This window comes from Rhodohalobacter sp., assembly GCF_034521535.1.
Classification (GTDB): domain Bacteria; phylum Bacteroidota; class Rhodothermia; order Balneolales; family Balneolaceae; genus Rhodohalobacter.
The window spans coordinates 1-219,261 of the sequence record NZ_JAXHMF010000005.1; the positions used below are offsets into that span (position 1 = coordinate 1).

Sequence of the window (219,261 nt, forward strand, 5' to 3'; positions counted from 1 at the left end):
ATCGCATTCGGGATAAAACGGGTACCCGACCTGATTCAGGGCCCAATTTGAATAAATCGGTGGTATTTGTGTTCTGGAAAAATGACCGGGCACAGATCTATCTGGATACTTCCGGTGAATCTATTTCTCGCCGTGGATACCGAACCGAAACCAGCGCCGCTCCCATGCAGGAAACGCTGGCAGCCGCCCATCATCTTAGCCAGCAAATGGAAACCCGGACAGCACTTCGTGAATCCGATGTGCGGCAACCGGCACCATCGCTATTGAAGCCGCCCTTCAGGCCTTGAATAAAGCGCCCGGATTATTACGTCCCAATTATGGCATCAAGCATATTCTTGGTTTTGATGAAGAGCGCTGGGATGATCTTACGTGCTGATCTGAAGAAATAAGACAGAACAAAGATTTTGAAGGTCGCATTATAGCCACCGATTATGACATCAGAGCCATTCAAGCTACCCGCAAAAATGCACGGACGGCCGGGGTTGAACATCTTATAGAGACGAAAAAATGTGATTTCAGTGAGACCGAAATTCCCAATGATAACACCGGCGTGATCATGCTTGAATCCGCCTTATGGTGATCGTATTGGGAATGAAAAGGATCTGGAGTCTACCTACGAAGGCATTGGCGATTTCTTTAAGCAGGAAGCTACCGGCTGGTGGGGCTATGTGTTTACCGGGAATTTTGATCTGGCTAAAAAAATCGGACTCAGAACCAATCAGCGCATCGAATTCTATAATTCTACCATTGATGCACGGTTGCTGGAATATGAGCTTTATTGATCACAGATTTGTCGACTGATTTGGATCTGATCACAACCTGATTGATTGATAATGCATAGGCATTTATCTGTGAAATCCGCCGGATCCGTGATACATCTGTGATTCTGTTCTTCTCCTCTATCCACTTACTCATAAATTTCGTACTTGCTGCGGTATGATGTTGCAGCATCGCTCCCATAAAATTATTCTGGCGGTGGGATATCCAGGTTATTCCGCTAACTTGTTCTATTCTTATTGATCAACTTCTGTCCTAATTCTTCTCTATTGTACAGATGAATTGATGATTGGAATTCCCGATTTCCGAGCTTCCTTCCATTTCGCCTCACTCCTGATATAATTCAACTGCTCGCTTCAGCAAACAGCCTCCGGATCATCTTCTATCCTCCCCGGCCAGGGCAAATCTCCATTCATGGCTTCGGCCCCAATGCTTGTTGTCACCGATGGCGTGCCGCACTGCATGGCTTCAATGAGCTTGCCTTTGAGTCCCGCCCCGAACCTGCAACGGCGCCAATAATACACGAGCTTTCCCAACTACTTCCTTCGCATCTTTCAGCCCGGCCTTTCACCAAAAACCCTTCACTTCGGGATTGTGAAGCTGCTCTACTTTTTGAGATGGATAAGCTCCGTAAATATGCAGCTCTGCCTTCGGTAATTTCTGCTACTGAATCAAGTGGCCAGATTTCCTCCTTCAAATACAAGACGGCATTCCAGTTCGGCTCATGCCAGGAAGTTACCAATAGATATAAAGTGATTTCTTTTATCAAAAGGCAGCCAATTACTTACGATATTCTCATCCATAGAATATAACATGAATGGAAGGTGTATAAGCAGCGAATCATCCACCCGGAAAACATCGCGAAGCAGCTTCATTTCATAAGAAGAAATAATCAGGGAAAGATCGCACCGCAGAATACTTGCAATCTCTCGTTTTGGCAATCTCATTGTATATATCCGTATATCAGTAACTTCACGATCTCCTTTCAAGGCATCGATATCGTAGCATCGCGAAGACAATGAAGATCTTCTGTATCCAGAATACTCGAAGTGCATGGGGGCATTGCTCGGCTACTCTACAGCCAAACTGTTCCTCGGTCATGTAGCGATCGATACAAAGCACAACATCGGGTTCAAGCTGAGCGGACGAAGTGGTCGAAAGAAACGTCGTCAAGTCCTATGGGTTCTCTCCGGACTTTCTCGAGTTCTTCCAAGGTCGGTTTCATTAGCCTGGTCTTTGAAGCTGCCGAGGCAAAAGTGATATCCCAACCCTCTGCCCGAAAACATTCGATGAGCTGCATCATTCGGGAGCCGGCGGCAGAGGAATTTGGCTTTCGGGCCACACTTTCCCAAGCACTAATCAGTACGTTTACTATTTGTTGGCATTTTCCAATGGTTTTTTTACAAACTACACAAATTCAATCTAAAGCTGGTAATGCATCGACTTTTTGCACTTAAGCGTATTAAGATAGGCCTAAAGGTTTCGGCGATTCTTTGTATTACTTATAAACACAAGTACTTGGGCCACAATGAATAATTTTTGCTGACTGTTCTATTTTATTTCGTTATTTACCAACTTATAGTGTCGAAAATAATTCTCAGGGGATCCTATGTATAAACTTTTAAAGGGGGCTCATGTATGACACGCTCTAAGAACTAGTTATGCTCTTGCTTTTGGGTATGGCACTTGTGCACGCCTCATCTCTACAGATGCCCAAACATCGATCGATTCTACCAAAACCTACCTGGTTGTCAATAAATGTACGGAACCGAGTACATTGGCAAAATCCTCTCATCAGGATGCCACGAGAGGTGATGATTGTAACCCGGAAGTCACTTGGTGAAATTGTTATTCCCAAAGCACGAGAGTACGCGAGATCCGGGAACTTAAGGGATGATGAGATTACCGACCGATGGATGGTATACGGCCCTCAGAAATATTTTCAACCCGATACTTTATCACAACTACAGGAGCTCCACTAAATAAAGGCGACAGCTACATTATCTGGAGCCTTTAATGGGGCCTGATGCTACAATTTGGTGTTGGTGAAAATACTGGCGTTAGGTGTTTTGACTTCCTGGCTCGGCACCCCGCATTATCGGCTCCGCTAAATACAGTATCAGCTCTTGGTGAAAACACCCATCTCGGCTTTGGAACACTTCATTAGGGACCGGCTCCTGGTAGCATTCCCCCGACTATGGTCGGTATTGCCTCCCATGTGCTTCATTTACGATTTGGCGATGCTCAAAAGAACATTAGTTTTTTAGCGGGATACGGAGCAACATGGGGAGCCGATTATTCAGGTGGCAGAGCCTTGTTTTCAGTAGCAGGAATGAGCAAATTAAATGATCGTTTTAGCTTGGTATTCGATTCTTCATTATTTCAGGAACCGGTAATGATGACGGTGGAGCTTTATTAATTCCAGGCATTCGCTTCGAAACAGATCCGGATAAAGCATTCCAACTTGGGTTTGCTGGTGTAGCTGCGGGGGGAGAACTACGTTCCAGTTCCATTGCCGATGCTTCAATGGTTTAGAAAATTCTAAATTAATCACGTTTACGCGTATACCGATTAGCAACGCATTAGCCCCATAAACCAATTAGATTCCCGCCTGCGCGGGAATGACCCTAAGTAGTTTGGGAGGTTGAAACAACCAATACGTAAACAAATTATCCAATGCGCTCGTCATTCTCCGTGAAGACGGAGATCTAATAAAATGTATTGCTAACTAAATAGTAATAAGACGTTGTAGTTTAACATATATATAACCGGTAAACGCATTACGTTTATTATTTCTTTCGGATAATCGTAATTCCGTCTCTTACAGGTAATAGAACTTGTTCTACTCTATCGTCATCTGCTATGGCCTTGTTGAATGCATCCAAGGCCATCGCTTTTTCTTCCTGGGGTTCTAAAATGGTGCCATCCCACAAAACATTATCCACCACCAGCAATCCTCCGGAGGCTAATTTACCAAGCGAATTTTTATAGTACTCAGCGTAGCTCAATTTATCGGCATCCAGGAAAATCAGATCAAATACTCCGGCCAACTTCGGCACTTCCTCTCTTGCATCCCCTTTTATCAGGATTATCTTCTGATCTTTATCAAAGCTGCGAAAATGATTCTCAGCCAATTCCTGATACAGAATATTCATCTCAATGGTGGTCAGCTCTCCGCCCTCTGGCAGTGCCTCGGCCATCATCAAGGCTGAGTAGCCGGTAAAAGTCCCGATCTCCAGAACCCGCCGTGCCCCGCTTATCTTGATGAGCATTTTTAGCAACTGGCCCACCATATTTCCGCTTAACATGTCGATGTACTCTAACTGCTCATCAGATGATTCCACGAGCTTTTTAACATCCTCAGACTCACTCGTTGTCATTCGCAGAGCATACTCTTCAATATCAGGATCCGTAATTTGAACGATAGGTTTTCCTCTGTGCTTTTTCATAGATTCAAAGATAAGGGTCAACCTCCTATTTTCTCCACCAAAAATCGAACCATTGCATTTTATTCCTGCCAACGAATCCCGCTTTTTTACCTGGTTTTTTGAACGATATACCGAATGGTCACTAAAACGACGATTTAAACAGATCTGGGTGAAACAAGAATACACCCCGAAATCAGATTCTAAAACCGTGTATTTCATGAATCACAACATGTGGTGGGACGGACTCATCCCCTTGTACCTGAACCGACATTTCTTCCACCAAAATGCCCGCGCCCTGATGGAGGACAAACAAATGTGGCAGTATTCATTCTTCAGTAAGATCGGTGCTTTTTCCATTAACCTGGAAGACCCAAGATCGGCATTGCGGTCTCTTCGATATGCGGTTGAATCTATGAAGCGAGATCACTCCTGCCTGTTCATTTATCCGGAGGGAACCATCACCCCGGCCTTCAGAAAAAAAGCCGGAATTCAAACAAGGATTGGCATGGCTATATCAGCAGCTTGGGAGTGATGTAGATTTTGTTCCGGTTGGATATTTACGCTCATTTCATCAGAAGCAGTAAACCCGAGCTTCATTTGGCTATAGGAAAATCAGTTAATCATAATAAATCATTAAGCAAGAATGAATTAACTGAATTATTTGAGAAGGATATAGAGCGAATTTTATCAGACTTGAGAGAGAAATCCGGATTCAGTGATGATGAATTTACTCCCCGATTTTAAACTAAGATCCTAGCTTACCACGTCCAGGGATACATTAAGGGCGATTTCTGAACCCAATGTGGCTCTTGCTCCATGTACCTCAACCGCATATGGACCAATGGCCAGAACAACTCGTTATAGATATTTTTGGGATATATATATTCTGAAATCCCTTGAGCACCATATACTTGATCGTTATACCTTAAAATTGAATCACCTACAAATCGCTGATAAAAAGGGCCGTCGTCAATCTTATTTCTATATTGAATATTTACAGCATGTTGATTTGATTTTAACTCAATTTTCCGGGCTGATTTCAACCCAAACATATTTCTTCCAAATATCAGACAATTCCGCTTCTGTGAAATACTCTAACACCAACTTATTTTCCCGATCTATGAGCCATGCCTCCATCTGCTCCTGATTCATGCTTTTGCATCAGATAATAAACCAGCGTAAACTCCTCAAAATGATAGCGCCCCCAGTACCAATCTCTGAAGCTCTCCTTCATGGGCTCTTGCCCAATATTATGGTCATGATATCCAATTCCTGAAAACGTAATATCCTGTTCCACCTTCTTCCCTCTCACTGCAAGATCAACCTCCCAGTCCATCTGTGGCAAAAGAAGATTCCAGGAATGACGATCAGTGCTCTCGGAGTTGATCAACCTGGGATTCGTCCAGCTACCCTTCCCCTTCAATGTCCCCTTTAATACTATGCCCGGATGCCAGTTCCTGATCCAGCTGAATATTAACCAGCAACTTGTTTTTCTTTTGGTCGGTAGTTGAACAAATCTTCCCCGACCTTAAGCTCCATTTCCTGCTCATCCCACCGAAAATCGGATTCTTCAAACTCCAGAAAACTATAATATACCGGTTCTGAATTGTGGTAAATGGAAACACTAATGGCAGGATGAATCTTGTCAACAATACCATCAGACAATTCTTTTATATAATTGGTAGAAAATGGATTAGATCTGATAGAAAATGATCACAAAATGGAAATCCCTGTCTTTGCTTTGACCGTCAAAATACCACCATTCATACCCTCCATCCGATAAATGTTTTGAAGGGGAACTGTGTTGAAAATCTGTTGTTATATTCATGAAAAATGATTTAAGCCTTTTGGTAGGCAACGCCTAACGCATTCTGTATTCGTTCAATGGATCTATTACTTTATATAGCCGGCTCATACATTGCATTTACCCTTTTTGTGTTCATCCGTAATTGGTTTGAATTTCGATCATTAAGGCATCAGAAACCAATGGAAGATATCCCCGAGAAAGCGCCATTGGTAAGTATCTGCATCCCCGCCCGTAATGAGGAATCCGTTATTGAACGCTGTGTTACCTCTGCCCTCAAACAATCGTACCCCAATTTTGAAGTGTTGGTTTTGGATGATAATTCCACCGACAGAACTACCGAAAATACTTAAAGATCTGTCAGAAATCATTCACAATGTACATACCATTTCAGGTAAAGAAAAACCTGCTGACTGGTTGGGAAAACCTTGGGCCTGTCATCAGTTAAGTGAACATGCCAAAGGTGAATTCCTAGTTTTTATAGATGCTGATGTCTGGCTTGAAGAGGATGCTATTTCGAAGGCTGTCAGTAGTTTAAGGGATTCAGATACTATAACTGTTTGGCCTAAACAACGTGTTGTTACGTTCTGGGAAAAAATGATCATTCCAATGATATACCTTGGTCTTATACACTTTACTGCCGGCCAAATATGTAGAGAAAAATCCCCTTTGGCTACCTAGATCTATGCGCCAGAAATTTGCCCCGGCTTTTGCTGCTGCTTGTGGTCAGTTCATAGCGTTCAATCGTGATGCCTATGACAAGATCGGGGGACACACTTCGGTCCGGCAAGAAATTGTGGAGGATGTAGAACTGGCCCGGCAAGATAAAACGAAACGGGCTAAGCATCACTATGTACGACGGAGTGGATACGACGTAAACTGCCGGATGTATCAAAGTCACCATGAACTTTTTGAAGGGCTTCGGAAGAATTTCTTTGTCGGCTTTGGGCGTAATCTCCCCCTCTTTCTATTTATGGCCGCCATGCAGATTATTGTTTTTGTGATCCCATTTGTGGCACTTGGCTTCGGCTCACCCCAACAAAAAATGATAGCCGGAATTTTGATCGCCATTTTTTTGATGCAGCGCTGGCTGTTGGATCTCAGGTTTAAATGGAATCCTTTGATCAGCCTGCTTCAGCCTATTACCATTCTTTTGGTATGAAGTGCTTGGCATTCGCTGTTTATGGGATCATTATACCGGCAAAAAAGCCACCTGGAAAGGTCGTGACGTGTGAGTAAAATTCATTTCCCATTTACTATTATTTGTTTTCTTTTCTGCGGATTGATAGACATATTTACGTAATGAAAGCATTGATCGAAAAATACCTGAAATATCTGTCTGTAGAACGCAATGCTTCTAAACATACCATCACGTCTTATCAAAACGACCTTGAGTCATTTCTAACATTTACGGCCGAAACGGAACAGGAATCTGCGGAAGATATAGATGTCACCTGCATCACACGATTGACTATCCGCCTGTGGCTGGGAGAGCTTTCGGAACAGGGCTTGGCTAAAAGTTCTATCGCACGAAAAGTTGCTGCGCTTCGTTCTTTTTTTAAGTACTGCTTTAAAAGAGGATACATCGACAAAAACCCGGCACATTTATTAGTGGTTCCCAAAGACAGATCAATCACTCCCAAAAACGGCAACAAAAGAAGATATTGAACGCATGATGGATGCGGTGGACATCGATACAGCTCGTGGTTTACAAAACAGGGCCATCCTTGAGTTATTTTATGGAACGGGAATGCGACTGAGTGAATTAACAGGATTTAAACATAACAGATATTGATCTTGAACAGAATCAGGTAAGCGTGCAAGGAAAAGGCAATAAACAACGAATTATTCCATTGGGAAAAACAGTTGTATCGTATTTTGAAAGACTTCATGGCAAAAAGAACAGAACTTATATGGAGACCGAACCGACCGCGATGCCAAGCAGTCTCTTTTCCTGGCTGCAAGCGGACAGCGGATTTATGACAAGGCTGTTCAGCTATATGGTGGAAAAATATTTAAAGAAAACAAGTGAAGTCACCCAAAAAAGTCCGCATGTGCTTACGGCATAGTTTTGCGACACATATGTTAGATAATGGAGCCGACATCCGAGTGATCAAAGAATTCTTGGGGCATGCCAACCTTGCGGCAACGCAGGTTTATACACATACCAGCATCGAGAGACTGAAAAATGTGTATGAGCAAGCCCATCCAAGAGCAAAAACATAATAAATCAATCATTAAATAAACCCTAACTAATAAGGAGTATCATAATGAAAACTACATTCACAGCACGCCATTTTGAAGCAAGCGCAGACCTCCAACAATATTGCAGAGACAGTGTGGAGAAACTGGAACAATTTTATGACCGCATAGTAATGTGTGATATCATTTTAGAACCCACCCCCGATGACGATGCTCCACAACAGGCAGAACTGATTGTTAAAGTGCCCCGCAAAGTACTTACCGTAAAAGAAAAGGGTACTTCATACGAGCAGGCCATACATAATGCTATTGATATTATTAGCCGGCAGCTCAAGCGTTATAAAGAAAAAATGCACGCAACCAACTAATTAATCTATAATATAAACGAATGCCATTTTCGCCTCAGGAGCCAATCCCAAGAAAAGAAAAGATCACCGTTGCCTATTTGGTTGAAAAACTAAGGGAACGTGTGAATATCAAAATTGAATCGTGTGTGGCCCAAAACTGCAGTGGCGACCGCTATGTAGTTGAAGCCGACTTACACCGTCCGGGATTGGCCCTTGCAGGCTATATCGAACTTTTCACCCATCAGCGTATACAGATTATTGGGAATACGGAAACCCAGTTTCTGGAACATATGGGAGAAGATAAACAGAAAGAAGCCTTCCGAAACATCACACAGTTTGATCTACCGGTCATCTTTTTGACCGATAGCAATGAACTGCCAGATTATTTGCTTGAAATATGCGAAAAAAGCGGGTATCCCCGTTTACTCCATCCCGCTGGAGACCACCGCGGTTTATGTACATACTGCGGGATTTTATGGAAGACCAATTTGCCATACAAACCATGGTTCATGGCTCTATGGTGGATGTATATGGAATTGGAATTTTGGTAGCCGGTAAATCAGGAATTGGCAAAAGTGAAGTGGCCCTAGATCTTAGTAGAACGCGGCCACCGCCTGGTAGCTGATGATGTGGTCATGCTCACCAAAAAGAACAATGTGTTGATGTCATCAGCTACTGAAATGAGTAAGCATTTTATGGAAATTCGGGGATCTCGGTATTGTGGATGTGATGTCCATGTTTGGAATTCGGGCTATCCGCTATCAAAAACGAATTGGAAGTAGTCCTTGAACTTACATTTATGGGATGAAACACGAGATGTAGAACGTACAGGGCTGAATAACGATTCGGTAAATATTCTAGAGCTAGATATTCCTCTCATTCACTTACCCATCACCCCTGGAAAAAACATTACCGTAATTGCCGAAGTAATTGCCATGAATTACCTGCTTAAACATTATGGGTACGATCCCGCTAAAGCCTTTCAGGAGCGGATAAAATCGAGCATTGGGGAGAAGACAAAAGGACGAGAAATGACACCCAGGCGAGCCATTGAATATTTTGAAGGTGATATGGAATAATTTGTAACATTAGAGTTTGGCACTCACTCTTTGAATGTGAAGCTCAGCTTCCTATCTTTAACAAGTTTTCGAATCAAGGTTAGTATATGTCTATAAAGAATCATTACTACTACGACGAATCAAATTGCGATTTTGTACCTATTGAAGTATAATCGCATTGAGCAAGTTGTATATAACTTATCTATCTGGATTTTATCCGGAGTTGTACTTAACCGGTATCGGCATCATTCTGCTTTCCACTTATATAGGAACTCCTGCTGAACTTGCTCTTAAAGCTGAAAATGAAGTGCTCTCAGCTCAGCTTGAAGAAACTCAAAGCTGCTCTTGTTCAGCTTAGATACTCAGATCAACGAAATTGCCCAGAAAGACAATGAACTCTACCGCTCTGTGCTTGGGATGGAGAAGCTATCGTATGAAGAACGTCAGGCCGGTATTGGCGGTACTGATCCTTACAGAGAATTTGATGTGTACAGTGAATCCACTTCTGAGCTGTTGAAATGGACGGCTTCTAAGATCGATAACCTGGAACGGAAGATCGGAATTCAAAAACTGAGTTTTGAGGAGATCAAGCAGCAGTATAATAACAACAAAGAGCGGATGAGCCATATACCCGCAATTAAACCAACAGCAGGTATTTTGTTGAGTGGTTTTGGTATGCGGAACCATCCTATTCTCGGCTATCCACGTCCTCATAACGGATTGGATTTTCGTGCTGATGTTGGAGATGAAGTTCTTTCGACCGGAAATGGCCGTTGTAAAATTTGCCGGACGTAAGAGCACGCTCGGTCTGGTTGTTATCTTGGATCATGGCCATGGCTATGAAACCATGTATGCTCACCTCTCAGGATTTGCAAAAGGCATTAAAAGAGGAACTCGAGTTACCCGGGGCCAGCAAATTGCTATGGCTGGAGATTCAGGCCTTTCGGAAGGACCTCACCTTCATTATGAAGTTCACTATAAAGGTCAGCCGGTGGATCCACTTTATTATCTCTTCGCAAATACTTCACCAGAAGAATATGCGCTCTTCAAAGAGATATCGGAAACGAACCAAAACGCCCTCGACTAAGAATTGCAAGCCACCTGCTTTGGTGGCTTTTTTTATGGAATCAATTCGGGCTTTTCCCTTACTTTAGGAGCACCTAAGATCAACCAAACCCCTGTTCCATGAAATACCTGCTATCCTCCATTATTGCATTCTTGTTTTTATGGAATGCTCCTATCCAATCCCAATCTGTTCTTTCCCAGGAACATCGAGAAAATGCCCAAAAACTCATCGATACGGCCATGGAAAGTAACCTGGCCTGGGAACGGCTTACCTACATGGCCGACACGTATGGACCACGATTTCCGGGAACAGAAAACCTGGAGCAGTCTATCGACTGGATCGTGGAAACAATGGAGAATGATGGTTTTGACCGCGTTTGGACGCAACCTGTTATGGTGCCAAACTGGAAACGTAACGGGGAATCGGCAACCCTCCTTTCACCCCGAACAAAAGACTTGCCCATGCTTGGTTTGGGCGGCAGTATTGGAACCGCTGAGGGTGGAATAACGGCAGAAGTGATCGTGGTGCAAAACTTCGAGGAACTTGAAAAGGTGAGCGATCAGGTGGAGGGAAAGATCGTGCTGTTTAACGCAGAATTCACCTCATATGGACGTACCGTTCAGTACAGGACCAATGGCGCTATTGAAGCGGCCAGGCACGGAGCAGTGGCAAGTTTGATACGCTCGGTTACGCCCTACTCCATGCAAACCCCACACACCGGCGTGATGTATTATGATGAGGAAGTAAAAAAGATTCCGCACGCTGCCATTACCATCGAAGATGCGATGTTGATACAGCGACTTTACGACCGTGGAGAACCTATTGAAATTCGCCTTAAAATGGACGCTGAAACGTTACCGGATGCTGAATCCCGAAATATTATAGCTGAGATTGAAGGAACTGATTTCCCTGATGAGATCATTGTGCTGGGTGGACATATTGACTCCTGGGATGTAGGCGAAGGCGTGATGGATGATGGCGGAGGCAGATGCAGCCTGGGAAGCGGTGCGACTTATGAATGAGTTGGGCATCAAACCCAAACGAACAATTCGGGTGGTGCTGTGGACGAGCGAAGAAGTTGGCATACAGGGCGGTAACGAATATCACCGCTGGGTGAAAGAAGAAGAGCGATCTCTGGAGAATCACGTGCTGGCCATGGAGTCGGATGCCGGAGTATTTGATCCGGTTGGATTTGGATTCTCGGGGAGTGAAGAAGCCTACGAAATACTTTCAGAGATAGGAACGCTGCTTCACCCCATTGAATCCGGAGAAGTCACAAAAGGTGGCGGAGGAGCTGATATTGGTCCCCTGATGCGTGAGATGAGTGCCCGGCATGGGATTGGTTGTAGACGGCTCCCGATATTTCTGGTACCATCACACCGCCGCTGATACTATGGACAAACTGGATAAAGAAGATTTCAACGAATGCGTGGCAACTATGGCTGTTTTCGCCTACGCTGTTGCGGATCTGGAAGAACGCCTGCCAGATGAAATAGGATGGCAGCTAGATTCCTTAAAACCTAAGTTCATTTATTGAATTGGTCATATGGTAGAGCCTGTGGTCATTTCACGGCGAATGCGTTGCGGCAGGCAGGCCTGAAGTCTATTGTTTTCTGGGCGTCATCGCGTTGCATGGCAAGCTATTAGATTCACGTCTGCGACGGGAATGACCTATATAAGCTTTTTGAGTTATCTTCAGACTGCGTTTTATAATCAAACTCATGTTTCAAGAAAAGCTTTCTCGAGTTCCTCTCCGGCACGGATGGACTGACGCAACCACTTCAGCTTCAAATCTTGCATTTCTTCGTTATTGAGCGTCCAGGGAATTTCCGAAGATCGCAGCCGGCGTGTGAGGTTATACAAACACACAGCCGCACTTACCGAGATATTGAAACTCTCACTAAATCCATACATGGGAATCTTCATGAATCCATCGGCCAACTCCATAGCCCGGTCGCTGATACCATCAATCTCTGAACCGAAAACCAATGCTGTTTTCCCTGAAATATCGAGATCATTAAGGCTGGTATCATTTTTATGTGGAGTTGTAGCAATAATTTTATATCCCTGATCTTTCAACCTGTTGAAGCAGAGCTCCGTATTGTCCACGTTGGGTTGATTGTAACGATGAATAGTCAGCCACTGATCGGCCCCTATTGTCACCTGACTAGAGGCTTCAAATTCATTTTTATTTTCGATGATATGCACATCCTGAATCCCAAATCCATCACAACTTCGAAGAACAGCGCTGGCGTTATGAGGCTGGTAAATATCTTCCACTACTACGGTGAGATGACGGGTTCGCTTATGTACGATTTCCTGAATTCTCTCCCATCGCGATTCCGTGGAAAATTCCCGCAGATACGTTATCAGATCTTGTTTTTTTTGTGAGTCCATAGAATAAAAAAAAGCCTCGCACAACTTAGTGATGTACGAGGCTTAAAAGTTGTATTACATTTCTAATTTATTCACAACGAAATAAAAATCCTTTTTTGCGGATGGTCTCAACATAATCTACATCCGTATGCTCCCGGATCTTTTTACGCAGATAACTGATATACACGTTGATGTAATTTGTTTGCGTATCAAAATGAATGTCCCATACTTTCTCTGCTAATTCTTCCTGAGAGATCACTCTGTTTCTATTCTTCATAAAATAAACCAACAGGTTAAACTCATTATTGGTTAGCGAGGTCTTCTCACCATTTACCGTAACTTCTCGTTTCAGCATATCTACTTTCAACTCTCCGCAAACCAACTGCTGATCGCCCGAAGATTCTGAACGTCGCTTAATAGCGTCCATCCGTGCAATAAGTTCTTCGGTATTAAAGGGCTTGGTGAGATAATCATCGGCTCCTACTTTAAGGCATTTCACCTTTACATCTGTTTCCTGCTCACCGGACAAAATAAGAACGGGAGTGGTCACATTTTTGCCACGTATATTCTTACAAACTTCGTAGCCATCGCCGTCTGGTAAACCGAGATCCAGGATGATCATATCGTAATCATCTTTTATTGCGGTGGATTCTCCATCGGTAGCATTGTCAGCGGTTGAAACACTATTGCCATTATGCTCCAAAACAGCCTTCACAAGGGTGCGAACGGAAGGATCATCTTCAATAACAAGTATATTCATCTTCTATGCCAGTTTAATAGTAGCTCTTTTTTTACGGGATCGAAATGATTTCGAACTGCATTGCAAATCAGGTATTAAAATAACCTAACAAACATTAGAGTCAAAAGTATAACTTAATTTTTCAGGATTCAACATAACCCATGTCAAACAACCATTTTTTAGCTTCTGCTAAATAAGGTTCGGTAAGTTTATGTTTTGCATTTAGCAGCTTAAAAGTTGCATTGAAACCTTCTGCCTTCAACAATTCTATACATCTCTTTTTGTGGTTCGGGATACACGCTTGTATCCGCATCTACCATGCAATGCCAAAATATTGATATGATCAGCTTTTTCCCTTTTTCCATCAAACACTTCGGTTTTTATGCGCCCACCTGCCACTATCAAATCTTGAACATACGAAGGACGTGAAAGTGCAAAATATCCTCCCAGGTAGCCTCCCATCGAATATCCAAATACACAAAGCCGGCTGTAGCTGATATCTGCTTTCAGGTCATCGAGTATGCCTTGTATAAACCCGGAGGCTTTTTCCAGTGAGTGTATAAACTGCTCTTGTCCTCCATCATACAAATACCATGCTCTTCCCCATTTTGAAAGGTCTTTTTTCCGGGTGGTGTCGTAAATGGGATATGGGCCCTGAATAAATAGATGGTATGCATTCAGTTGAAGCAACGGTTCCATTTTCTTTTCAAAATAATCCATGTTTTGATTGAAGCCATGGAGATACAGTATCAGTGGTTTTTCCTCCGATCTCTCTCCCGTTTCAATGAGTCTGAAGGGCACTTCAATCGGATACGTAGCAGTAGATGATCTCAAAACTTCTCGCATAAAAATTTGGTCATTTTAAAATAATGGGCTGGCTGCACTCAATTTCAAAAAGGCCATCTGTCGATGATTGAATCTAATGCCGATCTTTTTTGAGCACCGAATTCACACATAATATCAAAATCGCTATGTATAAAGGGATCCATTTTCCCAAAGAATTCGAGCGAAAGTCCAAATGAAAAAAAATTGACGTTAGCCTTTATCACCCAATAGAAAGCCTCTAAAAAGACCAGCGGTACAAAGAAATTCATAAACCCCAAAACATATGGGTTTTTGTCTTTGGTGAGTTTCTCTTGTACATCAAGTTTGTTGAATTGATCGCTTAAGTCTCGATCAATTTCATTCTCGAACTCTTTCTGATCCAGCTCGGACTCTATGTCATTCTTCTTCCTCATAAAAATATTCGATCATATTGCCATCCGGATCAGAAACAAAGAGGAATCGCCCTTTTTTACGATTTGCAGGTCCGCTCATAATAGTCACCTCTTTTTCGCGGAAGTACTTTGCCAGTTCATCTACTTGCTCGGGTGAGTCTACATAAAACCCAAAATGATCAACGCGGAAATCACGGGAAGTAGGGTCGTAACTGGTTTCAGCTTCAACAATAACAAGGGTGTCTTTTTCCCCGATCTTGTACACAGCCATACTTTGCCCCATAGTTTTTACCAGCTCGAGGTCTAAGATGTCCCCATAAAATTCTTTGGAAGCATCAATTCGGTTTACACGAATTGTAATGTGGTTTAATCCGGATGGTTTAAAATTCATACCTAAAATTACAATGGTTAACGTTCATTTATTACGGGCACTAACATACAACCGACAAGGGAATTTCCAAATTCAAATTAACAGTTTTATAGGGTATTATTTTAAGGCTTTTTCTGTTTGATCGATATCTGGAAATGGAAAATGCAGCGCCATAATCACCTTTTAAAATCTTGTATTTACGATATTTGCGAAATCTGATCCAAAGGTATATGTAATAGCTACAGAACCATAAAATGAGAAATCTGTAGCCAGTTCTCTTCTCTGTAATAATATATCTTCCAGAGAAGCATCACCGGCAGGCAGGGTCAGTTGATCCTGAATATTTTGATAATTGGCATACAGGCTTAACGACAATCCCTCAATAATCCTCACCGAAATACTTCCAAAACCTCTGTTCTTCTAAGTGTGGCGTCATGGAAATAATGCGCCCCTTCTGCCCCAGCTGAAACTGATCCCCAAGGCTGCTCAATATCTACTGATGCCCTTAACTCGTGGCTGAATAAATTTTGCTGGGTTACACCAAATATAGTTTCTTCAAAATAGTCAGCGAAAGTGTACCCAACCTGATATCGAAAATTGATCGACTTTCGTGTGGCCTCATCATAAGGAAGCAGGCTATATTCAATACCCGGATTCACCTGTACCCTGTTTTTGATATTTCGGTCATTACGCGTTTCGTAATTGGCAAATAAACCGGCCGACCAATGGTCATTGATGCTTTTAATGGCATAAGATTCAATTCCATGCTTTTCAACGGTGCTTTGCACAGATTCTTTTCCCTCTCGCTGTATCTCCACAAAGCTGTAATTTAAATATGGTCTGAAGCGTAGTTTCCATTCCTCGGTCACCCTGTCGGCGAATAAACCCCATCTTGAATTGAAGTTACTTTTGTTAGATTCTAATCTCAGGTTTACGGAACCTAGGTAGGCCTCAAAGACCCAGTAATTCCAGGGATCATCAACCGATGCTGATTCTTCGAATTCAAAATCTTCTAAATCCATTGCAACCGTAGTCGCTGCTGCCAATGCTGTTTGCGAGATATAGGGCATAAACGCGGATTCAAGTATCTGGTTTAACTCATCTCTAGTCTCACTCCAGGTATCATTTCTATTTGCCGAATACCCCAGATCAAAACTGATATTATTAAATTTCTTCAGTCCAATAAATGATAGCTCATATTCTGCGCCGCCTCTGCCCAATCTGGTCCGCGTGATGAATACGTGTATATCAGCCTGTTTGGGATCACGGACATAATTCACAAAAGGAATTTCATTTCGGATATGATCATAATCACAAAATGAACAATCTATGAACACATATGGCGCACGATTCAACCTGTGGTTTTGTGCTTATACTATCTGGCAACTGTCTTCTCCATTTGCTGTTGAGCATTCGCTCTATATGGTGTGAAAATGGTCGCTGTTATCATTATCCCGATAATCACTAATGAGGGAAGTTGAAACTTCATATTTAAATTACTAACAGATTATTTTAGCGCTGATTTCAAACTGACATATAAAGTTACTGTTTTAAAAATTGGCTTTCTGTTTTTGAGATAATCTTTTAATAAAATTATACATGCCAGGTTTTTGTATTAATCAAAAGCCTCAGACTTGTTCCCCTACTATCTTTTTGGGGTAAACTGCTTATTTAGTAAATAATGAATCGACTCATGTTTGTTTTTGGGGTGAGGTAGTTTGATATTTGTGGACTTTCAAATTCAATAAAAAATCAGTGTCTACTCTTATATATCGTTGCTACCCCTATTGGAAATCTGAATGATCTCTCACCGCGCGCTGCAGAGGTCCTCAATTCGGTAGATTACATTGCCTGCGAAGACACCCGAAAATCGGGGCATATGCTCCAGCACTTTGGCATCAGTAAACCAACCTTTTCGTTTCATCAACACAATGAACACCGCAAAGTGAGCCATTTGATGAATATTCTGGATGCCAACCAGAACGTGGCTTTGATCAGCGATGCGGGAATGCCAGGTAATCTCAGATCCGGGATTTTTAGCTGTTCGCGCAGCTCAACAAGGCGATCATACCGTAAGCGTAATTCCCGGTTCCCGATGCAGCAACAACGGCTTTAGTGGCAAGCGGACTCCCCTGCGACCGTTACGTATTCGAAGGATTTCTTCCCCACAAAAAAGGGCGTCAAAAACGACTTGGGACAACTCGCTGAAGAAGAACTCACCATTGTGATCTATGAAAGTCCCAACCGGCTGCTAAAACTTCTTGGCGAACTGGAAGAACATTTTGAACCGGAGCGCCTGGCTGCCGTTGCTCGGGAACTCACCAAAAAATTTGAGGAAGTGACACGCGGTACCATAAGCGAGCTGAAAACTGAGTTTGAACAACGAGATTCTATAAAAGGTGAAATTGTAGTCGTGATTTCCGGAAAAGGATATTCTGAATAATTATGAGTAAGTGGTTAGAACATAAATGGGCGGTTTCCATTACCGCCGGTGTATCATTCGGATTCAAGCTTTCCGCCGCATCAATCTAACTTTTTTAAGCTTTCCGGCTTTTATCCTGTTCTTTCATCTTGCGGAAAAAACCGATTCTTACAAGCAGTTGGCGTATTACAGTTATGCCGGTTTTGTCGTCTGGAATTTGATAGGCACCTATTGGCTGATGATGGCAACCGTACCGGCCGGCGTTGCTGCTATCTTAGCCAACAGCGTGTTGATGACAGATTCCCGTGTATGCCTGGCTAAATATTTCTCCGAGAAAAGCAGTTCTCCCATATTAATTTCAGTGTTACAAGCATCGGCCTGGGTGGGCTACGAATTTCTTCATCATCACTGGGATCTTTCATGGACCTGGCTGGCTATTGGCAATGCATGGTCCAACTGGATCGGCATCATTCAATATATTTCGGTAACCGGATTTTTGGGGATCTCATTCTGGGTGGTGTTCACTTCTTCACTCACGTATCAGCTTTTCATTCTTAAAAAAAAGATCCCTGGCATACACCACGTTAGCCAGTATTTCTGCTATTTCCGGCCTGGTCTCTTATTCTGTATAGCACAGACGATGCGGATCTCGACTTCAACAAGATTCTGTACACGTTGCCATCGTTCAGCCCAATCACGATTCATACCAGGATTATGCCGGAATGAGTGGACTTTCTGAAGTGGTAGACAGCCTGATTGTGTTGACGGAACGCACCATCACACCGGAAACTGAGCTCATAATCTGGCCGGAAAATGCCATTGACGGAGCTATTTTTGCTGATTCCCGCACTGCTTTTCGCATTGCTGATTCGACCCGATCCTGGAATATTCCACTTATAACCGGAACCGGACTTTTCAAAACCTATGCGCCGGATACGGATGTGCTTTACCGGGGAATTTATCCGGGAATCTGAATCTGCCCTACAATTATTTTAATGCTGCCCTCTTTTTCAATGCTGACGGTTCCATCTCGGATTATGAAAAAGCCAATTTGGTGCCTGTGGTAGAGCGTCTGCCTTTTGTTGAATTTTTTAACGCCGTGGATGTATTTGGATGGGTTGACTGGGGTCGCATTCAACAGTTTGGAAAAGGCAACAGCCCCGATATGCTGGAAACACCTCAATTTAAAACGCCGGGACTGATTTGCTACGACTCCGTATATCCATCATGGATTCGGGAATTTGTTCGAAATGAGGCCTCCTTTATCACCATTATAACCAACGATGGCTGGTGGGGAAATACCTCCGGACATCATCAACATTTTGCCTATGCCCGCCTCCGTGCCATTGAGTTCGACCGCTGGGTTGCCCGGAGTGCCAACAACGGCATTTCAGGGATCATTGCCCCCAATGGTGAGATCATTCAGCAAAACGGAGTATCTGGGTTCGAACAGGATTTGCCGGTCAGGTTTATAACCGACTCAACCCAAACTTCTTACACCCGTTTTGGAGACTGGCTTCCTATTCTCTGCCTGAGCTTGGTTGTCGGTTTTGGGGCTTTTTTTGCCTCAAGAAAAAATGGTTTACGAGCCCGGTCTGTTATCGGGATTGAATGGCTATCCGGAAATTAAATCTGATCTCGTGATTGGTCCGCGGTGGGAAAGCCGATGACTTCGGAGAAACATTGGTGAAGGTATACTCAAAATTGGAAGTCACCGTTTGCGAGAACCGATACCCAATATTCAGCGAACCGTTGATGCGTGTTTGTCCTGTTACAAAAGGTTCATTGTTGGTCAGTACTGATCAGCTTGAAAGGTCAGATTATCGCTGCTTAACGCTTCATCAATATCCTGATTCAGGTAAAACTTCTCTTGCGTATCATCTGCCACTCCGCCGCTTATAGAAAGATCTACGTTGTTTTTAATTTTCGGGAAAAATGGGATGGTCAGGTTTCGGAAGGTATAATTGATCGTGGTATTCAGTCCCTGTGACGTTCGCTCGGTAACGGTTGAACTTGACAGCGCCAGGCTTGTGGTGCGACTGCGATCCATGCTCGCCTGTGTTCTCGAACTTGATTCCCAGGTAATGTTCAACTGCGCAAGCGGGGAGAAACGCTGCTCTACATTTATGGAAGCCGACGGCTCATACAGGATCCTTATTCTGTATATAGATTGAATGAACCCTCTCCCGGTATTGAACCCAGACCTTGTGAGGTCTTGCAACCCGGTGATGGTGTTCAGGTTCCACCCCAAGCGGTAATTCCCCTGATAAGAATGCGTCAGTGAAGCCGCACTCATCGCATTTCCAATGAACGGGATCAGCTTCTCTACGCCCGACCATGTGACCCGCCAGTTCGGCAGCGGAATGGGCGTATATCCTTTTTCACCCACAGCACGGTTTCCGCCTTCCCAGGTAAGCATAGCGAAAATCATCAGCCAGCGTATTTACTGTTGGTGCAATCGCGCCGTCTCCACTTCCTCCGGCTTCTGTTTCATCGCTAATACTACATCAGCGGATCATCATCCTGACCTGTACAATTTCTATAGTCAGGATGAATATCCCCAAAAGCCGTTTCCAGCTGGCGTTCAAAAAGATCCCCATAACCGGAGCCAAAAGCCCAGAAGTCCGAAGATCCAATATTCCCGCTGAACAGTGCGGTTGAACGTAAATTCCCCATCCGGCGTTAAGGAGATGTTATTGGTAACGCGTTCATCCCATTCGGTTCTCCAGTTCAGGTCAACCGATAAATTTGAGAACAGGCTGAGCTTGGTTCCTACACTAATTTTATCGCTATAGGTATTGTTTTCTTCGGGAATCTCGACCGAAGAGCCGGACGGACTTTGCTGTATCAATTGCGATATCGGGATCTCCTCTGCTATACCAAGCCTATAGCCCATTGGTGGTGAATATTCCGTCCGCCTGGGTCCAAAAAAGCATAGAAGATCTCTGAGTTACACCAAGATAACCGGCCTGATTGGAAGTTTTATTCTGATTGTAGGTGATATCAATATTCTGCATGCTAAAGAGCGCAAGAACTAATTTTCGTCCAATGTATTGTGCATCTTTAAACAGATCAGGACCGGCTTCGTCCCCCTCCTGTGCATTCACATTATTTGAATTCTATAGCACGCTGACTTCCCGACTTTCCTCCTGGTCTGCTTCTTTCATTTCCTCAAAAAGCCAATTCGACCCAACAGATCGCCCACTCCAAAGTTTCAGGGTATGATCAAGCGCGAAGGTGTTTGATACCTCTGCCCCAAGATTTGAACCACTTGGGCCGTTGGTCCAGCCATACCCGCCACTGTATGAAGTTGAATACGTCATCCAGTCAAGTGCCTTCATGTTGTTGAACTTTGGCCTCCAGCTGGCCGTATAGGTTTCCTGATAGTTGGATCGGCGGGCCGAAAGGGTATCTGTTATAATACCTTCAAGGCTGGAAAATGTAGGCCGCAGCTGGTACGAAGTACTGTCTATTTCGCAGAGCCCGTTTTTGGAGTTTGGATACCGCCCGGCTCCGGAAAGGTCGTAATTAGTATTGGTCCGAAATGAAATAGGGATACTTGGAGTGAAATTGTAGTTAAAACCAAAGCTGGATTTATGATTGAAAGTCTGGCTTTGTTGTAAGGGTTGAAGTTGCTCCTCTCCCTCATCACCAATTCTTGGGCGGCGTCTTTTTTCGTTGTAAGAACGGTTTAAGTTGGCCGACGCATTAATAGAAGTAGGCATATAACCGAGCCCAATACTGGATACATCACCCCAAGCACCGGAACATCTTCAGTAAACCCAAAAGGCTGCCATAGCTTCACATTATTGAACGACAGGTTGTACGAAATGGAAGAAGTAAAATTCCAGTCATCCTGGAACTGGGTCTCCGGGTTTTTCAAATTTCCCTGATTATACACGTAGCTCAAGCGTGGTATTATCCATGCGTGTACTGTGCTAGCTTACTTTTTGAATTTTGTTTGAATGTTGGAGACATTCGATCGAGAAATTATCCCTCACTGTCTCAATACTCGTTCAGGCGTTCATCAATAATTGTATTCCTGCTCAGCCTCCGTAAGTTCATCATTATTGTTGGTAGCGCTGATGAATTCCTGCTGGTTCGGGTATCTCCCTGATTTGGAAGGAATTTTGGAGTAGAAATATTTCTTCGGGTTGAAACGCGTCACCGGAAAACTCCATCCAAAACGATTCGGGAATTAGTTTTATGGAGATTTACCGTTGAACTCAGGTCATCACCTAATTCATCAGCCACACTTCGATTTCCCGACCGGGAATCCAAGCCGCCAAAACCGGTGTGTTCTGAGCGAAATTGGTGTTTACAGTGGCAAAATCCGCCAATTTGAAACTTGCCTTGGCATTGGCTTTCCAGCCTTTTTCGTTATCAAAACCGGAGAGACGGAGTTCATTCAGCCAAAATTCTGCAGTCAGGCTTGGGCTCCCGGGTGAGCTTGGATCGGCCGGATCGTATGGATTTCGGATCCCATTCCATATCTCTCCTACACGACCTAAAGAACGGATTTCCCTTAATGGCGACCGTTGCACCTTCTAGCCAGCATGCATCTCCTTCCTGCATGAGCGGTAGTCTCAAACCGCTGGGTTGATGTCCGTAATCCCGCGCTGCTCTGCTGAGTTGCTTGATCTCATTAAAAGCAGCCAATACCACATTCATACTGTTTTCATCGTAAAGCCAAACCTGCTTCGGCATCCGAAAGCTAACTCCCCTTCCGCCATCCGTGACTATAGGTGGAGTAGGGTAATTCAGGATCCGAAGGAGATAACCGGCTGGCGGTATTCGTAATAATTTGCATTGAGGTCGGTTCCCATTGCGGATCACCAGTTCGGCATCTTTCCGGCCTCTGTCACTTTTGGAATCATCTCGATATCCTTCCCCATGCACAAACATTCTCATGTTGGAGTAATTCAGCAAATTCAACCCACCGGGATACACCCGCTTAACCATCTGAATTTGTTGAGGGCCAAGCTCTTCCGCCCGCAATACAATAGACTGCTCGTTCTGCAAGCGTATTGCACCTGAACTCCGCGATTCAAGGCCCGAATAGAACCTTCCGGCTGGCGATACGGAACCGGTTCACGATTCTGCATTTTCCTCAATATTAATGGTTGAGACCTGAAAATCACCGGTCGCATTTTCGGTTTCATCAATATTTTCAACTTTGCCGCCACTTGACTCCCAATAAACTCGAAAGCTAGCGAAAGCGCATAGTGTAAATGGCTTTTCATAGCCCGACATCCACATTCGGATATGACTGATGTTTTGAAATCCGTCAATTTCACCCACTTTACGTTTAAACTCCGCCATAAGGGAATCCGTACCAGATGCCATCGATCCTGCTGACGCTCGCCGGGTACTCGATCTACTATATATGTTCGACTCGTTGCTGCCCAGCATCTACCTCAATTTGTAGATCCTTAGCAGGGTTTAAAGCAATCTCATATTGATAGTAATTATTGTTGGTTTCTATATTGGAACGACTTTCCAGTCCTTCAGTATCCGGACGTGGAGTGATAGCCCTTTTGTCGCCACCGGCAACCGGCGTGTTGCCTTCATGATAACCCAGTAACCGGTGAAAACGCTCATTAAGCGGTAATTCCTGCACTCTGCCTTCTCCGTAATACACATAATCGTCGTTGGAGGGATCGGCCAGGATGGACTGAATTCGGTGAATCTTGGCACCATATGCCGTCCGCATAGAATCAATAAATTCAGCTAAACAAGGACGTCTCGACTTTCTCGTCATCAAAACCGTCTGAGCTTGGAATGCCATCAAAACCAACATCCTCCAGCTCCCTGTTTTCATTCGAAAATTGCCCCTGTGGCGCCGTTGGATTTGCCGGCACAAATGAACGAGGTTGAGAGGATAAATTATCGGGTTCCAGGTTATCGGGATTACTGCCAAGGCCGTCCTCGGTATTCAAGGTCAAAGTTCGGGAACAACATCTTCTAGAAATGGTTCCAATGTCGATGTAGATCTTCCCGTCATAATTCTTCCAGATCCTGGCGGATCGGTTCGCGTCCGCCCGGCAAAATAGGCTGTACCCAAAATTTAATAAACTCAATGTTATTCTGGGTGAGATCTTCCTGACCGGATGGCAAGTACGGCAGTCATTCCTCCCCATCGATTTTCCGGCTCATTTTCGAGCTTATTCTTCAGATCAAAATTGTAGTTGTAAGGGCCGCGCTCCTGCGGATTGTAGAAAATATCCAGCGTATTGATCTCTTCTTCCTGTGCATTATTGGTTTCCTCCCCAGGGAAATACGGCCTTCAGTAAGTACACGTTCCGATTCTGCGTGTCTGCTGACTACCACCCAAAAGATTTGTCACATTTCGCGGAATAGTGTTCCATGGAAAACTGACTGCGAAGATCAGACCGTTCAATTTTTGATTGAAGAGAATTGGTGAGCGGTGAATCTTCATTTTCAAAAAAGGCTTCATCAGCATTATAGCCGGGGATGGCTGCCGGAGCTGCTGCCAGATTCCAGCGTGTCGCACTGGTAAATGAAATGCTAAGTTCTGAGCCTTCAAAATCATCTATAAATGACAAGCCGTTTTCCTGACATCCTGAAACAGTTCTCCGTTGTCGATAGCCTCACGAACCGCATTTGTTTGTGACACGTCCGGCGCCAGTTGGGCAAATTCACCACTGAAACTGATATTCGAAGGTCTTGGTTTGAAGCAGCGGGATTTTATCAATAACGCGGGTGACCCGTGGCGTATGGGACTCGCCGAAGCATCCATCCCGAGGATGGTATTATTAATGGATTCATTCTCAACCCGAATTTTATCAGAAAGCGGTTGTTCTTTTAATTTAAAATAGGTTCCTCCAAGCTGATGTCATCCGTTACCTTATATTCGGCGCGTACTCCCGTAAAATTTTTCTGCCCTATCTAGTTGAGCTGATTATTTTCATATTCAATTTCGATATCTCTGCCCGAGAGCCAAGATTACTACTCATCAAATCGTGATGCTTCCGAACGAATAGTCCACTTCATAATCAACTCCTTCGGTGAGCTCCGTTCCGTTGGCAAATACTTTTACAGAACCTTCCACCAAACTGAAACCCAGCGTAAAGTTCCCGGATACCCCGCCTTTTGAAGTCCCTTCAAGTTCGGTAATAGTTATTTTTATTGTTTTGATCTGCCGTGTTCTGTTTTTCGTTATAAAGCTCGGTGTAGAGCCAGTGATGAAATCACCGAATCAGAAGCAGCGGTCTGCTCCAGCAAGTCAGCAATCCTTCTCCCAAAAGGTTCCAGGTAGGGAAATAGAACAACGCCGGACCTTGGATCTAATACAATCCCGGAAAAATCGAGGCGGTTATCGGGGTTCAGTGCTCCCTGGGAATCCGTTCGGTCAAGCCCCAGATCCTGAAGCAAAGTGGCATTACGGTTTGGAAGGTTGGTATCATCCACATTACCGCGGGTGAATTTGACATCAAGTTCCAGCCCATCCTGGGTTAAATCCGATACGCCAAGCGAATAGATATTCCGCATCGTCAGAGGCCAGGTTCTTTGATCCGGAGTGGGATTATCGGTTCGCAGAAGTTTCAAATAGGTTAACCCGGATGATTGTGGAGAAATGTCGCCAACCTCAATATTATCTTCCGACTCTCCCGGCACTCCTCTTCTCACAAAAGAAACAGCAAGATACGCACCCGAGCTCAAGGTCCGATTCAAGCTGATATATCCCAATGCTTTGTTGATGGTGTAATCTGCGCCCTCCTGCAATGGCCGAAAATACCCGTTGTAGAAATCATTACCGGATACATTAAAGTCTCCGGCCGAGGCACTTGTCTCACTCCGATTTTGGGCCAGCAAGTCATCATCAATAATATCCAAAGCCGGGTTTGGAAAGCTGAAGGTGCCGTTATTTTCCACCACTCCAAGATCTGCAAAAGCCGCTGCCCGGATTGCTTCCGGATCGGTGGTATTGATCTGTGGCTCTGATATCCAGACTTTGATGTCCGAGATCTGATATGCCTGTGTTATCTGCTGGGGATTGGATACGTTCTCTTCAAACTGCTGTCTGTTGAAAAAATCAATAAAATAGTGCCGGTTATTCTGATACTCGATCGGCCGGATTGAGAATTTGTGTTTCCTGAGAACCACCAGTTATGGTTTGGGTATTCACTTTCCCCTTTTTGCTGAGATACAACCGAAGTCAGTTTCAATGGCCCCAATTCAGCAATCGATTTAATTCCAAAAAGCGAGGCCCCACCTCGAATCAGCGAATTCCCCGTTTCCATAGATACGTTACCAATCTCAATCTGCTTGATGATCTCATCTTCATAGCCTTCATATACAATACTCAGCCGGTTTTGAAAGTCAAAAGCACGCTCGGTATCCCAGTCGGTGGCAATGGTAAGTTTATCCCCAATAGTACCCTGAATATTCAACTGCAGGTTTTGGTTGAAGGTAGGATCAATCCGACGCTGCAGATCCGGAGCAATGGTCGGGTCATCAATATTTTGTATCGACACCCCTACATTCATATTGGCAGAACCGTTTACCCGCAGATTCACCTCCGGCTTCCCAAAAATAGTGGTGAACACAGACGATTCTCCTCCAGGAATCTGCAAACTGAAATCCAATAAGCCCTCTTGATCTGCCTGCTGCTGTTTCCCTTCCTCTACAAGACTATATTGAATGGCTTTTATCTGCTGTCGCTTTTTATGCTCAGCATATTGTTCAAACGAATATTTTGAAGGAACGCCTACATCAATACCATCAATTTTCCGCTGCACCGTGTACGTATCTGCTGAATCCCAGCTTATCTACGTATTGCTCTTTTGCAAGACTGCATGTAATACAATTTGCCCGGTCTGACACGCATGTGCAATACTGACAGGGCTTTGAAGGTGCCCTATAGATAAACTTCATCCCTTCAGGTATAGAATCTGAGGCAACAGAGTCTGATTGCATGGAAATGAAGGTGGTATCAGTGGCCGTAGAATCCTGAGCGGAAACACCCACCAATAGCAACCCATTCATCAAACATACGAACGGTAAGAAATAAGCTAATTTAAAAAAAGAATGCACCTGAATATGTACTAGGCTTTGGTTTACTTAAGTATTGTCTGTAGCGTTGTGCGATAGGCTGATCTTTCTTCCTTTATATTAACATTGTTGCAGATGAATGAGTGCGATCGATAATACTATATATTTGAATATCTTGAAAGTTTAATCCACATGTCAAAAGTTTATTAATTCATAGCATAAAAATGTCTATTATTTACGCTCACAAAAATTAAAAAGTACTCAAGCAACTACAAGGCTTGGACTAAAATCATTAACAAACTGCAAATAGACCTGTTAAAAAGGCATGTAGCCCCTTTTTCTTTTGCTTTTTTACACTGATGTTTTTGTTGCTAATGCAGTTTCTAATTCTGCATATCGACAATCTGATTGGCAAAGACATTCCCGTGCAGGTTATTGTTGAGCTCATACTTACCAATCTCGCATATATGGTGGTGCTTGCCGCCCCAATGGCCGTTCTTGTGGCTACCCTTATGGCTTTTGGTAAATTCTCAGAACTCAATGAACTTACCGCGCTTCGTGCTTCGGGCATAAACCCCATTGAAGATCATGACGTCCGGTATCTGATTACCTCTGTATTTGCTTTTTGTGGGATTGGCCTGGTTTTCGAACAATGTGCTACCGGAAGCTAACCAGAAAGCACGTTCTCTTTTTTATTGATATCCGCCTCAAGAAACCGGGATTTGAGTTAAAGCCCAACACTTTTTACGATGGCATTGAAGGCTACACTTTTTTGGTGGAAAATATAGATGGTGAAACCGACAGCTTATATAACATCACCTTATTCCAAAAACCGGTGAACAATAAGAACAGGGCCTACATAATGGCTGAAAAAGGGATTTTGGTAAGTAAAGGAGCACAAGCTCTGTCTCTTCATCTTATTAACGGAAATAGCCTGGAAGTTTACACAGAACCGCCAGCCGGACCGATAACTTTGATGGAACGAAATTCATTTCAGTAAGCATATTATGACGCTGGATCTTTCGAACCTGGCTTTTATGCGCTCGATCCCCGAAAACCGAAACAGAAGCGACCGAACTATGAGCTCTCAGGGCTATGATGGCCGTCGTCGATTCTTTGGTCACCGAAATTGAAAATCAGCGGGATTTTTCGGGTAAAAATGTCTCTGTAGTCCCTTCTGAAGAATACAACGGACGCGAATCTTTCTTCAATCACCGATCGCAAGTATTGCCCGACTCACTTGACCATATCGAAGCCATATTGAAAGCCCATACTTGGTCACAAACCATTTCGAAAAAGCAGAGATACAGCGCTATTTTGTGCAAGAATCGATCCGGCAGATGAAGGAATACCAAAGCCAGGTTCAATCGGTGCATGCAAATATTGAATGGCGGCAAAAACGCATTGCTCGGTACCTGGTAGAAATTCACAAAAAACTGTCTATTCCATTTGCCTGCATTGTGTTCATATTGTTTGGCGCTCCGGTTGGCATTATGACCAAAAAGGGAAATTTCGGCTTTGCCGCCCTTATCTCTACCGTAGTTCTTACTTTTTATTGGGTCTCCTTAATTCAGGGGGAGAAACTGGCCGACCGCCTTTTCATTTCCCCCTTTTGGGGAATGTGGACCTTTAACATCGTTCTCACACTTGTGGGGATTTTCCTTATTCTTCGCCTGACTTTCGATCTGCGCATACCAAACCCATTCCGTAAACGTGATTAAAAAATTCGACCGATACATATTTTTTCGGATGCTGGGCATCACGCTGTTTGTGTTGCTGATGCTGATCTTCATTTTCATTATGGTGGACTTTTCAGAAAACAGCGATGATTTTGCCGATCAGGGAGCCACCATGGCTGAGATCTTCAATCGCTATTACCTGAACTACATTCCCGAGATGACCCGGCTAGTGCTTCCGGTTGCTGTATTTGTAGCCTGCCTGTTTTTAACCGGGACAACTTGCCGACCGACTCGAGATTACCGCTCTCAAAGCAGCCGGAGTAAGCCTATACCGTTTGATCGTTCCCTATATCGTCTTTGCCCTGGTCTGTGCCATTTGCATCAGCCTGCTGGATGCTTTTGTGATTCCAACATCCAATGCCGAGCGCATCGCTTTTGAAGAAGAATACCTACACGATAAATCAGAGAGTATTGACCGAAGTGATATTTACCGGCAGCCTTCTCCCAACACCAAGCTTCAGGTCAATTATTTCGACAAGAATACAGCAGATCGCGTATCGTATTCGGCTCATTGAATCGGAAGACCGGCAAGTCACTAAACGCACTACTAGCCAATCGCATGCGAATGGATCGATTCAACCCAAAGCTGGCGGCTTGAAAATGTAACGGAGCAGGTTTTTACCAAAACAGGGTTCCAGGAAACTGAATATCGGGAAAAGGATACCGTACTCAATGTGTTCCCCAGAGACCTGGCCCGAACCACTTCCGATATCTACCAGCTTACTTATCCTGAAGCTGTGGATTATATAGCATCCATTGAACGAAGCGGTGCGGGTGGGATTGAAATTCCCCAGGTGCAATTTTATGGAAGATTGGCGTACCCGTTTTCCATAATTGTGGTAACTATTGTTGGATTTGCCTTTGCCAGCGTACGTCAGACGAGGCGGAAAAGGTGCTTATCTGGCGGCCGGACTCACCATCAGTTTCCTCTACCTCGCATTTATGAAGATCATTGAACCCTTTGGCTACTATGGCACACTTATCTCCCGAATGTAGCCGCTACCCTTCCCCATATTTTCTTCTTTTTGGTTGGACTTTGGCTCTTGTTCCAGGCCAAAAAATAAGCACAAAAATAACGGCCCAACTAGCCTGTTCTGCAACATTTCAAAATTGAATGTTTGTAATCGATATTCGAAATTCCTTACGCTTCCGGTTTAGGTCCGCGGTACATGTGCATGTCCACTTTATCATACTGGAATTAATGGTTCCATGCTCACTTTCAAATTTAGCAACATTATCGTTCAATGCATTAGCCAGGCGCTTGGCATGGTCTGGGGTGAGGATCATTCGCTTTACCACTTTGGCCTTGGGGACCCCCGGCATCACCGCAATAAAATCGAGAATAAATTCGGAGGGTGAATGCGTAATCATCACCAGATTAGAATACGTTCCGGCCGCTTCATCTTCCTTCAATTCAATTTCCATTTTACCGGGATTCATCGTCTGATCTTTCTTCGCCATAACTTGATTGCCTCTTTAATATTTATTGTTGATCCGATTTACTCTTCCAGGAAACCTTGCTCTTTCATCCATTCATCATTATACACTTTATGGATATACCGGGTTCCGCTGTCAGGCATTATGATAACCATTATATCGTCTTTTCCTAAAGGGTTTTCCCTGATGTACTCCAAAGCTCCCTGCGTAGCTGCACCGCATGACCAACCCAACAACAAACCTTCTTCCCGTGCCAATCTCCGGGTTACCAATGCCGAATCTTTGTCGTTTACCTGAACCACTTCATCAATGTAATCAAAATCGATGGTTCCGGGGATGATATCTTCTCCTATACCTTCAGTCATGTACGGCTTAATTTCATTTTTATCAAACTCGCCGGTTTCAAAATACTTTTTATAAACCGAGCCATAACTGTCAATGCCAATTACTTTAACATCCGGATTTTGCTCTTTCAGGTATTTACCCAACTCCGGTAATAGTTCCGCCTGTTCCCATTCCGGCTAACATAATGTGTGATTTTACCTTCTGTCTGCTCCCATAACTCCGGCCCGGTACGTTTCATAATGAGCCATAAGATTACTCTTGATTATCGATATTGATTTGGATAATAAGAATTTTCGATTTCTTCACTCAATCGTTGTAGCAACTGAATAATAACTATCAGGATGATCTGCTTCCACGTTGGTCGGGCAAACAATAACTTCAGCGCCCAAAGCCCTGAGCAGGTCCACTTTTGTTTTACTCTGCTTGTCTGTGGTAGTGAAAATGCATTTGTAACCACGGTTGACCGCCACCAGCGCCAATCCCATTCCGGTGTTACCTGAAGTTCCTTCAATAATAGTTCCTCCGGGCTTCAGGAATCCTTTTTCCTCAGCATCATCAATCATTTTGATGGCGATACGGTCTTTGATACTGTGACCCGGATTGAAATACTCGACCTTGGCAAGCAGCGTTCCCTCTGAGTTGCCATTAACGTTATTCAGTTTAATGAGCGGTGTATTTCCAACCGTCTCCAGAATGGAATTGTGATACATGAATTTCTTTGTGTATGATTGTTTTATAAACCTAAGCCGTAAAACTAAGAAAATAATTCGGCGAGAGGCTTAGGAATATCTATAATCAATATCACTTTTATTCTAGTCGCCTGCCACCTCAATTAATTGGATTAAGCAAAACATGTAAAGATTCGATTTTAATCTCAGCGTATTAACACTTATTTTACTGAGCAAATTAATTCACCCTATCTCAGATAATGTTTATACATCAGGAAAAACCCAAAGACTTTGACTGCGGCTATAATCTCGATCTTATGATTGCCGCCCTTCCACGAATTGAAGACACCGACGAGCGCGTTATGTACGCCAAGCGAGTGGTGGGACTTATCAAACAAAGTCACCCAACCTGGGTAGATAAAGACGGAAAAAGCGAAGCAGCCTGGGAGCATTTTCAGGTACTGGCTGAATACGACCTGGATGAATATGGAATCCACAATCCATACTCTTCAGGCGGCGACGACGACGCACAATAAAGATAGCCCGCTGATCTCAATCTCATATTTTACCGCTCGTTCCTAAAATTCTATTATAGTTTTAGGACTTCAATTTTTCCCTGGTTTATAATCTCCTGCCAAAAATAGTTTAACATTGCTGTAATATTTCGTACTTTCAATTTATATTGAAAATTCAAACAGGCGCAATGTTATATGGATTCTAAGAATTCCGTTTTAGATAATGTGAAGGATTGTTTTCGGCAAGCAGGTCTCAAGGCTGTCACTTACCAAGGCTATTGATTTTATTGCCAGCGATAAGTCCAATAATCAATACCAGTACCTCTCATTTTCCATTCAGATTCCCAGCTGTTGATGCGCTAGCAGTTTTAGAACAATACCCTAATAAAGACACCTTTCAATATTATTGGGAAAAACCATCCTCTGAATTTTCCATAGCAGCAGCAGGAACGGTATAACGCATTCAAACTACAGGAAAAGAACGTTTTCGGGATGCTTCAGATGTCAGGAAAGAATTACTTTCAAAAGTTTATCACATATCAAACCTGAAACATCCATTTAGCCTCCGTTCACTTATTAGGTGGTTTTTCTTTTTTGATCATAATGTAGGCAAGGAATGGCGTGAATTTCGGTGCAGGCTCTTTTAATCTTCCTGAATGGGTTTTGGTTAAAAATGGAAAATTTACTGTTCTAACCATCACAAAAAAAGTAAATAAAACTGCATCCCATAAGGAAATATATGATTCCTATGTATCCACTTTAGAGCAACTCGACAAGATCTGTGATGCGGCTACCTACACGGTTCATCAAAAGGAGTCATATCCAATCCAAAATTGAAACGCCCGGTACTCGATTTCGGAAGCCTATAAACAATGGGTTCAATTCTGTTGAAAATGCTACTGATCTTATAAAAGCGGACGAATTTAAGAAAATTGTACTGGCCCGTGAGCTCAATGTAAAACTTCAGGACACCAGTTTCAGATACACGAATATTGAATCACCTTCGAAACCAATATCCCGATTGTTATTCATTTCTTGATTCAGTCAGGATGGAGAAGCCAGTTTTATCGGAAGTACTCCCGAGCGGCTTGCCTCATTCCACGAGCGAGAGAAGTACTTACAGAAGGACTGGCAGGAAGCATTTCCGCGCGGGAAAACAGCCTCAGAAGATGCCGTCATTGGAACATGAACTCCTTCACAGCCAAAAAGACCTAAGTGAACATGCTTTTGTGCTGGATGCTATTGAAGAAAACCTGCAGCGCTATTCGGATATTTTGAACATCCCGATTTCACCCGGCATCAAAAAACTTTCCAATGTGCAGCATCTTTACACTCCGGTTCATGCCAAAATAAAAGAAGGCGTTTCCCGAACTGAAGTACTTTCCAAACTTCACCCCACTCCTGCTGTAGGTGGATATCCGCGCGAGGCAGCCATGCCTTATATCAACAAACTCGAACATTTTGACCGTGGATGGTACGCTGCTCCCCTCGGCTGGATAAATGCCCACGGTGAAGGGGAATTTGTGGTAGCCATCCGCAGCGGATTAATTAAAACTAATGAAGTGCGATTTTTCGCAGGATGTGGTATTGTTGAGGACTCAAACCCTCAAAAAGAATGGGATGAAACGAATTTAAAATTCATCCCGATGTTAACGGCGTTGGAACATGCAAGAAAATGAACCTCAAAATGTAGCTTTTTACTGGAGTACCATTTTTGTTCGCTCTCTTTTTGATGAAGGGGTACAACATGTTGTGATTTCTCCCGGCTCCCGTTCTACTTCCCTTACCCTGGCTTTTTCTGCCCATGCAGGTTTTACCAAACATGTGTGTATTGATGAACGCTCGGCTGCCTTTATGGCTCTTGGCATGGCAAAAGCTACCGGAAAACCTGCCGCTTTGGTTTGTACTTCAGGAACTGCCCTTGCGAATTATTTTCCGGCCGTTATTGAAGCTACTCAATCCGAGATTCCGCTTATTATTGCTAAGTGCGGATCGTCCACCCCATTACCGGGGATTGGGCGCTTCCCAAACCATTGATCAGATTGAAGATTATTTGGCAACTATCCGGTTTTTTTTCATGAAGCCGGAGAACCGCATACCGAATGACCGGAGTCATAAAAGACTTACAATTAGCTGCTGTACAAGCCGTACAGGAATCAGTTAATAAAAGCGGTGTTGCTCATATTGAATTTTGCCTTTTCCAAACCTTTTGAACCGGATCTTAAATTTCTTAAAGCAGGTTGAATTTGAAAATGAAAAACAATCGCGCGCGTCCTTCTCCCAAAGTATTCCATGGCAAACATGGAAATATGGAACTGGGAGAAACTTTTTGGTCCGATTTAATTTCAGCTGAAAAACCATTGATTATTGTTGGGCCAACCTCGAAATCCGATAAACTTGATTTTATAACCCCTCTTGCCCGGGCGCTGGATGCTCCCATATTTAGCTGAACCCGGTTCCCTAGTACCAACTTCACGCCATACCATTCAGGGCTTTGAAGGTTTTCTGAAACAATGAAAATAATCGGAATCAGTTGAAATGCTGATCTCATTTTGAGATTTGGTCAACAGCCGGTGAGTAAAGCATTGAATCAATATCTGGATCAAAGTTCTGAGGTGCAATGCAAATCAGCTTTATGAATCCAAATCAATGGACGGACGGCAGTCTTGCTCTGCCGATAAACAAATTACACTTGAATCGACTCGCTGAATATTCCGGAAGTAACCGGTTCTGCCGATAAAGACTGGCTTAAAAAGTGGAAAAAATCCGAAAAGGATTTCAAGGTATTCAGGGAAGAACAGCTACACCCCACCAACCCCAATAACGGATGGATACGTGTTTTCAAAGATTACGGAAACACATGCCCAAGAAAGCTTTTGTGATGCTATCCAATTCATTTCCGGTTCGGGATATGTCTCTATTTGGTGAATTTGACGGTAAGGAAATGTATGTAAATCGCGGTGCTGCTGGTATCGATGGCATCATTTCCACTGCTATCGGATTGAGTTTATCAACCGAAAAAGCCGGGATATTGATGATCGGTGATATTGCTTTTTTACACGATACCAATGCACTTTTGATGGCTAAAGAAGTTACAACAGCCACTTGGTGATCGTAGTATTGAATAATGGCGGAGGAACCATCTTTCGGATGCTTCCTGTTCACCAAATCAAGGATAAATACACCCACTATTTTGAAACTCCTCAGACAGGCTAAAATTGCTGCACTTTGCCGGGCGCACAATATTGACCATACCTTAGTTTCGAGACCGGAACAAATTATTCCTACCTTTGATAAACTGATCGAGAAAAAAGGAGTTCATGTTATGGAATGTATAACCGGTGCTGAAGAATCCATGGAACAACGCCATGCGCTATGGGACTTCAAAATAAATAACAGGCTCATGAACATTCGCGTTCGTGGCATTTCTTATCATTTTGAAATTCATCAGCAAAACACAAACCCTTCCCTCTCTTGTATTGCTCCATGGATTTATGGGAAGCGGAGAAAATTTTCAACACCTGATTCCCGAGCTTAAACAATTTTGCAATCCTGTTACCATTGATCTTATTGGGACATGGAGAATCAGAAGGCGCTGAACTCCACTACCGGTTTTCAACCAAAGAGCAAGTTGCCGATCTCACCAAACTGATCAGTGAGCAACTTCAAATTCCTCTTTTTCTTATATGGATATAGCATGGGTGGAAGGTTAGCTCTGCAATTAGCACTACACCGCCCAGATTTGTACAAAGGACTAATCTTAGAAAGCAGCACTTTTGGAATCGAAAGTGAAACCGAACGCAGGCAGAGCACGGCAGGCACTGGATGCAAAAAGATCGGATGATTTACTTGGTAATTTTGAGGGCTTCCTTGAAAAACTGGAAAGAGATGCCTCTATTTAATACTTCCTCAGCTGCTGAACAACTTTCTTGAACGAGTTGATGAGATCCAGCAGAACACCAAAATCCATTTTGGCTGGCCAATAGTTTACAGGGATTTGGCACCGGAACCATGCCGTGTGTCAGAAATCACCTTAAAGAACTCGTAGATTCCAGTGCAACTTATTGCCGGAGAAAAGGATTCGAAATTTGTGCACATCAACCGGCAGATGGAGAAGGAAATCCCCGATGCTAAACTTGAAGTAGTACAAAATGCCGGCCACCGCGTGCATTTGGATGAGCCGAAAGCGGTTGTTTCTATCATTGAAGAGGTATTGATAATGTAAAACACCAACTTGCCGTAGGCGGACGGATTTGTCCACCTGTCTAGGTTCGAACATTTGGCCATCCTTAGCCAAGAATCGGACACGCTGTCCATCTACGAATTGACGGTTCGACAGGAATCGAAATGATGGAATTTGACCAAAGGAATAAAACTTCTCATTATTAAGTTTTATACCTGACAGGTTTTTACCTTCAATATTACAAACAAAAAATTCATTCTGAGTTTATGAACTGGCAAACCGTTAAAGAATACGAAGACATCACCTATAAAAAATTGAATGGCGTGGCACGGATTGCTTTTAACCGGCCGGAAATCCGGAATGCCTTTCGCCCCAAAACGGTGTTTGAGTTGTATGAAGCCCTGCAGTGATGCCAAAGAAGACAATGACATCGGGGTGGTACTTTTGAGCGGTGAGGGCCCTTCCCCAAAAGACGGCAAATGGGCATTCTGCTCCGGCGGCGACCAAAATGTACGTTCCAAAACCGGTTATAAAGCCGATGACGGGATTGCCCGGCTCAATATTTTGGAAGTACAGCGCCTTATCCGGTTCATGCCCAAAGTGGTGATTGCCGTGGTACCCGGCTGGGCAGTAGGCGGCGGACATAGCCTGCATGTGGTTTGCGACCTCACCTTAGCCAGTAAAGAACACGCCATCTTCAAACAAACCGATGCCGATGTAGCCAGTTTTGACGGCGGATTTGGCTCTGCCCTGCTTGCCCGTCAGGTGGGACAAAAACGAGCCCGTGAGATCTTCTTCCTCGGTATGAATTATTCTGCTCAGGAAGCTTTTGAGATGGGCATGGTGAATAAAGTGGTTCCGCATGATGAATCTTGAAGAAACGGCTTATGAATGGGCGCAAGAGATTCTGGCAAAAAGCCCTACCGCCATCAAGATGATCAAATTTGCCTTTAATGCGATCGACGACGGCATGGTAGGACAACAGATATTTGCCGGAGAAGCAACGAGGCTGGCTTACATGACCGACGAAGCCGAAGAAGGCCGCAATGCCTTCCTCGAAAAACGAAAGCCCAACTGGGACAAATTTGACCGGTCGCCTTCATGATTGCCACGAAATCTCCAAAACACGAAAGGATTTTTAAAGATCTTTGAAGGTAATACCTTCAAAGTATAAAGCTACTTCGAGGCTTAAGCCTCCTCCTAACTTATTTCCTGAAGGCAGAGCCTTAGGAAAATTATCTTGAGAGACATGTTTTCAGTTCAACTTTATAACAAAAAATCAACTATGCAAATCCAACACGAATCTTCCGAAACAAAAGGCACTTTCTTCATTGAGAAAAATGGTAAGCGAGTGGCTGAAATGACGTATTCCAAAGCCAATTTCCGATAAAATCATTATTGATCATACCGAGACTTCTGAAAAGGTGCGTGGAGAAGGATTTGCTAAAAAGCTCATCATTTCATGAAGAAGAATTTGAATTTGCTCGTAAAAATAAGCGAAAGTGTTCCACTTTTTTGTCCATATGCAAAGTCGGTTATTGAAAGAAATGAAGAGCTTCAGGATGTGCTTTAACTTCAGTTCGAGATAAGGATTAATGCTAATTGATTCTAAACTCAAATACTGTACTGATGAATAACAGATTTGAGATTAGTTGAAATGGGCCGTAGGTCGGGCAGCTTGCCCAACTGGAGTGAACCGGAGTGAAAGCCATATTTATCCGGACAAGCTGCAGCTACGTTATTCGAACTGACTTTAACTAGACGTCTGCACAAAAAGTACAGGTTTTAAAACAAGAGCTATGATTAAAAAAAAGCCCCATCAAATAATAATGAGGCTTTAGGTTTAAATTAGGTTTGTAATCCCTCTCTACATCGAGTCGTAATCCACGGCACCCGACATCATCGCACCCATAAATAGCACGATGAACACAACATAAAGTGCTATGCCAATAGTGCATCAATTAGCATTGCGCGTGACCAGTTTTTCTTATTTGGGTTGATAGTATCACTGAATGCCCATACTAAAAGCATCACAATACCAACTAGTGGAATCACTGAAATAATAAGTGATATTACCCACTCTTTTAAACTCATTACCGGTGCTGTTTCCCCTTCTAATGTATTCATTTGTACCTCTGCTTTTATTAATTGTTAAAGCCAGAATATGTACAAAAGGTTGTTCTACATCAACCAAAATCAAGCGAACGACATGCAAGAAATCGTTTTTCAGTTATGACTACTCCAGTGAAATATTGACCTCGGTCTGTTCCCCACTCACTGAAAAGAAAGCATCTTCGCACGAGGCCGGCCCAAAGCGTTACCGCGCGCATTATTCGAAAATCCGTAGGCTTCTTCGGGGATGCCCGACAAATTGGTATCTAACTCTCCATTGGTATTTTTATCGTGATAAATGGCAGATAGCATAATACTCCAAAAGGAAGGGAATCATCGCTCCAGGTTAGGGTCTTTTCGTCTACCGGTAACACCACAGCGTGCAAATGGTTCTTCTTTGCTATCGTATTTTCGGGGCTGTCAAAAATTGCGATCCGAACCTCTCCCTTAATTTCAGGAATGGCTTCTATAACCAGCTTAAATTTTGATGTTGGTTTCTCTTTCTCCGGATAGGAAATCTCTTGAGACTGTATATTTGTTGCCATCATAAAGAAAAAGCAACAGGTAAATATAACTTTCATAAATGTGATAGAGTTATGAGGGGTATTGATTTACAAATTTTCCGTATTGTATTAAAGCTGATAGTGGTCAAAAAAGTCTCATTCCGTTGTCCACTTTTCTATCAGGGAACGGCAAGCACTACTTTCCGTCGGCAGTCCGGAAAGCCCGTTGCTACAGCATTCCGATGTCAAGACGGCCCCAATCTTGTTTGGGTGGAAAGTTGATCACCGCAATAACCTGTTTCCCTACAAGTTGTTGTGTAGAATGATGATCTGTTATTGGGGCTGAAGATCTCTTGGTTCCTATCTCCTTTCCAAAATCGATGGTAAGTTTGTATGCCGGTTTCCGTGCCTCAGGGAAAGGTTCTGCTTTTATGACGGTTCCGGTTCGCAGTTCTACCTGCTGAAAATAGTTCCAGCTAATTTCTTTCACTTTTTGGGACTGAATCTAAAAAACCCCGCCTTCATCAAAAGCAGGGTTTTGTAAAGACTTTTATTTTTTTGTGTTATTTAACCAGCGTCATTGCTCTGACTTCTTCTACTCCACCGTATTGTAATTTATAGTACGTAGATTCCACTTGGGAAATTGGCGGCATCAAAGGTTGCGGTATATTCACCTGCCGCTCTTCTCCCCTGTTCCAGAGTCTCTACTTTGTTGCCCAACACGTTGTACACCTCAACAAAAAAGAATTCATTCAAGAAGTTTTTAATATACACCTCGATGTTTGTTTCTGAAGCGTTTTTTATTCATCAGTAATCCCCTTTGTTGAGCTTCAGCAGACGAAAAAGCAAAGAAGCACATCAAAATTACTATAAGTGTTGTTTAAGTACCTGTTTCCATAATTTTCTCTTTTAACGTGAATGTGTATTCGAATTTAGAAAGGGAGTTTGTCTCCTGAACTTTTTTATTGTGATCTATTTTACCCCTTCTTTCTAACTATGACAATAAATCTATATACAAAGAAAGTCTTCATAAAATTAAATCTTAATCCAATAAAAAACCCCACTTTTGCAGTAGGGTTTTTTAACCGTCGATAAGTGAGGTGAAACACTTTTTATGAAACAGTATTCACGGTTTTTATGATACGTGCAGCTACTTTATATGGGTCTGCGTTAGAAGCTGGCCGGCGATCTTCGAGTCGTCCTTTCCAGCCATCATCAATAGTATTCACCGGAATCCGGATAGAAGCACCGCGGTCAGATACACCATAGCTAAATTTGTCGATAGACTGAGTTTCATGCTTACCGGTCAGGCGCTTATCATTGTCTGCACCGTATACATCAATATGCTCTTTGATGTGCTTGCCAAAAGCTTCGCAAACTTCCTTCATGTATTTCTCGCCGCCTTTATCTCGCATTTTTCCATTTGAAAAGTTGGCATGCATTCCGGAACCATTCCAATCGGTATCACCAAGAGGTTTTGGGTGCCAGTCAATAACCAAGCCATATTTTTCCGCTGTTCGTTCAATAAGATATCGACCTACCCAAATCTCATCACCGGCATGGTGCGCTCCCTTGGCAAAGATCTGAAATTCCCACTGACCTGCCGCAACCTCAGCATTGATCCCTTCCAGGTTCAATCCTGCATCTAGGCAAAGATCTAAATGCTCTTCAATAATGTCACGGCCGTAGGCACGATTGCCTCCTACTCCACAGTAATAAGGTCCCTGGGAGGCGGATAACCATTTTCCGGAAAACCCAGCGGGCGACCAGTTTCGGGATCAATAATAAAATACTCTTGCTCAAAACCGAACCAAAAATCTTCGTTCTCGGCATCAATAGTTGCTCGGCCATTCGTTTCATGTGGGGTGCCGTCAGCATTCAGTACTTCGGTCATAACCAGGTAACCGTTAATTCTGTCGGGATCTTTAAAAATAGCAACAGGCTTCAGTAAACAATCTGAAGATCCGCCTTTAGCCTGATTGGTTGAACTCCCATCAAAATTCCATATTGGACAATCTTTCAATTTGCCACTAAAGTCATGAACCACTTTAGTTTTGCTTCTTAATGTTTGCGTTGGCTCTGATCCATCTAGCCAAATGTATTCGAGTTTTGAATGCGCCATAGGATAAAAATATTGTTTGGTGATTAGGAAATTAACAGGCAAAATATAATGCACTTTTTAAGAAATACACAAATTATTTAGTTATTTATTTATCCATAATTAAATTATAAAGCTTAAATAAGTTTTCTATTTAATTATTTAACCTGCAACCGCTTCCAAACACAAGCTTACTTAATAAATTTTTATTTAACCCTGACTTCACTTCATTTTTTAAGCCATTATGAAATCGCTTATCTTTAGGTAATAAGTTATCCACACAAAAAATTAATCTTTTTCTTTGAGCACATCAAAAACAAAGCTCTGGATCGAAGCTGCACGTCCCCAAACCTTAGCTGCAGCTCTCGTGCCTGTTCTAATCGGAGCTTCTCTTGCCTACCAGGCAAATGGGATTGAATTGGATCAGCACATTAGTAGCTCTGATCTGTGCCACGCTCATTCAAATTGGCACCAATTTCGCCAACGATTATTTCGATTTTGTGAAAGGCTCTGATACTGACGAACGTATCGGTTTCCGAAGAGCAACCGCTGCCGGATTGATGCTGCCCCAGACCCATGAAGAATGCCACCATTCTGACTATGAGCTGGCTTTTTTAACCGGGCTCTATCTTGTTTCGGGTGGGTGGATGGGTTGTTCTCGCTATTGGATTACTTTCTCTGTTGTTTGGTATACTTTATACCGGCGGGACCTTTTCCACTGGGCTACAACGGCCTTGGCGATGTTTTTGTGTTTATCTTTTTTGGAATCGTTGCAGTCATGACCACCTTTTATGTAAATACCCTGGAGTGGTCTGAATCATCATTTTGGGCTTCGCTTGCCATCGGGGGTTTATGTGTGAACATTCTTGTAGTAAATAATCTTAGAGATGTGGAGCAGGATAGAAAATCGGGCAAGAGAACCATTGGCGTTCTCTTTGGCGAGATGGCTCTTAAGGTCGAATACCTGCTGATGGTGCTTTTGGCCTTTGCCGTTCCTCCTCACTTTTATGTACAATTGAATTTCAATTATTGGATCTTGCTTCCAACGTTATCTTTTCCCGTCGCGATATTTTTGGTGTATAAAATCTGGACAGAAACCGATAAAAAGAATCTCAATCCTATGCTGGAACGTACCGCTCAATACATGGTACTGTTTGGTGTCCTCTTTTCCATGGGCATAATTCTGAATTAATGCTTCGTATTTTCGCATATCAACTTCCTTTTAAACAACCTTTCAAAACAGCGGGAAATGTCATTGACAGTCGCGAAGGGTTTATTTTGAATTATTAGGAAAGGGAATTGAAGCCTATGGAGAAGTAGCTCCTCTGCCCGGTTTTCCTCGGAAACTCTGGATCAAGTTCGGGAGGTTTTGATCATGAACAGAGAACTTTAGAACAGGCTTTTCAGGATGGAGGAGCCGGTGAATTCATTGCACTGCTACAAAAAATCCACCAATTTCCCTCCCTTAGTTTTGGGCTAGATACCCTGCATCATGACTTACAGGCCAAGAGAAAAGGAATATCGCTGCCCAAACTCCTCTTCAATCAGACATTCCGAAACCCTTCATACCAATGCTGTACTATCCATTCAACGAAAAGAAGAAACGTTAGAAAGGGCCAGTGGTTTCTAAAGAAGGATATCACACGCTCAAAGTTAAAGTCGGGCAGAATTTTGAACAGGAACATGAGATACTGACATCTCTGCGATCCCAATTTCCGGATTTAAAAATACGCATCGATGCCAATCAGGCCTGGACCACCGATGAAGCCATCCAGCACCTTAGTTCCCTGGAAGCGCTGGATATTGAATACTGCGAACAGCCTGTTAAGGCCTCCGATACTTCAGGATTGAAAAAAGTGACCGACAGTGTTAAAATAAATGTTGCAGCAGATGAGGCGGTCAGGAACAAAAATGCTGCAGAACAACTATTAGTAGACAAAGCAGCAGATCTTCTTATTATAAAACCCTCGTTGATGGGGACTTTTAAAAATATTTTTGTAACAAAACAGCTTGCAGACACTCATAATATTGAAGTAGTGTTTACAACTGCTATGGAATCGGCTGTTGGGCGAAGTGCAATATCAGCTTTAGCGGCGGGTTTAGCATCCCGAATAGAGCACAGGGACTTTCTACCGGTTCCCTTTTTGAAGAAGATATCAATGAAGATAACTGCTTGAAAGTCCGGATATATCATTCCCTGAATAAACCCGGAATTGGTATTTTGGTGAAATCACAGAAACTTAGGGAGTTGACCTAAAACAAATATGTTCAAATCACGCTTACATAGTTTTGAATTCAAGCGTAATAACCAGCCGGATGTCTTCCTTACATCAAGGGATGGCATGTACACGTACAGTGATTTAGAGCGTTTTACGGGCTTCTTCAAAGATCTGGTTGAAAGAAAAAGCGGACTCCCTGAAATGGCCCGTTGCTTTTATAGCGGAGTCCAGTGATCTGCTGATATTTTCCATTGCGGCCAGCTGGAAACTTGGTATCCCCTTCATTCCCATAAACCCAAAAGTAAAAGATCATGAACTCAGAGAACATCTGGATGGCTTTGAAGCCTGCTCTTATTTTTTGTGATACCCAAAACCGCAGTCGGCTGGAGGATGAAAACGTCATCAAAATGGATGAAAATTTCTTCCTCAATTCTTTTACGCATGATATTCGAAACATCGATCTTCCCGATGAAGAAGCCATTGAGGATGATCGGATATTTGGGTATTTCTTTACTTCCGGCACCACCAGTAAGCCTAAGATAGTGCCACTTAAACGCCGACAGATCAAAGCTGCAGCAAAATCATCTGCCTCAAACTTCAAGCCGGACCCAAACCATTTTTGGCTGCTTTGTCTTCCTTTAAACCACATTGGCGGAATCTCCATTATTCTACGGTCCCTGATCTATCACTCCTCTATTTATCGAATGAGAGAATTTGATGAGGAAATGATCAAAGAGTTTTTGGGTGAAAATCAGCGGTTTCAGGCCGCCTCACTTGTACCTACCATGTTAAAAAGACTTCTGGATGATCCTCTTTTTAAAACACACCGGGAATTTAAATCTATTTTATTGGGAGGCGGTCCAATTTCAGAAGAACTGCTGCGGACATCAGCTGAACGCGGCATTCCCATTGTTTCGAGCTACGGGATGACGGAAACCTGTGCACAAATAATAGCCAATCCCCTGCTCGCCCCATCCGGAATGTACACTCCTTTGAAAAGCGTGGGCAAACCATTTCCACCCAATGAAATGCAGATCCGGGATGATAACGGAAAAGTGCTCGGAAAAAATCAATCCGGAGCTTTGTGGTTACAAGGACCACAGGTATTTGATGGGTATTTTGATTCTGAAGAAAATGAAAATTGTTTTGACGATGACGGCTGGTTTAACACCGGCGATTATGGCCACATCAATGGATTTGGGCATTTATTTATAGAATCTCGCCGCACCGATCTTATTATAACAGGGAGAGAATGTAAATCCCAATGAAGTGGAAGAGGCTATGCAGAAACTTTCTACCATCAGGGAGGCCGTGGTTATTGGAGTACCGGATGAGGAATGGGGACAAAAAGTGACCGCAGTGGTAACTCTCAAGAATGGAAAAACCCCGGTTCTTGAAGAGATCAGAGAGCAGCTTAAAGACTCACTCACCGATTTTAAGATCCCAAAGGAATTGAAGATCGTCCAGGATCTACCCAAAACACCTACCGGCAAAGTGAAAAGATGGGAACTCATCAAGAAATTCCAGTGAAAATCTATGATTTCTCGGGTTCCTGACCTAGAGATGCCGGCTGATAATCCTTCAAATTAAATCTGTCAACTGCTTACGATATCACTGTCAATAAGGGTGTAAAATCCTTAAACTTGATCATGCATTGGATTCGGAGCACACTCACCATTTTAAAAAAAGATCTGCAGATTGAACTGCGTACGCGCTTTGCCTTCAATATGGTATTGGCATTTGTAGCTGCTGCTATGCTTTTGGTGCTTTTTACCCTGCGTGCCGACCAGCTTGAACCCGGCCCAAAGTCCGGATTGGTATGGATCATCATTCTTTTTGCTGCTCTTTCTGCCTTAAGCCGAAGTTTTATATCTGAAACCGACAAACACACCTTCGACCTTCTACGCATCTATGCCAACGGAACTTCAGTATACTCCGGAAAATTACTCTATAACTTCCTGTTTACCCTTTTGATAAACGTGGCCACTTTTGGTGCATACATCTTTTTAATGGGCTTACAAATCCATTCCTGGACGGCATTTTTAAGTATGCTTTTTATTGGCACGGCAGGACTTTCGGGTGTTGCCACCATGACTGCAGCGGTAGTTTCGCAGGCCGACCGAAAAGGTGCCATTTTTTCGGTATTAAGCATTCCGCTCTTTATGCCATTAATATTACTTTTAGCAGATGTAAGCAAAACTGCTTTTATAAGTGGCGGCGATGCTTCATTAAATAATATAACCGCTCTGATCGGTTTTGCCGGAGTGACAATAACCGCCGGAATTTTACTTTTTGATTATATCTGGGAGGAATAAGAAAACGTGGACATCAAATTTGGAAATCGTAGAATTATAGGGCAAGCACGTGCTAAGGAGCAGGTGGAACGCATTTTGGCCTCTGAACGAATCAAGTCATGCCTATTTACTTTCCAGGTCCTGCCGGAGTTGGTAAAACGGCTTTTGCCTTGGCATTGGCAGAAGCCATCAACGGCATTGATCACCTTTCGGATATGGGGGAATATAAATCCTCAAAAAAATCATCCTGGTTCACTCATCCCGATATACATGTTTTTATTCCAATGCCAACATCCGCCAAAATTGAGGAGCTTCGGAATCGGCTGGAGTTGCTTTCAAAAGATCCTTATGAGATCATCGGGTTTTCACAGCGGCCTTCTCTGGATGATGATTCTTCCAAAAACCTGCAAGCCTTTTACCCAATCGACTATTTTCGGAATGATATCCGTCCGGTAACCAAGTTAAAGCCCAATGAAGGAAACCGGGTAGTCGTAATTCTAACCCAGGTTGAAACCATGCGGAAAGAAGCGGCCAACACCTTTCTGAAATTACTGGAGGAACCATCCGACCGGCTGATGTTTATCCTCACCACAGAAAGCTATGAGAGCCTGCTCCCTACCATCACTTCCCGATGTCAGCATATTCCACTGGGCGCCTTACGAGACAAAGAAGTAGAACAAGGCCTGATAGAAGTGGATGGATTTACAGCCCGATGACGCGGCCTACCTTGCCCGGGTTGCCAACGGGAATTATGCCATGACCCGCTTCTTTGATGTCAGCAAGCTCAAAGAGAATCGGGAATCGGTTGTAGAATACATGCGGATGGCTTTTAGTCAGGATGCCGCTAAACTTTCGAAGCATAGTACAGGATTGGCAAAGTTCGAATAATATTGAAGGACTTATCGCCATCACCAATTTGATTGAAATGTACATCCGGGATCTAATGGTGTATCGGGAAACACAGAATAAAACATTTATGACCAATATCGATCAGCTGGAATCGATACAAAAATTTGTGGGTGCTTTAGATGACGCCCGCCTCGAGGAAATGATTGATCACCTGGACAGCTACCGCCCTGCTTTACAACAGAATGTTAACCCGAAGCTCATTTTTATTGTCCTTGCGCTTCGCTTTTCAAACCTGATGCGCGGCCTTGATCCCTACATTTCTGAAGATAATACCTGGAACCACATACCCGCATATACTGAATTATGAGCGAACTGAAATTTCATAAAATGGAAGGAGCCGGTAACGATTTTGTAGTGATCGATAACCGCAATTATGGCTTCTCGCTGAAAAATATCATCTGAGATCACTCCAAAAGCTCTGTGATCGTAAATTTGGCATTGGCGGCGATGGCGTTCTTGTGCTTCAACCCGCACAGCGCACCGATATTGATTATACCATGATCTACCGCAATGCCGATGGCAGCGATGCCGGTATGTGTGGAAATGGAGCCCGTTGCCTGGTTCAATACGCGCACGAAATTGGGTTTCAATGCCACTCAAACCTTTAATGTACACGATAATATTTACGAGGCCGAGGTCCTCTCTGATGGCTCTGTAAGTATTCATTTTCCCGTTCACGTTCATCCCAAAAAAAGAACGCTGAACGAAATTGAGTTTATCCAGGCCGATGCGGCAACCGAACATCTGATCACCTTTTGCGGGAAGTGATCAGCTTGAGGATGAAAAAGAACTCGTTAAAACCGGAAAATCAATTCGGTATCACACAGAGGTGGATCCACCGGGAAGTAACGTGAATTTCGTTCACCCCGAGGGAGACCAAACTATTTCGCTGCAGACTTATGAGCGCGGGGTTGAAGATCTTACCCTGGCCTGTGGAACCGGTGCCCTGGCCGCAGCAATTGCAACACATTTTAACCAACAAAGCGGCCACAAACATGCTACCTTTACGGTTCGCGTAAAAGGAGGAACGCTGAAGGCTTCCTTTGATTTTAATGCAGATAACAACACCTATCATCAATTAATTTTAACCGGACCGGCCCATTTTGTTTTTGAAGGCATTTACAGCATCTAAATTATTTTCATACCTATTCCTGTTGATTCTTTTTGGAGGGTGTTCAGCTTCCGTATCCAACTCTTCTAATAATTATCAGACTTCCCAGAATTATATAAGCCGGTATCTTGTACCCAATCAGTTGCCTGCTCCGCAATCTATCAAAAGTGTGCAACTGTATCGCAGGGGGAGCGTTAATAATCCCCTATCATCCGGCTTGGGTCTTCCGAGAAACTGGTGCTTGCTTTTGATGAGCTCACTGACCTCTCCGGCCAATTTCGGATCACTTTTACTCATCACGACAAAGATTGGAACCCGAGCAATATTCCTCAGGATTGGTATTTGGAAAATATGCAGGAACTTATTGTAGGCGGGGAAAGTAAAAATGAACTTTCTGACCCGGATTACTTTCGCTATTCCACTTCCTTCCCAAATAACCAGCTGGATTTTCTGATCAGCGGAAACTATATGCTTCACGTCACTGATTTTAATTCCGGCACCCGTCTTTTTTCACTGCCCTTTTTTGTGACTGAGAGTGCCGGAGAAATGAGCTCCTGGGTTGAAACCAACTACAATGCCGGTGCTAGGTATGAAGCCCTTGACCGTCCATTCAGTGAGTTTGTGTATCCCGATTTTATTGAATTTCCGGAGTTTGATCTAAGTTTTAAATTTGCTCAAAATCGTTTTTGGGGTGATGCCAAAGAATCCGAAAACTATGATTTTTCAGAAGAAGACCGTGCCCAGTTTCACCTTTCGCAGGAAAATGCATTTTACGCCAACTTCGATTTCATCGGGTTGAACCTGAACTCCTTCACCCAAAATAATTCTCAGATCATAGAATGGAGACCTGATCTTCAACCTCCTCTTGCTGTTCTCAGAGAAGATGTACTCAACTTCACCGCCGACCCAAACACCGTATGGGGTTCCAGTTATGGAAATCCGAATTCATCATCGGACGCACGGTACGCAAACGTTCGTTTCAGGTTCGAAGATGGCGGGCAGTTCTCATCCAATCAGGGAGTCTATCTGGTAGGTGATTTTAATCAATGGCTGCTATCTGAGCAAAATAGACTGGAGTACAATGAATCTTCCGGATACTGGGAAACAACATCATTGATCAAGGAAGGCTCCTACACCTACAAATACGCGATCAAAAGTGGAGCTATCGGTATAGATGACCTCATACTCAGCGATACCATTACACGCCGGCAGCAGGAATATACCAGCTTTGTATACTATCAGGATCCGGATTACGAACACCATCGATTATTGCAGGCACAGTCATTTCGTTCATCAACCAATTGACCTGGGTTCAAGATAAGGTCTTTGAAATTGTCATCCTGTAGATGTCCAGGGCTAATTTTATATCGAACTGACCTTAATTTATAAATGGGCCGTAGGTCGGGCAGCTTGCCCGACGCGAATGAACAAGGATATCCGAAGGCATATATATCCGGACGTGTACGTCTACGCTATGTCGGACTCATGCTATTTTAGAAATCAATTCCTATAGAAAAATAATGGATCGGCGTGCTTCCGAAACCATCGCGCCCGTAAGGCCAGCCCACATCGTAACGGAAAGGAAGTCCCAGCAGAATAGTTCTGAACCCAAAGCCGGCACTCAGCAGACAGGTCCCCATCTAAATAGGAAACGGGGCTTCCAAGTTGTTGCGGGGTATTTGAGCCAACCGCTCTCACACGATCAGTTTCGCTTTGTTGAGCTAACCTAAAATCAAGGGAAGGTTCGTTGTTAATGCTATTCCCGTTTTCATCAATAACTTCATATTCCTGATTGTTGCTCTCAAAATTATAGTTGATCTCCTGTCCCCATGCCGTTCCAAAATCAACAAAGGCAGCACCTGTGATGTTGTAAAATGGCAAAATGGGAAGAGCGCCGGGTACCACCGCTGCAAACATTGGAAATCGGAATTCTGCATTGATCAAAGAAAAATTACTTCCGTAGAGACTGTTGTAAGCATACCCACGAACAGGAAGTGCCGGAACGGTGAAAAAGCTATCCGTCAGTCGATCAAACGAAAGACCGTTGTCGCTATATTGTTGGTTGATCCAGCCTAGCCTTCCTCCCATAAAATAAGTTTGCTTGTCAGGCCCAATTGAAACGGCACCTGAACCTCTGAAAGCAAGGGCATATTGATTTGAACCGAGACGATAATACTGTCGGAAATCACCCAAAACAGAAGCAAATGCCGGTGCATTATCTCCTATTCCCGGACTACCCGAAAATCCGATCGAATATCTGCGTCCCGATTGAGGGGTTATAAATCCTGGGATAGTTTTGTCATTCGTGAAAATGAGTTCAGGGGTACAGAAATATACTTCTCTGATTTTCGGATTGATTGCCAGCATTGGGATTTGAAAAAATAGTATTTACGCTGCTATAATCCCGCGTGATTCCAAGTGTGGTAAAACTAATATCAATTCTTTTGAATTTATTCAATGGATACTGTGCATTTACAGAACCACCAAAGGTCCTGAAACGAAGCAGATCCCCAAAGATAGTCTGGTATTTACGGGATGTATGAAAGTAGGAAACAAAAAAGTTCATACGATTCTTCAGATATCCATATTGGATGGAGTAATCACTGTTTCTTCAGATCGGTGACAAAATTGGTTCCCAGTGAAATACGATGGTCACCCAGCAAGTCGCTTATAATAAATTGCGTTTGAGCCGATGAGCCATATGTTGAAGCCACAAAAGTGGGATTGTAGGCAATGTCAGTAGAAAACTTAAGCCGGTAATCCTTGGGTTGATACCGCCCGTCTTCGGTTACATTATTTTCAGGATTAAAGCTCTCAAGATCTTCCAGATTCAGGGTCGTATCCTCGATCACTTCAGTGCTAAATACGTAATTCCGAAAGTCAATTTCTTCTGTTTCCTGTGAGGCCTGCTCTGTCGTGTCTTGTTCAACAGTCGTCTCTTCTGCGTCTGCCACTTCTGGTTCTTCCATGTCATCCAGTAAAGAAGAATCTGCCTCAACCGGTTTCAAACCCGCCGGCATACATTTCCTGTACTATTTTAGTTGCAGGAACTCGCTTGGTAATAGGTTCTGAAGCCCGCCGTTGGGCCCAATAATTTTTACTCAATGACTCATGTCTTCTTCCTGTTGAAAGGAGATCGAAGTACGAAAATATCTAAGATATCCTTCATTAATTGAGTTGAAAGCTAAGCGGGAGCCATCGGCACTTACCGACATTTGCGAAATACCTGTCTGTAAATTCGTTAACGGAGCAGCAGTACGCGTATTTAGGTCGAACTGGTACACATTCTGGATTCCATTTTCATCAGAAATATAAATGAGGCGACCATCACGCGTTGTTTTGGGTGAAGTTTCACTCCAGGGCGTATTCGTTAACCGTGTTGAGGTCCGGAATCAATATTCACCCGATAGATATCGGTTTGATACATCGACTCACTACTGAGCATTTCATAGCTAGTAACATTTCTGTGGAGGTTCACCCGCTCCCCTCTGTCTGAAGCAAAATAAATATGCTGAGAATTATCACCCCAGGTAGGTAAAATATCTGAGAAGAAATCACCGGTGATATTGGTCAGTTTCTGAGTCTCAAGGTTGTACACAAAAATATCCTGGTAAGGACCAATATTTCCGTCAAAAGCTATTTTCTTTCCATCCGGCGACCATGACACAGAGTTGATGGCATCGAGGCTGGGAAATTTAACTTTATTTACTTTCCCACTTTCATAATTAATGATCGCTGTATTATCCCGTCCCTTAGATTTTGTTGAAAGCGCGATCTTACTTCCATCCGGAGACCATGTTAAATTGGGATTCAGGATGTTGAGTTCTTCAAATTCAGGATTATCTTCTCCCCTGATCAACGTTTTTAATTTAGAACCATCAATAGCGCTGATCACCACCACATCAAAAAATCCACGCTTGTTGGTAATAAAAGCAATTTTATCACTTTGTGGGGAAATTGCGGGACTGGTGTTATAGGTTCCAAACTTACCTCGTTCCGTCAGCAATGTTGAGATCATGTCGGCCCGTTCACGTTCAGCCACTTCGGGATAATAGCGTTCCTGCAGTGCATCTTTCCACACCTTGTCCAGTTCTTCCAGGCTAAGCCCCAGCGACTGCCTCAACCCGGCCTCTACACTCCGTGTGGTTTTGATACGCTGTAAAATCTCTGCAATCTTTTGCCGTCCGTATTCTTCGACTATAAAATTCCATAAAGCCTGCCCACCACGGTATGCGTAGTACCCTCTTAAATTTTGAATGGGAGCTAGATAATTATTGATGACCGCATCCCGAATGTACATGTCGGTATTGGTATCCCAGCCGAGAGCGGTGTATTCAGCCAACCCTTCCTCAAACCAAAGTGGAAACACCAGCTGTATATTATTTCGAATAATGGAATTAATGGTTCCACCGTAAAACATATCATTAAATACGGCATGAACTAATTCGTGGTGAAGTGTTCTTCTGAAATCGGCATAATCTCCGGTAAAAGGGACCGTCATCCGGTTTTTCAGTTTATCGGTAACGCCGCCAATTCCCTCCGCATTTGTAGGTAGAGCCACTACATTGGTTTGGGAGAAATCGTTATGAGAATCGTATATAATAAGGGGAATACGATCTGAGATCTTCATGGTTGAAATCATTTTGGAAGCTGTGCATAAGCCGATTCTATACTTTTGGCAGCAAATCAGCCAGATCGTAATTTTTCTTACCATAGTAATACACATCAAAGTGCGTGGTCTGTAGATATCGCCATCTCAAAATCTTCGTACTGCACCCTGTTCTTCCCAAATGAATAATATTGGGCTGTTGCGGTACTAAGTACCGAGGTGAACAAGAAAACTAAGATTGCCGGTATCCAAAATAATTTGCTCTTCATAGCTTTGAAATTAATAATATTAGGCCAAAGCAAGATCAATTTGTCGTTTCTGAAGATCGGTGCTTTTAACCCGCACTTTAATCTCATCACCAAGTTGAAATTGCTTACCGCTTTTGCGGCCTACCAAGGCATGGCGTTTTTCATTATAAACAAAATAATCAGCTTTTAGATCACTCATTCTGATCATTCCTTCACAATAAATGTCATTTGAGGGTAACAAAAATTCCCCGTTCCATAACTCCGCTTATAGTTCCCGTAAAAGTTTCGCCGTGTTTTTTACTCAAAAACTCGACTTGTTTCAATTTCACGGAATCACGTTCGGCATCAACAGCTACACGTTCGCGCTCACTGCAGTGTTCTCCATCCTGCTTTAAGCTGATCATGAGTATACACTTTAGCTCCGGAATTATATCCTTTCAGCAACCGGTGAACGATCACATCAGGGTATACGGCGAATCGGGACTCGTAAAGTGGGCATAATGTCCAAATCCAAGTCCAAAGTGACCAATGTTATCGGGCGAATATTCTGCCTTGGCCATTGCCCGCAACATCAACCCGTTAACGATATACTCGAGGTTAGTATTTTCCACTTTCTTCAACAGGTTGTTAATTTTTTTCGGAGAGATGTCTATTGCCCACATCAAACTTAATTCCTATGGGTTTAACCTGCTCAGCAATGGCGGAAAGTTTTTCGGTATCGGGCTTGTCATGCACGCGATAAAAGAAAGGATATAAATCTTTAGAGCGTTTTTTATCAGAAGCTTTTCGCATTTCTTCCACATGGGTGGCAACGGTTTTATTGGCCATCAGCATGCACTCTTCAACAAGGCGGTGTGCAAAAATTCGTTTTTTCAGGATCACTTTAAGAGGTGTTCCATCCTTATCAAGCACAAACTTTGGATCCGGAGTATCAAAGTCGATAGCTCCTTCGCGGAATCTTCTATCCAACAGCACGCGTGCTAGTTTTGTAACTGTATTGATCTCTTTGCTGAACTTATGATCCTTGCCGTCAATCACGGCCTGCGCTTGTTCATAAGTAAACCGCTGTTTGGAGTGAATTACTGTTTCCTCTACTGAGTAATCTACCAATTTACCATTTGGGGCAATTTCCATAAAACAGCTGTACGTCAGCTTATCTTCATGGGACGCAAACTACACACTCCGTTACTCAACACTTCCGGCAGCATCGGAATTACCCGATCTACTAAATACACGCTGGTTCCCCGTGCATGGGCTTCTTCATCCAACACAGATTTTGGAGTCAGATAATGCGTCACATCTGCAATATGAACGCCCAGATAAAAGTTGCCGTTATCCAGCACTTCTATACTTAAAGCATCATCAAAATCCTTGGCATCATCAGGATCAATGGTAAAAATATTCTCGTCGCGCATATCACGGCGGCGTGAAATTTCTTCTTTGGGAACTTCCAGCGGAATCTGATCGGCATACTCTTCAACTTCAGGCGGAAATTCAGCTACCATATCGTTTTCAGCCAGAAATGGAAAGGATGTTGGCATCGTTTGAGCCGATTTTACCTAAAACAGAGGTGAATACGAGCTTCCGGGCAAGGCTTTGGGGTGAACCCGTTGTATCAGCTCAAAGATCGCTTTATCATCACTGGCGGTATTCGGTGTTCGCAGGAAGCACAAAAAAGTTGGTATATACCGATTTTGTGTCCGATGTCAATTACAAAGTTTTCTTTGCTGACTTTATTCAGCGTTCCCACATAAAAATCTTTACCTCGTTCTATGATGTCGATGATCTCGCCTTTTGGCTGACCACCTTTTTGGGATCCGGTGATCTTAACGCGAACTTTGTCAGCGTTCAGGGCAAGGCCAGATGCTCCGCGATGAGATCATTCACATCCTGATCGCGATCTTCAGTGATCGCGTGGCGTTACCGGTTCCGCGAGCTGAGACATCCAGTTTGCCTTCCACAATATTGGAGTTATTTGATGAATCGCTTCTTTTTGATTTTTTCGCCCTTCTCAAAAACACGTAATTATCTTTTCAGGACTGATTCTGTTTTGGTTGGAAAGTCGGCCTAAGGTTTTATCTAATTTCGCAACCTCTTTATCATTTTCAAGCCGCAGTACGCTTATCATTTGCTCTCGTGTTAACGTATGATCCGGGCTGTTTTTGATCGAAATGAGTCACCAGATCTTCAAATTTCTGTAGTCTGTCTTTTTTACTCATATAAATTACTTTAAGCAGGATTCGATCCTACCTGTTTTCTGTTATTTCTTCTTGATTCTGTTCTTCTTTGGCACCGAATAGCTTTCGGAATGGAGCAAACAATCGGTTGAAAAATTCATCCCAGGTATTAAAACTTACTTTAGCTTCCAGCCCCACCCCATTTATATTCCTGAGATTGTCTGACAGTTGCTCGGTGCTGCTTAAGGTACCAAAGGTAAGGTCTTGCCGGTGAAAGGCTGTGACTGCAAAAGTCCGGTTTATGCGATAGGTCGCACCAAGATCACCAATATTTGATTGTCTGCCGGTTATTTGTCCTTCCCTTCGTAAGATCAGCTTATCGTTGTATAATCTCAGGGCAACCCCGAGATCAACCTGATTATAGGTATTTAAATTAAAGTCCACGTCTAAACTACTCAAATCGCTGTTCAATAACGAATTTACCTGATTTGATAACAATGGGTTAATAACCTGGCTCGATAGCAGCGGATTCAACAACAGCTGCACTTCCTGATATGTTCTCACGTAAGCAAATCTAGTTTGTGCTCCCCCGATCGAAGACCGGAATAAAATCTCCCATTAACATAAAGTTTGTAGCTTGAATGAGTTTAAGATTTTCATCTCTGTTAATAGATGCGAGCTGCGTTGAAAGGGTTGAATTTTGTTGAGACTCAAACGTGTTGGGAAGCCTGAAAAAGAAATTATTTTCGATGCTTGTCAGCGTTCCGCCAATATTCAAAACAAGCTCAACAGGTACTCGCTGGGCATTTTCCGGATCCCTGGCTCCGGTACCACTTAGCGTGTTGATATCGGGACGGGCGCTATATACAGCATTTACATCCAGGCGGGCGTTGGCCGGATCTCCTTCCCAAATAATGGTTCCTCCGGATTCCAATTTCAAAACGGCGGGTAAAAATATCACCACTTACAAATTGGTAGCGTCCCCGCCTTCAATGTCAGAATCGCCCAAACATGGAAACTTGTTCATCCTCCAGCAAAATCTCGAAGTGGTCCTGTTCCCTGTGCTGTATACTATATCTCCGGTAACAGGATCAAAAATCATACGGACATTCATCGGGATTTTGTGCTGTCAAACTGAAGATCGAGCGTAAACCGTTCAGCAAATGAAAGCTTTTCTTCCTCCTCCCGTATTCAGGCCGAGCACTCCATCTCCGTTTTGCGAGGCAAATCTCCCCGGTGCTGTTTGATATCCCCGCATCATCAAAAGAGCTGACAAATCGTCTCGAAAAAACGGTTATCCTCATCAACAAATTCGGTTTCTTCCAGCAGTGGGATTGATATTTCAAAGAAATCCAGTCACAGCACCGGTTCCAGGAGTTGATGACACGGGCTCTAAGTTAGTTCCGGTAATGCTCACTGCTCCCGGTCCCATGTGCAGAGCCAAAGAAAGCTACGGTGGGGTCAAAGCCGCTCTGCAAAAACTGAAACTGATCCATATCAAGGTTGATGTTCAGTGGTATCTTCGGGGGCGAAATCATTTACATCAGGTAGAAGACCGCTTCCGAATAGCATTACCGCCCGATGGATCGATCAGGTAAATATCATGAAAAATAAAGCCGCGACTGCGGTTCCAGGTGAGATACGCCCTGGGCATCGTGATCAGGTTTCCAAGAACTTGGGCCGTATGAAAGCAGCATCTTCGTTCCCGATAGAAAAATTCACCTCATAATCGAAAACGTCATGGTTGCCCCAGATAGTACCTGTTCCTTCGGCCATTCCTGCTCCTTGAGAAAACACCTTGGACCCTATCAGCGGAAGTATCCATAAGTCGATATTGTCGAAATTTGCATCGAAAGCATATATGGAGTCTGCACGGGGGAAGTTACCCTCTTCTGGTGCCAGCACATAGCCTTCAATCTGAAAAAACTGTCCCCTGCGATCGCTATTTGCATAATACTGAGGATATTTTGCAGAATCGGTTGTCGATATAACCTTAGTATCAAACCGCCGGAGTTCGGGATTATAGGTGCTGCTGATGTTCAGATCACCGTATAGATTGTTATTAAGTTCTACCCTTTCGATCTCAACATTTCCATCTATAGTTGGGATGGTCGTTAACGTGGTAGTAGTAAACTTTCCGTTTAGCTGACCTGCAAAATCAAGCCGTATATCCAGAATTTCAGAGACCTTCCAGATCCAGACTTCTGATCTCGTAATTCACTGAATCTTCGGGCGAGCTGCTGAAAGTTCCATCTATTTGGACAAACTGGCTGTCGCTTTCAAACTGAAAATCTTTGAATGTAAGCCATTCATTCTTGTGATATCGAACGGTAGGTTCTCCCAGATTTTTCCATTGGTAAGCATCAGAGCTGAGATCAAAATCTTTGATATTGAATGCGAGCTGATCTTCTTCAATTGCACCATTCAGATCCAACAGAAAACTGGCTTCTTCAGCCAGCTGATCGGCTTGTATCTTCATATTAACTGATTGTTGATCCAGGTCTGCCATGAGTTGAAAATCTCGGGTATCAAATCCCCGATAATCAAGATGAGAAGCACCCATTTGTATCTGCATGCCGGAAAAATCTTTAAGTTGCTCCCCTATTCTAAATCGGCCTGTGGCTTGAATGTTTATTGAGTCAGCTTCAAACTCCTGTATCCTTGTTTCTGAATCTGTGAAAGAAGCGTTAAACAAAAGCCGCTGATTGTTCACATTTACCGTTGAGCTTAGTCTCTCCCGTCGATGCAAGTACCGGAAATTCAGTCAGATAGGTATTGAACAGTGCTAAGTTTTTGAGGTTTAGTGAAATATCAAAATCTTGGTTCATGCCCAAATCCAATCGATAACTCCTGACCGCAATAGTGGTATCCATCGCAAGTTCATCGCGATATCGCTCGTAAAAATATTTTTCTCCACTGCATCCCAAATCCATCAATGTAGAGGGGCAAAAGTTCCACTCACATTTGCATCAAAGGCAGTGGAAGTGAATCGGAGTTCTTTTTCATTCTCATTGATGGGGGTGAAATCAGCATAAAACTGATGACGGCCCAGCGTATCACTTTCAAATTCAGCTTGCAATACATCCACGCTAACCTGTCCAAATAAATCTTCAAGCTTGTTGCCCCTTACATTGAAATTGTACTCCAGGTCTACGGTAACGGGTTGAATTTGAGGGCGAAGAATCAGCTGGTCCAACTCAAGATTTGAGGCAGAGCCACGAAGCAGGTATTTCGGATTGTCTGATCTAAGGTCTATTTCACCCCGCGCGATGAGCTGAGCTTCGTCAACATTCAGCGTAAGGTCTGGCTGTATTAAGCCATTTTCCCAGCTTGCCAATAGTGCCAACTGATCGAATGCCCGGCCATCAAATAGACCTCCTCCAGAACGTAAAGTCAATCCTCCCTTACTCTCCTTTACTTTCAGGGAATTGGAGTATATTTCACCACTCAGTGTAATGCGGGTAGAAGAAATTCTGGAATCAGTCAGATCTCCTAAATTCAGTGAATCTGTTTTGAAATCGGCTTTAATCCCTACCTCATTTGCCATGTAAGCTCACCATCCAACTCTATCTCACCCCGTTCAAAATGGGATGCCGAAAACATGATCTTGGTTTCATCTAATGTTCCACTTATGCTTCCCTCTGCATTAGTTTCAGCCAGCGTCTGCAGCAGCGTATCATTCAAGAAAGGTGAAAACGGGCTCATCTCAGTTCCCGGAAACAGGAAAGCTGGGGAGGTTCAAATGGTATAGGAAAGGGTTTGTGGAGAGTAGTAATTTTTAACCTCCCCATTGAAGCGTATAGAACTATCACCCAAAATAATTTCGGAAGTAGCAAAGGAAAGCGAATCAAGGTTTCCCGCTCCTTCGATGGTGCCGATTAGGTTCGTATTCAGATATCCCAAAGTTTGCGGAATAACCGATGAAACCAGTTGTGGAGTCAGGGAAATTTGATCTATCAAATAACTATAACTGGCGGTTTCTAATTGACGCTGAATGTTGCCTTTCAAAAAGTCCAGTGCCGTCCACTTCGCCGTTAAAACGTATCGTTGAGTTCTCATGACTTACGGTGAGGGCATTTACCTCAAAGAAGCGTTCATCGTTGTAGATCTGGCCATAGGCCTCAAGTTGCCTGATATCCAATTCAGGGACATCAAACTGCAACTCATCAATATCCAGAAAGCGCTGCTCATCGGTGAGTTCCACGAACATGGTCATGTTCAGATTCCGGATCGCTATGCTATCGGGTGAATTATCAGATGTATTTAAAATGCGTATAGTCCCGTTGTTGACCTGAAAAGAGGGCGCAATGATCTGAAATCCCAAACCTTCGTTTTTATGTATAGCGGAAGAGTCAGCGCCGGCTGATTTCTCCTCAGCCGGAGATTCGAAGGAAGGCTTTCTCAATTGAAAATGAGGAGTCGGGATTAACGTGGACATCCGGAGAGGCAATTTTAACAGAATGAATAAACAGCCTGTTTTGCAGAAGTGACCATACATCCACCCTTGCAACAATGGCTTCTGTTTGAAATACCGGTTTGTAGATCTTTTTGTCAGGGTAGATCCTGACATCTTTCATTTCTACATTCAATGGGAGTAATCCACCAAGATTACCGATACTGATAACTCCCTGATATTGTGCAGAGAACTGATCTTCAAGCTGTTCTGCCACATAATTTTTTACGGGTTGAAGTTGCATCACCCCAAACACCGTGCCGGAAATAATAGCCAAGAGAAAGTACCAGAACCCCAATAAAGGTCCAGAATATATTCCAGGATTTATATAACCAGCGAACGTATGCCACTATTTAAAAATATTTAGGGTGTGCTGCCAGGCTGTTTGTACAAAGCTGTTTTCTGCAACTTCATAAACATAAGCAAGGCCGGGCTTTTTAAGAAGCACCAGCCGAATGCGGCCGTCTTTTACTTTCTTGTCATACTTCATCATTTCCACCAACTCGGCTGGGGATTTTCTGATCGTAGCCAAATCAAAATCATACAACGATTTAAACTGCAATAAATTGGCAAGGTCCACCTTTGCTCCCAAATGATTTGAAGCATGAACAGCTGCGATCATTCCGGCATACACGGCCTCGCCATGGGAAAACCGTTTGTATCGGCCTTCCTTTTCCAGAACGTGACCAAAAGTATGCCCAAAATTCAGAATAGCTCTTTTGCCTGATTCCAACACATCTTCAGCCACAACATCTACTTTGATCTGTGCACTTTTTTGTATGAAGCGGCAACCAGGAATCGCCGTCCATAAATCGATCTTCATCTAATAACGTTTGGATCTCTCCAAGCATTTCAGGCGCCTCTATCATTCCGTATTTAAGCACTTCGCTGAGTCCGTTTACCCACTCTTTTTGGGGAGCGTTTGCAGATAATGGACATCGGCAAAAACCGCCTCAGGCTGATAGAAACTCCCGATCAGGTTTTTCCCGGTAGAATGGTTGATGCCCGTTTTCCCCCAATGGAGCTGTCCACCATGGCAAGCAGTGTGGTTGGAATATGCACCAATGGAATTCCGCCGCAAGGCCGTAGCCGCCACAAATCCGGACAGATCACCGGTAACACCTCCGCCTATTGCAAAAAGCGGAGTTTGCCGCTCGGCACCATTTCTCAACACAAAATCGAGCGCTTCCTGGTAGACCGCAATATCTCTTAGCCTGCTCGCCACGCGGAATTTCAAAGATGTGAAGTTCCTGAAATTTCTTGCTCAATACCGTTTCAAAATGTTGCCTGTGATGCTCTAACACAAAGGCGTCCACCAAAACAAAAGCCTTTTTGGATGTGTACTTGTAGATATACATCTTCCAGCTCTTTGGAAAGATCGTTTCCAAAGTGAAGCTCATATTCATTTTGAGTCAGATGTTACTACGGAAATAGTATCAGACATGACGGGAAATTTTCTGTATCGCTTTTTGTGCTGCCTTTGCAGCAGATAAGGACGATGTATTTACACTAACCTGCGCTTGTTTATAATATTTTTCACGACTTAAATATAAGGCTTTCAGCTCGTCATACAGAGTCTGTTTTGATTTAATTTTTCCGTCCGAATCCCATAAAATCGGCCTTTGGTCGTTGCAGGCTACGCGTTCTACGATCTCATCAAACGGAGTATCAATAAACACCAATATGCCGTAAATCTTCAGGTGATCCACAATGCGTTGATTTTGAAGGGCTCCCCCTCCCAGAGAGATCACCCCTTTGTGGTTTCGGTCAATTCCAGTAAATACTGCCATTCTTTTTCACGGAAATATGCTTCGCCCTTATCCTCAAAAATTTGGTTGATCGATTTCCCCTCCTTTTCTACGATAACATCATCCAGATCCACAAAAGGCAGCTCCAGTTGCTCAGCAATCATCCGCCCGATCGTGCTTTTTCCTGAGGCCATAAAGCCACTGATGAAAATACTTCCCTTAAACTTTTTTACGCGCTCCTCATTCATACCGATGGCTTTTTGGGGGTTACCATTTCCACATCTTCCTTATCAACCACCACCGCTCCGGGCGAAGATCCTTTGGGCTTACGCACGTATTTCTTTTGGTGATGATAACCGGAGCCAGTTTTCATTCCTTTTGCTTTCGAGTTGAAAGCTGCATACGAAGCCGCCTCCAGCAGAACAGATTTGGGCGGCATATCTTTCATTGCCCATTCTTATAACCAAATGCGATCCCGGAACGCCCGGTGCATGCATCCACACATCTTCTTTGTGGGCTTTTTGAACAAGCACATCATTGCTCTTCGCATTCTTCCCTATCCACACCGAGTAGCCCTGCACTTTCAATGTGTGAAACGGCAGCGAATCTTCACTATCAGAGGAACCACCCTGATCGCGATAGGGCGCAAGTTCATCCTCAAACTCTTCTTCCCAGTCCTTGAATTCCCATAAGTTGGTGATCGATTCCGCCTCCTCCAGCAGTTTTTCGGCCTTCTCTTTCTCGGCTTCCATTTCAGGGATGCGTTTTATGGCTTCCTCATACGAACGCTCAGCGCCTGAACTTTTTTTGTAATACCGCTGCGCATTTCCGGCTATATCCAGATCTCGTTCCAGCGGAATGGTCACTTTTTCTTGCTCGCTATAGAGGTCATCCACTTCAATTTCCTCGACATTGACATCTCCCAGGTGAGCATTTGCCATCAGGATATGTCCCCATTGTTCGTACTTTTCAGCCCGTTCCAGTCCCTTATCCGCCTGATCCAGGTTTTTAAGCCCCGATTCCAGTCTTTTGATCTTCCGCTTCAGACTTTTCAGCAGGGATGATTTCCGCTGCTTCAGTCGCTGATTTCTCGAATAGGTTTTATATCGATATAGAATGAGATGATTTACGTTCTCAAACTCCTTCTCAGTTGCTATTGGGAGTATATCTTCGGAAAACAACGTCACCTCTCCATTTTCCAGCAGCCTTGGGTACGGCGAATCTTCGAGCTCCTCGCATACTTTTTTCACCCAATCCTGAAGTTCATCCACTGAGTAATCATCAAGTCCGTAATGCTCTATCAGCTCCGGAATATTCTGCCGGGGAAACATCGCATTGATGGCAACCATCTTGTTCTTGGTACTTTTTCGGCTGATATCTTCTTCAACCTTGTACACATTCAGTTCTTGGGGTGATGGTGGTTCTGCCCCCTTTTCATCATACTCCTTAAAAACAGCTTTGATCTTATCGTCCTTCACCCAAAACACATTGGCACGATTGCTGAACATTCTAAAATACAAGGTAGAATCATCTTCAAAATGCAGATACAACCAGCGATCGGTTTCAGGAATACTCACTCCGGTAATTTGCTTTCCATATAATTCTTCAAAAAAGTCAATGGTGTTGCTTTTCTTGGCCCCCCTGTAATTGTCAACATAGAGGGCGATATTGCCGGGAGCCGAACTATAACATAATCTGTAACTATCTGATTTTGTTTTAATAAAAAACTCGATATAGTTCTTATACGGACTTACCGCTTGTTCTATATGACCGTCAATAAACTTGTTTTTAAGGGTCTTATTTAGATATATTAATTCGTAATAATTCATTGAAAAACAGAGGGGAATTTAAAGATTTCATGCATTATCCAATCTTCACGTCTATTGTTAATACTGTAGAATCACAATTAGGAAAGAGAGGTATAGATACGAATAAATTCAGGACGTGGGAAGATAACAAGATTCACGCAACAGGTTTGGAATTAATAATCAACCTGGATGAGGTTTCGGACTTTATGCATTCACTTTCCATTAATTTTGACTGGGACAGTTTCCGCGAAACCTCTATGGCCAAAGAACTGGATGGCATGGAGAGCCATCCTTTCCTAAAAATTGAAACCCTCACCAAATCGGCCGTAAAACCTACTATTGATGTTGAAATAAGCTGGCTTTTTGATGTTGACCTTTGTCAGCCCAAAGTATCTGGCGAAAACGGTAATTATCGTGTTGAACAAGCAAGCCGTTGGATGGAATCGATCAGTAATAAAGTAAATGATCTACTGAAAGACGATGACATCATCACCCGCTGGCATATCGAAATTGACGGGGATGAAAACGGACGGTACCTCTCGGCCATCAACCTGATCTCTTATTTTCAGTACGAACTCACCTCACCCAAAAGCCTGAATGACGTAAAGCACATTGTAAGCCGGAAACTCCATGACCTCTTATTTAAGGCCAATAAAGTGATCTTTCTTTCTGATGAGATCCTGGAAGAGTCGGTGGCGGCTTAAATACCAATTGTACGCCTCTAAAAAAACCACCTCGAACTCCATCTGACCGATCGCCGGTCTGATGGATGGCTAAAGCTTCGGTGTTTAAATTCAACTCAACGGTCAGACGGACTTAGAGCCGTCAGACCGAGATGCTAAAAAGCCCAATTTGTTAAAAGTCAGGCTTTTATTCATTTAAATTGCAAATCTGATTTTTTAGTCGTACTTGTAAAACCCTTCCCCGGTTTTGTTGCCGAGTTTGCCGGCATCAACCATTTTAACCAACAAAGGAGCGGGACGGTATTTTGGATCTTTAAAGCCTTCATAGAGTACGTTCAGAATATCGAGGCACACATCCAGGCCAATGAAATCAGCCAGTCTCAGCGGTCCCATGGGATGCGCCATCCCAGCTTCATCACTTCATCCACATTTTCGGGAGTGGCCACGCCTTCCCCCACGCAGAAAATAGCTTCGTTGATCATCGGCATGAGCACGCGGTTGCTGACAAAGCCGGGAGCATCATTTACCGGAACAGGAGCTTTGTTGAGGTTTTTAGCCGTTTCTTCGATTACAGAATAGGTCTCGTCATCGGTTTCCAGTCCGCGTACAATTTCAACCAACTTCATAACCGGTACCGGGTTGAAGAAATGCATCCCAATAAATTTTTCCGGTCGGGAGGTAAGTGCCGCAAGCTTGGTTATGGAAATAGAAGAAGTGTTTGAACCGAAGATTGCATGATCCGGAGCGGCTTCATCAACCTGCTGCCACACGTTTTCTTGATGTCCAGATTTTCAGGAACGGCTTCAACTACCAGATCCACATCTTTCACTCCTTCCGATAGATTCAGAAATATGTTTATGGCTGTCCAGCGTGTCTGAATCCTCTTTGCCTCATCGATCTTTTCTTTCTTCACCATCCGGTCCAAATTCTTCTCGATGGTTGACAGCGCGCGATCCGCAAATTCTTGTTTGGTCTCGATCAGGTTCACAGGTATTCCACTCATGGCAAATACATGAGCAATGCCATTTCCCATCGTTCCGCCGCCAATTACAGCCACTTTTTTTACGTCCATTTTTATGATGGTTATTTTGAGATTATGAATTGTTATCAGATTAGGGGTTTTGGAAGCGTTTTTCAAGCCGATTGAGGTGGTTTTTACAGTTATTTTGGCTGCTTATTTTCTTAGCCACTAAACACAAATTTATTGTTGTACAGGCAAATCGCCAGATGCTCAAATAGCTTAAAACTCAAAGCGTAGATTAGCTGTAACGCCTCTTTGGCCAAATTGATTTACATACGAAAAGCTGGCCTCGGGTAGGTTTTTGCCCATATCACGAGCCTTCACAAAAGCACTTATACCACTCACCAATCGGTTTACCACCATCAGAGAAACCAGGGTTGGGAGCTGACTTCGGTTTCCATCTACCTGTTCCCTTGCATCCCGATATTGATTTCGGAGATCTGAACTTTCCCAACTCCATCTAAGCTCGGGAGTATCTTCGTACAATCGATTCCAGTTTCGGGTTCTGAGCTGCGCCTGATTGTATTCCTCAAGATTGTCATAATTGCCAATGGCGATCAGATAATCCCGGGATTTGTTGGAGAGATCGGTTCCGGCTTTACTTTGAGCCAGGGTATAAAAATCATTTTCTAAGGTATTCGCCCGGGCATCCAATCCGAAGTAAGAAAGCACCAGCACGGCCTCTCCCGCCAGGTGATATTTTCCACGATTCCAGTCCGTTTTATCCGCATAATAATGACCCCAGCCCGGCATCACCAAAGAGCGTAAAAAAGCGCCCCGCGGCGAAGGTATATTATCTTGTGTCTGGGCTACAGTAATGAGCTAGGGAACAAACTTATAAGTGTAATCACCATTAGTTTTTGAACATTCAATATCCTACTTCCAACATCTAATTTTGAATTTATTCTCTTTCCAAATTTGCTCACATCAGTTATCATATTGAATATTTGTAAGTTGGATGTTCGATGTTCCTTATTCGGTGTTCTTCTTCCGCTCTCTTCCCCAATGTCGGAAAATGGAGATGCTAAATCCAATCATTAACATAAACGTACCGGCCCACACCACCGATATAAATGGTTTTTCATCAGCTACAATCAGAACCCATTCCGGCTCGTATTCTTCTTCAAGTCCCGTTACGGTAATTTCAATACTGTTTTCCTGCGGGTTGATCTGTGTGAACTGGAATTCAAGATCAAATTCCCGGGCAAAAGACGGCGGAGAAAAATATATAGCTCTGTCCGTTTTCGGAATACACTGCAAACAATGGATTTAACGTAACAATACGATCACTTGCGGGATGAATGAGTTCCACTTCAGCCCGAACGCCGATGGATGTATTCGGCGGTAACTCCGTACTGTCCGTTCGCATGTAGTTCACAAATCGGATGGTATAATTTCCAACATCAATGCTTTCTCCCGGGGTGAAATTGAAAGACTGGATCTTTATCTTCCTCAGAAGTCGTGTCCTGATCAGCCACATTCTGCATTGGGGAATTCATGTTTGAAGCACGGTCATTTTGTTCCTGCACGTAAGAACTTCCTCCCACATACAGATAGATATCACTCAGAATTCCGGTTCGAACATCCGGGTCCACCGACCATTGAATATTCTCTGCTGTTGAAGAAGTCAGCATGGGATACACTTCCGGCTTCATATAAAATGGCTTCCCGCCATCTACCGGCTCAAATTTGATCTGATATGTTTGCTGTCCCCGCCGGACCGTATTATCCAGCTCATAGCCTTCATAAGTGACCATATACCGATCATCAACGAGCACGGGTTCATTCAGGTTCAGCATCAGCATTTCTTCAAGCTGTGTTACTTTAAATCCCTGTTCATCAGTCACTTCACCTTGCTTTACGGCCTCATTATACTGCGCTGTTTTTTGATCCACTAACGGACTGTTGTAAGCCGAGGAAGCCAAAATTCCAACCAGTAACATTCCAAAACCTACGTGATTCAAAGCCCCACCGATCAATTTGGGCTTTTGTCTAACAAGGCGGAAAAGCACCCATCCATTTCCGAACGATGGCGAAAAATCCGCAGAACAAATATACCATGTAGTAAAGTTTCGGACATCACCCAAAATAATAGCAAGAATAGTGACGGTACTTGTAACCAGAAGTGGGTTGATGAGATCTGAGGCCAGTGATTCTGCGTCGTATTTTTTCCAGAACAGATACTGCCCAAGGACTGTAAATATGGCCATGATCATAGCAATGGGCATGCTCCAGTTGTTGTAAAAGCTAATTTCCGGAGGGGTTGGATTTTCAACAAATAAGCGTCCCAGGATGGGTGAACTTGTTCCAAGAATGATCACAAGACCAAGAATCAATAAGAGCACAGCCCCGGAAACCGTCATAAATTCACGACTCAGGATTTTAGATTCTTTATCGGGGATGGCAGTTCTTTATATCTCCAGAAAAAGAGTCCCAGTCCCACCAGGGTGACCACCAGCATAAAGGCAACCAGCTGATTGTACAGCCCGAGATCCACAAAACTGTGTACAGATGAACTCCCCAGAATTCCCGAGCGAGTTAAAAAGGTTTCGTACACCACAAAAACGTACGCAAGAATGGCAAACAGGATTGAGGATTTCTGTGCCACCGAACTTTTGCGCTGAATGATCATGGTGTGAATGCCGGCTGTGCCGATCAGCCATGGAACCAATGAAGCATTTTCAACAGGATCCCAGGCCCAATATCCCCCAAATGAAAGGGTGACATATGCCCAATATCCTCCCAGAAAAATGGCGGTGAGCAGCGCCACATTTGCACTTAAAGTCCACGGTAAAGCAGGACTGATCCATTCGTTATATTTTTGCTTCCAGAGTGCGGCCATGGCAAAGCAATATGGAATGGTCATCATGGCAAAACCGATGAAGAGCACCGGTGGGTGAATCATCATCCAGGGGCTTTTGAGGAGATCGTTCAACCCACTTCCGTCCGATGGCACAAAATCGGGATTGGTTTGCAGAAACGGCGCATTGGGCATTTCCTGGGCAATGGTACGGAATGGTGAAGCGCCTAATTTCAACCCAAAAATATCCCAGCCCAGCAGCATGGAAAGGAGGAACACCTGCGTCATCGTTAAAAAGAAAAGTACTGGGGCTTTGTACGGCGATCGTGTCCATTTCATCAACCCAAAACCGAGAAATGCCGAAAATAGGATCCACAGCATGAAGCTTCCCTCCTGTCCGCCATAAAATGCTGAAAAGAGGTATCTCGGGGTCAGATCCAGGCTGGTATAATTGAACACATAATAATACTGGAACTGATGCTGAAAAATCAGGTAGATCAGAATTCCGGAGGCAGCCACAAGGAACATTGTTTTAGCTGCAAACAACCAGTTTCCAATGCGAAGTGTTTTCTCCTGATCGCGATTGGCGGAATAGAAGTAAAAGATTAAAGCAAGCAATGCCGTGGCAAAAGAGGCGGAGATCAGAATTTTACCAAGAATACCTAACATAAATTATCGGATCAAAAAGGGTTTAGTGAGGGAAACAGAAAGTGAGTGTTGTCAATATTGGTTTCCAAAGTTTTACTTTCCACAATCAAATGCTTTCAGATATCTACCGAAGCAGAAAATACGTCAAAGCTGATCATCAATAACTCGATGATGCAGCAGCTTCGGTGAATTGACCTGGATCGGTATCGTTGTATTTGGATGGACATTTCATGAGCATTTCGCTGGCGTAAAAAGTGTCGCCACGCATTTCTCCGATGACCACCAACTGATCGGCATCTTCAAAATTATTGGGCTTAGGTTTGGGATACACCACTTTTCGGGATTCGCCCGCTTCGTCTATCATGTGAAAGGTGAAGCGTTTGGTTTCGAGGGAGAATTCGGCTCCTTTTTCTTCATCCCAGATTCCCGGAATGTGTGCGTTGGTTCGCTCGCCGGCTTGTTCAAATGTGGTGTACGTACTGATACTTTCGCCGAAATTGTACATCAGCAGCGAGGTAAATCCCACGATGGCTACAATTCCAATGATTAACTTTGGCTTCATGCTTCTTCTTGTTTGGATTGAATTTGGTCTTCGAGTTTACTCACTTTCGGTCCACGCGGAAAAGGAAGAACAGGAGTACAAGCCATATAATGAGACTCACTCCCAGCACTACGTAAATAAGTTCGTTTGATGACATAAATTGTATAAATGCTCCCGCCTCTTCTGCTCCGTTGGCACCGGCCCATTCATCGGAATAAGCCTGAGTCAGCGTATCAACGGCGGCGAGTGAATCTTCTTGCATTAAATTCTGAATTTTTTTGTGGATGAAAAATTTACGAATTCTCAATGTCGAATTGAACCTTTTTGTAGCGATGCACTACATCATAGATCCAGATGCCAAGTGCTATAAAACCTACAAAGGCCGGATATAGAATATAACGCAATTCAGCGGCTGTAATCTCACTAAAAGCAGGATTTCCATCGGCTCCTGGATGCAGGCTTGTTAATTGTCTCGGAACCACATACAGCAAAAACGGAATAGTTGTGGCTGCAAAAATATTGTAAACTGCCGCGAGTTTTGCGCGTTTCTCCTGATCATCAAAAGCGGAACGGAGCACGAAATAAGCCACATAGATCATCATGGCCAGCGCGGCGAGATTCATTTTGGGTTCGGCAAAGGTCCACCATGAACCCCAGGTGAATCGCGCCCACAGCGAGCCGGTTAAAAGTCCGCATATTCCAAAAGCCACTCCCACACTTGCTGCCGGAAGAGGCTTTTATATCAAACGCAGAATTGGGATCATTCAAATACCTGATGCTATACCAAAAGCTGATGATGAACAGCGCAAACATCGTCATCCACATAGGAACGTGGAAAAAGATATTCCGGGCCGTTTGTTCAAGAATGGGGATGAATGGAATGTGAATCAAAAAGCCGGCGGCAATCACGATCGTCATTCCAACAGCAACAACGTATTTCCAGGGTTTCAAGAGTTCATGAATTTTGTTAACTATAGCTACGTTTAAAAAGTAAAAGATACAAAAAAGCCCTCGATTTTTTAGGGATATAATCTGTAAAATCTGTTATGACAAGCACCAAACGTTCCATCACGCTAACTCCTTCCTGGAAAGCATTTTTCTGGCAGTATGCACTCGGTATTTTGCTTACTCCTGTCCTCATCGGAATCTACATTTTATGGCGAACACGCAAGACACATGCGAGCATCCGCTACAAAATATCGGACCAAAAGATCACTGTTGTGGATGGACACATTTCCCAGAATATTGATCTGGTTGATATCCGTAAGGCCATTTCCGGCGAAACACAATTTGGTGTGGGGCCGGTTACCATCAGAACCTCGGGGCGCGAAATTGAGCTGGTTGGACTCGAAAATCCCGCACAAATTGCCCGTTCCATCGAGAAGGCAGTGGAAGCAGAGCTAAAAAGACTGGAAGCTCAGAAACAGACAAAACCCCGCGAAACAAAATATGGGCCGGGAGAAATGGACCGACTCGATTACCTTACCGGACTCTGGCAGCAAGGACTCATCAGCAATGAAGATTTTGATAAGGAGCAACAGAAATTCAAAAAGGATTAGAGTCAAAATAATGGTGTCCTATCAATTTGCTAATCATCCTGCTTTTAGTGATCAATTAGATCTTGTTTTATCTGACAGATAGTATCCACTACTTTTTCTCGCAGAGGCTCGCTGATTCAATCGCAGAGTTTCGCTGATAACTATTTGTACAATTTTTCTACCAATTCGCATAAACCTTTTCTATTCTGAACCATGATTTTCTTTTTTAGGATAAGCAGGATGATGTTACAAATCCTAAAAATCTTGGTTCAAAGCTATTGGACAAAAATATTAATTCCATCACCCGGCTCTCATGGAAGTCCACTTTTCATTCCTCCCGAACTGAGCCGAATGATGGAGTAGTCGCAAAATTCATCATTCCGTTTCCCAAAAACTTTGATTTGATGTGTTACCGAAGAGAAACGAGGTGATGTATAAAGCCTGCACTACTTCTCGGTCCGACCGATAACCGTCTGCCCGTTTGCTTGATTCCAGTAACCAAGCCTCATCCATCGATCAAACGCGCAATGCGTCAGATCAAGGTCGGAATTTCATCATGCATATTACCTGAGTTTGAGATACAATTAGCTCCACTACCATTGGCAGATATGTTTTTTGCATTCCATAATGTTGTCATTAGAAAATACTGCTCATCGTCCGACGACTACAGCTCGTCCGACGATTGGACACGGGTACGAAAGTTCTATAAGCCCGAAATTTCAACCTGATAGCCCTTTCCATTCGTCGGACCACTTCTTTGTATTGCAGCTTAACTTTGTTTTGGGGATGGGGTTGCTGGTTCAGTAACACGGAGTCTTTTCAGTGGTCGGACGAGGGCTTGTTTTTTTAAAATCATGCTCAAGAGAAGGCAACTTCAGAGATCTTATCTCGAACTCACATTATTTAGCAGTGTTTTACAACTAAATCCCTTTTCTTATCAGCCATTCTATAACTGCAATTATTATTTATGAAGCTATTCTCTATTATTTCCCGTTTACTCCTGACCTCCCTGTTTCTTGTGATGATATCACAGTCAGTCAACGCGCAGGCGAACTTTGAAGCCGCTGAGCGATTTACCGGCGAGCGCATGCAAAACCTGATCGGCGATACCGGCGTGTATCCCCGCTGGATCGAAGACACCAATACGTTTTGGTACGAATTTGAAAACCGCGAAGGCACAAACTGGTATTTCGTGGATGCTGAGCGACCCACCCAACGCGAACTTTTTGACCGTGAAAATGTAGCGGCACAGCTTTCTGAAACGTTCGAGCGCCCATTCAATCACCTCGATCTTGACCTCAACGACTTTGAATACGATACCGACAAAGAACGGTTCACCTTTCATGTTGACAGCATCGAGTTCACCTACAACCTGAATGGAAATGATCTTGTAAAAGGAGATTCCCTGAAGGAGGAAGAAGGAGAAGGATGGGCAACCTACTCCCCCGACAGTACATGGATCGCTTTTGCCAAAGAGCACAACTTGTATTTGATGCGTTCTGATGATCCCGACAGCACCGAGATTCAGCTGACCGAAGATGGCGAGCGATGGTTCAGCTACCAGGCCGATCAGGGTGATACCACTTCCAACGAGCGACTTCGGTCCCGTGCCAACTTTTTTGATGATGAGACTAAGCTTTATGTGCAGCGAACCGATAACCGCGAAGTTGAAGAACTTTGGGTGATCAATTCTCTCGGCGAACGCCCTACCCTTGAGACCTATAAATATTCCATGCCGGGGGAAGATGAAATCGGGATCGACCACGTAGAAGTTTTTGATATTGAAAGCCGCGAGCGCATTATCATGGATACCGAAAAGTGGGAAGATCAGGACTTGAGAGCCAATTTTGGAGATCATCAAACCGGAGATTACCGTGCGAATAGTTCAGATAATTTGTACATCTATCGCGAAAACCGAACTTCTGATAAAGTGGATATCCTGATCGGGAATACGGAAACCGGTGAGACGGACGTTTTATTGAGCGAGACAAGTGAACCTCTATTTCAACTGGAGTTTTCAGTACCTGGGTATTATTAATAACGGTGAAGAATATTTGTGGTGGAGCGAGCGCACCGGCTGGGGACAGCTTTATCGCTATGACTCCGAAGGAAATCTAAGAACCGGATCACACAAGGCAATTTTGTAGTTGGTGATGTGGTGAAGATCGATACCGCCCGGCAGACTATTTTCTTTGAGGGCTACGGTCGTGATGGTGATCACCCCTACTACGAGCATTTATACAGCGTCAAATTTGACGGATCCAATTTCCGTCACCTCACCCCCGAAAATGCCGATCACAGTATTTCCGAATCTGACGAGGGTAACTATTTCGTGGATAATTTCTCCCGCGTGAATATGCCTACCCGTTCCGTGCTTCGTGATGGGAACGGCAAGATCATCCTCGACCTTCAGCAGGTGGATATGAGTCCCGCCGAAGAAATTGGGTGGAAAGCACCTGAAGAATTCAAGATCAAAGCTGCTGATGGTGCAACCGATCTCTACGGGGTGATGTGGAAACCCTTTGATTTCGATTCCACCAAATCGTATCCCATTATTTCCTATGTATATCCCGGCCCTCAAACCGAGCCTTTTCCCACCAGCTTTTCGTTAACAGGCTACACCGGTCGAAATCAGGCTCTTTCACAGCTTGGATTTGTGGTAGTAGCTTTTGGTCAGCGAGGCGGAAGTCCGGTTCGCTCCCGATATTATCACACCTATGGCTACGACAATTTGCGCGATTATCCGCTGATGGATAACAAATATGGCATCGAGCAGTTGGCTTCCCGACATTCATTTATAGATCAAAATAAAGTGGGAATATTTGGACATTCCGGCGGTGGATTTATGAGTACGGCTGCCCTTCTCTCCTATCCTGATTTTTATGATGTAGCCGTCGCAAGCGCCGGAAATCATGACAACAACGTGTACAATACCTGGTGGAGTGAGACACATCATGGCGTGACGGAAAATCGCAAGACCGTAAAAGAAATGAATGAAGACAGCGTGGAAGTGGAGCGCGAGGAAATCACTTTTGAATCCAAAATAAAGACCAATGCGGAGCTGGCTGAAAACCTGAAAGGACATTTATTGCTGGTTCACGGAGATGTAGATAACAATGTGCATCCCGCCAACACCATTCGCCTGGCTGATGCCCTCATCAAAGCCGGCAAGCGTTTTGATATGATGATGCTCCCCGGCCGCCGACATGGATTTGGTCCTTACCAACCCTATTTCGAGCGACAAAAATGGTATTACTTTTCCCAGCATCTTTTGGGTGATTACCGTACCAACGTAGATTTCAATCTGCCCTGAAAGACTCTGGATTAAAGGCTCAGAAATAAAGTATTGCAATAATCTAAGTTTGAAATAGAGATCTCCCAAGTCGTTGTAGCTCCTGAGCACTTTCAACTTATAATTAAATCAGAATAGATTCTGCGAAGGGTTTTAAAACTCCGCGAAAATCAGCGCTTCATCCGCGAAACTCTGCGTGAAATTATCTTTTACTACATACCCACTTTCTTTCTCGCTCATGTTCGCGGAGTTAGGCGCTGAGTTCCGCAGATTGACTACACGATCTGCCCATTCAACATCATCTCTAATTTACAAGTGTCGGACAAGCTGTCCGACACTACTTAGGACCAAAACCCTAAACTGGTTCAAGCGTCCGCTTGGACCTTTTTTATTTAGGCACTATTTGTTTGAAGCAAATGCAGCAGTAGCGCGTCTTCCAGAGTCGCGTGTATGGAAGCTGAATAAAATGGCGTGAGTTTGTGGTACTGAAGTTGTCATCCTTGTGACAGCTAAGGGTGATTTTATCTCGGGCTCACTAAAACACCTTTTTAAAATGCTTTCCACTTCGAGACGAAACCAGTCAACACATCTTTTACTATCGACTCTGGAGAGTCGATTTACTCGCTTTTCCCATAATCCATGCGTGTCGGGCAAGCTGCCCGACCTACGGTACTTTATTGTCAATGCAATCAAATTCAAACCATAAAAAAAGCCCGTACATCTTTGTGATGCACGGGCTTTAAAATTTTTGGTGTTTTCGAGATTTAGTGACAAAAATTACCGCAGGGCTTCCTCTAATTCCAGAGATGCGTTGCTGCCTTCATCACGGTACTTCACAATAATTGGGCATGACATACTTAAGCCATTTTCTTTGGCCCAGTCATTTCCAACAGGTCGGGTTCCCGGAATCACGACGGCATTTTCAGGAATGGCAGAACCGCGTTCCAACACTTTCTCATTCACGGTATCATACACCGGAACGGCTTTTGAAAGGGTCACACCGGGAGCAATTACAGCACCCTTTTTCACCAAAATTCCTTCCACGATCACAGACCCGGCTCCTATAAAACAATCATCTTCAATGATCACCGGATTCATTCCCACCGGCTCCAAAACCCCGCCGATCTGAACGCCTGCCGAAAGATGCACATTCTTGCCAATTTGCGCGCAGGATCCAACCAAAGCGTGACTGTCAACCATAGAGCCTTCATCCACAAAAGCGCCTACATTAATATATGCCGGCGGCATGATGATCACCCCGGATGACACATACGCACCACGACGGACGGAAGATCCACCGGGCACCAAACGAACGCCGTCTTCAGGAGAAAAATACCGAGGGGGCAAATTGTGCTTGTCTACAAATCCTTCGTAGATACCATCGTAACTGGTGTTTTCGCCATCTTTGAATGAGGCCAGAATAGCTTCTTTGACTTCAACATTTGCCTCCCAGCCATTCTCCGTTTTATTGGCCGCTCTGACCTTTCCTTCTTCTAACTGATCTAAAATATCTTCGTAATTCATTTTCTGTTTGTGTTGTTAACTTGTTAAAATCGTTTTACTGCTTTTTCAGCCAGGCTGCAATCTCTTTATCTGCATTCACGAGATTCTGTTCCACTTCCTCCGAAATATCGCCCAGTGACAGTGGCAGCCGAACCGTATCGTTCGCGATCCATCCTTTTTTGTGAAGCAACGTTTTTGCCGGAACGGGGTTGGGAGCCTTGAAGAGTGCATCGGTTGCATTTTTCCATAATGGAAACAGATCTTCGGTTTCACCGGCCAGAGCATAATTCTACATATTTATGGGTCGCTTTGGGCCAGACATTGGCGGCCACAGAAACCAAACCCACGCCTCCTTCTTTGGTGAAATCCGGGGTCATTCCGTCATCTCCGCTGTAGAATTTTACATCCGGTGCTTCCTGTCGAAAAGCCTTGAATTCTTCCACACTTCCACTCGCTTCTTTAACGCCCATCAGATTGTCGAATTCTTTGGAAAGTCGCGCTGGCACGCTTGGATGCATTTTTACGCCGGTTCGAGACGGCACATTATATAACATGCAGGGAAGCTCGGTTTCGGCCATCAATTCTGAAAACCACTCAAACTGTCCCTCGGCTCCGGGTTTTGCATAAAGTGGAGTTACCAAAAGAAGCGCATCCGGTTTTATCTCGTTCACCCAGTGAATGAAATCGACCTGTGCGGAAAGATTAAATCCGCCGATCCCCACCATAAAAGGAACATCCAGCTCGAGTCCTTTCGTAAATTGGACAATTCCTCTTTTTTCTTCTTCATTCAGGTTCAGTCCCTCGCCGGTACTCCCTAAAACCAAAACTCCATTTCCGGCTTCTTCTTGTTTTCTGAGTAAGGTTTCAAAACTCTCATAATCCACACTCCCGTCAGGATTCATCGGGGTGATTATTGCGGTCCACAGTGGAAATTTTTCCATTATCCTTCCTCCATTATAATTTGATCAAATAGCTGCCCGAAAGCGTGTACTCCGTTTTCAATATCCGGGTTTTCCACCATTTGCTTTGCAGCCCAGATGGCCCCTTCTGCAAATAATGCTCTATCCAATGCTTTGTGTTTCAGGGTGATTTTTTCCGTACCCGTTTTTACCGTCAACTCATGAATTCCCTTTACATCTCCTTCTCGCGCTGAAGTCACTTCAGCTTCTTTATCCAGCCATTCTTTCCAGGAAAGAGCGGTTCCGCTGGGCGCATCTTTTTTATGTACGTGATGCACTTCGTGAATATGAAATTCCGGGTCTTTTAGAATTGAAGAAGCTTTTGAAATCACCTGAATGCTTTTTCGGATTACATTCATCCCTAAACTGAAATTAGACGCCAGCACCCAACTGGTATTTTTTTTCTTCACTTGGTCGGCGAGATCTTCAGGCCAGTCGAAACCGGTGCTACCCCAGGCCGCGGGGATTCCAGCTTCCAACACATCATCAATCACGTCAGGCACGGCATCACCCGGTACAAAAATGATGACTGCATCTGATTGTTTAAGTTTTTCTACGGTTGGCGGATTATGCTCATCAAAAGCCTCAGAGCATTCATCTCCAAGTAATTCTACTACTTTACCACCGGTTTTGCCGGTTCCAATAACAGCTATCTTCATAAATCGATTTCATTCAAAATTGAGTCTTAAAATAAGGGTTTAACGGGACTTTATTTACCGGATTAAGACTCTTTTACTTATGAAATTGATAGGCAGTACTTATCTCTCAATAAACTTCTTGTGCACCATCTTCACAATATCCTCTGCTTCCTGATGATCTACCAAAAAGCACAAGTTATTGGAGCTTGCTCCGTGACAGATCAACCGCACGTTGTATTTTTCGAGGGCCGTGAAAAGCGGTCCACCAATCCCTGAAGTTTTCTGAAGATCGTTTCCGATCAATGCAATTAAAGCCAGTTCTTTTCCACAATCACTTCTGCAAAACGGCCCAATTCCTCCAGCACTTCGTCCGTCAGTTCCACTTTATTGGCTGCATTTACGGCCGTATCCAATGTTAAAGCTACGCTAACTTCACTGGTACTCACCAGATCCACTGAAATTTTATGCTCGGCAAGTGTCTTAAACAAGTGAGCCAAAAATCCATGTTGATGAAGCATCTCGAGGCTGTTTACCGTCAGCAGGGTTTGATCTTTTCGGATAGAAATGGCCCGCAGCGTTGGCTTTTCTTTCGCCTCTTTTACGATATAGGTTCCGGGTTGATCCGGATCTGAACTGGAGGCCACGCGCACATTCACCCCGCCACGAATAGCAGGTTTCAGGGTTGCGGGGTGAAGGACTTTTCCGCCAAAAACAGAAAGCTCAGCCGCCTCATCAAAGCTTATTTCATGGATAGGAAAAGCCTCGGATACAATTCTTGGGTCGGTGGTATACACACCGGCAACATCCGTCCAGATCTCGAGGGTATCGGCGCCAACGGCTTCAGCAAAAAGAGAAGCGGAAAAATCACTTCCGCCACGTCCCAATGTGGTTGTACTCCCAAATACATCGGAACCTATAAACCCTTGTGTAAGATAGGTTTTTCCGGGCTCAATAAACGTTACCCGCATTCTTTTTGATGGAGTTTACAAATCGGATCGGCATTCCCAAATGTGGAGTCTGTTTTCATGACCTGCCGTGCATCCAGCCATTCGGCTTCAACGCCATTCTCGTTCAATACCTGCTACAAAGAATTCGGGTCGACATCAGCTCCCCAAAAGAATATAAGGTGTCCTTCCAGCGCTTGTCGCGTCCGGAAAAATCCAGGTGTTCTCTGAGGTTAGAGAATTCGGCATAGAAATCATCCTTCAGTTTATCCTGATCCTGACACTGTTCTATAATGGAGAGATGTCGTTTTTCGATCTGCCCTAAGATTTCTTCGCGCTTGGTGGAATCATTTTCCGGATGAAAGAGCCACAAGATCATTGGTGGTTCCCGAAGTTGCGCTAATTACGATGAACTGTCGGTTACGGTCGGCCGCTACAATACGGGCACTGCGCTGCATGGCTTCAAAAGTGCCCACGCTGGTGCCTCCAAATTTAGATACGATCATTCTTTAAAAAAGAGTTGGTGTGATGAGTTGAGTGAGTTTCAAAAATAAAGACTATTTGGGCCAAAGACTTGTTTAAATAGAGGATTAAAAATTTAAAATTAAAGATTAAAAGATTATTCAATAGGCTTAATACCAATCTTAAATTTTGAATCTTTGATCTTGAATTTCACTTCTTTACTGATTCATGTAAAATTTTTGTATTCTCTCACGAAATTAAATCAGTACAAAACAAACTTTATGGATTCAGCACTTATCACCAGCGATGCCGTCACCTTTGGATTACTGATGGCTATATTAGCCGGAATTTTCGCCACCTCGCACAGCGATAATCCCAAATGGCAAAAATTCTATAAGTTTGTCCCTTCGCTGCTATTGTGCTATTTCATCCCCTCCCTGCTAACCACTTTTGGTGTAGTATCTGAAGCAGATTCCAATCTCTATTATATGGCATCGCGGTATTTGCTTCCCGCAAGTTTAGTGTTGCTGACGCTGAGTATTGACCTGAAAGGCATTCTGAATTTGGGGCCCAAAGCCGTCATTATGTTTTTGGCGGGAACCGGAAGTATCATGCTCGGTGGACCTATTGCACTGCTGATTGTGGGAACCATCAGTCCTGAAATTGTAGGTGGTACCGGTGCTGATGAAGTTTGGAGAGGTCTTGCCACGGTTGCCGGAAGCTGGATCGGCGGCGGAGCCAATCAAACCGCTATGCTGGAAGTTTTTCAACCCAGCACGGATCTGTTTGGAGCGATGGTAACGGTCGATATCATTGTGGCCAACATCTGGATGGCCTTCCTTTTATATGGAGCCGGAATTTCGGATCGGGTTGACAGCTGGTTCAAAGCAGATTCTTCAGCCATCGATGAGCTGAAAACAAAAATTGCTGATTATCAGGCTAGTATTGCCCGCGTTCCAACCCTCGTCGATTTCACTAAAATTGGAGCTATTGCATTTTCTATAGTTGCCTTGGGTCACCTGGCCGGCGATTCTATTGGCCCCTGGATTGATGCCAACGCTCCTGCCCTCGCCGACCTAAGTCTCAATTCTTCTTTCTTCTGGATCGTAGTGGTTGCAACTACCGGTGGATTGATTCTCTCCTTCACCAAAGCCCGTAATCTTGAAGGAGCCGGTGCTTCTAAAATGGGAAGTTTGTTTTTATACATTCTGGTAATGACCATTGGCATGAAAATGAATATAGCCTCTATGCTTGATGCCCCGGTTTTTTCATTATTGGTGCGGTGTGGATATTAATTCACGTGGCCGTGCTGCTTCTGGTTGGGAAATTTATTAAAGCACCGTTTTTCTTTGTGGCGGTTGGGAGTCAGGCCAATGTTGGAGGTGCGGCTTCAGCTCCAATTGTAGCTTCAGCATTTCACCCCGCGTTGGCCCCTGTCGGAGTTTTATTGGCTGTTCTGGGATACGCGCTCGGAACCTACGGAGCTTATCTTTGTGCCATTATGATGCAGGCTATTTCTACCATGTAAATTGAAGATGAGACTCTGCACTTACTCCTGATTTTGGCCGAAAAGGTTTACTAAGTTTGGGTTACTTAGTCCTTTGTGATGCTTTGTGTCTTCGAGCCTTGGTGGCAATCTTTATTGGAGATTTGGCAGGCTAATTCCCCGATTCTCAGATCTCCATAATTCCCTTCAAAATTCAGGATATGCTGTATACTTCTTCGTATCTTGAAGAACTAATTTCCAATCTTAAATTTCACTGATTCTTGAAGAGAGCACTCAAGTTCCTGGCCGTTTTTTTAGGCGCTACCGCATTTGTTTTTGCCATGGTTATAGGACTCAATTATTCCGGCTTTGAAACCCTTTTTGAAAACGAAGCCGGCATGGCTGAAGGCAGTCAATACATCGAAAACACTTACTCGCTGGCCGGTTTAACCAACTTCGTAGCCGAACATCCCGAATGGGTTTCCATTACTTCCTATAATGTGAATGATCCTGACTCCGGCATCTTTTATCAGGAGAATGTACCACGGGCCCTGGGCGCAACTTCCAACCTCTTTTTGCTGATGGAATATGTGAGGCAGGTTGATGAAGGACGGCTCAATCCGAAAGAAGAAATAAGTCTGCAGCAGATCGAGAAATTTGCGCTGCCTGAGATCAGCGAAAACAATCACAAAAAACTGATCGATACTTTCGAAGAAGGAACTGCGCCTCTGGATGATGTGGTAAAAGCCATGCTCCAAAACAGCGACTTGGTTTCCGCCGATTATCTGTGGTTTCGTTTGGGAGAAGACAACATCCGTGCTTTGATGGACACCCTGGCAATGCCGGAATCTGCTCTTCCACTCCCTTTTAGCGGGATGTATATGCGCATCAACCCGTCTCTGCATGACACTTCAGATCTGAAGGACATTCCGTTCTCAAAATTTGCAGAAGAAGCCATTCGATCAGCCCGAAAACTAAAAGATGATTCTGATTTCAACCAGCAGGTGAAGGAGCAGTTTGAAGACGACCGGATTTCGCTCACTTTTATGCAGGAAAGAGATGCACTCGCATATTTTCCACAAGCAACCACCCGTGAGCTTGCAGACCTGATGGCTCGCTTGTTGAATAATGAGATCATCTCCCCAAAATTTCAGAGCAAATAAAAGAAAGGCTGCGATGGCCCATGGGATCAGAACCCATAGCCCGTAGTTTTGAAGATTATGGGGCTATTTATGATAACCGCATGGGATTGTTAGGTGGCATCGATTTTGGGACGTCCATTTATGACGGACACACTTCTGTTCAGGCCATTTTCTTTGATCAGCTTCCGGTGGGATTCTGGGTGCACATGAGCGCCAACCACATGCAGGAAGACTATCAGCAGCGACTTATATGGGATCCGGCTTTGTATGAAACCACACTCCAAAAAATCTCCGAGACCGATGAATAAATATCGTCTGCTTCACTTTTATTGGCTTATTCCTGCCTACCTGTTGTTTCTTGTAGCCCAGCAAGGGTTGGTTCATCAAGGAGCCAAAAGCACCTACGATAATGGCGAAACATACCTGGCTGAGATCACCGATTTTGAGATCAAGCAGATAGCCGCCCAAAGTAATGGATATGTAAATATTCGGTTTGAAGCTGAAGGCGATACCATTGCACGCCGAATGACCCTTTCCGTCCAAATGGCACAGCAGCTAATGAAAAGCAACACCATTCCGGTTCGCTATGAAAAGGGAGCATTTCAGGAAATTGTGCTCTTCCCCACTTACGATATCCAGCGGAGTACTTCATTATACAATATGGGCGTGGCCTTCCTGGGTTTGGTGGTCACCGCTGTTTTTGGCTTTTTTGTGAACCGATATATCCGCCGCAAAACCCTCAATGCCGATGATGAAAAATTCACTATAGAACGAGTCGATTCATGAAAACCGGAACGCTTTATCTTATTCCCACAACACTCGGAAAAACCGGAGAAAACAACGCTCTGCCTGAATATACCCTGAATGTACTCCGCAAGCTGGATGTGCTGATGGTTGAAAATCTGCGCACGGCTACCTCTTTTTTACAATGGGTGGGAGACACTGTACCTGAGTACGAAATCGACTTTTATCCGCTCAACAAAAATACGCCGGAACAGGAAATTCATTCGTTTCTTCGTCCGCTGCTGGATGGCAAAGATGCGGGTATTCTTTCTGAGGCCGGGGCTCCTGCCGTGGCCGATCCCGGTGCAAAGCTGATTAAACTGGCTCATCAATATCAGGTAAAAGTAGTGCCGCTGGTGGGACCTTCATCCATCTTGCTGGCTCTTATGGCGGCCGGTTTTAACGGGCAACAATTTACCTTCCACGGCTACCTGCCTATCGATCAGAAAAAACGGAAATCTATGATCAAGCAGCTTGAGGGGGAATCGCGCCGGCACGACCGGACACAGATCTTTATGGAAGCTCCATACAGAAATAACGAACTCCTGAAAGATGTGTTGGATACTTGTGCCTCCAACACCCGGGTTTGTACTGCTACCGACATCACCTTGCCCACCGAGGAGATCATCTCAAAACATGTGGGTAGCTGGAAGGCGAAACCTTTGCCTGATCTGAACAAACGGCCTACTATTTTCCTGATCTACGCAAAAGAATAGACTGTTTTTTTCTTCCAGGTTCAGAAATACTACATACCCGAGTTCGATTTTAAAAACAGTAAGTATGATAGACTTGATGGTCATTTCGCGGCGGAAGGCCCGAAATCTAATGGTTTTTTAGGTATTAGCCATTGATTTAATGGCAATAATAAGATACCCGCCTTCAGCAGGTATGACCTTAGCTATTTTTGGGCTCGTTTAACACATTTAATACATCGAACTCAGTTTACACCCAGATCTCACAGAATTTCACCCCACAAAAAAAGCCCCATCAAGATGATGAGGCTTTAGAAATATCAATGATTACAGGTGGCTTCAATGAGCGCCGGCGGCATCCAATAACTCAACTACGCTTTGGTGACGATGCGTTATAGCCTGATCTTTAGCCGACCAGCCACGGTCATCATGCACATCAACATCGCTGTGATGCTCGATCAATAGCTGTACAATACCATAATACCCATTCGCAGAAGCCCAATACAATGGAGAAGTTCCCCGATTATCTCTAAGGTCAGCTTCTGCTCCGTGCCTCAATAATAGTGCTACGATCTCCTTATGCGCCATGTTTAGCTGCTTTTAGCAATGCAGTTCGTTCATGATTGTCTTTTGCATTTATATCTATTCCACCGTTGATGAGCTCTTTGATGGATTCGATGTCGCCTGATTCTGCGGCTTCGAGAAATGTGTCTTCGTTCATAACGTATCCTCCTCGTTTGGGAATTTAGATTGGCACCTGAATTGTACTTTCCGGGTGTTCAAATGTCAAATTAGAAATACGAGTTGAGTTTGAAGATTACATGAATTGCGGGTAATCATACATAAAAAAACCCAATACCTGATCTGAGGGCTACTATGTTTAAAAAGCTACTTATTCTTAAAGTGATTTCCTCAAATAGATATTGGGCATAAAAGCTATTATATATAGTCAGACGAGTAGAGAATTGAAATTGTTTCTATTGAAATGTTAAATCTTTGTAACGTCATCTAAACAGACTCATTTGTGAGCCGGAACTTCTTACAAAATGATCTGTGGTCAACTTATTGTGGCGTTCATTTAACCCAAGTTTTTGGGTTTGAACGTGAAACAGATCCGAAATCTGTTTCGAGAAATTTCCCTCTCCCCTCATTCGTTTGCCCCATTCCGAATTGTTGAGTTTGCCGTCCCGTATATCCAAAATTTTATGGAGCACTTTTTTCTTCCGGTCCGGGAAATGTTGCTCCAGCCATTCAACGAAAAGATCCTTCACTTTATAGGGAAGCCGCAACATAGTGTAGCCCGCATACTTTGCGCCGGCTGCGGCTGCTTGCTCCAAAATTTCTGCACACTCATGGTCGGTAAGGCCCGGAATGATGGGCGCTACATTCACCCCAACAGGAATACCGGCATCAGCCAACCGACGGATAGCTTCCAATCTCTTTTGAGGACGGGAGGTTCGGGGTTCCATAACACCGGTGAGATCTTTATCGAGCGAGGTAACTGAAATCGTTACACTCACGCAGTTATACTCATTCAATTCACATAGCACGTCAATGTCACGGGTTATCAGGTTGTTTTTGGTGATGAGTCCCACCGGATTTCGAAATTCTGCCATTACTTCTAAACATTGACGGGTGAGCTCCAGCTTGCGCTCCACAGGCTGATAGATGTCGGTAACTCCACTCATGGCAATTACCTGAGGTTTCCATTTTTGGGAACTGAGTTCCTTTCTCAGCAACTCCGGGGCATCGTATTTCACTACGATCTTCGACTCAAAATCCAATCCCGATGAATATCCCGATATTCATGATAGGGCCGCGCATAGCAGTAAATGCATCCGTGTTCACATCCCCGATATGGATTGATGCTCGCGTTAAACCAATGTCTTCACTTTTATTATAGGTGATCACAGACTTGGTGTGATCCGGAATGTATTGTGTTTTGGGTGAAGGTTTTTCTCCGGTTTCTTCGTCCAGGTCGTAATCAATATAATTTCCCTCAAAACGGTTCACCGGGTTATCGGATGCGCCTCTTCCCCGCAACGGATTTTGTTTGTTTGCCATAGATCCTCTTTTTCTTATTACATAAATCACACATATAATATATGTATTTGCAATAAGGATAGAAACAAAAAAGGCCGGACAATTTTGCCCGGCCTTGCTCTTAGTTTGATTCGATTTATAAAAATATAGAAAGAATAAAAAACTGTATAGGTCATTCCTGCGAAGGCAGGAATCCTATTCTTGCCAGTAAGTCAACTGTTGATACTTGGATACTGATTAGATTTCGGCATACGCTGCGAAATGACCACCAGGCCCTTCAAGTACCATTATTTAAATCGAACTGATGTTAATAATATGAACAAAGAAATTTTCTATTGCTCATACACTTTCTCGCCTGCTACCCAGGTTTGGAGTACTTCAGTCTGCCAGATCTCAATGGCCGGCACTTCAAAGAAATCCCGATCAATAACGATGAAATCGGCCCATTTGCCTTCCTCTAAACTTCCCAGCACATCTTCCTGATGAGCGGCATAAGCGGCATCGATGGTAAATGATCTCAGCGTTTCTTCACTCTGCTGAGCGCTTCTTCGGGATACCATCCTTCCGGTGGATTTCCCTCATGGTCCTGACGGGTTACAGACGAATACAATCCGAAAAAGGGATTTACGTGTTCAACCGGGAAATCTGAGCCATTGGCAATGACCGTACCCTGATCCAAAAATTTCTGCCAGGCATATCCGCCTTTTATACGCTCTGAACCCACACGATCTTCCGCCATATTCATATCGCTGGTGGCGTGCGTTGCCTGCATAGAAGCGATCAGATCAAGCTCTTTAAATCTTGGAATATCTTCCAGGGAAACGATCTGTGCATGTTCAATACGATGGCGTAATCCCTGATCTCCATACTCATTCGATGGCTTGTTCAAAAGCATTCAGCACCACGTCATTGGCTCGGTCTCCAATAGCATGAATATTGGTTTGATACCCATTAGAGATCGATTTATCGACCATATCATTGAGTTCTTCCTGATCATAAAAAAGAAGTCCACGATTGCCGGGATCATCTGAATAAGGTTCCTTCATAGCTGCTCCCCGACTGCCTAAGGCTCCATCGGCAGAAATTTTCACACTTCGGAGTGCAAGTCGGTCATTGGCGTATGAATTGATAGGCCCATTTTTAGAAAGTTCATCAAAGTCATTCCCGGTTCCGCCTATCATTGCATAAATACGAGTGATCATTTCTCCCTGATCCGCAACATTCTTGTATAGCTCCCAGGTTTGGGCCGGAATTCCAGCATCATGTACGGATGTGAGTCCTTCGCTTGCCATTTTTGCCAGCGCTTGCTCAAAGGCCAAGCGTCGCTCTTCGTCGGTGGGATCCGGGATGATTTCAGCGATGTAATTATCTGCTGCATCAATAAATACTCCGGTTGCCTCACCACGGTTGTCTCGAATAATCTTTCCTCCCTGTGGATCGGGCGTATCCATGCTGATATTTGCCATTTCCATGGCTTTGGTGTTGGTCCAGGCAGCGTGGCCATCAACCCGCGTTAAAAAAACCGGGCGATCAGGGACCACTTCATCCAGATCAGCAGCGGTAGGAAATTCATTTTCAGGCCACAGGGTTTGATTCCAGCCCCGCCCCTGAATCCATTCCAACTCCGGATTCGCCTCCGCATATGCTTTGATGGAATCTAGAGTAGCTTCAAGCGTCTCAATTCCAGCTATGTTGATATTGAGTTCTTGAAAACCCAATCCCATTACATGTGCGTGAGCATCTATCAACCCGGGAAGAACTGTTTTCCCCTCCAGGTCAATAACTTCTCCTGTGGCCGATTGTGCTACGTCGGCATCACCAATCTGAGCCACTTTGCCGTCTTTAACAACGAGCGTACTAAATGAAATGAGGGAGTCTCCCTGGAAAGTATATCCATTGGCATTAACAAAAACTTTTCCATTTTCTGACGAGGTACACGCCGAAAATGAAATTCCGATAACTAATAAAAAAGTCAGTAGCTTATTCATATTCATAGTTTGATTTAGAATTTTAGCCAATATAGGCATTGCATATCATTTGATAACTATCAGCGTTTGATTAGATATTTAAAGTTGTTAAGGATTATGAATGTAACCGCGACTTCTTAATCCAGCAGTGCGTTCAGCGTATCTAATAATCCGCCTGGACCTACATTCATTTCAGAAACTTCATTTTTTGAGAAGAAACCGATATTGCGGAGTATTTGAGAATCCGAATCTAACTCAGGATCAATTCCCAAGGCTAAGCTTCCCTCCTATCCCTGTTCACCAAAAGATATATTTCTACTGCATGAATGGGAGGCTTTAACAACCTGATTGACGTCCAACATTCGCTCTACACGATACCCTCAATCCTGTTTCTTCCTGAAATTCACGGATAAGGGCCTCTTCAAGGGTTTCGCCAAAATTCACTTCTCCGCCCGGCGGAAGCCAAACACAACTATTGGTTACAGGCGAAAGCAATTCGATCAACAGTAGTTTATTTTCATCAATCAATACCCCACACGAACGAATGCGCAGGCGATTTTCTACAGTAGCCAGGGCTCATGACTTACCTGCTGGTGCCTTTTCTTTATTTTACAGACTTGTAGAGTTTTGTTCGATTTAGCATATTTAGACTGGCTTTCACAAAATCCACAAACAGAGGCTGTGGATTATTTACGGTACTTCTTAATTCGGGGTGAAACTGGACTCCTACAAACCATGGATGATCCGGAATTTCAATAATTCTCAACGAGATCACGGTCTGGGTTCATACCCGACAATATCATACCGTTTTCAGTTAGTTTATACCGAAGATTATTGTTGACTTCGTAGCGGTGACGGTGACGCTCATCCACTACTTCTTCGCCGTAAGCTTCGTGAGCTTTGGAGCCTTTTTTAAGCTTACACGCATATTTTCCAAGCCGCATGGTTCCGCCCATATTCTCAATATTCTTTTGGTCATGCATAATATCGATAATGGGGTGTTCGGTGTTCTCATCGAACTCGGTGCTGTTGGCTTTATCCCAGCCACAAACATTACGCGCATATTCTATGACCGCGCACTGCATTCCCAGACAAATTCCAAAAAATGGAATATTATTGTGTCCTTGCATATTCAACTGCAGCTAATTTTCCGATTATGCCCCGGCCGCCAAATCCGGGTGCAACCAGCACGCCAGCCACATCCTTTAATTCTTCCTTCACATTTTCAGGAGTCAGGTTATCAGACTGCACCCATTTTATGTTGACCTTACAATCGTTAACAGCTCCGGCATGAATAAAAGCTTCTACAATAGATTTATAGGAATCGTGATGCTCAACATATTTACCGACCAGTGCAATGTTTATCTCTCCGGATGGATTACATACAGCTTCGACAAAACCAATCCAATTATCCAGATTTGGTTTCGTGGTTTTCAGCTTCAGTTTTTTGATCACACGCTGATCAAGTCCTTCTTTTTGCATCAAAAGCGGGACTTCATATATGCTTTCGGCATCAAGTGACTCGATCACATCTTCTAGATCCACATTACAGAACTGAGCTACTTTCCGTCGAATGGTCTCATCCAAAGGATGCTCAGATCGGCAAACCAAAATATCGGGTTGAAGTCCACTTTCAGAAAGTGTTTTTACCGAGTGCTGGGTTGGTTTTGTTTTCAACTCACCTGCCGCTGCCAAATATGGCACCAGCGTTAAATGAATAGAAAGCGTATTTTGTCGCCCAACATTATAACGTAACTGACGAACAGCCTCTATATAAGGCAAACTTTCAATGTCACCCACCGTACCCCCAATTTCTATAATCACCACATCATAATCTCCGGATTGCCCCAGTTTTAAAACATGCGACTGAATTTCATCTGTGATATGCGGAATGACCTGAACGGTTTTACCCAGGTAAGCACCTTGCCGTTCTTTCATGATCACATCATAATAAATGCGGCCTGTAGTCACGTTGTTGCTTTGAGAAGTAGTGATATCCAAAAAGCGCTCGTAGTGACCAAGATCAAGATCTGTTTCAGCCCCATCATCGGTTACATAAACCTCCCCGTGTTCGTAGGGATTCATAGTTCCCGGATCCACATTTATATATGGATCCAGTTTTTGGATGGTGACTTTAAGACCTTGAGCTACCAATAGACGGCCAAGAGATGCACAGATTATACCTTTACCGAGTGATGATGTAACTCCTCCCGTTACAAAAATATATTTGGTGGACATGCGGGATGTGAGTGTAGTTGATGGATGTAAAATATAGGAGGTTCCTCAACCCTGTTCAATTCAGATAAGGTGAAATTTCATTTTGTTTTCCACATGTTATCAACAACTTCGTATTAACACATCCGGTTTATCAGAAAAAATTCCGCTTGCCCCCCTGTTTATCATTTTTCGCATCTGGTCGTTTCTTATTTACTGTATATACAAAAACACGGAGATTTATTGTCCTTTAGCTCTTCTTAGCCCATTGTTTTTGAAAACTGTCGGTAGCTGCAATTAAATGCATTAGCATTATAATGCGCGACAAGCTCTGATGGTAGAGCTGTTGTTCAGATTGATTTTTTTCATACAACAATGCGGTTGAGATGTTCACATCCAATGCTTCTAAGGTGTGAAATGGCTCTATAATCGAAAACTTGAGAATAAAACATGATTCTTCCATATCATACTTTATTAACCAGCTCAAGCGCCTTTTCTTCAATCCCACCCCTGGCTTACAGATCAGTAACTGCTTCGGCTTAATTTCGATGTTCAGAGCAATTTTGTCTTTGGCAAATTCTAGCACTTCTTCTAAGAGTTGGAATGTGGTTCACCTTGATAGTCATTGCTCAAACCCAACTGCCGGCATCTAATTGCTTTAAGTTCTTCTGAGGTAAATTCTGAGATACCTTACCGGTTCCATTTGTGGTTCGATGCAAGTATCTTCATCATGTATAGCTATTGGAATTCCATCTTTGGTTAGTGTAACATCCAGCTCAATCATTTCAGCTCCCATTTCGTAAGCAGCCTGAAATGCAGCCATAGTATTTTCAGGGAAGTAAGCGCTGGCTCCACGATGAGCAATAACAACAAAACCGTCATCTATTATCGGAATATAGCTGAACAGGTAAATTCGTCATTTAGTTGATCGATTGTTAAGTTAGAAGTCTCGACAATAATCGCAATAAGAATATTAATAACGCTTCAATGCATCTAGATGCTCATAATTAATATACATAATTATAAGGCATAGACACTTCCCCTGCAGCAAGCTGTTTCGTCAATTTTAACGAAATTAACAATCAGTATTAATTTTGTGAACTTATCACACGTTTAATAGCTTTTTGTAATAACGAATCAAAGGCTCCTGATTTTGTAATTGTATTATACATAAAGTATAAGACCGATCATAGTTGTGATACTACCAAATACCGTCATTACAGTTGCCAACCATATAGGCTTGATACTATTAATTAATGAAAGCGCTACCACGGATGTTCCTAAAAAAATCTGACTTAAAGCAGATAAAAAATGCAACCCATTAATGGAATGCACTTCGATCGCATAAAGTCAGATATCCCGGTGGCATTGCGATTGGTTAAGTTGAACTGCTTCGACCCATCGCTAACAATTGGATTTTTATGTTTCTCTTCTTCGAACATGTCCTTTATTTTTTAGCTAACCTAACCTTCAACACTCATTTATTATAATGAAAGTAAAACGACTTTAAAATTATTTATGACAAAATCTGAAAACTTTTTTATCTACGGAAGGAATCCTGTTGAAGAAGCCCTTCGAAAACCGACCGGGCGAAATTGACAAAATTTACGTCAAGAGCAATTTAAAACCATCTTCTTACCAAAATATCAATGAGCTTTCAACTAAAAACGAGGTTCCCCTCGTTAAGGTTACCGGGGCCAAAATTTACAGCCTGGTTGGCAAAGTAAACGACCAGGGATTTGTTGCTCAGATCAGTGCTGCCCAATACACCCGATTTTTTGATTGGGTTGAAACGCTGGTACTCTCCAAAAATCCTGCCGTATTTTACTTTTACATGGAATTGAAGACCCTCATAATTTTGGAGCTATTTTACGCTCCGCAGCGGCTGCCGGCATTGAAGCCGTCATCATTCCTATGCAAAATCAGGCTCCGGTTAATGCTACCGTTTTCAAAACTTCTGCAGGAACTGCCGGACGTATTCCCATTATTCAGGGTACATAATTTGAACCAAGGCTATTCAAAGATCTAAAAGCCACCGGATTTTCAATGGTTGGATTAGATGGGAACGCTAAACAAACCCTGTGGGAAGCCGATCTTGAATCAACCTATTGGCGTTTTTAATTGGCAGTGAAGGCGAAGGTATTCATCCCGCTAACGTTAAAGCGCTGCGATTTCGCTCATTCAATATTCCCATGGCGAATAAAGTGGAATCGCTGAATGCCTCGGTAAGTGCAGCATTGGTCAGTTATGAATGGATGACGAGAAAGAAGGCTGATCTACTCGTACAACAAATATCAGTTCTTAGCTTCCTTTAAAGAGATTCACATCCGTATTCCAATCCGGGATTATTTTGCTGTTCTTCAATAATATCTCTCAAATCGATACCAAATAGATTATTGGCAAACGAGCTTGATCTCAAAATTGGGGTCGTGTTTTTGGGCATATTTCAACAGATCAATACCAAGTTCTAGTGGATCGGTTTGAGCATAATCTCCATCAAAAGAAATTTCCGGACTCCGTGACATGTTTGTCCTTCCCATTTAGGATTCGATAGCCATTCCTGGAATTGATTTTGGAGTGAATGAAACGGGATCAAGTTGAACATTATGCTTTTGCTGCAAGATTTCTGTAACGCCGATGTTGATGAACGTTCAAAGTTGGGGACCCAATCTGTAAAAAGGGATTCTCGAGTTCCCCTTCCTTCAGATAAATTCGTCCCTTCAATAATAACCGTGCCCACATAGGCGAAAACATGCTCAAATGATGGTAGATTTGGCGATGGCGGGATCCATTCCAAGCCGGTTTCAGGCCACATGCATATTTCGTTCCCAGCCCTTGTACTTCTAATTACTCTGAAATTTGGCTCTGCATGTCAACTCCAAGATATCCTTCTCCCACAGCAAGTTTTGCGATCTCTCCCATCGTCAGTCCGTATGCAATGGGGATGGGATATAAACCCACAAACGATTTATACTCTTCCTCCAGGATCCAGCCGGCCACATACTCTCCCCCAAGTGGATTGGGACGATCTAAAATCCATAGCTCCTTTCCATTTTCAGCCACAGCCTCCATCACCAATCCCATGGTAGCATTGTAGGTGTAAAAACGGACGCCCCATATCCGGAAGATCAAGCAGGATTATATCTACATTTTCCAACATTTCTGCAGTTGGTTTTCGGGTTGAACCGTACAGCGAATACACCGGAATCCCTGTTTCCTGATCAATGCCGTCTTCAATTTTTTCTCCGGCCCCTGCTTGTCCCCGAAATCCGTGTTCGGCCGCAAAAAGTGCAGTAATATTCACCCCAAGATTCATCAAAGTATCCAGCATATGAATCCCATCAACGCGGGAAGTTGGATTCATGAGAAGCCCCACTCTTTTCCCTTCCAGTTCAGCAAGATGATTATCCAGTAAGACTTCTGCCCCGGTTTTTACTTCCGCTCTGATTTTGTGGCTGACGCCTCACATCCCCAAAGAAAGAAATAACAGTGAATACTGCGAGACAGGAATACTTTCATGGTCCTTATTTGAATTAACAGATATAAAAAAGTCCCGCTTAGAAAACTAAACGGGACTTGAAAGTAGTGGGTTTACCCCAATTTATTAAGCCTGATTTGCTACAACTTCAGATTCTGCAAAAAAGTAATTGGCTTCGATCTTTCCATTCTCCACGGAATCAGAACCGTGAATAATGTTTTCGCCAACGCTGTCGGCAAAGTCGGCACGGATGGTTCCTTCTTCAGCTTCATCAGGATTGGTAGCACCAATAAATTCTCGGAAATCTTCGATTGCATTTTCTTTTTCCAGGATCATAGGCACACAAGCTCCGCTGCTCATAAATTCACACAGCTCATCATAAAAAGGTCGCTCTTTGTGTACGGCATAAAATCCGCCGGCGGTATCTTTGGTGAGGCGGGTCATTTTCATTGCCAGAATCTTAAATCCAGCTTCTTGAATGCGTTTGGTAACTTCTCCGATCAGTCCTTTTCGTACACAATCGGGTTTTAAAATAGTCAGTGTTCTTTCTTTAGCCATTATTATTCTTTATTAAAATTTTGTAACATTTAGTGTGTTCAGTAACTCTATTATAGTGATTCAGATAAGATACGGGTTCGTTTATCAAGATTCGAACTTTTGTAAGTACAGAGTTATTCGGTTAGATAACATGAAGGAAGGACAAAAGCAGTTTTATAATTGGAAGTTTGATCTGGCGATCTCACCGGAGACGTTATGGCCGTATATTTCTGACACAAATCGCCTGTTTCGAAAGCTCGGAGCTACGCCTGTCACCCAGGCTTCGGTATCGCGGAATATTCCAAAAGGATTTTTAGAGCTCAGTCACCATAAGCTAAAATCGTATGTAACGCTGGACTGAAGAACCCTATTTATGGGAAGAACCATTTCGCTGGAAGTGTAAAACGGCATTATAAAGTAGGTCCACTCAAACATATTTCTATTTCAGTGAATCGATTCCATACCGAAAACGGTACTATCACTTTACATTCGAGTAAATATTCATCCCTCCAGTATAGTTGCTTTTCTTACCTGATTAAACTTTATACGGAGTATTTCATTAAACGCCGACTTACCAAGTATCTTCAAACAAGTTGATGAAAGCTGTGAGCAAAGGAGTTGAAGCCTTATGAAGTCACTAAAATCAAACAAGACTGGTGCGGGGAGCAAATCGAAAGATCTCAAAAGTTTAAAGCAGGAACTGATTGATGCATTGCAAACGAAAACGGATTGTAAATCGGTTGATTGAGCTCATTACCTATGCAGAAGATGAAGACCTCGAACGTATTCACCCCTATGCCCTTGCTGAATATTGGGGGGAGAAAAAGTTCTCCGTACTCAACGTTTTTCTACATGCAGCAAAACTGGATCTCTTAGATTTTGGGCTGGGATGTGTGCTGCCCGAAATGTAAATCTCCCAAACATCATTTCCGTAAAATGATGGAAGCTCGCGTTCATCTTTTTTGTGAAGATTGTGAAGCGGACTATACCATGGATTTCAACCGAAACATGCATCTGGTCTTCAAACCCCATCCGCTGATTCGCAAGATCTCCGATAAAAAATATTGCCTGGGCGGCACCTGACTCCAAAAGCTCACCGCGTACTTCAGCAATATATTGGTGATTGGCGAGAGATCGCTATCCACAGCTTGAACTGGAGGAAGGCACCTATCTTTTTAGAACGCATAATCACGAGGGGCATCTCATTTTACATGTTCGGGAAGATGGGCACGATAACATCAGTATTGCTATATCAGCGATGAGGAAATTCGAGCAGACAGGAAATCACTATTTCCAATACCCCAATCTTGATTATCAGGAATCACTCCTCAAAAAAAGCGGTCTGTTTTGTAGATAAAATGAACTGGAAATCAGAGGCTATTTATGCCAGTGAAGTGAGCTCCTCACCCGACTTCAAGACGCTGTTTGCCAAAGAGACTTTGAAGGATACCAGCAAAGTACAGGCCTCTGAAGTAACTATGTTGTTCACCGATCTGATGAATTCTACCGAATTATATGTGCAGGAAGGAGATGAATCGGCCATTGGACGCGTTATGGGGCACTTTAAGATTATCGAGCAGATTGTTGCTGAGGAGCGTGGCGGTATTGTAAAAACCATCGGCGATTCGGTGATGGCGGTTTTCTGGGAACCGGTTTCTGCCTTAAAGGCCGTTCAGCGAATTCAGCAAATATTTACCACTTCCTCATCGGTTGGCGAGGCATTCAAGATCAAAGCCGGCATCCATTATGGAGATTGTACAGCCGTAAACCTAAACGGACGCATTGACTATTTTGGGACTACCGTGAACATCGCCTCCCGGCTGGTTGATATTGCTTCTGAAAAGGAAATCATGGTTTCAGAAGCGGTATTCAATCATCCCGATGTGCAACTTGTATCTGGAGAAAAACTCAGAAAACCTTCTTTGTTAAAGAAAGCCATGAAAGAGCTGAAAGGCTTTGACGAAGAGGAATTTAAGGTGAAGCAGATACGTCTCGAACGTCCGCCAATGCGTTTGGTTATTTAGGGTTGCAGGTTTGCGTGACACGTGTTACAGTTAGTCTTCTTTGATGGAGTGAATAGCCAAGCAATTGGCATGAATCCTTCATTGAAGTAGCAGCAAGCTGCTCTCGCCCTCCAAAGGAACATTGGTTCCAGCGCCAATACACGCTTTTAAAGATGGTAAGGTTAGCGAATTGAAATAAAAGCTAAATTAGAAACGCTACCATCCCAAATTCTTGCTTTATAATGCTTTTATAATTGCTTTGGGCTTCGCATCTTTAGACGCTACTCACTCACATTCAAACGAATATTAACATTATGTCTGCCAAAAAAATTGATCCTTCTATTGCTGATACCGTTCAGCCCATGAAGCCGACAAAAAACATCGCTCTTATCGCCCATGATCATCGTAAACCGGATTTACTGGATTGGGCCAAATACAATCGCGAACATCTATCTGATCATAACCTTTTCGGTACAGGTACCACCGGATCGTTAGTTGCTGAAAAATTGGATCTCCCGGTTTTCACTTTCAAAAGTGGTCCGCTTGGCGGCGATCTTCAAATTGGAACTGCTATTGTTCAGAATGAAATTGACGTGATGATCTTTTTCTGGGATCCACTGCAAGCCCAGCCGCATGATGTGGATGTAAAGGCCCTTCAGCGTATTAGTATTGTGTACAACATTCCGATGGCCTGCAATCGCTCTTCAGCCGATTTTCTGATCACTTCTCCCCTCATGAAAACCAAATACGACCGCTTTATTGTAGATTACAGTCAACGGTTTAACAAAGATTTTGATGCCAAATAAACTATGCCGAAGAAAAAAGTCCCTACCTACAACAACACGCCGACAATCCCGTGGATTGGTATCCCTGGGGTGATGAAGCTTTCGCAAAGGCCAAAGCAGAAAATAAACCGGTGTTTTCTTTCCATTGGGTATGCCACCTGCCACTGGTGCCATGTGATGGCGCACGAAAGTTTTGAAGATCCTGAAATTGCTGAACTGATGAACGAGGCTTTCATCAATGTAAAAGTGGACCGTGGAAGAACGTCCGGATATCGACAGCACCTACATGACGGTCTGCCAAATGCTGACCGGACAGGGCGGATGGCCGCTTACTATCATTATGACGCCGGACAAAGAACCCTTTTTTGCCGGAACCTATATGCCCAAAGAAGCGCGATTTAACCGAATTGGACTCAGGCAGCTCATTCCCGGGGTGAAGGGCATGTGGGAAAATGAACCGCAGCGAGTCAAAAAAGCAACTGCTAAGATCCGGGAAGGATTTACAAGATCACAAGAATTTGAAAGCGGACAATTTCCCGGTACAGAAGCCGTCGATTTTGCAGCCGAACAGCTTTTGAACGCGTTACGATGCAAAAGCATGGTGGATTTGGTGAATGCCCCAAAATTCCCAGTCCCCATAACCTGATGTTTCTGCTTCGTCAGTGGTATTTGAAAGAAGATGAACGGTTTTTGCATGCGGTGGTACATACCCTGGAGCACATGCGGTTGGGCGGCATCTGGGATCATGTGGGCTATGGGTTTCACCGCTATTCCACCGACCGGGAATGGCTGCTCCCCCATTTTGAGAAAATGCTGTACGATCAGGCCCTGCTTATGATGGCTTACACCGAAGCCTGGCAGATCACACAAAAACCGATTTTTAAACAAACGGTCTATGAGATTGCCGAATATGTAAAGCGGGAAATGCTTCATCCAAAAGGTGGATTTTACTCCGCAGAAGATGCCGACAGCGAAGGCGAAGAAGGGAAATTTTACGTTTGGGAAAAATCAGAAATAGAAGAAGTTACTCGGAAATGAGGCTTCAAAATTCATTGAGCTATTTGGGATCACGGAAGAAGGAAATTTTGAGGACGAAGCCACAAAGCAGCGATCCGGTAAAAATATTCCTCACCTGAAAAAATCCTTAGATAAAGATGAAGCTCAGTGGTTTAAAAATATTCGCAAACAGTTATTTCAGGATCGGGAAGATCGCATTCGTCCACTTCGGGATGAAAAGATCCTGACCGACTGGAATGCCCTGATGATCGCGGCACTTGCCAAGGCGGGCTTTGTATTTCAGGAAAAAGAATTTACCGGGCTGGCTGAAAATGCGTTCCGGTTTTTGGAAGAACATCTTATCAAAGATGAGGAATTATTGCATCGCTATATGGATGAAGAGGCCGGAATTACGGCCATGGCCGATGATCACGCCTTCCTGATCTGGGCGGGAATTGAGCTGTATCAAGCTACTTTTAAGCCGCACTACCTGGAAAAGAGCCTGGAATGGAATCAGCAGTTCATCGAAAAATTCTGGGACGAAGAAAGCGGCGGATTTTACCTCAGTATTGCAGATGAAGACCAAGTGTACGGCCGCCAAAAACAGATCTATGACGGCGCCATCCCTTCTGCCAACTCAGTGTCCATGATGAACTGCATCCGGCTGAGCCGACTAACGGGCAACACCGAACTTGAGTCATACACCGATCAGATTGGAAAAGCCTTTTCTGTAGACCTGATTCGTTCGGGAAGCAGTATTACCCAAAGCATGCAGGCCATTCAATTTCTCAATGCTGATGCCAAAGAGATCTCCCTGATCGGTGAAACAAGATGAAGCTGAAGAGGTGCTTTCAGCCGTATGCAACGTGTTTTCCCCGTTTGCTGTAATGCATGTAGATCGGAAAACAAAACCGCAATCTATTTCTGAAATGGCCGGGTACACATCAACCCAACAGAAAAAAGAAAGACGCATCACTTTATATGTCTGCGAAGAACTTTAGGTGTGCATAACCCGTTACGGGACATACAGAAATAAAGAAAGTGTTGGCATAATCCGCCCTTTTTCTTTTATTGACCACCTAATTTACGCAGCAAGCCAATCCGTTACGTAGCTGATTGCGTACTCAATCATAAGAACATTATGCTGTTTTTTTTCATATCAACAATTGGAAAATTTCTTACAAAAGATGAGGACCGTGATCGTGAACTCATGGCTCGGATAAAAGCCAGGGACACCGCAGCTCTCTCAGAATTGTATGACAACTACTACCGGCTGCTTTTTGGATTGATCTTATCCATCCTTAAAAAAAGAGAAGAATCGGAGGATATTTTACAGGAAGTTTTCACAACGATCTGGGAAAAAGCAGAGCAATTTGATACAGAGCGAGGCACCGTTTATACATGGATCGTTTCCCTCACAAGAAATAAATCCATAGATCGGCTCCGTTCTAAAGTATATAAAGAGCAAAAAAAGCAATCTGTAAGCCTGAATGATGAAGATGTATTTCATCCATTGTATTCTGAGGAAACAAACCCTTTGGAAAACACTATTTTAACCGACAGGGCAAAAAGGCTTCACAATGCGCTGGCTGAGATTTCGGCAAAACAGCGAAAGGTATTGCAAGTAGCATATTTCAATGGAATGAGTCAAAGCGAGATCGCCGAAGAATTTGATATTCCGCTTGGCACTGTTAAAACCAGAATGCGGGATGGCATGATGAAACTTAGAGAGATTTTAGGCAAAGAATTAAAAGGATGAACAACCAAAATAACAAATTTGAAGAGCTTGCTTCCGCTTACGTTTTAAATGCGTTGAGCCCGGATGAGGAGCGTGAATTCAAGATCATGCTCGAAAATGCCACCGAGGAACAACTCGAGCTCTGTGATGATCTGCAAGCTACAGCAGCTGAAATAGCCACTCTTGTCTCTGGATGACTACTCCCTCTGCCGAACATGAAAGATCGCCTTTTAGAATCCATTAGGTCAGCCGAAACAATCGGCACGTATATGCATCAGCTTTCCTGGTATCGTTTTGCAGCTAGCGGCTTCTGTTGATCTTTATCCTTATCTCTGCCGGTCTGTTTTTATACACACAGAATTTATCGCAGGAAGTTGAACAACAATCTGAAGTTATAGCCGAGCAACAAACCACTATTCAGCGTTTGGAATCTGAGGTGGAACGCAAAGAAGAACTACTCACCATCCTGGAGGCCCGTGAGGTAGACCTTGTAATGATGGCCGGCATGGAAGACATGAGTCCGAATGGATATGGAAAAGTGGTATGGGATAAAGAAGGCGGCCGGGCTTTGCTACAGATCGCTAACCTTCCTTCCGTACCATCCGATAAAGATTACCAGCTTTGGATCATCGTAAATGGTCAGCCGATAAGCGCCGGCGTCTTTGCCGTGAATGATCCCCAAAAAGATAATTTTTTCAAGATCGAACAGCTTCAGACCTCCGCTGACGAAGGTGCTTTTGCCATCACCATGGAGCCCAAAGGCGGAATGCCTCAACCCACCGGAGACATGTACCTGTTAGGAAATATGTAATCTATTTTTCTTTTTGCACCTGTTTGTTGAACTCAGATTTTTAGGTTCATTTCTCTACTCTTTCCATAATCGTGCACAGATAAAAGCTTCTCATCCGGGAGGCTTTTTTCATTTAACCTGAGTTCGACAAAAAACGTAGCCCGGACAGCTTGTCCGGATATTTATATTCATCCCGGTTCATTCTAGTCGGGCAAGCTGCCCGACCTACGGCCCATTTTCAAGCCATCCCCAAAACCCATAATTCATTAAAACCATATTGCCATTTAGGATCAATTTACATCAATCATAATCTCTAGAATTCAAGTTTATTTAAAACCAATCCGGTTCACTTCATACTTCGTAGTGTTTAGTAAATAGTCCTATCTGGGACGTAATAAATGTTAATAAACACCTATAATTATGAAGTTAATAACTAAGCTACCATATTTGGTATTTGGTTTTTGCATGATGCTTTTTGGATTTAGTTTCCAAGCGCATGCCCAAACCACCTTAGAAGCACAACTCAGCGGGAGCAACGAAGTTCCTGCAATCACTTCCATGGCCAGCGGCATGGTCACCGCCACACTCGATGGAAATGAACTCACAGTGCGAAGGTTCTTTCGAAGGACTGCTAGCAGCCCCATTGCAACCAATATTGCCGGTGGAGCCCACCTTCATGCCGGAATGGCCGGTGAAAATGGCGGCGTCATTTTTCCACTTTCTATTACCGCTGATGGAGAAACGGCCGGAATGTTTGAAGCATCTAACAATACCTTCACTTTATCTGACGGACAAGTAGATACCTTGATGATGCGTGGAGTGTACGTGAACATTCACTCCGAAAACTACACAGGCGGAGAATTACGCGGACAACTGTTGCCTGAATCAGATGCCTATTATCGTTCAAATTTATCAGGAGCATTTGAGATCCCTTCAGCCAAAACAATGGCCAGCGGTTCTTGGTGTATGAACTTCGGGGAGATTCTCTTTTCGTATCCGGTACTTTTTCTGGATTGATGGACGAATTTGACGCTAGCATAGCCGGTGGTTCACATCTGCATATTGGTTCAGCAGGCTCAAATGGCGGTGTTGCCATTTCATTGAATGCCACGGTCTCAGAAGACAATCTATCGGGCGTATATTATGCCTCAGATAACGCTTTTGAGCTTACAGCCGATCAGAAATCAGCCTTGATGGATCGTATGGTGTACGCCAACATTCATACCCTGGCTTATGCCGGTGGAGAGCTCAGAGGACAAGTAGTGCCTGCCGCATCTACCACCTTTTTTGCACAGCTTTCAGGAAGTCATGAAGTACCTTCTGTAGCGACTGATGCTATGGGAGCAGCCGTACTTGAAGTTCATAATGATACGCTCGTTGTATCCGGTTCTTTTATGGGACTTGAATCTGCTTTCAATACAGAAGTTGGTTCTCATCTTCACATGGCCAATGCCGGACAAAACGGTGGCGTTGAAGTCACACTGGATGTTGCACTTGATTCAGAAAATGATGGCCGGAACTTATAACGTATCCGATAACATGTACACGCTGACCGCCGAGCAAAAGTCAGCTCTTTTTGCACGTAATATGTACGTAAATGTGCATAGTGTTGATGTGGGAAGTGGCGAGATCCGCGGACAAGTTCTGGGTGATGCAACCGCCTATTTTCATACCAATCTATCCGGATGGCATGAAGTACAACCTATTATGAGTTCGGCTTTTGGAGCTGCGTCTGTTGAGTTCATGAGCAACGGAAACATCATGCTAAGCGGTGGTTTTGCAGGATTGAGTTCTGCTGTGGCAACTGATATTGCCGGCGGTGGACATTTACATATTGGCGGAGTTGATGCCAATGGCGGTGTAGCTATTCCGGTCAACATCAGCCTTGGAGATAGTGATACTACCGGCTTTTTTGCATACTAGTCAGAACATGTTTTCCCTCACCGATGATCAAACTACAGCACTTTTTGAGGAACAAATGTACCTGAATATTCACAGTGCTGACTTCCAGAGTGGAGAATTGCGCGGACAAGTTCTTCTGGCTGCTAACTTTGCTCCGGGAGCGCCTGAGTTAACCTCACCGGCCAATGATGCCACGCTTTCACTTGAAGGGGAAGCATCAACTACATTTGAAGCCACCTGGGAAGCAGCTACCGACACCAATGGTAATAACATTGCGTATATCTGGCAGCTTGCTACCGATGCAGATTTTGAGAACATCGTGGTTAACGCCAACGTGGGTTCCGAAACTACTTTCCAAACCAACTTTGGTATCACTCGATGAGCTCCTCGGAGACCTCTGGAGTAGATGTTGGCGGTTCTGCTACCGTTTATCATAGAGTCATTGCAACCGATGGCAGTGATGAAGCAATGAGCGAACCAAGGACTGCAAATCTGGAACGTGGAATGGTTACTTCTAATGAAGAATTAGACAATAATCCCACTCAGTTTGGATTAGATCAGAACTATCCGAATCCATTTAATCCTACTACCAACATCACCTTTAGTTTGGCTGAAGGCAGTGAAGCTTCCCTAAAAGTATATAACCTGCTTGGACAGGAAGTCTCAACCATTGCAAATGGCAGATTTAGTGCCGGTCAACATACCATCAATTTTGATGCCAGTGCGCTCTCATCCGGTATTTATATCTACCGATTAGAGGCCAATAACCAAACAACGACCAAGCGTATGACGCTTATTAAGTAGACTGATATACATATGTACCCCTAAGAGGCTGATTCCCATGATTGGGGATCAGCCTTTTTTTTATCCGCGCATTTACCCCATAAAAAAAGCCGGTCTCTGTTAAGAAACCGGCTTTTTTATGATTTAAACTGATCTTAGTATTCCATCATTTTCTGAAACATAAAATCTTTGAAACTCATCAGGGTAGTGCCTGACGGGATCTCCACCATGGCCTTGGCCACGCTCGAACGATTTACGTCGGTTACTTCCATGATCGTAGTTCGCTCTTCGCCATCAACAGCTTCTATCTTCAGCGGAAAGTTCTTGCCTTGAAAAACGATATCCTGCACCACGCCATTTAGCTCGCGATCAGATACTTCGGGCATATTTTTCCAACCCTCGCCCAGCATGCCCCAATTTATATCTACATCGGGCGTCAGCCAAACAGATACATGTTTTTCCGGGTTATCTTTGTCCCGAATTATCATCTCTGCTGTTTCCAGGCCAAGCATGATTTCGGTCCGGTCAGAAAACTCGTGTTTTACTTCAGGGGCTGTCGGAGTTTCATTTTCGGATTCTCCACTCCAGCTTGCCATCATTTCCACCAATCCTTCAATTTCTGATTTGGTTACCTGAAGAGCCTGATTACTTCCCGTCAGGATCACAAAATCTTTCATATCGTTGCGAATCAGAAGCCCGTCCGTACTCATCCCCTGCATAAAATTCACGTTTTCATCCCCCTGAATCATGATGCGGGTTGAAGTTGCGAACATATTCAGTTTATTGACTTTGGTATTTCCATTGTCTTCACTGTATAAATTCATGGAAATTTGCCCTTCAAACTGAGCGTAAATATTGGTGCTCCAGATCATTGCGACCAAAACACATGCGGTAGCTAAGTAACGTTTCATATTCATAGATTTAAGATAAAAGTTGTGTTGAATGATGGATTTTAAACGTGATAATGTACAAGTTGTTTCCCGAAAATGATAACCTTCAATTTTCCTCATCAGATTCGGAGCAGGATCAATAAATACCAATAATATCCTGAAGTGTCAGGATTTAAAAAAGTGACCACCTACGTTGGTGTTGGTAATATTTTACTTTCGCAAAATATATCACTGAGTTACTCAAATGGGCTCTAGATTTGGATAAATAATCATCAGCGAAACTCTGCGATTGAATCAGCGAGCCTCTGCGAGAGATACAAGGGATTGCTTTCTTTCAGAATAAACAACACCCTTGGAATCCGTTGCGCTTCTTCACTTTATTTAAAGTTTTCTTTGATCAGAAGTTCTGAACTGAGACTGATAAATTTTTTCATTCTGGGTGATGGTGAAGCTCCAGAATATCCCGGCCAGCGCCATCATTCCTCCATATACCATGATCAGCGATTTCACATTCATCAGTCCGGCTTCCAGTATAAGTGAAGCTATAACCGTTGAAATAGAACTTCCGATGGTAAAGAGCAGCCATTCTGTACTGAAGATTCGTCCACGGAAGGTATCAACAGTTCGCTTTTGAAGGAGTACCGTACTTGTGACCCAGTTCGCCCCGGATGCTGAATGGGCCAGCAGCACAAAAATCAGCATCAGCGGCAGGCTGTTCACAAAGCCCACGATCATATACATCAAACCGCAAAATGTGATCGCCAGTCCCATGACCTTCACCCAGTCTTTTTCATCACTGAACATTCGCCGGCCGATAATTGGCCCGATTCCGGTACCAAATCCCCGGGCGGCATACAGCAAACCAAGACCGACACTCCCCATCATCAGCACTTCTTCACTTACAATGATGAGCAGGTAAACCAGTCCGCCCAGAAAAGACGGTGGAAGTTCCTTTTGCCAGCGAAGGACGTCAAGATATGCCGGTTTTCAAACAAATAACTCAAGCCCTCTCTGAATACCCTTAAATGGATTCCGGGTTCGGTACATTTCTTCTTCGGATAAGTCTTTGCTGCGGGATGACCGCCCGATACACAAACCAGGCCGAAAGCACATAAGTCAGCGAATCCAGGATCAGCACCATATCGGTTCCCAGCCATTCGGTGGCAAACCCTCCGATCGCCATTCCGGTCGTAAAGATGATGCTCCAGGTTGCCGTGGAGATAATGTTGGCGTTGGTCAGGTTTTCTTCCGAAGTAACATTAGGAATGGAGGACGTCTTAGCCGGTTCAAAGACAGCCGATAGCATCATCTGAATGGCCGTTAGCACATAGGCCAGCCACAACATAGATTCGGATTGAACGAGAATGATTCCAAGTACAGCCACTCCCCGAAAAAGATCACACCAGATCATCAGCATACGACGGTTGAAACGGTCGGCCAGGTAGCCTGCAAAAGGTGAGAAAAAAGCCAGACTCAGCATCTTTACTACAATGATCAGCCCCAGCAGAAATTCAGAATCCGAATATCGGCCGATGATGGCATACAATGCCAGCAAGCCCAAACCAATCCCCGAAATTAGATACCGACTGCGCCAGCCAAAGACGGCGAAAATCGTGGTTTTCTTTGATGAGGGTTAAATACGGGCGGAGGTTTTTTAGCATAGCTTAAGCTGTCAGCTGTCAGCGCTCAGCTTTCAGCCTAAACATGAATAAAGTTCAGAATGTTGGATATTCACCTGTTCGATGTTGAGTATTCATATTCACTTGACACCGGTGCTTCCAAACCCGCCTTCTCCGCGATCCGTTTCATCAAGCTCATCAACTTCAACCACCGGAAATTGCGTTACGGGAGCGATCACCATTTGTGCAATCCGGTCGCCATGGCTGATCTCAAAATCATCTTCTCCGTGATTGATAGCTATCACCTTCACCTCTCCCCTGTAATCGGCATCAATGGTGCCGGGAGTGTTCAGCATGGTGATGCCGTTTTTGATGGCCAATCCGCTGCGGGGACGAATTTGAGCCTCATACCCTTCCGGCAGCGCCATTTGCAATCCGGTTGGGATCATCGTTCGTTCTCCCGGTTCTATCACGATCGGGTGCTTCCATTGGCTGCGCGAAGATCCATGCCTGCCGCAGCAACCGATTCGTAGTTGGGTAGCGGTAATTTTTTGGCATGTTCCAGTTTTTTGATCAGTATCTTTTTCATAGTTCTTCTCGTGTGTATTCTATCATTCTAACAATTACATTTCCCCAAAGTACTTTGACCCGGGCTTCCAGCGGCACCCGCAGATCATCATCCAGAAACCAGGCCCTGAAATCTCCTGAAAAACCAAAAGGGCCTTCAATATTTTCTGTAGTGTCCCATCAATTTATACGCCATGAATCGGGCTCGTCAAAAGCGTCATAGTTTCGCTTTTCTGTTTCCAGTGGAATTTTCGGCCGAAGATGTAGCCCTTCTTCTTGGTCACATAAACCGGCAGTTTGTAATCCTCTTCACTTCCGGCAAAAAGTCTCGAAAAATAAAAGATCAGATGTCCTGATGTAGCCGGGTCTTCCAGATCAAGGGTATCGCGGGTGTCATCTTCCTCTTTGTAATACACCTTCCCGATATCACGATCGAACCAATATTCGATTTCATTGATATTCATTTTCATCAACGTTATCCTTCCAGTATTTCACTTCCACCGGCAGTCCTTCCTCATTCACATAAAAGAGACTGTGAAATTGATCCAGTTCATTTCCCACAAAAGGAATAGAAGGATTGGACTCGATTTCCGTCAAAATATGCTTGCGCTCCTGATCCTGATACAAGCGAATCACTCGAGCAGCTGCAACATTTACCCATCCCAGTTTAAAAAGCCCGTATTTCACTTCATAGCGGAAGGTTTCTTTCACTGAAAAAAGATCTTCCATGGTTGGAGGATCGTTTCATCAGCGGGATAGATCATGCTGACTGATGCCATACGGGAGAGTAAGTATGATAACTAATAATGAAAGGTAGATCATTTTTCATGAGTAATTGCTGATGAACATGTCATTATTTAGTCCTCCTCTTCCGGCTCAGCAATAAAAGCTTCAAAAGATTCTTCATCATAGCCCACCAAAACCGATTCTTCTTCAAGTAATACCGGCCGTTTTATCATCACCTGATGTTCCAGCAGCTGCTCAAACAATTCCTCATCGGTCAGATCTTTTTCAGCCAGGCCAAGGTCTCTCCATTTACGCCCTCGTTTGTTGACCAGTACATCCAGCCCCACTTTAAATTCCAGCTCTTTGAGTTCATTCACGGGTGAGGGGATCTTTTTTCACATCGATGAATTCATACTCAACATCATGCTCGTCCATCCACTTTTTGGTATCCCTGATTTTGTTACAATTTTTAATTCCTACTATATGCAGCATCGTATTATTCTGATGAATGTTTTGTATTTTCAATATGAAAGATACGGTTTGTTTACGCAAATTCGAACGATTAGAACCACCACTTCGTGCCTTTTATGTCAAAGTTTTTATCCTGTTTTTCCGTTTTATTGATATTGCTCGCTTTAGTTGGATGCACCCGCAACGATGCCCAGCGAGAATTTGAGCAGGAAGCCTATTCCAAGGGCTTCCGATGGAAACATTACAGAAACCGATAATCCAGGGAAAGGTAATTTGGCTGTTGATGCAGGACGACTGGCGGACCTCTCCCACTTTACCAAGGACTTGTCCGACGTCGTCCCAGCCTTTCCCAAATCCAGTTTACACCAGTCAAGTCAACGAATAGAATTTGAAGTTGAAATTAACCGGAGTTCAGTCCGTCAGTGGACTTAGAAGTTCGTGAACCCGCCTTCCGGATGATTCATTCCGAAGTTTATATCAGGAATTTGAAACACTCGAAGCTCCTGGAGAACATTACTCACATTTCCAGATTAATCCACTTGAGTTTGTCAATTATGGTAATAATAACCCTGACGGGCGCACGTGGATTATAGTAGAATTTACATCTTCGATGCACGTGGTCAAATGATCATCTACGGCGACATCATGGTGGAATAAAACTGGAACGGCCTTTTTAAATATACCCATCACTAAGAGCTATCCATACGCATTACACTGATATTTCCGGGGTCAGGATCTCACTGCTCTTTCCGGTTTGGCGGATCAGATTGCAGAATATATGGAGCTAATTGACGCGAAGGGAACCAAGGCACAGCAGCTGAATCAAGATGATTTCATTCCATGGAAACGCGGAGTTTCTCTTTAAAGCATGGGTGCTATTTAAATATTGGCTGTATAACAAGCCTGGAAGTCATTTCGCAGCGAATGCTCGAAATCTAAATGGTTTCCAGGTATCAATGTTTAACTTTTTGGTAACAATAAGATTCCTGCCTTCACAGGAATGACCTTTATTGGCTTCTTTTGCTCTTGTCATATTTTATTAATTAAACTCAGGTTTAAAACATTTTTCGAGTTGAAAACTCTTTTCCATTTTTTAAATTGAGTCAACATTAAACTCAATCCCTGATTAAATGGTATCCAAACAACTGATTGAAGATTTTTTTGATGAGCAATTTCAAAATACCTCACAGTTCTTTTTATACAAAGACAAGAAGCTGCTGAAACAGGACAAGTATCGCGAGTTTGCAGAAGAGCAGCTAAAAAAGGCGAGTCAAATATTTTGGTCGGTAGCAGGATCTTTACTTATAGCCAGTTGGTATGGTATCACCAGTCTTGTAAAGTATGGCTCAGACCCTACCTGGTTTAATCTATCCTTTTGGGTTGATCCTCTGGTTTTCGACCATCGGAATTGTAGGTTATGCTTCCAAAGAATATTACAGCATCAAGAGCTCCATGACACTGCTCATCAAGCTTTTAGATAAGAAGGAATGAAATATATTGCGTGTTTTCTTACACCGTGCCCGATCAGCCGGTAGTGCCTAATCCACTTGCGATGGCATTCAACACCAATAGCATTTCCGGTAACTGTTCGGCTGCTTCCTTTTCCTTGCCGTCTTTTTTGAATGCCCTCCATGTTTTCAGCTGCTCGATCTGTAACTTGTGTAGCGGCTTTAATCGTTCTGATCTGAATTTAATGAGTTGATACATTCGGGGACGTCTTTCAGCAAGCTCATGTCCATATAAAAGCTCCAGCATCTCCCGCGTTCGGTTAAACTCTGCTTCTATTTTCTCGAGATAATGCTCGGCCAATGCCTCATCTTCCACCAGCGATGCATAGCTTTTCATGATCTCTATATCGGTTAGAGCAATAGCTGAAGATGCATTTGTGATGATATACCGAAAGGGCATGAAGTTTACCGCATCTTCACTGAGTGTTGAAAATGCCTTGGGGTCTTCTTCCTTCAGTTTTTCAAGTGCGGAGCCTACGCCATACCAGCCGGTCAGGAAAAACCGGGACTGACTCCAGCTAAAAACCCAGGGAATAGCTCTGAGATCTCCAAAAGAGCGCTTACCCGTTCGCCTTGCAGGTCTTGAACCGATACTACTCGATTCAATGATATCGACTGGCGTTGCCTGTGAAAAGAATCGGACAAAATCGTCGGTATGCACAAGGTCTTGATAGCTTTGCAAGCTGTAATCGTAGAGTTTATTTACAATAGGCTGCAACTTTTGCTGGAGATCTTCTCCGGTATCTTTACTTAATGTGTGTGAAGCCGTTCCGGCCTGAAGTAATTCCAGATTGTATATAGCAGTCACCGGATTGGCGTATTTCTGTGATATCATCTCCCCCTGCTCGGTAAGGCGCATATCTCCCTCAACTGTTCCGGAAGGAAGTCCGGCAATAAAACGATGTGTTGGTCCCGCTCCGCGGCTTATAGTTCCGCCACGGCCATGGAAATACCGAATTCGCACACCGTGACCTTCTCCGATGCTGGACAATTTTTGCTGGGCTTGGTTTAAACTCCACAAGCTGGCAAAAATACCTCCATCCTTGTTGCTGTCGCTGTAACCAACCATCACCTCTTGGTATCGGTCAGTATCATCGCGTTGTTGCCGATAGGTGAAACTGCGTTGGGTAACCGGGTGCTTCAAAAATTCATCCAGTATTTCGGGCCCTTCCTCAAGATCTTCTATGGTTTCCAGCAATGGAACAACCGGGACCTTACAAGCCATACCCTTTTCGGTGAGCTGCATTAGTCCCGCCTCTCTGCATAATGCATATACCACCAAAAGATCAGACAGACTTCTCGTCATACTGACGATAAATGAGCCGATTCCATTCGTTCCATACCGATTGATCTGTTTATTCACAACATGATAGCAGGCAAGTACCGCATCGGCTTCCTTGCCAAGTCCATGACGATTCCGAACAAAAGGCCGCGTACTTTTTAGTTCCTCATTTAAAAATTCGACACGCTTTTCTTCAGACCAATTATCAAAATTTTCGCCATCCTCAATTCCTGAGGCCGCAAGTAACTGACTCATAGCCTGATCATGAAAATTACTGTTTTGCCGGATGTCAATTTTAGCAAGATGAAATCCAAATGTAGCCACTTTACGGGCAACGGGTTCCACATCACTTTTGACCATACGCCCGGCGTTAATTTCGTGAAGAGATGCAATGAGAATATCCAGGTCGGCGAGTACTTCTTCCTCGGACGTATAATATCGCTCTGCGTCAGGTTTTTGAATGGCTTCGCCATCTTCTCCAAGCGGAAGCAGTACCTGCATCAAATTCAGATATTGTCTCCAGGGCTCCTCTGTATTTCTTTCAAGGGCGGGTATAGCAGCTGCTCCGGCCTTGTCCTTCATTTCAGCAATTCGATCTGAAAGTAATATTGGAGTGGAAACTTCATAAGTAGATATACTTAATTTCTGCGCCAGATTGGAAAGATCCGCTTTAATCAACTCCAGTGCACGTTTTCTGAGATCAAAAAGGGTTTCACGGGTTACCTGATCTGTTACAAAAGGATGACCGTCACGATCTCCGCCTACCCAGTTTCCGAAACTGATTTTTGGAAACTTGCGATAGTCATCCAGTAAATCAGGGTTGAACCCGCGCTTCATCCCAAGCTTCACGCAGCCGCTGATCAAGCATTGGAAGTACTTTTGGAAACATCTTTCGCAAGATAGTGCATGATATTTCCGCAGCTCATCCTGTATAGAGGGCTTTTGCAGGAAAACCTGACCGGTATTCCAGAGTCGCTGCATAGCCGTCATAATTTCATCCTGAAGCTGATTCTTCTCATTCTCTGTCCACATCTGATTTTCGCGTTTTACCATCAGCAGGTAAATAGAACGCAAGCTGATCTATAACGGTGGAGCGTTTAGATTCGGTGGGGTGAGCCGTTAGCACCGGTTCTACTTTAATGTCTGGAAGCTTCTCTAGCTATTTCTTCTTCAGAAATATTTTCATCTTTCAATTCCTGCAGAGTTTTACCCCAAAGACCGGAAATACGGGCAAGGCCATGTTCATCTTCCAGCTTTCTTCGAAGTTGAATGGCCGCATTTTCTTCTACAATTGTGATAAACTGAAAATACAACGAAAAAGCCTTACTGATTTTTTCAGAATCTGCTTTTGAATGATGGCCTTCTTCTATAGCAACAGCCACATCTTCTTCCCCAATCTCCCGCAACATGTTCACATAGCAGTTATGCAAAAACGTGATATCATCTTTAATTTTTTTGAGTCCAATCCCATCGTCCGTTGTACTAAAATACATGAGTAAATAATTTTAACAGTGAATAATTTTCAATTGGAGGCTTTTAAATTGTACAGCATCAAGGCATCTAAATTCAAATAATCAATATACTCATAATAACAACAGCGTATGTCTAGTGCTTGTTCAAATCTTTGAATAAACAATTGTATAACATTAAGGGCTGAGTTTCGAAACTTTACATTTGAACCGGATCACTGATTTACAATTTATGCTACAGGTAACGATCATATTCCATCTCAAAGAGGAGAAGCTTATCGACTAAAGAGGAAAATTCCACCTTCCTTGTTTCCGGAGAGAAATTCTGGAATTCTGTCTCCATCCAAATCAGAGAAATGAGGAGCACTGAATTGGGTGACCTGAACAGTAATGGGCATTTCCTCTTTTTCAAATTTCGGCATTTCGGGCGTTCCCACATTTCTGAAGAAAACAATCCCATCTACTTTTAGAACCTAAAAACAGGTCAACATCACCATCGCCATCAATATCGTAAAAGGCGGGTGAGCTTCTGTGCCCCACTTCCACTCCTTCAAACACAAGTTGTTCGGCCAACTCAAAATTTGGGACCCTTGTAGTACCTGTATTTTCGAAGTAAACCACTCCTCCCCCCGAAGAACCCAGCAGCATATCAAGGTCACCATCTGCATCAAGATCAACGAGTTCGGGCACGGCATTACTTCCCCTGGGCAATTCGACAAGTGTCTCTTCCACCGGCTCAAAAGTTCCGCCGGTGTTTTGGTAATACGCTACGCCGCCTCGCCATCTTCCAATCAGCAGATCGTCCAGCCCATCGTTATTTAAATCGGCTAACGCAGGTGCGTAGTGGTAGGCTTCAGGCAGCTCAAGCGTGCCGGTTTGATGAAACTCAGGAGCTTTTTCTGACCCCTTATTTTCATAGATATAAATGATGGACGTATTTCGGTTATTGGGATCTATTTTATTGGCCAGCATCAGGTCTTGATCTCCATCACCGTCCATATCTCCGGTCGTAAGTATGCTTTCATTCCCGACATCAAGGGTGCTTAAAAACTCTTTGGTTTGTAATTCGAAGTCACCATTGGCCTGCTGTTCGTAGAAATAGAAATTTTCGGCCAGGGTTTGATTGGCATTGTAAGCCCCACCCAGCACCCCAAGAAAGAGATCGACATCGCCGTCATTGCCCCAGTCGGTAAGTGTTGAGGCATTATAGCCGCTGGTTTGAACCGGATCATTTTCGGGAAACGGACGTGGTTCATTCTGGAAATCGGGATCGGTGGGATCACCTTCATTTTCGAGCAACAACACACTGGGCTCAAAAAAATCACCCCAAAAAATATCCTGATCCCCATCCTGATCGATATCCATAAAAGCCATCGTGTTGGCTCCGTGCAGCGTCCCAAATTGCTTCACGATCTCAATGTTCTCAAATCGCTCGGTCACCAGCTCAAACTGTGGGATATCATGTTCATCCAGGCCCACTGATTCATAACGGGTCAGTGTTCCCTCTAATCGACCTATGAACAGATCCAGGTTTCCGTCATTGTCAATATCCGTGACGTTGGGAATATTTTGCCGGTCCGAAAAAAGGGGCTCTCCGTTCACATCCCGGAGTGAATCGGCGGCCAACACAAACTTCGGTTCCTTCGCATTTCCTTCGTTTTTGTAATAGCGAATGTAGCTGTACGGCTGCTCAGAGATCAGATCCAAATCTCCATCCTGATCCATATCAACAAAACGAAACCACTCTCCTATATCAAGATCCTGAAATTTATTTGTCTGCCATTTTAAGGGGACTTCATCTGCATCATTCGTGTACTCAAAGAACTTCAGGTCATCCGTATTTTCCTGAACAAACAGGTCGGGATCATCGTCTCCGTCAATATCCACAAACTGTGGACGAGGGGCATTGAATCCCCCAAGGAATGGAAATGAGATCAGCGATCCGGCTTCATTATACACCGGAAACGGGTTCACCTCTTGGGTATAGTTTTGGGAATGATGAATCCGTTGAATCACCCGTAGTTTTAAAAAGACTACAGCCGGTAAAAAGCAGGGCAGAAGAAAGTATAAGTATGATAATTCGCATTATATCAGGTATTCAATGTTGTTCTTAACGCGCGTTTGTTCCAATTCCGGAAGCATATTTCCCCACTTCGATGACTTTCACAATGGTATGGGTTTCCGTGTTTATGACAGTTACCGTTCCGGGCAAATCTTGAGTTTCCGTAGCCTGGTTCGGATTGTAAGTGCCGTCCAAATTATTGCTGGTGATATAGAGGAATTTCCCATCCAGCGAAAGCGCTGCGCCATGGGGCTGAGCCAGTCCCTCCCCTTCGATCACGGCTTCCACACTGCGTGATTCCATATCTATCACTGAAACGGTGTGATCCTGTTTGTTTGCAAAATAAACCTTCTTTCCATCGGGCGAGAACACAGGATGCCAGGGCTGAGCCCCCACCGAAATACTGCCAGTCATTTGGGGGGAAAGTGGTTCCGTAATATCAAACAACAGCAGCTTTCCTGAAACTTGTCCGGTAGCCACCATGGTTTCTCCATCAGGTGAGATCGCGAAATTGACGAACGTGTGCGTATCCCCCGGGAATGTTGGTGATATTCGATTCCTCGGTTTCCGTATTCATGGCCAGAATCTGATTTTCAGACAGACTTCCAACATAGATCCACTTCCCATCCGGCGAGGTAGCGATAGCATGTGGCCGGGTAAAAAACAGCCCTACTTCATCCAGCACATCCATTTCAGTGCGTTTCACAACCCCAAAACTTTGCGGTGGATTTACCGCACTCATTGATCGCCCCACGTACAAGAGGTCTTCCTCCGAATTCATGGTCATCAAACCCGGAACTTCGAGAGTAGCTTCATCAACCAGCTCATTATTTCGGTTGAATTTGAGCACGCGATTTTCCCCGATCAAAGTGACATACCAATGGGATCCGTCCGGATCGGCAATGGTGTGATGAGGCTTGGCATTTGCTGAAAAGCCCAGCTCCTGTAAGTCAATAGTTTCAGAAATTTCATTGTTTGAGGCATCTATAACCGTCACGCTTGCGGAGCCCTGATTACAGACGTACATATATTGAGGAGCTTCTTCAGATTGAGCAAAAGCATGTCCCGTAAAGAAGATTGAAAAAAGTGTTAGAAAAGTGATTTTGAATATAGTTGAACATCGATTTTTCATGATCTCATCCGTTAATTGATGGATTAATAAGATTACTCTCAAGCAATTCGTTAAAGCGCTTTTAACCGGTTAGGAGTCCAGCCATACCTACGAGCGTCTGCGCAGGTCCTCGTAGCGTGGCTTATAGGCTATAATTACCGTAACGCTCGCAGGACCTGCGGACGCTGCGAGGTCACTCTTTCATAAATTGTATTAAAGCTTACTTTTCAAGCTGGTAAATGCGTTAGTTGTATAAAAAAAGGCAACTTCAGATTAGTTCCGTATGGAATAACCCAAAGTTGCCAAATTTAGTATAGGATGACTACTCTTCCCGGTTGGCATCAAGGATGAACAGTCCTTCATTGGAACTTGTCATCAGTACCACATCGTCGAAATATGGGATAGTTGCTCCAGGTTCCGGAGAAACCGGCAGCATCTTCAACAAAAGGATGCGTATCAAAGATACCCAACATGTTTGGGTTCTTCAGGATTTGAAATATCAATTATCTGCAAACCGCTCACATAATTGGATTGATACATGGTATTTCCTTCAATATAAAGGTTGTGGTCGGAAGCCGGGTTATCCAGGAAGATACTCGTCCACAAACTGAGGATCATCCAGATCACTTACATCCCAGATAATAGTTCGGGTTTGATCTACATTTCCGGTCAGCTCATCCAGCTCATCATTCTGGTAGAAGTATCGTTGATCTTCTGTCAGCCAGCCCTGGTGTACATAAGCGTGATCAGGATACGAGGCCGTTGAAAGAGCCATAGGATTTTCCTTGTCAGTCACATCTGCAATACTGATGGCTGTTTCGTTGGCACCAAAGCAGATCTCGCTTCCCTGATGTTCCTCATCGGGACCTTCGTAGATCACACACTGGGCGTCATGAGAATATCCGGTACCGCTGCGGCCCGTAGAAGGATCCGCAAAACAGCCGGCAAAAGTTGGATTGGCAGGATCCTGAATATTGATCATGTGCAATCCACCGCCACAGGTTTCTCCGCCGCCACTACTTCCAACTGCAAAAGCAAAGCCGGTATCTTCATTGATCACAATGTTATGCACACTGTTCACATTTCGGTAGATGGTAGTTTCTTCGAACTGAATGGGCTCTCCGTCAAAATCGCGAAGCTGTGTCAGGTCAAGCACCTGCATGCCGTGTTCGCGGGCACCGTCGGCTACCACATACACGTGGTTTTTATAGACTTTCATATCTCGCCATGCATTGGGTTGAGCTCCTTCGGTCAAAGGCAGGTTACCAACGTAAACAGGATTGTAAGGGTCGGTTACATCCACAAAAGAAGTACCATTGTTACGCCCTACGATCGCATAATTTTTACCGGTCTCTTCATCAGTCCAGCCCCACATATCGTTGAGTCGAACGCCGCGTGCTCCACCAATTTCACGGATCGGGAGAAATGAAACCAAGTCAACATTATCACATAGAAAAACATCTGCTTTTCCATCCGAGCAATTTACTTTACCGCCGGTGATGGGCTCTAACACATTGTCGCCTTCGCCCATCAGAATTTCCTGTGTGGTCCACATTCCGGAATCATCCATTTCCATGATAGCTGCTGAACCAGCTCCGAAATCAGCTCCGGTTAAACCAACTACAGCTACATTACTTTCGACAGCCATAGTTCCGGCAAAATTATCCCCGTTGCTGTTCTCTGAAACCATTTTGGTAGAACCGGTCCAGTTGCCATTATCACTGCTAAACTGATAGATGGCACCGTTTCCGCCTTCTGCATTAGGTGCGCCAATCCAAACCTGGTCGCCTGAAAAGGAAATAGCACTTCCAAACAAGTAACGCATTTGGCTGTCAAAAGCTACGAAACGGCTGCTTTCGACCCCATTCGCCGGAGTCAGCATCTCTGGCAGTAAACGATAACTGCGCCTGAGGCTGAAGCATTGTCGTGGTGCACTTACAAAAATCCGGTCTTCTTTAACTTTTATAGCAGAACCATAATAACTTCTTTCATCTACTTGTCGACTCGTCAAGTGTCGCGGTTATGCTCCCAGTCAGAATCTGAGTTTTCGAATACATAGGCACTTCCACCTTGTCGTGCAGGTGCACCTACAACCAAATGTGCATTCCATCCATTGCAAGGCTTGAACCAAAGCCTGAACCGCGAAGTATCCGGATTTACAATCGTTTGAAGTCTCACTCCAGCTGCCGTTCTCATTTTGGAAGACAACTACAGCACCAAGACCGTCAGCATGATCGGGAGCGCCTACAAAGGCATGATCTCCATGTAAAAGTACGCTTGCAGCCAAATTCCGCTCTCCTCTGCCTCAATATGACAAAATAGCTGATTCTGACCATTCGCTGCCGGATCCTTCATGAAAAGTACACAGCTCCGTTTTCATTATTAGCATCCGGAGCTCCTAACCAAAAGCTGACCTCCACCGGCAGATATCACGGATCCAAAATTATTTCCAATTTCTCCATCAGATGCCTGAAGCTGAAATTGTTCGGCCCAGTCGTTTCCATTTTTGGTAAATACATACACAATTCCGGGTTGATGGTAATTCGCCGGTTCACCGATAAAAACGGTGCCTTCAGAAATATCAACAGCGCGGGCAAATCCCTGCATGGCTTCTGCTTCCCCATCTGCTGTTGTTTGTGCTGCAGCGGGTTGCCACAGTAGCGATAAAAATAGTAGCGGTATTAAATACGATATACGTCTCATAAGTTGGTTTTTTGTTAAAAATGGATGATCGTTAAATCAATGCTTGGAATATAACGTGAGGAGCTTAAAAAACAACAAAGACAAACCGACGATGGAAGCAGTAATATTTAAAAGTTTATAAAAATACCCGAATGCTGTGTTCGCATTCGGGTATGATACATTTGTGCATATTTCGAAAGCTGACCGTTTAGTCGCCTCGCGACTTCATTAAAGTCCACGCTGCTGTACCTACCAATGCAGCGGCTCCACCTAATATCAATGCCAGATTAATATCGCGTTGAATACGTTCTGCTTTGGATAAATAGGAGGAACCCACTCCTTTTTGGAAATCAGATTTTCAAGATCATTGATTTTCTGTTCTAATTCTTTTTGTGATTTATTCTTCAAATCCATAATGTCTATCCGTTTAATTGTTCCTTGTTTACTTTCTTAACAGAATTGAGTGAAAGATTGTTTCAATGCTACATTCTTCCATTTCAGTTATACTCTCCTCAAAAAGAATAACTATACCATAAAACCTAACTTTCCTTTACAAATAAGCATTTCAATTCGCTGCCAGAGATGCTATATTCCCAACCCCAAATTTGAACCTCAAAAAATTGACGAAATGAGCGTATTAGTTGGAAATGACACCCGCCTGATTGTACAGGGATTTACCGGAAGCGAAGGCAGCTTCCATGCCGGACAAATGATTGAATATGGAACCAATGTGGTTGGAGGAGTAACTCCCGGAAAAGGTGGCCAAACCCATTTAGACCGACCCGTTTTTAACACCGTAGCCGAAGCTGTTAAAGAAGTACAGGCTAACACATCCATTATTTTTGTACCTCCTGCTTTTGCGAGTGATGCAATCACCGAAGCAGCTTTTGCCGGAATTGAAGTGATCATTTGTATCACGGAAGGTATTCCCGTTAAAGACATGATCGTGGCCAAGCAGATCGTGAAAAGTCACGGCGCAACTCTTATTGGTCCCAACTGCCCCGGAGTTATTACGCCCGGTGAAGCTAAAGTTGGCATCATGCCCGGAAGCATTTTCACACCTGGAAAAGTTGGATTGATTTCCCGTTCAGGTACGCTCACATACGAAGCTGTTGATCAGCTTACCAAAGCAGAATTGGGACAAAGTACAGCGATCGGTATTGGCGGCGATCCGGTTATCGGAACCACACACCTCGATGCTGTTAAGCTATTGAATGACGATCCTGATACTGAAGCCATTGTATTGATCGGTGAGATCGGTGGAACCGCTGAAGAAGAAGCTGCCGAATGGATCAAAGACAATTGTGATAAGCCTGTTGTAGCATTTATAGCAGGATCAACAGCCCCTCCGGGACGACGTATGGGACATGCCGGTGCTATTATATCAGGTGGAAAAGGAACGGCTCAGGAGAAAAAGAAATCTCTGGCTAATTCCGGCATTACCGTTGTTGATAGTCCTGCCGATATTGGTGTAACACTTAAAAATTTATTGGAGAAAGCTTAAGCAAAGCTCCCAACTTATTACACAAAAAAAGCCTCTTCCCTTAGGGTTGAGGCTTTTTTAATACTCGGAATTTTCGGAGTTAATCAGATAATAGTACCATCAGGAATTACGGTTCCTTTTTTCACGATGATAATACCATCGCGAACATAGTGATATTTAAAGTCACCGTCTTCTAGGTGTTTCCCTCCGACAATACGTACATCATTTCCGATGCATGCATTCTTGTCGATAATGCAGTGGCTAATGTAGCAACGCTGCCCAATGCCCATTGCAGGATTGTCGGGCTTGGCACTCTCAACAACATCACGATCCTGGAAAATATCATTACCCATCACGATAGAATCTTCAATGGTTGTTCCTTTTCCAAGGCGGGATCGAATTCCGATCACAGACCGAACCAAACGACTGGCTTCAACAATACAGCCCTCTGCAATTAAGGCGTGTTCCAATGTAGTGCCCATGAGTTTTGATGGCGGAAGCAATCGGGCACGGGTATAAATGAAGTTTTGATTGTCGTACAAATTAAATTCAGGAATAGTACCCGCTAAAGCCAGGTTAGCTTTAAAGAAAGATTCGATCGTCCCGATATCGGTCCAGTAATCTCCGAATTCATAGCTGCCCACTTTCTGCTCCCCGGATACACATTTCGGGATCAGTTCTTTTCCAAAGTCGGTGGCATCAGGATTCTCAGCAAATAACTTATTCAGAACCTCTCTGTTAAAAATATAAATTCCCATTGAGGCTAAGATAATCTTTGCCTTCAGCGCTATATTTTTCGGGAACTTTGGATTTCCATTTCTCCAATTCATCTGTTGAAGGTTTCTCTATAAAATCTTCAATGGTTCCTTCTTTCTTGGTTTTCATGATTCCAAAACCAGTAGCATCTTCGGCATTTACCGGGATGGTACCTACCGTAAGATCGGCATCATTCTCAATATGGCGATCCAGCATTTTCTGATAGTCCATCTGGTACAATTGGTCACCCGAAAGAATAAGAACATGCTCATACTCATGATTTTCCATATGGTGAAGGGATTGACGAACCGCATCAGCCGTACCCTGAAACCAACCGGTGTTATCCGGTGTTTGCTCTGCAGCAAGAATATCCACAAAGCCGCTGCTGAATACATCAAAGTTGTATGTATTCTTAATATGGCGATTCAGGGAAGCTGAGTTGAACTGAGTGAGCACATAAATTCTTCGGATATCTGAATTCAGACAGTTTGAAATAGGGATATCGACCAGGCGATATTTACCGGCAATCGGAACCGCCGGTTTTGACCTATGATCCGTTAATGGGAAAAGTCGGGTTCCCCTTCCTCCTCCTAAAATTACAGCGATTACAGATGATTTTTTCATGATGGATTTAGTTTTGGGTTAAGCCTTCGTACATATTCAGATATTCTTTAGCCGAACGTTTCCAGGAAAAATCCAGCTTCATTATTCTACTTAAAACCTGAGAATGCTTCTTTGAATCTTTGTAAAGTTTTACTGCTCGATTGATTGCCTCCGATGCCTCTTCCAAACTAAACTCGGAAAAGGTGATGCCGTAGCCGTCTTTTTCAGAAATATCGATCACAGTATCCTTCAAACCTCCAACGGATCTAACGATAGGCACCGTTCCATAACGCATAGCAAACATTTGATTTAGTCCACATGGCTCAACCCGTGAAGGCATTAGAATAAAGTCGGAGCCTGCATAAATTTGATGAGCCAGCTTTTCATTATACTCCAATGTGGCATCAAAATATCCAACGTGATCGCTTTCCATCCGGGAGAAGATCTCGTGGAGCTGAGGATCTCCTGTCCCCAGTAACACAAAATTAACTTCGCTATCAGAATACATCAACTGCTTAAATAGATCCGGAAGCAGATCAGCCCCTTTTTCCCTCACCAGTCTTCCGATAAATGAAATAGTGGGCAATTCGGGATTCAAGTTCAAACTGTTTACACAAATATTCTTTGTTCTTCTCTTTCCCTTGCTTCCTGTTTTTGAAGCTGTAATTAAATTCCAGCAGCTCATCCGTGGCAGGATCCCAAATCTCAGTATCAATTCCATTTACAATTCCGGTCGATTTATCTCGCTCTTGTTGGAACAACAGTTCCAGTCCGCTGCTATTTTCTGCAAGCTCATCCATATAGGAGTCAGAGACCGTCGTGATCTTCCAGGCAGATTTCAGCCCTGCTGCTAACGAATTCAGGCGTCCGTCCCAATCTAACAAACCAATGTTCTCAATATTGAAAGCGGGTAATAATTTAAAGTTATCCAATTCATGCTCACCGTGATATTCCGCATTATGAACCGTGAGCACCGTTGGGATCTCAGCCATCTCCCGGTACCGGTTACACTGCCCCATCATAAAAGGCACCAATCCGGTGTGATGGTCGTGGCAATGCACAACATCAGGTGCTAACTTTTCCGCCTTCATCCATTCCAAAGCAGCGATCTGAAAACTCACAAAACGTTCCAGCTCATCCCAATATCCCTGCCCAGACCATGGGTCAATATAAATTCCGGGGCTGTCAAATCTGCCGGGAATATCAATCACATAAAAAGGAAATCCCAGCGTATCCTTCTTCATCTTCTGTATAGTGAAATGCACTTGTTCCGAAGCCATGGAGAAGGAGCCTTTGAACACGTCTTCATACTCCTGGGAGCCGATCCAGGGATTGTCATATTTTGGAATCACAACTTCGCAATTATGTCCCAGTTGATTCAAATATTTAGGAAGAGAACCCACTACATCTGCAAGGCCTCCTGCTTTAGCTGCAGGATAACATTCTGCACTCAAATGAATAATATGCATTGAACTTGAAACCTTATTAATTCTAAATCGTTATCATTTCTTAATATGGGAAATAAGAAATCTTTAGACATCTTCCAAACAAATTATAATTAGTAAAAGGTGATTTAGTGATATAGTGTTTAGTAATTTTTTTACAACATTCACTTAATCAATGATTCTGATGTTCCTTCCTAATAGTGGATCATCATTTATGCTAAGTCAAATTAATTTCAGTATATCAGACAATCATTTCAACAAATAAAAACCTATGGCAATAATTGAAGTAAAGAATGTTCGCAAGCATTTCGGTAAAACGAAAGCGGTGAACGACGTTAGTTTCGAAGTCAACAAAGGGCGAATTTTCGGGCTACTCGGTCCAAATGGTGCGGGCAAAACGACCACCATCCGAATGATCAACTACATCCTTTCGCCGGACGCGGGAGAGATCACCATCAACGGAACGGTGGCAAGTCCTGAGACACAAAAAATGATCGGTTATATGCCCGAAGAACGCGGGCTGTATAAAAAAATGAAAGTATTCGATCAGCTTATGTATCTCACTCAGCTTAAAGGCATGGATTCCAAAAATGCCAAGGAAGCCATCAACTACTGGCTGGAACGATTTGACGCCTCCGACTGGAAAAACAAGGAGATCAGCGAGCTATCGAAGGGGATGTCACAAAAGATTCAATTCATTGCTACCATTGCTCACGACCCTGATATTTACATCTTTGATGAACCGTTCAGTGGACTCGATCCCATAAACAGTGAGACCTTGAAAGAGATCATCATTGAGCTTCGGGACAGCGGAAAAACCATCTTATTTTCTACTCACCGCATGGAGCAAGTGGAGCAAATGTGTGATGATATCTGCCTGTTCAATCAGGGTGAAGCTGTGCTTACCGGTAATCTGCGGCAAATAAAAGCTTCTTTCGGGAAAAACACCATCAACCTGGAATTTCAGGGCAACGGCGCTTTCCTTGATACCCTGGATAACGTTCGCATCAACAACCGCTCTACCAACTTTGCGGAAATTCGAATACTGGATCAACAAAACATGCAGGATATCCTGAAGCTGGCCATGGAGCATGCCGAGATCCATAAATTCGAGCGCATTGAACCTTCCTTAACCGAAATTTTCATCTCCACTGTGGGAGACGACAACATCAAAAAAGCGGAGATTCAATAATGAATTTTCAAAAGATCTGGCTTGTATTAAAACGCGAATATCTGACCCGCGTAAAAAGTAAATCATTCATCCTGGTGACCGCCCTTACCCCCTCGGCCTTTGTGGCATTTATTGGGATGGTTGTGTTCTATCAGTATTTCTGAATCAGAAGTTGAAAAGCAAATTGGCATTCAAGACCAAACCGGATGTGCTGGTTGAAAAACTTATCGAGCTTAATGAAGCACGATATTTTGACGTCACCCAAGAACCGATCGATTCTCTTCGCAAGGACATCATCTCCGGAGACCTGGATGGGTTCATTGTGCTCACAGACTCGGTTCTTTCAGCCGGAAAAAGCCCCACTTTAGTGCATGGCGGGTCCGGTGGAATTTCCTTTATTTCTGCCATTCGGGGTGATATCCGGGACGCCGTCCGGGAGGCACAGCTTCAGCGCGCTAATGTCTCAGAAGAAGTCCGGAATATTTTTGAAAGCCGAACCGGTCTCGAAGCCGTTAAACTGACCGAAGAGGGAGAAACGGAAGACAATACGCTTGTGGCTTCCTCGCTTGGTTTTATTTTAGGGTTGATGATCTTCTTTGGGATTTTCTTTTACGGAGCCTGGCTGATGCGCAGCGTTATCGAGGAAAAGACCAACCGCGTACTGGAAGTGATAGCCAGCTCGGTGAAACCTATCGAACTCATGTTTGGGAAGTTGTTCGGAGTACTCAGCATTGCCCTCACTCAGTTTGTGATATGGATCGTATTGTACTCCGGGATATCCATTGCGGCAGCTCCCATCGCAGGCATGATCATGGAGGCACAAATGAGTGCTTTGCCCTCAGAAGCTACCGAAGCCGCCTCTTCTTTTGATCCCTCCGTACTCGAAAATTTCATTGTAGAGCCGTCCATATTCTTTTTCTTCATCCTCTTCTTTCTTAGGATTTCTGATCTATAGTGCCATCTTTGCCGCCATCGGTGCCGCTGTCGAAAATGAGCAGGATTCACAGCAATTCATGCTCCCGGTCGGGCTTCCCATTTTTGCCGCCTATATGCTGAACACCAAAGTAATGCAAGCGCCCGATTCAACCCTTTCTACCATCGTTTCCCTGATTTCCGTTGACGGCCCCCATCAATATGATATCGAGAATAGCCTCTACTTCTGTTCCCGTTTGGCAGATCCTGCTGTCCATTATTTTGATGATCCTGACTTTCCTCGGAACCATGTGGCTGGCCGCTAAGATCTACCGCGTCGGCATTTTGATGTATGGAAAAAAACCGACCTTCAAGGAATTGGCAAAATGGGTTAAACAAGGGTAAACGAAAACGCATATAGCGGTTGGAAAATTAGCTTAAAATAAGCTCGCAGCCTCTAAGGTCCTGCGAGCTTTACGGGGCTTGCAGGACCTCTTTACAAGGTTGCTATCGGATAACACGTCAAGCTATAGTTTCTAAAGGCGGGGAGGTGTAGGGATTTCTAAACCTTTCTGAACTGCTCAAAAAATAAGCGCGACTCTGGAGAGACGCGCAACAATGTACATCGTCTCTCCAGAGTCGATCGTAAAAAGGCAGAAACCCACCACTTCTGCCTTTTCTTATTTAACGTGAATTTGATATAAAATTACCCCTGGTTGTCACCCTTGTAGATGTAAGGTAATTTCCTTGACTATTTTGATTGCAAGGAGACCCTGTAGGGGTCAAACACATCATAACCCGGGGTGAATCCACGGGAGTGGATGGAACCCCGGGAATAGGAACTTTACACGGAAAACCCAAGGCACCCAATCCGGAAAAGTCCAAACGGTGAGCCGCAGGGTTGGGCAGAATGGCTTAAAAGGCCTGGAAGCCAAAGCTTCGGAAACGAGACATAGCCTTGATCACCTGCCGGGCGAAGCTTTTTCATTTATTGGATCATAACCCACGGACTGCTTCCATGCTAACGCATGTCATTGTCCGGGGTTATTCATGTTTGGCCCTTTCAGGGCCGTTCAGGAATTCATGAGAATAACGTTGTCAATGAATTATCTAACATCTACAAGGATGACAATTTAAAGAGCTTATCTCGAACTCACGTTCATTTAAATAGGTTTCGAAATTCTATAACATGCGCCGGATCTTGGCTCTCACCCTCGGATCCATCTCTTCATTTAGTCGAGCCCGAATTAACTCGACGGTAGTTTTGGACGATAGATGTTTAACAGCATTCAAAGCCTGAAATCGAATTCTCGGATCTCGATCTTCCAGCAACATTTCAAGCGTTTGCTCCCAATACGCTTCGTTTTCTTCATGCTTGATCAATAGCTCAAGTGCCTGCAACCTCACCTCGTAGGGATAGGAACCCAGCGCATAACGATCAGCAATTGTTAGCGATTCCCGGGTACTGTCTTCTGCAACGGCATAAGTCAGTGCATCAAGCGATCGTTGGTGTTGGTCGTTGCTGCTGAATCGCTCAGCGATAGCACGCATTTCCCCCGCATCAGACAATTGCTGATAGGTATCCAAAGCGGTTGTAAAAACGGTGTCCTCCTCACTTCTCAATAGGGTATTTCGGATAGCATTTTTAACCCGGTCATTTCCCGGATAATTGGCAAGCGACCGTATGGATGAAAGTTGAATCGCCCGGTTTTCAGCATTTATTGACTGCAGGAAAGTTTCTTCCGTACCTGTAGCCCCATTCGTCAAAGCGGCCAGTGTTTCAAGCAAAGCGGCCCGTACTTCAGCATTAACTTCGTTACTCATCACATCCTGAATGGCCAATTGTACATCGGGATTTTCAGAATAAGAGCTAAGTTGATTAGCAGCCTGAATTTGAACTTCAGAATCAGAATTACGCAGCTGCCTGATCAGGAAGATGAAGGGTTTTTCTTCTTGCAAAGTGATGTTTTGCTCAGACGTTACATCCAGTGTCAGGTATTCTATTCCGGAGGAGATCTCGACCTGCACGGAATCCCGTTCTCCGGTAAAAGAAATCTCCGATCGGGTCGTATCGGTGAATCCATATTCTACCGCTTGCAAACTAACCAGCGATCGAACCGGCTCAGTATCTGCCTCAAAAACCAGGGTTAAACTTCCGGCCATTTCATCATACAGATACTCCACATTATAAACCGATGAGCCTTCCTCAGAAACTTCCTCCTCTTGCTCTGCCAAAGCCACATCATGCCAAAAAACTCCTGTTTCGTTGTACCAGATATCAGCGTATTCATCCCAACCTGTTACTCCTTCAAAGCGGTGCATCAGTTCCGGTAATGACGATTGGATGATATTCTTTTGGAACTCATTTTTCACAGACTCCACAGCTTTTTCCGAGCGATTCCAATACGCTATCGATTCAAGATTTGCTCCTTTATTCAGCTGTTCAGTTTGGGGTGAACCGGCCACCAGTGCTTTCAAAAATTCATACCTGCCATCCACCGGCTGTATATAGCGGTGGTAGTTCCCAATCCACTGAGCTGCAATCCCCCTGCGAAGCTGTGTGGCCAAAGATCCCAAATTCTGATACAAATAAATCACTCCGGCTCCGGCCTGCACTTCCTCCCACCTGTGATCCGGTAATACTACGATCTGCAGAGGCTCATACGGAAATTCAAATTCAAGATCGCTTTCATACTTTTTGAGACTTTCCACAGCCGACTCTAATAATCTACTTCGCACTTCTCCCAGCAAGCTATTTTCAGGCGTCCAAAGAGAGACCGACTTCGCTCCGGCTCGTGCCGACTCATGCACAAAATTCCCAACCGCTATCGTAAGTCCGGTTACAGCAATGGGCTCTTCAACCAACCAGCTCACTTTACGCTGCTCCGTCGATATCACTTCATCTTCCGTTTTCTCTCCGTTAAAGACGACCTCTTTGTCAGCGGGAATAATAAATGCTGCTTTAACCACACTCTCCACTTCGGGATGATCCGGAATGGGCAACCAGTGATTTTGCATTTGAGGATTCAGCGATGTCCACACATTGCCATACCCATCAGAATGGATGCCATAGGGCGAAGAACTTTCCCATTCTATTTGAAATGAGATCTCCTCAGTAAGGTCCAGAGTATCGGGTAAGTTTATGAGAAGAGAATCCCCTGAAATGCGATAATCGGCTTCATCACCCCCGAAGGAAATGCCGCGTACATCAAGATCTGAGGTATTGAAAATCACTTGTGTGAGGTCCGGCCGACGCGAACGTATCAAATAATCTGCCGTTCCTTTGATAAGTGGAACAGAAGGATCTACAGTAAGCTCCATATCAATTTCTTCCAGCAAAAAGGGAAGATCGGGATACCGCTCATATTCCCAGGGCCCATTGAAATAGGGTTGAGCCTTAAGGGTGGCCAGGCTAATGGTAAAAAACAGAATCAGAGGTAAAAGACGTCCTAATTTCATTATTTAATGTGCTTCTCTAATGATTTTTTGTACTTGTGGAAATAGCGTTTTATTGGTGGAATATCCATTGCCGGAGTGAATGGTTTGGTTCCCTTCCACATCGCTAAACACTCCGCCGGCTTCTTTAACTACCGGGAGTAACGCAGCAGCATCCCAAATATTAAGTTCAGGGTCATACATCAGGTCGGCACGGCCAGTGGCTACCATCATGTGTCCGTAGGCATCACCCCATGTTCTGTGTATTTTAGTTTCGGTGAGAAGTTCCAAAAACAATTCCTGCTGATCCATTTCCCGGAAACGGTCAATTTCAGTTACAAGGAAAGTCGCGTCTTTCAATTTTCTGATATTTCTGACGTGACAGGGCTGGCCGTTAAAGGTGGCACCATGACCAATAGCTGCCGCGCAAAGTTCGTCCAGTGCCGGGGCATATATGATTCCTACCTGTGGTTCGTTATCAATTAAAATCCCAATCAGCGTGGTGTAAAATGGAACTCCGTGGATGAAAGACTTTGTTCCATCGATAGGGTCTAGAATCCACTGTATGTTACTGTCAGGATTGGTTTTACCAAATTCCTCTCCGATGATTCCGTGATCGGGATAGCGTTTTTGAATTTCAGCCCGAAGGATCTGTTCGGTTTCCTTATCAGCAATGGTAACGGGTGAATCGTCGGCCTTGGAAATAATCTCGAAATCTTGTTGAAAGTATTTTAAGGTGTGATGGCCTCCAATCTTGGCAATTTCGGTGGCGGCTTCTAATAATTCTTGTATCATGTAATCAATTAATTCATATAAATATTCAGAATAGATAATGTACTTTTCGGTAAAGCTATGAGCATGAAAAAAATACTTCCCATACTATTGATTCCGGCTTTAAGCGCCGTTCCCATACTTGGTTACGCTCAGGTTGGGAAAGTACAATTAACCAACGAGAGTAAGTTAAGCATTAATGGAAAATCAAATGTGAATGATTTCCGTTGTCAGTCGGAGCATGGGCTGCAGCAAGACCCCATGAATTTCTCCTACCACTTTCGGGGTGATACCATCAATGTGGATGGCGTTTCACTTTCGCTGGAGATATCTAAATTTGATTGTGGCAAAAAGGCCATCAACCGGGATTTCAGAAGTACGCTTAAATATAAGGAACATCCTTTTATTGAGATCATTTTAAATGAGTTGGTCTTGGAAGATGAAGAGGATATTATCCCCACTTCAGCAAAAGTTACGATCAGAATTGCCGGAGAAACAGAGCATACGCAAGTACCCCTAACCACTTTTGAAAGCCGGGAAAATGCCATATTGGTGGGTGGCAAAAAAATGCTTCGTATGACCGACTTTGGTCTGACTCCCCCCTCCCCCATGTTTGGTCTCATCCAGGTAAGCGATGAGCTGGAAGTAGAATTTGATTTAGTAATTCGGTTATAGACTACATCCTCCGCGGAACTCTGCGCCTTACTCTGCGAAAATCTGCGTGAAACAAAAATCCTGATTCCAGCATAGCCTCGTTTCTTCCAAGGCATGGAACACGGAGGACGCTGATTGTGCGGATAGTCACTGATTAAAAATATTCCAAAGATCTTTTGAGTCTTGAGCGAATGCGGTGACTGAAAAGTAGTAGCAGGTCAAGTCTCCAGACTTGAATAAAAAAGCAATCAGCAGATTTCTACTTTACCTATCTCTATACAAACCCCTCCGCGAAACTCAGCGCCTTACTCTGCGAAAATCTGCGAGAACTCCAAAAGCCTGATTCCAACTCTCTCCTCCTATTTCAACCATTCTTTTCTCGCAGAGGCTCGCTGATGAATCGCTGAGTTGCGCTGATTGTGCAGATATATTATGTTGAAATAAATTATTGGGGGAATTAATATGCATGAAAATGATATCTCATATGCTATTCGCGGAGCTGCTTTTAAGGTTCATACAAAACTTGGACCCGGACTATTGGAATCTGTTTATGAGACCGCACTCACTTACGAACTTCGGAAGGAGGGTTTTACGGTATTAACTCAACTTGGAGTTCCTGTTGTCTATGAAGAAGTAGAAATGGAGCAAGGTTTTAGGATGGATTTACTCGTAAATCATAAAGTAATCGTTGAGATCAAATCCGTTGAAGCTCTGGCAGAAGTTCATCACAAACAACTCTTGACTTACCTTAAACTATCAAATAAAAAACTCGGCCTTCTCATCAATTTCAACGTTCCTTCCCTCAAGGAATCAATCATCAGAATCGTAAACAACCTCTAACCACTCCGCGAAACTCTGCGCCTTACTCTGCGAAAATCTGCGTGAACCTAAATGTCTGATTACAACTCTCCCCTCCTATTCCAACAATTCTTTCTCGCAGAGGTCCGCTGATGAATCGCTGAGTTGCGCTGATTTTCTATTCATCAATATCAAAAAAACCATCTGCTAATTTGCACAGATGGTTTCTTGATACCAACATAGCTCGTTTCTACCAAGGAATGGAACACGGATGACGCTGATTGTGCGGATAGTCACTGATTAAAAATATTCCAAAGATCTTTTCAGTCTTGAGCGAATGCGGTGACTGAAAAGTAGTAGCGGGTTAAGTCTTCAGACTTGAGTAAAAAGCAATCAACCTAATCTTAAGTCTCCGTTCGACAAACAGTCCAACCATTTACAACTATTTCCCTCACTCAAGACTTAAGATATCAGCCGTAGTAATTTATAAACGTAGTGTTTTAGTGCTTTCGTGGCACTAATTTCGACAGCTAAACATCTTTCATTTCTATAATTCTTTCACAAACAAAAAAACCATCTGCTTTTAAACAGATGGTTTTTTGATACCAACTCGAAAAAAAAGGGACGAGCCTTTCACAGCGCGCCCCCTTCCTATGAGGTCGGTATATTAGAAGCTGATTACAGCCTCTAACATGATTCCGCTAAATTTTGCGCCGGCATAGTCGCCAGAGAATCCGTCGTATGATTGAGTTACATATTCAAGTTTGGTTAGCACGTTCTCAGTCATGAACCAGCCACCACCGATGTTGATTCTTGAGATATCGATGTCGCCATCATTAAGGCTTTCACCTGATACTGAGTTGTAACGACGTAACGACCACCTACGTAGAAGTCTTCATCCATTCCAAATCTGTAAAGCAGTTCAGCACCTAATTTTGTGAATAAACGGCTGCTTGATTCATTTCCAAGATCACCATACTTCATGAAGAAACAATGAAGAAAAGGGACAAGTTTTCACACCCAAAAATATTTTTAATTAGTGACTTAGAACAAAATTAAAGTGACACTATTATGAAAATTTTCAAACTATGTTTTTATACAGAAACTTATATCAAATATAGAGTAAGTATAGGCCTGACAGCACGACTGGGATCTTTTTAGTCTTTAGCAAAGCGGTGACTGAAAAGTAGTAGTAGCTCACGTCTTCAGACTTGATTAATAGTCTGCCTAAATGCACACAAATCTCAAGTCTCCGCTCGAAACCTCAGGTTATTCGAATCCAGCATCCGAACTCGCTCAAGACTTTAGATATCTCGCTTATTATCAGAAATTTTCGACACTCACCACTTACTAACCAATTTAAACATCACGGCTCAGCGAGCCGTGCTACAGGCATTCAAAATTTCCTCATTTAACATTCAACATTTCCCCTCGCCCTTCTTATTTTCACCGTCCGAAATTTATTGAACTAACGCGTTTACCGGCTGGCAACATCGTATATAGAACCTGCGAGCGTCCGTAGGTCCTCGCAGCGTTCGGCTTTCCTGCCATTTACTCAGTAACGCTTGCAGGACCCATGGAAGCTGCAAGGTGACTTTGCTCATAAACTGTTCCAAGCGATAAGCGGGTTTAACCAAATATTATCAATGAGCGATACCAAGATTTTCTCTTTTTAGCATCTCAACTTAATTACACCGGCAAACAGATCAGCACCGTAGCCAAGTTTCTGGATGAAGGAGCTACCGTGCCCTTTTTGGCACGATATCGAAAAGAAGCCACCGACGGTCTCGATGAAGAACAGATCCGCGCTATCCGGGACGGACTTGAAACACAGCGAACGCTGGAATCCCGCAAAGAAACCATCCTGAAAGCTATCAAAGAACAGGATAAGCTTACGCCCGAGCTGGAAAAGCAGATCAAGACCTGCACCGATCTGAAAACGCTGGAGGATATCTATCTCCCCTACAAACAGAAGCGCAAAACCCGCGGAGATATGGCCAAGGAAAAAGGTCTCGAGCCACTGGCAAAACTCATATGGGAACAGGAGACCACGTCCGGCGATCCGGTGGAATATGCCAAGGAATACATCAACCCGGAAAACGAAGTGGAAACCGTGGAAGATGCTTTTGCCGGGGCCACCGATATTGTAGCGGAATGGATCAACGAGAGCCTGGAGGTTCGGGAAATGCTGCGGGACGTGTTTGCTAAGCATTCGAATATCGTCACCAAGAAAAATCCAACCGTAAAAGACCGGACCAATTTTGAGGATTATTACGAGTTTTCGGCTAAAGTCGACAAGTTGAAACCCTATCAAATTTTGGCCATCAATCGCGGCGAACGGGAGAATATCCTGTTCGTGAATGTGGATCTGTGGGAAGAACGGACGCTGGAAAATATTGATGATAAAGTGATCACAAACGATCGCAGCATCTTCACCGAGTACCTGCAGGATTCCGTGGAAGATGCCTACAAACGACTCCTCTTCCCTTCCCTGGAACGCGAGCTCCGCAGCGAACTCACCGACAAAGCCGATCAGCACGCCATAGAGACTTTCGCCACCAATCTCGGAAACCTGCTCATGCAGCCTCCTTTAGATAAAAAAGTAGTAATGGGACTGGATCCCGCCTACCGAACCGGCTGTAAAGTGGCCGTGGTAGATCAGCATGGAAAATATCTGGAAGGAACGACCACCTACCCCACTCCTCCGCAAAAGAAAGTAGCAGAAGCCGAGGTAGTTTTTGAGCAGTACATCGATAAGTACGGAGTGGAATTAATTGCAATTGGAAATGGGACCGCGAGTCGTGAGACCGAGCAGATCGTAGCCGAATTCCTGCAAAAGCGAAAAGAGAAACATCCCGATGAAGAGCTCCATTATCTAATTGTGAATGAAGCCGGAGCCTCGGTGTATTCTGCCTCCAAAGTTGCCCGCGAGGAATTCCCTGATCTTGAAGCCGCACAGCGTGGAAATATTTCCATAGCCCGACGAGTACAGGATCCACTGGCTGAGTTAGTTAAGATCGATCCGAAATCCATTGGCGTAGGATTGTATCAGCATGATGTAAACCAAAATCAGCTTTCCGGCAAACTGGATGACGTGGTGGAAAGCTGCGTAAACGAGGTTGGGGTGAATTTGAATACGGCCTCGGCTCCGCTGCTGTCTCATATATCCGGACTGACTAAGCGTGTAGCCTCCAACATTGTGAAGCACCGCGAAGAAAAAGGCATTTTCGTGGATCGTGATCAGATCAGAGATATTGATGGCGTGGGCGATTTCCGCTTCCAGCAGGCCGCCGGATTTATGCGCATCCCCGAATCCAAAAACCCACTGGATAACACCGCCATTCACCCTGAAAGCTACGAAGCCGCCGAAAAGCTGTGTAACCTGTTTGGCATTAACCTGGAAAATCTCTCGAAGGAAAAAGACAAGATCGCGGGCAAATTCAAGAATGTGAATCTGAAAGAAACAGCCGAGCAAATTGGCGTGGGTGTTCCAACGCTGGAGCTCATCATCGAAAACCTGCAGAAGCCGGGGCGTGATCCACGGGAGTCGCTCCCCAAACCATTACTTCGCACAGACGTCATGAAGATGGGAGATCTCAAAGAAGGCCAAAAGCTGGAAGGCACCGTCCGCAACGTGGTAGATTTCGGAGCCTTTGTGGATATTGGCGTGAAGCAGGATGGATTGCTCCACATCTCCAACATGGCAGAAAAACGTAAGATCGAAGATCCGCACGATGTGGTGGGCGTGGGCGATATTATTAGCGTGGAGATTCTTACGCTGGATTTGGAGCGGGGGCGTATTGGGTTGAAGTTGGTGGGTGGTTAGCACTTTTTGGAACCGGAGGTAGGAAACAAGGCCAAAGCACCGCTCAACTTTTGTTGTTCAAATCCACTGGTTTTGATAGCATGAGGCGGAGCCTCAATAAAGCATTCCGCAGCAGAGCAGCGGAACGAGCCAAACCGGCGGCCAAGAACAGAGTTTAGCTTACACTCTCATAAAAATGCATTCCCTGCACCCTTTTCTCTTCTCTCTTAAATGTAATGGTAAACTGAGTTCTCTGCTCAAGAGATTTATAGGTATAATCTGCATTCAACTGGCTGGCCAGTGTCTTAATTAGTTCCAGACCAAGTGTTTCTTCTGTTCCATTAGGATCAAAGTCATCAGGCAATCCTTTTCCGTCATCCTCAATAATTAACGTTATGTTGCCTGCTTCTTCGAATAAAGACAAGGAAAGTGTTCCGGATTCCCCCTCATCAAATGCGTGTTTTAGTATATTCGTTACAACTTCGTTTATGATTAAAGAAAATGGGATGGCCTGATTTATATTGACCACAATTGATTCGAGATTAAAATTTACATCTAAATTGGCAGATGTCTTATTGTACGAGGTTATGCCGGCAATGAGCTTCCTGATGTTTTCTTTCAGATTCAAATTGGTAAAACTTGACGACTGGTAGAGAAGTTCATGAATGTTTGCTATCGTTTTAATCCGGCTCACACTGTCGAGCAGTTTATTCTGAGTCCGTTTATTTCTCTCCTTAAACGACTGCAGCTGCAGCATCCCCGATACAATTGCCAAATTGTTTTTCACCCTGTGGTGAATCTCCATCAACAGCGTTTCTTTTTCTTTCACCAAGTTTTCCAGCTTCTCCCGGCTCTCTATATCATCCGTAATATCTATTGAAATCCCTGCTACTTTACCACCACTGATCGGAAACATGTTGGTCTTGTAAAACCGTTTTCCCATTTTCGTCTCAACGCTTTCTTCAAACACGTAAGACTTACCTGAATTCAGTACTTTCTGATCATTTTTTTTAAATTTTCGGGCTGTATCTTTATCAAACAGATCATAATTTGTTTTCCCGGCAACCTTCTGTTTATCCAAATCAAAAAGATCTCTGTAATTCTGATTCATGAACAGATGTTTTCCGTCACGATCTCTTATCCAAATCGCTGTGGATGTGTGATTGGCGAGCTCTTCCAGCAGTTTCTGATGCCCATAAGCCAGGTCTTCCGCCTCTTTTAAATCGCTCATATCCACAATGGCCCCAATAATTTTTTCCGGAGTGCCATCTTCTTTGCGGTCTATGTATTTATGGTTTATTACATACTTATAAGATCCGTCGAACGTCCTTATCCGGTACACCAGCTTAAACTTTTCTTTCTCACCCTCCACCGTCATTGATACATCATGTAACACTCTTTCAAGGTCATCCGGGTGGATCTTGTCAAGCCACCAGTCGTAGTCCACAAACCGCTCTTCATTCGGATAACCAAGAATATCCGTCAGCTCATCGCCCCAGGCTAGGTTTCCTGAATCCCACTCCAGTTCGTATACCAAATCCGTAGCTACATCCAATACTTTTTCAAATTTATTCTTGAGTTTTGAAACACTTTCTGCCTCTTCTTGATTAAAATAGAGCAGCTTAAGAATTATTTCATCAGCCAGGATCTGTAAACATTCTTTTTCTGATTCGGTTAAATCTCGTTGTTCGGAATCGAACATGCACAACGTGCCCAGCCTGATACCCGATTCACTTATCAGTGGAGCACCGGCATAAAAGATGACTGAATCTAAATCGTTATCCGGAAAAGTCGTTTTCAAATCCGGATGTTCCCGGATGTTATTTATGACCTGAACATCATGTTCCGATCCCAACTTTCCGCATATGCTTTGAATTTTAGAAATCTCCTCACTACCCCATTCTCCATACTTAGCCAGCGTTTTCTGTTCATTCTTATCTTTGAGAATAACTACTGAAAATGGAACACCACAAATCTCAGTTGCCAATTTTAATAGGGCTCTAACTGTCGATTAGTCTCTCTCTACCTTGAGATTGTGAAAATTGAAATCACTGTTCCAAATATCATTTTTTGAAGTATCCATCTTGATCTTTTTTAATAAAACGCAGATCCATAAGCGCTTAAATGTTAATCTTTTGACAAGCGTTTATACTTTAATTAAAGGCTTAATTGAGTATTAATATACCATTAATAATTAAATGAGATGCAATGAATTCTCCAAAATTGACATTTACAGAATTTTTGAAAAGTTCATTGATTTCTTGCTTCACATCTCCAACATGGCCGAAAAACGTAAGATCGAAGATTCCGCACTGATGTGGTTGGTGTGGGGGATATTATTAGCGTGGAGATTCTGACGCTGGATTTGGAGCGTGGGCGTATTGGGTTGAAGTTGGTGGGTGGTTAGCACTTTTTCTGAACCGGAGCTGGTTCCATTGTGTAATACAGCTTACCCATGGTACATATAGTAATCGTGAATTGCACCTCTTCCAAGTAATCCTCAAGACAGAATTAAATATCCATCGAAATATTTATTATATTGGATCACTTCATGAACAAAATGTAAGAGTCATGTCAACCACTCATTTAGAAAAAGAACTCATCAAAAACACCAAAGGTCTTCCTGAAGATGCCCAAATGGAAATCTTGGATTTTGCCAAGTTCATTAGACAAAAAACGGTAAAAAAACTCGCGATTCCGTTTCCATAGAATTATCAAAGTTGAGCGAATCTCAGACCACACACCTCGAAGAAGAGTTTACAGATTATAAAAGCTCTATCCAAGTGAATAGATACGTTACAGATACCATGGCTTTAATTTTATGGCTTGGGGAAACGAAAGATGCCACCTCAAGTTAAAAAACAATTTCAGAAAGCCCTTAAGAAAGAAGCTGAAATCATTATTCCTTCCATGGTTTTTGCAGAATTGGGATACTTATCAGAAAAGGGAAGAATTGATACAAACTTAAGAAAAGTTAAAAATCTGATCCAAGATAACGCTTCGATAAAAGAACATACTCTTTCCTTCTCTACCATTCAGCAAGCATTCAAAATTAAGGATATCCCCAATTGCACGATCGTTTAATTGCGGCTGTTGGCAAAGAATTAAATCTCCCAGTCCTTACCAATGACCCTGATATACATCATTCGAAATATGTGAAGCAATTTGGGATTGATTCCGATAAATTATGAAGGGTGATTCGTTTTGATCCTCGTTCCGAACGGCTCGCTCGGAACGCATGACGGAACCGCAGAGTTCCAATTTGCTAATAATCAATCATTACAATTTTACCTCAACAACCACATGAACAAAGCACAGCAGCTTGAAAAGCAGTATCACTTCCAGGTTTATAATCGCATTCCGGTAACGCTCTCGCATGGAAAAGGTGCGCTGGTCTGGGATACCGAAGGCAACGAATATCTGGATGCTTTTGGCGGGTTGGCCGTTAATAATTTGGGACATTGTCATCCCAAGATTGTAGCAGCCATCAAGGAGCAATCGGAGAAACTGCTACATGCCTCTAATTTCTTTTATAATGAGCCGCAGAGTTTACTGGCGGAAAAGCTGGCTAAAGTTTCAGGATTGGATCGGGTGTTCTTTTGCAACAGCGGTGTGGAAGCGATGGAAGCCTGTGTTAAACTGGCTCGCAAATGGGGAAAGAAGCATGGTAAAACCGGGAATATGATCACCCTGAGTGAAGGATTTCATGGTCGATCGGTGACCACCATCACCATGGGAATGCCCAGCTATGCCGAAGGATTTGATCCCCTGCCACAGGGATTTGAGCAAGTTCCCTTCAACGATTTTGAAGCCCTGAAAGCCGCTGCCAATGAAGACACCATCGCCATTGCTTTTGAGACCATTCAAGGCTCCGGCGGGGTGAATGTTGATCGATGCGGAATTCATGCGAAAGACCCGGCAGCTTTTGTGATGAACTGAACATTCTGCTGATTATTGATGAAGTGCAATGCGGAGTCGGTCGTTCCGGAAAGTTCTACGCTTATCAGCATTTTGATGTGATGCCGGATGTAGTGGCCTCAGCAAAAGCCCTTGCCGGTGGCATTCCCATCGGTGCCGTCATGGCTAAGGAAGACGTTGCCTCTGCTCTTGGATTTGGGGACCACGGCACCACCTTTGGCGGAAATCCTTTTGCCTGTCATGTTGCCAATGCCGCCCTGGATGCAATTGAAGAGGAAAAAATTGTAGAGCAAGCTGCCGAAAAAGGGACTTTTATGATGGAATTGCTGAAAGAAAAATTAGCAGGAAATCCATCTGTAAAAGACATTCGCGGACTTGGGATTGATGATTGGCGTTGAACTTAATCGCCCTGCCCGGCCTGTGGTCGATAAATGTTTGAGCACAAAGTACTTGGAAATGCCGCTCATGGAACCGTGGTTAGATTTTTGCCGCCGCTTATGATTTCAAAAGAGCAAATTGAACGAGTGGTTGAGGTACTCGTTTTAGCTCTTGGATCAAACATCGTAATGGAACACGGATGACACGGATGTGAGCGGATAGTCACGGATAAAAAAATTAATCCTGCTAATCCTTTCATCCTATAAATCATGGTTCCTCTCTCTCTAGTAATCTCAAAAGAACAAATTGAGCGGGTGGTTGAGGTACTGGTTTTAGCTCTTGATCAAACAGCGTAATGGAACGCGGATGACACGGATGTAGCGGATAGTCACTGATTAAAATTAATCCTGCCAATCCTTTCATCCTATAAATCTTGGTTCAAAATGCCATTGTTTTGAAGTTTATGGTGTACAATGATTTTAATTCCACATTTTTGTACTATCATTTAAAGTAATTCAGGAGATTATCATGGATGAAATTCAAACCAATCCCAATATTTTAGGAGGAACGCCGGTTTTTAAAGAAACTCGCGTTCCTGTGGAAACCCTTTTCGATTACCTGGAAGAAGGAGCTTCTATTAATACCTTTCTTAAGGACTATCCCACCGTAAAAAGGGAACAAGCAATAGCTGTTTTAGAAGTTGCCGGAAATGTAGTTTCATCGCAAGATTTTAAAACAAAATATGAAGCTACTCCTTGATGAAAATATTCCTCATTCCTTAAAAAAAGACCTTTCTGAATTTGAAATTTTCACCGTTCAGGATGTAGGGTGGCAGGGAAAGGAAAATGGAGAACTTCTTGGGCTTATGCTCGAAAATGACTTCCAAGCGCTCATCACAGCAGATAAGAATCTGCAGAGCCAACAAAATTTCAGAACTTATCCTATTCCTGTTTTAGTACTTAATGTACCTCGCTTAACCTATCAGAATATTCCTGAGCTACTCCCTGTATTAAAAGAGAAGACTAAAAAAGGAGTTAAAATCAGGACCACATATCATCTCAAAATATTAATTCAACGTGTGTTCAAAGTGTTTGAAGTGCTGGTTTTGGCTCTTAATCAAACAGCGTAATGGAACGCGGATGACATCGGATGTAGCGGATAGCGGATAAAAATTAATCCTGCTAATCCTTAAATTCTTCAAATCATGGTTCCTCTCTCTCTAGTAATCTCAAAAGAACAAATTAAGCGAGTGGTTGAGATACTGGTTTTGGCTCTTGATCAAACAACGTAATGGAACACGGATGACACGGATGGTTCGGATATTCACTGATTTAATATTAATCCTTCTAACTCGTTTACCGGTTAGCAACCCATTAGCACCTTTAACCAATTAGATTCCCGCCTGCGCGGGAATGACCTCAGGTAGTTTGAGAGGTTGTAGCAAACAATACGTCAACAAATTATCCAATGCTCCGTCATCTCCGTGAAGACGGAGATCTAATTACATGTATTGCAAAGTAAATAGTAATAAGACGTTGTAGTTTAATACATAACCGGTAAAAGCGTTTCTTCTAATCCCTTCAATCCTATAAATCATGGTTCAAAACGCAATTAGAAGAATAATCTGTAATTTGATTCCCAAAAAATTTTAAAGCCTCAAAATCCCAATTTTTCATTTTAAATCTTGAATTTTTAATTCACTACCCCGGCAAGCTGATCTTCCCTAAATGGACTTTCTCTTCGGTGACTCCGGGAATGGTCAATCCCTCTCCTGCCACTGATTCATTCCCGAAAAAGGCCATCATTGCTGCTTCCTTTGCATCGGGGTGAATGCCGAGTTCTTTGAAAGGCTTGAAGTTGGCTTGGGATATGCGATCGTTCAAATCGTTCATCAGGGTTTGGTTATAAGATCCCCCTCCGCTTACATAGCAATCAAAAGATTGATCGCCCACCAACTCATCCACCGCGCGCGCTATACTTTGGGATGTTATGGCCGTTAGCGTTGCTACCAGGTCAGCCGGTTTCAATTCAATGCGGTGCCCTTCCATCAGCTGCTCGATGTAGGAAAGCTGAAAATCTTCCTGTCCGGTTGTTTTGGGAAAAGGTTTTCGAAAGTAGGGCTCCAACAGCACATATTTCACCAATTCGGAATGAATGGTTCCGGTAGCCGCCATTTTACCACCTTCATCATATGGCATATGAAAGTAGGTTTGCATGGCCTCATTGATGAGCGTATTGGCCGGCCCAGTATCCGTAGCCAGAATTTTTTTGCCGGAATTCCGAGCCGGAAGCCAGCTAAAGTTTGCTATTCCACCGAGATTCAGTAACATTCGATTTTGGGTATCATCCCGAAAAAAGAGCTCATCAAAGATACCGGCCATGGGCGCTCCCTCTCCCCCTACAGCCGTATGCTTTTGCCGGAAATCGGATGTCGTTATAATTCCGGATTCCTGGGCGATGTGATCGCCATCTACCATCTGCAACGTGGTATGAATGTCTTCATCGGATTGTGCAGGAGCGTGATAGACCGTTTGTCCGTGGCTCGCTATCAGATCTACTTCTTCCGGATCTATATCCCACCTTTTTAAAAGCTTCAGGACTTTTTCCGCATACCAAAACCCTAACTCAGAATTCAACATTGTAAGCTCTTGGGTGTTGGTCAGCTCTTTGGACTGAATAAGCCGGAGCCGTGTTCGCTGTTCTTCGTCGTACAAGCAGGTATCAAATTGCAGCACTTCAATATCAGAATCCTGCCCGGAGCCTTTGATCTTACACAAGGCTACATCTAGTCCGTCCAGGGCCGTCCCAGACATTAATCCAACAACCAGGCGTTCCGGTTTTTTTGAAATTTCACAAAGTTTTGACAGATATTTATTCATAGTTTCCATCTGTAAATTTTCACAATAGGAAGGCTTTGCAAAAGCTGGTGTTTTGTTCAAGATCAAAACCTGAGTGAATTTGAAACCGTAGCTTATTAGCTATAAGTGAGGATTTCAAATTCACGAAAATGCAGAGATTGGGCAAAACAACGATTTTGCAAAGCCTTCCCCGAAACTACATAAAATGAGTGAACCAACCGAAGACGAAATCAAAGCTTTTATTGAGGATGTGGAATTTTTAGTGAACACCCTTAAGGAAATCTTTGAAAGCAGCGAGACCCAGTTTTTTATAGATGAACGTAACGAGATCCTGTACGTGAAGCTGGAAGGATTGAATGACTACACGGAAGCCGAGATCGAAGAAATAGCAAGTCCCGTTCTGGATGAACTGGATCTTGACTTTGAGGAAATTATCATTCTCCCATTGTGAGTAAAATCGCTAAAAAAGCGCTTTTTTAACTAAATTTTGATACCTTTCCGCATAGATAAAAAGCATAATTATCAACTAATTTCATTTATGAAAGCCAGTAATTCCGGATACACCATGAGCTGCATTATGTGCGGCAAAGTTAACGATGAAAGAGAGACAAGTACCTACTGCACAAAGTGCGGTGGCGTTCTGGATATTGAGTACAAAGAAGCTCGCGAAGAGATCCAATATCCGCTTAAGGAAATTAAGCCTGATCCACTGAAGCATCATTTCACCCCGCTGAAAAAACTAAACCGGCTTTCGGAAAGATACGATGCCGAATTGTATGGCAAGCTGGAGTTTGAACATCCTACGGGTTGCTTTAAAGACCGGGGAAGCTACATTGAAGTTCAAAAAGCGCTGGAGTTAGAAGCCGATGCCATCTGTCTTGCCTCAACCGGAAATATGGCGGCATCTGTGGCGGCTTATGCCTGTTATTTTAAGATTCCGTGCTTTGTCTTTGTACCGGAAAAAACCCCGGAAGTAAAACTGGCTCAGGCCACGATCTATGACGCCACCATCATCAAGATCAAAGGCGATTTTATGGTGTGTGAGAAGTTGTGCCGCGGAGTTTGCCAAATCGGGTAATTATCATCTCGGCGGGGATTATGTGTTTCGGCAGGAAGGGCAGAAATCTTTTGCGTATGAGCTGTATGAACAAGGGAGAACGGATTTCGATTACATCTTTGTGCCTATTGGTGCCGGAACCAATTTTGCCGCTATTTATAAAGGCTATAAGGAATTGAAGGCGGCCGGACTTATCGACAAGATTCCTTCTTTTGTGGCGGTTCAACCCGAACAGAGTTCGCCGGTAGTTGAGGGGATCTTCAAGAAGGATAAGATCGTTAAAGATCAGGTAAATACGATGGCCGATGCTGTGGCCGTGGGCGATCCGCTGGATTTCTATAAAGTATTGCGCGGCATAGAAGAAACGGATGGGCTGGCTTTCACTGCTACCGAAAATGAACTACTGGAATCTATGAAGGAAATGACCGTAGAGGAAGGTTTTTTCACTGAGCCGGCTTGTGCTATTCCCCTGGCAACGTTCAAGAATAACCTCGATCAGTTTAAGGGTAAAAAATGCCTGTTTGTATTGACCGGAACAGGATTGAAGAGTGCTCATATTGTGGCTAAATATTCGTTGTCATCGCCGGTGCTGCCGCCAAATCTGGAGCGCATTCAGCAGTACATAGAATCCGGATTTATTGATATGCAAAAAGAAAGCTGGGGACAAACCCGCAACACCGGCTTCGAAAATGTGAATATGGATGAAGGGCATTCCAAGCTGTATGAGGAATATGTTCATAACATCAACCGCAAAGGAAAAACGCTGAAGGAAGAAGAGATCAAAGTGTTGCGATCTTTGGTGTATAATGAGGATACTGACCTTCATCACCCGGTTGAAGTGGTTGACTGACAAACTCACTATGCGAAAGCATGGATTGGTGAGTGCTGCCGTAAAACTCAGAATTGAAGGCGGCGATGAAGTGATCTCACTCGATCAGGGCGTTGGTCCGATCGATGCGATACTCACAGCGATCAAAGCTGAAACGGGACGCATTCCTCTCCTCTGGATGTCATTAATCACGAAGTGGAAATCTTAAGTCCTGACACGGATTCTTTGGTGGTTGTGACGCTTACCCTGGAAAAAGAAGGGCACAAATTCACCTCTAAAGGAGCCTCACCTGATACCCTGGAAGCAGTCATTCAAGCGTTTTTAAAGGGATTGGCCGTAGCAAATAAAGCCTTAGCTGTGGGGTGATTGGTAATCTAGTGATTTAATGATATAGTGATCCAAAATCATCAATCATTAAATCATTCAATAATCAATAAAATCCTTTAGGTCATGTAGAGGTAAGGTTTCCAGGGTTCCTGAACTCCGCCATTGGAATCACGGAAAAAGGTAATTGGTACCGGACGATAGGGTTTGCTGTGAAGCGGCATTTGTGCTTCTTTGGGAGTTCTGTTTCCTTTCCTGCACGTTGCATTTATCACAAGCAGTCGTCAGGTTTTCCCAGGAATCTCTGCCCGCCCCTGCTTTTGGGGAGAATGTGATCGATGGTCAAGTCTGATTTCTTCCCACAATATTGACAGGTGTAATCATCGCGGCGCATCACATTTCGGCGGGAAAGTACAATTTTTGAATACGGCACATTAATATAATTCCGTAGCCGGATTACCGATGGAAATTGAAAAGACTTTCTTACGGTACGCAGTTCTTTTTGGGGATCATCGTGAAGTAATTCAGCCTTTTCTAGAAAAATAAGCTTCATAGAGCGTTGTACCGAGCAAACGCTCAGGGGTTGATAGTCCTGATTCAAGACTAATACATTCGCGTTCATAGTGCATCCAGTTTAGTTACTGTTGATGATATGTTTTTGATAAGTTCTTTCATAAAGAATGCAGTATATGAAACAAAAAAGGCGCACTCGCTATTACGAGCACGCCTTAGTATGGGGTATTTGGCTTTAAATATCAATAGCCAATCATTTCAATCAATTGTTCTCTGCGAACCTCAGCATTGATCGAGATGGCCAGAACAATGGAAACTATCAATCCAATAAATGCATAGGTCACATCTTTAATTACCATGATCAGCACTTTACCCATTGGACGTCCATCCTCTTTACTATCCATGATACTCATCCCGATCTCACGTCCGGCAAGTAATCCAAGAAATACCCAGGTAGTACTCATTGGGACGGTACTCACCGTTAGCTTATAAACCAACAACAGGGAATAAATGAAATCAACCATAGTTGCTGAACGGACATCCGTTACCCTAGATTTTTCAGTCACAATTTGTTGGATTTTATCCCCTCTCAGGTAGAATAGGATTCCCAATCCAAAGAAAATATAAAGTGCAAAGGCCATGAAGCCACCAAAACTTAACGTACGAGGTAGAAAAACAGCTATATTGGAAGCATCCTGCATGATCCAAACTGCCCATAGGGTTCCGGAAATGATCCATTGAATGGGAACCCAATATGCTTTGGGTTCATCAGTAAGTTTTCTTTCTACTAATCGGGTAACGACCAACCACACCACTAAACCTGTTATAAGGGCTAACCCATAACCCGATAAACTTTTACCAAGCACAGAGGTTATCCCTTCAGCCGAAGCAGAAAAACAGCTCAACAATAAAAAGGTAGTTGAAACCGGCATCCGCATACGAGTTAGTATCAGCAAGAAGATAGGAGCTGCTACCTGTAAAAAAGAAAATTCAGTTGGGGCAGTCTCAAAACCTTTAGAGCTTAACCGCTGATAAGTGACATCCCCATCATAAATAAACCAACTGGCTGCTACGGTAGCCAAAAATATTCCTCCGATCCATAACCATAAGCACCCACCATTTTTTATCAGCATTAGAAGCGAGAAATGTTCCTATGGTCTGAATACTGTCGTTGGCAATGGCTGAGTAACCTGCGAATGCAAAACCAACCCACATGGCGATTTCAGCGTATGGGAACACAACTCCGGCTATAAAAAAGAACACTCCGATCAATCCAATAAATGTTCTTTCCTGCTTTATTACATCATAAAAACCGGTTGGTATAAATCGTTCAATAGGACTTTGATCTGTTGATGACGACTGTTTATCTGACATGTATTTATTTTGTGTGCTGATTTACAGCCCAAGGGTAAAAATTAAATGTTAAGGCAGTGTTACGAATCCCAAATTTACCCGATGCTTAACAATATGTTAACAGTAGCAGGCTAAAAAATTTCTGCTGAATTAAGAGATAGAATCGCTTCAAAATTGATCGATTAAAAAATCCTGTCTTTTTCTAGAAAAATGACAATAATTTTAAGTAATACTTTTATATTTGGAACCGCTTTTCTAAGCGATTTAGCAATAAAAATCTTTTTATTAAAACCTGACGATGTCAAATAAAGAATCTGCTACCGGCGGCTACTACAAAGAACCTGTCCCACACATTGCGCACGACTCTCCTTTCGCTTCCATGATGGAACGATTTCGATTCGCAGCCGAACTTCTCAACCTTGATGAAGGGGTTTTCAAATATCTCTCCAGTCCCGAAAAAGTAGTTGTGGTTTCAATTCCAGTGACCATGGATAACGGCAACATTGAAGTATTTGAGGGCTACCGTGTAATTCATAACAGCATTCTTGGCCCCTCTAAAGGCGGTATTCGCTACTCCGATGATGTGACCATTGATGAAGTTAAAGCCCTGGCCGCCATGGATGACCTGGAAATGTGCGGTCGTCAACGTGCCCTTTGGTGGAGCTAAAGGTGGCGTACGGGTGAATCCCAAAAATTTATCGCAATCGGAGTTGGAACGCCTGACTCGCAGATACACTGCCAACATGCTGGATGTATTCGGGCCCGATCGGGATATCCCTGCCCCGGATATGAATACCAACGAACAGACCATGGCGTGGATCATGGATACCTACAGCATGAAGCAGAAAAAAACAGAAACGGCTGTTGTAACCGGAAAACCTATTATTCTGGGTGGATCAAAAGGACGAAAAGAAGCCACGGGTCGCGGAGTGGTAACTTGTACATTAGCCGCTTTAGGTAAACTAAAAATTTCACCCAGCAATACTTCTGTGGTAGTACAGGGCTTTGGAAATGTAGGCTCCGTTTCAGCTCAGTTAATGTACGAGCAAGGCGCGAATGTAATTGCTATAAGTGATATAAGTGGTGGTTATATAAACAAAGACGGTATCGATATTCCCGAAGCCATTCGATATGCCCAAACGCATAATAATTCCCTGGAAGGCTTTGATGGCGCGGAGAAGATCAGCAATAAGGAGCTGCTGGAACTGGAATGCGATGTTCTCATTCCCGCCGCAAAAGAAGATCAGATCAACAAAGAGAATGCTCCAAATATCAGAGCCAAGATTATTGCTGAGGGAGCAAACGGGCCGGTTACCCATAACGCTGATAAGATCCTGGAAGAAAAGGGAATTATGGTGATACCCGATATCCTTGCAAATGCCGGCGGTGTCACTGTTTCCTATTTTGAGTGGGTTCAGGACAGACACGGGTACTTTTGGACGGAAGAGCGGGTAAATCGCAGGCTGAACCGAATGATGCGAGAGTCGTTCGACAACTTGTTTATGGTGAGTGAAAAGTATAGTATTACGCTCAGACAGGCGGCTTATGTGTATGCTATCGATCGGGTAGCTACTACGCTGAAATTGCGCGGTATTTATGCTTAGTGAATGAAATTATTACAGACTCTTACCTTACACTCTACTTACGAAGAAGTTGAACGCGTTGAACAACTGCTAAATAGTCTACAAGATGAGTTGGGTTTTGGCGATGAGTTCTATGCCCGGCTTATGCTGGCTGTTTCTGAGGCTGCAACCAATGGCATCTTACATGGCAATAAACTTGATGCATCAAAAACGGTCGAGATCAAAGCCTTCAGGGATAACGATAAGCTCATCTTTGAAACTACCGATCAGGGCGAAGGCTTTGAACCTGAGGACGCCCCTGATCCCCTCGCTGAAGAAAATCTGCTTAAAACCAGTGGACGAGGTATTTTTTTAATGAAGGAATACGCCGATAAAGTTACTTATTCTGAAGAAGGAACCCGGCTCACCCTTACGTTTAACTTGCCTGATTAACCTGAGTTCGAAATAAGGTCTCTGAAGTTGGTGATAATGCGGCTAATTCAGTGAAACCTACTAATGGAGTTGTTGAACGCAGGAAAATTTTAATAGTGACCGCAAATCGTACTCTCCAGAGCCTCGAATCAATATAATAATTTGCCTGTAAACGCTCTGCCAACCATGCGTAAACTCTGGACGAGACGCGCTACTATATTTTCAAAACTTGATTCCCATGAATTGTTAGAAACTTGTATATACGTAGGATAACAATTACATGCCGCAGATCTCATATCACAGTCTGTTAGCTGAGCCCAAATCTCAACTCTCCAAAACCAGTGCTTTCCGAAGCGGTGAACTCAAGAGTTGTGGCATAAGGCATACATGTACTCAGAGTCTTGGAAGATCTTCGAATGGCTACCACTTTTTCAGATCTCCGCTTTGCTGCGAAGGTAACTGTAATTAATGATCAATGCAGCTAATCCCGTGAAGCCTTAATGGAGTGAGACAGGAAAATTTCAATAGGGGGCTGTAAATCGTCTCTCCAGAGTCGATAGTATTAATTGCCTTAAGGTTACCAACACGCGACTCTGGAGAGACGCGTTACAAAAAGTTGTAGCCATGGCATAATTTGTCGGACAAGCTGTCCGACTTACGTTTTTACTCAACCCGTGAAAGTAATCTTCCGCTCAAACGCAGTAACTCAATTTCCGCTGATTTAGCCGCGATTTGGGCTTCGATGAGTCGGTTTTCAGCATTGAGCAAACTTTGCTGGGCTTCGCGTAATTCTATGGAGCTGATGGTTCCCAACTCAAAACGCTCCAGAGCGATATCAACAGTCTGCTTATTGATCTCCAGGTTTTCCTCTTCCAGTTCAATCAGCAAAAGCGCATCATCATATTGGGCGTACACCTGACTGATATTCGCTCGCACCTGCAGCTCCAGATCCTGCCGGCGAAGTTGTTCGTTCTTGAGTGTAATACGCGCATTTTCCTGACGCCGCTGTTTATTAAAACCATCGAACAAATTCACGCTTGCTGAAATACCATACCGAAATCCCTGGGACTTTGAAAACTCTGAAAATCCTGTAGAAGCTTCCGTTCGTGAATACGCATATCCTCCTGAAACATCAACCTGAGGAAACCAGTCTCCGCGTAATTCCCGGATCTCAGCTTCAGCTGCCTGCTCTGTAAGTCGGGCTATGGTAAGGTCACGATTTTGTGCAATCGCTTCGGCAATCAATTCCTCAAGCGAAAGTTTCTCAGCCAGCTCTATTTCGGGTTGAACCATAAATTCGGAACCGGTTGTATCACCCAAAATTGTGGTTAGGAATACTTTAAGCTGATTTAAATTTGTCTTGGATCGAATGAGTGCAGCCTGATCCGTATTCATATCGGCACGCGCCAGCAGTAATTCATACTCTGAACCCGACCCCAGATCACGGGCCGTTTCTGCAATGCGAATGCGTTCTTCAGAAATTTCAACGGTATTTTCCAACACCTGTGCTGCCTTTTGCTGTCCTGCGATCTCATAATAGCCGCTGATGATATCAGCCAGCACCAGCTCTACTCTGATCACGGGCTTCGGCTTCACTGATTTCAGATAAGGTAGAAAGCCGGTCGAGCGTGGCAAACATGGTAAGCCCGTCAAAAATGCGTCCAGGATGCATTTACACCATAACTGTATAGACGTGGTTTCTGGCATCCTTCGTCGTTGCGGTCAGGAATGGGAGCGCCACTGCCATAACGCGTTTCATTATCTTCGATGCGCTTGTTGATAGCTCCATCAGCTGAGATGACCGGCAGAAATCCGGCATTGCCAATACTGTTATTATTCTCTGAAATACGGGCATCATTCTCGGCAATACGAATCGCAAAATTTCGCTCCAAACCCAATTGAATAGCGTCTTCAAGGTTTAGCGTTTGTTGAGCAAATCCATCCTTCACTCCCATCAACCCAAAAAATAAAGTGGCTATTATTATAGCTGCTAATTTGATCTTATTTGGCATTCTATTCATGGTTAAGCCGGGACTTCTGAAGTTTCGAGATTTTCTAATTTCCTGAAGGTTTCATCATCAATGGCCCCTTTGGAGGTGCGCTCTGTGGAGATGTAAGTATACAGTGCCGGAATCACGTAGAGGGTCAGGATACTGGCAAAAATAAGTCCCCCGATAATGGCAATACCCATCGACTTCCGGCTCTCAGCCCCGGCTCCTAATGCAAGTGCGATCGGCAGAATTCCCAGTACGGTTGAGAGGCTGGTCATCAAAATAGGTCGAAATCGGGCAACGGCGGCATCCTTAATGGCTTCCAGGTTTGATAATCCCTGAACCTGTCGCTGGTTGGCAAATTCCACGATCAGGATTCCGTTCTTGGTTACCAGTCCGATCAGCATCACCATACCTATCTGACTGAAAATGTTCAGCGTTTGGTTGAAATACCACAAGCGTTAGCAAGGCTCCGGTCAGCGCCAATGGAACGGTAAACATGATAACCAGCGGATCTCGGAAGCTTTCAAACTGGAGCCGAAGCACCAGGTAGACCAGCAATAGCGCCAGCATGAATACATAGATCAGGCTGGATGAACTTTCCACAAAATCGCGGGATGGCCCGGAAAGCGACGTGGTGTAAGTATCATCCAAAACCTGACCGGCAATGGCATCCATGGCCTCTATACCATCCCCTATTGTATAACCGGGCGCTAAACTCGCAGAGACGGTGGCCGATGCATAGCGATTGAAACGATATAGTTGTGGCGGACTGCTTTGCTCGGTCAAACGTCACCAGGTTGTCTAACTGAATGATCTCACCTCGATTATTTCTTACATACAGACTTCGCAGATCCATGCGGCGCATTTCTGTCTTCACGAGACATTTGCCCGATCACCTGATATTGTTTTCCGCCTTTCAGGAAATACCCAAAACGCTGCCCACTGTATGCCAGTTGCAATGTTTCGGCAATATCACGGGTTGAAACACCCAACGCCTGAGCCCGGTCGCGGTCAATTTTGATTTCCACTTCCGGTTTGTTGAATTTCAGGTTTACATCCACAAAAGCAAAAGTTGGATCCTGGCGTGCCTGTTCCAAAAACTCAGGGATGATTTCCTTAAGATCCTCATTTGTTCCGGACTGAAGCACATACTGTACGGGCTGACCACCCCGGCCGCCTCCAATACTTTGTTCCTGGGCAATAAATGTTCGGGCACCACTCAGGTCCTGCACTTTGGTTGAAAGATCATTGTAGATCTCCTGTTGAGATCGTTCCCTCTCATCTGCCGGTGAAAGTATGATACGGCCAAAACCGGAATTCACTGAGCTTGAAGCACCAAATCCGGGAGAAGTCACCGTGATCAATCCATCAATCTCAGGAACTTCCTCCATCAGGAAATCGGTGAGCTGATCCAAGTAGTGATCCATGTATTCAAAAGTAGCGCCTTCGGGAGCTGTTGCACTTACGATCAAACCGTCCGCGATCTTCCAAGCGGCGCAAGTTCCTGCTGCAGGTTTCGCATAAAAAAGCCATATACCAAATCCACAGATAACGATGACAACAAATGCCACCCAGCGTTTTTCCATAAATGATTCCAGGCTGGATTTATATTTCGCATTCAGCCATTTAAAGAAGGGTTCGGTTTTATGATAAAAGCAGCTGTGTTTGGCATCTGACTTGAGAATCTTAGTGGAAAGCATCGGGGTAAGTGTCAGCGCCACAAAGGAAGAAATGATAATCGCACCGGCCATTACAACACCAAATTCCAGAAATAGACGCCCGGTAATTCCACCCAGAAATAATATCGGGGTGAATACCGCTACCAGTGCAAGCGAAGTTGCCACTACGGCAAAAAAGATCTCCCGCGATCCCAATATTCCCGCTTCAATGATCCCCATTCCAGCTCTCAATTTTGGCGTAGATATTCTCGAGCACCACAATGGCATCATCCACTACCAAACCGATAGCCAGAACGATAGCCAGTAACGTGAGTACATTGATGGAAAAGCCCGCCATGTACATCACAAAGAAGGCGCCAATCAGGGCGATAGGGATCACAATAACTGGAATAATTGTGGTTCTACATCCCGCAAAAACAGGAAATATAATAAGGATCACCAGTCCAAGTGCCAGGAAAATGGTTTGCTGCACTTCATCAATGGAAGCACGGACATACTCGGTAGTATCAAAACCAACGGCAGTTTGTATATCAGCAGGAAGATCTTTCTTGATCTGCTCTACACGATTATAGAATTCATCCGCAATTTCAATTTGATTGGCTCCGGGTTGAGGAACCAATACCACGCCCAACCATTGGCACGCCGTTCCGCTTCAGGATGGTGCGTTCGATTGGCGGCTCCAAGCTCAGCATCTTCCGATATCCCGAAATCGAACCACATTTCCATCTTGTTCACTGATAATAAGATTATTGAATTCTTCCGGTTCATACAACCGTCCCTGTGTGCGAACCGTGAGCTCAGTCATATCCCCTTCAATCCGTGCCAGAGGGAAGTCTCAACATTTTCACTCTGCAAGGCTTGCTGAACATCGAGCGGAGTGAGCTGATAGGCCGCCAAGTCGCAATGGATCCATCCATAGTCGCATGGAATATTGTTTTTCACCCCAAATTTGCACGCTGCTTACCCCGGAATAGTTTGAACACGCTCCTTAAAATCGTTGATGGCAACATCTGATAAGATCCAGCAAATTACGTTTATCACTCCTCACGTTTAAAAATACAATGGGACTTGCATCGGCATCGGCTTTGGAAACTACAGGAGGATCGGCATCAGGGGGCAAATCTCGTCGAACCGCTCTGCGATACGCGGGATTGCACATCGTTTGCGGCGTTATCGAGATCAATTTCCAGCTCAAATTCTACCGTTATGGTACTGCGTCCCTCGCGACTCGACTGAAGTCATGGTTCGAATTCCCGCAATTCCGTTGATCTCCTCTTCCAGCGGTTCCGTGATCTGGGATTCTATGATATCGGCATTTGCACCGGTGTAGGATGTACTGACCGTAACAATGGGCGGCTCCGTAGCAGGATATTCACGAATTCCCAAAAAAGTGAATGCCACAATTCCCAGGATCAGAATGACCAGCGACATAACCGTAGCTAAAACAGGGCGGCGAATGCTCAGGGAAGATAAACTCATAGCTCAATCTCCTCATATTTGTTGATTTCGCCAACTTTTATGTTCATCCCATTTCGAACCTGCAACAAACCGGTGGTTAAAACGGTATCTCCCGGGGCAAGTCCATCGGTTACCTGCACATACCTCTCGGTTCTGATCCCGGTTGAAATAGCCTGATCTTGTACCACACCATTTTTCAGCATAAATACTTTTTGTCCCTGCAGTTCAGGAATCACTGATATTGCCGGGATCATTAGCGCATCTTCAATTTCCTCTAAGACCAATTCAATATTTGCGAAAGCTCCGGGCAGTAAATTTCCTTCAGGATTATCAGCCAAAGCCCGCATGGTTAATGTCCTTGTCTGGGTATTGATGCGCGGCTCCACCGCATAGATCCGAGCCTCAAAATCTTCCTCCTGTCCCTGCACATTAAAAACAACCCGATTCCCCTGTTGCACCACTCCGGCATAACGCTCCGGAATGGAAAATTCTACTTTAATAGGGTTGATAGACTGAAAAGTCGCGATCTGAGTAGTTGGAGTGATATAACTGCCATTGCTCACATTCCGTAAACCAACCACGCCATCAAACGGCGCATAGATCTCGGTCTTGTCAATCTGTGCTTTTATGAGATCCGTTTCGGCTTTCAACACATTCAACTCATTGAGTGTGGCATCATACTGCTCCTGACTAATTCCGCCTCGCTCCAACAGCTGCTTTTGGCGTCTTTCCCTCACTTCCGCCAAATTCATCTTATACTCAGCCTGCTTTAGCTGCGCTTGCAGCTCACTGTCGTTTATCTTGATGAGAAGTTCGCCTTTTTGAACCTGCTGCCCTTCCTGAAGACTAAGTTCTACGATCTTCCCCGAAATTTCACTTCTGATCTCAACACCTTCATTGGCAAGCAGTGTACCGGTGCTAAAGATCTTGTTTTCAAATATCTGAGGCTCCACAAGGTGTACATCAACAGACAAGGGAGACCCGGAGAAGTTACTATTATTTTGAGAGGAGCTCTCGAAAAGCTTTGCCACTTTGGGAGGGCTAGTAATCCAAGTACAACTAAAATTCCAACAATGATGAATGTGCGCTTCATAGGTATTTAATTTCAAGTGATCAATAAAGGTAACCACTATAAAGGTTTAAGCATTCTTTGATCTTGAAAAGGCTTGTAAAACATTTTAGCACTCTTTGGGAATGTAGAATATTGCTCTTCTTAATCCTGTAGAATTTCAATCTATGACGATATTTAAGTATTTATAATTATGACATTTACATTTCTACTCGTTTTATCCTCTTAATTGATTTTCTACGATATGATTTAAATCTTTAAATTCGTATTAATTATCTATTCACAAGAGCAAAATAGGGTACGAAAATATGTTTATAGCGAAACGACCTTTAGCATTTCTGATCATCCTATGTTTGTCAGCAACAGGCTTGTTGGCTCAAAAAACAGCCGAGGATAAGCTTCAAGACAAACTGGACAGTTACAAGGAATTACAATCCCAACTATTAAAACCTACTTCCAATGCACAAAATATATTAATCAACCATGATCAACCGGATGCACATTTAACTGCACGAAATACCGGTGATAATCCATTATCATCCTTCTACATCTATGACTCTTACATAGATAGACAAGACCGTGTTTATCTTTTAACGGAATATTCGATTGATGTGTATGACGGAACGGAATGGACACATCTCGATTTCGGGGAAGAAATCCCTTATGAGGCAAATTCCGTTTATCAGGATCAGAGTGATAATATTTGGATTTCCACGATAAACGGAATTTTCAAATACTCCACCGATCTTCAACTTCAGGATTACAATAAAAGTGGGTTCGGATGCGCCTTTTGCCAATGATGTAGAACAGGTAATTGAAGGTTCGGAAGATCAACTCTGGATCGCCCACAATACGCAAATGTCTTACAACTCTGATATTGGGGAGTATGAAACTGAAAATCCAGGTGGATTTAGTGTCTTTGATCTTGAATCGAAAACCATTGTAGCCTATTCTGATACTATTGAGCATGAACTCAGTAGTAGTTTAAAGGCCAACGGCGTTTCTGACTTTGAAATAGATTACGACGGCAATATGTGGGCTTCAGTAATTGCAACCGATACCTCTGCAGGTGGACTCATTGAAATGATTCCGGGTCTGCAGGAAATTGAAACTTATCATCCCGAAAACAGTGATATTCCCGACGACAGGCCGCGCGAATTGGTCCGCAGTTTGGGAAGTATGTGGATGGCTTTTAGTGATTCCACGGAACGAGTTGCTTCTTTTGATGGATCAGAATGGGCCTCTTACTCCAGTGACATTCCTAGAGCTGACCCATGGATGTGCCTCTCTTGCATCAACCCCTGATGAGCAATTGTACTGTGGAAATGATAGTACTACTGTGGTGTTTGAAGATGGTTCCTGGAATACCATGGAAGAGACTAAAGCCGGGCAGAGCTTTAATGGCATTGTAAGTACAAGTACTGCTGAATCAGGCCTTGAGGTATTTGTAAAACGAACCATTCTAAAACCGTGGGCACCCTCCAAGCGGTATCTTCATACAAGATGATGACCAGGTTGATTACATATCTACCCATAACGATAATGGCCTTTTTTCCGATATCATATTTGGTTTAGCAGCAGATGAAAACGGGTTATGGTCCGGTGGTTTTCGTGGAGTAGGTTATTACGACGGAACTGACTGGGAGTATTACGATGCCACCGACGGTCTTGCCGCACTCCTATTCTGGGAAAATTCATGCTGCCAGTAATGGCCGAATCTGGTTTGGTAATGCCGATATTGGAATCACCTATTATGAAGATGGAGAATTTACTATTGTTGATGAATATGGCACCTTTACGGAAACCATATTTGAGGACAGTGAGCAACAAATCTGGATGGGATCCTATGCAGCAAATGGTGTCTTACAATATGATGGTTCAGAATTCACCAAGCACGATACTCTTGACGGAGTAATTGGCGAATATGTTACTTCTTTGGCTGAAGCTCCGAATGGCGATATCATAGCCGGTACTGCTGTGGATCAGTGAAGTCCCGACGTTAGCCCGATATGACGGAGATGAGTGGTATCGCTGGACGCCGGATTCATCTAAAACATTTAATATGTGGGAAATTGCATCCGATAATGAGCAAAACCTTTGGATGGTAGGTGAAAGTCTGCTTAAGTGGGATGGTAACGCTCTAACCGAGATTGACTTCCCTGCGAAGATTTCTCAATCAACCCGTACCACATTGAGCCCGATCCTGAAGGCAATGTCTGGATCGCTTCAGGGACTGGCGTTTATGTTTACAACACCACTTCCGAGGAGTGGTTAAATGCGCTTTCTGACATGGAATATTCTCCCTATGATATTGAACATGATAATCAGGGAAATACTTGGATTGGAACCTACCGCGGTGGCATTTACAAATATAAGCGGGACCAAGCCGTGCCAACGTGAACCGGAAAGAGATACCGGAATCTTTCACGCTGGAACAGAATTATCCAAATCCATTCAATCCAACTACCAACATCACCGATAACTTACCTGAGGGCGCAAATAACCTGACCGTAAAAGTGTATAACGTGTTGGGTAAAGAAGTGGCGACCCTGGTAAATGCGCAAAGTCAAAGCGCCGGGCAACATCAGGTGAGCTTCGATGCCTCGGGTCTTTCAAGCGGTGTGTATATTTACCGCGTGGAAAGTGATCAGTTTACAGCTTCCAAAAAAATGATGCTGATCAAATAACATTCTATACATACTCATCAACAAAAAAGGCGATACAAAATGTATCGCCTTTTTTAATATCTAATGTATGAGGTTGCTATCAGTTGACCTGAGCTTCCAGTTGCTTGGTAAGCTGAGATTTTGGTACAGCACCCACGATCTGATCTACCACTTCGCCATCTTTAAAGATGAGTAGCGATGGGATGCTGCGGATTCCGTACTTCACGGAAATTTCAGGATTACTGTCTACATCCACTTTTCCGATCTTGGCTTTGCCTTCATATTCGCCGGCAAGCTCTTCTACAATCGGCCCGATCATTCGGCATGGACCACACCATTCTGCCCAGAAGTCAACCAGTACAGGCTTGTTCTGATTTCAATACTTCGTCGTCGAAATTGTTATCGGTGAACTCAATTGGTTTTGCCATAATGCTGTTTGATTTGATTTATGATCTTTTCTTTAATCTTGAACAAATATCGGGATATTTCATTCAAGTTTGCACATTCTTTTGAATTATTGGGGTGATAGGGATGGGTGATACGTTAACAGTTAGCAGTTAGCAGTTAGCAGTTAGCAGTTAGCAGTTAGCAGTTAGCAGTTAGCAGTTAGCAGTTAGCAGTTAGCAGTTAGCAGTTAGCAGTTAGCAGTTAGCAGTTAGCAGTTAGCAGTTAGCAGTTAGCAGTTAGCAGTTAGCAGTTAGCAGTTAGCAGTTAGCAGTTAGCAGTTAGCAGTTAGCACTTAGACAGTTAGCAGTTAGCAGTTAGCAGAAGCTTGTCTCATTTGGGTTCAACATTCAAATTCAAATATCTATATTTATTGATCACTGTGTATCAGGTTGCAAGTTTAACTGAAAAGCTACGCTAATTGGTTTACTATCCAATTTTTAGAAGACAATTTTCTGCATCATGCTCCACAAAATCTATTATTTCTGCTTGTTTTGAAGAGAGTAAATTGGCAATAAATTCGGTGCTTTGATTTCCACATAACAAATGAATTATTTTTGGAGGACATCCGAGCAGTTGGCTCAGCTCATCGAAATCATCGTCTTTGGTAATTATCACCATTCCATTTTCTTTTCGGCATATTGCCAAAGTTCAATATCTGAAGCAAAAACACTGATCGCATTTTTTACATGTTCCACTTTTTTTGCTTGCTCTTCTAACGCTTCAACTAATTTGTAGGAAAGATTATTATTTACAATCAGAAATTTCATGCTGAACGAAGCAAGCGGGTATGTTTCTCAGAATCAGATGCATAGTCGAGGCAAGCTTTTATATCATCATGAGTTAGTTTCCGGAAATCTATTAGTCTATTTCTTCGCAGTCATTCCGGAAGCAAGATATCCCAATACATCATACACCGTTATTCTCATTTCGCGAATGCATGGTTTTCCACTGCGTTTTCCAGGGTCAATAGTAATGATCTTTTTGTAGTTCATACCGTTCAATTTGAATGATTCACTACTAAAATACACTATTTAAGTCTGGTAGCAAATTGTTCAAACCCCTCAAATTTTGATCTGGCAGTCAGCAGTTGCCATTTCCAGGCTATATCCATTTAACATTTATAATTCATTATTTAAAATTTAAAAACTGCTTAACTGCTATGGACTAACTGCACTGCTTCCTTACCCAAAACCTCACGCAAGCCTCGCAGCAGATCATCATTCGGTTCTACCACAAAGTTTCGGACATTCATCCGTATAGGTCCATTAGCTTCGCTGCTGTGTAGCGTAAAGCGCACATTCGTAGTTCCCTTGTTAATAGAAAACAGCGTCTCCATTTGCTTCAGGGCGTCCTTATTCAATTCTGAGGTTTTCAGGTCGATCTTTAAATTCAACTGATCCTGAAATTTTTCGCGAAGATTCTCAACCCGCTCGAAGGAGTTAGCGATCACTTTAGGCTCTCCGCTTCGGGTATCTACGGTTCCGTCTATGTACAACACATTATCGGTTTGGAGAAGCCCCATATACTGGTCATACGTTTGGCTGAAGGCAATAACCTCCGTTGAATTGTTCAGATCTTCTACCTGAAGAAATGCAAAAGGACGTCCTTTCTTATCCGTGACCCTTTTTACGCCGGTTACAATAGCAATGAATTTGATATTTGCCCGATCCGACATCCTTCCGAATACCTCTTCACCCAAATTCTGGCTTCCAAAAAGCTTGATCTCTTCTTTGAACCGACTTAAAGGATGTCCGCTCAGATAAAAACCAATAAGTTCACGTTCTTTATTGAGCCGCTCGATCTGTGTCCATTTACGCACCTCTCGCAATTTGGGTTCCTGTGAACCTGGGCCTCCGCTATCTCCACCAAATAAATTTCCCTGGTTGAGCCGGATCTCTTCCTGCTTACGAACACCATACGACAAAATATCCTCAACCGATTCAAACAGCTGAGCCCGATTTTCATTTAACGTATCAAAAGCGCCGGCCTGAATAAGACTTTCGAAGGTCTTTCGGTTACAAGTACGCAGATCAACGCGGGTGGCAAAATCAAAAATAGATGTGAAATCGCCGTTCTCCTCACGCTCCTCCACAATGTGTGCAATGGCTGAAGAACCAACTCCTTTTATAGCCGACATCCCATACTGCACCCGCCCCTCTTTCGCCCGAAATTTCCCGCGCGCCGTGTTGATGTTAGGCGGATCCACCGGAATGTTCATACGCTGACATTCCTCAATAAACGACGCCACTTTCTTGATGTCGCTCATATTATGACTCATCACCGCAGCCATATATTCAGCGGGATAATTCGCTTTAAAGTACATGGTATGATAAGCTACCACCGAATAAGCCGCGGAGTGAGACTTGTTGAATCCGTAGCCCGCAAACATCGCCATTTTGTCGAAAACGTCTTTGGCTGTTTGCTTATCGTAGCCTTTTTCCACGGCCTGATTCACGAACTTTTCTTCCTCAGGCGGAAGAAGTTCCGGCTTTTTCTTACCCATGATACGGCGTAGAACATCCGCTTCACCAAGCGAGTAGCCGCCCATGCGCTGTGCCACTTTCATGATCTGCTCCTGGTAGATCATAATTCCGTAAGTCGGCTCCAGAATATTGATCAGGTCTTCATGATCGTATTCCACTTTTTCGCGCCCGTGCTTACGCTCAATATAATCCGGAATGAACTGCATAGGCCCCGGACGGTACAAGGCGTTCATAGCAATCAGGTCATTTAGTATCCGTTGGTTTGAGGTTTTTGAGGTGCTTACGCATCCCTTCACTTCTCAAACTGAAAAGTCCCCAGTGTTCCGCCATTCTGGTACAACTTGTAGGTAGTTTCGTCATCCAGCGGAATGTCATCAAGATGGTATTCCTTCCCATGATTTTCCCTCACGTACTCGATCGCCGATTTCAGGATAGAAAGTGTCTTCAAACCCAGGAAATCCATCTTCAGCATACCGGCATCTTCAATCACGCCGCCATCATACTGGGTCACATAGAGATCCGCATCTTTAGCCGTACTGACCGGAATGTACTCCGTAAGTTTATCAGGGGCGATGATGACTCCCGCCGCATGAATTCCGGTATTTCGGACCGAACCTTCAAGCACATGCGCCATTCTAAGAGTTTCAGCTTCTAGGCCCTCGCCCTCTTTAATGGTCCGGAGCTCCTTCACTTCAGAAAAAGCATCATCCAGTGATGTTCCCGGTTTTTCGGGAATGAGTTTCGCAAGGCGATCGGCATCAGACAAAGGCAGATCGAGCACGCGGGCTACATCACGAACCGACGATCGGGCAGCCATGGAACCAAAAGTGATGATATGGGCCACCTGATCTACGCCGTATTTATCAACAACCCACTCGATAACACGCTGCCGGCCGTCGTCATCAAAATCGATATCAATATCGGGCATGCTCACACGTTCCGGGTTCAGGAAACGCTCAAAAAGCAGATCGTATTTCAGCGGATCTATATTGGTGATCCCCGTGCAATACGCCACCACAGATCCTGCAGCAGAACCCCGGCCCGGCCCTACATAAACGCCCATTTCCCTTGCAGCTGCAATAAAATCCTGCACAATCAGAAAGTAGCCGGCAAACCCCATTTCTTTGATGATCCCAAGCTCCAGCTCGAATTCGCTCCGTCACTTCCTCATCAATGTCATTATACCGGGGTTTGGCCCCTTCATAGGTGAGATGTTTCAGATACTCATCTTCGGACTCAAAACCTTCCGGAAGCTCAAAAGTTGGAAGCAGAACATCTTGCTCCAGCTTAACAGGCTCAATTTTATCAACAATTTCCTGGGTACTCATTATGGCTTCCGGCATATCCACAAAAAGCTCCTTCATCTGGTCTTGCGACTTGAAGTAGAACTCATCATTCGGAAACCCATACCGATACCCGCGCCCTTTTCCTTTCGGCGTGCTCATCAATTCGCCGTCATCAATACAGATCAACGCATCATGGGCTTTGGCGTCTTCTTCATCCAGGTAGAATACATTATTGGTGGCTACTAATTTCACCCCATATTTCTCTGAAAAGGATTTAAAAACCTGATTTACTCTTTTCTCTTCCTCCAGATTATGGTTAAGCACCTCCAGGTAGAAATCATCCCCAAAAGTATCCATCCACCATTGCAATTCTTCCTCGGCAAATTCCTGTCCCTTATTCAGGATCAGGTCGGCCAGCCAGCCTCGACGCCCCCGCTCAGGCAAATAACGTCTTCCGCATGCTCGGCAATAACGTCCTTATCAACCCGCGGAAATTTGTAGTAGTACCCTTCTGTAAAGCCAATGGAGCTTAATTTCGAGAGATTTTTATACCCATTCTGATTTTTAGCAAACATCGGAATCTGGTAGCGGCGATCCCGGTTATCTCGCGTAAATTTCTTTTGAAGCCGATCTTCCACTACATAAAATTCGCACCCAATAATAGGTTTAATCCCTTCTGCATGGGCTGTAGCGGCAAATGAAAATGCGCCGTACATATTCCCGAGGTCCGCAAGACCGACCGCGCTCATACCTTCGTCTTTGGCCTTTTTAACCAGATCTTTGATGCCTGCCGTGGCCTGAAGCACCGAAAATTTGGAGTGATTATGCAGGTGCGTGAAGGTAGCCTGCTCTATTACCCCGCTACCAGTTGTCTCTTCTTTGTTTCCACTTTTTTTTTGAGCCTCTAATTGCTCTTCCGACTGCTTTGTTTTGAACCGGGAGGGGAAACGAGATCGATATATTCTTCCCGCTTCATATAGCTTTGGGCCGACTCATACAGTTTGGCATCCATCGGGAAGTTTACTCTTAGTAGCACCGGTCCTCACCATCTCCAGGAAAATACGGGCTGTTGCTTCCACATCGGCTGCGGCATCGTGGGCGTCTTCAAAACCTTCATCAAAAAGAGCGTGGTGCAATTCACCTAAAGATGGCCACTTGTAGTTTCCGCCCCGGCCACCTTCAATCTTAGCCACATCGGTTCCATCGATCTTGGTATCAATCTTGGGCTTATCCAGAATAGCAGACGAGATCTTCTTCCGGAGATATTCTGCCCTCATGATCTTCTCATCAAAACTTACATTATGCCCGATCAGGAAATACGCCTTGTTGATATCTTTGGAAAATTCACGCAGCACAAATTCCAGGTCTACCCCTTCTTCTTGCGCACGCTCTGTAGAAATACCGTGAATTTTTTCCGAATTGAAGGGAATCGTAAATCCTTCCGGCTTCACAATATAATTCCCGCTATTCATGAGCTTTCCGGTTTCGTCATGAAGTTGCCAGGCAAGCTGAACCAAGCGTGGCCAGTTATCAAGCTCGGTAATGGGAGCCGAAAAATCTTGAGGTAAGCCGGTGGTTTCAGTATCAAAAATCAGGTACATAAATCGCCTTTTTGGAATGGAATTTCTAAAGATTGAATATACTATTCATAGCCTTTCTTATCGAAGCTTTTTGTCAACTATTTATCCACAATGGGGGAAACCATACAAATAACTCCCTAATTGCGCTTATACTCGCGGAATTGACGACCTCTTGCTTTCACCACTTAATATAAACCGGTAGCATTTCCCTTTTAAACACAGATAATAATGTCCGGTTCAACCAGTTTACAATTAGCTATTCAGGTATCACTCTTTAAAACTATTTACCAATCGAGGTTTGATAGAGTGAAATTCTGTGAGCATATTGGTTTAAATAAAGTTTTAACAATCAATCAGTGACATTATGAAGTCGTATAGAATTCTTTTCGTACCGTTTTTAGCGCTATTTCTGGCGTTTCAGGCAAATGCCCAAAATAATGGAAATGAAACCGATTACCAGACCGTACAAATTACCAATAAGGCCGGAACTACCATTTATGCTGAAGATAAGACGGACATTATAGGAAGTCCGTTGCTGAAAGAGTCTTTTGAGAACGGACGCATTTTGTTTGAATCAGGCAAAGCAAGTGAGATTCTTCCCATCAACTACGATTCTTACAAGAATCAGGTTTTGTTCATTAAAGATGAGAAGATCATGGTGCTGAACACAAATGGCGTAAAAGGATTCATGTTTGAGACCCCGGCCGATTTCCAGAATTCAGATAAAGTTCAGGAGGTATTCAGCTATCAGATAAGAGAAACAGAATTAGGCTTTGATGAACTAACCCCCGTTCAGGTACTTTATAATCAGGGAACCGGACTCAAACTTTTAGCTGTCCATCGAACCAATTTAATGAGAAGCAACAGTAAGGATCCGTTCACAGGCAAGAAAACAAAGCGCTACATAAACAGCGAGGAGTTTTTCATCCAGAAACACAATGGCGATATCGAAGAGTTGAGAAGATTGCGAGCCAAAGATATCATCCGAAAATATGACCGCAGCGATCGGAAGGCCATGAACAATTTTATGAAAGAAAACGACCTCGACAGCCGTTCAGAAAAAGATCTCGTTAAGCTGATGACATTTATTGATAACACCATGGGAGCTGATTCATAAATCTTTCCCCCTCACTTCAAAGGTGCATTAAAACCGAACTCTAAACTCGGAAAATGCACCTTTTTCTTTTTCATCCTCTATTTCCATGTTTTTTACATAGGCCGAGGGTGGACCTTCTTTGCAGCGGTCAATTAGCTCTTGCACGCTCTCTTCATCACCTTCAAATACGGCTTCTACTCTGCCGTCGGGTAAGTTCTCAACCCAGCCCTTCACACCCAGAGACTCAGCATTGGTTCGGGTGAAATGGCGAAACCCCACACCCTGAACTCGTCCGTTTATAAAAATATGCTTCTTCAATGGTCTACCTTTTTTCGATTAAAACTCTATTTTACAGCTATTCAATTATAAAAAATTCATACCGTCAGAATCGTTCAATTTATTTACACCTATGACCTTAACTCAGCTTTCATACATCGTTGCCGTAGATAAACACCGACACTTTGCCACGGCTGCCAAAAAGATCTACATCACCCAGCCCACGCTCAGCATGCAGATCCAGAAACTTGAAGATGAACTTGGCATCCTGATCTTTGATCGCTCTAAGTCCCCGGTAGTTCCAACTGCCATTGGTGAGGAGATCATAGAACAGGCCAAACAAATTTTAAGTGGAGCCAAGCACATAGAGGATATGGTTGCCGTGCAGGGCGAAGAACTCCGCGGCACTTTTCGGGTCGGAATCATTCCAACGATTTCACCATATCTGGTCCCCTTGTTTTTGAAGCCATTTATAGAAAAACATCCGGAAGTGGAATTGGTTTTTGAGGAAGCCCTCACGGAAGAGGTTCTCAAAGGGTTGAACGAAGATTATTTTGATGTTGGTGTGATTGCCACGCCCACCGACCAACATATTTATGAGCAGGATCTGTTTCTGGAGCCCTTTCTGGCCTATGTAAATCCCAAGCACGAACTCGCTAAAAAGGATAAAATCTGTATCGATGATCTTTACAAGGAAGATCTCTGGCTGTTGAATGAAGGGCACTGCTTCCGCGATCAAACCATGAAGATCTGCAAAAAGAATAATGAAAAGCGGAATAAAGCCCCCATCATTTTTGAAAGCGGTAACCTTGAAACCCTGAAACGACTGGTGGAACAGGATTTTGGTGTAACCCTGATGCCTTACCTCGCCATGGATAATCATGATACAAGCTGTGCAAACGGCGTAGTCAAGGAGTTTGAAGATCCCATTCCTTCCCGCAAGATCCGTTTGGTGTACAGCCGCGAATTCCTCAAGAAAAACCTCATCGATGCTTTTGCTGGGGTGATCAAAGGTTCTATTCCTGAGGAACTGGAATCGGATGAAGAGCAAGATGGTGATCGAGTAAGAGGGATTTTGAACATTCAATAATGAACATTGAATGTTGAGGTTTTATTTCTTTTAGTTCGGGCCTTGCTGGCATTTCAAACCCTATCTCGTCCTTTCCCTTTTCTGAGGGAAAGGGACGCCTAATTCGGCCTCTGCACTTTTTACACGTCCTCTTGCCCTGGCGCTTACGGATGGAATATGCAAACCTGTTGTGAATATTTTGCAGGTTTGAAAATTTTTACATACACAAAAAAAGTGCGTAAGAGAAAAAGAAAGGATTTTTGCGGTAGCTGATCGCAGAATAAACGTTTATGAGGACTCGATTCTTTTGGCAAGTAGATTAGAAGTATCCAGTCTCCCTGGAATTTAGAGCACCCGTGAGTCTGTTTACGCAACTGAAGAAACGGAACGACAATTACATTTTTAAAAACTTAAAACTTTTTTGTAACAAACTGTTCCATAATTCCTCTTGTAAGTAGGCAAAGTAAATAATGAGGTTTGGAATTTTTGAATCCACTGTATGAAATTAAACGCAAAAAAATAACTTTTAAATGAAAGATAGGAAAGTAATACTTGGTTCAATAATGCTCTTATTAACTATTGTTATTGTCAGCTTAAACTTGAGTTTTACTGATAACAACGTTGATATAAATGAAGATCATAGCAGTTATAACTTATCTAATATTTTACCAATTGAAATAGATTCAGAGTTTCTTGATTTACCGCAAGAAGAAAAAGATAGCTTGATAACTGTTGTTGCAATTTTAAATACTAGAGTTTGTCCAACATGTGTAACGAACACTTTAGAATTTTTCAATGAAGTAAAAAAAGAGATGAATTCTCTGATGATCATCATATAATTTTCATAGATGAAGAACAGGACAAGGTCAAAAGATTTACAGAAATTACAAGGTTGGATCACCCAGTGAAAAAATTTAATTCAAATGAAATTGATCCCTTTTTTCATAACAAATCAAAGGCTTTTATTTTTCTAAAGCCATCTTCGAAAGTCTTTCATTATCTCCCAATTCCAGTAGCTCATGTCAGTTTAAATTCTATCAACAAAGAAATTGATACTGCAATAGAGTTAAGTAAAATTAACTCATAATCTTAACCAAATCACACAAACAAATGAAATCAATTCAAAAACTATACTTGTTATTTTCGACTATGCTTTTTGTTGTAGCTGTTGCATTTACCGCAGTTCCTGCTGAAGCAACATGTTATACTTGTACATCTGATGACCCAGGCGGATGTCCTACTACAGACATTGCTGGTATGACCGCATGTGATCAAAGTCAAGATTGTTACATCTGGGGTGCACCTTGCGGTAAAGACTGGGGATTTGCAAATCCAACTAACTAATCACATGAACATAGAATCGTTTAACCAAAATAAGATAGGTTATCAAATTTGTTTGATAACCTATCTTACTCTTTTGATATTTTTCTCAGGTTGTAATTCAAATTCAAAAACGGAGCAGACTTTCATTACTCGATGATGAAGAAAAGATTGAATTAAAGGAAATCTTGAAGATAGGAGCTGAGAGCCAAGGTGAAGAATATCAGCTCGGAGATCCTGTGGGGGTAAGAACGGATAGTAGTCTTAATATATACGTGGCTGACAGAGCATCATTAACAATTAGGATGTTTGATCCAGATGGGAAATTTATCAGAGATATTGGCAGAAGAGGAAGAGGACCTTCAGAGTTTTTAGATATAAACACATTTGAAATTACTCCGGAAGAAAATTTCTTTGTATTGGACAGGGGGAATTGGCGTTATAAACATCTTACAAAAGAAGGTGATGAAGTTTCCTCTGTACCTATAGATCAATCTGGAACGGAGTGGTAATTTTTTCCCAGATGATGTTGATCACTATGACGATAAAATAATAGCCCTTTATAATGATGGGGTGTATAACCCGGAAAAATCATTAATAGATAAAGAATTATTTTACGTATATGATGAAGAGCTTAAAAATAGAAAGGCCTCTTTTTTGACTTCTCCAAACTAAGGGATATAGAAATAAATACTTTTTCCTGGTTAGCTTTTTTGGGTAAACCAGGCAGCTTCGTCCTGAGTCAGGATAAAAGCGAATTCTATTACTCGCCCTCAATATACCATGGAAATATTTACTGCTTCCGCAGACAAGGGGAAAGTGAGTGGAATCTATATAAGGTGATAAAAGCCTATGATTTTTCGCAGGAGAGCTACACATCGTTTGATAATAATCTTTATCAAAAATATAGATCTACTTCAGTACCCGGAATAAGATCAGTGATGTTCGGGGGGGCACCAGACCCACATACAGGTAGAGTAAATACTTTCGATGCCGGCATTCATCAGTTATCGGATGGAAGAATCATTGTATTTGCAGCAACATGGAGAGATCCTTTAGATAAAGAAGGAGAACATGAGAATATAATTGATATATATGCTCAGATCATAAATGATGATTATAGTGTTAACCCACATTGGTTTAGTAAAGTCTGTAGAGGCATCACGAGTACCCTGGAAGCCACTCATTAATTGGAAAGATTCAGAAGACAATTTTTATCTGCTAGAAAATACAGGATTAAATCACCCTTCAGTTATTAAATTTAAGCTAGCTGGATCATAAGTTTTCAATTAGTTTTATTTTTTGGGGGCTCGTGATAATAACTAGTAGATATAGAACTATGGTCGGCTATTGTGGTTTCTAATTCAATTTTTTTCATGCGTTCTATTTTCCATGCCACGAACTGTCACCCCCTCTTATTAGTTTAGTGAGTGAATCTAAATAATATTCTGGGTTACTTTAAGAATTTCAGCCAACTTTGACATCTTAACTGCTTCAGGCTAAGATTCTTCGGAGGTATCCTCAGAATGACTATCGCACTCGCATGCTCGAAATCACCAAAGCTGGAAATCATGGAATACTGCTGCCTCAACTCGGCATTGGGCTTGATTACAGCGGGAAGAAAGCACAGCACGTTTTTGTTTCTCATGGACATGCAGATCATATTCCCTGGAAATCGAATGCTGAAAACGTTTATGCAACACCGCCCACAAAAAAATTCATGTAGCGTCGGGGCACCAAGTACGAGATTGAAGAACTTCCTTTTAAACGAACTGTCGAAACCGAGAATGCCAAAGTTACTTTTTACCCGGCCGGACACATTCTTGGCTCGGCCATGACCTTTGTTGAATCCGACTCCGGAAACCTGCTTTACACCGGCGATTACCGCACCCCTCCCTCTCCCGCCACCGAAGGCTTCGAACTCCCCGATACCCAGATCGACAGTTTTATTACCGAAGCAACCTTCAGTCTGCCCGTATACCGCTGGGCCAATTATGAAGAATTGAAAGCAGAAATCACCCGGCTTTGCAAAATCAGCACTGGAGGAAGAATACACGCCCGTTTTCCTCGCCTATAATCTTGGGAAAGCGCAGGAGATCATGCACCTGGTGAAGGATCTGGATCACCCCGTTCAAATTCACGGTGCGGGATTTAAGCTTTGTGATATATATGAGGAGGAAGGCATCAACCTTGGAGATTACGAAACCTATGACCGGGATACTTGCGAAGGAAAGATCCTGGTCTGCCCAAGTTCTGCTATTAATAATGGGTTTGCTTCCAATGTGCACAAAAAGAAGATCGCCTATTGTAGCGGCTGGGCAGCCATGGAATCGAGGCGAAGTCAGCTTACCGCAGATAAACTCATCCCCATTTCCGATCACCTCGACTTTTTTGAACTGATCTCCCTTTGTGAACGCCTGCAGTCCCAAGAATGACGTATATCACCCACACCCCAAACCCGGACGTGGTAAAGCATTACCTGGATGAACGTGGATTACCGGCTAAGTTTTTAAATATGGAAGCTGAACGGGAGGAGTAATTTTAAATTTTGAATTATGAATGTTAAATAAGTCAACAAAATGTGTTCCAACAGTCTAGGTCAATTACTACAATCACTGGTTCCGGCAAGCCCAATAACCAAATTTATAATTCAACATTTAGCATTTAACATTTCCAATTATCTAAGTATCGATGCATAGAGATGAACTACATACTTTCGAAGCCTTAGCCGGGACTGCTCAGCATATCAACGAAACACGGGGAAGTAATGCGAAAATCAAGATCTGTGCGGAGTATTTTAATTCCCTGAATGATCTGCAGGATCTGGAGCTTGCGGCTCAGTTTTTGGGTGAAGGGGCGTTTTCAGATGTATCCGGTAAACGGGCTTCAGTGGGCAGTCGCACTTACTCAACGCTGGCCGCTGACATTTGTGAAATTGATTATGAAAAAGTGTTCAAACCGAGTAAAACCGCAGTTGGGAGTTCCTCGGAGACCATCGAGAAATTGCTCACAAATATCCCCGAAGCGCAACAAAAATGGACCCCAGGAATCTCTTTCACTTAAAAAAGTTTCGAAAATCTATGAACGTTTATACGAGGTTTCATCCAGAGCGGACAAGCAGCAGATTTTGAAGGAAAGCTGGCTGCAAATGAGTCCACTTGAAGTGAAGTATTTTCTGCGAATATTGGGACGCGGTTCGCTTCGGATTGGGTTTGAATCGAAAAGTATTGTGTCCTCAATTGCGAAAGCGTTCGGCCAAAAAGTGGACGAGGTTCGGTACGTGCATATGCTTACCGGCAGTATCGGGAAAACGGCCGTGCTCGCAAAAAAAGATCAGCTGAATGAAGCTCAGTTCAAGTTATTTCAGCCCATCGCCTTTATGCTGGCCTCTCCTATTGAAAGTCGGGCCGTAGAAAAGTACAGCGATTATGTGGTAGAAGAGAAGTTTGATGGTATGCGTTGTCAGCTTCATGTTTCTGGCCGGGAAGTGCGTATTTTTTCCAGAGACCTGAATGATATCACCCATTCTTTTCCGGAGATTGTGGAATTCTACCGTCAGAGAGAGCTCCCGGAAATGGTATTGGATGGTGAAATTTGTGTGTATAAAGACGATACCATCATGCCGTTCCAGCTACTGCAAAAGCGCATGGGACTTAAAAAACCATCCCAAAAAATCCTCGAAAAACACCCCACCCTGCTTATAGCCTACGATATGTTGTTTTATGATGGTCAACCGATCTTTGAGCAGTCCCTCTCCGAACGGCGGACGCTACTGGCAGAACTTTCCGAAAAATTTAATTTCCCGATCACCACGCAGACTGACATTCACAATAAAGAGCAGATCGAAGAACTTTTTGAACTCGCCCTGGCACATGGAAATGAAGGGTTGATGCTGAAGCACAAGGAATCGAGCTACGAATACGGGCAGCGTCGGAAGTCGTGGCTGAAAGTGAAAAAACCGGGCGGTTCGCTCGATACCATCATGATGTATGCGCATGCCGGCAGCGGTAAAAGAGGCGGAACTTATTCTGATTTCACCCTCGGTGTTTCCGTCCGCGAGGATGAACGATATGAGGAAGAATTCATCCCCATTGGGAAAGCGTATGGCGGATATACCGACAAGGAATTAAAGAAACTGAATGCACGCATAAAAAAGATAACGGCCGAGAAATATGGGCCCACATTGGGTCTATACCCGGATATTGTAGTAGAACTCGAATTTGATGACATTCAGGTAAATAAACGAACAAAGGCCAACTTCACCCTTCGCTTTCCACGATTTAAAGCCATTCGCTGGGATCTGTCTCCCGATGATGTTGATACCCTGAAGAATGTTGAACAGCAGTATGAAGAAAAGCTGAATCAGGACCGATTGAAGCAGTCAGAGAATCCCTCTTTTGAATTCAGAGGTCAGAGTTAATAGTCAAGTATATCTTCCTGCTTCACGGCAACAACCACCACAAACCAATCTTGCGTAGTAAAGCGTTGCACATTATGGATGTTTTCCAAGATCAGGTTTGATTTGAAGTAGGTCATCTCGCTCATTCGGCTCATCGTATTTTCCTCCAGCTGCCTCTTTAAAGACTGTACGGATATCTTTAGTACTTTGGCCAGTTCCTTGACCGCGTAATTCTTGGCTTTCATCCAGCTTTGAGATTGCCCAAAAGAAGTCACTTCACTTTTACCGATCGCAAACCAGGTATCCCCGATTTTTTGCGGACTTACCATCAGTTCATACACATCAGGCGTGGGCGCTGTGATCGATTCATTTCCACCCGACAAACCCGCAACACACACTGCCTGACCATTAATCTGAAGGGAATCTTGTTTGATGATCTTTTCCCCATAGGTAAGAACTGAATCCTGGATACTCAGCTCAGGGAAATTATAATAGTAGATATCGTCTTTTTTAAATGTCTCCAGGTAAACGGAAAGAAAAAGGTTAGAATTCAGGTCTTTTAAAGCATCCTCACACGCTTTCTCAAATGAAGCTTCCGGATCATATGAAGACAGGTTTTGAACCCCGAACCCATGGAGCGTATTATTTTTATAGAATGAAGAAAGACTTGAACTATCACCCAAAAAAATAGTGCTCTGCGAAAATGAATTTCCACAGAGCACTAGGTTTAATATCAGAATTAATATGAAGTAAAATAACTTCAACAAATAGTTGATTTACTCTTCGATATCTTCATGAAGTCTGTTTTGAAGCTCTTCAAAAGCTTTGGAAGCTTTGAACTTAGTATACATTTCCTCGTCTTTTGACAACGCGTTTTCAAGAGCAGTACGTGCTTGCCCAACAGGGAGGCGAACTAATACAAAGCAGCGGTTGGTTACATTTCCACCTGCGGCTTCGGCACTAAGTTGTTCACAATCAGCGCGATCTCTGGATGCACCATTCATTGTGCTGTTCACAAGAATTTCGCTGGCGTTTGAAAATGTGGAAGCGTAATTGGCATCGGCACCACTTTGCACTTCTTCCTCAAATGATTTCTGAAGAGCAGATACTTTCAGCTCCAGATTTTGCTCCCATAGCCTGTGTGGCAGCTAATTGTGCAGATCGTAGAGCTGTACCCTGCCGTGAAGACTGACCCTCACCGGCTGCATAGAAGAATTCTTCCGTATCATTTGGTGGAGATAAATACCAGTCCGGCATTTGATCGTTAGTACTTACGGGTTCATTACTACCGCAAGAAATTAAAAAAGTAAATACAAATAACGTTGAAAGAATAGATGTTATTTTCATTTTGTTACCCCTTTAGTAGGTTTAATTTTTCAAGTTGACGGTATTATAAAGTGAAATATCGTTCAACACAAATCATTTAATTTGACTCTGTAGATTAAATATTCAATTTTCATTTATATGAAACTATCATAAAATTTTATCGAGGTACTTATGGGGACATTCAATAGAAAAAAGAGAGATTTTGGGCCATTCTCTTAATCTTGTTTTTCGGACAAAGCCTTTTTTCAATTCACGCCGTTGCCCAAGATACAGAATACGAAAAATGGAAACAGCAACAGGAAGCTGAATTTCAGGAATACCAGGATAAGTTTGATGCGGAATTCGTGAAAATGCTTGAAGAAGCCTGGGAAGAAGTTGGCATAAAGATAGGTTCTGATTTCTACAAAGAACGTAAGCCGGTTACCATTCCCAAAGCACCGCCCAAGCCAACCGTTGAGAACGAAACACCAAAGGATAAAACCCCGCTTAAAGAACGCATTACCATAGATATTCCGGATGCTGCTGAATCCGGTCCGGTTTCGATAGAAGCTCCACCTGAAGCAACGATGTACACCGATATCAAAACCCGGAACGCTTCCATTAATTATTTTCATCGGAAGTCCCCCTTACCTATCCCTTCTCAGTTACGGGAAATCTACTCTCCCCGTGAGTTTTCTGCCATGAAAACCGATAGCAAGAAAATTGCTGAGTTCTGGGATAAAGTAAGCCGGATCGACCACGAGCCCATTCTCGATTATGCAAACAGCGTTCGGGAAGATCTTAAGCTAAACGACTGGGGATATGTATTACTGATCAATGAGTTTGCGCATACAATCTATGAAGGATACGACCGCAAACTGGTAAATTTGTATAATTGGTTTTTGCTGAGCCGATCGGGTTACCAGGTGCGTATAGGATATGATCAAAACAACGTTTACCTGCTTTACGCGGTAGAATACAATGTTTTCAATACAAAATATTATACCCTGGATGGCCAGCGTTATTATGTGATTGACCTTGATGAAAACCAGCAAACACCAAGTTCAATTTTCACCTATTCCGGCTCCCATCAACGCCAAAATAAAAAACTGAATTTCAGGATTGAGAAGTTTCCAAATCTCGGGGATGGAACTAACACGGAATCCAGGACACTTACCTTTTCATTTGATGATACCGAGTATTCAATCCCGTTATCCATCAACAAAGAACTCATGAAGTACTTTGAGTATTATCCGCTCACTGAGCTTCCGGTGTTCTTCACAGCATCCATGTCGGATTCTCCCAAAAAATCCATGTACGAAAAACTGGCTCCAATCATTTCTGAAATGAGTGAAGAAGAAGCAGTCAACTTTCTGCTACGGTTCGTACAAACTTCATTTGACTATAAAACCGACCAAGATCAATTTAACCGGGAAAAGTATATGATGCCGGAAGAGACCCTTTTCTACCCGTATTCTGATTGTGACGACCGTTCCATTTTGTTTGCTAACTTAGTTCAGGAATTGGTTGGCTTGGAAGTAGTAGGACTTCGCTACTCAAAACACCTGGCAACTGCTGTTGCTTTTTCTGATGAGGTGGATGGAGATTCTCACTATCATTCCGGAACAAAATATACCGTTGCTGATCCAACCTATGTGAATGCAAATGCCGGAATGACCATGCCGCAGTATAAAAGTGAAAGGCCGGAAATTATAGATCTGCAAAATTGACCCCATTATTTTAGTCGATTTTACCTGTTTCAAGAAAGTGTTCGTAATTAAATTTATGACCTTCAATCCCCTACAGTGTATCGGTATTTTTTGGTTTAATAGCATTTAACATATCACCGGGAGCTCTTTTAGGCAGAATTGGGTTAAATTATTCCCAAACCTAAAAAGATCGATGAAGGAATTTTTACTCCTATAAAATTTTCCCTGTTAACCGTTTGTTTGATAGGATTTTCAGCCTGTTCAGGTGACTCTTCCGAATCGGAACAAAACGACCGAAATGAAAATGCGGTCATCCCTTCTGTGGAGGCAACTCAGGCACGATGTGGTCCCCTTCCATTGGTAGAACGATTCAGTGGAAACGTAAAAGCTGAAAATCAGGTCACTCTGTATGCTGAATTTAGCGGAGTCATCGACGAGGTGTATGTTCAGAATGGAGATTTTGTTGAAAAGGGTGAAGCTTTAGTCAAGCTGAATACACAAGTGCTGGAGCAACAATTACAGCAGGCTAGAGCCGGTTTAAAGATCAATCAGGCGCAGTTAAAACAGGCTAAAGCTAATCTTTCTCGCACCAAAGCAGATTTTAACCGAATTAAACAACTTGAAGAAAAAGATCTGACCAGTCAGGCAGAAGTAGAACAAGCCGAGGCTGAATTACTTTCTGCAGAAGCAGACGTTGAACTATCGGAAGCCCAGGTAGAGCAAGCTGAATCTCCAGGATAGACACAGCAGGAGGAGCAACTTCGAAGGCTGTAATTCGAGCTCCCATTGCACCGGAAACATTGGCCGGCGAAATGCAAAATTGGCATGCAGGTTAATACCGGCACGCAATTATTTCTTATTGGAGATCTGAGTAAGCTTAAAATTGAGTGGTTCTCAGCAGAAAACATGCTGAATAGTATGTCAGTTGGTCAGTCTGCCCGAATTCTGGTAAATGGTAACCAACAAGATAAGGTACTTAAATCGGCGAAGTATCCCGTATCTCCCTTTTCCTGAATGAGGTTACCCGAAGTACTATGAGCCGAAATTGATGTAGATAATAATGATGGCCTTTTGCGTCCCGGAATGTTTGTTCCTGTAGATGTTCTGTTCGGCGAAAGTCGACAAGCTACACTCATTCCAACAAGTGCGCTATATAACGACCCTGATACCGGGCAAGCTGGAGTTTATTTTAGCCCGTTCACTGAGTTCTGAGATTGAGCCCGTCAAAGATTCATCCGACAGCAGTTCACCCCAAGCTATGACAGAACCTGTTCCTGTTGAATTTGTGCCTATTGATGTAATTGCAGAAGGACGCATGGAACTGGGAGTAACAGGAGTTGAAAACGGGCAATGGGTGGTTACCGTTGGCCAGGATCTTTTATCAGAAGGTCGGGGGCGAGCGCGGGTAAGAAACAATGAGCTGGGAGCGTATATTTCAGCTTCAGAGCCTCCAGCGTGAAGATCTGTTGCGGGAAATAATGCAGGATCAGAATGATACATCCAATAACGTAACCCTTTAAAGCGCCCCTTATGCCAATCACAGAAACATCGATCAAACGCCCTATTGCCACATCGATGGTCTTCCTGATCATCATTACGCTTGGATTCATTGGATTTCGATTTCTTCCGGTAGATCTTCTCCCCCTATTGAATATCCCCAGCTTACCGTTGCTACCGATTATGACAATGTAGGTCCGCAAGAGATCGAACAGATCATCACAGAACCCATTGAAAATGCACTGGCCGGTGTTCCCGGGGTTGAACGGGTTCGTTCAAGTTCAAGAGAAGGTGGCAGCCGTGTAACCCTCGAGTTTGCGCAAAGTGTGGATATTGACGTAGCCTCAAATGATGTCCAGCGCAGCTTTAGATCGTGTTACGTCGGAGTATTCCACCTGGAAGCCGATGCTCCGCGTATATGGAAATTCGATCCCAATAATTTCCCGATTGTTATTATTGGGGCCAATTCGGATATGAATCTGGCTAAGCTGACGACCGTCCTGGACCGGGAAGTCACCAAACGGTTTGAACAAATTAATGGCGTTGGTTCCATCGATATCTGGGGCGGCATTGACCGGGAAGTAAAAGTTGATATCAAAAGAGATCGCCTTATTGCGAGTGGACTTACCACAACAGATGTTACAACAGGCTATTGCTCGTGAAAATGCGAACCTGCCCGGTGGAAATGTAGCCTCAGGACTTCAACAGCTTTATGTGAGAACGTTGGGTGAATATAAGTCCATTGAGCAAATTGCAAACACGGTTATCACTACGGTCGATCAGCAACCAATACGGGTGAAAGATGTGGCTGAAGTCAGCTTTGGGTATCAGGATCTGAATCGCCTTGTAAGCATTGATAATAAACCCATGATACGTTTCGGAATTCGGAAACAAACCGGAGCTAACACCGTAGCCGTGGCTCAGGATATCAGAGATCAGGTTGAGCGGATCAACAGGGAACGTAAAGATATGACTCTTTTTGTGACCACCGATCAAAGCGATTTCATCCAAAGTTCAATAGATAATGTGCAAAATGCAGCGGTTTGGGGAGCTTTTACTCGCGGTTTTTGTACTGTATATTTTCTTCAGAAACGGATCATCAACCTTCATTATAGCACTGGCAATTCCAATTTCCATCATTGCCACGTTTGCCCTCCTCTACTTCAATGACCTTACCCTCAACCAAATGAGTTTTGGCGGACTCGCACTCGGAGTTGGTCTTATTGTTGATAATGGGGTCGTGGTTTTAGAAAATATTATCCGGCTTCGGGAAGAAGAGGAAAAAGAACTCGAAGCAAGCGCCCTAATTGGGACAAAGCAGGTTGCCGGAGCTATTGTAGCATCCACTCTTACCACCTGTGTGATCTTTCTACCGGTGGTATTTATGCAAACGGTATCCGGGCTATTATTTCAGGAACTGGCTTTGGTAGTCGTTTTTGCCCTTGTGTGCTCCCTGCTGGTTGCCCTTACTTTGGTGCCCATGCTTTCAAGTCGTTTCCTCACCGTTAAAAAAGGCACCTCCAACAAAAAAGGACGCTTTCAAAAATGGTTCCAGAAGTTTGAAACCCGTTATTCTATAACGCTTGAAAAAATTCTGCAGCACAAGCTTGCTGTATTTGGCATTACCGGAGCACTTGTGGTCGGCAGCTTTTTTGCTATCCCCATCATTCCCGTTGAACTTGCTCCTCAAACCGACGCCGATGAAATTGATATCGATCTGCGAATGGCGGACGGTACCAACGTCGCCGTTCAAAATCTGTATTGAAAGGAATTCGGAAGAAATTGTCAGAGCTACCCTTCCGATGGAAGATGTAGAATTTTTCACAACTGATGTGAGAGATGGACGCTCGGAGATCGAGATTGCTATGGTACCTCAGTCTGAACGCTCTCAATCTACTTCTGAGCTCGCTTCACAGATTCGCGAAAAACTGGAAGGCAAAATACCCGGCGCCGATATTCGTGTTAGTGCGCAGTTAGGTCCTTTGGATCATGCAGGCGTATACTTTGGCGGATCGATGGCGGAGAGGATGTGCAGTTTGAGTTACGTGGCTACGATATTGACAAAGCCTATGAACTGGCTCAACAAATAAAGCTCCGGGTTGAAGAATTGCCGGGAATAGTTGAAGTCCGGTCCGGAAGAAGCGAAGGAACACCGGAAGAACGCATTATATTTGATCGGAATAAAATTGCAGACCTGGGGCTTTCTGTTCGGGAAGTTGCCCAGATCATTCAAACCAATATTGGCGGAAGCCGGGCCGGTTCATATCGTATTGGAGGCGATGAGTATCCCATCACCGTTGCGCCTTCGCCCCGAAGATCGCCTGGGCACACTCGATATCGACAATATTTCTATTACCACTCCTCAAGGGGTGATCCCGATTTCTGCTGTCATCAAAAAAGAAAGTGGGCGCGGACCGGAAGACATCGACCGCATGAACGGTCAGCGTGTTAACCAACATCACCGCAAACCTTGAAAACGGAGTGGCACTTGGGGAAGCCGTTGAGACGATTCAGAGCCAGAGCTTTCCGACTTTCCCGCTCCCCGAAGGCTTCAGTATTGTGTACGGGGGTGAATACGAGGAACAACAAAAAGCCGCCCGCGACTTTTCAATGGCTATAATCATGGCCTTGATACTCATCTATATGGTGATGGCCGGACAATTTGAGCGGTTTCTTGATCCTCTGGTGGTGATGTTTTCCGTGCCATTGGCTATGATCGGCGTAATCCCAGCCCTGTTGCTCACCGAACCACCCATCAACATCCAAAGCCTGATGGGGATGATCATGCTGATCGGGATTGTGGTGAATAACGCCATTGTACTGCTGGATTACATCAACCTGATGCGGCGAGAACAGAAATATGCCCGTGTACGAAGCTGTAATTGAAGCAGGCCGACTACGCCTCCGCCCTATCCTTATGACCACGCTGACGACCGTTCTCGGTCTTCTCCCTCTTTCTTTTGGATGGGGAGCCGGAGCCGAAATTCAGGCTTCGCTTGCACCGCGTTGTTATTGGGCGGACTCACGGCTTCCACGCTGGTGACTCTCGTCTTCATTCCCGTGGTGTATGTAACCGCCGATGGAATTTTGGAACGCGTGAAAGCCCTTAGCTGGAATCCTTTTACCAGCACTAAAGAAGTAGAACTTGCAAACTGATTTTTGACCTCCATTTGCACAAGGCTTCTGTATATTCTGCAGAAGCCTTTTTTGTTTGAGGAGTGTGATACATGATCTACATGATCTGTAAACTTTAACGTGAATTCGATATAAGATATCTGAAGTTGTCACCCCGAGGCGCCTTGTAGTTTGGAGTAGGTTTAGGTTGTATTCCGCGAGGGGTCTCAAGGTTTGCACTGACGAGAGATCTTAAAATTTGAGATCCCTCGTGAAAGGCATTCTAATCCTTGGTAAATTTTGTGCACCACCAATGACAAATGTAAAATAGCCTTATATATTATGCGCTCCCCGTATCCACAACCCCTCTTTGTTTCTCCCCTAAACGTAGGGGAGAATGACGCCTGTAGTGCTCGCGTACTTAATAATAAAATCAGATATGGATACAGTGTGCTCAGTAACACCTGGCCTTAGAAAAAAGAGCGTTAAGAAGAGGACGAAATGAAGCGTTAAAAAATAAATCATACCGCTGAGAAATAAAGAGAACAACGAGCAATTCGGGTAACGGAGCATTGATTTATTTTAGCGAAATGGAGTCCTCTTTAGCTCTTTTTTCGCCCGCCTTGATTTTTTGGTTCGTTTTTTATCAAGAAAAAATGAATAAAGAGTATATAAAGGGATTAGAATTGGTGTGACGGAAAAATTATATCTGTCACCTCCTCAATGGTGTTGCCTAAATGCGGGCAAATTTAGTGGCACGGGATGACAAGTAACATCAGTCTCCGAATTCACTCAAGACTTAAATGATCCTTTCAGACTTTTTTAAACTCTAAAAATTTCCCCATATGAGTACCTGGACTCTAAAATCCAGTCCCTCCCCACGATTGGTTTCTCTGCCTTGATGTAGAATCTATATTTTGATACGTGAGCATGATCCCGAAAAAATATTTGAAGAAGGCTTCACCCGTCCCATTCCCGTCGGCGGTACGGATGTGATCGTCGACCATGCTTTTTAATGGTGATCCGGAAAACCCGGAGTTTCATATCGAATCTCAGGAAAGTCTTTCGGAAGAGGAGATCGGACTGGCGAATAAAAGTCTGGTTAAGATCCTGGGAACAGATATGGATATTCGTCCACTTTATGATCAAGCCAAAGACGATGCTGTTTTGGGCGATAAACTGATGGATCTATACGGACTCAAGCGCATGACACGCGCCAATCTCTTTGAAGATATTCTCTATCGTATCGTGCAAATGCAGATGAATCATAAGCCAACGGCCAAGAAGATGATGTATCAGATCCGTGAGGCCTATGGCACCGCTCTAATGCTGGGGAAACAGTCACTGCCGGCCTGGCCCAGGCCCCATCAGCTTATGAAGGCTGACCCAGCCAATATCCGGAAACTGGGTCCTACCCTGCGCAAAGGACAATACCTGGTAGGACTGGCCAACGACATCGTGGCCGGAAACGTGGATATGGATCATCTGATGGAATGTGAACCGCAGGAATTCTATGACCTCATTACGGACATAAAAGGAATCGGTCCGACTTCCGGTCAGGATCTTATGATGATGCGGGGGCGAACAGATGCCGTGTTTCCTTCCAATAAAAAAGGTGATGAGGAAAAAGGTTTGCGCCGATGGATCATATACTCCTATGGAGAAGATCCCCACAACACCTCAGAAGAACGCTTTCAGGAACTTATCCAAAACTGGAAAGGCTATGAGGCCTCTGCCCTGGAGTTTTTATACGTAAATTACGTGCTGAAGGAAAAGGAAGAACAGGCAAAAAAGTAGAACATAAAAATGAGCCCACACATGGAACGGACAGCTTTTCCGTTTGTGTAATGTAGGATTTTCGAGATTAGTTTGAATTACATCAGATCCAAGCCGGAAGCACCTGAACTTGATGTTAAAATGTGAGAACAAGCTTAATACAGATTCATGAACAAACGTGATATAAAATGTCACGCGGATTTGCGCTGAGTTTCCCGCAGAGTTTCGCTGAGGATTAAAACTGCGCAACTCTGCGTTTCATAGCGTGCCTCTGCGAGAAAAATTAACAGAGTTCTATGAATTCTCTATTATAAAAGCTAACGCTATCCATCATAAACAGCGAGATTTTGCGCTCATTAAAATATTTTGGACAGGTATCTTTGGAAATAGATTATTCAAAAACAAATAACTACACCGATAAAGTATCTTGCGTTATACATTTTAAGTTGTTTGTATAACTAATAGGATTCAGGTTTGGGATTTCTACGGCTTGATCACAAAAATCTTCATCCCGGCAAATTATATTCTCATTTTTTATCCATGAGAACCTAAAGCCGCTCTCTTTTATCATGCCCACAAATTTAGTAATAATGAGTACTACGGTGACCGGCATGATCACCCAAACCATCCACCATTCCATGGTTTGTTCCAGTGGGTGCTGAATGGAGATAAAAACGAGATAGGTCATATAGGCGATGTAGTAGAACAGAAATCCACCGGCTTCAATGCGTCCCAATTGCTTGCCCGGCCAAAAGAGCGGCAGACAGGCTATGGCCACCCCCACCATAATGGGCATATCAAGCTTTATGGCATACGGGGGAGACATTACGGAAGCGCCCATGCATTATCATAAGCCAAGTATGTCAGAAAAATGTTCTTGAGTTACTTTCCCATCACATTGGCCACTGCGGTGTCAGAATCGTTGTGGCGCACGGCCGAAAGTGAGGTAGCTACTTCCGGCAGCGATGTTCCAATGGAGACGATCGTAAGTCCTATGATCAATTACAAGATCCCAAAAATACCCGCTATTTCTACGGCTGAATCTACCATCCATCGCGATCCAAATACTATAAAAGCTAATCCTATCAAAAGAATGAGCACGTTTTTTGAATAGAACCACGCATTCACCGGCTCGTCCAGTTTGGATGGATTTTCTTCATTCCTAACCTGATTTACTTTCCGGTCTTTTCTGATCTGTTTGTACACAAATAAGGAATCAATAACAACGCTGTCAATATGATAAATCCATCAATGGGCGTAAGAGAACCATCCCTGGCCAGCACAAAAAAGCAGAACACTGGCGCCGATCACCACCGGCACATCAATTTTTATGATTCTATTGGTAATTTTAAGCGGTCTAACTAAGCCCGCAATCCCCAGTATCAGCAGAATATTAGCGATGTTACTCCCCAGGATATTCCCAAGAACCAGATCCGGTTTCCCTTCTGCTGCCGCTTGCAAACTGATGGCTAACTCAGGAGCTCCGGTCGCAAAAGCCACTACCGTCAACCCCATTACCACGGGAGATACACTCCAGGCCAGGCCAAATTTATCAACCGAGTTAGAAACAACTCTGCGCCCGCTATCAGCATAACTAAACCAAGAATAAAAAATACCATCATAGAAATGGTTGTGTTTTTTTGTAGCCAAAATTACCATAAATATAAACGTACAAAGTGAAATTCTACTAAAGGATATTTTCTCTTTTATCAAATTCCGTGTGTTGCTACTATATTCTATGTCGCTTTGTATATTGATTCCTCAAATTTTAATAAACATCTTTCTATGAACCTGTCGAAATTATTATTCCCCTTTTTCTCTTTGCGCTCTTCTTATCGGCCACCAGTTTTGCTCAACAAATAATCATCCATGCCGGAACGCTGATGGATGGCGTCTCCGATGAACCGAGGGCAGAAGTCAGCATCCTGATCTCCGATAACAAGATCACAGGAATTGAAGATGGATTTGTAAGCGGCAGCGATAATACACAGATCATTGACCTGAGTAATAAAACCGTACTTCCCGGATTGATAGACCTGCACGTGCATCTCGAAAGCGAAACCAATCCCAAGAAATACATGGAGCAATTTACTTTTGATGAAGCAGATTTTGCATTTCGCTCCACCGCCTACGCCAAACGAACGCTGATGGCAGGCTTCACCACTGTTCGTGAATTGGGCGGCTGGGGTGTTGAGATACCTCCCTCCGTGATGCCATCAACCAGGGATTTGTGGACCGGACCAAGAGTGATCTCCGTAGGAAAATCTATAGCTACCACCGGTGGACATGCGGACCCTACCAACGGCTGGAAACAAGACCTGATGGGAAATCCGGGTCCCAGAGAAGGAGTTATCAATGGAGAAGATGAAGCACGGCAAGCGGTACGTCAGCGCTATCAAGACAGGAGCCGATCAGTACTAAGATCACCGCAACCGGTGGTGTTTTGCAGAGTGTTGCCAAATCGGGAGATGCCCCGCAATTTTTCATGGATGAAGTGAACGCTATTGTAGAAACGGCCAACCAGTATGGCATGCACGTTGCCGCTCACGCACACGGAGCTGAAGGGATGAAACGCGCTGTTGAAGCCGGAGTCCTGACTATTGAACACGGCACGCACATGACCGAAGAGGTGATGGATCTGATGATTGAGAAAGGCACTTATTACGTCCCTACTATTTCTGCCGGGAAATGGGTAGCCGAAAAAGCCAAGGTAGATGGATATTACCCGGAAGTGGTCGTTCCAAAAGCGCTCGAAATTGGACCCAAAATTCAAAGTACCTTCGAAAAAGCCTACAAACGGGGCGTTAACATTGCCTTTGGAACCGATGCCGGTGTTTTTCCCCATGGATTAAATGGACGAGAATTTGGTTATATGACCGAAGTGGGAATGCCTGCCATGGAAGCCATCAAAAGTGCGACTACGGTAGCTGCCACGGTGTTAGGGCTGCATGATGAAATTGGAAGCATCGAAGTTGGGAAAATGGCTGATATCGTTGCAACGGACGCCAATCCCCTGGAAGATATCAGCACCTTCGAAAATGTTTCCTTTGTGATGAAGGCCGGTAAAGTTTACAAGCAATAGATATTCACTGATCAATAGCGTCCTAAACGGAAGGTTTCAAAAAGAAAACAGGGGTATGTTGCTGGTGGTAATTTTTAATCTCGCAGATTCACCAGAAGATTTGGATAAATAATTATCAGCGGAAGCTCTTTGCGATTGAATCAGCGAGCCTCTGCGAGGAATAATGGGCTATTATATGTCAAATAAAACATCACCTCCTTGATTACAAAAAACCTGGATCTTTAAAAATCACATTATTAATCAATTTATTAACTGATAAGCCATTATAATTATTTATGAAAGCTGAAGAACTCAAAGAAGTACAGGCGCCTTTAAAACAAAAATACAAAGATCAGCCTAAAGAGGCCCTGGTGACCCTGAAAGCTACCTCAAAAATTGGGGATGGCATCACCTGTAAAGTGGAAACCGGGAAAGCAATGGTGGATGCCGGACTTCACCCTGCTACCGGTGGCGATGGACTATCGGTCTGCTCCGGAGATATGCTGCTCGAAGCACTTACAGCCTGCGCCGGCGTTACCTTGAAGGCCGTAGCAACATCCATAGATTTTGATCTGAAGGATGCAAAAATTCATGCTGAAGGCGATCTAGACTTCCGCGGGACTCTTTCTGTTGACAAAGAAGCGCCGGTTGGATTCAAAAATATTCGCCTTCAATTTGATCTTCAAACCAGAGGAGCCCCAGAGACAAAAGTGATACCCTCATTAAACTTACCGAGCGATTTTGCGTAGTCTATCAAACCCTGAAAACCGGGAATAATATCTGAGACTTGCGGTAGCTTAAAAAACCTTGAATCAGAAACCACTTTTCGCTATGAGCATAATCAGAATTATTTTTGCTATCATACTTCCACCCCTTGGCGTATTCCTGACTGTTGGAATTCGCGGAGCTTTCTGGCTGAACATCTTGCTAACTATTCTCGGATTTCTGCCGGGCATCATCCATGCCATTTGGGTGATCGCAAAACATGATGAGTAACAAATAGTTAGCTTTATTTTTCAAAAGTGCATCTTATTTTGTAGGATGTAGTGAAATTTTAATAAACCCTTTGACCATGACCGTACAAGACTATTAAAGACTCAACTCGAGTGCCAGATAAACCCATCGCTAAATCGTTTCATACCGGCGATCATTTCAAAGTATTACTTTTCGGACTTCAATAAAGGGATGAAACTTGGAAGATCATACCGCAGAATCACCCCACAAAGTTATTGGTGCTTGAAGGTGAGGTCATCTATCATCAAACCAAAAAAGATGTGAGTATGAAACAATTTGACGAGATTGATATTCCCGCTGAAGTTGCGCACTCTGTGGCTGCTTTGGAAGATAGCGTGGTGCTGCTAACGCAAGGATAATTCATAAAAGCAGAAACTTTCTTTTAGTAGCACGCAGCAGTTCTCCCTTTAATCATAGGAATATACCTGATCTGTTATTTATTTAGGATATGCTTAGAAGAAGCTTTGACAAGGAATAATCGTGTTACAGTTTTTATGACCCAATGGCTCATTCGGCTTCTGGCCTTAGAAAAGAGCGTTAAAAGAAATCATTTGGCAGATTGCTTATCTCGAATTAACGTAATCAATTTTCAGAAACCATGTCGGAAAATAAAAGAGAATCGACAAGGGAAAGGGCCATCAAAAATTCCGCATACACGATAACTCTGGGAGTGTTTCCGATGGACATTTTTTGGAGCTTTTGAAAGGGAATGAAGAATTTAGAGGCTGGTACGACAGACGTCTGCAAGAATGTCCGTTCGAAGCTTTCTTTTGGGAAAACCGCCCCATGACCCGCGAAAATCTGGATGAACCATATGAATATAATCTTGTGGAAAGTGACTTTCTTGCCCGCGTTTCACCGGATGCTCAGACCTTTCGATCTCATTTCAAACCGGGCCGTGAAGTGGTTTCTTTTCCAAATTTAGGAAATGATGCAGAACTCATTGCCCCTTGCCCTGTTTCTGATAATTCCGTTTACCCCCACATTGGAAGTTTTGTGCGCAAAGCGCCTGAATCTCAGATTAGGCAAAAATTCTGGAAAATGGTGGGCAGTGAAATGACTCACCGGATTGGCGCTAAACCGAAATGGCTGAGCACTTCAGGACTGGGTGTTTTTTGGCTACATGCCCGAATTGATTCCCAGCCCAAAGTACTATCAAACCAGCGAATACAAGAAGCTGTAGCCTGATTATTGTATCTCTGACATCAGCATCAGTTTTGAACCGTCAGCCCTTGTTCCTCCAGTTCTTCAAAAACAGGGATCAGGTATGTCCCTACTGCGGTTTGTCTGTTCACATCAAAGTTCCGCCAGGTACTTTCCCTTTCGGGATTTCCCGTCATTTCTATTCTGCTTAGCCATGACTTAAGCATCACTTTAGATCCACTTTCAGCCTCATCAACTTCAACAGATAACTTGTATCGTTCGTCACTTTCCTCTCCCATAATTGCACCTCCGCTAACAGAAGATGAACTGCCCGTTTCCCGCCAGTCAGTTTCAAGAGTGAAGTTATCCTCATCTTGATTTTCAATTGACCACCCCTGATCCAGATTGATAGGAAGCTGAGAATTATCAAAAATCTCCACTGCGGTATCATAGGCCGTCTGAGCATCTTCCTCATACACTTGATACGTGATGCCCTGTTGTCCCGTCTCAGGCAACATGTACACTGAACTGCTGCCACACATCCTGCTATTAAAATAGAACCGGTATAATCCATGCTAATCGTTTCATATGTACCCTTTGTTTGCATATTATTTTGCACTTACAAAAAATTAATAAAATGGCGGAACTCAAAACCAAGGTAGAATAGCGTATAAAAAAAACTCGCTACGACGCAAAGCATCATAGCGAGTTTTAAACCTAAGTATAAGCCGATTCCTAAAACCTAAACACTAACACCTAACGAACCTTACTTAACCAGCATCATCTTCTTAGTGATCTGCTGTCCGTTGGCAGTAGAAAGTCTGTACATATACAAACCACTTGAAAGATTTCCAGCATCAAAAGTCACATTATGACTTCCGGCCGACATTCTTTCATTATTCACCAGGGTAGCTACTTCACGTCCCAGCATATCATAAACTTCCAGCGTCACCGTGCTGTTTTCAGCTAACTGATAACTAATTACGGTACTTGGGTTGAATGGATTTGGATAGTTTTGATCGAGGCTGAAGTTCACCGGAGTTTCAGAGAGCTCTTCGTTACTCACAACCGTCTCAAACTGGAAGCGTGTCCAAACAGGATAGTGATCAGAAGTGGAGCTGAGATAACTGCCAATGTAATTGGTGTTCTCAACCCGTTCCGTTCCTACGATATACTCATCCGACAGTTCGGAAGTGATGGTGATATGATCGATAAATGAACCGATGGACTGAGACGCAAATCCACGCTCTTCCAGGCTTTGGGTAATGACGGTATACTCGTCATCATCCACAAAGTTTTTATAGGGAGACTCCTGTACCGGACGTAAATTGAGCCTGTACTCGTATCATTGTAATCTCCTAAAAAGAGCACATTATCATTGGCGTGCAATTGATCCAGGTATTGTTTTAGCTCACGAGAAGCCTCATAGCGCTGATTGTAAGAACTCTCATCGTCAATGGCTTTGGCGTGAATATTGAAAGCATAAATTTCTCTGGATTCACCTTCAATAGTGGCGTTAAATTGAAACATTAACGGAAACCGTGCGAAACTTTGGTTATTGCCACCGGCCCAGTATTCGACGTCATATTGTTCGGTGATTTTTGCTGAGCTTCAGCGAGTCAATCTCACTTCTTTTAAATAGAAATGCAGTTTTCTGCTGTTGACTGAAATCAGAAAGAATTCCTCCGTATTCATCCAGAGAATCGAGCAAGGTTGCAAAATCGCCTTGGTCTGCAATTTCCTGGAATGCGTAGATCTCAGCATCAATCTCGCGAATCACTTCTATCACATTCGAGAACTGCTCCTTCTTCATCCGGACCGTTCCCGCTGTCACCAAACCACTCAATATTCCAGGTAACCACTTCAAACGTTTGGTCTTTGGATACATCATCGCCTGGGTAACTGACTTCTTCTGCACCAATATCTTCAGCAGAACGCGGCTTTAGCTGGTAATCTCCAAAGAACTGATCTACCACCCCAACAATCGTAACCGGATCACCTGGTGCTTCAATACCTACAAGATTGGCATCACCATCAATTCGAATAAGGCCCTCGCCACTGCGATCAGAGATATCGTAATTTGTTTGGCCCTGAAATGAGCCACTGTGATCAATGATCACTTCCTCCATCATCACTAACTGGGCTTCATAATCCCAGAATTCATTTCTTCGATCGTGACCAATTTTGGCTCCACTTTATTACTTTCGGTATCAATGATCTCAAAAGTAATGTCATCGTCACCATTATGCTCCGCAATTTGAAGCAAGAAGTCTCCATCTGGACCATCTACAGGATTGAATTCCGTTACCGGTTCCGTAACAATAACTGAATCTCCAAACTGGGCTGCTGAGTGCAATTCCGGCCAGTAAACAGCAATAGCTGCCGTGTTATCCTGAATGTGTGCAGGTCCACCAAATTCATTTGCGACCGTAACTCTGCCAGCTACCGTAACGCGTGTACCAAATTCTACTTGTCGTGCATCAGAAATAGGGATGATAGCGCCATCGGCAAATCCTTCGCCTATCAGCTCTAACGTAAAAGTTGCCTGGTTAGAAGCATTGCTCTCCACTTGCAGTTGCCCCTGATAATTTCCTTCGCTTTCGGGAGTGAATGAGAGGGTAACGACCGCTTCTTCATTAAAACTAAGGGCAGAGTCAGCAAGGTCACTGGAAATAGAAAATTCGGGTCCGGATACCGTTACTTCCGATATCACCAATTCCTGATTTCCAAGATTCGTTATTTCAATATCCTTTGTGCGGGTTGAATTTGTTGAAGTAGCTGAGAAACTCACATCACTGCCGGCATCTGCACCCACCCCGTCTACACTTACGGCTACCGTTGGTTCGTCGGCTGGCTCAATGTAATCGGTGATTCGGATGTCATCAACATTTACACGTCCACCTTCGGTTTTATTGATTCGGAACCGAATATCTCCCGCAGTTGCTACTTCAAAAGTATATTGTTCAAGCTCATTAGAGAGTGCGTTATAGGGTCACCTAATTCATTCCAATTTGAGCCGGAATCGGTAGAATAATAAATCTGCAGTATGCCCCCACCATCTCCGTTAAATCCAGAATTTCCTGAATAGAATGATAATTTGTCCGCTCCATCTGATTTGTCAAAATTCATACGTAAAAATCCATCACGAATTCTTACTGACAAAGATCCATTCTTCAGATCGCTGTCTCCTCCATCAGGTCGAATAAGAGCATCCTCTAGAAACCATTCTCCAGATTCTAATTCTACAGAAGCTCCAGCATATCCTGATTTTTGTTCCGACTCAAAATCTTCAAATAGTTGAGCCTGAAGCAGTATGGCAGTAACCAATAGGGCTAAAAGTGTTGCAAATAGAAATTTTAAATTTCTCATAAATCAATTTTGATGTTTGTTTTTTCGGCAGCACAAAGTTAGGACATTTATCGCCCCGGTGCGTATGAGAATTGCAGGTTTTACAAAACAATAAAGCCCCACATTAAATGCGAGGCTCTATATAAATTTATAAGGGTTCCCTTTATTATCTCAAACCATTTGGAAGTCCTTTGCAAATACGGCTGACCGCATCGTGGCTGTGCAGGCTTTCCATGTGTACGCAACGCACCACAAAGTCGCGAATGCTGTTGTAGCTGTCGAGTTCATCATAAAGCAAACGGGCAGCATCTTCCACAAATTTCTGAAAAGCTCCGTTCAGCTCTGCAAAAGCCTGTTCATCTTCGCGTTTCACCATCACCTGGGTTTCTGTTTTCAGGGCATTGCGGCAGATCTGAACCAGGTCTTCCACAAAAAATTCATCTTTCAGGGCACCTGTTACATTGGCTACACTGCGCTGACTGTGTGGAATAGTGGCAACATCTCTGGTTTCGCGGGCATGTTCAGCCAGCTCATAGCTGCAGGGACATGCACTGCTATATTCAAAATCGAGATGCATGTATTTCTGAAATCTGACCATAGTTATCAAGCCGACCTTCGAGCTGTACTTTATAATACTGATAGCCTTTCATGCCCGACCGCAGGCTGTCCATGAGTAATGGGTAGTTGAATGAAATTCGCAGAAAAGACTCCTGACTTTCCAGGTCTTCTTTATATGCTTTCAGAATCTCTTCCAGCCGATCTAAATGAAAGACCTTGTCCTGAAACTTGTAGAAGGTTCGCATAATGCGACTCATATTGATTCCCTTCTTATCCATTTCCAGGCTTACATATCCATCCACGGAAGCTTCAAGCGTAACGGGATCTCCTTCCCTTCGGCTGAACTTCAGCGGAAGCTTGAAATTAGAAATCCCCACCTGCTGAATAGGCACATTTGCTCCTTCGATGAGTGAAGCCGGACCGTTTTGCAGGTCGGGCAAAGATTCTTTGTATTCGGGAGTTACCGTAAAGGTTGGGTCATAAATACGTTGTACTTCATTTGAGATCATAGCTCTTCTCTTACTGCTAATTGGATAATGAATAGTCTGTTAAATTCCCAGATAAGGACAATACTCTGCGATATTTCGTTCCGTCTCGAATAACTTCACCATATATAATTTCCCGCCGTTGATTGCAGGCAGCTTCCACTTCCGGGCGTAATTGCTCGAAAAATGCACGTACCAAATTTTCCGTGGTCGGGATCATTCCTTGCAGGAAAGGCACATCCAGATTCAGGTTCCGGTGATCACAGGGATCAAGAATCTTTTCATTTATAATGGATTTCAATTTACCGAGATCGATCACAAATCCGGTTTCAGGATCCGGTTCTCCGGCTACGGTTACTTCAATGATATAATTATGTCCGTGCCAGTTTGGGTAATTGCACTTTCCAAAAGTTTGCCGGTTCCACTCGTCACTCTTATCAGGATTATGAAGCCGATGGGCAGCGTTAAAATGAGCTTGTCTGGTTACAAAAATCAATGGTTTAGGATTTCAGGTTATCGTTATTTCAAAAGCGTTAACAGATAGAATCTTCAAACAGTTCTGCAATTGCAAATATTTCGATTTATTTATTTGGGGTGAACCTTATTATTCAATTTTAGATTCTATGCGTAACGACTACAATTCTTGGCAACTTTATGAGTACTTTTACGTGCAATCAGCCCGAAACAAACTTCTGACTTTTTCATCTTTATGTATCGATCCATCTTACTTATTACAGGGCTTCTTCTTACAAAACATCTTCGGGTCTTTCGCTCAATCGGCCTCCATAAATGGCTTTGTTTCTGATACTGAAAACGGCGAGACCCTCATCAGCGCCAACGTAGGACTGCTGGATACCCGGAAAGGGACCGCCACTAACACCTTAGGCTACTATTCACTTACCGACATCGAGCCCGGCACCTACATGCTCTTTTGCAGTTTTGTGGGTATGAAGCATTCAGGCAGGAAATACGGCTTGAGCCCGGAGAGAATCTTCGCCTCAATATTGAACTCAACCCTGAAAATGTCAGAACTGGGATGAAATTGTGGTCCGCTCGCAGCGGGAGGAGGAAGAGCAAAAGAACATCGGTCGGGTACAAGTTAATACAGAGCTCATTAAAGAATTGCCATCGGTTTTTGAGGCCGATGTATTTCGCTCCATCCAGCAGCTTCCGGGGGTGAAGGCAGCCTCCGATTTTTCAAGTGGATTATATATTCGCGGGGGCAGCCCGGACCAAACGCTGATCTTACTGGACGAACCACGTGTACAATTCCAGCCACTTTTCTGGTCTTCTTCTTCGCACCTTCAATCCCGATGGCCACTAAAGACGTACGATTATACAAAGGCGGCTGCATCCGGCAACGACAACACGGCGGTACGATCAGGGTCGGCGCTCACGATTTTCAATGCAGACGGGAACAGACGAATGAAGTAGCAGGTCCGGTAACAGCAGGGACGCCGGGCCTACGCGCGCCTCGGTCGAAGGTCGATACAGCGAAGGCTCGCGGACGTTCGCGGCCCGGCGGATGAACCCTTGAGCCCCTCCTGGCGGCGACTACGCTCGAACCATCTGACGGCGTGCCCTTTGAAATCACGCTCCGATGTTTTTAACGGAAAAGCGAATGACGATGCTACGCGCACCACCGACAGAACTTTCCCTCCGCTCTCCATGACGCGGCCAGATCGCGTCACCTTTCCTTCTGCTGGAAGATGCAGAGCTGACCCGATCCGGACGACGGTAAAGTCAAACGCTCAGTGGCTCGATGGACGGATATGTTCGTACGGAAGACCGTTCTGATTGTGTGGCGACCGGTTCCGGCTGTTTTAATCTTCCGGAGCTTCGATCTTGTGGCAACGCCTTCACCGGTTCAGATAACATCGTACGATTTTGCCATTAAGGGCGACCTCCAACATATCAGCCGCATCCCGATCGCCAGGTCAAACCGGGAGCGTGGGGCGGTATTTTGACGTTCAAACTGCAGGATCAGGTTCGATAACGCAGATAACCTCTTTGCAAGCCGCATCCAAGAATCGATACGCCTCGGCGTATGTGCAGGATGAATGGAGGCCCAACGAACGCTGGATCTTCACCCCGGGCCTGCGACTCAATTACTTTTCTGACGGAGAATATTTCCGGCTGGAACCCAGATTTTCGATGGAACACCGCCCCAACAGCTGGCTTCGTCTTCAAGCGGCTTATGGCAGATACAACCAATTCCTGACGCTGATCTCCAACGAGGCCTTTTCCGGTTTCGATGTATGGATCACCTCTGCTGATGGCGTTTCCCCGGCCTACGGAGATCAGTTTATTCTTGGCGCCAAAACCATCCCCTTTAAAAACTATGGGCTGGATATAGAAATTTACTATCGCAGTATGGAAGATCTGTTTGAGCTTGATCCGTTTTTGCAGGATGTAGCCGGACTTCCCTATCCTGACATATTCCGTTTTGGGGAAGGATACGCCTATGGAACCGAACTCTTCTTCGAAAAAAGAGCCGGACGATTTACGGGCTTCATCGGTTATACCTTGAGCTATACCTGGCGCAAATTTCCGGGTTTTAACTCCGGCATTTTCGAAACGGAGGAGAGCGGACGTTTCTATCCCTCGAAATACGATCGCCGACATGATATCAATCTTGTAGCAAATTACCGGCTATCTGACCGATGGAAATTTACCGGCAGCTTCAACTTCGCTTCCGGTCAGGCTTATACCGAAGTTCTGGGCAGGTACACACAATTTGATCTCCCCTGGACCAACGATCAGCCCAATATTTTTACGGTCGGAAAAGTGAATGCATCTCGACTTCCCAACTATCACCGAATGGATATTTCATTCTCAAGAAGCGGCTCCTTTTTTGACTGGGGTGAATCAGAACTTCAGTTGCAGATCATCAACGTATACAGCCGCAGAAATGTATGGTTTTACGAATTTCGATTTCGATGAAAATCCGGTTTCCCGCACGGAAGTTAGTTTGCTTCCCATACTCCCTGCCATCTCTTATACCGTAACTTTTTAAAACTATGAACAAGCACCTTTTTATACCTGATTGTACTGAGCACTCTTTTAGTATCCTGCAGGAACTGTATCCCCAGGGATGACTACGAGGAATATTATGTGGTTGAAAGTTATATGACGGCAAACAACCTGCTGCCAAATGTCCGGCTTTCCACCACTGCTGAAGCGAATGAGCTGTATGAATTTGAAGAGTTTGCCGTCAACTCCGCAAAACGTGGAGATCCGGCTTCTCGAAACAGGCCCCAACCAGCCCCGTGGAAGAAAGCTTTAGTTATTCGAATCTAGCTCCCGGAATCTACTGGGCAGATCAGAATCACCGGGTAAAACCAAGGCGAACCTACCAGCTGCATATTTCATTTGATGACTCCGATCAAATGAATCACGGCCGACACCACCATCCCTGATACCTTTCGGATAATGCCCGGCACTCGCGAAACCGTGACCTATCAATCTGAAGAACAGCTTGAACTCACCCTCACCAAAAGTTTCTACCCGGGAAGGCAAACAGAATATTTATGTCTTCAACGCCCTGGCTCAGGAACCCTCCGCCGAGAAGCCTCACCCCGCTGTATGCTGATCTTTTTCAGGATAGCGACACAACCGGAAGAAGACCTCATCTTGCTCTCCAGATAACAGTTCAGGAATTATAAATGAAGCCAACTTTCAGGATAACGAGGATGGCACGATCACTTTAAATTACCCGTGGATCGGAATTGCCTTTTATGGGATAAATAATATTGTAGCCAATGCCATTGACGACAACGTGTACGATTTTGTGCGATCACAGCAGGTTCAACTGGGCGGCTCCACGCTTCACCGGAGATGCCAAAAAATGTGATCTACCATGTAGAAGGTGGGCTAGATATATTCGGATCGCTGGCAACAATACGGTCACTCCTTTGTGAGTCAACGAGTTAGTAGGAATTGATAACTAACCGAAACAAACCAGTTGTTGCAAGTGGACCAATTTCCTCGAGTATTGGCATTTATCCCAAATCCTGAATGGTGCTGGTAGCCAAGACCAGCATACACTCTTTGGATCAATTTGTTTGTTTATTGTGAATGAATGTGGATGTGGTTGGAATGTTACGTGAGGTTATTTCGGCATAGGGGGTTTTTCTTATATCAGTCTTAACTCCGTTGTGATCCAGTTTGAAAGATGCTCCACCCAAAGCCTAAAACAGAAGTGATATTAAAGATTCCAAATATTGGTAGTTCGGCCCCAAATTTTTGCTGGGTAATATCCACCCTTTGCTTTTCGGTATAATTTATCCGATTTATGGCTTCATAATTCAATTCATAAAAAGGGGTAAGGCCGATAATTCAATGAAAAATCATCAGAGGTGAGCGTAATAGCATAGCCCGTTGAAAACCGGCCGCCTATAAAATTGGTTTTAGGATCATCAAAGGCCACTGCATAGTCGTAAACCACTCGCGATGTATTTTGCCCCTAACTATCCGTGCTACTCTCGCTTCTCCTTACTCATACTCACTTCCTGATCACCAAACCCAAATACGAATTGCAGATTGGCAAACAAATAATCATTCCCATACATTTAAATTGATGTTTTTATACAGATCATACCGAAATTGCCACGGTTCTGAGGTTGACGAGCCGAAACTTGTTTCAAGGCTCTTGTTAGAATTCAAATGACTTCATTGCCAACATAGTTTGTTTCCCTGATGTTATCCCTGTCTATAAAATTTTGATTATTCTGCCCATAATCATCTTCTTAACATATAGCTTATGGCTGAGGTCCCCGCTTCACTCCAACTGTAATATTCAATTCCCGCTACCAGTTTATTATTTCGCGTATCGCTTGAATTTGAATTCTATTATAGGTTCTTTCCAATTCAGCAGTAGAAAAAGGGTATCCATTCTAAATTCTTCTTCCAGCTGATATAATTTCTCATTAGTAAGCCTGTAACTATCGTTTTGAAAGGTCGAAGTTCCCCAAATAGTCCAACCGCCCTGCCTTGGCTTTCACCCGATTCAAATATTTTCAGCAAACGGAATTCAGCCTGACTATTTTCATTACTGTTATCTCTTTCTTCAGTTTTATGCTGTTCCTGTAGATTTTCTCTGATATAGTTATTGCGCTCAAATACATTAAAAGTCTGATAAAAATCCTCCGATTCCTGTACGTTAGAATATGAGTTAATGACCCCACCTAAAGTTATAAACCGACTCCTAAATCTGCAGGTACTAAAACGGCAGCGTTAAAGTTATTTGAGCTGCCGGCAAATGAAGTCTGAACAAATCCATGATCCAATTGAGCCGCTCTGGCAGGATGCGAATAAAACCCGTTGCCTGTCATCATCCACCAAAAACAAATAATTCGAATTCAAACTTACACTATACACCGATTGATTGATGGGGGCTGAACACTTCATGTGGGCTAAAACCATTTCCATTTGGCGCTACCGTAGGCTCCCATTGAACCCGCTGTTACCAAGAACTGTTAATCAACATTAAAGAAAACACTATCTTGAAGTATTTGGTATACTTTATATTTCATTCCAGTTTATGATAATAATAGTAGCATTTATACCATTATTGGAGCGGTTTTCGCTAACCCCTTTATGCGCATCATTTATCTTTTGTTAGTACCGATGTTTTCTTTATCTGGCATTGAACATGCACAAGCTCGGTGACGTTGCGGAGAATTTGAAATTGCCCGTGCCAAATACCGTGGCGGTGGTGACTGGTACAACGACCCTTCAGCCCTCGCCAACCTGATCACATTCACCAAGACAAACGTTCCCATACGGATCTCCAATTCTTACACCGATGTTTCTTTGGGAAGTACGGCGTTGCATTCTTATCCCTTCGTATTTTTAACGGGACATGGCAACATCACCCTGAATTCTGCTGAAGCCCGTAACGTCCGGGAATACCTGCAAAACGGCGGTTTCCTGTATATAGATGATGATTACGGCCTCGATGAGTATTTACGCCCTGTGATGAAAGATATCTTCCCGGATGAAGACTTTGTTGAGATTCCTTTTAATCACCCTATTTACGATCAGGCTTTTACTTTTGAAAATGGTCTTCCTAAAATCCACGAACATGACGGGGAAGCACCACGCGGACTGGGTATTTTTTATGAAGGACGATTGGTCGTTTTTTACAGCATCGAATCTAATTTAGGCGATGGCTGGGCGGAAGAAGAGATCCATAATGTCCCTCAATCGCTTCGCCGGCAGGCGCTTGAAATGGGCTCCAATATTTTAGTGTATGCTTTAACTCAGAACTAATCTCAGCGTTATGAAAACAATTACACCCTACCTGTTTTTCCCCGGAAATTGTGAGGAAGCCATGAGTTTCTACAAAGAATGTTTGAATGGCGAGATCACCGCTCTTCAACGTTTTGGGGATACAGAAATGCCCGTTGAAGATGATCACAAACGCAAGATCATGCACGGAGAATTAAAGGCTGAAGGAATTACCATCATGTTCTCGGATGGTGCACCTCATAAAGAAATTTCGGGAGGCAATAACGTGCAACTCAGCATCAATCTGGAATCAGAAGAAGAGCAGGATCGCATTTTTGAAGCCCTCTCAGAAAAAGGAGAAGTGACGATGCCGCTCGAAAACACCTTTTGGGGCGCCCGATACGGCATGCTCACCGACAAATACGGAATCCGCTGGATGCTAAATTGTGAAATCTGATTTTGTGATAAAGTGACGGGTGATATGGTGATTTTCTGTGATCACTAAATCACTCATCCCCCTTCATCTTATAAGTAAAGACTTTACGATCCACTTCTTTGCTCACGCCCTTTTCAGGATTCGGAATAAAGGTCGTCAGGATCAGAGGTTTCCCGGCGGGTTAATTTTGATTTGATATCCTTTTGTCGCTCTATCAGCTTCAATCTTTCTTTTTCATCCGCATCAGCGATCCTGTCCGCAATTTCATGCAATTTCCGCTGATAGAAATTTATCTGTGTAGAACGAATTGAACTTTTAGCCGTTCTGTACGGATTTTCATCATATTTCAGCCCATGTTCCTTAGAAAACCGTTCGCTGGGAGAATACTGCTGCAGGGTCACATCTCCCACCAATTTTGGAAAAGGATCGGTTTCACCGGAATAGGTTTTAATGGAAAATTCCTGCTCTTTCTTATAACGCTCTATGATATCCTCGTAAAACATCTTCAGCTCCTCATCTTCAAAAAGCTTGGCGTTGGTAAACGAGCAAATGTACTCTACCATGCTTCTTCCATAGGTTATCATCAGACGGATCAGCTCTTTTTCGAAATGGGGCTTCTTTTTGGATGACTGTGCCTTAGCTGTCCGCATGCCGGGATGAGGAGGCTCCTCATCGCTGCTGCTTTGGGTCGGCATTTTCATCTGGTTTTTCCTGAACTCTCTGCCGGACTTCCTCCCGCTTCTTCGCCCTTTTTTCCTCCCAGCGCTTGTCGTTCATAACCCGCTCAAGCTGCTCAAAAAGGTCCGTTTCTTTCACCTTCTGGAACTTCTGTATTTTTTGATGCAGGTACTGCACATACACCTGCCGCTGAATAGAATCCGGAATATTTGATATGGATTCCAGGATCTCCGTTATCACTTTCGGCGTTTCGGTCGGTCTGTCAAGGCGACCTTCATCACCGGCTTTATGCAGCAGAAAATCCACAAAATCGAGGGCTTCTTCCTTTTTCATTTCCTCAAAAGACTCTTTCCCAAACTGCTTCACAAACGAATCCGGATCCTGATCTTCGGGTAGCTCCAGCAATTCCACTTCCATTCCTTCCGCCAGCGCAATATTAATTCCCCGCTTCATGGCCGTTTGTCCGGCATCATCAGAGTCATAGATCATCACAATGCGCTCGCCATAGCGATGAAGGATCTTCATTTGTCCCGGAGTAAGCGATGTTCCACTGACTGGCCACCACATTCCCGATCTGATGCTCCATCAGCGTGATCACATCGGTATAACCTTCCACCAAAATCACTTCTTTATGCTTTCGGATTTCATTTTTGGCAAAGTTCACCCCATACACCACTTCACTTTTGTTATACACTTTGGTTTGGGATGAATTGATGTACTTCGCCGTTTTTTCTTGCCCCAGAACCCGACCCGCAAAAGCAATGACCTTCCCGGTCGGATTGAAGATCGGAAACATCAAACGGCCCCGAAAAGTATCGTAATATCCACTGCCGCGGTTGCTTGGTTTGATAAGATCTCCTTCCTCCAGATATTGCTCATCGATGCCTGCATTCCGGGCTGCTTTCCATAATTCTTCCCGCCTGAGGGAGCATATCCCAACCCAAATTTCTTATATACCGAGCGATCATATCCACGCTCCTGCAAATATTTTCGGGCCTTTTCTGCTTCCGGATTTTCAACCAGATTCCGATAATAAAACACGCCGGCAAATTTCAGCGCATGCAAAATTCCTTCCCGAAGCTGGGTGCTTTCACTGGGCTCATCGTTCTCTTCTTCAGGTATGAACACGCCATACCGCTCAGCCAGCTCCCGAACTGCTTCCGTAAAGCCCACGCCCTCCTGATCCATTACAAACTTAAATACATCACCGGATTCTCCACAGCCAAAGCATTTAAAAATCTGCAGGCGCGGAGTCACATTAAAGGAAGGCGTTTTTTCATCGTGATAAGGACACAGCCCCACAAATCCACTGCCGGAACGCTTCAGCTTCACATAATCCTGCACCACTTCCACAATATCAGCGGCGGCTCTGACCTCTTCTTTTTTGTCGTCACTAATCATACTTAATAATGAGCATATTAATCCTCGGAGTAAAGCAAAATTATGAAATTACAGACTTTCTTTTGTAAATCTTTCCTCTCCCTTTCCAGATCTCAATTAACACTTAGAACCTACTGAAATTATGGGCCGTACTTTTTTGTAAGAATGTAATAAAGCATTGGTGAAGTCGGTTTACAACATGTACTTTTAGTGTCATGATATATCATCTACGAGAATTTAATCTATGAACAGACGTTTTTCCGCAACCTTATCTTTACTGATCGTTTTTATTCTGTTGGGTTCAACAAGCATTCAGGCTCAAAAACTGACTGAGTTTTTGTTTGGCCAAACGGTGAAGAATCCTCCAAAAACGATTCTCGATAAAACTTCGGAGGCCTATCTCGATTCACTTATTGAGAATACTCCGCTTGAGGAAAAAATTGGGCAGCTGTTTTTTGTGCCCGCTCAAGGTCAGTTTACCAACCGCGATTCCCGCACGTTCAAGGAACTGGAGCAGATGATCACCGATTATCACGTTGGCGGCATCATTTTTATGCGGGGTGATATTTACGGGCAGGCCATAATGACCAATAAATTGCAGCGCATGTCCAAGTTTCCCCTTTGGATTTCGCAGGATATGGAATTTGGGGCAGCCATGCGGATCTCGGGAACTACCCGCTTCACTCCGGCTATGGGCGTTGCTGCCACCGGCGACAAACGAAACGCCTTTATGATGGGCAAGATCACCGCCATTGAAGCTAAAGCGTTGGGCGTTCACCAGATCTATGCCCCGGTGCTGGATGTGAATAATAATCCTGAAAACCCGGTTATAAACGTGCGCTCTTTTTCGGGAGATCCTGAAATGGTAGCCGACTACGGAACGGCTTTTATGCAGGGCGTGCAAAGTGAAGGACTTGTGGCAACGGCAAAACATTTCCCCGGTCACGGCGATACCGATGTTGATTCTCACAGCGATCTTCCTGTTGTGAATTATGATTATTCCCGGCTCGATTCTCTGGAACTGATCCCCTTTCGTGCAGCCATTGATGGTGGAATTTCGAGCGTTATGACGGCACATATCGCCTTTCCCGGAATTAATACGACCGAATTTCTGCCCGCTACTTTAGATGCTACCATTCTCGGTGATGTTCTTATTGATTCCCTCAACTTTAATGGCCTGGTAGTTACCGATGGTTTGGAAATGCAGGGCATTGCTTCCAAATATTCGCCGGGTCGAGCTGTGGTTCGTGCCCTAAATGCCGGTGCCGATATCATGCTCATCAGTCCGGATGTCCACACCGCTATTGATGAGGTGATCAAGTCAGTTGAAAAAGGAGAAATAACCGAAGAACGCATCGATCGTTCGTTTGTGAAATTAATGAAATGGAAACAGCAATACGGACTTTTGCAAAGCGAAAATCAGGTGGATCTTGAAGCGTCTTGATACCATTGTTAATACTGATTTTCATAAAGCCGTTGCTGACGAAATAGCCCGGAATCCATCACTGTTTTAAAAAATGAGAAGAACATCCTGCCTTTGCTGCCCATCGGAACATCCTCGAGCATTATGGTGATTTCAGTGGCTGATGACCGCGACGGAAATACCGGATCCTCCTTTGTCCGTCAACTGCGGGATTATCATCCGGATGTATCTTTCCATATTTACGATAAACGCACCAGTGAAGTCGATAAGCGGAAAATGATGAAAAAAGCCCGGAAAGTAGACCTGGTGATCATCAGCTCTTTTATTTATTTACGGTTTGGGCAATCCATCCATCTTCAGGCGATCAGTTATCCTTCCTGAAGAAAGTCGTTCAAACCAAAAAACCGTCACTTTTGGTCTCTTTTGGAAATCCTTATGTCCTGTCTGATCTGGACGAAGCAGATGCCCACATGCTGGCTTGGTATAACTCATCAGGACAAATAAGCGGAGCGGTGCCGGCTATTTTTGGGGCTTCAGAAATAAAAGCAAAGATCCCTATTGAGATACCCGGACTTTATGAACTGGGTGAAGGCCTGGAAATGGAACATACCACGCTGCGTTTTGGAACACCTGAGGAAGTTGGGACTTGATCATAACAAATTGTTTGAGCTTGATGAGATCGTACATCAGGCAATCGATGATTCGGTATTTCCCCGGAGCCGTTGTGGGAATTGTGAAAGACGGAGTACTCGCCTACAATCGGGGATATGGCTATCAGGATTATTCGAAGCTTGAAAAAGTGAAAGAGACCGATGTGTATGATGTAGCCTCCATCACCAAGATAATGGCCACCACGGCAGCAACCATGAAGCTTGTTGATGAAGGAAAACTCAGCCTGGATGATACCATCGCAGAATACTTCTCTGAATTTGATGTACCCCAAAGGCGCGACATCACCATACGGGATATTCTATTGCATCAAACAGGATTGCCTCCCTTCCGCGTGTACGTTGATTCTTTGAAAACACGGAATGAGATTTTAAACGCCATCAAAAATGAACCACTGACTTACGAACCCGGAACCAAATATGTGTACAGTGATCTGGGAATGATCTTACTGGCAGAGATCATTCATGAAGTTTCCGGCTCTCGAATGGACCGATATACGCGGAGTGAATTTTATTTTCCGTTGAATATGTATAGCACTTTTTTCAACCCGGCTACAAACAGCCGCTGGCTGGTCAATCGCATCTCCCCAACCGAAATTGATACCGTCTATGGACGAGGACTTGTTAAAGGCCTGGTGCACGATGAACGGGCTTATTATTTAGGAGGTGTGGCCGGACACGCAGGCTTATTTTCCAACACTATTGACATGGCCAAATTCAGCACCATGCTTCTGAACGATGGCTTGTATGCCGGAAAACGATATTTAGAAAAAGAAACCATTCGACAATTCACCACCGATCAATCTGAACATAATAACCGTGGGCTTGGGTTTGACCGAAAAAGTCCCACCGGTTTTACTACCGCCGGTCAGCTTGCAAGTAACGACACCTTTGGCCACCTTGGCTTCACCGGCACCAGCTTGTGGATAGACCGGGAGAAGAATATGGCGGTTATCTTGTTAACCAACCGAACCTATCCGCATCGCTCATATGGAAAAACCATTAGCCAAATTAGAGCAAAAGTAGCCGATGCGGCATTTTCAGCAATAACAAATTAATTATGAGTTGGACATCACTATTAGACCGATCTTACGTCCCCTACTCAGGTGAACCAAAAGCCTGTCTGGTTGAAGGTAGTTCAGGTAAAATCTATGCCGGCGTGCGGATCGAGAATATTTCATATCCCTTAACTATACCCGCTGTTCAAGCCGCTTGTGCTATCTGCTTAAGTGAAAAAGACACGCCCGCAAAGATCTACGTGCAAAATCGCGAGTTGGAACAGCTTGCCTTCTGGACGGTTGAGTTTCATATGAAAGTAGTTGAAACGGATGAACCTCCGGTTGTGGACAGGGAAGATCTTCAGATGAACCCGTCCTCCACATTTTCAGCTATTGATGAGTTAAAATCATTGCTGAACCAAGCGGTAACTACCAATTCCGACTTTCCTGTATCGGCACTGCTTTTTACTGAGAATGGTTATTTCGAAGGGGTAAATGTGGAAGTAAGTGACTGGACCCAAGGAATTTGTGCCGAACGAGTTGCCATTGCTAAAGCGTATGCTCACGGAGATACTGAGTTCACCAAAATGGAAATACATACCCGGAAAGGAGAATTCAGTAGTCCATGCGGAGCCTGCAGACAGGTTATAGTAGAACTGCTTCCCTATCACGATGTTGTACTACACCATGCTGATGGAACGCTTTCAGAACACATTACGGTAGATTTACTTCCATTTAGTTTTAAATCATCTGCTCTGAATAAAAAGAAATAACAAATTCAATTTATGCCCATTCATTTTATCGCTGTACTGGATCATCAACACCTCGAAAATTCTGTATTCCTGACCGCATTTGCCAAGTCACTCGCTAAACTGGGCGACCGAAAGGGAATTATCGTACACGGAGACAGTCCTTATACCGATCGACTCATTCAAACCGGTATGATGCGGGAAGATGCCCGGCTGCGAGCCATCAAAGACCTGAATAAACGGCTTATAGGTTTATTTGCGGATCAGGGAATTCCAACTATCGGAGTTCATGGATTTCAAAAAGAGATGGCCACCATAAAAGAAGGCGAACTGTGGTTTAATAAAGAGAAAATTGAAGATCTTCATGATATCCCCAATCTCCTTCTTTCCAATTTGGTAGATGAAATGACGGATGCCCAAAACATGTTCCCCTTCCCAAATTTTCAGCAGCGCTTTCCCATACATTTGATGATGCCGAAATCCTGCTTTTCTCTATGAATGAAAAGGATGAGATCCTGGTGCAGGAAGAACAACAATCTTTTGGATGGGACAGCTTACCGGGCGAATTTGAAGAAGAATCACTGCCTGAAGAATTCCGGAATTTTGGTCATCTCGTCAAAATTACCACGGCTACCGATCTTGCGAACTGGCCGGACCTCAAAAAAAGTACCATAATTGAGTAGATTCTTTCAAAAAGTCACTTTTTTTACCTAAAAAGCACTTTTTAATTTGACTCAATACCCCCGATTGAATAGCTTCGAGAACATTTCTGAAAACAGAAACAAAATTAACTATAAATTTTAACGGAGCTATTAATGAGCAGAGTTGAAGAACTAAAAAACCTCGTAGAAGAAACATCAGTAGAAATGGAAAAATTCTACGAAAAAGATAACAAAGCGGCCGGTACACGTGCCCGCAAAGGCCTTCAAGAATTGAAAAAATTAGCACAGGAAATCCGCCTGGAAATTCAGGATATCAAAAACAACAGCTAATTTTTATAGCTCTTACGTTTTTAAGAAAGTCGCTTGAACGAGCGGCTTTTTTTATTTGTACTATATAATGAAGCATAACTAAAGTAACACCCTTATGTACAAAGACTTAGCTGAAGCGACCGAAGCCCTGAAAGAAAAAGGATTTGACCATACTTTTGAGTTAGGCACAGACTGCATCACCTGCAAAACATTAGATATTGAATATGATGCCAGATAATCTAACCATCAAAGAAACACACGAATTTGATCAGGGAACCGATCCGGGCTCAGAATCCACTATGTATGCCATTGAAGCCGATTCTGGAATCAAAGGCACTCTCATCATCTCTTACGGCAAGTATGTGGATCCCCAGAAAGCCACGCTAATCGATAAACTTTTGAAAGCACAATAAGCCAGACCTGATTACAAGCTACCATTTTCGTAATCACTACTTTTAGCTTTCAATAATATATATGAGCATTGAAGGCTATTCTACACAATTCTCCTGACGGCGGGTGCTGTACAGTATGGAATATTTTCCAGCCTTCAACGGTCTTTATAAGCTGGAATGAATTCACTCCACAGTGTGAAAATTCCTCACCCACATAGAACTCATAGGGAGTCCAGGCTGAGGCGAGTTCTGCATCGACTCTTGATCTCATAGCTCCCATCAGAACTTTCTCGTTGAGTCTTCCGGGTTCGGCTGCAACCGATGCTGTTCACAAAAGCTTCCAGGTTGCCGGTTCTAACGGTACCATTACTTCCCTCTTCGATTCTTAACGACTGGTTTGCATTATGGCTTCCGGCTGGAACGTTGCTGCTACTTTTCTTCTCGTCTGCCTTCCGAGCATGCCCTTCAAATAACATGTTCAATAGTAGCCTGAACTTCCTGTTTTCGGCTGAGTTTTGTGAGCCCGTATCGCTCCGGGTAATGCGATGACTAGAATAGCATGCGGCTAAGAGAATTGATTTCATGGTTCCGTTCGTTAGGGTTAAAGAATTTGAACCACATTTACGGGAATTATTCTAGATAAGTTTGTTAGAAAATGTAATGGGCTTGGAGACTAGAATAAGACTGAGAAAATAGAACGCTGATAACCCGGATCTGGTGGATCATCGACTAACATGTTGCAGGGTCAACCTGAATTCAAGATGAAAAAATTAGAAATCAGACAGGAAAGTTGAGATATGGTCATTCCCGTGCAGACGGGAATCTAAAACGTACCACAAACTCAACCTTTGAATCTCATCAACCTATTAGATTCGGGCATTCGTCGCGAAATGACTCTATATCCTGATAAATGATCATTTCTTATCTCGAACCGGTGCTCGAATAGCAAATTCTAAAACCAGTGGCCATCCCCGTTCAAGTACGATTGAAACTAAGAAACAGAACACGGATAACACGGATTGGGCGAATCATCGCGGAAATGTTTTTTGATAAGTTATTTTATTAATCAGCGACCATCTGCAGGATCAGCGTCATCCGCGTTCCATTCGGTTGTTTCTGCGAAGGTCCAGTGAAAGCCCCGCACATTATTTAAATGTGGGCGGGGCTTTCAGGAATTTAATAGATAAAGTCCTGCTTTTAGTTACAGCAACATCGCAAGTGGATTTTTCCAAGCAGGTTCTTCACAGTATTCAGGAATTCGGCTGCTTTAGCTCCGTCCACAATTCGGTGATCGGAAGACAGCGTCACTTTCATGCGCTTGCCTGGAACTACTTCTCCATTCTCCACAACGGGTACGTCACGAATAGCACCAACTGCTAAAATACATGCGTTTGGCGGGTTGATGATGGCCGTGAATTCTTCAATGCCAAACATCCCCAGATTACTGATGGTGAAGGTACTTCCTTCCATCTGCTCGGGCTGAAGTTTTCGGTCTCGTGCCAATCCGGCCAGCTCCTTGGTTTCGGAAGAGATCTGCAATAAACCTTTCTTGTCAGAGTGGCGGATAACCGGAGTCATCAGTCCTTCATCAATAGCCACAGCAACTGCAACATGTACATCACCATGCTCCTTGATAATATCATCGTACCATGAACTGTTCACAGCCTGATGACGAGTCAATGCTACAGAGCACGCCTTAACCACAATATCGTTGAAGCTGATCTTAACATCGTTAGCATCATTCATCGACTTGCGAGCTGCCATAGCCGCTTTCATGTCAATATCGATAGTTTCGTAGAAATGCGGATTGGTGAACTTGCTCTCTGAAAGGCGACGGGCAATGGTCTTTCTCATCTGAGAGACTTTAACCTCTTTGCTTTCCAGACTTTCGAAGCTCTGTGTTGAGGTCGCTGCTGCAGCAGGTGCAGTTTCTTTATATTCTTCAATATCTACTTTGACGATACGTCCGTTTGGACCGGAACCATTTACCTTGGCAAGATCAATACCTTTTTCTTCAGCCATTTTTCGAGCTAAAGGAGAAGCCAAAATTCGTCCGTGCTCACCTGTAGATGCAGCAGTTTCTTCAGTAGAAGATTTACTTTCTGACTTCGGCGAAGTCAGTGTAGCTGAACCATCACCACTTTTAGATTTCTCTTTGTTAGCAGATTCTTCTTTTTCATCGGAAGCTGATTCTTTAGCTTCTGCTTTTTCCTCAGATTTTCCGGAATCAGAAGATCCGGCACCTTCAAGAATCTCGGAAATGTCTTCACCTTCCTCACCCAACACCGCCATGAGTCCGCCCAAAGGAACTGCATCACCTGCTTCTACAAGAATTTTGAGTACGGTTCCTTCGTCAAAGGCCTCCACTTCCATCGTGGCTTTGTCGGTTTCCACTTCGGCGATGATATCACCGGCTTCTACCTTGTCTCCTTCTTCTACATTCCACGAAGCGATCACCCCTTCTTCCATGGTATCGCTAAGCTTTGGCATTTCAATCTTAATGGCCATAATCTTTTGTATTAACTGTTGAGTGAGTTGTTTGTTCGTTCAATTTGGTAAATATAATTCAATGTAACGGGTGTATAAGTGAAAAGGCAAAAGTGAAAGGTGAAAAGTGAGTTTTGGAACACTTTTCACTTTTGCGTTTTCACTTCTCCCCTAATTCCTATATGTAACCTGATTTACGGCTTCGATCACATCCTTAGCATCCGGCAACCATGCATCAAACAAATTCTTCGCGAATGGTGCATTCACATCCGGAAGAGTAACACGTTGAACGGGAGCATCCAGATAATCGAATGCCTCACGCTGTATCAGGAATCCGATCTCGGCGGCAAATCCGGCAAACGGATGAGCTTCATCCACGACTACACAACGGTTGGTTTTTTTAATTGATTCCACGATCAACGGCAGATCCAACGGCTTCACCGTTCTTGGGTCAATAATTTCCACATCTACTCCGTCTTTCTCAAGCTGAGCAGCGGCTTGTTTGGCCACATGATACATTTTTCCATGAGCTACAATAGTCACATCGCTTCCCTCACGTTTCACTTTCCCTTTTCCGATCGGGATGATATAATCTTCTTCTTCAGATACTTCACCTTTCATTCCATACATCTGCTCCGATTCCATGAAAATAACGGGATTGTCATCACGGATAGCAGATTTTAGAAGTCCTTTGGCATCGTCCGGCTCGGAAGTATAGATCACTTTCAGTCCCGGGAAGTGGGCATACATGGAATCGTAGGCTACGGAGTGTGTTGCACCCAATTGACCTGCAGAGGCATTCGGGCCACGAAATACGATCGGCATCGAAATTTGTCCACCGGTCATATAGCCTGCTTTAGAAGCGTGGTTGATGATCTGATCGGCAGCTAAAACCGCAAAATTGAAGGTCATGAATTCCACAATGGGACGAAGTCCGTTCATTGCAGCTCCCACACCAATACCGGAAAACCCAAGCTCGGAGATCGGGGTATCGATCACGCGCTTGTAGCCGTATTTGTCTAAAAGTCCTTCAGTGGCTTTGTATGCGCCATTATATTCAGCAACTTCCTCACCCATAATGAAGACTTTCTCTTCACGGGCCATTTCCTCGTCAATTGCCTCTCGTATTGCTTCTCTGAATTGTAATTCTGCCATTACTTTATGTCGTCAGTTTTAAAATTAGTTGTGGAAATAAGGTTCGTCTTCGGCAAACATGTCATCGTACAACGCAGATTCCTCCGGGAAGTCCGAATTGTCCGCAAACTCCACGGCATCCAGCACTTCCTGTTCTACCTTCTCTTCTATTTCTTCAATTTCTTTATCCTTAAGGATCTTCTCATCCTTCAGATAGGTTTTCAATCGCTCAATAGGATCGTTCTTCTGATATTCTTCGAGTTCCTCTTTAGTTCTGTATTTCTGAGGATCTGACATAGAGTGACCGCGATAGCGATAGGTTCTGATCTCTAAGAAATAAGGCTCGGATGTTTCACGTACTTCTTCTGAAATCTCTTTCATAGCTTCGTAGACGGAAAAAACATCCATTCCATTCACAACCTTACTCTTCATTCCATAGGCTTTGGCACGATCTACGATCTCAGTCACCGTATGTCTGCGAGCCGCTGTACCCATAGAGTAACCGTTGTTTTCTACCGCAAAAATAGCCGGCAGTCCCCAAAGATTGGCAATGTTAAAAGTCTCGTGCAAAGCACCCTGATCTACAGCTCCATCACCAAAGAATGTGGCTGAAATTCGACCATTTTGGTTGTATTTGTTCGCAAATGCGAGTCCACCACCAATCGGAATATGGCCACCTACAATACCGTAGCCGCCCCAGAAATGATTTTCAGTTTTGGCAAAGTGCATGGATCCGCCCTTTCCTTTGGAACATCCCGTTTTCTTGCCAAACAATTCGGCCATACCTTCATCTGGAGTGATGCCTCGGCACAATCCCCAACCATGATCACGATAGGCTGTTATTATATCATCATCATCGTTCAGTGCAAATACGGTTCCGGTCGAAACAGCTTCCTGACCAATATAAAGATGCAGAAATCCACCAAACTTCCCTTTCTGATACTGCTGCATGGCACGTTCTTCAAACCGTCGCTGAAGATACATCTGCTCATACATGGCTTTGAGATCATCTTCACTCAAGCCTAAGGATTTATGTTTTTTCTTAGTGGGTTTCGGAAGATCAACGCCTTTTTGTACGGCACCATCTTTTTCATCTCCTATTCCCCGGGGAGCAAAATTTACTTCGTCTGTTTTCTTTTTAGCCATATTATATTTTTGAGATCATTCTTTGCATCAAAGGCTGCAAATATATTCATTTTTTATGAAGATTTTGTGATTTGATTGCGTTTCGTTATAATTACAGCTATCCGAATTGGAACGACCGGATGACCGCTGATCATTGCGGATGAGTCACTGATTAATAAATTATAACACATCAAAATCCTTTCCGCGATTATCCGCCCAATCCGTGTTATCCGTGTTCTATTCCATAGTTACCATCGAATTGGAACGCGGATGACGCTGATCCTGCAGATGGTCGCTGGTTTAGATTTTTCTGTTGTTTGAAAAAACTTTTCTTTTGAATTCTGGTTTTCTGCCGAAATTGAATAAAAGACCAACTTCAATTTCTGTTGCTTTTAGATAATTGATCAACTGATATTCATGGTCCTTTTCGACCTTTCGAGCGGTTTTAAGTTCAAGAATTACTTTGTCATCAACTAAAATATCTGCAAAGAACTCACCTACATTTTGATCTCTGTATGAAACAGAAACAGGAAATTGCCGAACTGCTTTCAAGCCGGCTCTTTTGAGCTCAATCAGCATCGCTTTCTCATAAACACTCTCAAGAAAACCATAACCTAATCGGTTATAAACAGCATAAAAGCATTCTATAATCCTCTCAGTCAATTCCTCATGTTTCATAACCAAACCATAATATCCGCGATTATCCGCCCAAACCGTGTTATCAGTGTTCTATTTCATGGTTACAACCGAATAGAACGCAGATGACGCCGATCTTGCGGATGGTCACTGATTAATTATTAATAACCTATGATAAAACCTTTCCGCGATGATCCGCCCAATCCGTGTCATCCGTGTTCTATTTCATAGTCCGATTAGGAAATAGATTCCTTGATCAATTCATTCACTTTCTCTAATGCTTCAGCCAGTTTTTCAGGTTGACGTCCACCGGCAGTCGCCAGGTTAGGCTGACCGCCACCTCCGCCACCAACAAGCCTTCCAAGCTGACCGACCAATGCACCGGCCTTCAATCCTTTTTCTTTGATGAGGTCTTCCGTCAAAGCAACCATCAGGTACACTTTGCCTTCTTCCTCATCTTTGGAGCCGAGTACGATTGCGGTATTTTTCTTGGTTTTTTGAATGCCATCATAGCCCAGTTGCTTCAGCGCGTCCATATCGGCGCCGGGGACCTCCCCTTTCACCAAGTTAATGCCTGAATCAAGTGAGCCGGCACTCTGGATCAGTTCATCCAGCTTGGCACCGGTATTTTGCATCTGCACTTTTTCGAGTTCCTTTTCGAGAGCTTTCTTTTCCTCGATCAGTTTCAGTACATCTGCAGCCAGATCCTGGGTTTGACCTATGGCTCCTTTCACTTGCTGTAATAATCGTTTTTCATCGCGGAGAAGCTTATCAACCTGAGTACCGCAAACGGCTTCGATGCGGCGGATCCCGGCTGCCACGGAGGTTTCATTGGTGAACCGGAAATAGCCGATCTCACCGGTAGCTCCTACGTGAGTTCCACCACAAAGCTCTACCGAATAATCATCATCAAAGGTGATCACACGAACGGTTTCGCCGTATTTCTCACCAAACAGCATCATTGCTCCGCGCTCTTTAGCTTCGTCTATCGGCACGTTACGTTCTTCTTGCAGCGGAATGTTTTCCTGAACCTTCTCATTCACCAGCTGCTCTACTTCCTCCAGTTGTTCATCGGTCATGGCTTCAAAGTGAGAGAAATCGAAGCGCAAGTGATGTTCATCCACCAGCGAACCTTTTTGTCCCACATGATCACCCAAAATTCCCCGCAATGCGGCATGAACCAAATGCGTAGCAGAGTGATGTTTCTGAATTTCTATACGTCGGTCAAAATCAATGCTAGCTGTCCATGTTCCGGAAAGATCTTCAGGAAGTTTATCTACATAATGAATGAACTGTCCGTTATTCTTTCTGCACATCCAATACTTTGATGTATTCATCACCATTGGTAATGAGCACCGGTATCAGCTACCTGTCCACCGCTTTCCGCATAAAATGGAGTTTTATTCAAGATGAACAGCATATCTTATCACCTTCTCTTCTGAGTAGCCAAAATTTCTACTTCAGTTTCAGCATCATCATAACCAACAAATTCGTGAATCCTAATCTCAGAAGATCTTTCGGGTGTAACTGCATACCAAATATTAGTTTCACTCTGATCCACCGAAAACTTTCCGGCAGCACGGGCGCGTTCTTTCTGCGCTTTCATGTGTTTGTTGAATTCTTCTACATCTACCTCCACTCCACGCTCGCGTGCCATGAGTTCGGTAAGATCGATCGGGAAGCCATAGGTATCGTGAAGTTTGAAAGCATCCTCACCGGATAACTTTTTCTTCCCTTCCACCATCTCGTTGAACAGCTCGATTCCCTGCCCAAGTGTTTTCAGGAAGCTCTTTTCCTCAGAGCGGATCACATTAACAATATATTTTTTCTGCGCTTTGATCTCCGGAAATACATCCTTGAACTGATCAGCCAGCACATCCACAAGCTTGTAGAAGAATGGCTCTTTGAAATCCAGCACATCCCAGCCATATCGAATAGCACGACGCAATATTCGCCGGATAACATACCCGCGGCCATCATTTCCGGGAGAAGCTCCATCTGCAATGGAGAAGGTCACTGCGCGAATATGATCGGCAATCACCCGCATGGCGATGTCTTTTTCTTCATCCTCGCCATATTTCAGTCCGGCCAGGTCAGCAATTTCATTCAATAAAGGAGTGAAGACATCGGTATCGTAATTAGAGGTCTTTTCCTGTAGCACGGCACACACACGCTCAAAACCCATTCCGGTATCCACGTGCTGAGCAGGTAGTTTTTCCAGGGAGGCATCCGGTTTTCGGTTAAATTGAATGAATACCAGGTTCCAGATCTCCATCACTCGGGGATCGTCCATATTCACCAACTCGGCACCGGGTTTCTTTTTACGTTCTTCATCAGAGCGCAGATCGATGTGTACTTCCGAACAAGGTCCACACGGACCGGTTTCGCCCATTTCCCAGAAATTATCTTTCTTACCGCACTTCAGGATATGATCGTGATCAATCGAAGTCTCACTTTTCCAAAGCTCAATAGCTTCATCATCCACAGGCAAACCATCGGCTTCATCCCCTTCAAATACGGTAGCATAGAGTCGGTCAGGGTCAAGGCCCCATTTCTCCACCAATAATTCCCACGCCCATCCAATGGCTTCCTTTTTGAAATAGTCACCAAATGACCAATTCCCCAGCATCTCGAACAACGTGTGGTGGTAGGTATCATGACCCACTTCTTCCAGATCATTGTGCTTACCGCTTACACGAATACACTTTTGAGTATCGGCCGCACGCTTCCATAGCTTACCCTCATGTTTGAGAGCCTCTTCTTCCCCAAGAAAAATGGATTTGAACTGATTCATCCCCGCATTGGTGAAAAGCAGGGTCGGATCATTTTTGGGAACTACGGGAGCACTGTCAACAATGGCGTGATCTTTTTCAGCAAAGAAATCAAAAAATTCCTGACGGATCTGGGCGGAAGTCTTATGCGACATTAATTTTGATGTGTGAGTGTTGAATTTTAAAGAGCCTTAAAGATAGGAAAAATATAGTTTGAACTCATGCGGGAATTAACCGCGGAGGACGCCGAGTTACACGGAGTTTTTTGGAAATCGGTCTGACGGCTTGGAGTCCGTCTGACCGAAGGGTAATGGCAACCATCTCAACCCCACAGAACCAAAAGCTCGCGGAGTACGATATCTGTTTCTCTGGGCACTAACAAATGGAACGCGAATGACGCTGATATTGCGGATGGTCACTGATTTAGAATTATTTGTCCATCACAAAACTATTTTACCTCGTTCCCAACGTCCTCGTTGGGAACGCCTGCTCGGACCTCCCGGTCCGTATGTAGCCGAGGCAACCAACCCTGCCCAATTTTTGAAGAACTATTCAAGCCTTCCAACCCCTTGGACAAAAATAATTCTACACATGATAACCCCGGGTTGCGTCCTACAAACACTAATCCCAAATTCTACATTACAACGGGCTTACCCGGGGCTACAGATATGTGACTCCTACGGAGTCGGTAAGCCTAATAGATCCGTGGAGTCCTATAATCCAAATAATCCGCGATTCTGATAATTAGATTCCCACCTCTGCGCGGAATGACCATTAAACACTTCTTCCTTAGATATTGAATGTTCCTTGTTCGATGTTCAAATAATTTTTCCTCCCTCTTGTATCACTCAAAATTCTAAAGTACTTTGAAATAAAAAGTACTTTGCATGAAAGAAGAACAAGATTACATTCAGGATATCGCAGAGATACGTTCCATGATGGAGCGGTCTTCTAAATTTTTATCGCTTTCCGGATGGGCTGGAATATTGGCCGGAATCTACGCCTTGGGCGGTGCATGGATCGCTTACAGTGTTCTAGAATTTCACCCCGATGAACTTTTTTACTACCTATCCTGATCTGAGCAATATCATTACTTAACGGCAACCGGATGTTCTCATTCTCGCACTGATCAGCGCCCTTCTGGATTCCCGAAGAAAGGCTCGAAAACAGTGATGAAAAAGTCTGGAATGACACCTCTCGCAGATTGCTTAACAAGCATGTCTATTCCCCTATTTGCCGGTGGATTTCTGATCGTTATACTGATCTCCAAAGGCTTGCTTGGATTGATCGCTCCCCTCACCTTGGTATTCTATGGACTCGCATTATTCAACGCCGGCTTTTATACCATTCAAGAGGTTCGCATCATGGGCTTTGCACAGATGATACTTGGATTACTAAACATGGCCTATATCAGCTATGGACTTCTTTTTTGGGCGATCGGATTTGGTGTTGTTCATATCCTGTACGGACTATATATGCACTTTCAGGTATGAGCGGTGATCAACAGTGAACGTATCATTCGACGATCTACATAAAGCATTTGAAAACAGGGTCAGGCTGGGAATCATGTCGGCACTGGCTGTTAATGATTCTCTGGATTTTACCTCTCTCAGGGATTTCCTGGATGTGACCGATGGCAATTTGGCCACACACATCAAGAAACTGGAAAACGAAGGATTTATAGAGATAGAAAAAGCTTTTATCGACAATAAACCCAACACCAGTTATTCTATAACGCTAAAAGGTGAAAAAGCATTTAAAGAACATCTCAAAGTCCTGGAACAGATCATTAAATCACAGAAATAGCTATGAAAACAGATCACTCTAAAAAACATAAAAATGCACAAGCTGCTTTCATTCCTGACCATCTTCATCGGTCATCTCTTTGATGACCTTCATAATCGTAGTTGAAGATGAACCGGGCGCCCTTTCCAGGCTTTATTCTGTAATATTGGGCGGAACCGGTTGGCACTGTTTCGCCCGATCAAAAATTAGTTTTCAGAAGAGCTAAAAAATTTACTTGATTTCTTTGTACTTAAAAGTACTTTTATATGACCTTATAAACTATACTACCATGAATACAGATAAAACATTGCTTAGATCCGTATCATACCTTGCACTTACTACCGTAATACTATTACTGATCCCTTTGATTGCTATGCTGTTTTCGGAAGATGTTGTATGGACTATTTCCGATTTCATCTTTGCCGGCGCACTCATATTTGGCACGGGCCTCACCTACATTCTGGTTACCAGGCAGTCAACAAATATTACCTACTGTGTTGCCGTTGGATTTGCTCTTTTCTCCGGCTTGTTTCTGATATGGAGTTATCTTGCAGTCAGGAATCATTGGTTAGCGAAAGAAAACAATGAATTCAATGCATTATACTTTCTTGTTATTGCTGTTGGCGTGATCGGAGCTTTCGTGTCCCGATTTAGATCCATCGGACTGGGATACACCATGTTTGTCATGGCAGCAACACAGTCAATTATCGCTATTACTGCTCTAATAACGGGAATGGCAGATCTGCCTCACAGTTCCGTTTATGAGATAGTTGCAGTGAACGGATTCTTTATTACGCTTTTTTTGGTAGCAGCAATGTTGTTTCAATATTCAAGACAGGACTTCTCCGGGAAACCAAGTACCACCTCTCAAAACGAGTAAATACATAGAGGAACGAATTCATTTTCGCAGGGTTTAGTTCTGCACATATAAATCATACTTTTCAGATATAACAATGAAGTTTATTATCGGAATTTTATTTTTCATTCTCTCTATGAACACTCAGCTAATATTCGATTTTGATAAGAACTCAGATCTTAAAGACTGGAGTATCGTTGATGACGTGGTAATGGGTGGCCGGTCTAATGGCACAATGGGTTTAAGTCCTGAGGGACACGGTCTCTTTTTGGGAGACATCGCTTGAAAATAATGGTGGCTTCTCCTCAGTTCGCTATGAATTTCCCCTCTATCTCTGTAAAAACGGATCAAATGATCAGGATCCGGATCAAAGGGGATGGAAAACGATATCAGTTCAGAGTCAAACACAAGGTAAACCGATTACGCTTCCTACATCACCTATTTCGAAACTACGGGGGAATGGCAGGATCTGGAATTCCGAGTTGGAGATCTCTACCCAACCTTTCGGGGAAGAAAACTGGATCGACCTGATTTTGATCATGATTCCATTGAGGAAATTCGTTTTTTGATCGGAAATAAAAGGCCCGAGTCATTCAAACTTCTCATCGACAAAATTGAGTTAGTTGAAGAATGAATAAAGCAGACATTCTCATCATTGGCGGCGGACTAACCGGATTAACACTGGCATATTTGCTAAAGGAAACTGACCTGAAAGTAGCCTTGGTAGAGGCACGTAATCGCCTCGGAGGACGAATTTTAACCGTTGGTGGAAAGGATCAGGCAACAGTTGAAATGGGGGCAACCTGGCTGGGTCCGGCTCACACCAAACTCCAGTCTCTTCTGGATGAACTTGGGCTGAAAACGTTTCGGCAAAGGCTGGGTAGTAAAGCCATTTATGAGCCGACATCCATGAGTCCACATCAACTCGTTACCCTGCCTGATGGAGCAGCAACCTAGTTACCGCATTGAAGGCGGAACCTCCGTTTTGATAAGAACATTGGCCGGGCATTTACAAAATGAGGATCTATTTCTGGATGAGCCCGTGAGTAAGATCACTGCCAATAATAGCAAACTGATCATTGAAGGCATTAATAATAAATTTGAAGCGGGTAAAGTCATCTCCACTCTTCCTCCAAGACTTTTGGCTTCAAGAATTCAGATAGAGCCTGATCTTCCCAAAAGCGTAAAAGATCTGTTATCCGTTACACACACTTGGATGGGGGAATCCATGAAATTTGGATTGACCTTTGATGATCCGTTCTGGCTGGAAGAAAACTCAAGCGGTACGGTGTTCAGCAATGTGGGACTTGTCACTGAAATGTATGACCACTCTATGAGAGATGGCAGTCAACATGCCGTCAAAGGTTTTCTAAACAGTACTTATTTCTCAGTTTCAAAAGAAGAGCGACTGAAAATGGTACTAAAACAGCTCAGAAAATATCTATGGGAATGCGATCGATAATTATGTAGAATATCACGAACTGCTTTGGGCCAGTGAGCCATTCAGCCTATATCCCGTATAACGAGCATGTCCTACCGCATCAAAATAACGGTCACAGATTCTTTCAAAAAGTCATATCTCAATAACAGGTTCATCATTGCCGGAGCAGAAACATCCGAGGTCTCTCCCGGTTATATGGAGGGAGCCATTCACAGTGCCTTTAATGTATATGATCAGATCAAAAAGATAAAAGAGTGACACCGCCTTAAAAATAAAGACGGGATAAACTCAACATCTTTGATGATTTACTTTTAGATTTTATCAAATTTAAAATCTATCTGACTATGAAAACCATCTTCAATTATTTCTTTCGTGGCATACTTTTCATCTTTCCTGTAGCAATAACTGCGTACATCGCCTACTCTACTATAATATGGACAAACGCGCTTTTTAACGACCTGCTATTCAGTTGGTTCAAATATGAAATTCCAGGTTTGGGGATCATCACAGGATTCACACTTACTACAATTTTTGGATACGTGATGTCAAGAACCTTTGCCAGACCTATCGTTTTCCTGTTTGAAAAACTAATGACCAAAACCCCATTCATCAACATTGTATATAATTCTCTTAAAGATCTTACGGAAGCGTTTGTGGGTGAGCGAAAGAAATTTACCAAACCGGTGGTTGTCGAATTCAGTGAGCCGTTTGGAATGAAACGGTTTGGCTTTATTACGGAAGATTCCCTTTCACATTTCGGGTTGGAAAATGAGGTGGCGGTGTATTGCCCACATTCCTACAATGTCTCGGGCAACCTTTACATTGTACCAAGAGATAAAGTCACTCCAATCAAGACCGATCCAACCAACTTCATGCGTTTTGTGGTCTCAGGCGGAGTAACGAAAACTCACGCTAATGTTTAGTAGACTTCCTCGAAGCAACGTGCGCCGGGTTTTACCTTTCGGCGCATTTCTTCCAGTCCCACTCATTGGGATCCATATCCACATAATCTCCTTTAAGAAGCAGATATTCAGAAAAACCCTTTTTAGCCAATCCCTTGTATATACCCGATTCCATTCCTTTAATTCCACAGATATAAACCAGCGTGTTTTCCTGACTGAAGATCGGATCCATGATTTCTGCTTCATCCTCTATGGCTGTTTGAACGTAATACTTGGACCCATCCGGTCGGCGATCCTCTCTTGAGATCTTGGCAATGTAGTGGAAGTTGTCATATTTTTTCTCCATTTCCATGAAGTAATCAGAATAGATTAGGTCGGTTCGATATCCAGCCCCAAACACTAAAGCAATATCACCTTTATAACCGGACTCCAGCATTTCCATGATCATCCCCCTGAAAGGAGCAATTCCGGTACCGGTAGCAAAAAATACATAGTTGAAATCTAGCGGATTTTCGGGCAATAAAAACCGCTTCCCGCTCGGCCCGGTCGCATCTACCTTATCACCGGGTTTAAGGTCAGCCAGGTAATTTGAACAGATCCCTAAATATAGCTTACCATCTATTTCTTCAATAGTCCTTTTAACAGTAGTAGACATCAGGTTTGGTTTGCCGTTCTCACCGGCAGTTGGTGATGAAACCGAATACAAGCGCAGTTTATGAGGCTTACCTCTTTCATCTTTACCCGGAGGTAAAATACCGATCGATTGCCCGATCCTGACCCTTCCTTCAAGATCGGTTCCGGATACATCAAAAGTCACGTGACGGACAAAGTTGGGGCTGTTTTCCTTGGTACAAATGTAATTTTCAACAACTGTGATCTCAGTAGGATTTTTTTTAGAATAGATATTCAGTTCTACTTCGGGTAAAGTAATTTCCGCCATATTTTGTATCGGTGATTAGGTTCAAAAAAAAGCCCGCATCTTTTCAGATACGGGCTCGAAAATAGGAGTTTCTGATCTAGAAATAAAATGTAAGTCCGGCCGAGATCACATTACCGCTAAACTCTTTATCTGCGATGTCATCACTTCCCTCAAGAAACAGATATCGATAATCAATGTTGAAAGCGGCTGATTCCGAAACAGCAACATCCGCCCCAAATCCAAGGTGGTATCCGAATTTTACTTCCGCGTCATCGCCAGGATTAATGAACCCACCATTATAATCATAAAAAGTGTAGTACGCTCCCAATCCCGCCAAGCCATAGGGTGCAAAATTTCTAGCTAATGGGGCGAATACCATCAAAGACCCTGTGATAGGAATTTGTTTAACCCTTAATTCACCGCCGGTTGTGGTGTAGGTTTGTTCACCGCGGTATTCTATTGAGAATTCACCACCCAGATATTTACCTTTTGAACGAGATTGAAGTCCGATAAACATGGTTCCATCATCCGCATCTGGGGCTTTATAATATCCAAGCTTTGGGCCAAAGCCGGTTCCATTTTCGATCAAATACTCTTGTGCAAAAGCCTGTGAAAAAAGACTTATAACAGCCATTAAAGAAACAATAGTAACTATTTTTTTCATCGTAATTGGGATCAATTCGTGTTCACTATTTATAGTAAATTCAGTCAAAAATGTTCCCAATCATAATCTTACTGATTACTTATCCGATTTCTGATCAGTTCATCTACGGATAGTCTAGCACCACTCTCTTCCATCAATCGCTCTGCCCTCTGATGTGTTACGCCAAGGCCTCTCATTCTTATGAGATTTTCTTTGGTAAGTTCTTCCATGGTATAACCAAGATCCAGCATGTTACTGGTGAAAAAAGCAGTGACATTAGCATTTCTGAGATCAATGAGATCCTGAATACTTAGTTCGTAACCCAATTCTTTCATCATTCTGGCGAAAGTGCCGCTAACGTCAGCATTTTGTAGAGCTACCAGTTCATCGAGTGTAACATCAGTATAGCCGATATCTCTGATCTGTGAGGTGTAAGTAGCGGTAACCCCTTCCTCACGCAGTGCAATGAGCTGCTCGTGAGACATGGCACCATAACCCATTTCCTCCATCCGTGTTCCCATTCGGTTCAACAGATCTTCATCCGGCTGATTGAGTTCCTGCACAAATGATTCAATAGGGTTGATGTCAAAAGTTGGAAAATTGATCTTTGAGCCGGTATAAAAAACCAGTGTAGCTAGAAATGCAAACAACAAAATATAGTTGGCCACTTTTGAGCCAGATGTGTTTTCTGAAACGGGCGAACCACTCCCAAATTCGATGCTTGATTCTTCCTCAAGGTCTTCAAGGTCGTTCCTTAGGTTTTTAAACTTTGTACTCATAACATTCCTTTTTTCATGTGAGAACGTACGATTAAAGTTTAAAAAAGATACATTAGAAATTTATTTTATCATATCCAGAGAACGGGTCAACTCACCTATGGTAAATGGTTTTGAGATGAGATCAACGCAATCAGTAGCCTTAGCTCTGTCGTAGTTCACCTTGTCAGAATTTCCGGTTAGATAGATAACTGCAGTTTCGATCTTATCTTTGATCTTTATTACTGCTTCTATGCCATCGATATCTCCCTTCAACCTGATATCCATAAGGATAATGTCCGGTTTGTGTTCTTCAGCAAGTTTGATCGCATCTTCACCTGAAGCCGCTTTACCAACTAGTTCATGACCTAATTTTTTGATCATATTCTCGACAACAAGTGAAATTATCATATCATCTTCAACGATAAGAATCTTTTTGATTGGTTCTGCCAATGTATTTCCTTAAAAGCTTGTGATTAATCTTGTTTACCCTAACACTAAAGAGAAAGAAGCCGGTCAAATGTTACACTTTTATTTTTCTGACCCGAAAAAAAATTTTCTTCTTCTGAAAATCTTGTCACGAGATCTACTATAATTCCCTCTTCTATATCTACATATGCGATCCAGCCGGGAAATGTTTCATCTAATCTATAACTGATCGGAATGGCCCAGCAGGTTCTTATTTCCAGCTCTTCGCCATTATTTCTTTCGATCGGATAGTGTACTTTAGTGGGTATTTCTTGAAGGTCCTGAGGCTGCACAATATACGTTGTATCAATTCCAGTAAATGGCAAAAGATCTATTTCCATCCCTGCCATTTCTTCCTGAACATCCACATATCCGAAATTAACAAAATCAGGTATTTTAAAATTCGAATACCAGTTGCCCCATATCCGGTTCACACCCAGAGCATCTAAAAACACGGTTATTTCAGTTCCAAGAACTTCTGCTAAGTCAATGTATTGATTTTCAAAGGTCAGGCTCCATTCAATATTTGCACTGTATTCATCAGGGCGACCACAATTTATGCATCCGGGCTGAGGAGACATAGATTTCAGCCTGAGTCGATTGGTATCTTGTATACCCGTAAATTCCCGGTTTTTATATAATACTCGTTTGGCGGCACTGAGTAATGTATCAGTGTTCGTCATTTCAATACGTACAACATTCCGATTCACTCGCTCACATGGATTTTGTCCATTTACGAACAGTATCTCACTAAACCCTGTGAACCCATATTCATTCAGAGTGGAGCATAAACGCCCATTGTTGAGCTCATGATATTCCTCATTCAACGATTGAAGCTCACCAAGTTCGATCTTAGAGTAAACAGTAGGGTACTCGAGTGCATCATCGCTGATGGTAAGCATATCACAGGCAGAAATAGAAAGAAGTCCTACTGCCGCTATTAAGAATAAAATGAGTTTCTGCACGCCTTTATTACCTGTTTGATGATATACTAAAGTACCAAAATAAGGACGGTCTTACAACTACCGCGGACATCATTTCGGCAGGTGATTAATTCTAAAAGCTCCTATATTTTATCATGATCAATAAAAAGAAAGTTTGTGTATTGGGAGCCGGCATCAGCGGTTTAAGCACGGCCTCACTCCTAACTGAACTTGGATATCAGGTTCACATCATCACCAAAGACGATCCCAGAACAGTTGCTTTAAATCCTGAATTCTCAAGTCTGTTTCCTGCGGCCTCCATCATTCCCCATGCTGTTCATTCAGACGAACTCATTGAGATCTTTAGAATTAGTAAGAATCACTTTGAATCACTTTATATAGAGCAATTCCCAGGTGTCACTACAACAAAACATTATGAGCTTTTTGCACATCCAAAAGAGGTTCCTGACTATACTAGAGCAATGGATCATTTCCAGGTCCTTAACGAATTCAAAATGAGTTTATCCGGAGCATCCGGATCATACTGTAAAAAGCGGTTGGAAGATTCAAAGCCTACTTCGCAGACTGGTCACTATATTTTCCTGCCATGATCCAGAATGTGATTAAAAATATATCAGGTTTTGAGATCAGGGAATTAAAGACTGAAGACCTACCTGACCTCCCTTTCGATATCATCATTAACTGTACGGAGATCGGAAGTGTAAAATTGTTTGGGGATACTTCAGGTCAGGTCATTCACCGGGGTCACCTGATCAATATTAAAGGCGTACCTTCAGTCAAAGATGCTAAAGGTAACCTGGTTTCTTACAATTATTCTCCCGGGAAACAGGTTTACCGTAGCGAATCTGATAATGAGCAGGATGTATATTGCTACTCCCGACAGGATGGACTCGTTTTGGGAGGAAGCCGTCAAAAAGGATACATCGATGATCATGGAAAATGGAAGGGTGAAGAGAATATGAGCCCGGTTACAGAAATTGAGAAACTGAAATTACCATCACAGATCGTAACTCTTCACAAAGAGATCCTCAGGCATTCATTTGATTGCGAACTCCCTCCTATTTCGGAAATGCGTTCCAAACTAGGTTATCGTTTTACCCGTGCTACTGAAAATGGATTAAGGATGGAATCAGAAGAGATTGGCGATAAATTGGTGATTCATAATTACGGTCACGGAGGTGCCGGGGTTACACTAAGCTGGGGATGTGCTCAGAAAGTGATCGACCTCTTGCAGTTGGTTACTAAATAAAATCCATCTTTCTTTTATAGTTCAGCCAGTGGCCGCGGATCAAAAGTAAACTGCCGACCAATGTAACCCCCGCCTCACCATAGTCTCCCAGTGTGTCATTGAAAAGCCAGGCCAGAAATATGATCCCCAATCCAACAAACAAGTAACCGGATATTGATTTAAGGTCTTTTCGGTTTTTCACTGAAAGGATCACAGCTGGTGCTATAGCCAGAAAAAACACTAAGTGAGTGTATTCATGAAAGTCGTCAAGCGCCGGCCAAAGTGGGATCAGCGATACAAAAACCGGAACAAGCAGGCAGTGTATGGCACATAACCCGGAAAGTCCTATACCCAGGCGATCCCAGAAACCCTTACTATCATTTTGTTGGATGTTACTCATCAGATTTGAGCAGTAGGATTATCAAATTTTTAACAGGCCCCAAAGGTAAAAAAATTTAATAACAGCTATGAGATTTTAATCATCTAAAAAATCGATAGAGTCATTATGTATATTGGGCAAATTTTTAAAACAAAGATCACATGAAACATCTACAGATCATTACCTTTTTCATTGCAATCTCAATGCTTTCTGCCTGTTCAGGTTCTCAATCAACTAAAACCCTGTTCACAGGTTCAAATATAATCGATATTGAAACAGGTGAAATTTCTGAAGGTCAATCTATACTGATCGAAGACGGGGTTATAAGTAGTATTTTTCCGGATGGAAGCCAAAATTTATCCGGTGCTGAATCTATCTCCATGGATGGCAAATATGTGATTCCCGGTTTGTGGGACATGCATATCCACCTTCGGGGCGGAGATGATCTTATCAACTCAAACAGAGAACTTTTGCCATTGTTCATTGCCAATGGAGTAACTACAGTAAGAGATGCCGGTGGTGACCTGACCTCTTCTATCTATGACTGGAGGATCGAGATAGAATCCAACATGCTGACAGGACCATTTATCTACACAAGCGGACCAAAGATCGATGGTACTGACCCAACCTGGGAAGGATCAATTGAGGTTACTAATGCGGAGGAGATATCATCTGCTCTCGATTCACTTCAGGATCTTGGGGTTGATTACATAAAGATCTACGAAAGCAAATTATCCGGTGAAAACTACCTTGAGATCGTTCGGCAAACAGAAGAACGCGGACTGATTGTAACCGGTCACATGCCAATGGACATACTCATTGAAGATGCCATCGAAGCCGGACTGGACGGAATCGAGCACTTATACTATGTAATGAAGGGAACCTCCTTGCGAGAGGCAGAGATCACTGAAATGGTACGAAACGGAGAAATTGGCTTTTGGCAGGCTGTGGCAGAATTGAAAAGACAGCTATGACGAAGACTTAGCCCGAGATTTTTCAAACCCTGGCTGATAATGAAGTGTATGTCGTCCCTACCTTGCATATTGACGACATCCTGAGTTTTCTGCATGAGGAAGACCATACTGAAGAAGAATATCTCAATTACATCCCTGATGACCTTGAAACCACCTATCAGAGAAGACTCCGGTCAGCTCAGAACAGAAGCGAATCAGCAATTAAGTTCGAGGAAGAGCTGAATGATCTATTCAAGAAGATGACAAA

At 43.6% G+C, this 219,261-nt stretch carries 304 protein-coding genes and 28 pseudogenes (1 of these 332 only partly in view); 172 read left to right on the forward strand and 160 right to left on the reverse strand.

Annotated features, from left to right (window positions below; all coding sequences use genetic code 11):
* From U5K35_RS06280 to U5K35_RS06290, 3 genes and pseudogenes are all read left to right on the forward strand, one after another.
* A pseudogene (locus U5K35_RS06280) lies at positions 1-287 on the forward strand (class I SAM-dependent RNA methyltransferase); the annotation flags it as partial.
* A gap of 158 nt (positions 288-445) precedes the next feature.
* Entirely contained in the window at positions 446-580 is a 135-nt protein-coding gene (locus tag U5K35_RS06285; protein ID WP_322571739.1) for a hypothetical protein, read from the forward strand.
* Positions 561-782 (forward strand): hypothetical protein, encoded by a 222-nt coding sequence (locus U5K35_RS06290; RefSeq protein WP_322570628.1) that lies wholly within the window; start codon positions 561-563, stop codon positions 780-782. Before U5K35_RS06285 ends, U5K35_RS06290 begins: the two co-directional genes overlap by 20 nt.
* A gap of 97 nt (positions 783-879) precedes the next feature.
* On the opposite strand, the pseudogene U5K35_RS19555 reads toward U5K35_RS06290, so the two are convergent.
* Positions 880-2,133 (reverse strand): annotated as a pseudogene (locus U5K35_RS19555) (glycosyltransferase); the annotation flags it as partial.
* Positions 2,134-2,576: 443 nt separating this feature from the next.
* On the opposite strand from U5K35_RS19555, the gene U5K35_RS06300 reads away from it, so the two are divergent.
* The gene (locus tag U5K35_RS06300) at positions 2,577-2,759 is read left to right on the forward strand and encodes a hypothetical protein (RefSeq protein ID WP_322570630.1); all 183 of its coding nucleotides are present in this window, start codon (positions 2,577-2,579) and stop codon (positions 2,757-2,759) included.
* A gap of 215 nt (positions 2,760-2,974) precedes the next feature.
* Complete coding sequence (locus U5K35_RS06305; protein WP_322570631.1) at positions 2,975-3,196, forward strand: hypothetical protein; 222 nt, start codon at positions 2,975-2,977, stop codon at positions 3,194-3,196.
* Between the two features lie 370 nt (positions 3,197-3,566).
* Here the strand turns inward: U5K35_RS06305 and U5K35_RS06310 are convergent, their stop codons facing one another.
* Positions 3,567-4,226 carry an O-methyltransferase gene (locus U5K35_RS06310; protein WP_322570632.1) on the reverse strand — a complete coding sequence of 220 codons (660 nt, stop codon included), beginning with the start codon at positions 4,224-4,226 and terminating at the stop codon, positions 3,567-3,569.
* Between the two features lie 52 nt (positions 4,227-4,278).
* Between U5K35_RS06310 and U5K35_RS06315 the strand changes: the two genes are divergently transcribed.
* The gene (locus U5K35_RS06315; protein WP_322570633.1) at positions 4,279-4,737 is read left to right on the forward strand and encodes a 1-acyl-sn-glycerol-3-phosphate acyltransferase; all 459 of its coding nucleotides are present in this window, start codon (positions 4,279-4,281) and stop codon (positions 4,735-4,737) included.
* Between the two features lie 573 nt (positions 4,738-5,310).
* Here the strand turns inward: U5K35_RS06315 and U5K35_RS06320 are convergent.
* Positions 5,311-5,541 (reverse strand): hypothetical protein, encoded by a 231-nt coding sequence (locus tag U5K35_RS06320; RefSeq protein ID WP_322570634.1) that lies wholly within the window; start codon positions 5,539-5,541, stop codon positions 5,311-5,313.
* A gap of 650 nt (positions 5,542-6,191) precedes the next feature.
* Here U5K35_RS06320 and U5K35_RS06325 point away from each other — a divergent pair.
* From U5K35_RS06325 to U5K35_RS06395, 16 genes and pseudogenes are all read left to right on the forward strand, one after another.
* On the forward strand, positions 6,192-6,362 hold the full coding sequence (locus tag U5K35_RS06325; RefSeq protein WP_322571740.1) for a glycosyltransferase: 171 nt from the start codon (positions 6,192-6,194) through the stop codon (positions 6,360-6,362).
* Positions 6,325-6,690, forward strand: coding sequence for a glycosyltransferase (locus U5K35_RS06330; RefSeq protein WP_322570635.1), 366 nt, complete (start codon positions 6,325-6,327; stop codon positions 6,688-6,690). The genes U5K35_RS06325 and U5K35_RS06330 overlap by 38 nt, the downstream gene beginning before the upstream one ends.
* Before the next feature lie 4 nt (positions 6,691-6,694).
* The gene (locus tag U5K35_RS06335; protein ID WP_322570636.1) at positions 6,695-7,171 is read left to right on the forward strand and encodes a glycosyltransferase; all 477 of its coding nucleotides are present in this window, start codon (positions 6,695-6,697) and stop codon (positions 7,169-7,171) included.
* Positions 7,172-7,311: 140 nt separating this feature from the next.
* Positions 7,312-7,677 carry a site-specific integrase gene (locus tag U5K35_RS06340; RefSeq protein WP_322570637.1) on the forward strand — a complete coding sequence of 122 codons (366 nt, stop codon included), beginning with the start codon at positions 7,312-7,314 and terminating at the stop codon, positions 7,675-7,677.
* Positions 7,678-7,684: 7 nt separating this feature from the next.
* Positions 7,685-7,804, forward strand: coding sequence for a hypothetical protein (locus U5K35_RS19560; protein WP_416221615.1), 120 nt, complete (start codon positions 7,685-7,687; stop codon positions 7,802-7,804).
* Between the two features lie 22 nt (positions 7,805-7,826).
* Positions 7,827-8,078 (forward strand): hypothetical protein, encoded by a 252-nt coding sequence (locus U5K35_RS06345; RefSeq protein WP_322570638.1) that lies wholly within the window; start codon positions 7,827-7,829, stop codon positions 8,076-8,078.
* A gap of 13 nt (positions 8,079-8,091) precedes the next feature.
* The gene (locus tag U5K35_RS06350; RefSeq protein ID WP_322570639.1) at positions 8,092-8,235 is read left to right on the forward strand and encodes a tyrosine-type recombinase/integrase; all 144 of its coding nucleotides are present in this window, start codon (positions 8,092-8,094) and stop codon (positions 8,233-8,235) included.
* Positions 8,236-8,279: 44 nt separating this feature from the next.
* Positions 8,280-8,579 (forward strand): ribosome hibernation-promoting factor, HPF/YfiA family, encoded by a 300-nt coding sequence (gene hpf, locus U5K35_RS06355; protein ID WP_322570640.1) that lies wholly within the window; start codon positions 8,280-8,282, stop codon positions 8,577-8,579.
* 20 nt (positions 8,580-8,599) lie between these two features.
* Positions 8,600-9,109 carry a hypothetical protein gene (locus tag U5K35_RS06360; RefSeq protein WP_322570641.1) on the forward strand — a complete coding sequence of 170 codons (510 nt, stop codon included), beginning with the start codon at positions 8,600-8,602 and terminating at the stop codon, positions 9,107-9,109.
* Entirely contained in the window at positions 9,076-9,183 is a 108-nt protein-coding gene (locus U5K35_RS06365) for a hypothetical protein (protein WP_322570642.1), read from the forward strand. The genes U5K35_RS06360 and U5K35_RS06365 overlap by 34 nt, the downstream gene beginning before the upstream one ends.
* A pseudogene (locus U5K35_RS06370) lies at positions 9,149-9,637 on the forward strand (hypothetical protein). Before U5K35_RS06365 ends, U5K35_RS06370 begins: the two are co-directional and overlap by 35 nt.
* 324 nt (positions 9,638-9,961) lie before the next feature.
* Positions 9,962-10,411: a hypothetical protein gene (locus U5K35_RS06375; protein WP_322570643.1), complete on the forward strand. Its 450-nt coding sequence runs from the start codon at positions 9,962-9,964 to the stop codon at positions 10,409-10,411.
* The gene (locus U5K35_RS06380; protein ID WP_322570644.1) at positions 10,383-10,703 is read left to right on the forward strand and encodes a M23 family metallopeptidase; all 321 of its coding nucleotides are present in this window, start codon (positions 10,383-10,385) and stop codon (positions 10,701-10,703) included. The genes U5K35_RS06375 and U5K35_RS06380 overlap by 29 nt, the downstream gene beginning before the upstream one ends.
* 98 nt (positions 10,704-10,801) lie before the next feature.
* A complete protein-coding gene (locus U5K35_RS06385) occupies positions 10,802-11,704 on the forward strand; it encodes a M28 family peptidase (RefSeq protein WP_322570645.1) in 903 nt (300 codons plus the stop codon).
* A complete protein-coding gene (locus U5K35_RS06390) occupies positions 11,655-12,071 on the forward strand; it encodes a M28 family peptidase (protein WP_322570646.1) in 417 nt (138 codons plus the stop codon). The genes U5K35_RS06385 and U5K35_RS06390 overlap by 50 nt, the downstream gene beginning before the upstream one ends.
* A 4-nt stretch (positions 12,072-12,075) precedes the next feature.
* A complete protein-coding gene (locus tag U5K35_RS06395) occupies positions 12,076-12,219 on the forward strand; it encodes a hypothetical protein (protein WP_322570647.1) in 144 nt (47 codons plus the stop codon).
* A 182-nt stretch (positions 12,220-12,401) separates the two neighbouring features.
* Here U5K35_RS06395 and U5K35_RS06400 read toward each other — a convergent pair whose 3' ends face one another.
* The 7 genes from U5K35_RS06400 to U5K35_RS06430 all read right to left on the reverse strand — a co-directional run bounded on the left by U5K35_RS06400 (position 12,402) and on the right by U5K35_RS06430 (position 16,664).
* Positions 12,402-13,079: an RNA methyltransferase gene (locus tag U5K35_RS06400; RefSeq protein ID WP_322570648.1), complete on the reverse strand. Its 678-nt coding sequence runs from the start codon at positions 13,077-13,079 to the stop codon at positions 12,402-12,404.
* Positions 13,080-13,146: 67 nt separating this feature from the next.
* Positions 13,147-13,818 carry a response regulator transcription factor gene (locus tag U5K35_RS06405; RefSeq protein WP_322570649.1) on the reverse strand — a complete coding sequence of 224 codons (672 nt, stop codon included), beginning with the start codon at positions 13,816-13,818 and terminating at the stop codon, positions 13,147-13,149.
* A gap of 246 nt (positions 13,819-14,064) precedes the next feature.
* Positions 14,065-14,643 carry a hypothetical protein gene (locus U5K35_RS06410; protein ID WP_322570650.1) on the reverse strand — a complete coding sequence of 193 codons (579 nt, stop codon included), beginning with the start codon at positions 14,641-14,643 and terminating at the stop codon, positions 14,065-14,067.
* Positions 14,644-14,687: 44 nt separating this feature from the next.
* Positions 14,688-15,035: a hypothetical protein gene (locus U5K35_RS06415; RefSeq protein WP_322570651.1), complete on the reverse strand. Its 348-nt coding sequence runs from the start codon at positions 15,033-15,035 to the stop codon at positions 14,688-14,690.
* On the reverse strand, positions 15,019-15,405 hold the full coding sequence (locus U5K35_RS06420) for a VOC family protein (RefSeq protein WP_322570652.1): 387 nt from the start codon (positions 15,403-15,405) through the stop codon (positions 15,019-15,021). Before U5K35_RS06420 ends, U5K35_RS06415 begins: the two co-directional genes overlap by 17 nt.
* A 162-nt stretch (positions 15,406-15,567) precedes the next feature.
* A complete protein-coding gene (locus tag U5K35_RS06425) occupies positions 15,568-15,777 on the reverse strand; it encodes a hypothetical protein (protein ID WP_322570653.1) in 210 nt (69 codons plus the stop codon).
* Positions 15,774-16,664, reverse strand: coding sequence for a hypothetical protein (locus U5K35_RS06430; protein ID WP_322570654.1), 891 nt, complete (start codon positions 16,662-16,664; stop codon positions 15,774-15,776). The genes U5K35_RS06425 and U5K35_RS06430 overlap by 4 nt, the downstream gene beginning before the upstream one ends.
* A 491-nt stretch (positions 16,665-17,155) precedes the next feature.
* Between U5K35_RS06430 and U5K35_RS06435 the strand changes: the two genes are divergently transcribed.
* From U5K35_RS06435 to lnt, 5 genes and pseudogenes are all read left to right on the forward strand, one after another.
* Entirely contained in the window at positions 17,156-17,500 is a 345-nt protein-coding gene (locus U5K35_RS06435) for an SAM-dependent methyltransferase (protein WP_322571741.1), read from the forward strand.
* A 63-nt stretch (positions 17,501-17,563) separates the two neighbouring features.
* Positions 17,564-17,827, forward strand: a pseudogene (locus U5K35_RS06440) (SAM-dependent methyltransferase); the annotation flags it as partial.
* Between the two features lie 25 nt (positions 17,828-17,852).
* A complete protein-coding gene (locus U5K35_RS06445; protein ID WP_322570655.1) occupies positions 17,853-18,545 on the forward strand; it encodes a hypothetical protein in 693 nt (230 codons plus the stop codon).
* Positions 18,529-18,780 (forward strand): hypothetical protein, encoded by a 252-nt coding sequence (locus U5K35_RS06450; RefSeq protein WP_322570656.1) that lies wholly within the window; start codon positions 18,529-18,531, stop codon positions 18,778-18,780. The genes U5K35_RS06445 and U5K35_RS06450 overlap by 17 nt, the downstream gene beginning before the upstream one ends.
* Positions 18,687-19,436, forward strand: coding sequence for an apolipoprotein N-acyltransferase (gene lnt / locus U5K35_RS06455; RefSeq protein WP_322571742.1), 750 nt, complete (start codon positions 18,687-18,689; stop codon positions 19,434-19,436). The genes U5K35_RS06450 and lnt overlap by 94 nt, the downstream gene beginning before the upstream one ends.
* A gap of 162 nt (positions 19,437-19,598) precedes the next feature.
* Here the strand turns inward: lnt and U5K35_RS06460 are convergent, their stop codons facing one another.
* The 11 genes from U5K35_RS06460 to sprA all read right to left on the reverse strand — a co-directional run bounded on the left by U5K35_RS06460 (position 19,599) and on the right by sprA (position 26,568).
* Positions 19,599-20,237, reverse strand: a complete 639-nt coding sequence (locus tag U5K35_RS06460; protein ID WP_322570657.1) for a hypothetical protein — start codon at positions 20,235-20,237, stop codon at positions 19,599-19,601.
* Between the two features lie 153 nt (positions 20,238-20,390).
* The gene (locus tag U5K35_RS06465; RefSeq protein WP_322570658.1) at positions 20,391-20,702 is read right to left on the reverse strand and encodes a hypothetical protein; all 312 of its coding nucleotides are present in this window, start codon (positions 20,700-20,702) and stop codon (positions 20,391-20,393) included.
* A complete protein-coding gene (locus tag U5K35_RS06470) occupies positions 20,692-20,913 on the reverse strand; it encodes a hypothetical protein (protein ID WP_322570659.1) in 222 nt (73 codons plus the stop codon). The genes U5K35_RS06465 and U5K35_RS06470 overlap by 11 nt, the downstream gene beginning before the upstream one ends.
* A gap of 12 nt (positions 20,914-20,925) precedes the next feature.
* Complete coding sequence (locus tag U5K35_RS06475; protein WP_322570660.1) at positions 20,926-21,531, reverse strand: hypothetical protein; 606 nt, start codon at positions 21,529-21,531, stop codon at positions 20,926-20,928.
* Between the two features lie 513 nt (positions 21,532-22,044).
* Complete coding sequence (locus U5K35_RS06480; protein WP_322571743.1) at positions 22,045-22,326, reverse strand: hypothetical protein; 282 nt, start codon at positions 22,324-22,326, stop codon at positions 22,045-22,047.
* Complete coding sequence (locus tag U5K35_RS06485; protein WP_322571767.1) at positions 22,211-22,828, reverse strand: hypothetical protein; 618 nt, start codon at positions 22,826-22,828, stop codon at positions 22,211-22,213. Before U5K35_RS06485 ends, U5K35_RS06480 begins: the two co-directional genes overlap by 116 nt.
* Positions 22,829-22,897: 69 nt before the next feature.
* Positions 22,898-23,128: a hypothetical protein gene (locus tag U5K35_RS06490; protein ID WP_322570661.1), complete on the reverse strand. Its 231-nt coding sequence runs from the start codon at positions 23,126-23,128 to the stop codon at positions 22,898-22,900.
* Between the two features lie 58 nt (positions 23,129-23,186).
* On the reverse strand, positions 23,187-23,519 hold the full coding sequence (locus U5K35_RS06495) for a hypothetical protein (RefSeq protein ID WP_322570662.1): 333 nt from the start codon (positions 23,517-23,519) through the stop codon (positions 23,187-23,189).
* 13 nt (positions 23,520-23,532) lie between these two features.
* Positions 23,533-23,886: a hypothetical protein gene (locus U5K35_RS06500; RefSeq protein WP_322570663.1), complete on the reverse strand. Its 354-nt coding sequence runs from the start codon at positions 23,884-23,886 to the stop codon at positions 23,533-23,535.
* Between the two features lie 243 nt (positions 23,887-24,129).
* Positions 24,130-24,372, reverse strand: coding sequence for a hypothetical protein (locus U5K35_RS06505; RefSeq protein WP_322570664.1), 243 nt, complete (start codon positions 24,370-24,372; stop codon positions 24,130-24,132).
* A 1,437-nt stretch (positions 24,373-25,809) separates the two neighbouring features.
* Positions 25,810-26,568 (reverse strand): cell surface protein SprA, encoded by a 759-nt coding sequence (gene sprA / locus U5K35_RS06510; RefSeq protein WP_322570665.1) that lies wholly within the window; start codon positions 26,566-26,568, stop codon positions 25,810-25,812.
* Between the two features lie 627 nt (positions 26,569-27,195).
* Here sprA and U5K35_RS06515 point away from each other — a divergent pair.
* The 7 genes and pseudogenes from U5K35_RS06515 to U5K35_RS06545 all read left to right on the forward strand — a co-directional run bounded on the left by U5K35_RS06515 (position 27,196) and on the right by U5K35_RS06545 (position 29,556).
* A complete protein-coding gene (locus U5K35_RS06515; RefSeq protein ID WP_322570666.1) occupies positions 27,196-27,492 on the forward strand; it encodes an LptF/LptG family permease in 297 nt (98 codons plus the stop codon).
* Complete coding sequence (locus U5K35_RS06520) at positions 27,474-27,821, forward strand: LptF/LptG family permease (protein ID WP_322570667.1); 348 nt, start codon at positions 27,474-27,476, stop codon at positions 27,819-27,821. The genes U5K35_RS06515 and U5K35_RS06520 overlap by 19 nt, the downstream gene beginning before the upstream one ends.
* A 95-nt stretch (positions 27,822-27,916) precedes the next feature.
* Positions 27,917-28,165 carry a hypothetical protein gene (locus U5K35_RS06525; RefSeq protein WP_322570668.1) on the forward strand — a complete coding sequence of 83 codons (249 nt, stop codon included), beginning with the start codon at positions 27,917-27,919 and terminating at the stop codon, positions 28,163-28,165.
* Positions 28,162-28,542, forward strand: coding sequence for an LptF/LptG family permease (locus tag U5K35_RS06530; protein ID WP_322570669.1), 381 nt, complete (start codon positions 28,162-28,164; stop codon positions 28,540-28,542). Before U5K35_RS06525 ends, U5K35_RS06530 begins: the two co-directional genes overlap by 4 nt.
* 58 nt (positions 28,543-28,600) lie before the next feature.
* Positions 28,601-28,939, forward strand: coding sequence for an LptF/LptG family permease (locus U5K35_RS06535; RefSeq protein ID WP_322571744.1), 339 nt, complete (start codon positions 28,601-28,603; stop codon positions 28,937-28,939).
* A pseudogene (locus tag U5K35_RS06540) lies at positions 28,833-29,390 on the forward strand (LptF/LptG family permease); the annotation flags it as partial. The gene U5K35_RS06535 and the pseudogene U5K35_RS06540, both read left to right, overlap by 107 nt.
* 31 nt (positions 29,391-29,421) lie before the next feature.
* A complete protein-coding gene (locus tag U5K35_RS06545) occupies positions 29,422-29,556 on the forward strand; it encodes a hypothetical protein (RefSeq protein WP_322571768.1) in 135 nt (44 codons plus the stop codon).
* Positions 29,557-29,664: 108 nt separating this feature from the next.
* Here the strand turns inward: U5K35_RS06545 and U5K35_RS06550 are convergent, their stop codons facing one another.
* Together U5K35_RS06550 and U5K35_RS19565 are read right to left on the reverse strand one after the other, a co-directional pair.
* Positions 29,665-30,021: a DUF3467 domain-containing protein gene (locus U5K35_RS06550; protein WP_322570670.1), complete on the reverse strand. Its 357-nt coding sequence runs from the start codon at positions 30,019-30,021 to the stop codon at positions 29,665-29,667.
* Between the two features lie 41 nt (positions 30,022-30,062).
* Positions 30,063-31,052, reverse strand: a pseudogene (locus tag U5K35_RS19565) (PLP-dependent cysteine synthase family protein); the annotation flags it as partial.
* A 218-nt stretch (positions 31,053-31,270) separates the two neighbouring features.
* Between U5K35_RS19565 and U5K35_RS06565 the strand changes: the two are divergent.
* The 8 genes and pseudogenes from U5K35_RS06565 to U5K35_RS06600 all read left to right on the forward strand — a co-directional run bounded on the left by U5K35_RS06565 (position 31,271) and on the right by U5K35_RS06600 (position 36,813).
* Complete coding sequence (locus U5K35_RS06565) at positions 31,271-31,546, forward strand: DUF4290 domain-containing protein (protein ID WP_322570673.1); 276 nt, start codon at positions 31,271-31,273, stop codon at positions 31,544-31,546.
* A 971-nt stretch (positions 31,547-32,517) separates the two neighbouring features.
* Entirely contained in the window at positions 32,518-33,204 is a 687-nt protein-coding gene (locus U5K35_RS06570; RefSeq protein ID WP_322570674.1) for an isochorismate synthase, read from the forward strand.
* Positions 33,191-33,562, forward strand: a complete 372-nt coding sequence (locus U5K35_RS06575; RefSeq protein ID WP_322570675.1) for a thiamine pyrophosphate-binding protein — start codon at positions 33,191-33,193, stop codon at positions 33,560-33,562. Before U5K35_RS06570 ends, U5K35_RS06575 begins: the two co-directional genes overlap by 14 nt.
* A gap of 215 nt (positions 33,563-33,777) precedes the next feature.
* Positions 33,778-33,975: a hypothetical protein gene (locus tag U5K35_RS06580; RefSeq protein ID WP_322570676.1), complete on the forward strand. Its 198-nt coding sequence runs from the start codon at positions 33,778-33,780 to the stop codon at positions 33,973-33,975.
* Between the two features lie 410 nt (positions 33,976-34,385).
* Positions 34,386-34,637: a hypothetical protein gene (locus tag U5K35_RS06585; protein ID WP_322570677.1), complete on the forward strand. Its 252-nt coding sequence runs from the start codon at positions 34,386-34,388 to the stop codon at positions 34,635-34,637.
* A gap of 81 nt (positions 34,638-34,718) precedes the next feature.
* On the forward strand, positions 34,719-35,063 hold the full coding sequence (locus U5K35_RS06590) for a hypothetical protein (protein WP_322570678.1): 345 nt from the start codon (positions 34,719-34,721) through the stop codon (positions 35,061-35,063).
* Positions 35,064-35,579: 516 nt separating this feature from the next.
* Positions 35,580-35,750 (forward strand): hypothetical protein, encoded by a 171-nt coding sequence (locus U5K35_RS06595; RefSeq protein WP_322570679.1) that lies wholly within the window; start codon positions 35,580-35,582, stop codon positions 35,748-35,750.
* Positions 35,751-35,974: 224 nt separating this feature from the next.
* A pseudogene (locus U5K35_RS06600) lies at positions 35,975-36,813 on the forward strand (1,4-dihydroxy-2-naphthoyl-CoA synthase).
* An 836-nt stretch (positions 36,814-37,649) separates the two neighbouring features.
* Here the strand turns inward: U5K35_RS06600 and U5K35_RS06605 are convergent.
* From U5K35_RS06605 to U5K35_RS19570, 6 genes and pseudogenes are all read right to left on the reverse strand, one after another.
* Positions 37,650-37,835, reverse strand: coding sequence for a hypothetical protein (locus U5K35_RS06605; RefSeq protein ID WP_322570680.1), 186 nt, complete (start codon positions 37,833-37,835; stop codon positions 37,650-37,652).
* A 147-nt stretch (positions 37,836-37,982) separates the two neighbouring features.
* On the reverse strand, positions 37,983-38,132 hold the full coding sequence (locus tag U5K35_RS06610) for a DUF2141 domain-containing protein (protein WP_322570681.1): 150 nt from the start codon (positions 38,130-38,132) through the stop codon (positions 37,983-37,985).
* On the reverse strand, positions 38,087-38,368 hold the full coding sequence (locus U5K35_RS06615) for a hypothetical protein (protein WP_322571769.1): 282 nt from the start codon (positions 38,366-38,368) through the stop codon (positions 38,087-38,089). Before U5K35_RS06615 ends, U5K35_RS06610 begins: the two co-directional genes overlap by 46 nt.
* 184 nt (positions 38,369-38,552) lie before the next feature.
* Positions 38,553-38,813 (reverse strand): tRNA-binding protein, encoded by a 261-nt coding sequence (locus tag U5K35_RS06620; protein ID WP_322570682.1) that lies wholly within the window; start codon positions 38,811-38,813, stop codon positions 38,553-38,555.
* Positions 38,814-38,938: 125 nt separating this feature from the next.
* The gene (locus U5K35_RS06625; protein ID WP_322570683.1) at positions 38,939-39,097 is read right to left on the reverse strand and encodes a hypothetical protein; all 159 of its coding nucleotides are present in this window, start codon (positions 39,095-39,097) and stop codon (positions 38,939-38,941) included.
* A gap of 338 nt (positions 39,098-39,435) precedes the next feature.
* A pseudogene (locus U5K35_RS19570) lies at positions 39,436-40,445 on the reverse strand (glutamine synthetase beta-grasp domain-containing protein).
* Positions 40,446-40,813: 368 nt separating this feature from the next.
* On the opposite strand from U5K35_RS19570, the gene U5K35_RS06640 reads away from it, so the two are divergent.
* The 12 genes from U5K35_RS06640 (at position 40,814) to U5K35_RS06695 (ending at position 48,259) form a co-directional block, all read left to right on the forward strand.
* A complete protein-coding gene (locus U5K35_RS06640) occupies positions 40,814-41,203 on the forward strand; it encodes a hypothetical protein (protein ID WP_322571770.1) in 390 nt (129 codons plus the stop codon).
* Positions 41,107-41,613, forward strand: coding sequence for a 1,4-dihydroxy-2-naphthoate octaprenyltransferase (gene menA / locus U5K35_RS06645; RefSeq protein ID WP_322570686.1), 507 nt, complete (start codon positions 41,107-41,109; stop codon positions 41,611-41,613). The genes U5K35_RS06640 and menA overlap by 97 nt, the downstream gene beginning before the upstream one ends.
* A 427-nt stretch (positions 41,614-42,040) precedes the next feature.
* Positions 42,041-42,598, forward strand: coding sequence for an enolase C-terminal domain-like protein (locus U5K35_RS06650; RefSeq protein WP_322570687.1), 558 nt, complete (start codon positions 42,041-42,043; stop codon positions 42,596-42,598).
* Between the two features lie 353 nt (positions 42,599-42,951).
* Entirely contained in the window at positions 42,952-43,908 is a 957-nt protein-coding gene (locus tag U5K35_RS06655) for an AMP-binding protein (protein ID WP_322570688.1), read from the forward strand.
* 1 nt (position 43,909) lies between these two features.
* Positions 43,910-44,170, forward strand: coding sequence for an AMP-binding enzyme (locus U5K35_RS06660; RefSeq protein ID WP_322570689.1), 261 nt, complete (start codon positions 43,910-43,912; stop codon positions 44,168-44,170).
* Positions 44,171-44,289: 119 nt separating this feature from the next.
* Positions 44,290-44,955 (forward strand): heme exporter protein CcmB, encoded by a 666-nt coding sequence (locus tag U5K35_RS06665; RefSeq protein ID WP_322570690.1) that lies wholly within the window; start codon positions 44,290-44,292, stop codon positions 44,953-44,955.
* Between the two features lie 98 nt (positions 44,956-45,053).
* Entirely contained in the window at positions 45,054-45,650 is a 597-nt protein-coding gene (locus U5K35_RS06670) for an AAA family ATPase (RefSeq protein ID WP_322570691.1), read from the forward strand.
* Complete coding sequence (locus U5K35_RS06675) at positions 45,631-45,822, forward strand: hypothetical protein (RefSeq protein ID WP_322570692.1); 192 nt, start codon at positions 45,631-45,633, stop codon at positions 45,820-45,822. Before U5K35_RS06670 ends, U5K35_RS06675 begins: the two co-directional genes overlap by 20 nt.
* Complete coding sequence (locus U5K35_RS06680) at positions 45,773-46,150, forward strand: DNA polymerase III subunit delta' C-terminal domain-containing protein (RefSeq protein WP_322570693.1); 378 nt, start codon at positions 45,773-45,775, stop codon at positions 46,148-46,150. Before U5K35_RS06675 ends, U5K35_RS06680 begins: the two co-directional genes overlap by 50 nt.
* Before the next feature lie 151 nt (positions 46,151-46,301).
* On the forward strand, positions 46,302-46,451 hold the full coding sequence (locus tag U5K35_RS06685; protein ID WP_322570694.1) for a hypothetical protein: 150 nt from the start codon (positions 46,302-46,304) through the stop codon (positions 46,449-46,451).
* Positions 46,452-46,672: 221 nt separating this feature from the next.
* The gene (locus U5K35_RS06690) at positions 46,673-46,975 is read left to right on the forward strand and encodes a hypothetical protein (protein ID WP_322570695.1); all 303 of its coding nucleotides are present in this window, start codon (positions 46,673-46,675) and stop codon (positions 46,973-46,975) included.
* Positions 46,976-47,164: 189 nt separating this feature from the next.
* Positions 47,165-48,259 carry a type IX secretion system plug protein domain-containing protein gene (locus tag U5K35_RS06695; RefSeq protein WP_322571745.1) on the forward strand — a complete coding sequence of 365 codons (1,095 nt, stop codon included), beginning with the start codon at positions 47,165-47,167 and terminating at the stop codon, positions 48,257-48,259.
* A gap of 195 nt (positions 48,260-48,454) precedes the next feature.
* Here the strand turns inward: U5K35_RS06695 and U5K35_RS06700 are convergent, their stop codons facing one another.
* From U5K35_RS06700 to U5K35_RS06795, 19 genes and pseudogenes are all read right to left on the reverse strand, one after another.
* Positions 48,455-49,321, reverse strand: a complete 867-nt coding sequence (locus tag U5K35_RS06700; protein ID WP_322570696.1) for a BamA/TamA family outer membrane protein — start codon at positions 49,319-49,321, stop codon at positions 48,455-48,457.
* A gap of 233 nt (positions 49,322-49,554) precedes the next feature.
* Positions 49,555-49,974 carry a hypothetical protein gene (locus U5K35_RS06705; RefSeq protein ID WP_322570697.1) on the reverse strand — a complete coding sequence of 140 codons (420 nt, stop codon included), beginning with the start codon at positions 49,972-49,974 and terminating at the stop codon, positions 49,555-49,557.
* 350 nt (positions 49,975-50,324) lie between these two features.
* Positions 50,325-51,584, reverse strand: a complete 1,260-nt coding sequence (locus tag U5K35_RS06710) for a peptidase MA family metallohydrolase (RefSeq protein ID WP_322570698.1) — start codon at positions 51,582-51,584, stop codon at positions 50,325-50,327.
* 267 nt (positions 51,585-51,851) lie between these two features.
* Positions 51,852-52,010 carry a hypothetical protein gene (locus U5K35_RS06715; RefSeq protein ID WP_322570699.1) on the reverse strand — a complete coding sequence of 53 codons (159 nt, stop codon included), beginning with the start codon at positions 52,008-52,010 and terminating at the stop codon, positions 51,852-51,854.
* Between the two features lie 25 nt (positions 52,011-52,035).
* Complete coding sequence (locus U5K35_RS06720; protein WP_322570700.1) at positions 52,036-52,215, reverse strand: hypothetical protein; 180 nt, start codon at positions 52,213-52,215, stop codon at positions 52,036-52,038.
* Positions 52,216-52,266: 51 nt separating this feature from the next.
* Positions 52,267-52,422 carry an RNB domain-containing ribonuclease gene (locus U5K35_RS06725; RefSeq protein WP_322570701.1) on the reverse strand — a complete coding sequence of 52 codons (156 nt, stop codon included), beginning with the start codon at positions 52,420-52,422 and terminating at the stop codon, positions 52,267-52,269.
* A gap of 16 nt (positions 52,423-52,438) precedes the next feature.
* Positions 52,439-53,352: pseudogene (locus U5K35_RS19575) on the reverse strand (RNB domain-containing ribonuclease).
* Positions 53,353-54,057: 705 nt separating this feature from the next.
* Positions 54,058-54,552, reverse strand: a complete 495-nt coding sequence (locus U5K35_RS06740; protein WP_322570704.1) for a hypothetical protein — start codon at positions 54,550-54,552, stop codon at positions 54,058-54,060.
* Between the two features lie 10 nt (positions 54,553-54,562).
* A complete protein-coding gene (locus tag U5K35_RS06745; RefSeq protein ID WP_322570705.1) occupies positions 54,563-54,949 on the reverse strand; it encodes a translocation/assembly module TamB domain-containing protein in 387 nt (128 codons plus the stop codon).
* A 1,218-nt stretch (positions 54,950-56,167) separates the two neighbouring features.
* Positions 56,168-56,683 (reverse strand): hypothetical protein, encoded by a 516-nt coding sequence (locus tag U5K35_RS06750; RefSeq protein ID WP_322570706.1) that lies wholly within the window; start codon positions 56,681-56,683, stop codon positions 56,168-56,170.
* Positions 56,676-56,924: a hypothetical protein gene (locus U5K35_RS06755; protein ID WP_322570707.1), complete on the reverse strand. Its 249-nt coding sequence runs from the start codon at positions 56,922-56,924 to the stop codon at positions 56,676-56,678. Before U5K35_RS06755 ends, U5K35_RS06750 begins: the two co-directional genes overlap by 8 nt.
* Complete coding sequence (locus U5K35_RS06760) at positions 56,921-57,535, reverse strand: hypothetical protein (RefSeq protein ID WP_322570708.1); 615 nt, start codon at positions 57,533-57,535, stop codon at positions 56,921-56,923. The genes U5K35_RS06755 and U5K35_RS06760 overlap by 4 nt, the downstream gene beginning before the upstream one ends.
* Positions 57,536-57,726: 191 nt before the next feature.
* Positions 57,727-57,948, reverse strand: a complete 222-nt coding sequence (locus U5K35_RS06765) for a hypothetical protein (protein WP_322570709.1) — start codon at positions 57,946-57,948, stop codon at positions 57,727-57,729.
* Between the two features lie 4 nt (positions 57,949-57,952).
* Positions 57,953-58,426, reverse strand: a complete 474-nt coding sequence (locus U5K35_RS06770; protein ID WP_322570710.1) for a hypothetical protein — start codon at positions 58,424-58,426, stop codon at positions 57,953-57,955.
* Entirely contained in the window at positions 58,362-58,718 is a 357-nt protein-coding gene (locus tag U5K35_RS06775) for a hypothetical protein (protein WP_322570711.1), read from the reverse strand. The genes U5K35_RS06770 and U5K35_RS06775 overlap by 65 nt, the downstream gene beginning before the upstream one ends.
* A 72-nt stretch (positions 58,719-58,790) precedes the next feature.
* Positions 58,791-59,264 carry a hypothetical protein gene (locus U5K35_RS19580; RefSeq protein WP_416221593.1) on the reverse strand — a complete coding sequence of 158 codons (474 nt, stop codon included), beginning with the start codon at positions 59,262-59,264 and terminating at the stop codon, positions 58,791-58,793.
* Between the two features lie 152 nt (positions 59,265-59,416).
* On the reverse strand, positions 59,417-59,563 hold the full coding sequence (locus U5K35_RS19585) for a hypothetical protein (RefSeq protein WP_416221594.1): 147 nt from the start codon (positions 59,561-59,563) through the stop codon (positions 59,417-59,419).
* A gap of 314 nt (positions 59,564-59,877) precedes the next feature.
* Positions 59,878-60,437, reverse strand: a pseudogene (locus U5K35_RS19590) (shikimate kinase).
* 78 nt (positions 60,438-60,515) lie between these two features.
* Entirely contained in the window at positions 60,516-62,018 is a 1,503-nt protein-coding gene (locus U5K35_RS06795; RefSeq protein WP_322570714.1) for an NFACT family protein, read from the reverse strand.
* A gap of 29 nt (positions 62,019-62,047) precedes the next feature.
* Between U5K35_RS06795 and U5K35_RS06800 the strand changes: the two genes are divergently transcribed.
* Complete coding sequence (locus tag U5K35_RS06800; RefSeq protein ID WP_322570715.1) at positions 62,048-62,701, forward strand: hypothetical protein; 654 nt, start codon at positions 62,048-62,050, stop codon at positions 62,699-62,701.
* A 195-nt stretch (positions 62,702-62,896) separates the two neighbouring features.
* Here U5K35_RS06800 and U5K35_RS19595 read toward each other — a convergent pair.
* The 8 genes and pseudogenes from U5K35_RS19595 to ccsA (U5K35_RS06850) form a co-directional block, all read right to left on the reverse strand.
* A pseudogene (locus U5K35_RS19595) lies at positions 62,897-63,752 on the reverse strand (3-hydroxyacyl-CoA dehydrogenase family protein).
* A 168-nt stretch (positions 63,753-63,920) separates the two neighbouring features.
* Positions 63,921-64,457 (reverse strand): hypothetical protein, encoded by a 537-nt coding sequence (locus U5K35_RS06820; RefSeq protein WP_322570719.1) that lies wholly within the window; start codon positions 64,455-64,457, stop codon positions 63,921-63,923.
* Between the two features lie 216 nt (positions 64,458-64,673).
* Positions 64,674-64,961 carry a hypothetical protein gene (locus U5K35_RS06825; protein WP_322570720.1) on the reverse strand — a complete coding sequence of 96 codons (288 nt, stop codon included), beginning with the start codon at positions 64,959-64,961 and terminating at the stop codon, positions 64,674-64,676.
* A 143-nt stretch (positions 64,962-65,104) separates the two neighbouring features.
* Complete coding sequence (locus U5K35_RS06830) at positions 65,105-66,064, reverse strand: cytochrome c-type biogenesis CcmF C-terminal domain-containing protein (RefSeq protein ID WP_322570721.1); 960 nt, start codon at positions 66,062-66,064, stop codon at positions 65,105-65,107.
* Between the two features lie 11 nt (positions 66,065-66,075).
* The gene (gene ccsA / locus U5K35_RS06835) at positions 66,076-67,170 is read right to left on the reverse strand and encodes a cytochrome c biogenesis protein CcsA (protein ID WP_322570722.1); all 1,095 of its coding nucleotides are present in this window, start codon (positions 67,168-67,170) and stop codon (positions 66,076-66,078) included.
* 136 nt (positions 67,171-67,306) lie between these two features.
* Positions 67,307-67,711, reverse strand: a complete 405-nt coding sequence (locus U5K35_RS06840) for a cytochrome c maturation protein CcmE (protein WP_322570723.1) — start codon at positions 67,709-67,711, stop codon at positions 67,307-67,309.
* 40 nt (positions 67,712-67,751) lie between these two features.
* On the reverse strand, positions 67,752-67,952 hold the full coding sequence (locus U5K35_RS06845; protein WP_322570724.1) for a CcmD family protein: 201 nt from the start codon (positions 67,950-67,952) through the stop codon (positions 67,752-67,754).
* A 31-nt stretch (positions 67,953-67,983) separates the two neighbouring features.
* Complete coding sequence (gene ccsA / locus U5K35_RS06850; RefSeq protein WP_322570725.1) at positions 67,984-68,406, reverse strand: cytochrome c biogenesis protein CcsA; 423 nt, start codon at positions 68,404-68,406, stop codon at positions 67,984-67,986.
* Between ccsA (U5K35_RS06850) and U5K35_RS06855 the strand changes: the two genes are divergently transcribed.
* From U5K35_RS06855 to U5K35_RS06870, 4 genes and pseudogenes are all read left to right on the forward strand, one after another.
* Positions 68,315-68,677: a hypothetical protein gene (locus U5K35_RS06855; RefSeq protein ID WP_322571771.1), complete on the forward strand. Its 363-nt coding sequence runs from the start codon at positions 68,315-68,317 to the stop codon at positions 68,675-68,677. The genes ccsA (U5K35_RS06850) and U5K35_RS06855 overlap by 92 nt on opposite strands.
* Positions 68,678-68,736: 59 nt before the next feature.
* Positions 68,737-69,249, forward strand: coding sequence for a hypothetical protein (locus U5K35_RS06860; RefSeq protein WP_322570726.1), 513 nt, complete (start codon positions 68,737-68,739; stop codon positions 69,247-69,249).
* A gap of 1,066 nt (positions 69,250-70,315) precedes the next feature.
* Positions 70,316-71,578 (forward strand): annotated as a pseudogene (locus U5K35_RS06865) (DPP IV N-terminal domain-containing protein); the annotation flags it as partial.
* A gap of 159 nt (positions 71,579-71,737) precedes the next feature.
* Positions 71,738-72,541: an alpha/beta hydrolase family protein gene (locus tag U5K35_RS06870; protein WP_322571746.1), complete on the forward strand. Its 804-nt coding sequence runs from the start codon at positions 71,738-71,740 to the stop codon at positions 72,539-72,541.
* A 756-nt stretch (positions 72,542-73,297) separates the two neighbouring features.
* Here the strand turns inward: U5K35_RS06870 and U5K35_RS06875 are convergent.
* The 8 genes from U5K35_RS06875 to U5K35_RS06910 all read right to left on the reverse strand — a co-directional run bounded on the left by U5K35_RS06875 (position 73,298) and on the right by U5K35_RS06910 (position 77,070).
* Entirely contained in the window at positions 73,298-74,044 is a 747-nt protein-coding gene (locus U5K35_RS06875; RefSeq protein ID WP_322570727.1) for a 2,3,4,5-tetrahydropyridine-2,6-dicarboxylate N-succinyltransferase, read from the reverse strand.
* 34 nt (positions 74,045-74,078) lie between these two features.
* Positions 74,079-74,213 (reverse strand): hypothetical protein, encoded by a 135-nt coding sequence (locus U5K35_RS06880; RefSeq protein ID WP_322570728.1) that lies wholly within the window; start codon positions 74,211-74,213, stop codon positions 74,079-74,081.
* 79 nt (positions 74,214-74,292) lie between these two features.
* A complete protein-coding gene (gene dapA / locus U5K35_RS06885; RefSeq protein ID WP_322570729.1) occupies positions 74,293-74,964 on the reverse strand; it encodes a 4-hydroxy-tetrahydrodipicolinate synthase in 672 nt (223 codons plus the stop codon).
* Positions 74,964-75,641 (reverse strand): dihydrodipicolinate reductase C-terminal domain-containing protein, encoded by a 678-nt coding sequence (locus tag U5K35_RS06890; protein ID WP_322570730.1) that lies wholly within the window; start codon positions 75,639-75,641, stop codon positions 74,964-74,966. The genes dapA and U5K35_RS06890 overlap by 1 nt, the downstream gene beginning before the upstream one ends.
* Positions 75,642-75,740: 99 nt before the next feature.
* Positions 75,741-75,923 carry an ACT domain-containing protein gene (locus U5K35_RS06895; protein ID WP_322570731.1) on the reverse strand — a complete coding sequence of 61 codons (183 nt, stop codon included), beginning with the start codon at positions 75,921-75,923 and terminating at the stop codon, positions 75,741-75,743.
* A 5-nt stretch (positions 75,924-75,928) separates the two neighbouring features.
* On the reverse strand, positions 75,929-76,588 hold the full coding sequence (locus tag U5K35_RS06900; protein WP_322570732.1) for an aspartate kinase: 660 nt from the start codon (positions 76,586-76,588) through the stop codon (positions 75,929-75,931).
* A gap of 103 nt (positions 76,589-76,691) precedes the next feature.
* Complete coding sequence (locus tag U5K35_RS06905) at positions 76,692-76,943, reverse strand: hypothetical protein (protein ID WP_322570733.1); 252 nt, start codon at positions 76,941-76,943, stop codon at positions 76,692-76,694.
* Entirely contained in the window at positions 76,912-77,070 is a 159-nt protein-coding gene (locus tag U5K35_RS06910; protein WP_322570734.1) for a hypothetical protein, read from the reverse strand. Before U5K35_RS06910 ends, U5K35_RS06905 begins: the two co-directional genes overlap by 32 nt.
* Before the next feature lie 237 nt (positions 77,071-77,307).
* Here U5K35_RS06910 and U5K35_RS06915 point away from each other — a divergent pair.
* The 5 genes and pseudogenes from U5K35_RS06915 (at position 77,308) to U5K35_RS06935 (ending at position 81,153) form a co-directional block, all read left to right on the forward strand.
* Positions 77,308-78,554: pseudogene (locus U5K35_RS06915) on the forward strand (DUF819 domain-containing protein).
* 239 nt (positions 78,555-78,793) lie between these two features.
* On the forward strand, positions 78,794-79,675 hold the full coding sequence (locus U5K35_RS06920; RefSeq protein ID WP_322570735.1) for a serine hydrolase: 882 nt from the start codon (positions 78,794-78,796) through the stop codon (positions 79,673-79,675).
* Positions 79,676-79,695: 20 nt separating this feature from the next.
* Positions 79,696-79,962, forward strand: coding sequence for a hypothetical protein (locus U5K35_RS06925; protein WP_322570736.1), 267 nt, complete (start codon positions 79,696-79,698; stop codon positions 79,960-79,962).
* Positions 79,955-80,440: a hypothetical protein gene (locus U5K35_RS06930; RefSeq protein ID WP_322570737.1), complete on the forward strand. Its 486-nt coding sequence runs from the start codon at positions 79,955-79,957 to the stop codon at positions 80,438-80,440. Before U5K35_RS06925 ends, U5K35_RS06930 begins: the two co-directional genes overlap by 8 nt.
* Positions 80,437-81,153 carry an SAM-dependent methyltransferase gene (locus U5K35_RS06935; protein ID WP_322570738.1) on the forward strand — a complete coding sequence of 239 codons (717 nt, stop codon included), beginning with the start codon at positions 80,437-80,439 and terminating at the stop codon, positions 81,151-81,153. The genes U5K35_RS06930 and U5K35_RS06935 overlap by 4 nt, the downstream gene beginning before the upstream one ends.
* 315 nt (positions 81,154-81,468) lie before the next feature.
* Here U5K35_RS06935 and U5K35_RS06940 read toward each other — a convergent pair whose 3' ends face one another.
* From U5K35_RS06940 to U5K35_RS07000, 11 genes and pseudogenes are all read right to left on the reverse strand, one after another.
* The gene (locus tag U5K35_RS06940) at positions 81,469-81,717 is read right to left on the reverse strand and encodes an ankyrin repeat domain-containing protein (RefSeq protein ID WP_322570739.1); all 249 of its coding nucleotides are present in this window, start codon (positions 81,715-81,717) and stop codon (positions 81,469-81,471) included.
* On the reverse strand, positions 81,707-81,850 hold the full coding sequence (locus U5K35_RS06945; RefSeq protein WP_322570740.1) for an ankyrin repeat domain-containing protein: 144 nt from the start codon (positions 81,848-81,850) through the stop codon (positions 81,707-81,709). Before U5K35_RS06945 ends, U5K35_RS06940 begins: the two co-directional genes overlap by 11 nt.
* 283 nt (positions 81,851-82,133) lie before the next feature.
* Positions 82,134-82,889 carry a radical SAM protein gene (locus U5K35_RS06950; RefSeq protein ID WP_322570741.1) on the reverse strand — a complete coding sequence of 252 codons (756 nt, stop codon included), beginning with the start codon at positions 82,887-82,889 and terminating at the stop codon, positions 82,134-82,136.
* Positions 82,890-82,902: 13 nt separating this feature from the next.
* Entirely contained in the window at positions 82,903-83,193 is a 291-nt protein-coding gene (locus U5K35_RS06955) for a hypothetical protein (protein ID WP_322570742.1), read from the reverse strand.
* Positions 83,194-83,504: 311 nt separating this feature from the next.
* Positions 83,505-83,732, reverse strand: a complete 228-nt coding sequence (locus U5K35_RS06960; protein ID WP_322570743.1) for an amidohydrolase family protein — start codon at positions 83,730-83,732, stop codon at positions 83,505-83,507.
* On the reverse strand, positions 83,690-84,061 hold the full coding sequence (locus U5K35_RS06965) for an amidohydrolase family protein (protein ID WP_322570744.1): 372 nt from the start codon (positions 84,059-84,061) through the stop codon (positions 83,690-83,692). The genes U5K35_RS06960 and U5K35_RS06965 overlap by 43 nt, the downstream gene beginning before the upstream one ends.
* Entirely contained in the window at positions 84,042-85,160 is a 1,119-nt protein-coding gene (locus U5K35_RS06970) for an amidohydrolase (RefSeq protein ID WP_322570745.1), read from the reverse strand. The genes U5K35_RS06965 and U5K35_RS06970 overlap by 20 nt, the downstream gene beginning before the upstream one ends.
* A 315-nt stretch (positions 85,161-85,475) precedes the next feature.
* A complete protein-coding gene (locus U5K35_RS06975) occupies positions 85,476-85,667 on the reverse strand; it encodes an NUDIX domain-containing protein (protein ID WP_322570746.1) in 192 nt (63 codons plus the stop codon).
* Between the two features lie 76 nt (positions 85,668-85,743).
* Positions 85,744-87,377 (reverse strand): annotated as a pseudogene (locus U5K35_RS06990) (CTP synthase).
* Positions 87,378-87,603: 226 nt separating this feature from the next.
* On the reverse strand, positions 87,604-87,939 hold the full coding sequence (locus U5K35_RS06995) for a hypothetical protein (protein WP_322570750.1): 336 nt from the start codon (positions 87,937-87,939) through the stop codon (positions 87,604-87,606).
* A gap of 72 nt (positions 87,940-88,011) precedes the next feature.
* Entirely contained in the window at positions 88,012-88,176 is a 165-nt protein-coding gene (locus tag U5K35_RS07000) for a glycerophosphodiester phosphodiesterase (protein WP_322570751.1), read from the reverse strand.
* Between the two features lie 738 nt (positions 88,177-88,914).
* On the opposite strand from U5K35_RS07000, the pseudogene U5K35_RS07005 reads away from it, so the two are divergent.
* From U5K35_RS07005 to U5K35_RS07015, 3 genes and pseudogenes are all read left to right on the forward strand, one after another.
* Positions 88,915-89,061: pseudogene (locus U5K35_RS07005) on the forward strand (hypothetical protein); the annotation flags it as partial.
* A gap of 158 nt (positions 89,062-89,219) precedes the next feature.
* Positions 89,220-89,354: a hypothetical protein gene (locus U5K35_RS07010; RefSeq protein ID WP_322571747.1), complete on the forward strand. Its 135-nt coding sequence runs from the start codon at positions 89,220-89,222 to the stop codon at positions 89,352-89,354.
* Positions 89,355-89,461: 107 nt separating this feature from the next.
* Positions 89,462-89,668: a TrmH family RNA methyltransferase gene (locus U5K35_RS07015; protein ID WP_322570752.1), complete on the forward strand. Its 207-nt coding sequence runs from the start codon at positions 89,462-89,464 to the stop codon at positions 89,666-89,668.
* 152 nt (positions 89,669-89,820) lie between these two features.
* Here U5K35_RS07015 and U5K35_RS19600 read toward each other — a convergent pair whose 3' ends face one another.
* From U5K35_RS19600 to ndk, 4 genes are all read right to left on the reverse strand, one after another.
* On the reverse strand, positions 89,821-90,168 hold the full coding sequence (locus U5K35_RS19600; RefSeq protein WP_416221595.1) for a hypothetical protein: 348 nt from the start codon (positions 90,166-90,168) through the stop codon (positions 89,821-89,823).
* A gap of 32 nt (positions 90,169-90,200) precedes the next feature.
* On the reverse strand, positions 90,201-90,425 hold the full coding sequence (locus U5K35_RS07020) for an exo-beta-N-acetylmuramidase NamZ domain-containing protein (RefSeq protein ID WP_322570753.1): 225 nt from the start codon (positions 90,423-90,425) through the stop codon (positions 90,201-90,203).
* Positions 90,409-90,717: an exo-beta-N-acetylmuramidase NamZ domain-containing protein gene (locus U5K35_RS07025; protein WP_322570754.1), complete on the reverse strand. Its 309-nt coding sequence runs from the start codon at positions 90,715-90,717 to the stop codon at positions 90,409-90,411. Before U5K35_RS07025 ends, U5K35_RS07020 begins: the two co-directional genes overlap by 17 nt.
* Before the next feature lie 240 nt (positions 90,718-90,957).
* Complete coding sequence (gene ndk, locus U5K35_RS07030) at positions 90,958-91,389, reverse strand: nucleoside-diphosphate kinase (protein ID WP_322570755.1); 432 nt, start codon at positions 91,387-91,389, stop codon at positions 90,958-90,960.
* A 130-nt stretch (positions 91,390-91,519) separates the two neighbouring features.
* Here ndk and U5K35_RS07035 point away from each other — a divergent pair, with 130 nt between their 5' ends.
* The 19 genes and pseudogenes from U5K35_RS07035 (at position 91,520) to U5K35_RS07125 (ending at position 100,386) form a co-directional block, all read left to right on the forward strand.
* Positions 91,520-91,729, forward strand: coding sequence for a hypothetical protein (locus U5K35_RS07035; RefSeq protein ID WP_322570756.1), 210 nt, complete (start codon positions 91,520-91,522; stop codon positions 91,727-91,729).
* 346 nt (positions 91,730-92,075) lie between these two features.
* Positions 92,076-92,279 (forward strand): DUF5939 domain-containing protein, encoded by a 204-nt coding sequence (locus U5K35_RS07040; RefSeq protein WP_322570757.1) that lies wholly within the window; start codon positions 92,076-92,078, stop codon positions 92,277-92,279.
* A 25-nt stretch (positions 92,280-92,304) separates the two neighbouring features.
* A complete protein-coding gene (locus U5K35_RS07045) occupies positions 92,305-92,451 on the forward strand; it encodes a hypothetical protein (protein WP_322570758.1) in 147 nt (48 codons plus the stop codon).
* A 275-nt stretch (positions 92,452-92,726) separates the two neighbouring features.
* On the forward strand, positions 92,727-93,392 hold the full coding sequence (locus U5K35_RS07050) for an adenylate/guanylate cyclase domain-containing protein (protein WP_322570759.1): 666 nt from the start codon (positions 92,727-92,729) through the stop codon (positions 93,390-93,392).
* Positions 93,393-93,733: 341 nt separating this feature from the next.
* Complete coding sequence (locus U5K35_RS07055; RefSeq protein WP_416221616.1) at positions 93,734-94,177, forward strand: methylglyoxal synthase; 444 nt, start codon at positions 93,734-93,736, stop codon at positions 94,175-94,177.
* Positions 94,174-94,230, forward strand: a pseudogene (locus U5K35_RS07060) (hypothetical protein); the annotation flags it as partial. The gene U5K35_RS07055 and the pseudogene U5K35_RS07060, both read left to right, overlap by 4 nt.
* Before the next feature lie 19 nt (positions 94,231-94,249).
* Positions 94,250-94,351 (forward strand): annotated as a pseudogene (locus U5K35_RS07065) (DUF255 domain-containing protein); the annotation flags it as partial.
* Positions 94,352-94,409: 58 nt separating this feature from the next.
* Entirely contained in the window at positions 94,410-94,802 is a 393-nt protein-coding gene (locus U5K35_RS07070; RefSeq protein WP_322570761.1) for a DUF255 domain-containing protein, read from the forward strand.
* On the forward strand, positions 94,802-95,194 hold the full coding sequence (locus U5K35_RS07075; protein WP_322570762.1) for a hypothetical protein: 393 nt from the start codon (positions 94,802-94,804) through the stop codon (positions 95,192-95,194). The genes U5K35_RS07070 and U5K35_RS07075 overlap by 1 nt, the downstream gene beginning before the upstream one ends.
* Before the next feature lie 223 nt (positions 95,195-95,417).
* Positions 95,418-95,987, forward strand: coding sequence for a hypothetical protein (locus tag U5K35_RS07080; protein WP_322570763.1), 570 nt, complete (start codon positions 95,418-95,420; stop codon positions 95,985-95,987).
* Positions 95,974-96,153, forward strand: a complete 180-nt coding sequence (locus tag U5K35_RS07085) for a hypothetical protein (RefSeq protein WP_322570764.1) — start codon at positions 95,974-95,976, stop codon at positions 96,151-96,153. The genes U5K35_RS07080 and U5K35_RS07085 overlap by 14 nt, the downstream gene beginning before the upstream one ends.
* Before the next feature lie 140 nt (positions 96,154-96,293).
* Entirely contained in the window at positions 96,294-96,911 is a 618-nt protein-coding gene (locus U5K35_RS07090) for a sigma-70 family RNA polymerase sigma factor (protein ID WP_322570765.1), read from the forward strand.
* Positions 96,908-97,087, forward strand: coding sequence for a hypothetical protein (locus U5K35_RS07095; protein ID WP_322570766.1), 180 nt, complete (start codon positions 96,908-96,910; stop codon positions 97,085-97,087). The genes U5K35_RS07090 and U5K35_RS07095 overlap by 4 nt, the downstream gene beginning before the upstream one ends.
* Positions 97,088-97,203: 116 nt before the next feature.
* Positions 97,204-97,701 (forward strand): anti-sigma factor, encoded by a 498-nt coding sequence (locus U5K35_RS07100; protein WP_322570767.1) that lies wholly within the window; start codon positions 97,204-97,206, stop codon positions 97,699-97,701.
* Positions 97,702-98,100: 399 nt separating this feature from the next.
* Positions 98,101-98,697 carry a CHRD domain-containing protein gene (locus U5K35_RS07105; protein ID WP_322570768.1) on the forward strand — a complete coding sequence of 199 codons (597 nt, stop codon included), beginning with the start codon at positions 98,101-98,103 and terminating at the stop codon, positions 98,695-98,697.
* The gene (locus U5K35_RS07110; RefSeq protein WP_322571748.1) at positions 98,643-99,206 is read left to right on the forward strand and encodes a CHRD domain-containing protein; all 564 of its coding nucleotides are present in this window, start codon (positions 98,643-98,645) and stop codon (positions 99,204-99,206) included. The genes U5K35_RS07105 and U5K35_RS07110 overlap by 55 nt, the downstream gene beginning before the upstream one ends.
* Positions 99,187-99,603, forward strand: coding sequence for a CHRD domain-containing protein (locus tag U5K35_RS07115; protein ID WP_322570769.1), 417 nt, complete (start codon positions 99,187-99,189; stop codon positions 99,601-99,603). Before U5K35_RS07110 ends, U5K35_RS07115 begins: the two co-directional genes overlap by 20 nt.
* A gap of 7 nt (positions 99,604-99,610) precedes the next feature.
* Positions 99,611-99,964, forward strand: a complete 354-nt coding sequence (locus U5K35_RS07120; protein ID WP_322570770.1) for a CHRD domain-containing protein — start codon at positions 99,611-99,613, stop codon at positions 99,962-99,964.
* A complete protein-coding gene (locus tag U5K35_RS07125) occupies positions 99,961-100,386 on the forward strand; it encodes a T9SS type A sorting domain-containing protein (RefSeq protein WP_322570771.1) in 426 nt (141 codons plus the stop codon). Before U5K35_RS07120 ends, U5K35_RS07125 begins: the two co-directional genes overlap by 4 nt.
* A 134-nt stretch (positions 100,387-100,520) precedes the next feature.
* Here the strand turns inward: U5K35_RS07125 and U5K35_RS07130 are convergent, their stop codons facing one another.
* From U5K35_RS07130 to U5K35_RS07165, 8 genes and pseudogenes are all read right to left on the reverse strand, one after another.
* Positions 100,521-101,276, reverse strand: coding sequence for a hypothetical protein (locus U5K35_RS07130; RefSeq protein WP_322570772.1), 756 nt, complete (start codon positions 101,274-101,276; stop codon positions 100,521-100,523).
* 360 nt (positions 101,277-101,636) lie between these two features.
* Positions 101,637-102,140, reverse strand: a complete 504-nt coding sequence (locus tag U5K35_RS07135) for a hypothetical protein (protein ID WP_322570773.1) — start codon at positions 102,138-102,140, stop codon at positions 101,637-101,639.
* A 136-nt stretch (positions 102,141-102,276) separates the two neighbouring features.
* Positions 102,277-102,810: an MFS transporter gene (locus tag U5K35_RS07140; protein ID WP_322570774.1), complete on the reverse strand. Its 534-nt coding sequence runs from the start codon at positions 102,808-102,810 to the stop codon at positions 102,277-102,279.
* Positions 102,811-103,014: 204 nt separating this feature from the next.
* A pseudogene (gene dut / locus U5K35_RS07145) lies at positions 103,015-103,463 on the reverse strand (dUTP diphosphatase).
* Positions 103,464-103,626: 163 nt separating this feature from the next.
* A complete protein-coding gene (locus tag U5K35_RS07150) occupies positions 103,627-103,905 on the reverse strand; it encodes a hypothetical protein (protein ID WP_322570776.1) in 279 nt (92 codons plus the stop codon).
* Entirely contained in the window at positions 103,892-104,170 is a 279-nt protein-coding gene (locus U5K35_RS07155) for a hypothetical protein (protein ID WP_322570777.1), read from the reverse strand. The genes U5K35_RS07150 and U5K35_RS07155 overlap by 14 nt, the downstream gene beginning before the upstream one ends.
* 128 nt (positions 104,171-104,298) lie before the next feature.
* Entirely contained in the window at positions 104,299-104,544 is a 246-nt protein-coding gene (locus U5K35_RS07160) for an arsenate reductase family protein (protein WP_322570778.1), read from the reverse strand.
* Entirely contained in the window at positions 104,537-104,692 is a 156-nt protein-coding gene (locus U5K35_RS07165; protein ID WP_322570779.1) for a hypothetical protein, read from the reverse strand. The genes U5K35_RS07160 and U5K35_RS07165 overlap by 8 nt, the downstream gene beginning before the upstream one ends.
* 1,076 nt (positions 104,693-105,768) lie before the next feature.
* Between U5K35_RS07165 and U5K35_RS07170 the strand changes: the two genes are divergently transcribed.
* Positions 105,769-106,119, forward strand: a complete 351-nt coding sequence (locus U5K35_RS07170; protein WP_322570780.1) for a hypothetical protein — start codon at positions 105,769-105,771, stop codon at positions 106,117-106,119.
* Positions 106,120-106,162: 43 nt separating this feature from the next.
* On the opposite strand, the gene U5K35_RS07175 is transcribed toward U5K35_RS07170, so the two are convergent.
* The 12 genes from U5K35_RS07175 to U5K35_RS07225 all read right to left on the reverse strand — a co-directional run bounded on the left by U5K35_RS07175 (position 106,163) and on the right by U5K35_RS07225 (position 115,089).
* The gene (locus U5K35_RS07175; RefSeq protein ID WP_416221596.1) at positions 106,163-108,460 is read right to left on the reverse strand and encodes a phosphoenolpyruvate carboxylase; all 2,298 of its coding nucleotides are present in this window, start codon (positions 108,458-108,460) and stop codon (positions 106,163-106,165) included.
* Positions 108,444-108,554, reverse strand: a complete 111-nt coding sequence (locus U5K35_RS19605) for a hypothetical protein (protein ID WP_416221597.1) — start codon at positions 108,552-108,554, stop codon at positions 108,444-108,446. Before U5K35_RS19605 ends, U5K35_RS07175 begins: the two co-directional genes overlap by 17 nt.
* A gap of 10 nt (positions 108,555-108,564) precedes the next feature.
* Positions 108,565-108,921 carry a phosphoenolpyruvate carboxylase gene (locus tag U5K35_RS07180; RefSeq protein ID WP_322570782.1) on the reverse strand — a complete coding sequence of 119 codons (357 nt, stop codon included), beginning with the start codon at positions 108,919-108,921 and terminating at the stop codon, positions 108,565-108,567.
* 251 nt (positions 108,922-109,172) lie between these two features.
* Complete coding sequence (locus U5K35_RS07185) at positions 109,173-109,319, reverse strand: hypothetical protein (protein ID WP_322570783.1); 147 nt, start codon at positions 109,317-109,319, stop codon at positions 109,173-109,175.
* On the reverse strand, positions 109,306-110,913 hold the full coding sequence (locus tag U5K35_RS07190; RefSeq protein WP_322570784.1) for a VCBS repeat-containing protein: 1,608 nt from the start codon (positions 110,911-110,913) through the stop codon (positions 109,306-109,308). Before U5K35_RS07190 ends, U5K35_RS07185 begins: the two co-directional genes overlap by 14 nt.
* Positions 110,914-111,007: 94 nt before the next feature.
* A complete protein-coding gene (locus U5K35_RS07195) occupies positions 111,008-111,442 on the reverse strand; it encodes a YncE family protein (protein ID WP_416221598.1) in 435 nt (144 codons plus the stop codon).
* 10 nt (positions 111,443-111,452) lie between these two features.
* Complete coding sequence (locus tag U5K35_RS07200) at positions 111,453-112,091, reverse strand: hypothetical protein (protein ID WP_322570786.1); 639 nt, start codon at positions 112,089-112,091, stop codon at positions 111,453-111,455.
* 301 nt (positions 112,092-112,392) lie between these two features.
* The gene (locus U5K35_RS07205; protein WP_322570787.1) at positions 112,393-112,530 is read right to left on the reverse strand and encodes a hypothetical protein; all 138 of its coding nucleotides are present in this window, start codon (positions 112,528-112,530) and stop codon (positions 112,393-112,395) included.
* Between the two features lie 120 nt (positions 112,531-112,650).
* The gene (locus tag U5K35_RS07210) at positions 112,651-114,081 is read right to left on the reverse strand and encodes a choice-of-anchor B family protein (protein WP_322570788.1); all 1,431 of its coding nucleotides are present in this window, start codon (positions 114,079-114,081) and stop codon (positions 112,651-112,653) included.
* Positions 114,078-114,266: a hypothetical protein gene (locus tag U5K35_RS07215; protein ID WP_322570789.1), complete on the reverse strand. Its 189-nt coding sequence runs from the start codon at positions 114,264-114,266 to the stop codon at positions 114,078-114,080. The genes U5K35_RS07210 and U5K35_RS07215 overlap by 4 nt, the downstream gene beginning before the upstream one ends.
* A 186-nt stretch (positions 114,267-114,452) precedes the next feature.
* Positions 114,453-114,773, reverse strand: coding sequence for a hypothetical protein (locus U5K35_RS07220; protein ID WP_322570790.1), 321 nt, complete (start codon positions 114,771-114,773; stop codon positions 114,453-114,455).
* Positions 114,774-114,960: 187 nt separating this feature from the next.
* The gene (locus U5K35_RS07225; protein WP_322570791.1) at positions 114,961-115,089 is read right to left on the reverse strand and encodes a hypothetical protein; all 129 of its coding nucleotides are present in this window, start codon (positions 115,087-115,089) and stop codon (positions 114,961-114,963) included.
* A 291-nt stretch (positions 115,090-115,380) separates the two neighbouring features.
* Here U5K35_RS07225 and sucD point away from each other — a divergent pair, with 291 nt between their 5' ends.
* Positions 115,381-116,256: a succinate--CoA ligase subunit alpha gene (gene sucD / locus U5K35_RS07230; protein WP_322570792.1), complete on the forward strand. Its 876-nt coding sequence runs from the start codon at positions 115,381-115,383 to the stop codon at positions 116,254-116,256.
* Between the two features lie 83 nt (positions 116,257-116,339).
* Here the strand turns inward: sucD and U5K35_RS19610 are convergent.
* The 3 genes and pseudogenes from U5K35_RS19610 to U5K35_RS07250 all read right to left on the reverse strand — a co-directional run bounded on the left by U5K35_RS19610 (position 116,340) and on the right by U5K35_RS07250 (position 119,063).
* Positions 116,340-117,615 (reverse strand): annotated as a pseudogene (locus U5K35_RS19610) (glucose-1-phosphate adenylyltransferase).
* Positions 117,616-117,622: 7 nt separating this feature from the next.
* Positions 117,623-118,192, reverse strand: a complete 570-nt coding sequence (locus U5K35_RS07245; protein ID WP_322570795.1) for a glycogen synthase — start codon at positions 118,190-118,192, stop codon at positions 117,623-117,625.
* A complete protein-coding gene (locus U5K35_RS07250) occupies positions 118,131-119,063 on the reverse strand; it encodes a glycogen synthase (RefSeq protein ID WP_322570796.1) in 933 nt (310 codons plus the stop codon). Before U5K35_RS07250 ends, U5K35_RS07245 begins: the two co-directional genes overlap by 62 nt.
* A gap of 247 nt (positions 119,064-119,310) precedes the next feature.
* Here U5K35_RS07250 and U5K35_RS07255 point away from each other — a divergent pair, with 247 nt between their 5' ends.
* From U5K35_RS07255 to U5K35_RS07265, 3 genes are all read left to right on the forward strand, one after another.
* The gene (locus U5K35_RS07255) at positions 119,311-120,231 is read left to right on the forward strand and encodes an ABC transporter ATP-binding protein (RefSeq protein ID WP_322570797.1); all 921 of its coding nucleotides are present in this window, start codon (positions 119,311-119,313) and stop codon (positions 120,229-120,231) included.
* A 163-nt stretch (positions 120,232-120,394) separates the two neighbouring features.
* Positions 120,395-121,165: an ABC transporter permease gene (locus tag U5K35_RS07260; RefSeq protein WP_322570798.1), complete on the forward strand. Its 771-nt coding sequence runs from the start codon at positions 120,395-120,397 to the stop codon at positions 121,163-121,165.
* A 16-nt stretch (positions 121,166-121,181) separates the two neighbouring features.
* Positions 121,182-121,448 carry a hypothetical protein gene (locus U5K35_RS07265; RefSeq protein WP_322571749.1) on the forward strand — a complete coding sequence of 89 codons (267 nt, stop codon included), beginning with the start codon at positions 121,182-121,184 and terminating at the stop codon, positions 121,446-121,448.
* An 856-nt stretch (positions 121,449-122,304) separates the two neighbouring features.
* Here U5K35_RS07265 and U5K35_RS07270 read toward each other — a convergent pair.
* A complete protein-coding gene (locus U5K35_RS07270; RefSeq protein WP_322570799.1) occupies positions 122,305-124,581 on the reverse strand; it encodes a HEAT repeat domain-containing protein in 2,277 nt (758 codons plus the stop codon).
* A 3-nt stretch (positions 124,582-124,584) separates the two neighbouring features.
* Positions 124,585-125,352, reverse strand: coding sequence for a histidinol-phosphatase (gene hisN / locus U5K35_RS07275; protein WP_322570800.1), 768 nt, complete (start codon positions 125,350-125,352; stop codon positions 124,585-124,587).
* A 63-nt stretch (positions 125,353-125,415) separates the two neighbouring features.
* Between hisN and U5K35_RS07280 the strand changes: the two genes are divergently transcribed.
* From U5K35_RS07280 to U5K35_RS07290, 3 genes are all read left to right on the forward strand, one after another.
* Positions 125,416-126,003, forward strand: coding sequence for a YceI family protein (locus U5K35_RS07280; protein ID WP_322570801.1), 588 nt, complete (start codon positions 125,416-125,418; stop codon positions 126,001-126,003).
* Between the two features lie 441 nt (positions 126,004-126,444).
* Positions 126,445-126,822 carry a GxxExxY protein gene (locus tag U5K35_RS07285; RefSeq protein WP_322570802.1) on the forward strand — a complete coding sequence of 126 codons (378 nt, stop codon included), beginning with the start codon at positions 126,445-126,447 and terminating at the stop codon, positions 126,820-126,822.
* Positions 126,823-128,422: 1,600 nt separating this feature from the next.
* Entirely contained in the window at positions 128,423-130,606 is a 2,184-nt protein-coding gene (locus U5K35_RS07290; RefSeq protein ID WP_416221617.1) for a Tex family protein, read from the forward strand.
* 154 nt (positions 130,607-130,760) lie between these two features.
* On the opposite strand, the gene U5K35_RS19615 is transcribed toward U5K35_RS07290, so the two are convergent.
* A complete protein-coding gene (locus U5K35_RS19615) occupies positions 130,761-131,816 on the reverse strand; it encodes a histidine kinase dimerization/phosphoacceptor domain -containing protein (RefSeq protein WP_416221618.1) in 1,056 nt (351 codons plus the stop codon).
* Between the two features lie 21 nt (positions 131,817-131,837).
* Positions 131,838-132,578: pseudogene (locus U5K35_RS19620) on the reverse strand (GAF domain-containing protein); the annotation flags it as partial.
* A gap of 848 nt (positions 132,579-133,426) precedes the next feature.
* Between U5K35_RS19620 and U5K35_RS07300 the strand changes: the two are divergent.
* From U5K35_RS07300 to U5K35_RS07325, 6 genes are all read left to right on the forward strand, one after another.
* The gene (locus U5K35_RS07300; RefSeq protein ID WP_322570804.1) at positions 133,427-133,669 is read left to right on the forward strand and encodes a PIN domain-containing protein; all 243 of its coding nucleotides are present in this window, start codon (positions 133,427-133,429) and stop codon (positions 133,667-133,669) included.
* Between the two features lie 219 nt (positions 133,670-133,888).
* A complete protein-coding gene (locus U5K35_RS07305; RefSeq protein WP_322570805.1) occupies positions 133,889-134,524 on the forward strand; it encodes an aminotransferase class III-fold pyridoxal phosphate-dependent enzyme in 636 nt (211 codons plus the stop codon).
* Positions 134,479-134,901, forward strand: coding sequence for an aminotransferase class III-fold pyridoxal phosphate-dependent enzyme (locus U5K35_RS07310; protein ID WP_322570806.1), 423 nt, complete (start codon positions 134,479-134,481; stop codon positions 134,899-134,901). Before U5K35_RS07305 ends, U5K35_RS07310 begins: the two co-directional genes overlap by 46 nt.
* A gap of 33 nt (positions 134,902-134,934) precedes the next feature.
* The gene (locus tag U5K35_RS07315) at positions 134,935-135,084 is read left to right on the forward strand and encodes a hypothetical protein (RefSeq protein WP_322570807.1); all 150 of its coding nucleotides are present in this window, start codon (positions 134,935-134,937) and stop codon (positions 135,082-135,084) included.
* Positions 135,085-135,409: 325 nt separating this feature from the next.
* Positions 135,410-135,640: a DUF433 domain-containing protein gene (locus U5K35_RS07320; protein WP_322570808.1), complete on the forward strand. Its 231-nt coding sequence runs from the start codon at positions 135,410-135,412 to the stop codon at positions 135,638-135,640.
* Positions 135,624-136,010, forward strand: a complete 387-nt coding sequence (locus tag U5K35_RS07325) for a DUF5615 family PIN-like protein (RefSeq protein WP_322570809.1) — start codon at positions 135,624-135,626, stop codon at positions 136,008-136,010. The genes U5K35_RS07320 and U5K35_RS07325 overlap by 17 nt, the downstream gene beginning before the upstream one ends.
* A gap of 571 nt (positions 136,011-136,581) precedes the next feature.
* Here the strand turns inward: U5K35_RS07325 and U5K35_RS07330 are convergent.
* Positions 136,582-137,760 (reverse strand): anhydro-N-acetylmuramic acid kinase, encoded by a 1,179-nt coding sequence (locus U5K35_RS07330; RefSeq protein WP_322570810.1) that lies wholly within the window; start codon positions 137,758-137,760, stop codon positions 136,582-136,584.
* 184 nt (positions 137,761-137,944) lie between these two features.
* Between U5K35_RS07330 and U5K35_RS07335 the strand changes: the two genes are divergently transcribed.
* The 5 genes from U5K35_RS07335 to U5K35_RS07355 all read left to right on the forward strand — a co-directional run bounded on the left by U5K35_RS07335 (position 137,945) and on the right by U5K35_RS07355 (position 139,991).
* Entirely contained in the window at positions 137,945-138,190 is a 246-nt protein-coding gene (locus U5K35_RS07335; RefSeq protein ID WP_322570811.1) for a hypothetical protein, read from the forward strand.
* Between the two features lie 87 nt (positions 138,191-138,277).
* Positions 138,278-138,817, forward strand: coding sequence for a threonine synthase (locus U5K35_RS07340; protein WP_322570812.1), 540 nt, complete (start codon positions 138,278-138,280; stop codon positions 138,815-138,817).
* The gene (locus U5K35_RS07345; protein ID WP_322570813.1) at positions 138,780-139,646 is read left to right on the forward strand and encodes a pyridoxal-phosphate dependent enzyme; all 867 of its coding nucleotides are present in this window, start codon (positions 138,780-138,782) and stop codon (positions 139,644-139,646) included. The genes U5K35_RS07340 and U5K35_RS07345 overlap by 38 nt, the downstream gene beginning before the upstream one ends.
* Positions 139,639-139,833 (forward strand): hypothetical protein, encoded by a 195-nt coding sequence (locus U5K35_RS07350; RefSeq protein WP_322570814.1) that lies wholly within the window; start codon positions 139,639-139,641, stop codon positions 139,831-139,833. The genes U5K35_RS07345 and U5K35_RS07350 overlap by 8 nt, the downstream gene beginning before the upstream one ends.
* A gap of 20 nt (positions 139,834-139,853) precedes the next feature.
* Positions 139,854-139,991, forward strand: coding sequence for a hypothetical protein (locus tag U5K35_RS07355; protein WP_322571751.1), 138 nt, complete (start codon positions 139,854-139,856; stop codon positions 139,989-139,991).
* A gap of 77 nt (positions 139,992-140,068) precedes the next feature.
* On the opposite strand, the pseudogene U5K35_RS19625 reads toward U5K35_RS07355, so the two are convergent.
* From U5K35_RS19625 to U5K35_RS07380, 3 genes and pseudogenes are all read right to left on the reverse strand, one after another.
* Positions 140,069-140,502 (reverse strand): annotated as a pseudogene (locus U5K35_RS19625) (HNH endonuclease).
* A 202-nt stretch (positions 140,503-140,704) separates the two neighbouring features.
* Positions 140,705-141,544: a hypothetical protein gene (locus U5K35_RS07375; protein WP_322570816.1), complete on the reverse strand. Its 840-nt coding sequence runs from the start codon at positions 141,542-141,544 to the stop codon at positions 140,705-140,707.
* A complete protein-coding gene (locus U5K35_RS07380) occupies positions 141,510-141,836 on the reverse strand; it encodes a hypothetical protein (RefSeq protein WP_322570817.1) in 327 nt (108 codons plus the stop codon). Before U5K35_RS07380 ends, U5K35_RS07375 begins: the two co-directional genes overlap by 35 nt.
* A gap of 277 nt (positions 141,837-142,113) precedes the next feature.
* Between U5K35_RS07380 and U5K35_RS07390 the strand changes: the two are divergent.
* Both U5K35_RS07390 and U5K35_RS07395 read left to right on the forward strand, forming a co-directional pair.
* Positions 142,114-143,419 (forward strand): annotated as a pseudogene (locus U5K35_RS07390) (Glu/Leu/Phe/Val family dehydrogenase).
* Positions 143,420-143,422: 3 nt separating this feature from the next.
* Positions 143,423-143,830: an ATP-binding protein gene (locus U5K35_RS07395; protein WP_322570820.1), complete on the forward strand. Its 408-nt coding sequence runs from the start codon at positions 143,423-143,425 to the stop codon at positions 143,828-143,830.
* A gap of 642 nt (positions 143,831-144,472) precedes the next feature.
* Here U5K35_RS07395 and U5K35_RS07400 read toward each other — a convergent pair.
* The 8 genes and pseudogenes from U5K35_RS07400 to U5K35_RS07435 form a co-directional block, all read right to left on the reverse strand.
* Positions 144,473-145,390 (reverse strand): TolC family protein, encoded by a 918-nt coding sequence (locus U5K35_RS07400; protein ID WP_322570821.1) that lies wholly within the window; start codon positions 145,388-145,390, stop codon positions 144,473-144,475.
* 68 nt (positions 145,391-145,458) lie between these two features.
* Positions 145,459-145,821, reverse strand: a complete 363-nt coding sequence (locus tag U5K35_RS07405; RefSeq protein WP_322570822.1) for a TolC family protein — start codon at positions 145,819-145,821, stop codon at positions 145,459-145,461.
* Between the two features lie 11 nt (positions 145,822-145,832).
* Positions 145,833-146,258: an efflux RND transporter permease subunit gene (locus U5K35_RS07410; RefSeq protein ID WP_322570823.1), complete on the reverse strand. Its 426-nt coding sequence runs from the start codon at positions 146,256-146,258 to the stop codon at positions 145,833-145,835.
* A gap of 46 nt (positions 146,259-146,304) precedes the next feature.
* Positions 146,305-146,589, reverse strand: a pseudogene (locus U5K35_RS07415) (efflux RND transporter permease subunit); the annotation flags it as partial.
* A 38-nt stretch (positions 146,590-146,627) separates the two neighbouring features.
* The gene (locus U5K35_RS07420) at positions 146,628-147,701 is read right to left on the reverse strand and encodes an efflux RND transporter permease subunit (RefSeq protein WP_322570824.1); all 1,074 of its coding nucleotides are present in this window, start codon (positions 147,699-147,701) and stop codon (positions 146,628-146,630) included.
* A pseudogene (locus tag U5K35_RS07425) lies at positions 147,688-148,287 on the reverse strand (efflux RND transporter permease subunit). The gene U5K35_RS07420 and the pseudogene U5K35_RS07425 overlap by 14 nt, the downstream one beginning before the upstream one ends.
* Positions 148,288-148,673: 386 nt before the next feature.
* The gene (locus U5K35_RS07430; RefSeq protein WP_322570825.1) at positions 148,674-148,961 is read right to left on the reverse strand and encodes an efflux RND transporter permease subunit; all 288 of its coding nucleotides are present in this window, start codon (positions 148,959-148,961) and stop codon (positions 148,674-148,676) included.
* Entirely contained in the window at positions 148,958-149,971 is a 1,014-nt protein-coding gene (locus U5K35_RS07435; protein WP_322570826.1) for an efflux RND transporter periplasmic adaptor subunit, read from the reverse strand. Before U5K35_RS07435 ends, U5K35_RS07430 begins: the two co-directional genes overlap by 4 nt.
* 409 nt (positions 149,972-150,380) lie before the next feature.
* Between U5K35_RS07435 and U5K35_RS07440 the strand changes: the two genes are divergently transcribed.
* The 7 genes from U5K35_RS07440 to U5K35_RS07465 all read left to right on the forward strand — a co-directional run bounded on the left by U5K35_RS07440 (position 150,381) and on the right by U5K35_RS07465 (position 152,696).
* A complete protein-coding gene (locus U5K35_RS07440) occupies positions 150,381-150,809 on the forward strand; it encodes a hypothetical protein (protein WP_322570827.1) in 429 nt (142 codons plus the stop codon).
* Entirely contained in the window at positions 150,781-151,314 is a 534-nt protein-coding gene (locus U5K35_RS07445) for a hypothetical protein (protein WP_322570828.1), read from the forward strand. The genes U5K35_RS07440 and U5K35_RS07445 overlap by 29 nt, the downstream gene beginning before the upstream one ends.
* 34 nt (positions 151,315-151,348) lie before the next feature.
* Positions 151,349-151,516, forward strand: coding sequence for a hypothetical protein (locus tag U5K35_RS07450; RefSeq protein ID WP_322570829.1), 168 nt, complete (start codon positions 151,349-151,351; stop codon positions 151,514-151,516).
* 146 nt (positions 151,517-151,662) lie between these two features.
* Positions 151,663-151,998: a hypothetical protein gene (locus tag U5K35_RS07455; protein WP_322570830.1), complete on the forward strand. Its 336-nt coding sequence runs from the start codon at positions 151,663-151,665 to the stop codon at positions 151,996-151,998.
* Positions 151,999-152,071: 73 nt separating this feature from the next.
* The gene (locus U5K35_RS07460; protein ID WP_322570831.1) at positions 152,072-152,284 is read left to right on the forward strand and encodes a hypothetical protein; all 213 of its coding nucleotides are present in this window, start codon (positions 152,072-152,074) and stop codon (positions 152,282-152,284) included.
* A 14-nt stretch (positions 152,285-152,298) separates the two neighbouring features.
* A complete protein-coding gene (locus U5K35_RS19630; RefSeq protein WP_416221599.1) occupies positions 152,299-152,409 on the forward strand; it encodes a hypothetical protein in 111 nt (36 codons plus the stop codon).
* Entirely contained in the window at positions 152,406-152,696 is a 291-nt protein-coding gene (locus tag U5K35_RS07465; RefSeq protein WP_322570832.1) for a T9SS type A sorting domain-containing protein, read from the forward strand. The genes U5K35_RS19630 and U5K35_RS07465 overlap by 4 nt, the downstream gene beginning before the upstream one ends.
* A gap of 79 nt (positions 152,697-152,775) precedes the next feature.
* Here the strand turns inward: U5K35_RS07465 and trxA are convergent.
* From trxA to U5K35_RS07500, 8 genes and pseudogenes are all read right to left on the reverse strand, one after another.
* A pseudogene (gene trxA, locus U5K35_RS07470) lies at positions 152,776-153,103 on the reverse strand (thioredoxin).
* Between the two features lie 445 nt (positions 153,104-153,548).
* Entirely contained in the window at positions 153,549-153,740 is a 192-nt protein-coding gene (locus tag U5K35_RS19635) for a DUF5615 family PIN-like protein (protein WP_416221600.1), read from the reverse strand.
* Positions 153,734-153,889 carry a DUF5615 family PIN-like protein gene (locus U5K35_RS07475; protein WP_322570834.1) on the reverse strand — a complete coding sequence of 52 codons (156 nt, stop codon included), beginning with the start codon at positions 153,887-153,889 and terminating at the stop codon, positions 153,734-153,736. The genes U5K35_RS19635 and U5K35_RS07475 overlap by 7 nt, the downstream gene beginning before the upstream one ends.
* Positions 153,886-154,114, reverse strand: a pseudogene (locus U5K35_RS19640) (DUF433 domain-containing protein). Before U5K35_RS19640 ends, U5K35_RS07475 begins: the two are co-directional and overlap by 4 nt.
* A gap of 158 nt (positions 154,115-154,272) precedes the next feature.
* Positions 154,273-155,838 (reverse strand): DNA polymerase III subunit alpha, encoded by a 1,566-nt coding sequence (gene dnaE, locus U5K35_RS07485; RefSeq protein ID WP_322570836.1) that lies wholly within the window; start codon positions 155,836-155,838, stop codon positions 154,273-154,275.
* Positions 155,839-155,897: 59 nt separating this feature from the next.
* The gene (locus U5K35_RS07490; protein WP_322570837.1) at positions 155,898-156,725 is read right to left on the reverse strand and encodes a hypothetical protein; all 828 of its coding nucleotides are present in this window, start codon (positions 156,723-156,725) and stop codon (positions 155,898-155,900) included.
* 570 nt (positions 156,726-157,295) lie between these two features.
* The gene (locus U5K35_RS07495) at positions 157,296-157,697 is read right to left on the reverse strand and encodes a PHP domain-containing protein (RefSeq protein ID WP_322570838.1); all 402 of its coding nucleotides are present in this window, start codon (positions 157,695-157,697) and stop codon (positions 157,296-157,298) included.
* A 186-nt stretch (positions 157,698-157,883) separates the two neighbouring features.
* Entirely contained in the window at positions 157,884-158,492 is a 609-nt protein-coding gene (locus U5K35_RS07500) for a 3'-5' exonuclease (protein ID WP_322570839.1), read from the reverse strand.
* A 343-nt stretch (positions 158,493-158,835) separates the two neighbouring features.
* Between U5K35_RS07500 and U5K35_RS07505 the strand changes: the two genes are divergently transcribed.
* Positions 158,836-159,588: a hypothetical protein gene (locus U5K35_RS07505; RefSeq protein WP_322570840.1), complete on the forward strand. Its 753-nt coding sequence runs from the start codon at positions 158,836-158,838 to the stop codon at positions 159,586-159,588.
* A 27-nt stretch (positions 159,589-159,615) separates the two neighbouring features.
* Here the strand turns inward: U5K35_RS07505 and U5K35_RS07510 are convergent, their stop codons facing one another.
* Positions 159,616-159,885 (reverse strand): acylphosphatase, encoded by a 270-nt coding sequence (locus U5K35_RS07510; RefSeq protein ID WP_322570841.1) that lies wholly within the window; start codon positions 159,883-159,885, stop codon positions 159,616-159,618.
* A 91-nt stretch (positions 159,886-159,976) separates the two neighbouring features.
* On the opposite strand from U5K35_RS07510, the gene U5K35_RS07515 reads away from it, so the two are divergent.
* The 10 genes from U5K35_RS07515 to U5K35_RS07560 all read left to right on the forward strand — a co-directional run bounded on the left by U5K35_RS07515 (position 159,977) and on the right by U5K35_RS07560 (position 166,652).
* Positions 159,977-160,933: a hydrogen peroxide-inducible genes activator gene (locus U5K35_RS07515; protein ID WP_322570842.1), complete on the forward strand. Its 957-nt coding sequence runs from the start codon at positions 159,977-159,979 to the stop codon at positions 160,931-160,933.
* A 509-nt stretch (positions 160,934-161,442) separates the two neighbouring features.
* Positions 161,443-161,751: a hypothetical protein gene (locus U5K35_RS07520; RefSeq protein WP_322570843.1), complete on the forward strand. Its 309-nt coding sequence runs from the start codon at positions 161,443-161,445 to the stop codon at positions 161,749-161,751.
* A 271-nt stretch (positions 161,752-162,022) separates the two neighbouring features.
* Entirely contained in the window at positions 162,023-162,256 is a 234-nt protein-coding gene (locus tag U5K35_RS07525; protein ID WP_322570844.1) for a hypothetical protein, read from the forward strand.
* A gap of 164 nt (positions 162,257-162,420) precedes the next feature.
* Positions 162,421-162,744, forward strand: a complete 324-nt coding sequence (locus U5K35_RS07530; RefSeq protein WP_322570845.1) for a 6-bladed beta-propeller — start codon at positions 162,421-162,423, stop codon at positions 162,742-162,744.
* A gap of 327 nt (positions 162,745-163,071) precedes the next feature.
* Positions 163,072-163,422: a hypothetical protein gene (locus U5K35_RS07535; protein ID WP_322570846.1), complete on the forward strand. Its 351-nt coding sequence runs from the start codon at positions 163,072-163,074 to the stop codon at positions 163,420-163,422.
* A 353-nt stretch (positions 163,423-163,775) separates the two neighbouring features.
* Positions 163,776-163,958 (forward strand): hypothetical protein, encoded by a 183-nt coding sequence (locus U5K35_RS07540; RefSeq protein WP_322570847.1) that lies wholly within the window; start codon positions 163,776-163,778, stop codon positions 163,956-163,958.
* A 108-nt stretch (positions 163,959-164,066) separates the two neighbouring features.
* Positions 164,067-164,309 carry a hypothetical protein gene (locus U5K35_RS07545; RefSeq protein WP_322570848.1) on the forward strand — a complete coding sequence of 81 codons (243 nt, stop codon included), beginning with the start codon at positions 164,067-164,069 and terminating at the stop codon, positions 164,307-164,309.
* A 22-nt stretch (positions 164,310-164,331) separates the two neighbouring features.
* Positions 164,332-164,667, forward strand: a complete 336-nt coding sequence (locus U5K35_RS07550) for a hypothetical protein (protein ID WP_322570849.1) — start codon at positions 164,332-164,334, stop codon at positions 164,665-164,667.
* 256 nt (positions 164,668-164,923) lie between these two features.
* Positions 164,924-165,295 (forward strand): hypothetical protein, encoded by a 372-nt coding sequence (locus U5K35_RS07555; protein WP_322570850.1) that lies wholly within the window; start codon positions 164,924-164,926, stop codon positions 165,293-165,295.
* The gene (locus U5K35_RS07560; protein WP_322570851.1) at positions 165,207-166,652 is read left to right on the forward strand and encodes an ATP-dependent DNA ligase; all 1,446 of its coding nucleotides are present in this window, start codon (positions 165,207-165,209) and stop codon (positions 166,650-166,652) included. Before U5K35_RS07555 ends, U5K35_RS07560 begins: the two co-directional genes overlap by 89 nt.
* Here U5K35_RS07560 and U5K35_RS07565 read toward each other — a convergent pair.
* The 3 genes from U5K35_RS07565 to U5K35_RS07575 form a co-directional block, all read right to left on the reverse strand.
* On the reverse strand, positions 166,649-167,314 hold the full coding sequence (locus tag U5K35_RS07565) for a hypothetical protein (protein WP_322570852.1): 666 nt from the start codon (positions 167,312-167,314) through the stop codon (positions 166,649-166,651). The genes U5K35_RS07560 and U5K35_RS07565 overlap by 4 nt on opposite strands.
* 93 nt (positions 167,315-167,407) lie before the next feature.
* On the reverse strand, positions 167,408-167,707 hold the full coding sequence (locus U5K35_RS07570) for a hypothetical protein (RefSeq protein ID WP_322570853.1): 300 nt from the start codon (positions 167,705-167,707) through the stop codon (positions 167,408-167,410).
* Between the two features lie 7 nt (positions 167,708-167,714).
* The gene (locus tag U5K35_RS07575) at positions 167,715-167,978 is read right to left on the reverse strand and encodes a hypothetical protein (RefSeq protein WP_322570854.1); all 264 of its coding nucleotides are present in this window, start codon (positions 167,976-167,978) and stop codon (positions 167,715-167,717) included.
* Between the two features lie 200 nt (positions 167,979-168,178).
* Here U5K35_RS07575 and U5K35_RS07580 point away from each other — a divergent pair, with 200 nt between their 5' ends.
* The 11 genes from U5K35_RS07580 to U5K35_RS07630 all read left to right on the forward strand — a co-directional run bounded on the left by U5K35_RS07580 (position 168,179) and on the right by U5K35_RS07630 (position 176,053).
* The gene (locus U5K35_RS07580; protein WP_322570855.1) at positions 168,179-169,666 is read left to right on the forward strand and encodes a hypothetical protein; all 1,488 of its coding nucleotides are present in this window, start codon (positions 168,179-168,181) and stop codon (positions 169,664-169,666) included.
* 219 nt (positions 169,667-169,885) lie between these two features.
* Positions 169,886-170,386: an efflux RND transporter periplasmic adaptor subunit gene (locus tag U5K35_RS07585; RefSeq protein WP_322570856.1), complete on the forward strand. Its 501-nt coding sequence runs from the start codon at positions 169,886-169,888 to the stop codon at positions 170,384-170,386.
* 403 nt (positions 170,387-170,789) lie between these two features.
* Positions 170,790-171,104 (forward strand): hypothetical protein, encoded by a 315-nt coding sequence (locus U5K35_RS07590; protein ID WP_322570857.1) that lies wholly within the window; start codon positions 170,790-170,792, stop codon positions 171,102-171,104.
* A gap of 187 nt (positions 171,105-171,291) precedes the next feature.
* Positions 171,292-171,804, forward strand: a complete 513-nt coding sequence (locus U5K35_RS07595; protein ID WP_322571752.1) for an efflux RND transporter permease subunit — start codon at positions 171,292-171,294, stop codon at positions 171,802-171,804.
* A complete protein-coding gene (locus U5K35_RS07600) occupies positions 171,779-172,312 on the forward strand; it encodes an efflux RND transporter permease subunit (RefSeq protein WP_322570858.1) in 534 nt (177 codons plus the stop codon). The genes U5K35_RS07595 and U5K35_RS07600 overlap by 26 nt, the downstream gene beginning before the upstream one ends.
* Entirely contained in the window at positions 172,254-172,907 is a 654-nt protein-coding gene (locus U5K35_RS07605) for an efflux RND transporter permease subunit (protein ID WP_322571753.1), read from the forward strand. The genes U5K35_RS07600 and U5K35_RS07605 overlap by 59 nt, the downstream gene beginning before the upstream one ends.
* A 37-nt stretch (positions 172,908-172,944) precedes the next feature.
* Entirely contained in the window at positions 172,945-173,232 is a 288-nt protein-coding gene (locus tag U5K35_RS07610; protein WP_322570859.1) for a hypothetical protein, read from the forward strand.
* Complete coding sequence (locus U5K35_RS07615; protein WP_322570860.1) at positions 173,172-173,594, forward strand: efflux RND transporter permease subunit; 423 nt, start codon at positions 173,172-173,174, stop codon at positions 173,592-173,594. The genes U5K35_RS07610 and U5K35_RS07615 overlap by 61 nt, the downstream gene beginning before the upstream one ends.
* On the forward strand, positions 173,588-174,028 hold the full coding sequence (locus tag U5K35_RS07620) for an efflux RND transporter permease subunit (RefSeq protein WP_322570861.1): 441 nt from the start codon (positions 173,588-173,590) through the stop codon (positions 174,026-174,028). Before U5K35_RS07615 ends, U5K35_RS07620 begins: the two co-directional genes overlap by 7 nt.
* Positions 174,003-174,185 (forward strand): efflux RND transporter permease subunit, encoded by a 183-nt coding sequence (locus U5K35_RS07625; protein WP_322570862.1) that lies wholly within the window; start codon positions 174,003-174,005, stop codon positions 174,183-174,185. The genes U5K35_RS07620 and U5K35_RS07625 overlap by 26 nt, the downstream gene beginning before the upstream one ends.
* A 1,076-nt stretch (positions 174,186-175,261) precedes the next feature.
* Positions 175,262-176,053, forward strand: a complete 792-nt coding sequence (locus U5K35_RS07630; RefSeq protein ID WP_322570863.1) for a hypothetical protein — start codon at positions 175,262-175,264, stop codon at positions 176,051-176,053.
* A 388-nt stretch (positions 176,054-176,441) separates the two neighbouring features.
* Here U5K35_RS07630 and U5K35_RS07635 read toward each other — a convergent pair whose 3' ends face one another.
* From U5K35_RS07635 to U5K35_RS07645, 4 genes are read right to left on the reverse strand one after another with little or no spacing between them, the layout of a single operon-like run.
* A complete protein-coding gene (locus U5K35_RS07635; RefSeq protein ID WP_322570864.1) occupies positions 176,442-176,858 on the reverse strand; it encodes a hypothetical protein in 417 nt (138 codons plus the stop codon).
* Between the two features lie 56 nt (positions 176,859-176,914).
* The gene (locus tag U5K35_RS19645) at positions 176,915-177,034 is read right to left on the reverse strand and encodes a hypothetical protein (RefSeq protein WP_416221601.1); all 120 of its coding nucleotides are present in this window, start codon (positions 177,032-177,034) and stop codon (positions 176,915-176,917) included.
* Entirely contained in the window at positions 177,035-177,238 is a 204-nt protein-coding gene (locus U5K35_RS19650) for a hypothetical protein (protein WP_416221602.1), read from the reverse strand.
* 42 nt (positions 177,239-177,280) lie between these two features.
* Positions 177,281-177,745: a hypothetical protein gene (locus tag U5K35_RS07645; protein ID WP_322570866.1), complete on the reverse strand. Its 465-nt coding sequence runs from the start codon at positions 177,743-177,745 to the stop codon at positions 177,281-177,283.
* Between the two features lie 170 nt (positions 177,746-177,915).
* Here U5K35_RS07645 and U5K35_RS19655 point away from each other — a divergent pair, with 170 nt between their 5' ends.
* From U5K35_RS19655 to U5K35_RS07665, 5 genes and pseudogenes are all read left to right on the forward strand, one after another.
* Positions 177,916-178,530, forward strand: a complete 615-nt coding sequence (locus U5K35_RS19655) for an amidohydrolase family protein (protein ID WP_416221603.1) — start codon at positions 177,916-177,918, stop codon at positions 178,528-178,530.
* On the forward strand, positions 178,476-179,114 hold the full coding sequence (locus U5K35_RS19660; protein ID WP_416221604.1) for an amidohydrolase family protein: 639 nt from the start codon (positions 178,476-178,478) through the stop codon (positions 179,112-179,114). Before U5K35_RS19655 ends, U5K35_RS19660 begins: the two co-directional genes overlap by 55 nt.
* A gap of 275 nt (positions 179,115-179,389) precedes the next feature.
* Positions 179,390-179,877, forward strand: a pseudogene (locus tag U5K35_RS07655) (OsmC family protein).
* Between the two features lie 47 nt (positions 179,878-179,924).
* Positions 179,925-180,089 carry a YqaE/Pmp3 family membrane protein gene (locus U5K35_RS07660; protein WP_322570868.1) on the forward strand — a complete coding sequence of 55 codons (165 nt, stop codon included), beginning with the start codon at positions 179,925-179,927 and terminating at the stop codon, positions 180,087-180,089.
* A 708-nt stretch (positions 180,090-180,797) separates the two neighbouring features.
* Complete coding sequence (locus tag U5K35_RS07665) at positions 180,798-181,295, forward strand: DUF6940 family protein (protein WP_322570869.1); 498 nt, start codon at positions 180,798-180,800, stop codon at positions 181,293-181,295.
* A gap of 23 nt (positions 181,296-181,318) precedes the next feature.
* Here the strand turns inward: U5K35_RS07665 and U5K35_RS07670 are convergent, their stop codons facing one another.
* The 9 genes from U5K35_RS07670 to U5K35_RS07710 all read right to left on the reverse strand — a co-directional run bounded on the left by U5K35_RS07670 (position 181,319) and on the right by U5K35_RS07710 (position 186,137).
* Positions 181,319-181,768, reverse strand: coding sequence for a hypothetical protein (locus U5K35_RS07670; RefSeq protein ID WP_322570870.1), 450 nt, complete (start codon positions 181,766-181,768; stop codon positions 181,319-181,321).
* Between the two features lie 248 nt (positions 181,769-182,016).
* Positions 182,017-182,541, reverse strand: coding sequence for a T9SS type A sorting domain-containing protein (locus tag U5K35_RS07675; protein ID WP_322570871.1), 525 nt, complete (start codon positions 182,539-182,541; stop codon positions 182,017-182,019).
* Positions 182,542-182,832: 291 nt separating this feature from the next.
* Complete coding sequence (locus tag U5K35_RS07680; RefSeq protein ID WP_322570872.1) at positions 182,833-183,039, reverse strand: hypothetical protein; 207 nt, start codon at positions 183,037-183,039, stop codon at positions 182,833-182,835.
* A complete protein-coding gene (locus tag U5K35_RS07685) occupies positions 183,014-183,382 on the reverse strand; it encodes a hypothetical protein (protein ID WP_322570873.1) in 369 nt (122 codons plus the stop codon). Before U5K35_RS07685 ends, U5K35_RS07680 begins: the two co-directional genes overlap by 26 nt.
* Positions 183,383-183,384: 2 nt before the next feature.
* Positions 183,385-184,065, reverse strand: a complete 681-nt coding sequence (locus U5K35_RS07690; RefSeq protein WP_322570874.1) for a DUF1573 domain-containing protein — start codon at positions 184,063-184,065, stop codon at positions 183,385-183,387.
* Between the two features lie 128 nt (positions 184,066-184,193).
* Complete coding sequence (locus tag U5K35_RS07695) at positions 184,194-184,619, reverse strand: hypothetical protein (protein WP_322570875.1); 426 nt, start codon at positions 184,617-184,619, stop codon at positions 184,194-184,196.
* 145 nt (positions 184,620-184,764) lie between these two features.
* The gene (locus U5K35_RS07700; protein ID WP_322570876.1) at positions 184,765-185,175 is read right to left on the reverse strand and encodes a GTP cyclohydrolase, FolE2/MptA family; all 411 of its coding nucleotides are present in this window, start codon (positions 185,173-185,175) and stop codon (positions 184,765-184,767) included.
* Positions 185,159-185,665, reverse strand: coding sequence for a GTP cyclohydrolase, FolE2/MptA family (locus tag U5K35_RS07705; protein ID WP_322570877.1), 507 nt, complete (start codon positions 185,663-185,665; stop codon positions 185,159-185,161). The genes U5K35_RS07700 and U5K35_RS07705 overlap by 17 nt, the downstream gene beginning before the upstream one ends.
* Positions 185,666-185,681: 16 nt before the next feature.
* On the reverse strand, positions 185,682-186,137 hold the full coding sequence (locus U5K35_RS07710) for a 6-pyruvoyl trahydropterin synthase family protein (protein ID WP_322570878.1): 456 nt from the start codon (positions 186,135-186,137) through the stop codon (positions 185,682-185,684).
* 127 nt (positions 186,138-186,264) lie between these two features.
* On the opposite strand from U5K35_RS07710, the gene U5K35_RS07715 reads away from it, so the two are divergent.
* The 5 genes from U5K35_RS07715 to U5K35_RS07735 all read left to right on the forward strand — a co-directional run bounded on the left by U5K35_RS07715 (position 186,265) and on the right by U5K35_RS07735 (position 188,941).
* Complete coding sequence (locus tag U5K35_RS07715) at positions 186,265-186,681, forward strand: carboxypeptidase-like regulatory domain-containing protein (RefSeq protein WP_322570879.1); 417 nt, start codon at positions 186,265-186,267, stop codon at positions 186,679-186,681.
* A 4-nt stretch (positions 186,682-186,685) separates the two neighbouring features.
* Positions 186,686-187,075, forward strand: coding sequence for a hypothetical protein (locus U5K35_RS07720; RefSeq protein ID WP_322570880.1), 390 nt, complete (start codon positions 186,686-186,688; stop codon positions 187,073-187,075).
* A 338-nt stretch (positions 187,076-187,413) separates the two neighbouring features.
* Positions 187,414-187,608, forward strand: coding sequence for a hypothetical protein (locus U5K35_RS07725; RefSeq protein ID WP_322570881.1), 195 nt, complete (start codon positions 187,414-187,416; stop codon positions 187,606-187,608).
* The gene (locus U5K35_RS07730) at positions 187,592-188,584 is read left to right on the forward strand and encodes a TonB-dependent receptor (protein ID WP_322570882.1); all 993 of its coding nucleotides are present in this window, start codon (positions 187,592-187,594) and stop codon (positions 188,582-188,584) included. The genes U5K35_RS07725 and U5K35_RS07730 overlap by 17 nt, the downstream gene beginning before the upstream one ends.
* A 186-nt stretch (positions 188,585-188,770) precedes the next feature.
* On the forward strand, positions 188,771-188,941 hold the full coding sequence (locus tag U5K35_RS07735; RefSeq protein ID WP_322570883.1) for a hypothetical protein: 171 nt from the start codon (positions 188,771-188,773) through the stop codon (positions 188,939-188,941).
* Between the two features lie 1,892 nt (positions 188,942-190,833).
* Here the strand turns inward: U5K35_RS07735 and U5K35_RS07740 are convergent.
* Positions 190,834-190,977 (reverse strand): hypothetical protein, encoded by a 144-nt coding sequence (locus tag U5K35_RS07740; protein WP_322570884.1) that lies wholly within the window; start codon positions 190,975-190,977, stop codon positions 190,834-190,836.
* A gap of 352 nt (positions 190,978-191,329) precedes the next feature.
* Here U5K35_RS07740 and U5K35_RS07745 point away from each other — a divergent pair, with 352 nt between their 5' ends.
* Together U5K35_RS07745 and U5K35_RS07750 are read left to right on the forward strand one after the other, a co-directional pair.
* Positions 191,330-191,914: a DUF4159 domain-containing protein gene (locus U5K35_RS07745; protein WP_322571754.1), complete on the forward strand. Its 585-nt coding sequence runs from the start codon at positions 191,330-191,332 to the stop codon at positions 191,912-191,914.
* Positions 191,915-191,924: 10 nt separating this feature from the next.
* Entirely contained in the window at positions 191,925-192,329 is a 405-nt protein-coding gene (locus U5K35_RS07750; protein WP_322570885.1) for a VOC family protein, read from the forward strand.
* 113 nt (positions 192,330-192,442) lie between these two features.
* On the opposite strand, the gene U5K35_RS07755 is transcribed toward U5K35_RS07750, so the two are convergent.
* The 3 genes and pseudogenes from U5K35_RS07755 to dnaG all read right to left on the reverse strand — a co-directional run bounded on the left by U5K35_RS07755 (position 192,443) and on the right by dnaG (position 194,387).
* A complete protein-coding gene (locus U5K35_RS07755; protein ID WP_322570886.1) occupies positions 192,443-193,003 on the reverse strand; it encodes a hypothetical protein in 561 nt (186 codons plus the stop codon).
* The gene (locus U5K35_RS07760; RefSeq protein WP_322570887.1) at positions 192,978-193,511 is read right to left on the reverse strand and encodes a toprim domain-containing protein; all 534 of its coding nucleotides are present in this window, start codon (positions 193,509-193,511) and stop codon (positions 192,978-192,980) included. The genes U5K35_RS07755 and U5K35_RS07760 overlap by 26 nt, the downstream gene beginning before the upstream one ends.
* Positions 193,465-194,387: pseudogene (dnaG, locus tag U5K35_RS07770) on the reverse strand (DNA primase). The gene U5K35_RS07760 and the pseudogene dnaG overlap by 47 nt, the downstream one beginning before the upstream one ends.
* Before the next feature lie 223 nt (positions 194,388-194,610).
* Here dnaG and U5K35_RS07775 point away from each other — a divergent pair.
* The 10 genes from U5K35_RS07775 to U5K35_RS07820 all read left to right on the forward strand — a co-directional run bounded on the left by U5K35_RS07775 (position 194,611) and on the right by U5K35_RS07820 (position 199,588).
* A complete protein-coding gene (locus tag U5K35_RS07775) occupies positions 194,611-195,810 on the forward strand; it encodes a glycoside hydrolase family 3 protein (protein WP_322570889.1) in 1,200 nt (399 codons plus the stop codon).
* 93 nt (positions 195,811-195,903) lie between these two features.
* Positions 195,904-196,170 carry a hypothetical protein gene (locus U5K35_RS07780; RefSeq protein ID WP_322570890.1) on the forward strand — a complete coding sequence of 89 codons (267 nt, stop codon included), beginning with the start codon at positions 195,904-195,906 and terminating at the stop codon, positions 196,168-196,170.
* A gap of 32 nt (positions 196,171-196,202) precedes the next feature.
* The gene (locus U5K35_RS07785) at positions 196,203-196,439 is read left to right on the forward strand and encodes a hypothetical protein (RefSeq protein WP_322570891.1); all 237 of its coding nucleotides are present in this window, start codon (positions 196,203-196,205) and stop codon (positions 196,437-196,439) included.
* Positions 196,440-196,462: 23 nt separating this feature from the next.
* Positions 196,463-197,515, forward strand: a complete 1,053-nt coding sequence (locus tag U5K35_RS07790) for a serine hydrolase domain-containing protein (protein WP_322570892.1) — start codon at positions 196,463-196,465, stop codon at positions 197,513-197,515.
* A 2-nt stretch (positions 197,516-197,517) separates the two neighbouring features.
* Positions 197,518-198,228 carry a hypothetical protein gene (locus tag U5K35_RS07795; protein ID WP_322570893.1) on the forward strand — a complete coding sequence of 237 codons (711 nt, stop codon included), beginning with the start codon at positions 197,518-197,520 and terminating at the stop codon, positions 198,226-198,228.
* Between the two features lie 12 nt (positions 198,229-198,240).
* A complete protein-coding gene (locus tag U5K35_RS07800) occupies positions 198,241-198,702 on the forward strand; it encodes a hypothetical protein (protein ID WP_322570894.1) in 462 nt (153 codons plus the stop codon).
* Positions 198,699-198,887, forward strand: coding sequence for a hypothetical protein (locus tag U5K35_RS07805; protein WP_322570895.1), 189 nt, complete (start codon positions 198,699-198,701; stop codon positions 198,885-198,887). The genes U5K35_RS07800 and U5K35_RS07805 overlap by 4 nt, the downstream gene beginning before the upstream one ends.
* Positions 198,888-199,019: 132 nt before the next feature.
* Positions 199,020-199,196 (forward strand): histone H1, encoded by a 177-nt coding sequence (locus U5K35_RS07810; RefSeq protein WP_322570896.1) that lies wholly within the window; start codon positions 199,020-199,022, stop codon positions 199,194-199,196.
* A gap of 94 nt (positions 199,197-199,290) precedes the next feature.
* Entirely contained in the window at positions 199,291-199,413 is a 123-nt protein-coding gene (locus tag U5K35_RS07815) for a hypothetical protein (RefSeq protein ID WP_322570897.1), read from the forward strand.
* A complete protein-coding gene (locus U5K35_RS07820; RefSeq protein WP_322570898.1) occupies positions 199,400-199,588 on the forward strand; it encodes a hypothetical protein in 189 nt (62 codons plus the stop codon). The genes U5K35_RS07815 and U5K35_RS07820 overlap by 14 nt, the downstream gene beginning before the upstream one ends.
* A gap of 200 nt (positions 199,589-199,788) precedes the next feature.
* On the opposite strand, the gene U5K35_RS07825 is transcribed toward U5K35_RS07820, so the two are convergent.
* The 7 genes from U5K35_RS07825 to alaS form a co-directional block, all read right to left on the reverse strand.
* Positions 199,789-200,151, reverse strand: coding sequence for a hypothetical protein (locus U5K35_RS07825; RefSeq protein ID WP_322570899.1), 363 nt, complete (start codon positions 200,149-200,151; stop codon positions 199,789-199,791).
* A gap of 613 nt (positions 200,152-200,764) precedes the next feature.
* Complete coding sequence (locus U5K35_RS07830; RefSeq protein ID WP_322570900.1) at positions 200,765-202,075, reverse strand: pyruvate dehydrogenase complex dihydrolipoamide acetyltransferase; 1,311 nt, start codon at positions 202,073-202,075, stop codon at positions 200,765-200,767.
* A gap of 150 nt (positions 202,076-202,225) precedes the next feature.
* Positions 202,226-203,209, reverse strand: a complete 984-nt coding sequence (locus tag U5K35_RS07835; protein ID WP_322570901.1) for a pyruvate dehydrogenase complex E1 component subunit beta — start codon at positions 203,207-203,209, stop codon at positions 202,226-202,228.
* Positions 203,210-203,233: 24 nt separating this feature from the next.
* Complete coding sequence (gene pdhA, locus U5K35_RS07840) at positions 203,234-204,334, reverse strand: pyruvate dehydrogenase (acetyl-transferring) E1 component subunit alpha (RefSeq protein ID WP_322570902.1); 1,101 nt, start codon at positions 204,332-204,334, stop codon at positions 203,234-203,236.
* Between the two features lie 279 nt (positions 204,335-204,613).
* Entirely contained in the window at positions 204,614-204,991 is a 378-nt protein-coding gene (locus U5K35_RS07845; protein ID WP_322570903.1) for a GxxExxY protein, read from the reverse strand.
* Positions 204,992-205,185: 194 nt separating this feature from the next.
* The gene (locus U5K35_RS07850) at positions 205,186-206,286 is read right to left on the reverse strand and encodes a DHHA1 domain-containing protein (RefSeq protein ID WP_322570904.1); all 1,101 of its coding nucleotides are present in this window, start codon (positions 206,284-206,286) and stop codon (positions 205,186-205,188) included.
* An 89-nt stretch (positions 206,287-206,375) separates the two neighbouring features.
* Positions 206,376-207,875 carry an alanine--tRNA ligase gene (alaS, locus tag U5K35_RS07855; protein WP_322570905.1) on the reverse strand — a complete coding sequence of 500 codons (1,500 nt, stop codon included), beginning with the start codon at positions 207,873-207,875 and terminating at the stop codon, positions 206,376-206,378.
* Positions 207,876-208,607: 732 nt separating this feature from the next.
* On the opposite strand from alaS, the gene U5K35_RS07860 reads away from it, so the two are divergent.
* From U5K35_RS07860 to U5K35_RS07900, 10 genes are all read left to right on the forward strand, one after another.
* Positions 208,608-208,796, forward strand: coding sequence for a hypothetical protein (locus U5K35_RS07860; RefSeq protein ID WP_322570906.1), 189 nt, complete (start codon positions 208,608-208,610; stop codon positions 208,794-208,796).
* A gap of 96 nt (positions 208,797-208,892) precedes the next feature.
* Entirely contained in the window at positions 208,893-209,213 is a 321-nt protein-coding gene (locus U5K35_RS07865; protein WP_322570907.1) for a hypothetical protein, read from the forward strand.
* A 13-nt stretch (positions 209,214-209,226) separates the two neighbouring features.
* Positions 209,227-209,526 (forward strand): transcriptional regulator, encoded by a 300-nt coding sequence (locus U5K35_RS07870; RefSeq protein WP_322570908.1) that lies wholly within the window; start codon positions 209,227-209,229, stop codon positions 209,524-209,526.
* Positions 209,527-209,794: 268 nt separating this feature from the next.
* Positions 209,795-210,385 carry a hypothetical protein gene (locus tag U5K35_RS07875; protein ID WP_322570909.1) on the forward strand — a complete coding sequence of 197 codons (591 nt, stop codon included), beginning with the start codon at positions 209,795-209,797 and terminating at the stop codon, positions 210,383-210,385.
* 73 nt (positions 210,386-210,458) lie between these two features.
* Positions 210,459-210,647, forward strand: coding sequence for a CIA30 family protein (locus U5K35_RS07880; RefSeq protein ID WP_322570910.1), 189 nt, complete (start codon positions 210,459-210,461; stop codon positions 210,645-210,647).
* 147 nt (positions 210,648-210,794) lie between these two features.
* Positions 210,795-210,995 (forward strand): CIA30 family protein, encoded by a 201-nt coding sequence (locus U5K35_RS19665; RefSeq protein WP_416221619.1) that lies wholly within the window; start codon positions 210,795-210,797, stop codon positions 210,993-210,995.
* Positions 210,992-211,318 carry an FAD-dependent oxidoreductase gene (locus U5K35_RS07885; protein ID WP_322570911.1) on the forward strand — a complete coding sequence of 109 codons (327 nt, stop codon included), beginning with the start codon at positions 210,992-210,994 and terminating at the stop codon, positions 211,316-211,318. The genes U5K35_RS19665 and U5K35_RS07885 overlap by 4 nt, the downstream gene beginning before the upstream one ends.
* Entirely contained in the window at positions 211,302-211,823 is a 522-nt protein-coding gene (locus tag U5K35_RS07890) for an FAD-dependent oxidoreductase (protein ID WP_322570912.1), read from the forward strand. The genes U5K35_RS07885 and U5K35_RS07890 overlap by 17 nt, the downstream gene beginning before the upstream one ends.
* A 66-nt stretch (positions 211,824-211,889) precedes the next feature.
* Complete coding sequence (locus tag U5K35_RS07895) at positions 211,890-212,060, forward strand: hypothetical protein (protein WP_322570913.1); 171 nt, start codon at positions 211,890-211,892, stop codon at positions 212,058-212,060.
* Positions 212,061-212,146: 86 nt separating this feature from the next.
* Complete coding sequence (locus tag U5K35_RS07900; RefSeq protein WP_322570914.1) at positions 212,147-212,725, forward strand: DUF502 domain-containing protein; 579 nt, start codon at positions 212,147-212,149, stop codon at positions 212,723-212,725.
* Between the two features lie 31 nt (positions 212,726-212,756).
* Here U5K35_RS07900 and U5K35_RS07905 read toward each other — a convergent pair whose 3' ends face one another.
* From U5K35_RS07905 to U5K35_RS07925, 5 genes are all read right to left on the reverse strand, one after another.
* Entirely contained in the window at positions 212,757-213,644 is an 888-nt protein-coding gene (locus U5K35_RS07905) for a hypothetical protein (protein WP_322570915.1), read from the reverse strand.
* A gap of 76 nt (positions 213,645-213,720) precedes the next feature.
* The gene (locus U5K35_RS07910) at positions 213,721-214,287 is read right to left on the reverse strand and encodes an outer membrane protein (protein WP_322570916.1); all 567 of its coding nucleotides are present in this window, start codon (positions 214,285-214,287) and stop codon (positions 213,721-213,723) included.
* 68 nt (positions 214,288-214,355) lie between these two features.
* A complete protein-coding gene (locus tag U5K35_RS07915; protein WP_322570917.1) occupies positions 214,356-215,045 on the reverse strand; it encodes a hypothetical protein in 690 nt (229 codons plus the stop codon).
* 60 nt (positions 215,046-215,105) lie between these two features.
* On the reverse strand, positions 215,106-215,474 hold the full coding sequence (locus tag U5K35_RS07920) for a response regulator (protein WP_322570918.1): 369 nt from the start codon (positions 215,472-215,474) through the stop codon (positions 215,106-215,108).
* A 44-nt stretch (positions 215,475-215,518) separates the two neighbouring features.
* Positions 215,519-216,454: a hypothetical protein gene (locus U5K35_RS07925; protein ID WP_322570919.1), complete on the reverse strand. Its 936-nt coding sequence runs from the start codon at positions 216,452-216,454 to the stop codon at positions 215,519-215,521.
* Between the two features lie 113 nt (positions 216,455-216,567).
* Here U5K35_RS07925 and U5K35_RS07930 point away from each other — a divergent pair, with 113 nt between their 5' ends.
* Positions 216,568-217,023 carry an NAD(P)-binding protein gene (locus tag U5K35_RS07930; protein ID WP_322570920.1) on the forward strand — a complete coding sequence of 152 codons (456 nt, stop codon included), beginning with the start codon at positions 216,568-216,570 and terminating at the stop codon, positions 217,021-217,023.
* A gap of 8 nt (positions 217,024-217,031) precedes the next feature.
* Positions 217,032-217,682 (forward strand): FAD-dependent oxidoreductase, encoded by a 651-nt coding sequence (locus U5K35_RS07935; protein ID WP_322570921.1) that lies wholly within the window; start codon positions 217,032-217,034, stop codon positions 217,680-217,682.
* Here the strand turns inward: U5K35_RS07935 and U5K35_RS07940 are convergent.
* On the reverse strand, positions 217,675-218,061 hold the full coding sequence (locus U5K35_RS07940; RefSeq protein ID WP_322570922.1) for a MerC domain-containing protein: 387 nt from the start codon (positions 218,059-218,061) through the stop codon (positions 217,675-217,677). The two genes, U5K35_RS07935 and U5K35_RS07940, sit on opposite strands and share 8 nt — an antisense overlap.
* A 140-nt stretch (positions 218,062-218,201) precedes the next feature.
* Between U5K35_RS07940 and U5K35_RS07945 the strand changes: the two genes are divergently transcribed.
* Both U5K35_RS07945 and U5K35_RS07950 read left to right on the forward strand, forming a co-directional pair.
* A complete protein-coding gene (locus U5K35_RS07945) occupies positions 218,202-219,014 on the forward strand; it encodes an amidohydrolase family protein (protein ID WP_322570923.1) in 813 nt (270 codons plus the stop codon).
* A 62-nt stretch (positions 219,015-219,076) separates the two neighbouring features.
* On the forward strand, positions 219,077-219,261 hold the start of the coding sequence (locus tag U5K35_RS07950) for an amidohydrolase family protein (RefSeq protein WP_322570924.1). 349 nt of this gene lie beyond the right edge of the window; 185 of the gene's 534 nt are visible here — the first part of the coding sequence; its start codon is at positions 219,077-219,079; its stop codon lies off the right edge, out of view.

What these genes read in the sequence shown, in the direction of transcription:
- U5K35_RS06300 (WP_322570630.1), top strand. Translation starts at nt 2,577, where the DNA reads ATGCCACGAGAGGTGATGATTGTAACCCGGAAGTCACTTGGTGAAATT.
- U5K35_RS06305 (WP_322570631.1), top strand. Translation starts at nt 2,975, where the DNA reads ATGGTCGGTATTGCCTCCCATGTGCTTCATTTACGATTTGGCGATGCT.
- U5K35_RS06310 (WP_322570632.1), bottom strand. Translation starts at nt 4,226, where the DNA reads ATGAAAAAGCACAGAGGAAAACCTATCGTTCAAATTACGGATCCTGAT.
- U5K35_RS06320 (WP_322570634.1), bottom strand. Translation starts at nt 5,541, where the DNA reads ATGGACTGGGAGGTTGATCTTGCAGTGAGAGGGAAGAAGGTGGAACAG.
- U5K35_RS06325 (WP_322571740.1), top strand. Translation starts at nt 6,192, where the DNA reads ATGGAAGATATCCCCGAGAAAGCGCCATTGGTAAGTATCTGCATCCCC.
- U5K35_RS06330 (WP_322570635.1), top strand. Translation starts at nt 6,325, where the DNA reads ATGATAATTCCACCGACAGAACTACCGAAAATACTTAAAGATCTGTCA.
- U5K35_RS06335 (WP_322570636.1), top strand. Translation starts at nt 6,695, where the DNA reads ATGCGCCAGAAATTTGCCCCGGCTTTTGCTGCTGCTTGTGGTCAGTTC.
- U5K35_RS06340 (WP_322570637.1), top strand. Translation starts at nt 7,312, where the DNA reads ATGAAAGCATTGATCGAAAAATACCTGAAATATCTGTCTGTAGAACGC.
- U5K35_RS19560 (WP_416221615.1), top strand. Translation starts at nt 7,685, where the DNA reads ATGGATGCGGTGGACATCGATACAGCTCGTGGTTTACAAAACAGGGCC.
- U5K35_RS06350 (WP_322570639.1), top strand. Translation starts at nt 8,092, where the DNA reads ATGTTAGATAATGGAGCCGACATCCGAGTGATCAAAGAATTCTTGGGG.
- hpf (WP_322570640.1), top strand. Translation starts at nt 8,280, where the DNA reads ATGAAAACTACATTCACAGCACGCCATTTTGAAGCAAGCGCAGACCTC.
- U5K35_RS06360 (WP_322570641.1), top strand. Translation starts at nt 8,600, where the DNA reads ATGCCATTTTCGCCTCAGGAGCCAATCCCAAGAAAAGAAAAGATCACC.
- U5K35_RS06365 (WP_322570642.1), top strand. Translation starts at nt 9,076, where the DNA reads ATGGTGGATGTATATGGAATTGGAATTTTGGTAGCCGGTAAATCAGGA.
- U5K35_RS06380 (WP_322570644.1), top strand. Translation starts at nt 10,383, where the DNA reads ATGGCCGTTGTAAAATTTGCCGGACGTAAGAGCACGCTCGGTCTGGTT.
- U5K35_RS06385 (WP_322570645.1), top strand. Translation starts at nt 10,802, where the DNA reads ATGAAATACCTGCTATCCTCCATTATTGCATTCTTGTTTTTATGGAAT.
- U5K35_RS06390 (WP_322570646.1), top strand. Translation starts at nt 11,655, where the DNA reads ATGATGGCGGAGGCAGATGCAGCCTGGGAAGCGGTGCGACTTATGAAT.
- U5K35_RS06395 (WP_322570647.1), top strand. Translation starts at nt 12,076, where the DNA reads ATGGACAAACTGGATAAAGAAGATTTCAACGAATGCGTGGCAACTATG.
- U5K35_RS06400 (WP_322570648.1), bottom strand. Translation starts at nt 13,079, where the DNA reads ATGGACTCACAAAAAAAACAAGATCTGATAACGTATCTGCGGGAATTT.
- U5K35_RS06405 (WP_322570649.1), bottom strand. Translation starts at nt 13,818, where the DNA reads ATGAATATACTTGTTATTGAAGATGATCCTTCCGTTCGCACCCTTGTG.
- U5K35_RS06410 (WP_322570650.1), bottom strand. Translation starts at nt 14,643, where the DNA reads ATGCGAGAAGTTTTGAGATCATCTACTGCTACGTATCCGATTGAAGTG.
- U5K35_RS06415 (WP_322570651.1), bottom strand. Translation starts at nt 15,035, where the DNA reads ATGAGGAAGAAGAATGACATAGAGTCCGAGCTGGATCAGAAAGAGTTC.
- U5K35_RS06420 (WP_322570652.1), bottom strand. Translation starts at nt 15,405, where the DNA reads ATGAATTTTAAACCATCCGGATTAAACCACATTACAATTCGTGTAAAC.
- U5K35_RS06445 (WP_322570655.1), top strand. Translation starts at nt 17,853, where the DNA reads ATGGGCGGTTTCCATTACCGCCGGTGTATCATTCGGATTCAAGCTTTC.
- U5K35_RS06450 (WP_322570656.1), top strand. Translation starts at nt 18,529, where the DNA reads ATGAGTGGACTTTCTGAAGTGGTAGACAGCCTGATTGTGTTGACGGAA.
- U5K35_RS06460 (WP_322570657.1), bottom strand. Translation starts at nt 20,237, where the DNA reads ATGATTTTCGCTATGCTTACCTGGGAAGGCGGAAACCGTGCTGTGGGT.
- U5K35_RS06465 (WP_322570658.1), bottom strand. Translation starts at nt 20,702, where the DNA reads ATGGGCTATAGGCTTGGTATAGCAGAGGAGATCCCGATATCGCAATTG.
- U5K35_RS06475 (WP_322570660.1), bottom strand. Translation starts at nt 21,531, where the DNA reads ATGCCTACTTCTATTAATGCGTCGGCCAACTTAAACCGTTCTTACAAC.
- U5K35_RS06490 (WP_322570661.1), bottom strand. Translation starts at nt 23,128, where the DNA reads ATGGCGGAGTTTAAACGTAAAGTGGGTGAAATTGACGGATTTCAAAAC.
- U5K35_RS06495 (WP_322570662.1), bottom strand. Translation starts at nt 23,519, where the DNA reads ATGCGGACGGCATATGGTGCCAAGATTCACCGAATTCAGTCCATCCTG.
- U5K35_RS06515 (WP_322570666.1), top strand. Translation starts at nt 27,196, where the DNA reads ATGCAGTTTCTAATTCTGCATATCGACAATCTGATTGGCAAAGACATT.
- U5K35_RS06520 (WP_322570667.1), top strand. Translation starts at nt 27,474, where the DNA reads ATGTGCTACCGGAAGCTAACCAGAAAGCACGTTCTCTTTTTTATTGAT.
- U5K35_RS06525 (WP_322570668.1), top strand. Translation starts at nt 27,917, where the DNA reads ATGATGGCCGTCGTCGATTCTTTGGTCACCGAAATTGAAAATCAGCGG.
- U5K35_RS06530 (WP_322570669.1), top strand. Translation starts at nt 28,162, where the DNA reads ATGAAGGAATACCAAAGCCAGGTTCAATCGGTGCATGCAAATATTGAA.
- U5K35_RS06535 (WP_322571744.1), top strand. Translation starts at nt 28,601, where the DNA reads ATGCTGATCTTCATTTTCATTATGGTGGACTTTTCAGAAAACAGCGAT.
- U5K35_RS06550 (WP_322570670.1), bottom strand. Translation starts at nt 30,021, where the DNA reads ATGGCGAAGAAAGATCAGACGATGAATCCCGGTAAAATGGAAATTGAA.
- U5K35_RS06565 (WP_322570673.1), top strand. Translation starts at nt 31,271, where the DNA reads ATGTTTATACATCAGGAAAAACCCAAAGACTTTGACTGCGGCTATAAT.
- U5K35_RS06575 (WP_322570675.1), top strand. Translation starts at nt 33,191, where the DNA reads ATGCAAGAAAATGAACCTCAAAATGTAGCTTTTTACTGGAGTACCATT.
- U5K35_RS06580 (WP_322570676.1), top strand. Translation starts at nt 33,778, where the DNA reads ATGAAAAACAATCGCGCGCGTCCTTCTCCCAAAGTATTCCATGGCAAA.
- U5K35_RS06585 (WP_322570677.1), top strand. Translation starts at nt 34,386, where the DNA reads ATGCCCAAGAAAGCTTTTGTGATGCTATCCAATTCATTTCCGGTTCGG.
- U5K35_RS06605 (WP_322570680.1), bottom strand. Translation starts at nt 37,835, where the DNA reads ATGAATACATTAGAAGGGGAAACAGCACCGGTAATGAGTTTAAAAGAG.
- U5K35_RS06610 (WP_322570681.1), bottom strand. Translation starts at nt 38,132, where the DNA reads ATGCTATCTGCCATTTATCACGATAAAAATACCAATGGAGAGTTAGAT.
- U5K35_RS06615 (WP_322571769.1), bottom strand. Translation starts at nt 38,368, where the DNA reads ATGATGGCAACAAATATACAGTCTCAAGAGATTTCCTATCCGGAGAAA.
- U5K35_RS06655 (WP_322570688.1), top strand. Translation starts at nt 42,952, where the DNA reads ATGAACTCAGAGAACATCTGGATGGCTTTGAAGCCTGCTCTTATTTTT.
- U5K35_RS06665 (WP_322570690.1), top strand. Translation starts at nt 44,290, where the DNA reads ATGCATTGGATTCGGAGCACACTCACCATTTTAAAAAAAGATCTGCAG.
- U5K35_RS06670 (WP_322570691.1), top strand. Translation starts at nt 45,054, where the DNA reads ATGCCTATTTACTTTCCAGGTCCTGCCGGAGTTGGTAAAACGGCTTTT.
- U5K35_RS06675 (WP_322570692.1), top strand. Translation starts at nt 45,631, where the DNA reads ATGGATTTACAGCCCGATGACGCGGCCTACCTTGCCCGGGTTGCCAAC.
- U5K35_RS06680 (WP_322570693.1), top strand. Translation starts at nt 45,773, where the DNA reads ATGCCGCTAAACTTTCGAAGCATAGTACAGGATTGGCAAAGTTCGAAT.
- U5K35_RS06700 (WP_322570696.1), bottom strand. Translation starts at nt 49,321, where the DNA reads ATGCTGGCAATCAATCCGAAAATCAGAGAAGTATATTTCTGTACCCCT.
- U5K35_RS06705 (WP_322570697.1), bottom strand. Translation starts at nt 49,974, where the DNA reads ATGCCGGCGGGTTTGAAACCGGTTGAGGCAGATTCTTCTTTACTGGAT.
- U5K35_RS06710 (WP_322570698.1), bottom strand. Translation starts at nt 51,584, where the DNA reads ATGAAGATCTCAGATCGTATTCCCCTTATTATATACGATTCTCATAAC.
- U5K35_RS06715 (WP_322570699.1), bottom strand. Translation starts at nt 52,010, where the DNA reads ATGAGTGATCTAAAAGCTGATTATTTTGTTTATAATGAAAAACGCCAT.
- U5K35_RS06720 (WP_322570700.1), bottom strand. Translation starts at nt 52,215, where the DNA reads ATGATCAGCTTAAAGCAGGATGGAGAACACTGCAGTGAGCGCGAACGT.
- U5K35_RS06760 (WP_322570708.1), bottom strand. Translation starts at nt 57,535, where the DNA reads ATGGCAAATGAGGTAGGGATTAAAGCCGATTTCAAAACAGATTCACTG.
- U5K35_RS06770 (WP_322570710.1), bottom strand. Translation starts at nt 58,426, where the DNA reads ATGTCCACGTTAATCCCGACTCCTCATTTTCAATTGAGAAAGCCTTCC.
- U5K35_RS19580 (WP_416221593.1), bottom strand. Translation starts at nt 59,264, where the DNA reads ATGAAGATCGATTTATGGACGGCGATTCCTGGTTGCCGCTTCATACAA.
- U5K35_RS06795 (WP_322570714.1), bottom strand. Translation starts at nt 62,018, where the DNA reads ATGAATTATTACGAATTAATATATCTAAATAAGACCCTTAAAAACAAG.
- U5K35_RS06800 (WP_322570715.1), top strand. Translation starts at nt 62,048, where the DNA reads ATGCATTATCCAATCTTCACGTCTATTGTTAATACTGTAGAATCACAA.
- U5K35_RS06830 (WP_322570721.1), bottom strand. Translation starts at nt 66,064, where the DNA reads ATGACGGTTTCCGGGGCTGTGCTCTTATTGATTCTTGGTCTTGTGATC.
- ccsA (WP_322570722.1), bottom strand. Translation starts at nt 67,170, where the DNA reads ATGTTAGGTATTCTTGGTAAAATTCTGATCTCCGCCTCTTTTGCCACG.
- U5K35_RS06840 (WP_322570723.1), bottom strand. Translation starts at nt 67,711, where the DNA reads ATGAAGCCAAAGTTAATCATTGGAATTGTAGCCATCGTGGGATTTACC.
- U5K35_RS06845 (WP_322570724.1), bottom strand. Translation starts at nt 67,952, where the DNA reads ATGCAAGAAGATTCACTCGCCGCCGTTGATACGCTGACTCAGGCTTAT.
- U5K35_RS06860 (WP_322570726.1), top strand. Translation starts at nt 68,737, where the DNA reads ATGACAAGCACCAAACGTTCCATCACGCTAACTCCTTCCTGGAAAGCA.
- U5K35_RS06870 (WP_322571746.1), top strand. Translation starts at nt 71,738, where the DNA reads ATGTGGAAACCCTTTGATTTCGATTCCACCAAATCGTATCCCATTATT.
- U5K35_RS06875 (WP_322570727.1), bottom strand. Translation starts at nt 74,044, where the DNA reads ATGAATTACGAAGATATTTTAGATCAGTTAGAAGAAGGAAAGGTCAGA.
- dapA (WP_322570729.1), bottom strand. Translation starts at nt 74,964, where the DNA reads ATGGAAAAATTTCCACTGTGGACCGCAATAATCACCCCGATGAATCCT.
- U5K35_RS06890 (WP_322570730.1), bottom strand. Translation starts at nt 75,641, where the DNA reads ATGAAGATAGCTGTTATTGGAACCGGCAAAACCGGTGGTAAAGTAGTA.
- U5K35_RS06900 (WP_322570732.1), bottom strand. Translation starts at nt 76,588, where the DNA reads ATGCGGGTAACGTTTATTGAGCCCGGAAAAACCTATCTTACACAAGGG.
- U5K35_RS06905 (WP_322570733.1), bottom strand. Translation starts at nt 76,943, where the DNA reads ATGATCTTGTGGCTCTTTCATCCGGAAAATGATTCCACCAAGCGCGAA.
- U5K35_RS06910 (WP_322570734.1), bottom strand. Translation starts at nt 77,070, where the DNA reads ATGATCGTATCTAAATTTGGAGGCACCAGCGTGGGCACTTTTGAAGCC.
- U5K35_RS06925 (WP_322570736.1), top strand. Translation starts at nt 79,696, where the DNA reads ATGGGATCAGAACCCATAGCCCGTAGTTTTGAAGATTATGGGGCTATT.
- U5K35_RS06930 (WP_322570737.1), top strand. Translation starts at nt 79,955, where the DNA reads ATGAATAAATATCGTCTGCTTCACTTTTATTGGCTTATTCCTGCCTAC.
- U5K35_RS06935 (WP_322570738.1), top strand. Translation starts at nt 80,437, where the DNA reads ATGAAAACCGGAACGCTTTATCTTATTCCCACAACACTCGGAAAAACC.
- U5K35_RS06940 (WP_322570739.1), bottom strand. Translation starts at nt 81,717, where the DNA reads ATGGCGCATAAGGAGATCGTAGCACTATTATTGAGGCACGGAGCAGAA.
- U5K35_RS06945 (WP_322570740.1), bottom strand. Translation starts at nt 81,850, where the DNA reads ATGAACGAAGACACATTTCTCGAAGCCGCAGAATCAGGCGACATCGAA.
- U5K35_RS06955 (WP_322570742.1), bottom strand. Translation starts at nt 83,193, where the DNA reads ATGGCAAACAAACAAAATCCGTTGCGGGGAAGAGGCGCATCCGATAAC.
- U5K35_RS06960 (WP_322570743.1), bottom strand. Translation starts at nt 83,732, where the DNA reads ATGGTATCCCGAAGAAGCGCTCAGCAGAGTGAAGAAACGCTGAGATCA.
- U5K35_RS06970 (WP_322570745.1), bottom strand. Translation starts at nt 85,160, where the DNA reads ATGAATAAGCTACTGACTTTTTTATTAGTTATCGGAATTTCATTTTCG.
- U5K35_RS07000 (WP_322570751.1), bottom strand. Translation starts at nt 88,176, where the DNA reads ATGGCTGCATTTCAGGCTGCTTACGAAATGGGAGCTGAAATGATTGAG.
- U5K35_RS19600 (WP_416221595.1), bottom strand. Translation starts at nt 90,168, where the DNA reads ATGTGGCCTGAAACCGGCTTGGAATGGATCCCGCCATCGCCAAATCTA.
- U5K35_RS07020 (WP_322570753.1), bottom strand. Translation starts at nt 90,425, where the DNA reads ATGGAGGCTGTGGCTGAAAATGGAAAGGAGCTATGGATTTTAGATCGT.
- U5K35_RS07025 (WP_322570754.1), bottom strand. Translation starts at nt 90,717, where the DNA reads ATGAATCCAACTTCCCGCGTTGATGGGATTCATATGCTGGATACTTTG.
- ndk (WP_322570755.1), bottom strand. Translation starts at nt 91,389, where the DNA reads ATGGCTAAAGAAAGAACACTGACTATTTTAAAACCCGATTGTGTACGA.
- U5K35_RS07035 (WP_322570756.1), top strand. Translation starts at nt 91,520, where the DNA reads ATGAAGGAAGGACAAAAGCAGTTTTATAATTGGAAGTTTGATCTGGCG.
- U5K35_RS07040 (WP_322570757.1), top strand. Translation starts at nt 92,076, where the DNA reads ATGCATTGCAAACGAAAACGGATTGTAAATCGGTTGATTGAGCTCATT.
- U5K35_RS07045 (WP_322570758.1), top strand. Translation starts at nt 92,305, where the DNA reads ATGATGGAAGCTCGCGTTCATCTTTTTTGTGAAGATTGTGAAGCGGAC.
- U5K35_RS07050 (WP_322570759.1), top strand. Translation starts at nt 92,727, where the DNA reads ATGAACTGGAAATCAGAGGCTATTTATGCCAGTGAAGTGAGCTCCTCA.
- U5K35_RS07055 (WP_416221616.1), top strand. Translation starts at nt 93,734, where the DNA reads ATGAAGCCGACAAAAAACATCGCTCTTATCGCCCATGATCATCGTAAA.
- U5K35_RS07075 (WP_322570762.1), top strand. Translation starts at nt 94,802, where the DNA reads ATGTTTCTGCTTCGTCAGTGGTATTTGAAAGAAGATGAACGGTTTTTG.
- U5K35_RS07080 (WP_322570763.1), top strand. Translation starts at nt 95,418, where the DNA reads ATGATCGCGGCACTTGCCAAGGCGGGCTTTGTATTTCAGGAAAAAGAA.
- U5K35_RS07090 (WP_322570765.1), top strand. Translation starts at nt 96,294, where the DNA reads ATGCTGTTTTTTTTCATATCAACAATTGGAAAATTTCTTACAAAAGAT.
- U5K35_RS07095 (WP_322570766.1), top strand. Translation starts at nt 96,908, where the DNA reads ATGAACAACCAAAATAACAAATTTGAAGAGCTTGCTTCCGCTTACGTT.
- U5K35_RS07105 (WP_322570768.1), top strand. Translation starts at nt 98,101, where the DNA reads ATGAAGTTAATAACTAAGCTACCATATTTGGTATTTGGTTTTTGCATG.
- U5K35_RS07115 (WP_322570769.1), top strand. Translation starts at nt 99,187, where the DNA reads ATGATGGCCGGAACTTATAACGTATCCGATAACATGTACACGCTGACC.
- U5K35_RS07120 (WP_322570770.1), top strand. Translation starts at nt 99,611, where the DNA reads ATGTTTTCCCTCACCGATGATCAAACTACAGCACTTTTTGAGGAACAA.
- U5K35_RS07125 (WP_322570771.1), top strand. Translation starts at nt 99,961, where the DNA reads ATGAGCTCCTCGGAGACCTCTGGAGTAGATGTTGGCGGTTCTGCTACC.
- U5K35_RS07130 (WP_322570772.1), bottom strand. Translation starts at nt 101,276, where the DNA reads ATGAAACGTTACTTAGCTACCGCATGTGTTTTGGTCGCAATGATCTGG.
- U5K35_RS07135 (WP_322570773.1), bottom strand. Translation starts at nt 102,140, where the DNA reads ATGATGGGGAGTGTCGGTCTTGGTTTGCTGTATGCCGCCCGGGGATTT.
- U5K35_RS07150 (WP_322570776.1), bottom strand. Translation starts at nt 103,905, where the DNA reads ATGAATATCAATGAAATCGAATATTGGTTCGATCGTGATATCGGGAAG.
- U5K35_RS07155 (WP_322570777.1), bottom strand. Translation starts at nt 104,170, where the DNA reads ATGGAAGATCTTTTTTCAGTGAAAGAAACCTTCCGCTATGAAGTGAAA.
- U5K35_RS07170 (WP_322570780.1), top strand. Translation starts at nt 105,769, where the DNA reads ATGGTATCCAAACAACTGATTGAAGATTTTTTTGATGAGCAATTTCAA.
- U5K35_RS07175 (WP_416221596.1), bottom strand. Translation starts at nt 108,460, where the DNA reads ATGTGGACAGAGAATGAGAAGAATCAGCTTCAGGATGAAATTATGACG.
- U5K35_RS07180 (WP_322570782.1), bottom strand. Translation starts at nt 108,921, where the DNA reads ATGTATTTTAGTACAACGGACGATGGGATTGGACTCAAAAAAATTAAA.
- U5K35_RS07185 (WP_322570783.1), bottom strand. Translation starts at nt 109,319, where the DNA reads ATGCCGAAATTTGAAAAAGAGGAAATGCCCATTACTGTTCAGGTCACC.
- U5K35_RS07195 (WP_416221598.1), bottom strand. Translation starts at nt 111,442, where the DNA reads ATGGTGGCTACCGGACAAGTTTCAGGAAAGCTGCTGTTGTTTGATATT.
- U5K35_RS07200 (WP_322570786.1), bottom strand. Translation starts at nt 112,091, where the DNA reads ATGAAAAATCGATGTTCAACTATATTCAAAATCACTTTTCTAACACTT.
- U5K35_RS07215 (WP_322570789.1), bottom strand. Translation starts at nt 114,266, where the DNA reads ATGAGAACGGCAGCTGGAGTGAGACTTCAAACGATTGTAAATCCGGAT.
- U5K35_RS07220 (WP_322570790.1), bottom strand. Translation starts at nt 114,773, where the DNA reads ATGAGACGTATATCGTATTTAATACCGCTACTATTTTTATCGCTACTG.
- sucD (WP_322570792.1), top strand. Translation starts at nt 115,381, where the DNA reads ATGAGCGTATTAGTTGGAAATGACACCCGCCTGATTGTACAGGGATTT.
- U5K35_RS07250 (WP_322570796.1), bottom strand. Translation starts at nt 119,063, where the DNA reads ATGCATATTATTCATTTGAGTGCAGAATGTTATCCTGCAGCTAAAGCA.
- U5K35_RS07255 (WP_322570797.1), top strand. Translation starts at nt 119,311, where the DNA reads ATGGCAATAATTGAAGTAAAGAATGTTCGCAAGCATTTCGGTAAAACG.
- U5K35_RS07270 (WP_322570799.1), bottom strand. Translation starts at nt 124,581, where the DNA reads ATGAAATTAGGACGTCTTTTACCTCTGATTCTGTTTTTTACCATTAGC.
- hisN (WP_322570800.1), bottom strand. Translation starts at nt 125,352, where the DNA reads ATGATACAAGAATTATTAGAAGCCGCCACCGAAATTGCCAAGATTGGA.
- U5K35_RS07280 (WP_322570801.1), top strand. Translation starts at nt 125,416, where the DNA reads ATGAAAAAAATACTTCCCATACTATTGATTCCGGCTTTAAGCGCCGTT.
- U5K35_RS07285 (WP_322570802.1), top strand. Translation starts at nt 126,445, where the DNA reads ATGCATGAAAATGATATCTCATATGCTATTCGCGGAGCTGCTTTTAAG.
- U5K35_RS19615 (WP_416221618.1), bottom strand. Translation starts at nt 131,816, where the DNA reads ATGAGCGATTTAAAAGAGGCGGAAGACCTGGCTTATGGGCATCAGAAA.
- U5K35_RS07300 (WP_322570804.1), top strand. Translation starts at nt 133,427, where the DNA reads ATGCCACCTCAAGTTAAAAAACAATTTCAGAAAGCCCTTAAGAAAGAA.
- U5K35_RS07305 (WP_322570805.1), top strand. Translation starts at nt 133,889, where the DNA reads ATGAACAAAGCACAGCAGCTTGAAAAGCAGTATCACTTCCAGGTTTAT.
- U5K35_RS07310 (WP_322570806.1), top strand. Translation starts at nt 134,479, where the DNA reads ATGCGGAATTCATGCGAAAGACCCGGCAGCTTTTGTGATGAACTGAAC.
- U5K35_RS07315 (WP_322570807.1), top strand. Translation starts at nt 134,935, where the DNA reads ATGTTTGAGCACAAAGTACTTGGAAATGCCGCTCATGGAACCGTGGTT.
- U5K35_RS07320 (WP_322570808.1), top strand. Translation starts at nt 135,410, where the DNA reads ATGGATGAAATTCAAACCAATCCCAATATTTTAGGAGGAACGCCGGTT.
- U5K35_RS07325 (WP_322570809.1), top strand. Translation starts at nt 135,624, where the DNA reads ATGAAGCTACTCCTTGATGAAAATATTCCTCATTCCTTAAAAAAAGAC.
- U5K35_RS07330 (WP_322570810.1), bottom strand. Translation starts at nt 137,760, where the DNA reads ATGAATAAATATCTGTCAAAACTTTGTGAAATTTCAAAAAAACCGGAA.
- U5K35_RS07335 (WP_322570811.1), top strand. Translation starts at nt 137,945, where the DNA reads ATGAGTGAACCAACCGAAGACGAAATCAAAGCTTTTATTGAGGATGTG.
- U5K35_RS07340 (WP_322570812.1), top strand. Translation starts at nt 138,278, where the DNA reads ATGAAAGCCAGTAATTCCGGATACACCATGAGCTGCATTATGTGCGGC.
- U5K35_RS07380 (WP_322570817.1), bottom strand. Translation starts at nt 141,836, where the DNA reads ATGTCAGATAAACAGTCGTCATCAACAGATCAAAGTCCTATTGAACGA.
- U5K35_RS07395 (WP_322570820.1), top strand. Translation starts at nt 143,423, where the DNA reads ATGAAATTATTACAGACTCTTACCTTACACTCTACTTACGAAGAAGTT.
- U5K35_RS07405 (WP_322570822.1), bottom strand. Translation starts at nt 145,821, where the DNA reads ATGCCAAATAAGATCAAATTAGCAGCTATAATAATAGCCACTTTATTT.
- U5K35_RS07420 (WP_322570824.1), bottom strand. Translation starts at nt 147,701, where the DNA reads ATGGGGATCATTGAAGCGGGAATATTGGGATCGCGGGAGATCTTTTTT.
- U5K35_RS07430 (WP_322570825.1), bottom strand. Translation starts at nt 148,961, where the DNA reads ATGAGTTTATCTTCCCTGAGCATTCGCCGCCCTGTTTTAGCTACGGTT.
- U5K35_RS07455 (WP_322570830.1), top strand. Translation starts at nt 151,663, where the DNA reads ATGCCACCGACGGTCTTGCCGCACTCCTATTCTGGGAAAATTCATGCT.
- U5K35_RS07460 (WP_322570831.1), top strand. Translation starts at nt 152,072, where the DNA reads ATGTGGGAAATTGCATCCGATAATGAGCAAAACCTTTGGATGGTAGGT.
- U5K35_RS19630 (WP_416221599.1), top strand. Translation starts at nt 152,299, where the DNA reads ATGGAATATTCTCCCTATGATATTGAACATGATAATCAGGGAAATACT.
- U5K35_RS19635 (WP_416221600.1), bottom strand. Translation starts at nt 153,740, where the DNA reads ATGGTGATAATTACCAAAGACGATGATTTCGATGAGCTGAGCCAACTG.
- U5K35_RS07475 (WP_322570834.1), bottom strand. Translation starts at nt 153,889, where the DNA reads ATGAAATTTCTGATTGTAAATAATAATCTTTCCTACAAATTAGTTGAA.
- dnaE (WP_322570836.1), bottom strand. Translation starts at nt 155,838, where the DNA reads ATGAACGCCTTGTACCGTCCGGGGCCTATGCAGTTCATTCCGGATTAT.
- U5K35_RS07490 (WP_322570837.1), bottom strand. Translation starts at nt 156,725, where the DNA reads ATGGGGTTTGCCGGCTACTTTCTGATTGTGCAGGATTTTATTGCAGCT.
- U5K35_RS07500 (WP_322570839.1), bottom strand. Translation starts at nt 158,492, where the DNA reads ATGTACCTGATTTTTGATACTGAAACCACCGGCTTACCTCAAGATTTT.
- U5K35_RS07505 (WP_322570840.1), top strand. Translation starts at nt 158,836, where the DNA reads ATGAAGTCGTATAGAATTCTTTTCGTACCGTTTTTAGCGCTATTTCTG.
- U5K35_RS07515 (WP_322570842.1), top strand. Translation starts at nt 159,977, where the DNA reads ATGACCTTAACTCAGCTTTCATACATCGTTGCCGTAGATAAACACCGA.
- U5K35_RS07520 (WP_322570843.1), top strand. Translation starts at nt 161,443, where the DNA reads ATGAAAGATAGGAAAGTAATACTTGGTTCAATAATGCTCTTATTAACT.
- U5K35_RS07525 (WP_322570844.1), top strand. Translation starts at nt 162,023, where the DNA reads ATGAAATCAATTCAAAAACTATACTTGTTATTTTCGACTATGCTTTTT.
- U5K35_RS07540 (WP_322570847.1), top strand. Translation starts at nt 163,776, where the DNA reads ATGCTCGAAATCACCAAAGCTGGAAATCATGGAATACTGCTGCCTCAA.
- U5K35_RS07545 (WP_322570848.1), top strand. Translation starts at nt 164,067, where the DNA reads ATGACCTTTGTTGAATCCGACTCCGGAAACCTGCTTTACACCGGCGAT.
- U5K35_RS07550 (WP_322570849.1), top strand. Translation starts at nt 164,332, where the DNA reads ATGCACCTGGTGAAGGATCTGGATCACCCCGTTCAAATTCACGGTGCG.
- U5K35_RS07555 (WP_322570850.1), top strand. Translation starts at nt 164,924, where the DNA reads ATGCATAGAGATGAACTACATACTTTCGAAGCCTTAGCCGGGACTGCT.
- U5K35_RS07575 (WP_322570854.1), bottom strand. Translation starts at nt 167,978, where the DNA reads ATGAAAATAACATCTATTCTTTCAACGTTATTTGTATTTACTTTTTTA.
- U5K35_RS07600 (WP_322570858.1), top strand. Translation starts at nt 171,779, where the DNA reads ATGTTACAACAGGCTATTGCTCGTGAAAATGCGAACCTGCCCGGTGGA.
- U5K35_RS07610 (WP_322570859.1), top strand. Translation starts at nt 172,945, where the DNA reads ATGGAAGATGTAGAATTTTTCACAACTGATGTGAGAGATGGACGCTCG.
- U5K35_RS07625 (WP_322570862.1), top strand. Translation starts at nt 174,003, where the DNA reads ATGCCCGTGTACGAAGCTGTAATTGAAGCAGGCCGACTACGCCTCCGC.
- U5K35_RS07630 (WP_322570863.1), top strand. Translation starts at nt 175,262, where the DNA reads ATGCTTTTTAATGGTGATCCGGAAAACCCGGAGTTTCATATCGAATCT.
- U5K35_RS07635 (WP_322570864.1), bottom strand. Translation starts at nt 176,858, where the DNA reads ATGTCTCCCCCGTATGCCATAAAGCTTGATATGCCCATTATGGTGGGG.
- U5K35_RS19655 (WP_416221603.1), top strand. Translation starts at nt 177,916, where the DNA reads ATGGATGGCGTCTCCGATGAACCGAGGGCAGAAGTCAGCATCCTGATC.
- U5K35_RS07660 (WP_322570868.1), top strand. Translation starts at nt 179,925, where the DNA reads ATGAGCATAATCAGAATTATTTTTGCTATCATACTTCCACCCCTTGGC.
- U5K35_RS07670 (WP_322570870.1), bottom strand. Translation starts at nt 181,768, where the DNA reads ATGTTGCCTGAGACGGGACAACAGGGCATCACGTATCAAGTGTATGAG.
- U5K35_RS07685 (WP_322570873.1), bottom strand. Translation starts at nt 183,382, where the DNA reads ATGATGGAGGAAGTGATCATTGATCACAGTGGCTCATTTCAGGGCCAA.
- U5K35_RS07695 (WP_322570875.1), bottom strand. Translation starts at nt 184,619, where the DNA reads ATGAGAAATTTAAAATTTCTATTTGCAACACTTTTAGCCCTATTGGTT.
- U5K35_RS07700 (WP_322570876.1), bottom strand. Translation starts at nt 185,175, where the DNA reads ATGCATCTCGATTTTGAATATAGCAGTGCATGTCCCTGCAGCTATGAG.
- U5K35_RS07705 (WP_322570877.1), bottom strand. Translation starts at nt 185,665, where the DNA reads ATGATCTCAAATGAAGTACAACGTATTTATGACCCAACCTTTACGGTA.
- U5K35_RS07715 (WP_322570879.1), top strand. Translation starts at nt 186,265, where the DNA reads ATGCGTAACGACTACAATTCTTGGCAACTTTATGAGTACTTTTACGTG.
- U5K35_RS07725 (WP_322570881.1), top strand. Translation starts at nt 187,414, where the DNA reads ATGTTCGTACGGAAGACCGTTCTGATTGTGTGGCGACCGGTTCCGGCT.
- U5K35_RS07735 (WP_322570883.1), top strand. Translation starts at nt 188,771, where the DNA reads ATGACGGCAAACAACCTGCTGCCAAATGTCCGGCTTTCCACCACTGCT.
- U5K35_RS07740 (WP_322570884.1), bottom strand. Translation starts at nt 190,977, where the DNA reads ATGATGACAGGCAACGGGTTTTATTCGCATCCTGCCAGAGCGGCTCAA.
- U5K35_RS07750 (WP_322570885.1), top strand. Translation starts at nt 191,925, where the DNA reads ATGAAAACAATTACACCCTACCTGTTTTTCCCCGGAAATTGTGAGGAA.
- U5K35_RS07755 (WP_322570886.1), bottom strand. Translation starts at nt 193,003, where the DNA reads ATGCCGACCCAAAGCAGCAGCGATGAGGAGCCTCCTCATCCCGGCATG.
- U5K35_RS07760 (WP_322570887.1), bottom strand. Translation starts at nt 193,511, where the DNA reads ATGAAGATCCTTCATCGCTATGGCGAGCGCATTGTGATGATCTATGAC.
- U5K35_RS07775 (WP_322570889.1), top strand. Translation starts at nt 194,611, where the DNA reads ATGAACAGACGTTTTTCCGCAACCTTATCTTTACTGATCGTTTTTATT.
- U5K35_RS07790 (WP_322570892.1), top strand. Translation starts at nt 196,463, where the DNA reads ATGAGATCGTACATCAGGCAATCGATGATTCGGTATTTCCCCGGAGCC.
- U5K35_RS07795 (WP_322570893.1), top strand. Translation starts at nt 197,518, where the DNA reads ATGAGTTGGACATCACTATTAGACCGATCTTACGTCCCCTACTCAGGT.
- U5K35_RS07800 (WP_322570894.1), top strand. Translation starts at nt 198,241, where the DNA reads ATGCCCATTCATTTTATCGCTGTACTGGATCATCAACACCTCGAAAAT.
- U5K35_RS07805 (WP_322570895.1), top strand. Translation starts at nt 198,699, where the DNA reads ATGAATGAAAAGGATGAGATCCTGGTGCAGGAAGAACAACAATCTTTT.
- U5K35_RS07810 (WP_322570896.1), top strand. Translation starts at nt 199,020, where the DNA reads ATGAGCAGAGTTGAAGAACTAAAAAACCTCGTAGAAGAAACATCAGTA.
- U5K35_RS07815 (WP_322570897.1), top strand. Translation starts at nt 199,291, where the DNA reads ATGTACAAAGACTTAGCTGAAGCGACCGAAGCCCTGAAAGAAAAAGGA.
- U5K35_RS07820 (WP_322570898.1), top strand. Translation starts at nt 199,400, where the DNA reads ATGATGCCAGATAATCTAACCATCAAAGAAACACACGAATTTGATCAG.
- U5K35_RS07825 (WP_322570899.1), bottom strand. Translation starts at nt 200,151, where the DNA reads ATGAAATCAATTCTCTTAGCCGCATGCTATTCTAGTCATCGCATTACC.
- U5K35_RS07830 (WP_322570900.1), bottom strand. Translation starts at nt 202,075, where the DNA reads ATGGCCATTAAGATTGAAATGCCAAAGCTTAGCGATACCATGGAAGAA.
- U5K35_RS07835 (WP_322570901.1), bottom strand. Translation starts at nt 203,209, where the DNA reads ATGGCAGAATTACAATTCAGAGAAGCAATACGAGAGGCAATTGACGAG.
- pdhA (WP_322570902.1), bottom strand. Translation starts at nt 204,334, where the DNA reads ATGGCTAAAAAGAAAACAGACGAAGTAAATTTTGCTCCCCGGGGAATA.
- U5K35_RS07845 (WP_322570903.1), bottom strand. Translation starts at nt 204,991, where the DNA reads ATGAAACATGAGGAATTGACTGAGAGGATTATAGAATGCTTTTATGCT.
- U5K35_RS07850 (WP_322570904.1), bottom strand. Translation starts at nt 206,286, where the DNA reads ATGAATACATCAAAGTATTGGATGTGCAGAAAGAATAACGGACAGTTC.
- alaS (WP_322570905.1), bottom strand. Translation starts at nt 207,875, where the DNA reads ATGTCGCATAAGACTTCCGCCCAGATCCGTCAGGAATTTTTTGATTTC.
- U5K35_RS07860 (WP_322570906.1), top strand. Translation starts at nt 208,608, where the DNA reads ATGAAAGAAGAACAAGATTACATTCAGGATATCGCAGAGATACGTTCC.
- U5K35_RS07865 (WP_322570907.1), top strand. Translation starts at nt 208,893, where the DNA reads ATGAAAAAGTCTGGAATGACACCTCTCGCAGATTGCTTAACAAGCATG.
- U5K35_RS07875 (WP_322570909.1), top strand. Translation starts at nt 209,795, where the DNA reads ATGAATACAGATAAAACATTGCTTAGATCCGTATCATACCTTGCACTT.
- U5K35_RS07880 (WP_322570910.1), top strand. Translation starts at nt 210,459, where the DNA reads ATGAAGTTTATTATCGGAATTTTATTTTTCATTCTCTCTATGAACACT.
- U5K35_RS07885 (WP_322570911.1), top strand. Translation starts at nt 210,992, where the DNA reads ATGAATAAAGCAGACATTCTCATCATTGGCGGCGGACTAACCGGATTA.
- U5K35_RS07890 (WP_322570912.1), top strand. Translation starts at nt 211,302, where the DNA reads ATGGAGCAGCAACCTAGTTACCGCATTGAAGGCGGAACCTCCGTTTTG.
- U5K35_RS07895 (WP_322570913.1), top strand. Translation starts at nt 211,890, where the DNA reads ATGTCCTACCGCATCAAAATAACGGTCACAGATTCTTTCAAAAAGTCA.
- U5K35_RS07900 (WP_322570914.1), top strand. Translation starts at nt 212,147, where the DNA reads ATGAAAACCATCTTCAATTATTTCTTTCGTGGCATACTTTTCATCTTT.
- U5K35_RS07905 (WP_322570915.1), bottom strand. Translation starts at nt 213,644, where the DNA reads ATGGCGGAAATTACTTTACCCGAAGTAGAACTGAATATCTATTCTAAA.
- U5K35_RS07910 (WP_322570916.1), bottom strand. Translation starts at nt 214,287, where the DNA reads ATGAAAAAAATAGTTACTATTGTTTCTTTAATGGCTGTTATAAGTCTT.
- U5K35_RS07915 (WP_322570917.1), bottom strand. Translation starts at nt 215,045, where the DNA reads ATGAGTACAAAGTTTAAAAACCTAAGGAACGACCTTGAAGACCTTGAG.
- U5K35_RS07930 (WP_322570920.1), top strand. Translation starts at nt 216,568, where the DNA reads ATGATCAATAAAAAGAAAGTTTGTGTATTGGGAGCCGGCATCAGCGGT.
- U5K35_RS07940 (WP_322570922.1), bottom strand. Translation starts at nt 218,061, where the DNA reads ATGAGTAACATCCAACAAAATGATAGTAAGGGTTTCTGGGATCGCCTG.
- U5K35_RS07945 (WP_322570923.1), top strand. Translation starts at nt 218,202, where the DNA reads ATGAAACATCTACAGATCATTACCTTTTTCATTGCAATCTCAATGCTT.